Raw genomic sequence first — 212,445 nt, 5'->3', positions numbered from 1 at the left:
TAAGGAGTTCGCATAGAAAAGGAATGATTACCTAGAAAACATTTACTGTAATGAACATGAAAACTGGACATGAAAGTCATTATGTCTTCATTTTATTTGCTTGTACAAATTTGGACGTTGATTTCCACTTCAGGCACTCGCTTTCCGCGGGCGATCCGGGAGCCTCCTCGGCGCCTTTGCGCCTGCGGGGTCTCCCCTGGACTCGCTTTTCCCGCAGGAGTCTCGTACCTTCCGTTCCAATCAACTTTGTCTTACCTTTTAGATAGAACCTTTTGCCTGGAGTCATTTTTGTTTTAAAATAGAAGTATTAAAACTTGAGGTGATGAGGATGCTTTCTAAACATGATTCTATTCAGCGAGATCAACTTGAAATGATTACTTTAGATCAACTGGTGCCACCGAACCATTTGGTTCGCAAAATAGAGGCTGCCATTGACTTCACTTTCATTTATGACTTGGTGAAAGATATGTATTCAGAGAGAGGACGCCCAAGTATAGATCCCATTATTTTAGTTAAACTGACTTTCATTCAATATACCTTCGGTATTCGTTCCATGCGTAAAACGATTGAAGAAGTTGAAACCAATATGGCTTACCGTTGGTTCTTAGGCTATGGTTTCCATGATAAAGTACCTCCTACTCCACATTCGGGAAAAATTATGAGCGACGCTTTAAAGATACAGACCTGTTTGAACAGATTTTCTATCGCATTTTAATGACAGCTGCTAATAAAAAGTTAATAAGTGCTGAACACGTTTTCGTGGATTCCACACATGTGAAGGCCAGTGCGAATAAGCGGAAATTTGAAAAGAAAATCGTTCGTAAAGAAACACGAGCGTATCAAGGACGTCTTCAAGAAGAAATCAATCAAGATCGTGAAAACCATGGAAAAAAGCCTTTTCCACCAGATAAATTTGATAAAGAAGAGACCAAAGAGATTAAAGAAAGTACAACGGATTCTGAGAGTGGCTACTATGTGAAAGATGAACGAACAAAACAGTTTGCCTATTCATTCCGCGCGGCCGCAGACCGTAACGGTTTTGTATTGGGAACGATTGTAACACCTGGAAATATACATGACAGCCAGATCTTAGAGCCACTAGTTGAACAAGTGATTGAGAAAGTTGGAAAACCGGAAGCCGTTGCCGCAGATGCAGCTTATAAAACACCAGCGATTACAAGCTACCTATTTAACAAAGAAATCATACCGGCTTTACCTTATATACGTCCTCGCACTAAAGAAGGATTTTTCCGCAAACAGGACTATGTATACGATGAACATTTTGATTGTTACCTTTGCCCTTCGGGCGAGCTATTAAAGTACTCAACAACAAATAAAGAGGGCTATCGCGAGTATAAATCCCCCAAACACATCTGTGCAACATGCTCATTTTTATCACGGTGTACAGAAAGCAAAGACGGTCAAAAAGTGGTGACACGGCATATCTGGCAAACACATGTGGAAGAAGCAGACCATCTGCGTCATCATCAAGATGTAAAACCTATATATGCGAAGCGTAAAGAAACGATTGAGCGTGTATTCGCCGATGCAAAAGAAAAGCATGGTATGCGTTGGACTACTTTAAGGGGACTTAAAAAATTGTCGATGCAGGCGATGCTTACTTTCGCTGCCATTAATTTAAAGAAGATGGCCAATTGGATGTGGCGAGGTCCAAAAATGGCCTAACATAGTGGCTCGAAGAGCCCAATCTCTTAACTCTAGGCAAAAATTTAAAGGGAATTTCAAAAGGGGTTCAGAATTTTTTTATTCCGAACCCCTTTTGTCTACAAACTGAAACCCTCTTATCAAAGAGGGTTTTTTATTGAATATAAGGATTAAGATTCCAAGGCTTCTTTACGCTTTCTTTTCCTTGATTCAGTTATAAGATCATAACCGAGATAAAGGATGATGGCTCCGCCTAACAATTTAACATATAACGGAATGTCCGCTACAAAGAAATAAATCATAGAGAATAATGTCCCTATAATGCATAACCAAAAAATTACATGTTTTAAAATCTTCAAAGTATTGACTCCTCACAAAAGATGAGATTAATTTCTAGTTCGCTCCACTTCAAGGGAGAATTAATTATCCGTACCATCATTCTAACATGTATTTCTTATATTAAAAGTGACTCATAATGCGAAATTATGAACATTTAAGCAACTTTTCTCAAAAGTAGGTCACGCCAAACAATTCCTGGAATACCTTTAAGCTATTTCTTGTTATTTTGCCATTTCATTACAACAAAAAAAGGAAAAATAAAACAAATAGGCATGAAATGAAGCGAGGGTATCCCAGCACTGCATTTCATGCATGTAGTTCACAAGACGTTCATTTTATTGGATTCTTCGACCATTTCTTCAGTTGGTTCCAAATGATCATGTTTATAATAAGCTATTTTCACTGGAACGAATGATAAGGCAACCGCAGCAATGAGACCCGGAATGGCGAAGGCAATAAAATTCAATTGGATGGGCAGCGAGATGGATAATAAAAATCCGCCGAGTATAGGCCCAAGCATACCGCCTATCCTTCCGATACCAGATGCCACCCCTAGTGCAGTCGATCTAATATTTGGCGGATAGTACTGGGAAACATAGGCTTGTACAAGGTTTTGGGCACCAATGGTACAGGCTCCTGCAATCGCTACCAATGTGTAAATCACAAATGAGCTTCCCCCCATTCCCAATAGCGTCAAACTTACAGCACCAAGCGCATACATCGGCACAAGCATTTTCTTGGAACCATAACGATCACAAAGTTTAGCGATGATAAGCGTGCCTACGATTGCGCCGCCTTGAAGGACGATCAAGAAACCTAAGCTTGAATTCAGAGCATACCCTGCCTCGATCATTAGCTTCGGAAGCCATGTATTCAACCCATATACCATCAACAAGCACATGAAAAAGGCGATCCAGAACATTAAAGTACTAAGAGCACGGGAATCCTTAAACAATCCAACAATCGGCATATCGGCTTCTGTTTTTTTCACTTCCACAAGTTCGTCCTTGATATCGAATTTACTTTCCGGACTTACCTTGGATAATATTCTGATCAGTTCTTCCTTTTTGTTAATTCTGATCAGATGGGTCGAAGCCTCTGGTAAACGTTTCATCATGAAGGGTAAAAATACCAAGGGTATTCCGGCAAACCAGAATATTGATTCCCAACCAAGTGTCGGCATAACCAGGATGCCCAGTATCGGCGCAAGCATCCCTCCGAATGAGTAACCGCACAAAACGATTGAAACGACCATGCTCCTCATCGTTTTCGGTGCATAATCCGTCAATAAGGCAATGACGTTCGGCATGATGCCCCCAAGCCCTAATCCCGCCAGGAATCGGAAAGTCGAAAACATCGTAGGCGTATCCGCAAATCCACATAAAAGCGTAAATAAACTAAATAAAATAAGTGTAATCGCGATTACGTTTTTTCTGCCAATCCGATCTGCTAATGTACCAAAGAAGATGGCCCCGAACAACATTCCAAATAGACCGTAGCTGCCCATAGCCCCTGCTTCCACGGAAGAAAGGTTCCATTCCTCGGTCAATAAGGGGACAACTGTTCCATAAACGACAAGGTCATAGCCGTCAAAAAGGATAATGATAAAACACCATGCCAGCAATCCGAAATGAAAGCGGTTAAATTTACTGTTGCTAATTACCTCGGTCGTATTAATTTTAGCCATAAAATTTTTCTCCTCTCTAGGTGCTGCAGTAATTTCATCCGAATGATAGCGCTTACTAAATACTCCAAAAAATATTTGACTCCATTTTTTATACAAATAGTGAACTAAGTTATCTAATTGTTATTATAAATGCTAATTATCTGATATTTCAATAAAAACTTTCACATATTATTCATAATTCGTGAAAACTTCACATAACCAGGTTATTTACTTGGTATTTGCGATTTCTGATAACTTCCTTTTTCATCCGCCCTTCAACGTTCCAAACCGTAAAACACAAAAAAACCAGTCCCTTAACGGAACTGGTTTCTAATTATTAATGTAGTAAGCCGCCATTGCCGTATTCAAGTAAGAAAGTTTTAAACCACCACTCCTCAAAGTGGGTGTTTGCAGAAGCATTCCTGTTGTCCAAGTCAGTGACGAGGCATAACATTCCTGTTTCAATATAAAACTCCCTATTACAGCTTAAAGGTTAAAACTTAATTATCATTACGAACAACGCAGCTTGTATAGTTATAATACCGAAATATCTTCAAACTTGCAAGTTTAATCATTCCCATGCAACAAAAAATTTTATCCGAACTTTAAGCTGTGTAGCCATGCCCAATACGTCAAATGGCACTCTGAATTCACTATCCGTCCCCAGCTTTCATTGATATCTTTTTAAGGAATATCATACTTGGGGAAGTAAATACTTTAAGATAGAGTGTGCAAGATAAAATGGTGACGGAATTGAAAGTGTTTGCCTTGCGAAGATCATCGGATGTTTAACATTATAATTTATCCTAAATACCATTTGCAAATACATGGAAGGAGTCTATAATATTAACTAATAGATTTGATTGGAGTGACTGATTATGCTTTCAAACATTGGTTTTCCCGGTTTAATTTTAATCCTTCTTTTAGCTTTAATCGTTTTTGGACCGAACAAGCTGCCTCAAATTGGACGGGCAGTCGGCACCTCGCTTAGGGAATTTAAAGATGCAACCAAGGGAATAACAGAAGAAATACAAGAGGAATTCAAAGATGACGTACAAGCTGCAAAAAAAGAATCGTTAAAATGAAAAAGACGCCTGCACGCAGCAGGCGTCTTTGATGCGTTTGTGGCGCAGAACCGTCAGGCCACATCCCGACGTTTAGCTAAAAGCTTGTTCTTCGACTTACACAAATTAGCTCATCGCTTTATTAATATAACATTAAACTTATATTTTATCAAGTGATTTATTGAGCAGCCCGTTAACGGCACCCATCGGGAAGTGATTTTAATCCCTTTTATAGTTTGTTCATATTCTATAGACCGCTTTGGGGGTTTTTAAAATATTCTATCGAGTTGTTTATTAAAATATAAACGAGCCCATAAAGCTGTTCTGTAAAACCATTCAACTTCATTACAAGTTCATCGTCAATTGAGTCAATTGGTCCGAGGAAACGGCCACTTGATTGAACGCTTCATTAATTTCATCGAATATTTCATTCAGCTCTGTCATTTCCTTGGTGATCTTAATATTCTGCTCTTTTACAGAAAGCATGGCCTTTGCTATATCAGTAAAAAATATGCCCGTTTCTTTTCCTTGTTTCGTACCTTTAGTAATTTCCCCGCTAACCATGGAAATTGACGTGTTCATGACGTTGGTAAAATGAGCGATTCCATTAACCAATTTCACTACTTCAGATACCGAGTCCTTGGTATTTTCCGATAGCTTCCTTACCTCACCAGCCACAACCGCAAATCCTTTACCATTTTCACCAGCTCTTGCCGCTTCGATCGCTGCGTTCAACGCCAACAAATTCGTTTGCTCGGCAATTGAAGTGATGATCGTGACAATTCGTTCAATTTCCTTTGAAGTATTGGAAAGCTGCTCCATATCTTTTGAAATGCTCGTCATTTGCTCCTGCGTTTTCACCAATCTTTTCTCTAATCCCTGTAACAGTTCGACTCCCTCATTTGACTTCCCCTCTGCATGTATGGCAATCTCGGACCCCTTTTGAGTGAAATCATGAATTTCCCCTACCTTATTTGCCATTAATTGAGTTGCTGAACTGGTCTCTTGACTGATTGCTGCCAGTTCCTCTGCATTATGATTGACCTGTAGTTTAATCGTCTCTTTTTCTGCTAAGTTTTTTTGGCGAATCTTCTCATTCTCAAGTTCATATGCCTCTAAAACTATTTGCTGCTCCAGATTAAAAATTTTAGTGACAGCCAGGATGTTATCTTGATATTGCTCAATATTTTTTATGTTGGAAATCACATGAATGATCAATGATTGCAATAAATCCTGAAATGCACTCATATACCATTTTGGCTGAAGTCCAATTCGCACATGTACTTGTGCGATAATATAACGCTGTTTAATATACGCATCATCGATGGTTCCGCTAAACATTTCGAACATATGACGATGCAGTGTCTTTTTCAACCTATCAACAGAACCATTGTCCTTAATGATTTTCACTAAAGAGGGTTCATTTTCTAGATTTTTATAAAAATTCCCTACAATTTGTGTCAAATGTTCCTTCACTTGTTCCTGTAAAGAACGAATTATGCACAAATCCTCGATGGTCAAATGAATCATGTCCACTTGATTCAATACGCTCGGATATTCCCTGATATTGATACCGACGTGTTCTTTATATTGCATATAGTCTATAGAATCTATCTTCTGTTTATTTCTCCATATTCTTTTCATGATTAAATTGCACCCCAATTTCTTAGTCCATATATACTATTTCGACATAAAGTCTGTTTATCTTAATTCACTTTGAGAAATTTTCTTCTTTCACACAATACTTATGAACTATTTATGTCCAAACAAAAAAAAGACACTCCAAAGAATGTCTCAGACCGTATACTTCTTTTCGGAGAGTATAGAAGATGAACGTTGATTTCCACTTCAGGCACCCGCTTTCCTCTCGCGGTCCGTGGAGCCTCCTCGGCGCTCTTGGCTCCTGTGGGGTCTCCAGGATTCTCGTACCTTCCGTTCCAATCAAACTGGAATATATTTTTAAGAAAAACTGTAGGCTTTACATATTTCGAACTCTTGAATAAGACTAGTTTATATTTTTTGTTTTTTTACATCTCTACGAAACCCTCACAAGATTTAAGAAATTCACGCCATCCAGATTAAAAACCTTATCCATGTATGACTCCCTAGCTGAATCATCAAGAATACACAAAAAACGATTGCCAGGCCAGGAACGAGCGGTACTGCCGGACAATAAAAAGCTCGCTTCATATCCGGTCTTGTTTTACGTAAAACGATGACCGCTACGGAAATCACTTTAATAACGACCATTATATTATTGATTCTGGTCGTTTGTTTCGTACCTACGGAAATCAAAAAGGTAATCGCCATGACGATCAAAAAGGCCGGCAAGTTCATATAAGTCGTGACTCCTTCAATCGAACCCGGTGCTGCCGTCAATTCTTTCGGAAAGTTAATTCCGAATCCACTTAAAAATGATTGGAAATAGCCCGACCACCCGGCCGATACCGCACTAACAGTCAATAAGTAATCAGAAATCAAATCCCATCCGATTATCCAAGCGGCGAATTCACCTAAAGTTGCATAAGCATACGTATAAGTCGAACCGGATACCGGCACGGAAGCTGCAAATTCCGCATTAGAAAGTGCAGCGAATAAACAGGCAAGCCCAGCAATGACGAAAGATTGAAAGTACAGAGCCAGCATTCACTGCACCAGTACCTGTTAATACAAATATGCCTGTCCCAATAATCGCTCCAATTCCTAGCATCGTTAAATCCCAAGCCCCTAGTTCCCGTTTCAATCCCTTACCGCCCTGCGTTTTTCAACAAGTCCTCAATGGACTTCTTCCTAAAAATACTCATGTACTTTCCTCCGTAAATTTTATAAACTATTCCGAAAACTACAGACAAATAAATTCACTTACCATTTATATCGAAGGAATTTCGACAAATTTCTACTTTTACTGAATTTTCCGACTTTCAAATTATACACATTACCCCTTCCTCCGTCAATGATTTATTATTGTAAAATTCTGTTTTTTTGAATTTCCTTTGGAAGGTAAGTCCTAATATTCAACAGGAGTCTCAATATTTAACGAAGAAGGATTAACAATTCATTATTTTAATATCATTAAAGTGAGCTATTGGAGTATTTCGATTAATTTTTCTTGTAAAAGTTCTAATTAATCCAATATTGGATCATTCTTTATTTTTGTATATGTATTATTAAGAAATAATACTCCAATATTATTCTGATCATTCATGCACCAATAGTTTGACGGAATCAAAGTACATCACTATACTTATTAAGTCTTAAAAAAAGTACGGGAATTATGCTTAATAATTGAAGAAGGTGACATTCATGGATTTTGCAATTACCTATCTGTCTTTTTATTTAATCCAAGTCGAAGGAAAAGGCGATCAGGCTGATAAGCGTTTTAAACATTTCCAAACTCTTGATACAGAAGAATACGAAGAAAGTCCTCTAAAGGATTTTTTGGATGGGGAATTGATGAAGATTTCCAAACGGAAAGTCGACCGTCATCCAAAAACTGAACAAATACCGACAAAAATTGGTTCTTTTATTGTTGAAGAAGGACATGCACTTGATTCCAACCCTAATTACAATGTATTTAACCGTGTTCGATATGCAAAAACAAAACAAGAATTCCAAGAGGAAAATGAACAATTCACGCGGTCTTATATTGATACAAGTGCCGTCCGTGGAGGTGTCTTCATAATCGCATCGGCAAAATTAACGAAATATCTTGATGAACCGTTCGTTTTCCTATTAAAATGTGATTTCGAGCCGAAAGTTGCTTCCATTTCAGATGAACGGACCTTGATTAGGCACGTTGAAATGGCTATCACCACTAAAAATATGAAATCCATCCAATACCCCTACATGCCCGAAGAAGGTATGGTCGAAGAAGGCGAACTGAAGATCCACCAGGCCTCACATGCCCGCTACTTCGAGGACTTCTTGAAATTCGTCGAATATGGCGAATCGATGCCGGAAATCATGAAAAACCAGGTCATCCATATGGTCCATGAACATGTATCCGCACAATTCGAAGAAAACAGTGACGAACTGCAGAAGTTCGAACAGGACCTGGAAATCTGGGAAACGAGCGATAAGCGGGAAATCCAGGAACGCCTTGAAACCCATCAGGTCGTCGAAGCCACAGCCCAGATTGTCGAGCATACACCTGAGGCCGAACTGCGAATGAAGCTTGGCAGTACATCCATCAAAGGAATGTTAGCCGATTTTGGCGAAAGCATCCATTTAGGAAAGATTAATGGGAAGTATGTATTGATGATAGAATCGAATACAATAGAGTTCGATAAAGGCGTTTCGCCGATTGAGTTTCATAAGCCGGATGATTTGATGGAGATTGTGGAGCGGATTAGTAGGAAAAGTGTTGGGGAGTAAACAGGGAATGGTTATGATTTGTGATCATTGTTGTGATCATTAAAACTGTGCCATATAAGGGTATGTGATCGTTTGTGTGATCAAATTTGTGATCAAATTTATGCTCTAAAACATGTTAATAAGGGTTTCCTTTAATAAGTACAATTAGAATATTGAATCAAAAAGACAGTGAGCGAATCTTTGCTCACTGTCTTTTCGTTAATGACTAAACATTAGGTTATTTGATACACATCCTGCACGTCATCTTCGATTTCACGCTTTCGATCATTAACTCTTGGCATGACTGTATAATGAGATACTATAATTTAGATTTTCTATATCCAGCAGATCTGGCTTCAGCTTCTGTACAGAATGTTTCTTCAGGTTCAGTCTTATCATAAAACTGACCTGAAGGCACATGGTAAATCTTATCGCCTGAACTTGAAATATTACCTCGAATGTTTAAACATGCTTGTTCTTCTTTTTCCTGTTTAGCCTTCTCAGCCTCTTCTCTCTCAGCTTTTTCTTGTTCTTCTTCTTCCTGTTTAGCCTTCTCAGCCTCTTCTCTCTCAGCTTTTTCTTTTTCCGCTTTTTCCTGTTTCGCCTTCTCTACCTCTTCTCTCTCAGCTTTTTCTTTTTCCACTTGTTTTTTATTATCTATATCTACCTGTTCAGTTTTCTCTTTTTCTTTATCATCATCTTCTTCATTATCATTAAACATTGCTGAACAGCTACCTAAAATAATAATTATAATAAAAATTAAACAACCACAGCCAAAACACCCTCCTTTCTTTTTCTTTTCTTCTTCGTTCTGTGAATTTGACATATTATGTATCTCCTTAACAATTGATAAAATGCTATAAAATTATATCACTGAAATTCAAAAAACGGTTATTCTATATTAGAATTCCAATTATTTATTTTAATAAAGGTACTCTATATGATGAATGAGCTTTTCTTAGGAAGATTGAACAATGAATGAATTGCTTCTCAATATTGGTTAAGCAATTTAGTTTTTCACCATACATAATAGATGGTTAATTCAGTACCCGTTTGTTTATAAATGTCAACCGCACTTACTTTAATTATCTGTATTTCCTCCATAATTTGGATTATATGTATATTATAACAAGATCTTTGTACTTATTGCTTTGAATGTTTCCTTGGTCTGCCCTCTCTAAAGTCGTAGAAATAGACTGTGGAGATATGAAGGATTATCAAAGAAGGCACTTTCCAAAGAGTGCTAAAGTTGGAGACATTCTAATTATAGAGGGTGATAAAATTACTATTTCTAAAGAAGGCACTAAAAAGTTGAAGGAAGAATTTGAGACCTAAAGTGTGTGGTTTTTGAGGATTGATCAAAGGTTTGCCCTGTTCTCATGAGCAAGTGCTTTTTTAGTATTCACCTTAATAGGGTAGTTAAAACGACCTCTCGAATGTTTGGATTATATTATCTAAATTTTAATAAAGAATCATTCTAGCCAAATACAGCCTACGGAATTATCCGTAAGCTGTATCCCTTAATTCACTTTTGAAACACTAAAAATCATACCAGCATCTTGATCGTATTTTAAATTATAACGAATCGTATTTTTCTCTACTTTCGTTTCATTCTTTTGATATTTATAGCTTTCATCAAACAAACGTAAATCCTTTAAGACTTGCCCTACATCTTTTTGACTTAAATCGGGATTTGTCATACCAATTAACAACCCCATTGAAAGTACAATATCTGTCCCTTCTCCTTGACCGACCATAATTAGCTCATGAACTGCACCATTATCATCAATATTTTCAATTAATGTGACATCATCATTTAATTTTGAGGTAATGGTTTCATCTTCTTTACTTACATTCTCTAAAGAATAAGGCAATTTCAACTCTTTTACTTCCTTATTGAATGCTACTAAAAATTCCTTTTGATTATTGTAAAGTGGTAGCGTTGTGGTCATAAAAGCTATGATTGGAAAGACAAAATATGCAGTTGCTATCAATGTTGCTACAATGCGTTTAACTTTGGTGAATCTTCCCTGTCTCCACATAAGAAGTAATCCAACAGGAGGAAAAACGATTAGCCAGAACCACATAAACCAAGCTTTTTGAAAAATCGGGGTTCTCCGTTTTAAATTTGTCTCAGGCTGCATCTTTTTTACCCCCTTTAAATAATTCTTTGATGTTAACATTAAAAATAAAGTTCATCGCATCTGTTGCCTCTTCTTCTAAGGAAGATTCAAGAAAATTCACTACGTTTTCACTATAAGGAGTCTCATTTTCTTCTTCCATTATATGATTAAAGAGAGACTTTCCTTCGAAATCTGTCGTATTAATATCAAAGCTTTCTTGTATTATCTGTTCATCTTTTATTTGCTGAAGTGTTGTTTGGTATTGAGCCTTTACTTTTGGAATATCTACAATTTTGACCAATAACTTGTAAAATTTATTAGCCTGTTTATATTGCTTTTTTTGATAAGCTGCCTCTGCATCATTAATTAAAGCTTCAACCGTTTCATTATAAAAAGATTTGATTTCTTTTGTGTCTTTTATTTTCTGTGCCTCTTGGATGAATGTTAAAGTTTCTTCATAATTTTTTTCATCCCTTGAAGTTGTAGCCTTGGATAGTATCGATACTACTTCTTCATTTTCCTTGATTTGTTCAAGCAGTGCTTTTGCCTTTTGTTTAATTTGGTCACTAGAACGTTGGTAATCTTGGATATAAGCCAAATGGTCCTTAGAAGTTGAATTATCCTCTTTTCTAAATGAAGTTTCTGCCAATTCATAAATAGCTGAAACGGATTTTTGAACCAGAGTGTCTGTCCTACTATCATTTTTTTTCAATTCATAAATCTTTTCAAGTTCGATAATAGCAGCTTGGTAATCGGCGCTGTTATATAAATCAGTGGCAGTATTGTAATGCTCATTGGCTCGCACCTGTTTTTCATCTACTTTTGGTGCTGGTGCTGGAGTTGAAGGAGCAGATTCCGTTGAATTGCTACTAGATGAACCTGAACTCGAACTTGAATCCGAACTACTGCTTCCTCCGCTACTACTACCACCTCCATTATGATAGTGATACCCTGAACAAAGACCTTTAGCTATAGATTTCTCTGAGCAATTATGACCACCATTGCTATCTGTTCTGCCAGAGTGGGCGCTTACTGTTGAGGGTAATAAAAGAAATAAGCAACATAAACTGCTTATAAACAGTTGAAAATGTTTCCTCATGAAATCTCCTCCTTAAAATAGAAAACTAGACATCCGTACTTTTACCTTGTGTCGAATATCCTGGTTTTTGTGAAATATATGTAATTCAATTTACATATTTCCTATTATAACAAATAATAGAATAATAGATACTTACAAAAAGGGAGGAATTCATATGGGATTACGGTTTCGAAAAAGCTTTAAGATTGCCCCAGGGGTTCGTCTAAATGTCAGTAACAAAAATACAGGTCTTAGCTTTGGTGGAAAAGGATTAAGGTACAGTATCAACAGTAATGGGAGAAGAACAAGTAGTGTTGGAATCCCAGGGACAGGTCTTTCCTATGTTTCTACTTCGGATAAGTCTTATAAATCGAAAGCTTATCAAACACAGAGGAATTTACAGACTCAACAAAAACAATTACGTAGTGAACAAGAAAAAGAACTCGCAAAATATGAAGTCGATGTATTTGAAAATCAATGTGAGCTTGTAAAGTCTATCCATAAAGAGTGTGACGATTATGTAGATTGGGCTAATATACAAAATAGCAATCCACCATATCAACTTGAAGAAACTGGGCCTAAAGAAATTGAAGCTATTCGAAATTACGAAAATTATAAACCTAAGTTTTTCGAATGGTTGTTTAAAAGAGAGGAAAAATCTTATAGTCAATTGTCTAAGCAAATTAAGAAAGCTAAAGTGGAAGACGAGAAGGCATATAAGGAATGGGAAGAACTTGTCGAGTTTGCTAAAAACGTCCTAGCTGGGGATATTGATACATATTTCAAAGTTATTGAAGAAATGAATCCCTTAGGAGACTTAAGTGAATTTGGCAGTGGTTTTGAGTTTTCGACAAACGGCCCATCTTATATGGAAGTCGAATTTGATGTTCACTCAAATAACGTCATACCTAGAGAAGAAAAGAAATTAACGAAGACAGGAAAGTTATCTATTAAGCAAATGACCAAAACTCGATACTTTGAGCTTCAACAAGATTATGTATGTAGTTGTATACTTCGAGTTGCAAGAGACTTATTTGCATTGCTCCCCATAAAAACTGTCATTATTCATGCGTATGATGATCAATTAAACACAGTAACTGGCCACGAAGAAAGAATATTAATCCTTTCTATCAAGATAGATAGAGAAATCTTAACTGGATTGAACTTTGAAAGCATTGATTGTTCCGGATCAATGAATAACTTTCCACATTATATGTTGTTTAGAAAAACAAAGGGCTTCGATTTAGTTGAAAAAATAACTATAAATGAATGATAGAACCAAAACTGGTGTACCTACACCTACTATGTAATAGTCCCTTAAATGTGGGGGCATATAATTTGGTAAATACCTCCCCTTAACGTATCATAAAAATAGTTGAAACATTACTTAACGAGAGCCACTATTCGGGGCTTCTATAAAAGAAAAACCATGCCCAGGTAATACCCGTTATATCTTATATTAACGTAAAGAAAGTCAAGTGATGATCACTTGACCTTTATTCCTTCAATTCTCCCCATGTGTACTTATCTGCATTATAACAATTTATATCAAGCTTGTTGGATTTCGTCGATCATTCGATTTTTCACCCGAAATCCTACTGTTCAAAAATATACGCAATAAACTAAGAAGCTCCTGAAATGTAACACTTATGGGAATAGACTCAATTTAAACTATAATAAACAAATTCATATATAGATTACACTATTTTTCAAAAATATTCCTTTTGTTCCACTTAAAATACACTTTATTTTTGGAATGAATCTGAATTTTAGTACTTGGTACTAATCCATACTTCAAATAATCTTCATTACAGATCACTGAAGATATGTGCAAACGTCCTTGTCCATCAAATGCAATTAACCCTTTATCATACAGAGCATCATGATTACAACAAAGCAGTACGCCATTGTATGGATCTAAACGTTCTTCATTTGTGCTATCTTTCCAAGGTTTCGAATGGCTCGCTCTTAGTAACTCAGGTAAATCAATACTGCATAATGCGCATTTATGATCCCACAATGGCGTAAGATACTTGCGAAACTTCTGTTGACCTAAACGAATTTTTGTTTTTACTTCTGATTCAGTTTCTGCAATAACTGGAACTAATGTATTTCGTTCTGTTCTTCTCACATTATCAATCGATAGCTCAAGTTGTTCCTGGTCTACTTGATATATATTTAAATCACTAATCAAATCTAGAAGTTTAATAGCCAGTTCCTCATTACAAGGATATAAATAGCCTTGATTGCCATCACCATTTTTTTGAAATGCCGAATACTTAATTGGGAGTAGTGGGAGAATTTCATTTAAACCAGCTCTAACATTTAATGGTACATCTAGCTCATGGTACTCTAATTTCACTAAATAGCCTTCATCGTTCCATTTGCTATGATTTTGCATATTAGAAGGTTTAGAAGCATTTTGATAATTATCCCGTGCAACGCTAATTGCAACAATTAAACCTTTTACATAATGAAAGAATCGATCCCCTTTTTTTACCTCTTCCATACGTTTCCAAGAGTGTGGTACATTTCCTCCTTTATCTTGTTGTGGCGACCAAATAATCCCTAGATCTTTTTCTTCCTGATAAGTGTGACCTTGCATAACAATAAAATTATTCAAATGCCTTCCCCCTAAACATAACCTATATACTCTATTTTACATTAAATATTCTATTAAAATAACACCTTCTACCTATTCGTCGGATAATAAAAACGTCAATAATAGCTTCCTGTCCGATGGCAAAACCTAAAAATACCACAAAAAAGGTTGATATATATCGGACACTCTTGATTATTTCTAACCAGAGATCCATAATATATCAACCATTTTCTCAATGTGACGTCCAGGAGAGATTCGAACTCCCGACCGACGCCTTAGAAGGGCGTTGCTCTAATCCAGCTGAGCTACTCTATATACCGTTGTTTTTCTTCCGTTCAGTATAACGGTCACTTTTCGAACTTAGACCGTCATCTTGTTTTCTATCTTCATCAAAAGAGTTAAGGATTGTAATACAAAGTAATAAATAAAGCTTTGTCTTCAATAATACCTATTCCACCACATTTTTGTATGTATTAATGCCCCTTTAATTTGTTGAACCATTTCTCTTCCTCCTTATCAAACTTATCTACAGTAAACATTTTTCCAAATAGGCTTTTGCCCTTGTTTGAACTGTTATATTTAGGGTTGTACATGTCTATAAACTTGCCTTCTTGTACTCTTCTATAGGCATTATCATGCATACCCTCTATTGGAAAAACTTCAAAATAGTTAACTTCGTCAGCAAAATCTTTATCTCTAAGATGGTTGAAAAATCGCTTCTTAACGTCAGTTGACTCCCCTACGTACAGTGCTTCTCTTTCTGCATTAAAAAGAACATAGACACCAGTTATATTATCCTCCAAGTGACCGAAATAGAATCCCTTAACTAACTTAGTTTTGTTTTTCATATATTCTCTAAAATCATCCATACAAACCCCCCTCAATGAAGTACATGCCCACCTCTATCATTGCTATAATCTATGACCCTTTCGATCTTAAACTTATTATGAAGTTGCAAACACAAGGCATCAATTTTAATCTTTTTGGAAAAAATCCATGTTCCAGAAGAAAATAGGGTGACGCAATTTAACTTCATACTTCTACACTTCCATAACGGTATTATTCATTAGCTCTAATACTCTTCACCTTCAGCTGCCCTGTTTCCATTAGTACAAACTCAACCTCATTATCTTTATCTGATTTCATGTCAATAAATTGAAATCTAGTAGTTATAACACCTTTTTTTAAGTCGACAGGTGCAACAATATACATTTATCTAACTTCTGATAAGTCATGGTGATTACGATGCCATTGAAAGTATTTCGAGGTATTAGTGTTCCAATATGCACAATTTAAACCATTAATTTGGTCAAGATACAACCTTAAAGGAAGAGTAACAGCCTTCCCATTTACTGAAACTATCCCATTATCTACCGAAATATACCCTTTTTCAAATAGATCATCACACCCAAATTTACACATAGGCATTACTATATTTCTAAAATCGAGCTTTTCCTCATTTGAGCAGAACGATCTTTTCTTTATGTGAGCTGCAATCAAAAACGATATCGGATATTCCTTTCCACAAATACCACATCTACCAATCGTTTTATTTCCAAAGAGCGCTTTTCTTAGAAAACCCTGTTCAGCCCTACTCTTGGTTTTACCCTCAATGTCTAGAGTATCTATATTAAAACTTTTAATAATTTCCCTGTATTCTTCCTCACTAACTGGTTGGACAACAGTTTCACTTTCTAAATCAAAGTAGCTTAATAAGGCGCTACTCTTATCCTCATCTAGAACTACAAAGCCTTGGACTTTGTAATTCTCTGAATAACCAACAATTTCATTAAACAGTGAGATTGGTACATCATGTTCTCTTAATTCATCAAGAAAATATATATATTCCCACGTTTCTCCCTTTGAATTAAATTCCCAAAGATGTTGAGCCAGGAGCTTATTATGTATTTTAAAAGTTACAAACCCATATGAGTACAGGACTTTATTGGCTGAAAAGAACGTAACATCGGCAGGTTGTATTTTACTCCATTTATTCGCATTGACGTTATTTACTCCAGCTGTTACTCCCCATGTCGGAACTAATCCACTTGGGTACAAATCTTTCAAGTGATTAAACTCTTCCGTGGAAATGAACGGTTTTATTCTTAATATATCTACAGGACGAACAAGAGTATCAATATAGTGTTCTCTCGCATCTTTATTTCCTGTAGGTTGAAGGATTACTCTACTCATTATGTACACTCCTATAACTCTGTGTATTTTGTTTTGACACCATAAGCTTTTTCAACAGGATACTTTTTTTTGTTTTTTTCAATTTTTCTATTCACAACCTCTTCTAAATCTAAATTCAAGTCATTTGCTAATAGCAAAGAATAGATAACCACATCTGCTAATTCATCTTTAATATTTTCTATATTATCACCTAAAGCCTCTTTGTTACTTTTCCATTGAAAATTTTCTAGTAACTCACTCGCTTCTAACGAAAGCGAGATCGCTAAATCCTTCGCATTATGGAACTGCTTCCAGTTTCTCTCATCTCTAAATTCAACAACAGCTGACATCAATTCATCTATACTCTTTTTCTTCACAACATTACCCCCTCTAAAAATTTTTTTAGACCAATTGTACTATAATAATACCAAAAAGCATTTACCTATAGTAAATGCTTTACCTAAATTAAGATTAGTTTCACCTAGAAAATCATATCTAGGTACAAAGTCGAGAACATATTGCTACCTCATAAAAACTTTCCTTAACCTTTCGGACAACAATTTTTCCTCTGGATTAATTGTTTCATTCTTTATTTCATTAAGTAAATAAACAAAATCTTCGTCCACTAAAGGGATAACTAAGCCTCTATGATCGTGATAAGTATCAGCACATCTTTCTAAAAACTTTTCCATATCATCTATCTTTCTACACACCAGTATTCCAAACTTCCCTCTGTTAGGAGAAAATCTACCAGAAAGCTGATCTAATTCTGGATTTGTTACTTCTGAAGAATAATTTTTTACTTCAACGAAGATAAATGGGCTTGGGATATCCTTGGTAGCATGCAACTGATGAAAAAAACCAGTATTAGCTGAGTTGTCAAAACTAATATCTATCCTCTTTCTTCCTTGGTGTATTTCTTGTTCAATTATAGGACGAGTAAGACTTGGATAAAAAATAAATTCCATTATTCCCAGTATATGTCTATGATATTCTCCTGCAAATTTTGCACCAGTGGGTATTCTATTCAATCTATCTATTGAAATATCTATGAATTCATTTACATCAAATGTATCATCCGTTTCTAGTTGATCATGGGTAAGAGGCTGTACCTCTCTCTTTGTTGAAGATCTAAAATTTTCAAATATATCTGGGTGTTTCTTGGTAAATTCTCTAAGGTAATCTTTCCTAAAGGTTTTCTCAGCTTCCGCAATATCTTTCTTTGAAACCCATACTTTTTCTGTTCCATTTTTAAGAGTTTTTCTCTGAACTAATGAAGAATTTATTCGAATATGTTCGTTCTGCAAAAAATTCAGAACAAAATGTTGACAATATCTTTCGGGTGTATATTTGTACGAATAGGTAACTATACTCTTTGGAACTAATATTATTTTTCTTCCTTCTACTACTAACATGTTAGTAAGAGTGTTATTCCATTTACGTATAGTAGAATCCCAGAAATATCCAGAAGGTACTTCTTTAGTTAAAGGAATACCGTGCAATTCACATTGAGATTGGGTATATTCAATAAGTTGTTTACGTAAAACATTTGTAATTAGGTCTGAAATCTTATCTTTTCCAACGTTATCAACAAAAATGACCATATCTTCTAAATGACCAACTAAACCGTGTTCAATCGCCTGACTGGATGTTATATTCTCAAATATTTCTACTGCTTCGTTTGTTCCGACACCTCTACCTCTCGGTTTTCCATCTGAAACACCTAAACATGTTTCATTTGGCTCACTAAGATTTACAAAAAGTTGTTTTGCTTCTACCCTCCTACCTGCCTTATATAAATCAATTACATTATGAAAAAAGCTCTGTATTGTACGGTGGGCATCTATTGACCATGGATCAACCTTTAAAGATAGTATATACGGATCTAAAAAGAGTGGTAAGTCTGCTTCAATATCAATATCAACGAAATCTAATTCTCTTTGACTTTTTTCTAAATTAAAAATTTCACTAATTTTCATTATGTATCCTCCATTCATCTCCTTTACTATTATACATTTCATGACATTATCTTGTAATACTTTCTATAAAAAGAGATTTTCCCTAAAAAATTGTCATAATATAGAAAATTATATAGTGTATAATAAGGATAATTATTCCACTTAAATTTCATAATAAAATCGATATTTCATTAATTAATAGTGTTTTAAAAAAATGAGGACGAGTGGATGTATCTGCCCTTTAGTAATCCCATATATGTAGGGGCTTATTAAAGGGGAAATCTCCCCTCTAAGTCCTCTTTTTCCTATAAACAAAAAGCCAAGGAATCAATCCTCGACTCTTTCATTAATATATATTTCTAAAATATTCCCACTCCTGCATGATCTATATCCTTAATTTAAACGTTTAATAATATAATTATTATGGTTTTCCTTATGGAATATTCCTTTATCCAAATCCGTCTTTTCCATCTCTAGGCTTCGGAATGGTCTAATAATATAATTTGTATCATTTTTGTTTTCTGCGTTTAACTTTAACCTACTAATCACATTGTATTTTTCATCATAAACTTTGACCTCTCCAAATAACTCTGTAGTATTTATTAGTTTATTATAAATATCACTACCAATATTTTGATCAACTTTGTACCTCATGTTACTGCCTACAAAAGTATCATCTTTAATTTCACCAAAACACCTAAAGATAATAGTTAGTTTATCATTTTCAAAATCATATAAATTTATGATAAACCTAAAATTTTTCATTTTTATTGGAAGAATAAAATAACATTCAAATGTTGGATCTTTAAAAGGAGGATTTTTGTAAAATTCTAAGATGGGTGTATTTATCAAAAAAACTCATCAATATCTAAACCCAATTTTATAAGGTAATCCAAATTACAGAGATCATTGCTCTTGGGCATTATAGAATCATCTACTGGATTAATTTTCATATAAACCCTATATATCGAGTTGCCAATATATAATAATAATAGAACTAATGATATCCAGAAAATTACGAGACACATATTAACTATTGTATTTATATTAAATTCACCAATATTTAAAATTCCAAAGTCAGTATATAATTCTACTACTAGACCCCAAATAAAAATGGATGAAGTAGCAACATATATATATACCCAATATAATAAATTTATAGTCTTATCTTGTATTAGACTTTTTTCATATGTATAAAAGGCTTGCCTAATATCAGCTATAGTAAATCCATATGGCTTTACTATAATATCTAAATTTTTTGATGCCACAAGTAATTTATTATCATATGAGAAGGCAATAAATAAAGTAAAAAAGGATAATAAACTAATTATCCCTGCGAACAGCCAACTCAATAATTCTATTTTATCTTTAAATACAGAATAATCTCCCAAACTTATTGAACAGTTTACTATTAATGACAAAAAAAAGGCTATACACAAAATAGATCTCGGTTTAAGAAGCATTTACATACCTCGCAACATAAAATAAGATATTCACAACATCCTTTTTTTTAGCGTTATCATCAAAACACAAAACTGATGAATTATCAATAAAAAAATAACAAGCATTCTCTTCTGAATAAAATAAGAATGATGTAATTTCCTTATTTGTTATAATTTCTTTAAATTCAGTATCATTAATATCCACTATATCAATATTCATTATTTCATTTTTATCAACAACAGAAGGTTCTTTTAAAAAACTAACTGAAATTAACTCCATGAAATCATTATTATTTATTAAAAATTGTTTTTTAAGATACTCAAAAATATTTACTTCTTCCCCTTCAAACTCTGCTACCCTTTCTATTTTTTTAATAGCAAATAATATTGAACTTTCCGTATTGCCGAAGCAAAATATTAAATTCAAAAATCTCATATAAATAATAACAACATTCTTTTTTTCTCGGGATATTATTTTATCTTGAAATTTCAAATGGTCTATCCACGAGAAAGAAATTTCTATTACACTGTCATTTAAATACTCGACTTCATAGCTTTCAAAAATCGATGAATTACATGAAATAATTTTATCAATAGAAAAATTATTCTTTACTTTGAATATTTTACAGTCTTTATCAAAATCTAACATACTATAGCCCCCGTTAACCGATGCTATTTTCATTTATATACATCATTTATTCTTTTGATATATATTCTTCTTCCACAAACTCTTCTTCATTTTCTTCTCCAATTAGCTCTTTAAATCTCAATAGATGATTATTATCATCACCATACCCAACAGTATTAAGTAACGTTTCATTACTTTTTATAAATTCTTTCAAAGTAGATACTACTTTTTCATCCTTCACATCAAAAATATAAGATACTTTCGCAAATGATTCTATAATATGTAAGGCATTTTCTTGAATTAATTTATTTGTTAATTCAGTTACACTTTCACTACTACTATTAATAAATTTATCGTATATTTTTTCAATTCTTTGTTTAGTTTCATGAATGTCATAAATTCCATCATTACACATTTTTATATATTCTTCTTGAATTGTCCTCATAATTTCATTACAAAATGATCCATCTGAATTATCTTGAACAACAATTTTTAGTATTTTATTCTCTCTGCCTTGAAGGTATATTTTGCAGCTAAATGTTTTTTTATCCGAAACCATTGAAACTTTAATAAAAATAATATCACTGCCCATAGAAACATATTCACATGCTAATTGTGACATTAATATATCTTCTCCATTTATTGAAACAGATTTAATTTTTGTCCTTTTTGCTTGACTTTTACTAACTTTAAATTTTAAATCTTCCACTAATAATGCTCTTATCCCTCTACTTGATAACCTGTTATAAATAAAATCGATTAATACACTAGTTTTATAACTAGCATTGCTTATTTGTGAGGCTTGACTTGCCTTTGCAGTTATTTCATAACTTAGTAATGGCCAACCAAAAGTATTTGTTAAATAATTAATTATTATTTCATGAAATTCCTGATCTCCTGCAAAAACAGTTAAAACCTGTGTGCTTTTATTCAATTCAACAGTTGCCCTAAATACTGCAGATAGATTTTCTGTACTTCTTATTCCTGTAATAAATGAATTTGTATATTCTTTTAATCGTATAACAAACCTAAGAGAGGTTTCTGAATTTTCAACTTGTTCAGTTGTAATTGTATATTGTGTACCGAATGGATCATCAATTTTGGTATAGATTTCTTCAACTGCTTCTTTTTCGATTTTTCCAAGGAAATCCAAGTTAGTTACTTTATATGTATAGGCAGGTAATCCTTGACTTTTTTTCATAACAGCCATTTCTACAAAATCTTCTATCTCACCAGGCCTTATTAGCCCCGCTAAAGATAGAAAATCAGCTTCAAGATCCGCTTTTTTCTGAGTATCTGGTGTCCATCCTTCTTTTCTTTCCCTAATTATTTCTATTACATCGTCCTTTATAGTTCTAACAAAAACTCTCTTAAGGATTCCTGTTATATCCATTAAATTTCCTCCTAGGTAATAACAATATAACTAAATTAAAAAAGGTGTTTTTACCATATTATTCTTTTTATTAAGAAATGTACAGATTGTTAACAAAATAAACTAAATACCAAATCCCATTTAATTCTAGGGGCTGACTTATAACACTCATTTACCTTCGTTTCGTAACGATCAATATTTCGTGCTGTGTTCCTATATCTACTATGTACTACTCCTATAGAAACAGCGGCGTAAAATGTGGAAAATACCCCCCCTCACCTTTTCCAATATGAAAGATGCTCTGTGAGGGAAGAGGTAATCCACGATCAGAATGACTACTTGATCCCCATTCTCCCTCATTTTTCCTTTAAGACTTTCTAATTGTTCTTATGGAACATTTAAAACGTCCAGAATATCGCCTCTCTAAAAAAGACCCTATCCACCTAATGATAGTCAACATTATTGTCGTTTATCAATGACTGGACTGCATAAACTGGTCGTAAAAATCAACCACTAGCTGAACTATAGCAAAGTCTGCATTAGGCAATAATACCAATCCCTTTACCCGATCCAAAACATCAACTCGTCCAGTCATATTAAATTTTCTGTATGTAAGTTTGATAGTCAACCCTACGCTACTTTTTCTTTTACCGCTCTATATAAAGTAGCCCTACTTATCTTAGTTATGTCAGATATCTCATTAACCGTCAGTTTATTTGTGTCCCTATTGTTGAAAAGCTCCAGAGCTTGATGTAATCCTTTATGCTTGTCGGTATACCTGCTTGGTCTTCCTTTATATACTCCTCTTTGCTTTGCTAACTCGATGCCTTCCAATTGCCTTTCCTTAATCATGTCAGCTTCAAATTCAGCAATACCACTTAGTACTGTTATCATTAGTTTACCGATTGCAATAGTTTATCCTTATAGTTACTCTCCCTCATACTCTTTTATGTAACGGTACAAAGTTGTTCTCGGGACATTGAACACTTCACATACTTCTGTTTTGTTTGCACCATTTTCAACCATTTGCATCATTGCTTTAATTTGCTCTTTTGTATGAGCTTTCTTACGCCCACCATTACGTCCTCTTGCTTTAGCTGATTCTAGTCCACTCCTTACACGCTCATTGATAACCTCTCGTTCCATCTCTGCCATCGCACCGAAGATGTTAAACAAAAAGCGTCCCATTGTAGTTGACGTATCAATTCCATCTTTAATTGAGACAAAGTTAATCTCTTTCTCTTGGAAGTCATTCAATAAGTTTACAAGCTGATGCATAGTTCTTCCTAATCGATCGAGCTTATAAACCACAAGAGTATCACCTTTTCTTAACTTTCCTAAAAGCGTTTGCAGCTCCTTTCTATCCTTTTTTGCTCCACTCTCTTTTTCTGTCACAATCTCATCGCACCTGTATTTTGTTAACTCATCGATTTGCATATTTAGGCTTTGTTTTGTAGTCGATACACGGGCATATCCGAAAATCATATAGCTTCCTCCTGTTTTCCATTCGTTAACACTAATGTACCAAAAACATATTCCACATTCAATTGTTTTTGGTATATATTTTTGGAACAGAACAAAAGCTGATTTTACGTGGTTCACCTTCTGTGTACCATAATCAATAGTTTTTGAAACACTCTTACATCAAAAAACAATAGCAAAGGATATCACATCCTAGTAAAGTTAATATTAAGGGAGGGTTTGCATTTGCTAAATTGGATACAAGAAAATATTGCTGTTGCTGTCGTTACAGGCTTTCTTCTCACTCTAGCTTCATTTGTTTTTAATATATTCCAGTCAATTGTTTCATATAAACAAAATAAGAGATTAGAAGAGGTCAAAAACAGTTTGATGAAAGAGCAAACAAAATTAAACTCAGCTCTTTCTACATTCTCTACAGAGAGCCAAGCGACCATCGAGAAGAGACTTAATGGTCTAGAGAATTCATGGGAATATATGTTCAAGCTAAAAGGAGAGGTAATGGAAGTAATTAGCTTCTATGGATTAATCGCTCCTCATGAGTACGACTACGAGGATGTTAGAGAGAAGTTTTTGAGTAATATACCTACTATCGATCAGAACGGCATTCTTAAAACTGCTTCTGAACAATTAAACAAGGATAGAATCTATTTAGGTGAGGAGTTCTATGTGCTATGTAGGACATATCATTCATTTTTAGGAAGATTAGCATTTAAAACTAAATCAAACCTAGAAGAAGGAGTAGTAAAAGCATGGACAGAAGATAATCATTTGTTATCTATGCTTGGGTTCATATTGTCAAACGAGAAGAAAGTTATACTGAGAGATGTTAACCCAATGTCAATCTATACAGTATTAGACCAATGTGAAACAGAAATTTTAAGTATAGGAAGAAAGATAATCTCTGGAGAAAAAACTGCACTTGATAATTACGAAATTTTAAAGAGATATGAAGAAAATGTTGGAATAAATAAGAGAGACGCTGTGTAAGCGTCTTATTTCAATAACAATCAAACGATAACAAAACCAACATGAGAAAAACCTTGATGCTACAGGTTCTGTATTAATAAGCAAATCGTTACCGTATTCGTACACTCAATCGGTAACAGTAAAATTAAAAAAACTTGCCTTTAAAAAAGCAAGTTTTCTACTGATCAAATCTAAGCTGTTTTAATATCATCATCGCTAGACGTACTATCAATTAATTCTTTAAGATTAACGGCTGCTAATTTCATACTATTAATAATTTCTTTAATATAGTTTGATTTCATATGTTGACTCGTACCATCATGTACAACAGAATTGGAGAACCTTAATAATTCTCTTAAGTTCTGATAAAAATCCTTATCAATAGTATTGTTATCACGCAAAAACATTAATGTTTTAATAGGAGAGAAATTATTTTGAAAGTCTTTATCGGTTTTTCTTAATAATTCACTTATTAAATTTTCTAGTATAAACCGCTGTTTAAAAACTTCAAGTACAGTTGGTGCATCCTCTACAAAACTATTAAATTCTATTTCTTTTTCAGGAGCAGGAGAACCATGAGTATTATTAATTATGGTTGGGACAGTATGTATATTTATTTGACTACTGTTAGTTAGAGTAGAATTCTGTTTTGCAATTTTATTATTTCTCACTATAGGCTGCACTACTTTTATAATTAACAAAGGAACAACTATAATAAAAACTAATACTGATAGTAACAATAGAGTATTACTTAATGTACCCTTACTCGGCTCAACATACCCGATAATCCATGATGGTATAAATGATACCACAACTGCTGTTACAATCGAAATACTTAAAGACCAGAGGCTTCTTTTATTACTATTATTAGGTAAATCAACTTCTTCATACATTAAGCCATTAATTCTATCTTCAATTTCGGATAATAAACTAGGTCGTATATCAACACTAATATGCTCATTTTCATAAACTTTAGCATATACCATTTTAAGAATTTGTTCCGTATTATGCCTTAAGTTAAAATTCTTTGAAAACATCATCCCTTCAAGCATATACGTTAAGTTAATATTTGATATATTTAGACTTTTATTTACTGAATTACGAATGATAAGATTAACTAGTTCTTCTGTTAAGCGAATTGTTTCTTTTGTACTATGCTTTTTTTGCCTTGCTTCTTGTATAAAAAAAATAGCTATTGTTAATAGCACTGAAAAAATTGCAAGAGTTGCATTAAATTGAGATGTAGAAATAAAACTAATAAATTTCTCCAACGATTCCACCTCCACATGAATTAAACATTAATAATATTTTAACCATATTTTTGTAATATTGGAAGGCACGAATGGTAAATTAACTAATTTAAAAATATTTATATTAAAGTCTTTTTATATTTTAAAAAAGAAATTTATAAAATCAAAATTTCATTAAGTACTTATAGTTAACTTAATCTAATTTAAGTAAGTAGAGATATAAATCAACAACATCCTTACGCCCATAGGGGTGAAATTGTGACGGGGCAATTAAGGGAGAACCTAAGAAGAGGCGAACTATCAGAACCAGACAATTTTAGATAAGACCCCTAAGTGGGGAGCAAATATAAAATAAACCATTTCTAAGTTTTCATTTCCTTTACTTCTTACTTATGAAAAGTTCTCCTCATATGCTAAGATATATCCACTATTCAGTTTCATCTGATTCTATTGAAGTATCCAAAATTCCATCTGACACAGGTGATATAATTTGAAATTCATATGCTGCAGGTTTTGAATATCTTACTCGACCATGAGGCTGAAATTTTGCTACTCCTGGTTCACCTTCTGAGATGTACCATACATTATCAATTCCTGATTTAATATCATTATTAATTAACATTTCTACCTTACTATAAATATCAAAGTAAAACTGCTCTATAACAAAATCTATATCACTTTTATTCATGTGACCTAAGTAACCCACTTTATACTTTTTCTGTTTTTTTAATTCCTCATCAATTAATTTCCCCTTAAATATTTTAAACTGTTCGATGCCGTAAAACGCATCTGGTATATATTCAATAGGTGTATTTGAGAAATCATAAGAAACTAAATAATCTTTAATTGTTTCAATCTTTTTTGGGGGATTATAAATAAAAAGAAGTGTCTCAATCTTTTTATTTATTTTTTTTGTAGAAATCATCTTTGCTATAGCATTATGTATTTCCTCTTTGTCTATTTTTGTTTTTACTTCCACAGTGAGTAGAACAGATTCTGCTGGAACAACTACAAGGTCCTCTACTTGGTAAAGTGGGGCATAATATGTTGAATTATAAATAATTATGTCTGTTTGATTTGACACCGTTCCATCACTTTCAGCAATAAAGCCTTGCCCTACTGAAACCCACTTAGGGAGATAACCTTTGAGAAAATTCCTTAATATCACTTCATTTGCTGTTCCTAGACTTGGACCATGTTTAATAAATTGGTTCAGCTGTTTTGATTTAGATTTAAATTCTTCAGTTACCAGTTTAAAATAATCATTCACTTAACTCTCTCTCCTCTTCAAAATGTCTAATTGACATATAACTCTATTTCCCTTTATTATGTTAATTTTCTTATCTCGGAAAATCTCCGTACTATCAAATAATTACGTTCTATTTTCTTATTGAGATAGAAATATCACAATCATTACCTGCATTTGCTTTAAATATATTCTCCCGATGCCACTTCATATAGTGGCTTTACTAAGCTATCAGAAATCATAATTGTTCCATTATCTTCAAAACTGACATAACCTTGATCAAATAAAGCATCATGATTTGGTCAGAGTGGCAACCCATTACCGTTCATGATTATTTGATTGATTCCACGGGTTTCCACTAGTTGACCCATTCTGGAAGACTATTATAAAAACGGTCTATTTAGTTGCAAATGGAAACAATTCATTTCTCACCCGAATAGCAGCTAATTTTGCTTCATTAAAATTTTTTGTCCTCATGATATACCGCTGTCCACATGTTACTTTCCAATCCTTATGTGTGTTATCCCAGTTTACATTTCTGATACCAGATATACATTTTTGTTAGCACCTTTTCTATTCTGCTGATTTGCTAAAATAGTCTGTTTTTTCACTCCTTCACCCCTGAATGTTCCTCTAGCTTCTAGCCTGTCGCCTACTTTTTGTAGTCTCCATGTGTTCGGAAAATCCATAACTCTCTCAAAATCTTGTTGACCAATGAAAACTTCTCCTGTCACATTTTCATTGGAATCTTTCAAATAGAGAAAACTATACGGTTATCCTCTATCTTATAGTTATTAATCATATGCTCCCCTCCCTTCCTTATATAAAATACTATTCTTTGAAAACATTTTCCTTATGCCATTTAATATAATTCTTTTGAACTTCATTCCTCTCTAGCCTCATAGTTTCATTGATATAAAGAAAAACCTTTGTTGCTTCATCTAAACTAGCTGAAATTAGAATCATTCCATCCTCTTGAAAACTTATGTAACCCTTGTCAAACAAAGTATCATGATTCGGACACAGTAGTAATCCATTATTTACATCTAGCCTCTCTTGATTATTGGATTGACTCCAAGGCTTTATATGGCTAGCTACAAGGAAACGTTCATCTGAAAGCCCACATAGTCTGCATTTCTTTTCAATTGCTAATAGGGCCTTTTTAAACGTTGATTGACCTATTCTAGACATAATGACTTGTTCTTTCTCAGTCTCAGTTATTATAATTTTCTCTGTTTTTGCCACTGCCAACTGTTCTAACTTATTTGCAGTTTCTGCAACAGGCTCAGCCTGTTTATTTAAGTCATCATTACCACTTTGTTCGTACCTTTGCAGACATTGAATAACCAAACTAAAATCTGAATCCTGCTGTTCTAACAGAGCAATTGCTTCACTCATGCTCGTATCCTTAAAAAACCCTTTATGATTAGCTTTTAATCCGATAAAGTGTAGTATTCCCATTGATTGATAACCACTTTCATCGGAATTTAAACCTATAACATACTCATCAAGCCAGCGATGGGTTCGTGAATGAAAAAGGTATTCATAAACGATTTTATTTCTTATGAAATTATCGTAAAGTTGATATTCTCTTGAACGTTTCACAGGTTCAAGATCTGGAACACTAATTAGAACGTTCCAATTTTGATTGTCAATAGAGTTAGATTCGCTTTCAATAATCGTGAAACCAAGCCTACTTAGGAATCTATTAGTTTCATCCCCTCCACTAAACAAAGAGGATGAATATTCTTCACCATTTGCAAATATGTTTGCAATCGTAATTACGTATTTAGGCGGATAAAATTTGCCTTCAAAAGAAAGCTTAAACCTTGTTGAATCCCGTCTTTCTGGTACTCCTTCACTATCGATCTTATGAATTGCTTCAATTACATGCTCATTATTAATGTTTTTTGGTATTGCCATCGATGAACACCTCTATGTTTAATTATCAAGCTACGTTACTTTGTATTTAACGTATAATACTGTAATTGCTCACCTATCCCTTTTCCTTTAAGTGGCACATTACATACGATTCCCTTTTCTTCAAGAACAGGAATTAAGTATTCTCTATATTTAGCTCCAGCGTAGAAGTCTATTTGTGTAATGTTTATTTGTAAATTGTCTAACTGTTTAATAACTATTTCAGACCAATTTTTTCGTTCTGCTGCTTTCATATTATTGAGGGTTAAATCGTATGGCTCAATTACATCATGTTGTTTTAATAGTCCATACTTTGCAGATAATACATACCACTCATCATAATTTTTCTGCTCGATGAATTTAACAGCTTTCTTAAACAAAGTTGACTCTTGATACATTTCTCTAGTACTGCAAGGATAATTAGCTTTTAATTTAGTGCAACTTACTAATGCAATTTTCAATTGGCAATACCTCTCTATCTTTAGGGCATAGGAATATTATACCATGTAAAAACAAAGAAAAAGAGCAGCAAATAATTGCTACTCAAACAAAAACAGTGAGTTTTCCTTTATGTTTCATTTCAAAGACAGTTAGTTTTAATTTAATAATTTTAATACTCTTTTTTCATCTTTATATAATTTTCTCAATTCTTCTATTGTTTTACCTTTTAATATTCTTTTGCCCATTTTAAAGATATCCTTCCATAGATAATCTTTCCCTTGAGGAGGTCCATCTAAATAATCTGAAACACTCAATTTATATGCATTTAGAGCAACTTTATCATCAATGCGAAGTTTGTCATTAATACCATATTTTCTAGTGGACTTTTTTTTATTATCTAAGTCAATACCAGCAAATACAGGTGGTTGTCCTTCCAAGTGGTGTGGAAACATAATAGCTATATCATAGACTTGTTCATCAATTTCTACCCATGAATGACTGAAACTTGTAGGAAATGAATCATCTTTTACTTCTCCAATCATAAGTTTACATATTATATCTTGTTCTTGTAGCAAAATATACATTGCGGCAGAAAAAAAATGACATCCTCCCTGCATTGGCTTGTTGGCGAAAAAATCTAATATTGTATTATATGTATTCTTTATTTCATTATCTTTCTTATCAGTTAACTCCATTCCATTAACTTCCATTTTAACTTTTGTAACAACATGACCAAATGATTTTGTTTTTAAACGATCTTTCATTGTAATAACCATACTAAAAAACACTCCTTAATGCTGAATAATTCAATCTCAATTTGTAATACATCTTATCTTTATTGTATAGGAATATTATACCATGTTAAATTGAAAAAAGAGCAGCAAAGGTCATTTTGTTAGTTTATTAACTTTTAAAGTACTAACTTCGTGAATTATTGTTTTAACTACCTAATGATATGATAGTTGCCTTCTTAACCTAAGTGAAGAACGAGCAATAGGAGGAACGGAGCGAAATCGAAGTAACGAAAGGGAGGCGTAGTCAAGTTACTGTTACGCTAGCCCATTTCGTTGAGGATACGTACTCAAAAGACGATATTAATACTTTTTAATTACTGGCTAATTTATAACAATTACTTTATATCTGTATTTCTCGTAATCCCAACACGTTAAGAAAAGCATAGGATAACTACAATGCTCAAACGGATCGGAATAAAGCAATTAGCTTCGTATCGGAAATTTCTGACACCATGCTGTGTAGTTTGAGGTGCTATCTTTTACCCTTTCAAAACAAGTAAGACATTATTTTTGAAGAAGAGGACGTATTAACGTCCTCATGCACTTATACAGATCGAATGTCACTTTCAACTATTAAGATACTTTTTTCGAGAACTCCCTAGCCTTTATAGGTAGCATCTTCATCATATAACCTGTTGGGTTATCAATTCCTCCAACAGTATAGCGAAATTCATCCAAGGCAAAAAGTAAAGCTTGTAACCCATATTGTGAATGTACTTCATTAATTTTCTTAGATGAATTAGTGTTTAATTCAATTCCAACAAGGGCTAGCCTATTTTGGATAATATCATCAGTAAAATAATGAGCTACTTCATCTTCATCTACAAAAGAAATAATAGCTTCATCCGATACTACATCATCTTCTACTGGCTTAGTATTTTTGGCTCGTCCATCTAGCACACCAAGTTTAGCAGCTGTACCCATCGCCATCACAACCTGTTCCTTATCCTCAAACATAGAATAGATATTATGTTCTTTCTTCTTACCATTACCAAGGTCGAATGACAATTTTTCAAAGTAGATTACTTGAAGTTCTTTAAGACCTTCAATCAATTTAAATAGTCGAGCCTTTCTGATCTTAAGCTCTTTTGCAAGCTTATCTGTGGAATGCCAACAAACTTGTAACACCTCATCTTTTCTTTCGATGTTACGACTTAGCAACAACACGATTGCAATCATATCTTCTCTCTCAAGTTCGGATTCATTTATCATAGCCATATCAACATATTCACTTTTAAGTAGTGTGTAATTATTTTCTGCAAGTGATTCTTCTGCACAAATAAAAATTTTGCTGTTCTTATTCAGAGAATCAATATCAGCTTTTTTCTTAAGAGTAATTTCTTTATACACCTTGATGAGATTCATTCCTAGAAGCGATTTAAGCGAACTCTTTACTGAATTGACGTTGCTTGCTACTTCCTTCTTATTTAATAAGTTTAAAATAAATGCGATAGAGGTTGGCACGCATACTCTCTCGCTATTCCATCTCAATGAATACGAGTATATGAATAAAGCTCTTTTATCGTTCTGTTCAAGTAGTTTTGTTATTACATGATTATCTAGTTTAATATTGTGTTCAAAATTAGTTTCCATTAGTATGTTTACCCCGTTACATTATTTAATCTATGTCAAATTAGTCATAGTCACTTGTTACTTAATTGCTAAATCTATTTAATCGTTCCAGAATGTTTATACCTTGGTTAATGCGTTTCTTTTAACTCCAGAACTAAAATACATGATCGAATTTTTAGTTCTGGAGTTAAAAGACATACAATATAGAAAGAATATTTACCTATTAACAATCGCATCCCTTTAGTTCATTTTTAAAACTAAAGGGAACTATAATAACCTAAAATTGCTGCTATGGTCTTTTTAAGTAAAATTAATTAACAACAAATTAAGAAAAATTAATTAATAACAATTAAAGATTATTATAGTTCCACTAGGTGCGATTTTAGGACTAGAGGGAGTAGCGCTGAGTTCTCGATTTCGGCAACCTATTCTCTTATTTATCCAAATAATTATCATCATGTCTTTGCATACATTGACTTTTCAGTGTAGATGAAAAAATGATTTGATCTATAGCTTATCGCCATTCTGTATGAGAATTAAGAGTAATAGTTAACTTTTCTGAACAATAAAGTACACTTTATCCGTCTCGTTTCGGAATTTTTTACACCGTGGTGTGTAGATTCATGAGCTACATCTATCTTCTGATACACGAAAAGTTATAATTTATGAAAAAAATCCATTCTTCATGTTACATATGTGAAAAGCTTACGATTCAAAAGAATTTTGAAAGGGGAACGAATATCCCCACTTATTCTTTTTTACTAGATTAATATTCGAAGGTATTCGGAATGAACACCCTCTGGCATCAATTATTTTACTAATCTCAACACTGCTTGGTTTTGTTTATCAATTACAGAATGTATACCATGTTGCTTTAGGGCTTTATGGATGAATACCCTACCCTTCTGTGTCCATAGAGTATTTGCTCAAAATTGTGCAGTGGCTTAATCCTTCTTGTTCTCTTCTTTTTGTTTCATTTTCTAATACAAAAATGTATCCACGGATATGACGCATTAAATTCTTGTGTTCTTTCTCAACCATTTCTGATACATCAACACTGTTTGCTAATAATTGTCCTTCGTTTTCATAGCTGTTAATCTGGAGTCATAATCTTTCATCCTTTTCTATAAATTTGTTTCTTTTTTCATCAATACAATCAAACTTACATTTATTCTTGACCCTTTCCCGCTATTTTCTAATTAACCAATGTTTTCAACTATCTACTTCATCTACCAACTGCTCTCTGTTTGCTTCAAAATAGAGAGACATAAAATACAGCTGATCATCAATAACAAATCCACAATCGTCCTCATCCTTCTTCTTCTTCTTTAAGAAATTATAGAATTTTGTACCTAGGTCATTTTCATGAACAAAGCTGGATAATAATTCGTAGTATTGTTCTAGCTCATAGCCTAATTTATCATTAAGCTTCATCATTTCTTTTAAATCATCCTCATATGCTCTGTCTACTTTCTTTTCATTTTGAGATTCCAAGTAATTTTCTACTCGATCTAGAATAGCTGTTCTTTCTTCCTCAGTAATCATTTCTGCTTCTCTAGGAGAAAATTCTACTACTTTAGTAGATTTCAAATTTTTGTTAATTTTATGATATATTTCGGGATATGTTTCTTTTACCCACTTCTCAACTTCAGATTTGTTTACATCTCCGAATCCAAATTTGATTAATACACTACGTTTGATTTGATCATTTTTCATTAATTCTGTAAAAATTTTCATAATTCTTATTCCTCCTAAAGTAAATGCTGTGCTATCACTTTTCAATTTTTTGTTTTCTTCATGGTTATTAATCTAAGTTTTCACTACAAATTTTTTATACTAATCTTAATACTTTCACTTCTAAAACTACTTATCTCCCTTCAGTTTGATGATTATTACGTTCACATCTATTTACTAACTGAATTTATTGTATCATAAATACACTACAGTGTAAATTACTTTTGTAATAATTTTCGTTTACAATATTACACTTTTAAACCCAATTGCAGTATGTTATTATTTACATATACTTCATTTCATTTTGAAGGAGGGCAAAAATGAGTATTAATAATATCGGAAGAGACATAAAAGCATTACGAACCAAAAGGGGAATTGGATCTAGAGAGTTATCACGTTTGATTGGAAAGGCTGAAACATATATTTCACAATTAGAAAGGGGATTAATTAAGAAGTTAGACTATAATACCGCTTACGATATAATGAAGCATTTAGGATTTACAGAGAGTGGGATTGATGAATTTTTAGACAGCTTTTATCAGATTAAATCCCCCGCAAGGATTGAAGCTGAAGCAGAACAAGGGGTAAATTGGGATGAAGCTAGAGCGGTTAAAATTGAAGAAATGTGGATTCAGAGACAAGAAGACATTGATACAGACCGAGAATATCAAGCAAATAAGTTAGAAAATGATATGATAAATCTTGAAAGTCAATGGATGATGAATCTGTATGAGAAGATGGAAGAAAAAAATGAAGAAATAAAAAAAGAACTTTCGTTTAATATAAACAAAAACATGCAAACCTTTGAACCTGTTATTAATAACTTATATAGCTTCTTAACATCTATGAGGGAAGATAGAGGAAACTTTGAATTCTTTGTTGGGTTATTTGAAAATGATCTGAGTGTGCTAAATGATAAAAGTAAAGGTAAAATTTTGAGAGCAGTGAAGGAAGAGATGGATAAAACACAGTCAAAATAACAAACAGATTATAGAGCAAGTTCATTTTGTTCCCAGCTACAAAAAGAGAGCAGCCTTTGCTGCCCTCTATACCCTTTGTTTCCTTGTATTTTTTAGTATGCTTTTAAAGACACTCCGTTGGATATGTAGGTATAACTTTCAATAATATCCTGCAATTCAATTTTACCCATTCACTCAATAATAGCTGTTATTCAAACAAACATAAATTCGTAATCCACGAGATTCCATTTCGACCCTAAATCTCTTGGATGTCGCAGTTTTTTTCCACTACCATCCTCAAAACATTTAATCTTGCCCTTGTATTCTAGTAATAAATTTTCAACTTCCCTTTTTCTAGTTACATATTTATCCCTATCTCTAACCCAAGCTACTATTATGACATCTGAATCAAAAAATGCCTCTTTTAAATAATTGTTATTAAATGATTCATGAACCTTATCTCGTTGATTTAAAAAATTAGGCTTGGTTGCCCTATACGCAAATAAATTGACAATTGTAATTGAACCATAATGATTCTCCACCAAAAAGTTAGTGACATTCATTACTGTTCTATCAGTTATTAACATATCCGCTTTACTAGGATTCAACATAACAACTGTAGCCTTCGGTTTATTTTCATCCCAAACTCTCGACAATTGATATCTGTATAGACCATCATCAGATAATATCACAGTAGACTTTATTAATTTTTCTATTTTTTTGACCATTAGACTCCCTCCAATCTATAATGGTAATTATACCAAAAGAAGGAAAATATACGTGCTTTATCTTATAAATAAAGCGAAGTGACCCATCAGATGAGTGTTACCGTCCTTCGGGGTCGCTTATATTTCTATCCTCTTACTATCCTTCTCTCTCGTTGGACTTATCATCTCTTTTTAAGTACCAAGAAGTGTCTTATGGTTAACTTTGTTCCCATTACTTAATAGGGGCAAAACTTAGCATTGGTTGGCAGACTCATCTTTAAAACACTAAATTCCCGTTCCGTATCGTACATATTTATAACACAGCTTCGTGTTACTACCATACCTAGAGGTTCATAAGAAAAGCTACCTTGTTACTCTACAACAAAAGAAAAAGAGCAGCTTTTTATGTGACTGCTCTTGATACATTTATACTTCTGTAATATACAGAAGAAAATTAACTGATTTAAGTGTCATACTGTTAGTATCGCTACATATTAAATCTATCATAAATGTAGAGTCTATAAGACGAATTTTATTATCATGCGCAAACCTCTTTGCTTCTTCAGTAAAGCCTGAATGGCTAAAGAAAATTAAATAAACTGGGTTGTGCCTAATATGAACATACTTTTCTTGGTCGAACCTTATAAAAAGGGAATCACCAATTAATTTCCTAATATAACTTGTATCTACTAACGAATCGTAAAACTTTACTTGTGATAAAAGAGAAATCTTTTGGGGCATCAATAAATCCAATAAAAGATTATTAGCTACACTTTCAAAAATGTATTCTCCAGTAATATCAATACCCAAATCATTCGAACTTGTTGTAATGTTTACGTTACTACACTTATAATCTTGTAAAAATAATGCACAAAATTTCTCATATATAATATGACTATTTTGGAATTGCTTTATTTCATTTAGCTTATCTTCTAACATTTGTTTTAAACCATTATCAATGCTAATACCTAAAGTTGACTTTTCTAGGTAACAAGTGAAGTGGTTTGTTATTAAATTAAATTTACTTCTTCCACCTGCTTTTTTTATTTCTTCTTTAAGCACTTTTACAAATTCTTGAAAATCCAAATTGTTACTATCAGCTATAGTGAATATAATATCATCTGGTTCAATACTTAATTTCAAATTCTCAACTACTGAATGGCAATTCTCAAACAGATATTGTGAAAGCTCTTTTTTATTGTCATTAAAATTGTTCATTATGTATTTACTTATTTTTCTTTTTATCCCTAATTTCAGCCTATCCATACTCAATCAACCCTATTTAACTAACTTTTTTTTCTTTACTTCAAGCATTTCTAGACTCTCTGTAATAATTTCTTTTATTTTAATAAGCTCACCCTCCAGTTTAACACTCCATTCAGCAGTTAAAGGTGTTCCAGTTAGATCTCTTTGAATAGAAATCAATTTACTTTTCCATAGTTCTTCTTGAGAAATACCTGAGTCTTCTTTCATATTTTCATGAACTATAGTCCAATTAACTGTTCTATCATTTTTCGTTAAACTAATTAATCTATCTTTTACATCTTCTGGATTTTTTTTATTTTCATCTACAATATGAACAAGAGTATCCCTAAATTGTTTAGTATTAAAACCATCATCCTCCGCGCTTTTAATGATAGCAGGTATATCAATTAATAATTCCCTCTTTAAATCAGAATCAGGATACAATTCTACCAAAGTTTCTTCATCAAGTGTCCATTCAAACTCTAATTTCTCTTCAACTAACCCGAAAAAAGCTCTTAACTCCTTATTTTTGTCTAATCCCTCAAGATATCCCCAATACTTATCTGGAATTGTATCACTAATGTTGTTTATCTCTCGGTAAAAAGCATATCTTAATATAGATTTTCTTACATCACTACTGGACATTCCAAGTTCAAAGGATGTTTCTCGAATGATTGAAACTAAGTTTTTATTTTCATATTTTAGCTTACTAGTGCATAATTCATATAAATGTTTTGCTTTAGAAATATCACTCCACTGCTTTACAACCATTACATTGGCAATACCTTGTGTAACTTTTAATTCGGTTTCAAATTCTTCAGAACTTTCCCTTTCTTCTTTATTAGCTAAAAGAACAGGTATTTTTGTATCTGTTGAATGACTTGTTATTTCCCCACTTTTTAAACATGCTAACCTGTTATTACCTTCCACAACTATGTATTTAGCATCTTCATCATTAAAGTTAAACTTTATCTCATCAGTTAATGTATTAATTTCTCTGACAACTATACGATTAACCCATTTAATATTCTGTTTCATACTAGCTAAGAGTTCTTTTGCAGCCTTTGATTTGAAAATCCTATTCATTACCCCCTTTTGTGTATCATAGGATGAGTCTTCACCAAACCGAGGATTATACGGGTCTAACAATATATCATTAATTTTAATTTCACAATTAATTAATTTCATAGATTTCTCCTTATCCAAAAGTATTTTTTCCAGTTCCATTCAATACTTGAATGGGTATATTAATTATATAAGAGTAATTAATTAAAAGTCAATGCAATATACAAAATATTCAGACATTAAACAAATGTATTGCATTACAAGCTTTTCATTGGGTTCAAAAGCCTTTTACTCTGGATACATTTGATTCAGAAATCTAAACAAAATTATTTCGATATATAAAACATATTGCACATTTGTTACACTTTGAAAATGCTCTACATGAAGTACATAGTCACTTATTGTCCGACTTCTGTTACCGCTCACCTTAATCTGACTTGTAATTACGTCAAGTGCATTTGAAATCAAGATGGAGTCACTTAGAATAGTAGTTTGTTCAGTCATAGCTTTTGAAGCGGTAGAACTGGAAACTGGTATTCCCTCTAATAGTCCTCTTACGTCTACTTCAACATCTAATAATCCTTATCTTTTGGTCATACGAAAAAACCTCCTATATCATTAGTAATGTAGTCGATATACGGTGTAATTTCTTACATGACCGTTATACTGACCGTTTCACTAAACGTTATAGAAGGTTGTCGTAGCTGGCTTTACAGCAGCTTTGTTAGTGTCCCAGGAGAGATTCGAACTCCCGACCGACACCGACGGATTACTTCAATTGGCTTGAACTTATTCTCTTTTGACATTTAAAATAATTCTAAATTCTCATGAACTAGGATTTTCACGTCTTCGCTAACCAGTTCAAGGCAGAGTCTTAGGTATCTGTGAAAGATATACCAGTCTCCACTGCCCATTAAAAATAAACAATCCTTTATCAACACTTCACTGCAATGTTTTTCGTTCATAAAGTCCTTAAGGTTTGCATGCACTCCACCAAAGAGTTAAAGACACTTACAATAAGAAGCAAAGAAACGACACTAGATGGCAACTACCTTGAACAAGTAGATAAAAGTATCGTTTCAGAATGCCTTAAGGAGAAGGGTGGTGAACTTTATACAAATGTTATAAAATTTAATTTTTTATACTTTCCTGTAAATCCACCCATTTTTCTCTCTTAATACAGATAAAAAATTAATTACCTTTCCTTTAGACACTTCTCCATATTCATATTTATAAGAATTACAATAAAAATATGTGGTAACTATATCCGTTTCGTATCGGTAATTTCCCAAACACGTATGTGTGGATCGACGTACTACCCTGTACTTCCATAGAAATTGGGAGTTAATATGTGATAATTACCGCCCCCCATTCCCTTTCTTATACAAAAAAAAAGCAGCACAATGACCCCTTTTAAATGTTCCTTCTCATTTAATTAAATACCTGGCAAGTATTTATAACATCATGCTAAAATAAAGTTAGGAATCCCTTTTGCATGTTTAGAGCAACTTTTAGGAGGTTGTTCAACTGTGAAAGGTAGTATAAAAAAAAATAAACAGACTAGCAAATGGGATTTAGTGTTTGATGCTGGCAAAGATCCTTTAACTGGTAAAAGGAAGCAAATTCTCAGAAGAGGATTTGCATCAAAACAAGATGCAAATGATGAAATGATTAGGTTAAAGGCAGAAATATTAGAAAACGAATTCCTTGATTTGACGCACATGACTTACGGTAAATATATGGAAGAATGGCTTCAAGAAAGAAAAAGCCGTCTACAGGCATCTACCTTTGAGACACACTCCATCTTTTATAGAAATGTCATAAAACCAAGACTCGGTCTTCTTAAATTACAACAAATTGCTCCTATGCAAATTCAAAAATTTGTTAACGACCTAGTTAACGATACGTCTTATTCAGGACACACTATCCATCTCATCTTTCGAATTGTCAGTGCGTCTCTTAAGAAGGCTAAAATCTTGAAGCTTATCAAAGACGATCCTTCTATAGGGATTACTCTTCCAAAGATAAAACGAAAAGAAATAAATGTTTGGTCTTTAGATCAGATCAATTTCTTTATTAGCGAAGCCAAGAAGATAAAACGGCTCACACGCTGCTATATAGGATTTCTCATGTCAATCTTTACAGGGATGCGACAAGGAGAAATTCTTGGAATTAGGTGGAAAGACATTGACTTTGAGTCACAAACAATATTTGTGAGGCAGACGCTTACGCAAAACGCAGAGATTAAGGCAGGAGCAAAGAATGAAGCTAGCGTCCGTTCCATTCACATGCCCAGCAAATTAGTAGACGAATTAAGGACACATAGGAAACAAATCTTGGAGGAAAAGCTTTTACTTGGCTCAAGCTATCGTGACCTTGACCTAGTCATCTGCACAAAAGGCGGAAATCCTATGATACCAAGAAACTTCCGCAAAGAGTTCTATAATTTAACTGAGAAGATTGGACTGCCAAAAATACGCTTCCATGACCTTAGACATACACATGCTACTATCTTGATTCAACAAAATGTAAATGTGAAGCTTATCTCGGAACGGCTAGGTCATGCAGATATTGAAACAACACTCAATACTTATAGTCATGTCTTGCCCGATATGCAGAAGTCCGTCTCTGATAAATTGGACAAAATCATCGGAATGTGATCAAATGTGTGACCGCTACACATCCAAAGTGCCTTAAATGTAGTCATACCAATACTTCAGCTACCTTCCACCCCTACATGCCCGAAGAAGGAATGGTCGAAGAAGGCGAACTGAAAATCCACCAAGCTTCACATGCCCGCTACTTTGAGGATTTCCTGAAGTTCGTCGAATATGGTGAATCGATGCCGGAAATCATGAAAAACCAGGTCATCCACATGGTCCATGAACATGTATCCGCACAATTCGAAGAAAACAGTGACGAACTGCAAAAATTCGAACAGGACCTGGAAATCTGGGAAACCAGTGAAAAGCGGGAAATCCAGGAACGCCTTGAAACCCACCAGGTCGTCGAAGCCACAGCCCAGATTGTCGAGCATACACCTGAAGCCGAAATGCGAATGAAGCTAGGCAGTACATCCGTCAAAGGACTGTTAGCCGATTTTGGAGAAAGCATCCATTTAGGAAAGATTAATGGGAAGTATGTATTAATGATAGAATCCAATACGATAGAGTTCGATAAAGGTGTTTCGCCGATTGAGTTTCATAAGCCGGATGATTTGATGGAGATTGTGGAGAAGATTAGTAGGAAGGTTTGAGATAATCATCTAAAATCATTGATGTACAAGCATTTTCAACATATTTGTGAGCAAAAATGTGAGCAGTTATGTGATCAATATTCGACCTTAAAATACTATTAATACTCTTATATCTAGCTACTAACTTACGTTAGTAGTTTTATTTTTTTCTCAGTTTAAGCAAGCGGATATTTTTTCTCTGTAAATTATAAAAACCCCACTCGTTTAGAATGGAGTCATAACCTTTCATCTTTTCGCCTACTTTTAAATGTTACCAAACCGCAAGGTTTTATTAAATATTGAAGTGTAATCCATGTAGTCATCTGCTTCATCGAATACTGAGATATCTTCGCATTTGTGATTCCAATTGTTTAAATAAGTACTATTTGATTTATACAAAAAGCTCGGTTAGTCAAAAAGCCGAGCTTTTGTTACACTATTTTTTCCATTTTTTAAAGCATTCATAATAACATTCGTAAATATTTTTCGAAGTTAACTCCTTCTACTTTAGGAATTTGCTCCAAGGAGGAATCATTGATAGCCTCTGTCAGGAATGCCACTGCGAGCTGTACGGATTTTTCTAGGTTCTCTCCACCCATCATGCTTCCCATAATCACAGATGCAAATAAATCACCAGTACCTGAATAGCTTTCACCGTTATACTGCGTCGCACTATAAAAGGTTCTACTTCCGTCCAAATACATATTTCCGATAAACTGCTTCTCTGAATCTGCTGACGGTGGATTCATTCCAGTGATGATAACCTGAGCTCCCGTTTCTTGCAGCAACATATTCCCTGCTTCTTCTATCGCTTTAATATAGTCCTCTTCGTTTGAATAGCTATCCAGCTTTTCATAAGATAATCCGGTTAATAAACAGCACTCTGTAACATTTGGTGTAATGACATCTGCACGCTTCACCAGTTCTCTCATAAGTACCAGTAATTCATCGGTAAAAAGTTTATAGACTTCTCCTATATCCCCCATTACTGGATCAACAAGTAAAATGGTTTCTTTTGTATAAAATTTATCTAAAAAATGGAAAATATTATTAATTTGCTCTTCACCAGTAACGAAGCCGGTATAGATTCCATCAAAGGTTACATTAAGCTTGCTCCATTCTTCTATGAAGTATTTCATTTTGGATGTAAAATCTTCACAAAAAAAACTTGGATATCCGGTTTGCGCAGTCAATATGGCCGTTGGTAAAGGGCATGCCTGCACGCCCATGACCGAAAGAACCGGAATTGCAGCTGTTAATGAACATTTTCCAAAAGATGATAAATCCTGTAGTACAGCAACTTTTTTCATAATAACCTCCATATGGCCTATCCACTTTAAACTTTATTTATCTTATCATAAATCAGCTAAAAACAGTCATCTCCTCTCTCTTTTCAATACGTATAATATCTGTATTTTTTTCAACTGACCTCATAGTTTTTTAATAAATTGACACTTTTATAGACACCAGTCTTTTGCTAAAATCAAAGGAAAATTCTAGTTAGGAAGGTTTACAGATATGCAAAATACACAAAGTTATTCAAGGTCAAGTCAAAAAACTATGGATTTAATTATTACCGCAATGTTGATTGCACTTGTGTTCCTATCTACTTTCTTTTTGAATATTAAACTGCCAATTGCCGCAAATGGAGGGTTAGTTCATCTAGGAACAGCTATGCTTTTTATTGCATCTATTTTATTTGGTCCTAAAAAAGCAGCTCTTGCTGGTGCGATAGGAATGGGGTTATTTGATATAGTTGGAGGGTGGACATTGTGGGCCCCTATCACCATTGTGGCGCGTGGTTTGCAAGGATATATAGTTGGTAAAATCGTTTGGTCAAAGGGTCGCAACGGTACTAGCATTGCTTTCAATGTAATAGCAACAATCGTTTCCATTCCATTTATGATAGCTGTTTATTATATTGGTGAAGGGATTCTATACGGTAATTGGATTGCACCTTTAGCTTCGATACCTGGAGATCTCGTTCAAAATATATTAGGAATTATCGTTGCCGTTCCAGTTTGTGTGGCTTTGAAAAAGGTTCCTTATTTTAAGTAAATTCGCTATAAAGGAAAACGTCAAGTAGCCCCCAAATACTACATGAATGGTGTATTTGGGGGCTATGTTTTGTTTGCTTCCCTTTTTATCGGTACTCTGCATGCAGAGGGTAAACTAGATGACCACGACAAGACTTTATCTATTTCATTTTTTCATTCTTAAGTCTTTTAACGTGAGCTCTCAGCCTAATTTGTCGAATTCTACATCTCCAGATCCACCTTTAGTAAAACTAAAGTATAGTTCCGTAAACGCCTTAACCATTAATTCGTAGTTAGGTTCATTTACAAAATAGCCATTTCCTCGCAGTTTTTTCTTGGTTTACTCTTTTTCACATTAGAATAGTCCTTTCAATTAAACTATTTATTCTTTTCCTTATACAAAAACAGCCTACTTTCTTCTTTGGCTATACACTCGAAAAGCTTCCTTCTAAAATATTCATTAATATCGATATTAACCGCTGAAATAACTTCTAGATCGGTCATATCGGCATCATTAAGATTAATTTTCTTTGACTTTTTATCCAATCAATATCACTCTCCTGTCCTACATGATAATCTCCAAACAAAATATCTTATATTCACATTTCACTAAATTATCTATGAAAATATTTATTTAAATTTTAATAATGTTCTACTGGTGCTCCTAAATTATCCAAGTCTTGTGAGATATTTAGAATGATTAAATATCTCCACTCGTTTTTAATTTTTCCTAAGGCCACAACCTGGTGAACCTCTACTTCATCATTTTCATACTCTTTACTAGTCCCGCAAATCTCAGATAAACTTTCTACTAACTCTGTATTATCCCAATTCCTTACATCTAACTGTACGAACTTTTGGCTTTTTTTTATTTTCATTTTCTTCACTCCTAGTTTTTAAAGGATAAGGAATATTGAGTACTCCTAGTTGATTTAGTTGTGTTCATTACAACCCTATGGTTTTTTGTTGATGTATCCTTAGTGCTAATATTAGAATCATAACTCTTAGCATAGTGTACCTGAACTTGACCCGAATTGTCCTTAGTTGTCCACTTATTATCATAGTTGGCCATTGTATCTTCTCTTAATTTTTTCACAATAACATCTTTCCATATTGAGTAGCCTTAGCTGATGATTTTACCTTAGATTAATATTCGGGCTTAATAATGCATAAGAATCGACATATGTTATATTACCGTTAATATTTTTACTATTAATTTACATACATATTTGTTCCATCTTCATACATTGATCCTTTTCGAATTCAGCTGCTCTTGAAGTACATCTAATCCATAAAATTTAATGGTATCTAATAATTTCAACCTCTCAAACTCTGCCCAATCCCAATCTGTTTCTTCTCCATAGGAAATATTAATACTCTAAACATGAACACCCTTACAAATAAAAGTAGAACTAAAAAACGATTAGCACTTTTGTCCATCTCCCTTTGAAACTTAAATTGGCAACAAGTACAATTTATACTACAAAATAATAATTATGTATTTTTTCACTCATCACCCATCGCACCGCACCATTACCATGCTCTATTACCTCACCACACTTACTGCATAGCTTAAGTAGTTGCATACACATCATGTCCTTAACTTCTTAGTCCTACATACACTTTAACTATCGATCCGTACATCCGTACATTTCAGCCAATAGTAATTATGATTAACCATAACCACCAATACTCAATTAGTCTCTCTTTCTGTCATACGGATCATCTCATGTATGAATAGATTCATGGTTAACACATCCTTATTAGACAAATAAAAAAGCCTGAGCATTGCGCCCAGACTCCTATACAGAAATCACTTTTGGTATGTTGGTTTTTTAACTACTATCAAAATCCAAAAGACCATGATTATTGGAATAAAAAATAAATTTAAATTAATTCTTTTATCAACGATAATTGAAAAAACATCGTTGATAATTAAACAAACTAAGCTTAATACAATGCATAAAAGCAAAGAATGTAATGATAATTTCAGCATTTTTATTCTCGAAAAGTCAGGTATGTCAAACAATGTGTTTCCCCCTTAGTTTCGGATATTTTACCAGTATCCTAGTGCTTTACAAGCCTTTTTAACTTTAGGCTTCTTTTTACCCCATTTGTGGCAAGCGGAATAAGCTCCTAATTTATACAAGTCTTGAACTATTAAAGTAGCAACAGTCATCCCAACAACAGCCCCTAATACTTAAAGCCTTTTCGAATCCTGAAGGCAGTCATTATTGGGGACTTTATTAATTCTGTTTTTAATTAAATCCAAACTATGTACGTGATTAATTCTTTTCTTAAAAGTTCTAGTGTCAGTTATCCTTAGAAAGTTCATTAAAAGTACGATGATCTAATTGCAGGATATTACCCTTATCCTCCGGGTTTCTATAGCTTCCTGTGTGGTTAACATTAATGAATATCTCTCTTCTTGAACCGCCCACCCCGTACTTCCGCAATATTTGCCATTGCTAAGAAAGATGAAGGGTCGATTTCTTCAACAATTGTAGTTAATTTGGATTCTTCAAGTCTGGTAATTACACAAAAGATAACCTTTTTGTCCTCTCCAGTAAAAGCACCCTCACCATGTAAGTATGTTACACCCCGTCCTAAGCGGCTATTGATTGCATCACCCATCTCTTTTGCTTCATCGCTAATTATCCACACTGACTTTGTTTCTTCCATTCCAGTAATAACAATGTCAATGGCTTTAGCAGCTATTACATAAGCTAAGATTGAATACATAGCTCTATCCCATGTGTAAACGAATCCGGCAGAACCAAGTATAAATAGATTGATGAACATAACAATTTCGCCAACAGAAAAAGGCACTTTTTTACTTATTACAATCGAAAGTATTTCTGTACCATCAAGAGCACCACCGTTACGAATTACTATTCCCACACCTATACCTAAAAAAATACCGCCAAAAATTGTAGCAAGAAGGATATCTTCGGTGAAGGGCGGGATAGGATGAAAATATGTCGCAAAAATGGAAAGCATTATAATCCCATATACAGTAGATATAGCAAAAGTTTTTCCAAACTGTTTATATCCCAGAAATACAAATGGTAGGTTCAAAAGGAATAGAAAGATTCCCAGTTTTATACCGGTAATGTGAGAAAGCATAATGGAAATACCTGTAATGCCTCCATCAATTACATGATTGGGAATTAAAAAGATTTCCAATCCAGTGGCCATTAGCAAAGCACCAATTGTAATAAGAATGATCCGTTGGATAATTATCAAACGGGGTAACTTTCTATGCTGCTTTTTTTGTGCTTCCGTCAGAAAAATCACACCTTTTTATTATTCATTTATTACTATTATACTCTAATATTAAATCAGGAAAAATAACTTTGAATATAGAAGTTCCAACTTGATTACATCTTCCTAATTTAGCCAAAATAAAACCGCCGCTATTCTTGTTAGCGTTTGATTGTTGTTATTGGTTTTCACATCGTTACACAAGCAACAGTTTTTCTAAGTTCTGAGAATTCCATTCCCTCTAAAAGTAGAATCATCTGCACAATCGTTAGGTGCTGTAGCAAAGTTATCTGATAGATCCACTAACCAATCAGATGAATACTGACGAAGCATTGATAGGAATCACATATGCTGAAGCGTAACATCCTGAAATAGCTCCTGTACCTGATTTTACAGTTTGAATACAATACAGAACTGAACCTGTCTCTAAAATAACATTGATAATGGCATTCTTCTGAATGTATACTTAGTAGGAGATATGCATATCCCTGCATTGACAGGGTTTAGAATGATTCCGCCTTTTATATTAATACGGGATGAGAGTGAGCCAAAATTCCCACCAGCTAACATCCAATAATCGCACCTAAGATATTCAAAAACCTAACGGTATATATACAATATGGTTCAAAATTTATGTAATACCTTCAGAAGAAAATGGAAGTGAATTGATTTCTAATGAAAGGTAGATAGAATACGTCTCCTACTTTACATTTAAACCTATGACTTTATCACTTTTGAACCTAATTCAATGTGGTCACGATCACTCCATCCATATTATCACCAGATATTTCATACTGTTCATTCGCTGGTACTTCAACTTCAATTGTCCCTTTTTGAGAAATGGGATAATATGAAATTGTATATTTTTTCCCTTCAACACTAATAGAAATGCTCTTTTCATCTTTTAAATAATCCAAATATTCTTCCAAAGCTAAATTCATTTCCTGCATAATCGCACTGTGAGGCAAGCCGACATAGCGAATATGCCATGGTTCATATTGAATTCCTGTAATATCCGTTTTATTCGCGGGATAGCGTAAGATAAAGCCGTTTTTCCAAGCATTTTCTTCTATCCACTCTCCTTCAGGTGCTTCTTTCATCTTCATTTGAGTAGCCCCTACATCGAGTGCTAATCCTAAATTGTGTTCGCTATGCCCGGCAGGCAAAGCATAGTCAGCCCCCATCTCCTTGTACAATCTGCTTTGCTCATTAAAGTCTCGATAACCACTGCTAATTAAGAAATTACTAACCCCATCCTCTTCAGCCGCAGCTATCATCTCCGAAAATTTTTCAGCTATTTCTTCTGATAATTTTATTTCATTATTAAGTAGTTGGTACCCGATTGTTGATTCTTTGTTTGTAAATAAATTTATGATAACCGATTGTATACCAGCTTGTTCAACAGCATATTCACTGTTAACCAAAAGCAGATTCCCTTGATGGATCTGCTCTTCTGTAATCTCAATCTTTTGGGAATTTTCAATAGCTGTATTATCATTTTGTTCATAAAGTCGATCCTCTTCTTTATCTTTGGATATCGGTAATATCTTAAAAATAAAAACTAGAAATAATGCAAAAACCAATAAAAATCCCCACTTTTTCATTTTTAGTCTCCTCCTTGATGTAACTTGTTTATAGGATAGGAAAAACTTTTAAAATAAAAAGTGGGGTAAACATTAAATTTTCCTTAAATTTTCACTTGGATTTTATTATTAATCTTCTCAAGAATCCGCCATTGGTAATCGAACTTCAAATATAGTGCGTATTAAATCACTTGCGGCAGATATTGTCCCATTGTGTTGCTCTACAATATTCTTCGCAATGAATAAACCGAGACCTGTACTATTTTCTTGATGAGTTCGTGCTTTGTCACCAGTATACAGCATATCAAAAATATGAGGCAGTTCATCTGGAGGAATGGCGTCCCCATAATTGATAACTTGAATAACCACTTCCTCTGAATCAATATAACCGTTGATATCCACATACTGCCCCTCATACCCATAGCGATTTGCATTAATCAGAAGATTTTCAAACACACGTGCCAATAACTCTCCATCACCCATAATAGATAAAGGGGAAGTAATATTCATTCTTGCCATCAAATCGTTTTTCTCGAAGACAGGATACAATTCCTCTTTCAATTGAACAAGGAGCTCACTTAAATCGATTTGTTTCTTTTCAACTGGTAACATCCCATAATTCATCCTAGTTATTTCGAATAATTCATCAATTAACCTTTCCAAGCGTTGAGATTTGGTAAAGGCAATCGTTAAATAATGCCTGATCTGTTTTTCAGTCAAATTACCATCCTTAAGGATTAAATCCAAATAACCTAACACGGAAGTAAGAGGTGTGCGCAAATCATGAGCCAAATTAACTACTAACTGCTCTTTACTACTTTCCGAAAAGTCACCCCTTTCTATGGCTTGTTCCAATTTTTCACTTGCCAAATTAATGCCTTGTGCAATATCACTAAATTCATCATTTGACAATATTTGAACTCGATGCTTAAAGTCACCCTGAGCGAGATAATGAATTCCTTTTGAAATCTCATTGAAATAGGCAGAATAGGGTTTTGTAAGTAAAAAGAAAAAGAATATCGAAAGCGTGATAAATAAAAGCAAAAAGACGTTTAGGTCCCCAATATTTTGGATGATTTTGCGAAAGTAAGCTAGTGTATCTCCATGATTAACATTCGTATAATAATACAATTGGAGTACTTTAAAGAGGAAATATGTTATGACGCTAGACAACAACATGCTTAAACCTAACAATATGATCATTTTTGAACGAAACCCTCGTAGAATATTACCCATTGAATTTATAACCTACCCCCCATACAGTTTTTATCAATTTGTTTTTTCGTTTATCCTCTTCAAGTTTTTTCCGCAAAGTACGAATATGAACCATAACGGTATTCCCACCTTCATAGTATGCATCCCCCCATACCTTCTGAAAAATATCTTCTGCATTATAGACTTTATTGGGATTGCTGGCTAATAAATATAAAATTTTAAACTCTTTCGGTGTTAACTCAATATTCTTACCATATAGAGTAACTGTACGTTGTTCAGGAGAAATCGTTAATCCTCCAAATTCCAGGTTTGGATTCTGTTTATAATTAGGTTGATTCAATTTCATAAAGCGCCGCAGCTGTGCATTTACCCGAGCTACCAATTCAATGGGTATAAATGGTTTCGTCATATAATCGTCTGCTCCAATCACGAGACCCTGCACTTTATCAAAATCAGACGTTTTAGCGCTCAAAAAAATAATGGGCATATTATGTTTTTCGCGAATGCGACGGGTAACTTCATATCCATCCATTTTCGGCATCATAATATCCAAAATCAGTAAATCAATTGGTTGAGTCTGGATAACATCAATGGTTTCTTGTCCATCCGATACCTTAATGACACGATACCCTTCTTTCTCTAAATGGATAGCAACCAAATCAGCAATCTCAACAACATCATCAGCTATTAAAATTTTTATATTTTCCATGTATTCCACCCCTACAAAAAGTTATCATTAATCGTCTAAATGTGTTAAGAAGTTGTATCATAAAAAAATCAGCTGTTTTTGAAGAGTTCAATTATCACTTGTTTATTCCACAAGCTTCCCGATTATTGAATATAAGTCTTTGTAGTTCGTAACGCAATACCTCAAGTTTAGTATCCGCCTACCTATTCAGAAAAAAAGGCTGCGAATACTTAATAATAGAGGGTGTATCATTTTCACGAAAGGTCCCAAAACGGGGTGATCCATCATTAACGTATTTATTAAAAAACGTAACATCACGCATTAAGGTAAAAATGTTACAGCTCTAATATCCAAGATTAAAGTGAATGTAAGATTCTAACCCTCCTTCTCCTTTCCTTCAAATATTACTTATACAGCTTTACCTATCTTTAGCATTTGCATAGATGGTACTACTCGGGGCACCTGTCATTTTCACAATATCATTAACACTGATTTTATTTTCTTCTCGATTACCAAAGTGATCTAATGCACGTTCTAAGTTTTTCCTTGGTTGACCTTGTCTTCCCATATGTTTCCCTTGTCTTTCTGCTGTTCTTTCGTTCATAAATTCACACAATTTCTTCTAGCATTGTGAACATTAGTTTCCTTGATGGAGTTGAGAAATCTATTTGCTCTTTTAAGAAAACAAGACCAATGCCTCTTTCCTCTAATTGGCTAGCATTGTTATGTAGGTCTTTGACTGAGGAGCAAGTCTATCTATTTTAGTTACAATTAGCTTATCTCCTTCTCGCAAATACTCTAATGCTCCATGAAGAGCTATTCGATTTGATTTTGCTCCAGATTGTTTTTCTTAAGTATTTTATACAGCCATTTCCCTGAAGTGATTCAATTTGATTTTCAAGTGTTTGTCCAACTGTTGAAACTACCCAATTAAAGCCTTTTAAAGCACCTCTGTCTAAAAGACTAATATGTTTTATTCATTTAAATCATATACTAACTTTAAGACACTTTACATAAACATTTAGATTAACATTAATAGTAAAATCAACATAAAAGTTATTATACTTTTAGACAGTTGTATAAAATTTAATTGCATTTTCTATTGACTAAACGTTCATTCAATAATAAAATGAATCTGAAAATTCAGTAATAAAAAAGGAGAGGTTGCATTGGATTTACATTTCGAGGTAAATGGCAAGGGTCTTCCTGTTGTTCTTATTCATGGTGGTGGAGTTGATTTGAGGCAATGGACATTCTTAGCATCTCTTTTAACTGAAAATTACCAAGTGATCGCTTTTGATGGCCGTGGTGCCGGTAAATCACCATCCCCCGTAAAACATGCAAACTATGTTGACGATGTATTGGCACTAATGGATTACCTGGAACTTAATCAGGCAACGATTATAGGTCATTCCATGGGCGGGCAGATTGCAACTGATTTCGCCCTTAATCACCCAGAAAGGGTATCGAAACTTGTATTAATTGCTCCTTCTTTAACTGGTTTTCCCTATTCAAAGGATTTTGAACAATATCATAACAAGATATTGGAAAGTGCACCCAATATAGATAAGATGTTAGAGCTTGCCCTTCATTCACCAACATATCAAGTTGTTATCGATAGTCCGCACAAAGATCTCACTGTCCAAATGCTCAGGCATCATTTCGGGCGCATGCTTAAGTGGCCCGCTGATTTCTGCATGATATGGCCACAGCCTCCAGCAATGGATCGATTAGAAGAATTGAACCCCGAAACTTTATTTTTTATCGGCAAAAAGGACTTGGCAGATAATTTCCGGGTTGCCGATTGTTTCCGAAAGGTTCCAAACATCCGTTTCATCGAAATAGAGGATGCCGATCATATGCTGCCCCTCACCCATTCTGAAGTTTTATATCAAGAATTCACTGCTTTTATGGAGGATTGAAGATAAAATGCCACGTACACCCGAAGAGAATGACCGTATTCGCCAAGCATCCAAAGAAAAAATTCGCACTGCAGCCATGGAGTTATTTATGAAACAAGGCTATTACGCTACTTCCATAAGCGATATAGCCAAGCAGGCGGGCATTTCGAAAGGGTTACTCTATAACTATTATAAAGGGAAAGAAGAACTTCTTTCTGAAATGGTCGAGGCCAGAATCAGGGAAGTGGTGGAAGTCATGGAAGAAGCGTTCGCCTTAAATACACCTCGTGAACAGCTTGAATATATAATCAATGGTGCCATTGATAATATCCACCAAAAGCCAGAAGTCCATCGGTTCTATCTACACCTTCAAACTCAGCCAGAGTCAGATGAAGAGTTGATAAAATACAGTCAACTCATAATTGAAGAAAATGCTAGACAATTTGAGTTTCAATGTAAAATATTTGAAAATATGGGTGAAATGGATCCTAGGAAACGATCGTTATATTTTTCATCTGTCCTACAAGGAATTATGTTGATGATATCCACCTATCATCAGGAATTTCCGATAGAAGAAATAAAGAACCAGATCATAAGGGAGTTTTGTAACTAGTCTAGACATATCTTGAATGAAGATTTAAAAAGGAGCTTCCTCAGCTAAAATGGAGAAAAAAAAAGATCGTCATTGACGTTCTCTTTTATGAGAAGAACTATTTATTAATACATTATCTCGAACATCATCAAGCCGTCAGAACCTACTTCATCGGTATTCGTTCCATGCGTAAAACGATTGAAGAAGTTGAAACCAATATGGCTTACCGTTGGTTCTTAGGCAATGGTTTCCATGATAAAGTACCTCATACTCCACGTTCGGGAAAAATTATGAGCGACGTTTTAAAGATAGGTATATTAAATGAAAGTCAGTTTAATTAAAATAACTGGATCAATACTTGGGCGTCCTACATTTGAATACATATCTTCACCAAGTCATAAATGAAATGAAAGTAAAGTCAATGGCAGCCTCCATTTTCGAACCAAATGATTCGGTGGCACCAGTTGATATAAAGTAATCATTTCAAGTTGATCTCGCTGAATAGGATCATGTTTAGAAAGCATCCTCATCACCTCAGGTTTTAATACTTCTATTTTAAAACAAAAATGACTCTAGTTAAAAATGTTCTATCTAAAAGGTAAAACAAAGTTGATTGGAACGGTAGGTACGAGACTCCTGCTTAGAAAAGCGCGTCTAGGGGAAACCCCACAGGCGAAAGCCGAGAAGGCTCCCCGACCGACCGCGGATAGCGAGTGCCCTAAGTTCCAATCAACGTCCAAATTGTACAAGCCATAAAAATAGACAAACTCGTATTTTCATTGAGTTTGTCTACAGTCTGAAATCTCTTCAGTAACCTAACTGAAGAGATTTTTTTTGACCCGCTTGAACTAAAACGATAAATGAAGACGTTAATCTCTGACCATCTATTCTATTAACAGAATACCGTCGGCTATCGGGCGTTCACCTGCTGCATCAGATGGTCTTGTGACTCGGTCATCCCCAACTGTCATGGTCGTCGATCCGCCGCCATCAAGATTGATGGCATCGACTGCCCCTAATGACTTCATGACTTTCGCACTTTCTTCAAAATTAGCTCCCACGCTCCATCCGGGTGCGCGTCCATCTATGGTGACAAATAATAGATTGCCATTCTCTTTGATTCCTGCAAGCGTTCTAGGATTACGACGTTCCCCAAAACGATAATAAAATCCTGGATCTTCTTCCCAGTGAAAGCCTTCCTCTACGGCATTAATGGAAATTTCTCCGTTTTCCAATAATCGAGGACCTCCATTAAGCATACTTGTGGTTTGGTCTAATTTTAATAGCTTTCCATCCCCGATGATTTTACTTTTCACTTGAATCTTCATTCCTAGCCGAGCATGGTCTCGAAGCCACTCTGCCGCCTCCCCCGTTCCCGCAAGAACAAAACCACCGCTCGGAATGGCTCCCCCACGCTTGTTACGAATTTCCGCCACTACCCCGGCATGATTTACTACCACTTCCATACCGACGCCCGATTCAGTCTTTCCCCCAAATACGGACGTATATTGGATAAGTTCGCTTTCATCCTTACAAGTGTAATCATGTTTTGCCCGTTCTGTTGTCGTATCTCCTCCAACACCGCCACAATTGCGGATCAATCCTGGCTTCCGATTTAATCCATCCACTTCCCTAACTGCCCCATCAGTTGAAGTAGCCTGAATTGACGTGGACACGGATGCAATGTTTGCCTTCTCTTCAACAGAAGATAAAATCAGAGCTGAACGGCCATTTATAGCTTCACTGACAAGTTGACCTTTGCTTGCGAATATACCGGCAAGATCGCCTGGTGTTCCATCCTTCTCTCCCATAACAAAGTATCCAGCATTAACTCCTGCAATGGCATCATTTCTATCTGCGATTTGGGTCAATGTTTCTTTTCCTGCCACTGCACCATTAGCTAATTCAGGCACCACATGCCCATGAAATCGATCCTGATCCACTTCAAGGACGTTCACTACCCATGGTCCTGTTGTTTTCTCTCCGTCTTCACCCGTATACACAGTCCGAAGTCCCGAATATCCCTTTTCAGATAACTTGTTTTTCAATTCGGCTGCATCTGCTTCCAGCTGATATTGACCGATGCGAACAATGTACCCAAGCGGTCCCTTTTTCCGGTCATCCACGGCCCGATCCGTTTCTTTTATGATATGAGCATTTTTGAAACCATCTTTCTTTAAGTTTTCCAACAATTTCTTTGCCTGCTTTTGTGTTTCTACAAATGCCACATCCACTGTGTAAAAATCTTTAGAAGATGTTTCACCACGATTGATTTTGGTATACTTCACTCCTGGTGCTAGATTCATGGAAGTTCTTTCCTCGTGCAAATTTGGCGTTCCAAGCGGAAGCAAATGATTTTTCATTTGCACCTGTGACGGAACATTCAATTTTGCTTGAACTGGAGTTTCGGGAATGGCATTTACAAACATCACAGATGCCAGACTAATAGAGGCGATAGGCAAAATGGGCTTTTTCCATATTTTTTTCATTTTTCTCCTCCAATAAAGTTATGTCCTCCTTTAACTTTATTGTCTAAATATGATGGAAAATTAAAAAAACCATTATATTTCAGTCAATTTTAAGTGAACAAAATTGAGCATAAATACTCGGTAAATATTACAATTCTTATTTGTGGATGGATAAATTTTGAGTATTTTGTCTTTGTTTACAGTTAATCAAAAGTTTTGCTGGATAATCGTGAATATTATAAGATATGTGTGGGGTTATCTCCTAGGAGGCGAAATTTATGGAGACAGTAAAAAAGAACTTGTTGTTAATACCAACCATTTTGTCGGTTATCAATGTTATCTGCCTTGCTTCATTCCTTATTGGACTTAGTGTTATGAACCACCCAATTTCAAGCATTTTAACTGATCTAGGCTTGTTATGCCCATTGATTGCAACTTCATCATTCTTCTATTTAGTGATTAAAGTCAAAAAGCATTCCGCATTAAAGTACTTTCATTTAGTTAATGCGGTTACATTTCTTGTCCCGATATGTATTTTTACGTTTCTTATACTTCGATTCCTAAACGACTGGGATATTTACTTTTAAAATGACTGCTATTCTAAAATATTTTTTCATTCATACAAAAAAAGCCCTCATAGGGCTTTTTTGCTAAGCTAATTTTAAGCAATATAGTTCTATTCCATTTCAAATATCATCCAAATAGTTTTGCAAAGGTATTTTCACCGGCGATGCCGTCTGCAGATAATCCATTGGCCCTTTGAAATGCCTTCACAGTTATTTCCGTTCCGCTTCCAAAGATACCATCCATACCATGTGGATTATGTCCTTCCAAATAAAGTGCAGCTTGAAGGATATAGGTGATATTTCCTTCCGCCCCTTCCCTAACATTAGGTGAAGCCGCTTTTGTTTGGGGGCCCCATATTCCATCAACCTTAATCTTTGCACCATATTGTTTATTCAATTCGGTTTGAAAACCCTTGATCAGCGCTTTTTTAGTATTGGGACCATAATATCCATCAACATCTATTTTTGTATTATATCTGCTATTTAATGTCTTCTGAATGGACTTGATAGTTTGGTTGCCGCTGTCCTTTACTGGTGTATCTTTTACAATGACTTCGGATTCAACTTGTGTAGCTGGTGGAGTGGTTCCATTCACTTTTGATATCAGTCTAGGCTTTGTTCCCGTATTTAACTGAGAATAAGTCAGTCCCCCCGTCATATCAAAGTGTGGATAATCTTTAAAGCTTGACCAATCCCCGCCCCATGCAAAGCCCAAGGATTTACCAATAGCCGCTACACGTCTCCATTTTGCATCAACTGTCCATATGGCATTCTTTCCATCATCGCTGACTATGAAATAATCAATGGCTAGTCCATAGTTATGGTAAGATTGACCTGGCATCGCGTTGGTCACTCTTGGCTTCGATAAATCACTATAGTTTTTACCATCGTATATATAACCTAGGCGACCTTGACCATATAGCTTTGCTTGCTCTTCCATAGACCGATAACCTGCGCTGATTTGCACGAAAATGCCTTCTTGGTATGCCCGTTTAACCATTTCCAAAGCTGATTCTTTTACGACTGGATGAATTCCGCTGCCCATATTCTTTTCTGAACGATCCAATAAAGTTTCTAATTTAACTGTCAATTCAATCACCTCCTAATATGTTATGGTGCTAATTAGGAAATGCTTGTACACCTACCTTGACGTTACAAAAAAAGCGCCCATTTTATGTGCAACTAGTATGCTTTCATCCTTCTTAAATAAAAAAAGCACACCCCTTAATGGAATTGTGCTTTTTTAAAATTATAGTGGCTTAGTTTGATTCTTTATCTTTTCCAATGACTTTTATCAATTCATCCAGCTTTTCATTTCTTTCTTGATCTAATCTTGCCTTTGCATTGATGAATTTTATGATCTTAATTATGAAATAAACACTTAAAACAATAAGTCCCAAATAAAACAAAATCGGTATGATTGCAAAAAGCCCTATTAAACTGCTGGCTTGGTCCATGAATGATTCCTCCTATTGTAAAATATAGTATTATTATACAAGAAAAACAAACAAGGCGTCCGATATCGATTATTATTCAAAATTATTTTGCTTAAAAAAACTGAAGCCAGCTATTAATTGTCCCAATTAGTCATCAGATAGGGTAAAACAAAATTCAAGGATTTGGGTCAGAAAATGGCAGAAATTTAAGTACCCATAATAATAGTCCCTATTTTTTCTATTAAACTATAACCATATATTTCTTAGCGATCTAATCAAAAAAACCTCGCAGTTCTTCAATACATGATTCCTTTTTATAATAAGACTATCCAAAGACTAATTATCAAGGAACGTTATCGCCATTTCCGGGTATAATAGGTTCGTGTATACGTAAGACCAAGAGTTTCCAAAAGTCTTGAAACTCCGCCAAGTGTATAGTTCTCTCCTCATTCCTGTTCAAGTTCAAGCAATTTTAAGAATATCCTGAGGAAGTTTTGGGTATTTCTCTGATTCAGTTCTTAAGTGTAATTCTTTAATTCGAATAAGGTTAGTGTTAACATATAGTAAGTATATCTTTTTAGAAGGAGCCAATCATGAATTCCAATATTTTATTGCGTAATAATGTAAAGATAAGAGGAAGAGGTACACGACCAATGATATTTGCACCAGGTTTTGGTTGTGATCAAAATGTCTGGCAATCAATTGCAAAAGATTTCGAAGATGAATACCATATTATTCTATTTGACTATGTTGGGTCAGGTAATTCAGATATACAGGCATATAATGTGGAAAGATACAGTACTCTTGATGGGTATGCACAAGACGTACTTGATGTTTGTTCCGCATTAGACCTAAAAGATGCTATATTTGTTGGACACTCTGTTGGATGTGTGATTGGGATGCTGGCATCCATTAAACATCCTGAATATTTTTCTAAACTTGTCCTGGTTGGTCCTTCCCCTTGCTACCTGAATCTCCCTACTGATTATTACGGGGGATTCGAGAAAGAACAACTTTTAGGATTGCTTGATATGATGGACAAAAATTACATAGGCTGGGCATCCGCTTTTGCGGGAACGGTCATGAGTAATCCAGATCGCCCAGAGCTTAAACGGGATTTAGAGAATCGTTTTTGTTCTACTGATCCCATTATCGCACGACAATTTGCGGAGGTTACCTTTTTTGCAGACAACCGTAAAGACTTAGCAAAAGTAAAAGTACCATCACTCATTTTGCAATGTTCCAAAGATGTTATTGCTCCGTCAGCAGTAGGTGAATATATTCATAAGCATCTTCCCGATAGTACATTGAAAATGATGAAAGCAACAGGACACTGTCCTCATATGAGTCATCCTGAAGAGACGATATTCTTAATGAGACAGTTTTTGGATGAACTTCCGACAAACGATTTATAGATATAGATGGGTGTGAATTTTTGTGAATGAACAACTAAATGAGGCACCCTGCGGATATTTAACTTTATCAGAAGAAGATGATATTTTATCCGTTAATCAAACCTTACTTAAATTATTGGGGTATAATCTCGATCAATTGCAAGGGCAGCCTATTAATTTTATCCTTCCGGCTTCAGCTATACTCTTTCATCAGCTTTATCTCGTTCCTCTGATAAAGTTAGAAAATCAGATTGAGGAAATATATATATCCTTAAAGTCTGTAGATGATGAAGAAATACCTGTGTTACTCAACGCTGTTCAAAGAGAGCGAGATGGACGAACCATTATTGAGTGTGTGGTGATTCCAATGCGAAAAAGAAACGAATTAGAAAATGAGCTTCTTATGGCGAAAAAAGAGGCAGAGACCGCACTAAATGCTAGGAATAAGGCTTATGCTGAATTAGAGATTGCTCATGAAACGATGAAAATGCAAAAGAATAAGCTGATTGAACTGAACGAAAAAAATGAAAAATACAAAGTGGATACAGAAAGAGAACTCGGTCTTGCCAAAAAAATACAAGAGACACTATTACCAGTTCCTATTATAAATGAACATCTTGAAATCCAAGCGTATTATAAAGGCTCCAATCAATTATCGGGTGATATATATGGTTTTTACCAAATTGATGCCCAACGGTATGGCCTTATCCTACTTGATGTGATGGGGCACGGACTTTCTTCTGCCCTAATAACCATGTCACTACATTCCATATTTGAAAGATTAATTTTAAAAGGTACAGAAGTGAAAACGGTGATGAAGGAATTAGATGACCATCTTCATTCTTTATTCAAAAACACAAGTAAATCTTCTCATTACTGCACTGCCGTCTACCTTTTAATCGATACTGATAAGAGAGAAATTAATTATATCAATGCAGGCCATCCATCCGTTCTTTTACAGGATATAAACGGAAAACAATATGAGTTGCGTTCTAATCGGCCACCACTCGGGATGTTTGAAGATATAATTTTTAAAACAAATACCCTTACATACAATAAGGAAAGTATGCTGTGCCTTTATACAGATGGAGTTGAAGAACCTTTAGGTTCAGACCGTTTATGCTCATTGTTAAAGACCTATTCCGCTGCCCCTTTATCTACACTTAAGGAAGAAGTTATACAATCGCTTAGATATGAAGAGGACACTCTCCAACGTAAAGATGACCAATGTCTTATTTTAGTTAAACTAAAATAAGACACCGGGGCTGTTCTAACTGCTACATAATTAATCCAAGTTACTGTTCAATTTCTTGGGAGTTCGTATAGTGGAAACTATGATCGAAACGCCCTTCTATTTAGGGATTAACTTTAGTTCAATGAACTTTAATTTTCTATCACCCATGCTTAAAAACACTCTGCCATAGTGGTTGAGTGTTTTTTCATCTTTATCTATCAGCACAATTCCACTAATATATACCACGCATGTCCAAATAAAAAGGCAGCCACTAGGCCTGCCTCTGTTGAACAACTCATGTCCAGTCATTCAGTTAGTGATTAATGAAAACGGCGCTTGTTTTTTTTGCATTTGCACTTACATTTACAACGCTTTCCAGGAAACCATACTGTACTTGGGTCATTGTTCTCAAAACATTTTTCTTCATAACAACAGTTTATCTCCATCCTAACACCCTCCTTACTATTGTATATGCATGGACTGTTGGAAGGTGTGGACAAGTTGCTAAAAGTTTAGACTGAATGCAAATCAATTCATCTTCCATGATTCTGGACAATCTCCAAAGTATGGAAGCAAACTAAAATCTCCCCAAGTTTTATGGCCAGGAATAAACGATCTTCGCATCATTATTTTCGTTCAAACATATATGATTTCTCAACGATTAAACCATAATATAGTTATGTAAACAAATATTCTTATAAATTTTAAAAAGATCCAATCTGAAGTCCTCAACATCAAGTATTTAACGACGTATGCAGAAAAATGATGACGCGAACCTAGCCATTTTATCCCTCTTCTTAGGATGCGGCATTCGGTTGAATGTGCTATCCACCTTTAACTACTAGACTTGGTTTACGAGAAAACACAATACTAGCAGGGGTGAAGGTTTAGTCACGGAGTTTAGCAATCTGGCGAAAGTTATTGACAATGATTATCATTCCTATTAATATGTTGATGTAGTAAATGAAAATGAATATCATTATTAATTAGTTTTAACCTATACTATATCAGTAAGGAGAAAATCAAAATGAAAAAGCTATTCATACCCTTTCTGCTCTTGTTCGTACTTAGTGCCTGTGGGAACAACGAGAAAGCGAACGAAAATAATGATTCCAAGACAAAATCAGAAACAATTACATATCAATCAGAAACTGGCCCTATTGAGATTCCTAAAAACCCAAAAAGAATAATTGCTCTCTCCAATGGACCTAATGTATTGGCTTTGGAAGGTAATATTGTTGGAATAGATCAATGGACTAATATGAATCCCCTTTTTCAAGATAGACTTAAGGGCGTGGAAGTCGTTTCAGAAGAAGACCTGGAGAAAATCATTGAACTGGAACCGGACCTCATCATAGCGGGATCCGAGATGAAAAATATCGGAAAGCTAAATGAAATTGCTCCGACTGTTGTATTCACTTGGGGAAAATTAGATTATTTATCACAGCAGATAGAAATCGGAAAACTTTTAAACAAAGAAAAGGAAGCAAAAGAATGGGTTAAAGATTTCGAAACGCGTGCAGAAACAGCAGGAAAAGCGATACGTGCAAAAATTGGTGAAGATGCAACCGTTTCTGTCATTGAAAATGATGCTAAAGAGTTTTATGTATTTGGAAATAATTATGCACGCGGAACAGAAATATTGTATCAAGCAATGGACTTGAAAATGCCTGAAAAAGTAAAAGAAAAGGCACTTAAATCCGGCATTTATGTCCTCTCATCTGAAGTGCTTCCTGAGTATACTGGAGATTATATTATCTTTAGTAAAAACCCGGATGTAGTTAATTCATTTGTGGTGACTGAAACGTGGAAAAATATACCCGCAGTTAAGAACGATCGTATATTTGAAATAAATAGTAAAGCATCCACCTACAGTGATCCAATCACTCTGGAACATCTTCTGGAATTTTTCGAAAAATCATTTCTTAACAAATAGTATGCAAAGAAGGAATTCTTTAAATGAGAATTCCTTCTTTAATGTAATGTGTTTTACACTTTAATTTCTTCTCAGGAAAACAAAAAGCACTAATTTTGCCTAAAAGGCAATCAAGTGTTAAATCTAACTGATAAAAGACCTTAACTTTACCGTTAAGGTCATACAGAAAAACAAGCTTTTCTTGTCCTCCATTATTCTTTTTTAAGGTATTCTTCTAAAATACTCTTATCATATTCAGATTCAGGTAATAGGCCTAAACGATTATATTCCCAAATAACCGTTCTTTCGTGATCATCTGCATCTGATAGATCTTCATAATCATAGTCAACCTTAAATTTACCGGTACTTTCTAAAGTAAAAGTTAAATTGGTCCATTGTTCTTGATTATTATCTTTAAATTCATCTGATAATTCTTTTAAAACCTTCATTAACCTCCGCCATGTATCTCTATACTCTATTCTACTAATACTATGTAATTCAGGGATATCGTGACTATATATGAGTTTATCATTAATATTAGACTGATAGAAAAAGAACGCGCCCTGTCCCCTCATTAACTTCTCCATACAAAATTACTTTACTCCATTCTTCTGGAATCATCTCATTTACAGTTTGAGCTATTTTCTGATAATATTCATTTAGTTTTGATTCATTCATTTTTTATACCCCCTGCTCTATTTTCAATTTTTCTTAACATTCCCAGGTTCACCTAAAAAGTATTGTTAAGTAAAAAAACCTTCTCCCTTAGGAAGAAGGTCTATTTTATGTTTTTAGAACAACGGTAAACTACCCCTTTTTATATAATTATAGTTTTCAATATTATGGTTTAATGAGTAGTTTTCCAATAAGTATTTTTTTACATTATTTAGACTTTCAATATTAAAATAACCAGATTCAATTGCATTTTCACCTAGTATTCTTAACGTTTCATCATCAATCACTTCAATCACAAAGTCTCTTTTTTCCTTTTTATATGCTTGATAAGTTGTATAAGAAACTGCATCTAAAACTGAATACCATGCATATTGTTTTTGTACATCCTTTTCTTTATTTGCAAACTCAGCTACATCTACATCTTCGCTATCTATGTAGTTACACAAATCATCCGCATCGATTTTTTCACCTTCAAGCCATTTCCAACAGAAATCTAGAGCTTCTCTACCAGTTTTATATCCGGGTTCGTCCATACTAATTATGTTATACATTTTTTCAGCTATTACCAATCCTATTGCAACCTTAGCCGCTGCGTTTAGATTATTGATAAAATCCATAATTATCATTCCCTACTTATTTTCTTATTTTAACCACATTTTTTCTGGCAACCCATTTATCACCTCAAAGGACAATGTATCCCTTGGATAAGGTAAATTTGGATTTATTTCAGTCGATACCTTAATTTTTAAATTAGGATACATATCAGTCATTTGCTTAAATATTCCCCTTTCATCATCTGGAACAGGATCAAACAAACCCTTTGTACATTTATTACAAATTCCGTTTGGATTAGACTGATGAATATATAGTGTTCCCTTCATATCTTCTGGTTTGAGTCGTGCTTTTTTAACAGCATCCTCAAATTCAGCTATTATACCTTCTTCTGCATGATCCATGAACTGGGCATGGCCTCTTATTGCTCTATTATAAGGAGCTTTAATTTCACGACCGGGATATAGTTCATCCAAACTTGGTAAACCTGCTTCTTTTCTAACTTTGGGTGAGCCACCCTCAAATATTTTACCTTCTAAACCTTTTACATCTGTTTTTCCAATAGCAATTGTTTGAGTTTCAGGAACACCTCTTTCCCTATGTTAATACCCGGTTTACTCAAAGTTCCATTTAAACCCTTACCACCATCCACTCTTCACCGCAAACTTCTGCACGATATCCTTAATCGTCGTTTTATCAAAAGTGACATGTTTATAGTTGTTTCCATACACCGTCGCTAATTCTTCGACCCTAATACGGAGAGGTACTTCCACCTTGCCGATTTCCCTGCCGAAGGCTTTTGAACCTTCTGAACCTGCTTTTGCGCAAATTCCTTGCTGTAAGGGACGAACTTTGTACCATTCGCTACTTTATCAGCGACCTTCGCCGCACCTGCCACACCGCCGATTCCAAGTGCCATCAATAGTCCGTTCTGGCGCTGTTCCTCGGTTAGCTGGTTGCCGAACATGTCTTTGTCGGTTGCCGCTTCCCCGTTACAGATAATAACAATTTAACACTTAGGGGTATTATAAAAATTATGTGCTCTTTTAATTTTTAACGCTAAAAAGCACTCGTTGCCTTTAGTAGACAATCAAGCGCTTTAAGTATTTTCTAAATAAATCATTAAGTTTCATGTTTTAATGTTGACAGTATGACATCTATGAGGGGGCCTATTTATTTAAATGTTATCCCGCTCTATTTTCGTTCTTATTACCTAATATTAAAATTACATCGACACAACTTGAAGGTACAACCTTAATGAGTCATGAATTCAAATTAGAGCGTATCTTCGAGTGTAAACAATTTAAAGGTTGTTATTTTTTAACGCCTCAAACCACTCATTAGCAATATGATGGGCCATTTTAATATCGTCATTAGCATATACTAAATCATACTTGTATTCAGCTTTGAAGTTCCCACTCTTAACATCATATATTAATTTCATCTCAGTGGGCATATCTCTTTCATATTCTTTGCACAATACTTTTATTTTTTCAGTATTTTCATTGATAATATCAAGTACCATAAACCCTCGTTCTGTAGACACATCGTATCTTTCTTCCCCATTTTCCAATGCATCATTCAATTTATGAGACTTTACATACTTATTGTTAATCAAATAAAAGAAACTGCTCGAAATAATTCCTTCTTCACATGAAGCATAAACATATACTTTATCAGCTCTATCTTCAACATATTCCATACATATGGATATCATATCTGCTTGCAATTCACTAAACTTATCTTCAAATTCTCTCATACTACTTTTTCACTCCTTTGATTAATTTTTATATTGCTTCAAATTAACATCAGATAATTGCGAAACCAAATTATCAATTTTAGGTGAGCCTCCAAACCTATCACCTGCCAAATGCCCTGCATGGTCCTGACCTTTTACTTTACCAGGTGTGTTTTTTCTGTGTGACAATCTATCTGTTCTCGTTGTTAATTGTAGTAAATTTTCTGTTTCAAATTTTACAATCCTATCTACATTATCTGTTTCATAAAAGTAATCATACTCTCCAGTTTTATACCTAATATCAGGCTTTAACCTATTTTTTCTACCATTTGTAAACTGTTGCCCTTTGTCGATAAATGTTTTGACTTCACTTACTCCTGAATTATCTTTACGCGTACCCTTAGGCGCGCTCTCCCCTGAAACACCCTCTACTTTTCTATCCTTCACCGTGAATTTCTGATAGGCTTCCTTAATTGTCTGTTTTTCCATTACAATTTGGGGCAGGATTGGTCCTCCTGCGAGTGAAACTTGTTCCACACTTATTCGTTTAAGTATTTCTTTTCTAGTTCGTCACCTATATTTTTTAACGTGGTTTTTCCAGATCTCGCTATGTCTGTTATTGTAGCTTGAACCTTATGAACCTGCTTTTTCGCAAATTCCTTGCTGTAAGGGATGAACTTTGTACCACTTGCTACTTTATCGGCGACCTTCGCCGCACCTGCCACACCGCCGATTCCGAGTGCCATCAACAGGCCGTTCTGGCGCTGTTCCTCGGTTAGCTGGTTGCTGAACATGTCTTTGTCGGTTGCCGCTTCACCGAGGCCGTTGGCAGCGAGGAGCCCGTATATCCCGTATTCGGTTTTCTGGAGGAGGCTAAAGCCTTTTGTCGTTTTATAGGCATCGAGCGCGTGGTCCGCTGCGTTAAGTCCTTTGGCCGCTTTGTATAGGGCGCTTCCGCCTTTGATGGCCCGGCCGGCCCAGCTGACGACGGGGATGAATCCAGCGGCGGCCATGGCGCCGGCGGCGATTCGTTCGGCGGCGATTCGTTCGGCATCGGACAGCTTGCGGCCCGTTACTGGATCGACTCCGGTTGAGGCCCTGATAGAATCATAATATCCCGTGAATTCCCCTGTAAAGGTTTTTGTCGTATCCCAGGCTTTTTCATACCATGGGCGGTTTTCTAGGCTTAGCTTTATATTTTTTCTATTAATCTTAGGAAAAAAAGTATTAGACATCGACATTCAGAAATTAATTAAGGCAGAGTAGCCTTACGGCATAGTAAAAAAGGTATATTGTACATACGATTTAACTTTAAGTACGGCTTTATATCTTCTTAAAATGCTGTGTAGGTCTAACAATAGGTCAATCTCAATACTATAAAAAAGAATTCGGCTCTCCCTTCAAATAATAAAACCTTAGAGATTTTTGATATCTCTAAGGTTTTATTATTTATTCCTGTGTTAGGGTTGTAATATAACAATTATCTATTAAAACTCTTTTAAAAAAGTCCATAACCTCTTGAGTTACAACTAACTCACCTTTTGGTGATAAACAGAAGTGATGTCCTGACCAATTTTTGAAGTTCTCTCCTTCTACTTCAACTCTACCAAGCGGAATAAATCTGCTGAATTTAGGTAATTCCTTATTTGGATACATTTCTTTAAATTCATCAGATGTAGTAATTAAACACTTTTCTAATTTGTAATCTTTAAATTCACTATTTTTTAATTCTGTTTCAAGTTTACTTGACACAATAAAGGCTGGTGTTGACTCTAACAGGTCATCTCCTAGCCATCCTTCAAACTCATAATGTAAATATTTTACCTTTCCTGAAATACCTTCATTTGCAATATCTTCTTCTGTTCCATAAATGGTATGTTCACCATGACCACCTGATACTTCTGGTTCTAAAAAATATAATTTCATTAGTAACATCCTTCCTATCACATTCTCACCTTTTCACTGGCGGATTAAAATTTTCACCATATTTTTGATCTAACTCAATCATATAGCCTATTACTTCCTCTTTTGTGGGATTAGGGTTATTTCTATAAAATCTATTCCAATCTATTCTTATTTTTGATAAATGTATATCACTGTTTACTTCTTTTGGTATACCTCTCAGGTTTTCTAGAGCATGTATTTCCTCAAGTGAAAATAAATTCGGGTGCCTTTTTAAAATTTGTTGCTCTATAGCATGATGAACTACTACACTACCTTTAAGGTCTGGGTATTCATCAAAGAATGTCTTTTTATAGTCCTTAATATTTTTGCCTTTTTCTATACCCTTAGGAACATTCTCCCTTGAAACACCCTCTACTTTTCTATCCTTCACCGTAAATTTCTGATAGGCTTCCTTAATTGTCTGTTATTGTAGCTTGAACCTTCTGAACCGCTTTTGCGCAAATTCCTTGCTGTAAGGGACGAACTTTGTACCACTTTAGACCTGACGGACTTTTATCTGAGGTACCCATAGGGCTTAAATAGGGTACCTGTTTTTAAAGTTGTTTTTATGTACGATAAATTTTTGTCAAACATTATTTATAACTAATAAGTGTTATCTCTACTCTCTTAGTACCAAACTATTTATTCGGCACTAGGTAGCTCCCAAAAAAAGAAACCTTGAAATGCATTTAGCCAATCAAGGGGTTTCATTCTATATAATGTATTACTTTAGATATTCAGCTTCCCATTTATCTTGTTTTTCTACTGGGCTAAGTTCTGAAATATCCTCATATCCATAATTTATTTTCATTTTTCCTGTGTTATCTAAAATGAAAGTTAGGTTTGTCCATAGTTCCTGTTCTTGCTTCTTAAATTCTTCACGCAATCTTGAAAAATAATTATACAAATCATCATCAAGCCCATCAAACTCTTCCTCATCAACATTAAATAAATCTGTTATATCCAGACTATATACTGGTTCCCCTCCAGTTTCAGGGTAATAATAGAAAAAAACTTTTTTATAACCTTCTCTAAATTCAGCGTATAAAAAGATTTGTTTCCAATCCTCTGGAATTATATTAATTAATGTATTCGCAATTTGTTGATATGTCTGCTCCATTATTTTGGTTTCCATCTACTTACCTCCTAAATAATTAGTTAATCTATCTGAATATTTTTTACCATCTATTACATAGTTGATTTTAAACTCACTTGGTCTAGCTGATTGTGCCTCATATATGGGTTTTACTTTAATGGTTACTTCTTTACCCTCTACTAAAGCCTTCTTCCATGTATTCTCTAGAGTCTTATATTCACTCCTATTTAAAGTAGCATTCATGGGTACTAAGTTATCTATTTCACCAGAACCTTTAAAGATACTTGCAATTAAATGTCCACCATCATCGTTTGATAGTCTATCGTCTCCTCCAACCTTTCTTTGGGCATAAGGATTTCGTTTTGCTTTACCCAATTCTAATTTAGCTTCAGCAATCGCAATACGTCCGTTATCATCAGTGGTATATTTATATCCTTCTTTTGTTGTATACTCTACATTGGGTTTTATGGTCTTCTTACGATTTACTTTCGTGTATTGTTCACCATATCTAACGTTATCTATATCCTTAGGAACACTCTCCCCTGAAACACCCTCTACTTTTTTATCCTTCACCGTGAATTTCTGATAGGCTTCCTTAATTGTCTGCTTTTCCATTACAATTTGGGGAAGGTTTGGTCCTCCTGCGAGGGAAACTTGTTCCAAAATTATTTGTTTAGGAATTTCTTTTTTGCCTAGTTCTTCACCTATATTTTTTAATGTGGTTTTTCCAGATCTCGCTATGTCTGTTATTGTAGCTTGAACCTTCTGAACCTGTTTTTGCGCAAATTCCTTGCTGTAAGGGATGAAATTTGTACCACTCGCTAATTTTTTCCTATGCCACCTTGCCTGAAGTAATTCTATATGATTTTAAGTCCTCACGGCCTATTATCTGAGAACCGATAGATGATACATATTCTATTTCAACAATGAAAAGACCTTAACTTTTGTGTTAAGGCCATAAAAGAACAAGCTTTACTTATCCTCCATTATTCTTTCTTGAGGTATTCTTCTAAAATCCTCTTATCATATTCAGATTCGGGTAAAAGGCCTAAACGAGTATATTCCCAAATAACCCTTCTTTCGTGATCATCTGCATTGGATAAATCCTCATAATCATAGTCAACCTTAAATTTACCGGTACTTTCTAAAGTAAAAGTTAAATTGGTCCATTGTTCTTGATTATTATTTTTAAATTCATCTGATAATAATTTTAATTCATCTAATAATTGATACCATAATTTATCATATTCTTCTTCGTTTAAACTATATATTTCAGGTATATCATGACTATAAATAGGCAATTCACTATTAGGATTATAATAAAAAAAGAAAGCCGTACCGGTACCGTCAGCAATTTCACCGTACATTAATACCTTTGACCATTCCTCTGGTATAGTTTCATTAATAGTTTGAGCTATTTGTTGATAAATACTATTAAGTTTAATTTCATTCATACTTACCTACCTCCTGATCTATTTTCAAAAATCCTTCTCTCCCAACGACTATTATCAATCTTATAATTTATTCTAAAACTAGCGGGCCGCTTCGAGTCTCCTTTATAAACTGGAGTGATTTTCACTTCAACTGTTTTAGGAGGATTACTGTCTAAAGCTTTAGCCCATGATATTTCTAGTTTTTTCCATTCCCCCATGTTCAGGTTTGCATTCATTGGGACAAGGTTATCTAGTTGACCAGACCCTTTAAAAATGCTTGCAATTAAATGACCCCCTTGATCATCTGGCAATCGATCATCTCTTCCAGCAATTCGCTGTGCATAATTGTTTCTTTTTCCATTGCCTAAATCAAGAGAACCTTCGACACTTGTTATCCGACCCTTTTCGTCCGTTTTATATACATGACCACCAGGGGATGTATATTCAATATTCGGTTTTAAAACTTTCTTCATTCGCTCTCTTGTATAGTGCTTTCCATACGCCACTTTTGTAATTTCATTGGATCCTTTTGCTAGCACTACTTTGCCTGTAACCTTCCTACCTTCACTCTTCACTGCAAACTTCTGTACTATATCCTTAATAGTCGTTTTATCAAAAGTGACATGCTTGTAGTTGTTTCCATACGCCGTGGCTAACTCTTCGACCCTGATACGAAGAGGTACTTCCACATTACCGATTTGCCGGCCGAATGCTTTTGCCTTCTGAACCTGATTTTGCGCAAATTCCTTGCTGTAAGGGATGAACTTTGTACCACTCGCTACTTTATCAGCGACCTTCGCCGCACCTGCCATACCGCCGATGCCAACTGCCATCAACAGGCCGTTCTGGCGCTGTTCCTCGGTTAGCTGGTTGCCGAACATGTCTTTGCCAGTGGCCGCTTCACCGAGGCCGTTGACTGCGAGGAGTCCGTATATCCCGTATTCGGTTTTCTGGAGGAGGCTAAAGCCTTTAGTCGTTTTATAGGCATCGAGCGCGTGGTCCGCTGCGTTGAGTCCTTTGGCCGTTTTATATAGGGCGCTGCCGCCTTTGATGGCCCGGCCGGCCCAGCCGACGACGGGGATGAATCCAGCGGCTGCCATGGCGCCGGCGGCGATTCGTTCGGCATCGGACAGCTTGCGCCCCGTTACTGGATCGACTCCGGTTGAGGCCCTGATAGAATCATAATATCCTGTGAATTCCCCTGTAAAGGTTTTTGTCGTATCCCAGGCTTTTTCGTACCATGGACGGTTTTCAAGTTCTTCCATCTCCTGTTCGATTTTCCGGGCTTCGGCTTGCTGCTTTTTGAAGGTTTGATAGTCTTTCATCTGACCGGCGACTTCATCCTTCACTTGATAGACGTCACTATTCTTGAATGCCGATTGATCGAACGTCATCGGCGAAACGTGCCCGTCCTGTTTGGTGGCATCAAGCAAGGCACGGAAAAGGCCAACGGCCACGTTTTCCTGCCCGACGGACAAATCATATTCCTCGACCAATTGCCGGTCGACATTCTCGACCTTTGTCACGGTGTCATCCAGCCTGTGCCCGGCCAGCGTGATTTTTTCATTAAAGTCCTTTTGATCGAACATATCAAGAGGCAGGATATCGTCAATGCTGTTCAGGATTCTTTGGAGATCATTCGCTTGTTCATCGACAAGCGATTTCGCTTGGTTGATGCCGTTCGACACTTCGCCGTCTAAAAAGGGAACCTCGACCACCGTATTTCCCGAGAGGTCCGCCTCTTCCAGACTGGCCGGTATGCCTTCCAAAAAACTGATCTGGGTCGTGAATAGTTCCATCCAGGCGTCCGCCACCTCGATTTGCGCTTCATAGAAGCTTTTGATGGCGGTAGCACCGGCTCCCTGAAACTCGTTATCAAGGCCGACAATGCCCTGAAATTCCTTTTTCAGGGCTGCGACTTCCTTCTTAAGGTCTTCATATTGCTTGGCACGCGACTTAGTTGCGGCCGTCAATGTATCGGCTTCAAATATTTTCATCTCACAGGATACCCAGGTGAAGACGTATGGGCGATGGCTTCATCCTGTTCTTTTAATAAGTTAATGTTGGCACGGGTATCTTCCACATTTTTCTGGACGATTTTGATATATTGCTCGAAGACCTTCTCCAGGTTCGTTTCGCGATCGATCCATTTCGAAGTGAATTCCAATTTATTGTTGCCAAGCTCGCCTGCCGGCAAACTTCCAAGCGTGACTGTACCAAGTGCCGTCTTCACTTGATCGACTTGTTTCGTTACGGCAGGATGATTCAGTTTGATTGTCGTCATTAAAACAACCGCCTTTTTAAATCGGATATTTTACTTTCCAGCTGCTCAAACGCCTCTTCGCCTTTGTTCAAAAGGGAGTCGGCTTCTTGGGCTATATTCCCCGCTATGCTCAGAAGCGTATTCTCTGCATTCAGCTTTGTAATCATCGCTTCGATTTTCCATTGGTAATCATCATAATCGTCATGAATGATACTAAACATCACATTATAAGCATCATGACGTGCATCCTGAAAGTGATCCGAACGGTTCCCTGTCCAGCTGGCACCAAGCTCAGGCTCTTTTATTTTCCTAATCTCGTTAAGACACATGCTCTGTTCTTTTATAATATCGTTTTTTGCATTTTCTAATCGTTCAATTTTCACATTTAAATCAGCTTTTTTACTGGAGATAGCAGAGTGTATATTACTCAAAATATCTGCATATACCATGAAACTCACCTCAGAAACAGTATTATCCTACACTAACTGTCATATTTTTCTTATTTAACATTATAAGGATTAAAGTCCGAGAGTTAAATAGGGAGAAATATGCTATTTTGTCAGTTGAAAGAGAAGTTTGGCATATAAAAGTTCCTACATACCATATTCTTTATACCCGGCATTTTACCAATTTTAAACAAGTAAACCCCTTGAATTCTCTATAAAAATTTTCAACACTTCATTCAAACTGTCCTTGACTATATCTATGCAGCAAGTCATCCCGAACAAATTCCCTGCAAGAGGAAGATAAATGTGACCGCTCGGGATGTATCAAATCGCCAAAAGGCAAATCACCGACAAATTTAACTTCACCTTCAAAATCCTGTCCGGATTCAGCATCAAAACCGATGACCTTCACAAAGCATGTTTTGTGTCCGGTTTTCATAAAATCAATTACCGTTAACACATGATTATGTACATCATTCATTCTTTTTCCTCCAACCATGAAAGCATTAAGTAAAGATAAGATCACACTAATATTTTTTACTAACCTTATAAATAAAGAAACCGATCAAAACAATCATGGCTAAGATCGCTAAAGGCATTATAATATTGGAAATCAGGTACACCTACTTTCAATGAAATCTCTTATTTTTTATTTTTCTATGTATTTTGTTGATCTGCTTCACCATTTATTAACTATAACCTGTTTAACTGACGATGCATGTCTGACTTCTCATTATTTACTTATGCTTTTTATGATTTCCCATTACTTCCACCGAAGGTCAATCTGGCAGCCTCGAGGACCTTCCCTCTTCTATATAGATTTATAACCTGCTATAATCTAAGGATTGGAGGTGTGAGAAATGAAAGAAATCATCCAGATATTAGCTGAGATCGTCAATAATCTTCACGATTTCATCCTATTATTTGTAAGTGACACATTAAATTCAAATGCAACCGACAAAGATTTGCATTTTTGGATAATGGGAATCATCGGTATCATCATATTTTTGTTCGTGTTATTTTTATCTAATTTAATTGCCCGGATGCGTTTTGGTATAACGATACTCTCTTTCCTTTATACCTTTACAGTCATGGTTGTTTTAGTATTTGCCATTGAGATACAGCAAGCCCTTACCAGCAGAGGAAATATGGAGTTTCAAGATGCGGCGATAGGCCTATGGGGGTTCATCGTATTTTTCATGGTTTTTGCTGTACTATCATCCCTATTCCTATTGGTGAAGAATTTTTTCAAGCAAGCAAAATAAAGGTAACGATAGGTCACCTTGCTTAAAACATTCCTAATGCCTTTCAATAACTGAAAATCGGATTTTGTATTGGCGGGAATGATAAATTCTCTGTAGCATCAGCTTAAATCGAAAGCAAGGTTACAGAGAAGCAAATATGATTCGGGGAATTACTTCGATTCATTTTCATTGAATAAATCAATGCTGAACAGATTAAAAGAATCGTCGTCATTAATGCGTTCCTGATCATTTCCTGTTATATCGGGACTATTTTCCCTGCGGCGGCGATTTACTTCCCTTAATTCCGCTTCCAGAAATTCCGCTTGTTCGTGGGAAAGCTTGATCGTGATTTCATTATTTTGATCATCTGCAGCTTTCAAGAGGACATAGCTATCCGCAGCATTACGTAAAGTCACATTGCTTACTGTTAAGTTCATGTTCGCTAGTTCATATCTTGCCTTCATAATGTAAAAAGAACCTCCATCGGAAAATACCGGATAAAATAAAGTATATTAAATATACTCTACTTCAAGATATTTAAATATACAAATTCTTTGTTTGGAAAGGCCTTGAAACCTAAAAAGATTTCCGACAATAAATGAAAAATTGGTGTGCCGCATCATTAAAGCTTCGTTCTTGAATAAGGGTACAGAAGGGGTTCTTCCCTTGAAACTCCAGAAGTTCTGGAACCAATTTAGCAATTGAATGCGAATTCGTCCCTTACTTAAAAAATAACTTGATTGAATTCAGATTGACTATAAACAATGGAACCCTCCATTAGTGGAAAGGTTCCATTTATTTTTATATTTCTTTCTCGATCGCCCTGGTAATATGATATGGACCCATGCCTTTATTTGAAGTAATGACGGTTCTCAATCGCTTTACCGGATATACTGCAGAATTGAAACTTACACCCGGGTCATACCCCATAAGATGGTATTTGAAAATCTCGTCATTTTTTTTACGGATCCATATACCATAGCCATAGTATTCCCCTTCATCTTCTGTAGCAATATGGGTTTCCAATAAGAGATTGGTATATTCTTGATTCAGTAAACGATTGGAAAATAACCCATCCCAAAACCTGAACATATCTGATGTGGTAATATACGCCCCTCCATCCGCACTGCCTTTGATTGGAAGGGAATAAACGTTGGTTCTCCATGCTCCATTTTCTTCGTCTATGTACCCTAATGCAGTATTTTTAGGTAGCTGATCCATGGAAAAATAACCGGAATTTTTCATTTCACAAGGCAGAAAGATGTTCTTGTCGATATATTCGGTAAATTCAAGTCCGGTTAGTTCCTCAACAATCAATCCTAATAAAATATAGCCTGAATTATTGTAATGAAACCTTTCCCCGGGTTGAAACATCATCACCTCATCTTGAAACATTGGCAGGAAATCTTTTAATCCTTTTACATGGTACATCGGGTTATTCTGCCATAGCTCCTCAAAATCATCCATCACTTCTTCATCAAAGTAATCAGGGATGCCCGAAGTGTGTGTTAAGAGGTGATGTATGGTCACATTTTGATTGAAATTAGGAAACACGATCCGAACACAGTCTTTAAGCTTAGAATCGAACCTAAGTTTTCCTTTTAGTATTAACTGGCAAATGGCTATCGCGGTAAACAGTTTACAACCGGAAGCAATACCGAACCTTGTTTCGGTCGTATTCATGATTTCATCCGCTCGATTGGAATAGCCATGTGCTGAACTATGGATCAGATCATCTCCCGCTTTCACACCGATTACACCCGAGAATTCAATTTCCTTGCTCGTTGCTTCAATTTTCCTGGATAAATCCATATGGAGAGTCGACATTTCGTTTTCCCCTTTGCCGGTAAAGTTTTCTTTACTGATGTGTTGGCCAAGGTGCTTGTTAGGTCTTGCAAAAAAACCCGCATCTTATGTGATGCGGGATAACTTATCTTAGATTATTTCCACCAAGTATCATAAACATTAATGGCTTCATTGCGTTTATGTTCGGTTTTAGTGTACCATCCTTCGATGATTTCGGCTGCTTCCGTTCTGATTTCCTTGCCTTCTAGGTAATCATCGATTTCATCATAGCTAACTCCTAAAGCCACTTCATCAGGAAGTAACGGCTTGTCATCTTCTAAATCGGCAGTGGGTATTTTCGTATAAAGGCGCTCAGGAGCACCGACGAATTTCAGGATTTCTTTTCCTTGCCTTTTATTTAAGCGGTATAAAGGAATGATATCCGCTGCACCATCACCATGTTTCGTAAAGAAACCTGTTATGGCTTCAGCTGCATGATCCGTACCAAGCACAACGCCTTTATACAGCCCGGCTAAATCATATTGCACCTTCATTCGCTCTCGTGCTTTGACATTTCCCCTTAAGAAATTCGATAGCTTTTCAGAAACTGCTTCTTCCACAGCTTTGATAGATGCATCCACCGCTTCCTTGATGTTGACTGTAACCGTTTGGCTTGGCTTAATGAATTTTAAAGCCAGCTGCCTGTCTTCTTCATCTGCCTGTACTCCATATGGCAAGCTTACAGCAACAAACTTATAGTCGCTGCCATTCGTTTCTTCATTTAATTCATTGACGGCGGTTTGGGCAATATAGCCAGCCAGTGTTGAATCTTGACCTCCGGAAATTCCAAGTACGAAGCTTTTCAGAAACGTATTTTTCTTCATATACCCTTTTAATAGATCAACACTTTTCCTGAATTCGGCTTCGGGATCGATCGTTGGTTGGACAAGTAATTTTTTTACGATTTCTTTTTGTAATGGACGCATTGGCATTTCCCCGCTTTCTAATAAAATAGATAGGTCATTTCGTTAGCATTCTTTCTACTTTGGCTTTAACTTCATCTATATTCCTCATTTTATTATCCCAACAATCCTGGCTTAGATCTACCGGATATTCTTCAGGATTAAGGGCACGAAGGTACTCCGGCCATAATACTTGGAGATTTTTTTGCGTGAAGGCCTTGATTTCATCTATGGTCGGCAATTCATAAATCAAACTTCCATCCTTGAAAATATCCACATGCAGATCAACCGCATCGAAATCCGTGACGAATTTACTTAGGAATGTATGGACAGGATGAAACATTTTTAATTTTTCCTGTTCCTGCGGCTTCTCATATTCCATCGCCAAATAATCACCTTCAGCATGATGGTTCACTTTATTGATGATTCGATATACTCGTTTTAAGCCAGGTGTCGTAACCTTTTCAGGGTTAGAAGAAATTTTGATGGTATCTCTCATATTCCCATCTTCGCCCTCTATTGAAACCATTTTATAAACAGCACCTAGCGCTGGCTGGTCATAAGCCGTAATCAATTTGGTTCCGATGCCCCAAATGTCAATTCTTGCTCCTTGTTGTTTCAGATTGATGATTGTATATTCATCCAGGTCATTGGAAGCGACAATCTTCGCATCATGGAATCCTGCAGCATCTAGCATACGTCTTGCCTCTTTCGATAAGTAAGCTAAATCACCACTGTCAAGACGGACGCCAATGAAATTGATTTTATCACCCAATTCCTTGGCAACACGGATTGCATTTGGGATGCCGGAACGCAATGTATCATACGTATCAACCAAGAATACACAGTCTTTATGGGAAACAGCATATTTATGAAAAGCCGTATATTCATCTTTATAAGCTTGGATCATGGAATGTGCATGCGTCCCTGAAACCGGAATGCCGAATAGCTTTCCAGCACGTACATTACTAGTGGAATCAAAGCCAGCAATATAGGCCGCTCTCGCTCCCCAAATTGCGGCATCCATTTCTTGCGCCCGCCTTGAACCGAATTCTAGGGCAGATTCTTCACCGATGACCTGCTTGATGCGTGATGCCTTTGTTGCCACGAGTGTGTGATAGTTCACAATGTTAAGCAACGCAGTTTCAATGAGTTGAGCCTCACCAAGCGGTGCTTCCACCCGTAATATCGGTTCATTGCCGAAGACGAGCTCTCCCTCTTTCATACAGCGGATTTCTCCCGTGAAACGAATGTTCTTCAAATATTTCAAAAATTCTTCATCATAGTGGAGATCATTTTTTAAATAGTCGATATCACTTTCCGAGAAGGAAAAGTTTTGAAGGTAATGGACAATTTTTTCAAGTCCCGCAAAGATTGCATATCCGCTATTAAATGGAAGCTTTCTGAAAAATATCTCAAAAACTGCTTTGCGGTTATGTGTTTTGTCCTGCCAATAAGTTTGGGCCATATTAATTTGGTATAGGTCAGTGTGTAATGCGTAACTGTCATCGTTGTATTTTTTTTCCATGGATAGTTCCTCCCAAAAAGAGAAGCATTCGCTTCCCTTCTATTCTGTTGCTTGAATCGATATTATAGAATGGTTGCTCCTAGAGATCCTTTAAAATGTCCAAGCGCCCAATGGTGACCGGCATCATTGAACGAGGCCACTGCATGTTCATATACAAAAATTTTATAGCCTAAATTATAAGCGTCGATTGCCGTATGCAAAATGCAAATATCTGTACAAACTCCGACTAAATATACATCGGTAATGTGACGTTCCCGCAGGCGGATATCAAGGTCCGTTCCTGCAAAGGCCGAATAACGCGTTTTATCTATATAATGAACATTCTTTTGATTTTTATTTGTTTCATATTCCTCTTTTAACGCCCCGTATAGATCTCTACCCATTGTACCGCTAATATTATGCGGTGGAAACAAATTCGATTCGGGATGTAAGCGGTCTCCTTCTTCATGTAAATCAATCGCGAATACCGTATATTCGCCTTGTTTGATAAATTCCTTGGTTATACTGACAAGTTCCTTCTCGATATCCTGACCTGGCTTCCCGCAGGTCAATGAACCCCCGTCTGCCACGAAGTCATACGTATAATCTATATTGATCAATGCCTTTTTTCCCATTTCACCAATTCCCCCTTAATAGTAAATAGAGTCCATGACAACCTCTGCATTAAACCGGTAAAGCTGTGAAGGCCGATAAGAATTACGTTTCGTTTTCTTTTGCATTCCCTTTTCATCCAATACTTTCTCCAAAAACGGAAGTTTCGGGGCTTTTGCATAGAAAAGTGAGTCTGCACTGATTTTTGCATCATCTCTGGCTGTCAGCAAAACCCGTTGCAGTTCAGAAAGTGTAAATTCATCCGGCAGGAATTTTTGGGCTATCGTCGTTTGCACCATTTCTTTTTTCAATACATTCATCGCATCGTTAATAATTGTATAATGATCAAAGGCAAGATCTAATTGTAAGGCTTCCTGAATCGTGAACAATTCAACCTCAGCTGCGTCATCATTCGCTTTTCTTTGATGAAGAAACTCTTCCTGGACAATTGCATAAAAAGCATTGGATATGATCCATCCCCTGGGATCGCGCCCTGGGCGGTCATAAACCCCGAAATGCTTGACATGGAATCCTGCTACGCCCGTTTCTTCTTTCAATTCTCGTTTGGCTGCTTCATAGGCAGTCTCGGAGGCATTGACAAAGCCTCCGGGTAAAGCCCATTTATCTCCTTCAACATTGGGGCTTCCTTCCTTATCTTTTGAGGCACGTTTGATCAATAATAGCTTCAAAAACATTTCAGGAGGTGCTTTGTCTGCCGTTTTCTTTGTAGTAATAGTAAAAATTGCAATATCTGCTGTGTATCCATCTGGAGTAATATATTTCTTTATTTCCTGCTGACCCATGGCAACTCTCACTTTCTTTCACTAAGTATGGAATTAAGTAATTAGTAAATCTTTAATTACTAATTATAGTACTCTTCCTTGTGTGATTTAGCAACTCTAAAACAGAAAAATTTTCTAATTATTTAAATTATCATTCATTTTATTCCATGGAAAAAGCCCGGTCATGATGAACCGGGCTTTTTCCATGGAATACTTTATACGGGATAGACCCCATGCTTACGATCGGTAAATGTCAATTGCTTACTGCTATACGCTTCAAACCGCGCGCTCAATTCATCACGCAGGTCATTCGGCTGGATGATGCCATCGACGATCATTTCAGAGGCTAAGCGGTAAATATCGATATCTTCATTATACTCATTGCGCTTCTGTTCAATGAATTCAGGGCGCTCTTCTGGTTCCATCGCATTGATTTTATTGGCATAGACTGCATTGACCGCAGCTTCAGCTCCCATGACCGCTATCAATGCCGTCGGTAAGGCAAGAACGCAGTCCGGTTCAAAGGCGGGACCGGCCATCGCATATAGTCCGGCACCATAAGCTTTACGGACGATGACGGAAATCTTGGGAACAGTGGCTTCACTCATGGCCGAGATCATTTTCGCACCATGGCGAATGATTCCTGCCCGTTCGACCTTCGTCCCAATCATGAATCCTGGAATATCCACCAGGAATAACAGCGGTATATGGAAAGCATCACATAAGTTGATGAACTTCGCAGCCTTATCAGCTGAATCATGGAACAGGACGCCGCCCTTGACTCGCGGCTGATTGGCTATGATCCCTATCGTTTGTCCATTTAGCCTTGCAAGCCCAGTGATTAATTCAGGAGCAAATAGCTTCTTGATTTCACAAAATGATTGCCTGTCTATAACCCTATCGATCAGGTCGTACATATTGAAGGCTGCATTCTGATTTTTAGGAATCAGTTCTTCCAAAGTTTTTTCGAAATCCGCAGGCAGCTCAGGTTTTACGCTTTTAGGTCTTTCTTGATAATTTCCTGGAAAATAGCTTAAGTACCTGCGCGCAAACGCGATCGATTCTTCTTCTGACTTGACAAGCACATCGCCGCATCCTGAAACGGAACAATGCATTTTCGCCCCGCCCATTTCCTCCTCGCTCACCTTTTCGCCAATGACCATTTCTGCCATTCTCGGTGAACCTAAATACATGGATGCATTGCCATCAACCATTACGACAATATCACAAAAAGCTGGAATATATGCCCCGCCGGCGGCAGACGGACCGAACAATAGACAAATTTGCGGGACTTTTCCTGATAGCTTCACTTGGTTGTAAAAGATGCGGCCCGCTCCGCGGCGGCCCGGAAACATTTCTACTTGATCCGTAATTCGCGCCCCGGCAGAATCGACTAAATAAAGAAGTGGCAGCTGTAACTTTTCGGCTGTTTCCTGAATGCGAATGATTTTCTCGACGGTCCTAGCTCCCCAGGATCCAGCTTTTACAGTCGAATCATTGGCCATGACACAGACCCTTTGACCATTGATTTTTCCGATGCCCGTAACCACACCATCAGCAGGCAGACCAACACTTGCACAATTGGCAAAGAAAGCGTCCTCTATTTCTACCCCTTCATCGAAAAGCAGCTCTAGACGTTCACGTACGAAAAGCTTTCCTTTTTCAGCGTTTTTTTGATGATACTTTTCTAAACCGCCTTTTTTAATCGTTTCAACCGTTTCGGTTAGTTTATCCGTCGTCACCATCCCTGTTCCTCCTTCAATAGAAATCATTGGCCTTTATATACCGGTTTGCGTTTTTCCTTGAATGCTGACAGACCCTCCAGTCGGTCAAGGGTTTTTAAAGTTGTCTGATAGCAGTCATTTTCAATTTGCAATCCTGTTTTCAAGTCGGTCTCAGCCCCTTGATTGATCGCCGCTTTTGCAGCCCTGAGTGCTAATGGGGCATTGACCGCAATCTCCTTAGCCAATTTTTTCGCTTCCTCAATTAAATGTTGTGGTGAATATACATGACTGATGATTTTCAAGACATGTGCCGTTTTTGCATCCAATCTCCTTGCCGTATAAATCAGTTCTTTCGCTGTCGGCATTCCGACTATCCGGGGCAGTCGCTGTGTACCGCCTGCACCAGGGATGATGCCTAATGACGTTTCAGTCAGCCCCACCTTTGCCGTTTCCGATGCGATGCGTATGTCACAAGCGAGTGCCAATTCCAGCCCACCGCCAAAAGCAGAACCGTTGATCGCAGCGATGACCGGTACTGGGAGGTTTTCTACAGCCGTAATCGTGTCTCCGATCAACTTGACTGTCTCCTTGACTTTATCATCATTCATACCCGCTCTTTCCTTAAGATCCGCACCTGCACAAAACGCCTTTTCACCTGCTCCCGTTATAATGACTGTTCGTAGATTGGAATCTCTCTTCAATTCATCCAGCCCTTCGATTAAGCAATGAAGCAATTCTGTGGATAAAGCATTAGCAGCATCCGGCCGATTCAATGTCACGAAGGCAATTCCCTTTTCTTCATACTTTATATCAACTAATGAAGTCATACATTCACCTCGATTTCGCTTATTGTGCGTTATTTACAGCCATCTGATGGCTAGGCAATGGTTTTTCCAAAAAGCTTTGCACCATGGCCGCTGCCTTCAATAGCTTTTCGGGATTGATTCCTGTGTGAATCCCCATTTTATGTAGCATATGAACCAGGTCATCCGTAGCCACATTTCCGCTCGCGCCTGGTGCATACGGGCATCCCCCTAAACCTCCGAGCGAAGAGTCGAAAGTGTCAATACCATAATTCAGTGATTCAAGTATATTTGCGAGTGCCATTCCCCTTGTATCATGAAAATGGAGGGCAATTTGGCTTGTATCATATCTTTTTACAGCCTGTTCAAGGAACAGTGCAACCTGTCTTGGAGACGCGACCCCAATGGTATCACCCAACGAGACTTCATCGATGCCATATTCAAAAAGTTGATCACAAACACGGAAAACCTGATCAGTCGAAACCTCCCCTTCATACGGACAGCCGAAAACGGTTGAAACATAGCCCCTGACCGTTTTACCGCTATTTGCTGCTGTCCTGATGACATCCTTCAATATTGGAAAGGTATCGGAAATCGACTTATTGATATTTTTTAGATTATGCGTTTCACTGGATGACATGAACACGGAAATATCATCGATATTGGCTTCAAGGGCAGACTCCAGTCCCCTTTGATTCGGTACAAGGGCCGCATAAGTGATACCAGGCTTGCGCTTTATTCCCTTAGCCACCAGGACGGCATCACTCAATTGGGGAATCCACTTTGGGTGTACGAAAGAAGTCACTTCTATATAAGATAATCCTGTATCTGAGAGCTGATCGATCCACTCCATTTTGCTTTGTGCAGGTATTATGACCTTTTCATTTTGCAGCCCGTCACGGGGTCCAACTTCCTTAATTGTCACTTTTTCAGGCCAATTCATCATACCCCTCCGTCCCTTTATTCAATGACGGCCAAAACGTCGCCTTCATTTACGAAATCCCCTTCATTCACTTTTAGTTCTTTAATGGTGCCAGCTTCCTCGGCTGCAATGGGGATTTCCATTTTCATCGATTCCAAGATAATGATATCCTGTCCATCGGTTACACTTTGCCCCTCATTTGCTACGATTTTCCAAACACTTCCTGCCATGCTTGCCTTTAATTCTGCCATTTTATTTTCCTCCCGAACATTATGTTTTAAGTTATACTGTCAATTTTTGAATATATTTCGCAATGAAATCCGTAGTCGTATCTCCTTTGGAAAAAGCTTCATGAGAAATTATTTCCATCAGCAGAGGAAGGTTTGTTTTAATTCCTTCTATTTTATAGCTTGCCAGCGCTTCGCTTAATCTTTCAATCGCATTATCCCTCGAGTCGCCGCTCACCACCAATTTGGCGATCATCGGATCATAAAAGTGGGATACGACCGAAGTTCCATGAACCGCCAATTCATGACGGATCCCTTCACCTTCCGGAAGTTCCATGGTGGTGATTCTCCCCGGTGCTGGATAAAAGGTTTTCGGATCTTCAGCATAAATTCGCACTTCAATGGAATGTCCGTCCTGTTTAATCTCACTTTGGGTGAAATCCAATTTGTTGCCCGATGCAATTTTAATTTGCTGTTCGACTAAGTCCAGTCCCGTAATTTCTTCAGTGACAGGATGCTCTACCTGAAGGCGTGTATTCATTTCCAGGAAATAAAAGTTTTTATCTGCATCTACTAAAAATTCGAGTGTGCCCGCATTGCTATAACCGATGGATTTTACCGCTTTCACTGCAGCCATTCCCATCCTGTTTCTTGTTTCTTCGTCAAGGAAAGAAGATGGAGCCTCTTCCACGACCTTCTGGTGGCGCCTTTGAACGGAGCATTCCCTTTCCCATAAGTAAACAGCATTCCCAAAGGAATCCGCCAATACCTGAATTTCGATATGACGAGGCTTCTCAATCAATTTTTCTATGAACATATCTCCATTGCCAAAAAATAATTGGGCACGTTTTTGATTCCCTTCGAAGGCTTTGGTTAGTTCATCTTCATTAGCAACGGCCTGCATGCCGATTCCCCCGCCGCCTGCTGCTGCTTTTAACATGACTGGATAGCCAATCTTTTCGGCAACGGCTGCCGCTTCTGCACTATCAATTAACGGACGTGAAAATCCAGGCACCAATGGAAGTCCTGCTTGCTCCATCTTTTTCCTCGCCTCGACTTTATTGCCCATTTGCTGGATGATCTCTGGTTTGGGACCAATGAATATCAAGCCGGCTTCTTCGCATGAACGTGCGAAGTCTGCATTTTCACTAAGAAAACCATATCCAGGATGAATGGCCTCCACTCCGGTTTCCTTTGCTATTTCCAAAATCTTATTGACGTTTAAATAGCTTTCCTGTACTCTCGGACCACCCAATAAATATGCCTCATCCGCCAATCCCACAAAAGGCGAATCAGAATCTGCTTCAGAATGGACAGCGACAGTAAGTATTCCCAGCTTCTTGCATGTACGAATAATGCGTGATGCTATTTCTCCCCTGTTTGCGATAAGAATTTTTCGAATCATTCGATATCCTCCTTAATTAGTGCGTTCCGTTAGTAGGTCAAGAGTTTGTTGCCGAAGCTTATACTTTTGGATTTTTCCTGATGCAGTCATTGGATAAGCATCGGTAAATTGAATGTAACGCGGAATTTTATGAAAAGATATTTTCCCTTTGCAATACTCTATCAATTCTTTCTCCGTAAGGGTTTCTCCTGCTTTCAAAATGATCCATGCGGCTACCTCTTCCCCATACTTCTGATCTGGAACGCCGAGTATCTGAACATCGACAATTGCAGGATGTTGATAGAGGAATTCTTCAATCTCACGGGGATAAATATTTTCCCCTCCACGAATGATCATATCTTTCAGCCGGCCAGTGATCTTGCAATAACCTCTCTCATCCATCACCGCCAAATCCCCCGTATGAAGCCAGCCTTCCGTGTCAATCGCCTGCTCAGTGGCTTCCGGGTTATTATAATAACCCTTCATTACATGGTACCCCCTCGAACAGAGTTCGCCCTGCATGCCCCGCGGGACTTCCTCCCCTGTAGCCGGATCGACAATTTTCACTTCCACTTTCGGCAAAGCCCTTCCCACTGAAGAAACACGAAGTTCGATCGGATCGTCCGTTCTTGTCATCGTAATTCCAGGAGAAGATTCCGTTTGTCCATAAGTAATCGTGATTTCCGTGATGCCCATTTTATTCACCACGCTTTTCATGACTTCAATCGGACATGTCGAACCTGCCATGATACCAGTCCGTAACGAGCTTAAATCATACTGGTCAAAGTCATCGAGATTAAGTTCAGCAATGAACATCGTCGGTACACCATGAAGCCCCGTACATTTTTCGGCTTCAACTGTCTGAAGGACAACGCGTGGATTAAATTCCACGACCGGCACCATTGTTGCCCCAACTGAAACAGATGCCATCGTACCAAGGGAACAGCCGAAACAATGAAAAAACGGAACCGGGATGCATAGCCTGTCAGCTTCGGTCAGCTTCATGCATTCCGCGACATTCAATCCATTATTGACTAAGTTGGAATGCGTCAGCATCACTCCTTTTGGAAATCCTGTCGTCCCTGATGTATATTGCATATTGATCACATCACTTGGAGTTAATTCCTCCATCCTCATGTCGAGTGATTCCTCCGAAACGGATTCGCTCCCGCTAATGACTTCATCCCACGAAAAAGTTCCGGGATAACGTTTTTCACCTAAAACGATGATATTTTTTAATTTTGGCAGTTTCTCAGATTGTAATTTTCCTGGTTCTGCATTTTTCAGTTCAGGTACGATTTCATACAGCGTATCTATATAAGAATGATCCTTATATTGTTCCATCAGGATGATCGTCGTCGAATCTGATTGCTTTAGCAGGTATTCCAGTTCACTTGTGCGGTAATTTGTATTGACCGTCACCAGCACCCCGCCCATTTTTGCGGTGGAAAATTGGGATATAAGCCATTCCGGTTTATTGGATGCCCATATGGCGATATGTTCCCCTTTTTTAATCCCCAGTGACATGAACCCCCTGGCAGCCCTTCGGCAAATCTTTTCAAATTCGCGATAAGAATGACGCAGGCCTAGTTCATGGTACACAACCGCTTCATTATCACCATATTGTCCAGCTGTCCTTTCAAGCAGTTTCCCGATAGTAATATCTAGCAAATCAGACATCAAACTCCTCCTAATCTAAAAAAAGTAAGAATGAACGCTTTTTGCTGTATAGATAACATCTGCTTTTCACCCAAATGAACCCCAAGCATCAAGTTCATTTTACGTTCCGTAAAGATTAACAGCCTAATTGCCTGGCGATAACGAGTCTTTGAATTTCGGATGTGCCTTCACCAATTTCCAATAACTTAGCATCTCTTAAATAGCGTTCCACTTCATATTCACGCATGTAACCAGAGCCGCCGTGTATTTGAATCGCTTGATTGCTGGCGCGGAACGAGGTCTCACTAGCAAAGAGCTTGGCGTATGCCGCTTCCTTTGCAAAAGGTTTTTTATTGTCTTTTAACCATGCAGCCTTATATACCATATTCCTCGCCAATTCGATCTCCATCGCCATGTCTGCAAGCTTGAATTGAATGGCCTGGAAATTTGATATGGTTTTACCGAATTGGATGCGCTCTTTTGAAAAAGCTAAAGCCCTGTCAAAGGCAGCCTGAGCGATTCCGACGGCCAAAGCTGCAATGGAAATCCGTCCTCCATCAAGCGTGAATAGGAATTGTTTGAACCCTTTGTCCGGATCTCCCAATAAATTTTCCTTTGGCACCCGAACATTATCCAGAATGATTTCACAAGTATTGGAGGCCCTGACTCCCATTTTTTCATAATTGCTATTGATCGTCAGCCCTTGGGTATCGGTTGGCACGATGAATGCCGAGATGATGTTTTTGCCCTTTGAATCTTTTCCCGATACAGCAGTGACGGTAACCGTTCTTGAATAGCTGGCATTTGTTATCCATGTTTTTTCCCCATTAATCACATATTCATCACCATCCAACACGGCAGTCGTTCTCGTACCGCCAGCATCGGAACCCGCATTAGGCTCTGTCAACCCGAAAGCTGCCAGGGTTTCACCGGTCGTGATTGGAACCAGATATTTTTGCTTCTGTTCTTCGGTTCCAAAATAGTAAATCGGACTTGCCCCGAGCGAAACGGCTGCGGCATAACTTAAGCCGGTTCCCCCGCACGCCTTGCCAATCTCTTCAACGGCAATGGCATACGAAATCGTATCCCCGCCCGAACCGCCATATTCTTCAGGAAACGGAATTCCAAGCAACCCGAGTTTTCCCATTTTTTTGAATACATCCTCCGCGAACATGGACTTAGCGTCCAACTCTATCGCAATCGGTTTAATTTCCTTTTCAGAAAATTCCCTTACCATTTCCTTAATCATCTGCTGTTCTTTTGTAAGTGAAAAATCCATATGTTCATTCCCCTTTCTATTGAGACCGACTAGTTGGTCTGTACAAATCAAGTTGATTGTTCAATCCACAACAACTTGGTTCTTCAGTAAAAATGGCTGGGTGATTTCCGCTTCTTTTTGTTTATCTATCAATAGGGCATTCAGAATTAAATCCACGTAAATATCACCGATTTCATCGATCGTTTTTCCGCCGTCCCTTTTGTACCATTTATAGGACCAGTTCACCATGCCTAGAATTGACATTCCGGTAATTTCCACTGGCAATTCGCTTCGGAACACTCCCTTGTCAATACCTTCTTTGATAACGGAAAAAATGATTTCTTTATACGTTTGACGCTTTTTTTTGATTGCTTCAACATAAGGTGGTTTTAAGTAAATGCTTTCTTGATAGAAAACTGAGATGTGTGGTTTATAGAGGTCAAAAACTTTAACAAATGATTGAATGATCTTTTGCATTTTTTCTGTTGGATGGGTACTTTCTGAAATGGCTTCCTGTGCTTTTATTAAAACATATGAAATAAAGTAATCATGGATGACAAATAAGAGTTCATCTTTGGAAGAGAAATGGTGATAAAAACCACCTTTGCTAGTTCCGCATGCCTTAACGATTTCGTTGACGGAGACACCATGAAAACCATGCTGATCGAAGAGCGTCAACGATGTTTCAATTATTTTTTCTTTTAACTCCGTAAGACTGCACCCCCTTTGTATCCGCTTACATTCCATCCAGAATAAAAAGCTTGATTATGTATAAACTGGATTTATTTAGATTTTACCAAATAATTAAAAATTGTCAATTTTTAATTATCAACAAAAAAAACAGCCCTCAAAACCAAGAGCTGTCAATCCAGTTTATTTAAGAAGCAGTCGATACCATGTCATTTACTAGCCTTGACCGGTTTAACTTGGGCTTTTACAAGCTGCCATCCATTATTATATTTCCATACTGATTTGATTTCCATTATCGGATCACGCTCATCGGACCCTTTTACATTTTGTATTCCGATAAGCGCTTTTCCTTTTCCAAAAACGGTCTTGAAATCCAGTGAAGAGTAAGGATCAACCAAAAGCTCTGTCGGTTCATTTAGTTTTCCATTTTGATAAATGCCCAATTTATCATAAGCTTGTTTTCTGGAACTGACATCCATAACCACAGGTTTTTGACCTTCTATAATGATTTCCGCTTTGTATCCGTCAAGAAATTGTGCCATTACAGGAACGGATGGCGGTACTTCCAGCTCCTTCACTTTTCCATCCTTGAATGTATAGGCGTAACTGGATATCAACCGCTCTCTACCTTCCATCAAAACCGTAACCAATACATCCTGGACCCCATCATCATTCAAGTCGGCCACCTTTAGATCTGGATTATACCCAGCATTAAGCGCGACGTCGATTGTACGGCGATTGCTTTCCACACTTAACTCAATTTTCTTCAGAAACTTGCTGCCTTCCTCATAAGGCAGTCCCTGAACCTGGATAATGTCTATTTTCTGGTCACCTGTTACATCTCTTTTTGTTGATATATATGTGCCATCCACCTGAAAATTTTTATCATGCGCTTCAACCGCTTGATAGCTCAAAAATAGTGAGATGACTAAAACCGCATATTTTAGCAGATCTAACTTTTTCATAGTGATAACCTCTCTTTTCAAAGATGAACTAATTTGACATTTGTCGCCGTTTGAACTTTCGACGCTGATCTTTCATGAAAATGGACCAGAAATAATAGAACCCTGGGACTAATATCGCAAAGCCCACGATATACGTGGCAAAGACGGCCCGGAATGAGGTTGGATCGGTAAATCCTGAAATAATCGTGACATTTGGATAGATGATATAAGGTAAATGGGCGATACCATAAACATAACTGCCGATTAAATACTGTATAATAATCGCAATGACAGCGAGGCGTGGCATCCCTTTAACCTCCTGCTTAGAAAAATAGGGTAGGTACAATGCTATCCCGCTAATGATGAAAAAAATGAGCGAGACGAATAACAATGCAGAGTTTTTCATCATTCCTTGGTAAATCCAATTCGCTTCGTTTCTTAACGTGAGCATGACCAACAGAGCCATGACCAACATAAGCGGTCCCGTTATCATCGCATCCCTGCGATATATTTTATATGCTTTCATTTCGTCGGCCTGTTTTGAGTAATCGGACAGGAGCAAAGATGATAAAAAAAGCGTGCTCATTATTCCGAACCCGACAAATGCATACTCATTCGGACTCGTGAAAAGTTTAGATAAATTCAATTCTTCATTTCCTCTCACGCCCTCGACAAACCCAAGATGAGTGATTGGCAATACGCTGATTAATAGCCCCGGTATGATCAATCCTGTCAATCCTGATATATACGTTAACGCTTTTTCATATTTGTCAACGCTATGCGAGAAAACCAAGAAAGCACTCCTAATACATAGAAGAACCAATATCAGGCTCGCGGGAACGATCAATGCTACCCCAATCGGGAATACCGCACCTGGAAATAAACTGTAAATCGCAATGACAAGACCAACCACAAATGTATTCGTCACTTCCCAAGTTGGTGATAAATAGCTATTCGCTATCTTGGTAGCATTCGTCTCTTCCTTTTTAATGTAAGTCATTGCCCAAAAGCCCGCCCCGAAATCCATAGAGGCCATGATGGCATAAAGAAAAATAAAGCCCCAGACCAGTGTTATTGCAAGAAGAGCATCACTCATGCGCCTTCCCCCCTTTTATGAATTCGAATCGAAAAGTCTTACATCTTTCTGTTCGGCCTTATATATATCATCCATTACGGAATGACGTTTGAAATAATACAAAAGTGTAAACACGACAGAAACGCATAAAATGATATATACAATAATGAACATCGTGAATAAGAATCCAAGGTTTTCGTACGAAGTAACAGAATCCTCCGTTGTCAGCATCCTGTATATCGTCCATGGCTGTCTGCCGGTACAGGCAAAAATCCAACCGCATTCTATGGAAATCACCGAAAGCGGCCCTGATGCAACAAACAGCCAAAGAATCCATTTCGGATATGTCTCCTTTTTCAGCCATTTATTCCATACCAATGCAAACAGTGCCAACGCGATTAAGCCTGAACCAATCATGACCATGGCGTTGAATAAGATATGGACATAAAGCGGCGGCCAATACTCTTCCGGAAAATCGTTCAAACCGGTCACAACCGTATCGAAACTATTACCAGAAAGAAAGCTTAATAACCATGGAAATTCAATCCCATACTTCACTTCCTGGGCTTCCCTATCGGTATAACCGAACAAGGTAAGTCCGGCATGGTCCTGTGTTTCAAACAACCCTTCTGCCGCCGCCAGTTTTTCCGGCTGTTCCCTATATAAATGCTGTGTTGTCGCATGACCGTTCAATGCCGTCAAAAACGAAAAAACCAAGCCCAAGACAATACTGAGCCTCAGTGCTTTTTGGTGAAAATTAAATTCAGCAGTGCCATATTTATTTTTCAGCATCTTATAGGCTGCAACTGACGCTACGACAAAAGCGCCTGTAGTATATGCAGTCAGCGCCGTATGGCCTGCCGTCACCAAAAAACTTGGGTTGAAAAATGCCGCCCAAGGGTCGACATCGACGATTTCCCCATTTTCAAACCGGAACCCAGCAGGTGTCCCTTCAAAAGCATGGACATTCGAAATCAAAACAGCCGAAGCCAATGCTCCGAATGCAACAAAGAATAAACTCACGATTCGGGCCCATGGCTTGATTTTTTCAGCAGCATACACATAGATTGACATGAACAGTGCTTCAACCATGAATGCATAAATCTCGATCTGGAATGGAAGCGCCATGACGCGTCCAATCACTTCCATGAATCCAGGCCATAATAGTGAAAGCTGCACACCCGCAATCGTACCAGTCGGAATCCCGACCCCAAGTAAAACCCCTAAGGTTTTGGTCCAGCGTTTAGCCATGACGACATACTGTAAATCCTTTGTCCTTTGATACATCAATTCCGCTGCCAACATCATCATCGGCAACCCGACACCGATTGTTGCAAATATGATATGTACAGCCATATTCGTCCCGAACATTGCGCGGGCCATTTGTATATGATCCATACTGTCTTCCTTTCTACCCTTTGTCTCTTGGTAGTATCTCCTCTATAAAGGAAAATATTTAATAATATTCCACAAACTAAGTTTTCATAGGTTTTACAGAAAGTCAGCATTTTACTTAACGATGTTTTTGGTTCATTTATCATCAAATATTCTATCGAGGTTATTTTTGATATATATAAATTCATTGGATTTTAAGATTTCACAAAGCACTTAGATGAGAAATTATAGAAGATTCTTCATAAAAGGTGACCCTAGAGGAATATGATAGCGTAAATCCCTTATAGAAAGTGTAACAAGAGAGGAGAAAAACACTTTGTCCTTTACCAAAGATCCGCTATCTCCAGATCAAATGCTTGCTGTGATCAGAAATGGCCTGGGGCCTTCCCCAATCCCCAAAAAAATCATTATCCTTGGTGCCGGCATGTCTGGTTTGGTTGCAGCATCCCTTTTAAAACAAGCGGGGCACGATGTTACGATATTGGAAGCAACCGGGAGAGTCGGAGGGCGTGTTTTGACGATACGGGAGCCGTTTTCTGAGGGTTCCTACCTTGAAGCCGGTGCCATGCGCATTCCGAATTATCATTATTTAGTTGCTGAATACATCAAGAAGTATGGTTTACAAGTCAATACATTTGTGAATGCGACTCCTAATGACCCCATTTATGCCAATGGAATCAAGACGACCTCTACCATATATCAACGGAACCCGGATATACTGAGGTACCCTGTAGCTCCCCAAGAAAGAGGTAAAACCGCTGAAGAATTACTCAACATGGCCATTAAGCCTGTGACTGACTTCATCATTCAAAACCCACGTAGAAATTGGGAAATAGTCATTAAAGAGTTTGATAAATACTCCATGAGCTTTTTTTTACAGTATAATCCAGTTGGGATCAGTCTATCTACAGGGGCGATTGAAAGCATCAAAGTCCTAATGGGTTTAGAAGGATTCCCGGAACTTTCTTTTCCGGCCATACTTCGGGAGCTTATGCCGCTCTTTAATCCAGACGTGAATTTTTTTGCAATCGATGGTGGAAACGACCGGCTTCCATATGCTTTTCTGCCGGAATTGAAGGATAATCTTAACTTCAGATATGAAGTGACAAAAATCATCCAACATGATAATCAAGTCACCATCCATTCCAAACATACTCAAAGCCAAAACCCCTTAACGGTTACCGGTGACCTTGCCATCGTGACGATTCCTCTTCAATTGCTGCAATTTATAGATATTGAACCCCGGAATTCCTTTTCCCATAATAAATGGAAGGCAATAAGGGAACTACATTATGCTGCTTCCACTAAAATTGGACTTCAGTTCACTCATAGGTTTTGGGAAAAGGAAGGTATCTTCGGCGGTAAATTGACGACCGATTTACCCATTAGATTTTCTTATTATCCCAGCCAAACGAGCAACCAGAGTGAATCCGGTCTCATCTTAGCAAGTTATACATGGGAAGACGACGCCACCTTATGGGATATTCTCCCAGAGAATGATCGTATTCAACATGCATTGAAAAATTTGGCAGTGATTCATGGGAAACAAGTATATGATCATTTTTTATCAGGAGCTTCCTATAGCTGGACACTGAATCAGTATGCCTACGGCGCTTTCTCCATGTTTAAACCTGGTCAGGAGACTGACTTGTTTCCATACATCCCAACCCCTGAAGGAAGGGTCCACTTCGCTGGCGAGCATACATCAACCGTACCTGCCTGGATTGAAGGAGCCATTCAATCCGGCATCAGGGTTGCACATGAAGTGACGAACCTGCCTAGGACATTCAGTGGGCCTTGAATGGACCATTTCCTTGGTTATGTAACTCAAAGGCAAAAGGAGCTTTTTTCAAATTATTAAACATGGTTGATTGGAGCAGGTGTGCGAGACTCCTGCGGGAATAGCGAGTCCAAGGTAGACCCCCACATGCGCAATGCGCCGAGGGCGGACTGTACGCTGGGAAAAGCGAGTGCCCTACGTTCCAATCAACGTCCAAATTTGTTCAAGCAAAAAAATGTAGACAAACTCGATCTTCATCAATTTTGTATACATTCTGATACCCTCCAATCGGAAGGTTCTTCTTATGATTATTCACTTTATCCCTCCTTTTGAACCAAAGTCTACAATCCTTATGTCCACTTCATAATTAATATCTGCTTCACTGAAAACTTCGTCCCATTTCTGCTTATTTTTCTCCCAAAACTTTGGATGCTGATTTTCCACATAACGATACAATCCCGCTACTCCTGTTTTATATTCATGCTGTAATTTGTATGCGATTTTCTTGACATCCTTTTTCACTTCATCCTCGGCAATACGATCAATCTCTTTTAAATAGGCTTTTTCAAAAGAATTCTCCTTACCATACCAGTCTTCCGAAAGTCTTCCTGTGTACCCGACCTTTATATTGATCGTCAAATGATCACCGTTCAATTCAGTCGTGATTTTCCTCCTTGTCCTATTGATCACTTCAACACTTAAAGGCTCACCGTTTTGGGCCGCTTCGATTACTCCGCCCTTTACCTCTCCGTTCAACCAATTTAATGCAGCAATATCCTCATCATTCATGACCGCGACCAACTTTGAATTGTTGATCACCCCTGCACCCTCCAAAATTAATTTCTTACCTTTGATATCAACGGCCTGAATGGCAAAACTCCCATCTGACTGCAAATTTGAGGATGCTTTGCCCAGTGTTAAAGGCGGAAGAATCTTATTCGTTCTGTTCTCATTATCTTTCAAATCATAGATTACATTCGAAGGAATTTCCCCATCGTCAGATAGTCCCAAAATTTCTTTCGTCGGTCTCTTCGTTAAATAAACATGACAGCTTCTCCTTGTATTATTATCGCGAATTGACTGATTAATGATCGCTTCCATCGGGAATTTCCTTAATACATCTTCATTAATGAGGATGATACGCTGATGATTGGTTAATACCGTATTGGTTATGAGTAAAGAATCCCTAATTGCTTCATGCAGCGTTTTTGCACTGACGGTAACATTTTTATATTTCAGTTGAGCCTGATTCTCCTGAACACTATTTCCTGGAGGCACCAGAATTTGCTGTGTTAACATGATTTCGTCATCCTTTTTGCCTTTATCGATCCCCACTCCCACCACAAGGGATAATTCTTCTATATTTTCACTGTCCCAACAGCCTGTAAGCAAAGGAATAAGCAAGATCAACCATAATATTTTCATCCGCTTTTTCTGCTCCTTTTCACTTGAACGATTATGAATGTAATAATTGGCAAGCCAATCAATATAACCGGAAATAGATATCCAAGTAAATCGCTCATTTTAAAAATGTCAATTATATCTTTAGGGATTTTGGCCAGAAAAAAAACGACAGGAACCAAAACTATGAGGTTCGTTGTATATGAATTGCTAAATATTTTAGTCATCCCTTCTGCTGCGAAGAAATAGTAAATCGCATGTGTTAAAAAAAACTGAAGAATCCAGGTGATCAAGAGAAATAGCTCCATACGCTCTAAAAATATCCCTGTTACTTCAAAGGACTGAATAAAGGAAATGGTTGGCCAAGTAACTGCTTTGACTTCCGGGACAGTCAGTGTAGCCACTACCAATACATATGTAATCACATATAAAATCAGCGGGATGAAAAAACCGATTAAAACGCCATTTCTTATCTTGTTTTGATTTTTAACGACGCCAAACAAAAAGATGAAAAGTTCAATTCCAAAAAAAGACAAAGTTCCGGAACCCATTCCCTTAATGACAGGGAGAATTCCTTTCGCGAGAACAGGCTGTAGGTTTCTTATCTCGACTACCCTAAGACTGAACAAATAAATGAGCAAGACGATGACGATTGTCAAAGGAAGAAAGAAGACACATGCCTTTGCTATAGCTTTTATTTTGCCTGTCAAGAGATGGACACTCGCTAAAATCATGGTAAGAATCACGATCTCAACCGGGGTTTCCTCCAACAAATAAAAGCGGACCATTTCACTCATCGCAAGAACTTCAAAGCTGGCCACGCCTATAAAGTACACCACCACGACCAACCCAATAAGTTTGGAGAGCCATTTTCCATAGGCCTCCTCCATGTATGTGTAATAGTCAGCCACCTTATGTTTTTTTAACAGAACAACCAATAAGCATAACAAAAGGGCTATAGCGATCCCAGTTAAAATCAAGACGATCCATCCATCTGTCGAATGGATTTTTTCCGTTATCGTCCTTGGAAGCGTCAGCATGCCAATTCCTAGCATGCTGCATGAAATGATCGCTGCCAATTCGCCACTAAGGATTTTGCCTTCGGATTGACCCAAGAGAATTCCCCCCCTTTTTCCGTTTCGGTAACCGTATGAAAGCATCCTTCCAAGTTTTTTTACCGAAAAAATCCATTGGTTGAAAATAAGATTCTTGAAAGCTGGTCAATTTTGATAAATGGCTGATAACGATTATAAAGAATAGGGTGGTTCCGTATAAACCTAAAACGGCTGCAAAAATCATCGCCCCGAACCTTAAAGCCCTGAATGCCAATCCAAAGCTATATTGTGGGACCGTAAAAGAGGTAATCGTCGTGATCGAAACGATAATGACCATAAGGGAACTTACAATATTCGCTTGAACGGCTGCTTGGCCAATTATGACTCCGCCCACCAATCCAACCGTTTGACCAATGGGCGATGGGAGCCGAATGCCTGCTTCGCGAAGCAGCTCAATCGTTACTTCCATGATGATAGCTTCAACAAACGGCGGAAATGGCACGTTCTCCCTCGTACCAGCGATGGTCATCGCTAATTCCGATGGCAGCAAACCAGGATTGAATGAAACCAAGGATATATAAATCCCAGAAAGAAAAACTGTAACAAATAAAGAAAAGTAGCGAAGTATACGCAAAAAAGTTCCTGCAACCCATCTTTCATAATAGTCATCCGGTGACTGCAGCAGCATCGTGATCGTCGTTGGTGCCATCAAAGCAAATGGCGATCCGTCAACCATGATGACCACCCTTCCCTCCTGCAATGCAGCCAATACTTTATCTGGACGCTCCGTATTTTGGATCTGTGGGAAAGGGGTTAACGCTGTATCTTCAATTAATTCCTCGAGCATCCCCGAGTCTTGGAGATCAGTAGCTTTCACTTCATTAATCCGTTTATTCACTTCTTTTAGCAAAGAATCGCTCGCTTTTCCTTCATAATAGATCAATGCAACTTCCCGTTTTTCCATCGTCCCGAATTTCTGTTGTTGGACGATAAGGCTGGGATGGTTTGAATATTGCCTTATCAAGCCGATATTTTCCTGAAGACTTTCGATAAAGCCCATTTTCGGTCCCCGGACAACCCTCTCTGTAGAAGGTTCACTAAACGTTCGGTTTTTTTCCTTTACCAGGTTCAAGACATACCCTTTTACCATCCCATCTATAAATAAAAGCGTTTTTCCGTCAAAAATATGCTCTTTGGCTGTTTCATATGTTTCAACATCCTGTTCCCTGACTGAACATATTTTGGAAATGACCAGCTGTTCGATAGAAACCCGATGCCTGGTTTCAACCTGGGCAGCCGATAGATCAAGGACAATCTCATTGAATGCAGGATAATCCATCGTTCCATTGACAAATACGAATAATCCCGAAACTTCGTAACCGGGAATGAATATCCGTTTAAATACTACATCATCCTGCATATCCAATTCAGATTTCAATTCTTCCTGCTTTTGATCCAATTTAATATGCAAGGGTTTACTTTTCATGGTGAACTCCTTTGGTTAAATGGGTTTTTATATTCTCAGTTTCCTCTATTTACAATTTTTTTATGCGACAGGAAATGAAGGCAGCTTTTAACACCAATTTATTTAATGAATTTCCTTTCTGATGCGAGCTTCATTAGCATCCAAAATGGTTAATTTGTAATTAAATTGCAAATGCTAGGATAACTAGCTTTAGTTTAGAGGTGACAGCATTGTTTAACCGCAGAACATTCAAAAAAAAACCCAATCAACCCAACGAAAAAAATGATGAATTAAATAAGGTTTCAGAAGTAAGGGATCTATTCAATACCCTTTCTTCATCCAATGATTTCATAAACCATCAAGGAACATATAATGGTGTAGGCTATTGGGTATCTTTTTATCGCTCTTTAATTGATGCACAGGAACTTCATGAAAGTGTTCTTTCTGTCATACCTACTCTGGAAACGATAAATTTGGAGCAAATTAAAGAGAACGTTCCTATAGCAAATACACTAATCACCAGTACCAAGGTTGTAATCGAAGATAGGATCATGAGAGGCGAAATTGCACTTCGTTTAGATGGAAATCTTGATGAATGCCTATTAATCAATGTTGCGGCCCAACAAGGAAGGCAAGTTAATAAACCTGAACTTGAATTTGGAATCATAAGTGCACAAGAAGCTTTTGTCGAGGATATTGATATCAATCTTAATTTAGTCAGAAAAAGGCTGCCTATCCCTGGGTTGCAAGTAAGTGAAATGACTGTGGGGTCCTTGTCTAAAACTAAAGTGGCAATTTTATCGATAGAAGGGATCGTTGATCAGGAAAATGTTGACAATGTTATACAAAGGATCAATGACGTAGAATTTGATGAAATATTGGACGGGTCATATCTCGCTCAAATGCTTTATGATAATTCAAATACCTTATTTCCCCTTTTTCTAAATACGGAAAGGCCTGATCGCATCGCAAGTGCATTGGCTGAAGGCAAGGTAGCCTTGTTAATCGATAGGTCGTCCTCTGCACTTATTACACCAACCATTTTGCTGGAATACTTCATCACCATGGAAGATTATAATATGCCTTGGATTCCGGCTTCTGCTTTCCGTTTATTAAGGATATTTGCGGTCGCTTTTTCGATATTTGCTACTCCCATTTATGTAGCCGTGCTGACCTATCATTATGAGCTGATACCTAAAGATCTTTTGGAAACAATTGTTACCTCAAGGAACTTAATACCTTTTCAGCCTTTGATTGAAGCATTATTCTTGGAGATCTCCATAGAGTTATTACGGGAAGCGGCTGCCAGGCTGCCAACGAAGGTAGGTCAGACATTAGGTATCGTCGGCGGTATCGTTATCGGTCAAGCGGCCGTTGTTGCTGGTTTGACAAGTAATATCTTATTGATCATCGTTGCCCTATCGGCATTGGCATCATTTGTTACTCCCATTTATAAAATGGGTAATGCCATACGGCTGCTGCGGTTCCCCTTTTTAGTGGGAGCCCAGATTTGGGGGCTGCTCGGCATTACCATAGCGGGCGTGTTTTTGATGACCCACCTTATCAAATTAACGTCGATGGGACACCCATACCTTGAACCGATATACCCATTTCGCATGCAAGATTGGAAAGATAGCTTTGTCCGGCTTCCCTTTAATCTGTTCAAGTCACGACCTGTTAATTTACGTCCTGATGATACTTCTAGACAGCCGCAGCCCAAAAAAGCAAGAATCAAAAAAAATGATTTTAATGAATGATCTAAATGAGGGTCCTATATGAACCAAGCTGGAGTAAATGAAAAGTATAAAGTGTCACCGTTCTATGTGTTTTTTTTAGTGCATTCCATGCAAACGGGAATAGGCGTTTTAAGTTTTCAAAGGGTTTTAGCGAAAACAACGGGAACGGATGGCTGGATTTCGATATTACTAGCCGGCCTGATCGTTCATATAATGATTTGGGTCATATATAAAATCTTCAGTTTCGTCCCTGGTGATATCATTTCTGCAAATAATCTTGCATTCGGGAAGTGGATCGGGAATTTCTTCAGTCTATTATTCATTCTTTACTTTTTGATCCTAGGGATGACAGTCATGATTAGCTATATCTATGTCATACATGTATGGATGTTTGAAGAGGTACCATCTTGGGCGTTTGCTCTAGTATTTCTGATCCTGGTTTATTATATAAATACGGGAGGGTTCCGAACGATTACGGGTATTACCTTTTTAAGCTCCATTTTGACATATTGGCTTTTATTTGTCCTATTCTATGCCATGAAATACTCTGAATTCACCAATTTGCTCCCTGTTTTCCACCACACTCTATTGGATATATTGAAAGGAACTAGAAGTACTTCATTAACAATGCTTGGGTTTGAAATGATCGTGATGTTTTATCCGTTCATCAAAGATGCTAAAACTTCACAAAAATATGCTCATGGAGGGGCCTTAACAACAACCTTAATAACCGTATTCGTTTATTTGGTTTCCATTGTTTTTTATTCACAAAAACAGTTGGAACTGACTATATGGCCGACACTGTCATTAACCAGTATTGTCGAATTGCCCTTTATTCAACGATTTGAATATATAGACGTTTCTTGGTGGGCCATCGTTATCATCCCCAACATGACCATTTCCTTGTGGGCTGCAAGCCGGGGTTTCAAGCGACTATTCAATGTTCAGCAAAAGTATCCATTATGGGGAATGTCCATTATAATCCTGCTTACCAATATATTTGTTTTTGATGTTGATTCACTATATATATTGCGTAAAATCGTCAATCCATACGGCGCACTCTTTATTGCTTTATACTTGCCTCTTCTTTTGGTCGTCATTTATATAAAGAAAATGAGGAAACGTTTATGAGAAAATTGATTCTTGTTATATTGGCTTTTCCCCTCCTTTGCAGCTGTGCCCAGCCAAGAGTGGTTGACGAAGTCAATATGTCCCAAGCCATTGGCTACGATATTCTAAAGAATGATACTGTCGAAGGAATGTTCGTCATCCCTATCTTCCAACAGGATAAGATGGGTAAATATCAAATCTTAACTGGAACATCGTCGACAACGAGTGATGTCCAGGCTGTCGTTTCCAAAAAAGCGGATAAGCCGGTATTGCTAGGACAGACACGTATAGTTTTATTTAGCGAGAAAATGGTTCGTAAAATCGGAATGACAGAACTGACCGATTATCTCTACCGTGAGCCTCAACTTGGAAACAGGGTCATTTTGGTTGTCGTTGAGGGAAAGACCAAGGATGTAATAAATACGAAACCACCAAATACGAATGTGAATATTGGTATCTTTTTATCGGATTTGATTAATCAACAGAATGAAACAGGTAACGGACCGGATACTAACCTCCATCTTTTTTTAGGAAACGCTCTAGAAGCTGGCGGCGATTCGTATCTTCCTTTAATTAAATTAATTAATAATGAAGTTGCGGTTTCTGGAGTCGCCCTTTTTCATGAAAATAAAATGGTCACGAAAGTTCGAACGGGTGATATGTTCATTTTTAAGACATTAGTTCAAAATCATAGGCGGGGAATATACAAATTCAAATTAAAAGACAAGAAAAAAAGCGATATCGTTGTAGAAAGCATCCGAAGCGGTTCAAGTTATGAGGTATCCAAATCAGATAGTAGTCCCTCCATCACGATTAAACTCAAAATTAAAGGACAAATCAAGGAATCTATGCGAAGTGAAAATCTTACAAATAGAAAGATGATAAAAAAAATCGAACAGGCAATGGAAGATGATTTAACCAAGCAAGCAAACCGTCTTATTAAAGATTTTCAGAAAAAATCCCTTGACCCGATTGGCTTAAAGGAAAAATACCACGGCAAAAATAAACAACTGACCTATGAACGATGGAAAATGATTTATCCGAAGATGGACATTAACGTAGAAACCAAAGTTAACATCATCCAAACCGGGGTCTCTGAATGATGAATTGTCGATAGCCCATTTAGAAATCTTCACCTGATCGGAAAAAAACTACTTTCATATTAAATTGCTGGTGAAAAGCCCATTTATTCAAAATGCATGGCTGGCAGATGCTTTTGAAACAGCAAGAATTGTGGTTAGCCGGATAAACGAATCTGATTATCTACCTATCGTCGTTACATTAATAACAGGAGCTGACTTTATGAAAATACCTATGAAATCAATCATCGCTGCCTCAGTATTAAGTATATGTTTAATCACAGGATACTCATTTGCTTCCGCAGGTAACGAAAAAGATGAATTGAAATCGGATAAAGTGACCTTTTTTGGGTCCCCTACTTCTGTGATTTCCAGTTCAGTTGCTGCGCCTCAAAGTTATAACCGGTTATTGTTTAGCGGAACAGTTGCACCTCTTTTAAACAAGGATGGAAAAACCACTTATGAGAGATATGGCAATACAGAAAAGCAGGCAATCGGAATCTTAGAGAAATTAAAAGCAGATTTGAAAACAAAAGGACTTTCCCTCGCTGATGTAATCTATCTGCGTGTGTATGTCGCGCCAGATCCAAAGAAGGGAAATACACCAGACTATCAAGGTTGGTTCGATGCTTACGCTCTTTTCTTTAATACAAAGGAAAATCCAGTGAAAACAGCCCGTTCCACTGTAGGGGTGCAAAGTCTGGTTTCACCGGATTATCTCATTGAGATTGAAGCAGAAGTAGCCTATAAAAGTAACAGCAAGGCAAATAAATAGACGATAGATGAGTATGGTCATGATTCAACATATCGATGTTCCAGCCACTCTGGAAAGCCTTTGAATACCAAAAGAGACAGGAAGTTATATTCCTGTCTCTCATTTGTTTTAATCAATCATGAAAATTCGTTCCATCCGTTACTTCTTTAACAATCCCTGCATTGATGACGAAGTCGCCGAAATGCTCGCCTTGCTGACGTTCTTTTGCATATCGGGAAAGAAGTACACGCAGCTCTTTTAATATTTCTTCTTCACCGATGTTTTCACGGTACATTTTACTTAATCGGCTTCCGTCGAATGCAGCTCCGAGATACATATTATATTTACCAGGTGCCTTACCGATAAAGCCAATTTCACCGAGCGCATGCCGGGCACAGCCGTTCGGGCAACCAGTCATACGTATCGTGATTTCTTCATTCCTCAAGCCGTTTTCATCAACGATGGCCTCGATTTTATCAATCAGAACCGGCAAATAACGCTCAGCTTCAGCCATTGCCAACCCGCATGTCGGAAGCGCCACACATGCAATCGAGCTGCGTCTGAGCGCCGAATGATGTGCACCATCCGTCAAACCGTATGTTTCAAGCAATTCTATGATTTTTTTCTTTTTCTGGCTTGACACATCTGCAATGATCAGGTTTTGATTGGCAGTCAATCGGAAATCACCCGTATGGATCTTTGCGATTTCGCGCAAACCGGTCATCAGCTTGTAATCATTGATATCGGCAATTCGGCCACCCTCGACAAATAGTGTAAAATGCCATTTACCCTGCATGCCTTTTACCCATCCATAGCGGTCGCCATTATTATCAAAATGGTAAGTTCTCGCTTCCTCCAGCTTCCATCCTAGACGATTTTCCAGTTCAGCTTTTACCGGTTCAAGCCCAAGCCTGTCTACCGTATACTTGAACCGGGCATTTTTCCGTACGGACCGGTTTCCGTAATCACGCTGAATCGTAATGATTTTTTCAGCCACATCCAGTATTTTGTCTGGCTGGCAAAAGCCGATTACCTTGGCTAGTTGAGGATATGTCGCCTTGTCACCGTGGGTCATTCCCATACCGCCGCCAATCGCCACATTAAAGCCGACAAGTTTTCCATTTTCAACAATTGCTATGAAGCCAAGATCTTGGGAGTAGACATCAATGTCATTGGATGGCGGGACCGCAATGCCTATTTTAAACTTTCTTGGCAAATAAAGCTTTCCGTACATTGGTTCGACTTCCTCGACTTCAGGAGAACTAACCACTTTTTCTTCATCCAACCAGATTTCATGGTACGCCCTTGTACGCGGCAATAGATAATCACTCAATTTTTTCGACCATTCATATACTTCGGAATGGATTTCGGATTGAAATGGAATAGAATTGCACATTACGTTTCGGTTTACATCTCCGCATGCAGCGATTGTATCCAGCATGGAAGCATGGATTTCCTGAATGGTTTTTTTCATATTCCATTTTAAAATACCATGCATTTGAAACGTCTGCCTTGTTGTCAATTTCAAGGTTCCGTTACCGTATTTCTGGGCAAGGTCATCCATAACAAGCCATTGAGAAGGCTGTGCAACCCCGCCGGCCATGCGGACACGCAACATAAATTGATAGGCAGGCTCCAGTTTCTGTTTTTGACGCTCATTACGTAGATCCCGATCATCCTGCAAATAGCTGCCGTGGTGTTTCATCAGTCGATTGTCATCATCCGGAATACCGGCGCTAATCCGATCCTGCATCACTTTTCCAAGTGTACCTCGCAAATAATCGCTTCTTTCTTTAATTTGCTCAACATCACTTGGCGGGCCTGCTGGTGCTTTCAATAGTGGGTTCACCATGTTGTTATCTCCTTTTCTTCCAAATTTCAATACACATCACGTTGATATCGTTTATTCTGTTGCATATCTTCAAGATAAGCCTGCGCATCAGCATGGCTCATATTGCCTTCTTTTTCAATGATCTCAATAAGCGTATTATGGACATCATGTGCCATGTTTTTCTCGTCTCCGCAAATGTATACAGCTGCCCCTTCTTGAAGCCATTCGTATAATTCCCCGCTTTGCTCGCGCATCCGGTCTTGAACATACACCTTTTCATCCGTATCGCGGGAAAAGGCCACATCCATTTTCGTAAGCACACCTGTTTTCAACCACTTTTGCCATTCAGTTTGATAAAGGAAATCCGTCACGAAATGCTGATTGCCATAAAAGAGCCACGTTTTTCCTTTCGCTTCAGATTCTTCGCGATCCTGGATAAAGGATCTGAACGGGGCAATGCCCGTTCCCGGTCCAACCATGATAATTGGCGTGTCTGGGTTCTTTGGCTGCTTAAAGTTCTGGTTATGCTGAATGTAAACGGGCAGCGTGTCCCCTGGCTGTAATCTGTCCGCACATAAAATCGAGCAGACACCGTTTCTTTCCCTTCCGTGACTTTCATACCGGACGGCTCCGATTGTCAAATGCACTTCATCCGGAAAGGCGGATAAGCTATTCGCAATCGAATATAGACGGGCTGGCATTTTCCGGAGTATCGATACGAACTCTTGCGCCGATTCGCCCCATGAACCAAAATCACGGATAAAATCAAGTAAATCACGGCCTTCTCGATATTCTTTCAACCTTTCTTCATTACCAGGCTTTAAAAGCTCCTTTAAATCCTCATTATCAGAAAGCTGTGCCGCTTGTTCAATGAGCGATTTGGTCAATACCGTTATTTCGAAATCGGAGATGAGCGATTCCCTAAGCTGACGAAGTTCCCCCTGCTTATTGACCTTCACGGTTTCTTCAGGGTCCCAATTAAGCTCCGTAAGAAGCATATCCACTAAATCCGAATCGTTTTTCGGATAAATCCCAAGGCTGTCACCAGGTTCAAATGTAAGACCTGAGCCCTCTAGAGATAACTCAAGATGATGTGTCTCTTTATTGGAGCCACGGCCGTTCAAATTTATGTTTTCCAACACTTCCGCTATATACGGATTTGTTCTCGAATAAGTTTGTTCACCTAAAGAAGTTTTTGCTTCGGGAACTGCAGCATTAGAACTGACTTCCCCTTCTCTTAAACTGGAAAGTACTCCTTCCAGCCATTCGGAAGCAGGCTCATCATAATCAAGGTCACAGTCCATTCGCGGAAATAACCGTGTCCCCCCAAGTTCCTCCAAACGTTTATCGAATTGTTTTCCCGTTTCACAGAAAAACTCATATGAGCTGTCCCCAAGCGCCAATACCGAATATCGGAGACCCTCAAGGCTTGGTGCCCTCCTGCCATGAAGATACTCATGGAAAGACAATGTATTATCCGGCGGATCACCTTCTCCATGTGTACTAACGGCAATCAGAAGATTTTCGATTTTTTTCAAATTGTTTACTTTAAAGTCACTCATGGATGAAATGGTAACCTGAAAGCCATTACCCTCAAGCTTACTCGCCGCATTTTCTGCCAGCCCTTGAGCATTGCCCGTTTGTGAACCATACAGGATGGTCACTTCTTTTGATATTGTCTTACCGCCCCTTTGGGCTTCCAATACCGGGGCTTCGGCTGAACTTGTATTCGAAACTGACAAAGATGCAGTCAGATAACCGCTCAACCAAATTTTTTGTGTTTGGGTCAAGCTTGGCAGCAGGCTGTTAAGGAGCTCTGCTTGCTCTTGATTAAAGGGACTGTTACTTACCTGAAGTTGCACGATTTCCACCTCACAAAGGGATATTAACTTATCTTAGTTGATTATTATGTATACGAGTGGGTTTAAATATTTAATTTCAATCCACAAATTAACTCGTTTACTCCTATAGACCAAGTCGGTTTTAACTGCAAAAAAAATGAAAAATACAGTTATATAGGTTCATAGCACGCAACAAAGGACAATAGCTTTCCCAGCCTATACTCTTCCTAAAATAAGTTTCTCATTAAAACTTTACTGGAAGGTACATCATTAGTAAAATATATATAATTTATTATAACTATTAAGAATATTAATAATAAGGAGAAATTTCTATGTACTATGATGCTCTAAAAACATTTGTGACCCTTGTGGAAGTCAAGAATTTTACAAAAACAGCAGAAATTCTTCTTATGTCGCAACCAAGTGTTAGTTTACATATTAAAAAATTAGAAGAGGAGTTCCAGACGAAATTATTCCTCCGTTCTCCTAAATTTTTGAAAGTCACCTTAACGGGAGAAATTCTTTACGACCGGGCCAAGCAAATGATCACAATCTATGAACAGACCAGACAAGACATACAGGAACACGATAGGTCCATCAAGGGCGAATTAAAGATAGGTGCAAGTTTTACAATAGGAGAGTATATCCTTCCTTCTTTACTCATCGACCTTCAAGAGGAATATCCTGAACTTGAACTTCAAGTGGTAATTGGGAACACGGAAGAAATCGTTCAAGCCGTTCGGCTATACAAAGTGGATATTGGTTTAATCGAAGGTCAAACTAATGAAAAAGAGCTTTCTGTTCACCCATTCATGCAAGATGAGCTATTCATTGTATCTTCTAATAATCATGAACTTGCTAATAAAGACGATGTGGAAATTACTGATTTACATGACCAAGCATGGGTAACGAGGGAAGTTGGATCTGGTACACGAGAATACCTTAACCATGTCATACGTTCAAATGGTTTGAAAATTAAATCGATACTCACGATAAGCAGCAATCAAGGAATTAAAGAAACACTTATAAAAAACGGCTCAGGCCTGGCCCTGCTTTCCCGAAGTGTCATTGAAAGGGATGTACAAAATAAAATCCTTTCTATCATTCAGATAAAAGATGAATCCTTTAACAGGACACTCTCTTACGTCTATTCCCCAATTATGAAAGGTAAAAAAAATGTAAAGACTTTTATAACTGAATTAAACAAAAAGTGGCCCATGAAAGCGAAGCCGATAGGATGATCATTGCAAAGAAAGCTATTCCAAAGATGGAGTTACTGACACATGGCGTTTGATCTTAATTGTGATTTTATTAAACAATCATAAGCCTGATGACCGGGAACATCGGCTTTATTATACTTAATAAACATTCTTATGCACATTAACTTATAAGCAATTGGGTATACGAAAGAATAGAAGATTGTCTAGATAAAAAATAATATGGGAGCGTGTTTTATGAATATAGAGATTAAAGAAGCAGCCATTGAACAACTATTAAAAGTTAATTATAAAGAGAATGAAGGTGTTCGTATCGAAGCCATTTATGTTGGTAGCTGTTCGATTTATGTGGAACATGAATTGAAAATTGATAATAAGAACGAAGATGATGAGAGATTCATAATTGCTGGAATCCCCATATTAATTTCAAGTGAGTCAAAAAAACATCTTCCGGATAAAGTCTTCCTCAATTACAGTAACGGACTTGGATACAAATTATATTCAGACGATGAAACATTGAGTTATAATCTCCAATTGAAGAGAGTGAATTAAAAAAATGAACATAGTAAAAAGCCCACGTGTTTCAGTTGGGCTTTTTTTGGTTATACTCAGGGAATTTTTTATCGGCATGTTACCTGAGGGATTTTATTTCCTCATAGAATAGCATGCACTAACTCCTCCATTACCAGGAAAATGCTTTTAACAAGTACTCTTATCTATTCTAATAATTGTATCAATGTTATTTTACAAATCAATAATGACCGAAAATTTAAAGAATGATTGTTATTATTCTTCCACTCTTCTGGACTCGAGGTGCCGCTCCAGCTTTCTTTTTACCCGCTGAAGTGCATTATCGATCGTCTTTTTTTGAACATTCAGTTCCTTTGATATTTCTAAATAAGTTTTTCCTTCCAGGTATAAATCCACAACACTGCTTTCCAACTCACTAAGGACTTCGGTTAAAATTAGCTCAATATCACAAATTTCTTCTGATTTTATTAAGATCGTAACTGGGTCATTTTGTCTCTGTTCAGGGATTAGATCAATTAAACCCTGTTCCGACTCCCCTTGATGGATTGGCATATACAATGAAACATAATTATTTAAGGGAGAATGCTTTTGGCGAATAGCCGCTTTAACGGCCGTTATGATTTGTCTTGTAATGCACAGTTCCGCAAATGATCTGAAAGACGCCTTTTTGCAATTTTTGTAGTTTCGAATGGCCTTATATAGTCCAATCATCCCTTCCTGAAAGACGTCTTCCTTATCTCCACCCGTTAAAAAATACTTTAAAGCATTTGATTGAACGACACATCTGTATTTTTTGATTAAAAATTCCAGTGCATCTTCATCGCCATTATGGATTTTTCCTACCAACATTACATCTTCCATATGAGTATAGTTTTCCATTTGTTTCTTCTCGATGATTACACTCATTTATTTTCCCCCACTCACTAAGTTGAGCCCGACAAAGTTCCACTATCACTTCAATGTGGTAAAGTACATTCAATATAATAATATCTCAGAAATGACGATAATGATATTCGCAAATTACGACATTTTTCAACAAAATCCTGATATTTATAAATAGAAACTTTCAGTCAGCTTTAATTAATTTGGTGAAGATTTTTTCATTTTAGTAGTTTTGTTTAACTCCTGATCATTGACGGATATAGTTGTGCCGGTGGTTGTGGTAATTATGGAGGGGGTTCAGCATATGGCGCCTTACAAATAGCATGATTATAAATAATAACCTTAAAGAACTATTCTGCACTAATGATTAATAGAGCCTAACCAAAATGAAAAGACCGAATCCACCCTACCTTCATTAGCCCCAATTGGAAAAATAAGGATTACACTTAGGACATCGTCTCTAAATTAGCTGATTTCATTTAAACCCTTCTTTCGCAAAATAAAAAAGCACCCTTCATAGGATGCTAAAACATATTATTAACCCAGTCTTAAAATGGAGGACTGGATTTAATTATTCGCCAATGTCCCGTATGTAGAAGATCCTAACTGATTCATAAATCCTTAAAGCGGAGGATTTTCCACACCTAAATGAATCCAATCTTCTTTTGGCGGTCCATAAACCCCAGAAGGTTTAATTCCTGCTTGACGCATCAGAACCGTAACTTGTCCGCGATGATGAACAATATACTTGATTAGCCCCATAAGGATGGAAGCATTTGTTTCCTGTCTTCCGAACGCTTCTTGTATTTGCCCCAGGGATTCGTCTGTCCATTGTTGTTCAATAATTTTTGCCGCATGAGAACTTACATTTTTAAAAGTGATGGCAATTTCGCGGGCTGAAGATGGAACGTTTTCCGAACTTTCTATCCGGTCTATCTTTAACCCGAAATGAGCTAGATAATCTGGAATATTCGTGGTGAAATGCCACACAATTCTTCCTAAAGTGCGACCTTCAGGATAAACTTGTTGTTCTAAGGATTCATCTGTCAAACTATCCAAGACATTTTGAGTGAGTATGGCTTCTTTATTCCATTCTTTAATAAAATCTGAAATTGAAATATACATATAATACCTCCCCTATTTCGATGGACATTACTTAAGTTACATTATAAAACATATGTTCCCTCATTACAAATTCCTCATTAAACATGCAATCAATAATATCCATTCTAATTAGAAAACCATTGCTTTTCTTTGTACTTTCCGCTTGGAAGTTTTGGTTACAAGTTTTCAAGAAAAACTGTTGAACTGTACTACCTCTTCTGCATTTTAATCCTTTAAGTCCAAAAAAGTATACCCATTTCAAGAGCTGAAATGGTTAACCCTGTTTAAATCGAATACTGGACGTGTAAGTTTTGTGACTGCAATTTTATTTAATGCGATGCTCTACAAATCTTCCTGCACTATCTATACACATCAAGAATCACTACTTTATAATAGGGAGAAATCATGTTATTAATATATATAAATTCAGTATTGGTTAGGAGAAAAGCCATGCAAAATAAGCTTAGTATAGGAGAAATGGCGAAATTGCGAGGTGTAACCGTAGATACATTGCGCCATTACGATAAAATCGGATTGCTAAAGCCTTTTCATATTGACCCCGAAACTGGCTATCGTTATTACTCCATTTCCCAGTATGAGGTTCTCGGAACAATCAAAGAGTTAAAGAGCATCGGGTTTTCCTTAGAAGAAATCAAGCAGTTTCTTACGGATCGCAATGTCAAAAAGTCGGTTCAATCACTTCAAAAATCAATGGCTAATATACAGGAAGAAATTAAGAAATTGCAAGGTATCCATAATATTTTGATGACACGATTATACAATATTGAACATTTCACAAACAGTTACAGCAATTCGGATATCTTGATAAAACAATGTGAAGAACGGGAATACATCCAGCTAGCCAGATCGGTAAGTTGGACGGATACAGAAAATCTTTATTTTGGATATTTGGAGCTCGAAAACAAGATTGGTGGACTCATTCCTGCTTTGGCCAGCAATAAATTTGGAGATTTTATCAAGAAAGAGTATTTTGATGAAATTCGTCAATCATCTGACTTTTCCGCTAACCTAAGTGACTATCAATCTCAATCATTCATTCTTGTTCAGGGTGAGGAGTCAGAGCAACCAACCCAAAAAATTGAAAATGGGCTATTTTTATGTTCCTATTATGGAGGACTCACAAGGGAGAAAATGCTAATCCAGCTAAAAAAGCTACTCCATTATTGTGATACTCATGACTATATTATTACCGGTGACGCCTTTCGAATTATGCAGGTTGACGTTTCTCTGACTGATCAATATGATGAAGCTTATTATGAAATACAAATTCCGATTCAAGAAAAGTAACAAGTGAACAGCCTTCGAAATGAAAGCATTATCATTTCGAAGGCTGTTTTTTGTATCGCAACTGTTTACTCTCGTGTTAGACGAGACTTTATAATGGATTTATACATAATGAATGGAGTGATGCATTCCTAAATGAAAACAGCAAACCATTATTTTGAAAAATCATTTTGTTCGAAGGAGTGATACCTTTTATTAAAAAGTGTGACATCAAAAAAGACAAGGCCATTACGAAGTTGTTCCTTGCATTATGCTACTCTACTTTACCAAATCCTCTGTGCGGCCGATTGGAGGACAGGCACTATGAAAAAATGTTAAAAGCATTCAGTCAGAGCTCAATTTTTTGTATCCGTTCACAAGAAAGATACTTTATGTTGGTTATCCTTAAATGAATACAGACAAATAACCTTTCCATTAACTGAATATACAGAATTTCAATTTAATTATTCTGAATAATCAGGTTATTTACGAAGTGCACATTAATGAATGTGTAAAATCGTTAGTAAAAAATTCACAAGGAGGATTGATTAATGGAAAATACGAATTCACCAACTCTTAAACGTACTCTTACTTTGAAGTATGTCGTCTTTTTCGGATTGGCTTTCATGGCTCCAAAAACGTTTTTCTCAACATATGGGGTTGCTGTAAACAGCACCGGCGGGATGCTGCCGACGGCTTATGCCATTGCTTTAGTTGTCATGTTATTTACAGCTTATAGCTATGCCCAATTAGTGAAAGCGTTCCCAAAAGCAGGAGCAGCATATACGTTTACGCAAAAATCTATAAGTCCGCATATAGGGTTTATCGTTGGTTGGACAATCATCATTGATTATATATTTAGCCCGATGATCAGCGCCCTAATCGTCGGAATTTCATTGAAAGCTTATTTTCCATCCATTCCGATGTTTGTTTGGATCATTTTATTTATTGTGGTTATTACTGCTGTCAACATCCTTGGCATTAAATTAGCAGCGAAACTTAATACGTATATGCTTTTCTTGCAATTTTTATTGTTTGCACTATTTTTTATTTTGTCCATTAAAGGTCTTCTTGATGGAAAAGGAACAGGGACATTATTTTCCACCGTTCCCTTTTATGACCCTGAAATTAGCGCACCGGCTCTCCTATCTGTTATCCCAATTCTTTGTTTTAGCTTTTTAGGCTTTGATGCAGTAACTACTCTGTCAGAGGAGACGAAGGATCCTACGAGGACGTTGCCAAAAGCGATCTATTTCATAACGATGATTGGCGGATTTTTATTTATCACAAGTTCTTATTTTGCACAACTAATTTTTCCGGAGTTCCATTCTTTCACTAACCCTGAATCCGCCTATTTAGAGATAGCTATGTATATCGGCGGAAACATTTTTGTGAGCTTCTTTGTGGCAGTGGGGCTAACTTCCACCACAGCTTCAGCCGTGGCATCGGGAACGAGCGCCTCTCGTATTTTGTATGCGATGGGAAGGGAAAATGTATTGCCGAAAAAAATCTTCGGCTATCTATCACCGAAATACCGGACACCCGTGTTCAATATTTTACTCATTGGCGGGATTGCATTAAGCGCTCTTTTCTTAAATCTAACGACAGCTGTATCACTTATTAGTTTTGGTGCGTTATTTGCCTTTTTCTTTGTGAATCTTTCAGTTGTTTCTTACTATTTTTTTCAAAAGAAACAGAGATCTTTTAGAGGAACGATTCAATATATGATTATCCCGCTTACTGGTGCAGCACTAATTGGATTGTTTTTCATAAATCTAGATAAACATTCACTAATACTGGGTGGAACTTGGCTTCTTATCGGATTTATTTATCTATTAAACTTAACGAAAATGCTTAGGCAGCCGCCTCCTGAGCTTGCCTTTGAGGAAGCTTAATAATAACGCTATAAAAGAAGGGAATGATTGATGATGAGTCAACAAGTAGCTGACGTAATTATATCAAGTAATACTGTATTTACAGGTCTTTCCGATCAACCTGAACCCGCCTCCATTGCAATTAAGGACAACAAAATTGTTGCGATTGGTACTGAGGAAGAAATTAAACACTGCGCAGGTGAGCACACGAAAATCTATCAGTTTAAAGACCAATTAATTATGCCGGGATTCCATGATTTCCACCTTCATATCATGCAAGGTGCCGTTGCCCTCAATAGTGTCAATCTGTTCGCCGCTCGCTCAGAAGATGAAGCGCTGAAAATGATTGGTGAATTTGCCGAATCAAAACCGGAAAATCAATGGGTAATCGGATTTACTTGGGATGCAGGTTATTGGGATATACAACAATTACCGACTCGCCATTCATTGGATCATATTCTTCCTAACCGTCCGGCACTCATGTTTCACGCTGAAGGTCATTATGCATGGGTGAATACGAAAGCTTTGGAGATTGCTAATATTACTCGTCATTCGGAAAATCCTTTCTATGGCATTATAGGAAAAGATGAAAATGGCGAACCCAATGGTATTTTATATGAAAAAGCAATGGATGCGGTTATCCGCCATGCCTTTAATTTTTCAAATTCACAAAAAAATGAAATCTTCTCCAATTTCTTGGCACATGCAGCCAGCTTAGGGGTGACTGCTGTCAATGACTTACATGGTTTAAAGACAATAGAATCACTAGATGTTTTCAAAGAATTCGAAGACAACGGTAAATTAACAACGCGGATTCATTTATGGCCTGCATTAAATGGCGATCTTGGGCACTCCAAACAATTGCGAGAGACATATCAATCGGATAAGCTCCGTGTGTCGGGACTTAAACAATTTATCGATGGCGTCATTACCGCCCGTACAGCTTATCTACTCGAGCCTTATGCGGATCAACCAGAAACACGCGGTGAGACGTCTTTCCCTCCTGAAACGATCAAAAAATGGGTCGTTGCTGCAGATAAAGAGGGCTTCAGCATTCGTTTTCATGCGATTGGAGATGGAGCAATCCGTCTTGCCTTAGATGCCTATGAGGAAGCGCAAAAGACAAATGGTAAACGAGATTCACGACATTCCGTCGAACACATTGAAGTGATTCATCCAGATGATATTCATCGTTTTAGTGAGCTCGGTGTTATGGTCTCAATGCAGCCAGATCACTTAGCGATGTCTGAAAGAGGTGTTTACACCGAACAAGTTGGTGCTGAACGGGAAAAGTATGTCTTCTCGATTAATACTTTGCAAAAAACCGGTGCGAAACTGGCTTTTGGAACGGACTTCCCAATTGATATTTTGAATCCGCTCCTCCAAATTTATCGTGCGGTAACGAGAATCGACAGCAGCGGAAAAACGGTATGGCATCCACATGAGTGCATCACACTTGCCGAAGCATTGAAAGCTTATACAAGTGGCCCAGCCTACGGTACATTTAGAGAGCAGGAATTAGGGACATTGGAAGCAGGTAAACTTGCTGATATTATCGTCTTGGAACGAAATCCCTTTGAAGTGCTTGTGGAAGAAATACCAGATATAAAGGTACTGTTAACAATGGTTGACGGTCAAGTAGTTTATGATTATGCCGGTTCTTTAGTATGATAAGTAAACGATTCGGAAAAAGATGATCAAACAGCGGATGTACATCTTTGTCATCAAACGTTTAAATGCGAAAATAGACCATACTATGGAAAATAAAAACTATAGAAAAGTTGGGCATGGAGATCGGTCTGCTTTGCAGAATCAGTATGGTATTGGAATAAAGAATGACTATGATGCAGCCATTTAATAGGGGGACTGATATATGAATAATTCAAACTCACCAACTCTTAAACGTTCACTTCCATTAAAATATGTTGTGTTTTTTGGTTTGGCCTTTATGGCCCCAACTACTTTGTTTTCAACATATGGAGTTGCTGTTCATAGCACAAACGGGATGATCACTACTGCTTATATCGTTGCCTTTATCGTTATGCTGTTTACAGCCTACAGCTATGCGCAAATGGTCAAAGCCTTTCCAAATGCGGGTGCAGCCTATACGTTTACGCAAAAATCCCTAAGTCCTCACATTGGTTTTCTCGTAGGTTGGACCATTATACTGGATTATATGTTCAGTCCAATGATCAGTGCTCTATTGTTAGGCATTGCAATGAAAGCATATTTCCCTATAATTCCTATGTACGTCTGGATCATTCTCTTTATCGTCACGGTTACGATTATAAATATTCTCGGTATTAAGGTAGCGGCTAAGCTTAATATGGGGCTTCTATTCTTGCAATTCGGAACACTTGCGTTGTTCATCATTTTTTCAATAAAGGGGCTTTTAAATGGTCAAGGTGCAGGAACGCTTTTTTCGATCCTCCCGTTTATTGATTCAAATATAAATATTCCGGGCTTCATGTCCATAATCCCTATTTTATGCTTTTCCTTTTTAGGGTTTGATGCAGTAACAACTCTTTCTGAAGAAACGAAAAACCCGCGAAAATCCATACCTAAGGCCATTTATCTTGTAACAATCATTGGTGGATTATATTATTTTATCGGTTCGTACTTTTTACAGCTTGTCTGGCCTGACTACCAATCATTTAAAGCCCCGGAAGCAGCCTATATGGAAATTGCCATGTATATCGGGGGTAACTTTTTGATAAGTTATATGCTTGCTGAAGGAATCATGTCCAGTTTTTCATCAGCTATTGCGTCAGGTACAAGTGCTTCGCGCATTTTATTTGCAATGGGACGTGAACGTGTACTTCCTGCCAAAATATTTGGATACCTTTCTCCTAAATATCGTACACCTGTCTTCAACATACTAATTATAGGAGGCGTGGCTTTAAGCGCCCTATTCTTAAGCCTTACGACTGCCGTATCTCTTATAAATTTTGGTGCATTATTCGCTTTTACTTTCGTTAATATTTCGGTTATCGCTCACTATTATTTCCGAAAAAAGCAGCGATCCTTAATAGGGACAATTCGGTACCTTATCATTCCGTTAATTGGTGCTTCTCTTACAGGTTTCTTTTGGATAAAGTTAGACATCCATTCGTTAATACTGGGAGGAACTTGGTTTGCGATCGGATTTGTGTACCTTCTTAACCTTACAAAAATGTTTAGACAGCCGCCTCCTGAGCTTGCCATTGAACAAGCTTAATAATAGAAGCTATTCTATAGAATTGAAAGGAATGATAGATAATGAATCAACAACCAGCTGATGTAATTATTTCAAGTAATGCTGTATTTACAGGACTTTCTGATCAACCGGAGCCCGCCTCAATTGCGATTAAGGACAATAAAATCATTGCGGTTGGTTCTAAGGAGGAGGTTAAACCTTATTTAGGCGAGAATACCAAAATCCATCAATTTAATGACCAATTAATTCTACCGGGTTTTCATGATTTCCATCTTCACATGATGGATGGGGCTGTTTCGATGAATAGTGCCAATTTATTCCCAGCCCGTTCAGAAGAAGAAGCGTTGGAAATGATTCGTGAATTTGCCGAATCGCGCCCGCAAGATCCTTGGATAATCGGCGCTTCATGGGATGCAGGATATTGGGATACGCAGCAATTACCGAATCGGTCTTCATTGGACCGCATTCTCCCCGACCGTCCGGTGCTTATGTTTCACGCCGAAGGTCATTACGCATGGGTAAATTCAAAGGCACTTGAAATCGCTAATATTACCCGTCATACGGAAAACCCTTCGTATGGAATGATTGGAAAAGACGAAAATGGGGAACCTAATGGTCTTTTATACGAAAAAGCAATGGACGCGGTTATCCTCCATGCCTATCATTTTACAAAAGAACAAAAGAGAGAACTTTTCACGAATTTCCTCACTCATGCGGCTGGTTTAGGAGTAACATCCGTCCACGACTTATTCGCAATAGAAGCATTGGAAATGCTTAATGATTATGATGTTTTCAAAGAATTTGAAAACAATGGAGGTTTAACTGCCCGTATTCATTTATGGCCAGCTTTAAATGGCAATCTTGAACGTGTCAAAAAATTACGAGATACGTATCAATCGGACAAACTTCGTGTGTCAGGACTTAAACAATTTATCGATGGCGTCATTACAGCCCGTACCGCTTATTTACTTGAACCTTATGCTGATCAACCGAATACACGAGGTGAATCATCGTTCCCTCCTGAAACAATCAAAAAATGGGTCGTAGATGCTGATAAAGAAGGCTTCAGCATTCGTTTTCATGCAATTGGAGACGGAGCGATTCGCCTTGCTTTAGATGCCTATGAGGAAGCGCAAAAGACAAACGGTAAACGAGACTCGCGGCATTCCGTTGAACACATTGAAGTGATCCACCCTGATGATATTCATCGTTTCAAACAGCTAGGCGTGACCGCTTCAATGCAGCCGGATCACTTTGCGATGTCTGAAAGAGGTGTGTATACCGAGCGGATTGGTACAGAACGAGAAAAGTATGTTTTCTCGATTAATACACTGCAAGAAGCCGGGGCGAAATTGGCATTCGGAACGGACTTCCCAATCGATACCCTTGATCCGCTTCTGCAAATCTATCGGGCAGTAACGAGAATCGACAGCAGCGGAAAAGCGGTATGGCATCCACATGAGCGCATCACACTTGCCGAAGCATTGAAAGCTTATACAGCCGGATGCTTATGGTTCCTTTAGGGAGAAGGAATTGGGAACATTAGAAGTAGGAAAACTTGCTGATATCGTAGTATTAGAACGAAATCTCTTTGAAATGCCAGTGGGAGAAATCCCCAATACAAAGGTACAGTTAACGATCGTTGATGGGAAAGTTGTTTTTGATCATACGAGGTCTTTAATTGAAAAGTAACATTAAAGGAGGATTCTACAACTGTAGAATCCTCTCAGACTGTAGACAAACTCAAAATCGAGTTTGTCCTTTTTTATGGCTTGTACAATTTGGACGTTGATTGGAACGTAGGGCACTCGCTTTCCGCGGGCGGTCCCGGAGCCTCCTCGGCTTTCGCCTGTGGGGCGCGCTTTTCCCGCAGGAGTCTCGTACCTTCCGTTCCAATAAAACTTTGACTTACCTTTTAGATATAACACTTTTCCCTACAGTCTTTTTTTGTTTTAAAATAGATCCATTAAAAACTTGAGGTGATGAGAATGCTTTCGAAACATCATTCTATTCAACGAGATCAACTTGAAATGATTACTTTAGACGAACCAACTGGTGCCGGCGAACCAGTTGGTTCGTAAAATCTCAATTAAAGAGAGACGTATTGGCGTAAAGCGATGAAGCACCGCCAGAGTGAATAAATAGAATGTTATCCTCCGGCTTAAAGGTGCCTTTTTGTATTAAATCGATGAGTCCCGCTGCCGCTTTCCCCGTATATACCGGATCCAACAATATCCCTTCCGTTCTTGCCATTAGCTTGACTGCTTCCACCATTTCAGGTGTAGGCAAAGCATAACCCGGGCCGACATACTCATCAAAACACGTAACAGCCTCACGAGGAAGTGAATTCGGAATGCCGATATGTGTTAAAGTTTCCTTAACAAGCTGAAAAACTTTCTCTTCTTGTTCAGCTTTCCCTCTGCTTACGTTTATTCCAATTACCGATACTCCACTGTGATTTCCATGAAATCCTGCCACCAAACCAGCATGCATTCCTCCACTGCCGCTTACACAAATAACTGCTTTCAAATCAATCCCTTGCTCAAAGGACTGGGCCAAGATCTCCTGAGCACATGCAACGTATCCCGTCGCACCAATGACATTGGATCCCCCAACCGGGATAATGTAAGGTTGATGTCCTTTCTCTGTCACCTCTTTAGCCACTTTTTGCATTTCTTGCATTAAGTCAGCTCCATTAGGCACTACTTTTATTTGTTCAGCTCCTAATAAATGGTAGAGAAAATAGTTACCGTTAAAATCCGGTTCAGTATTTGAAAGGCCCTCTTCCAACACAAGGATGCATTTCATTTTCTCTTTAACCGCAGCAGCTAGTGTCAAGCGGCAATGATTTGATTGAATGCCTCCACATGTAATCAATGTATCCGCGCCTTTGTCCAATGCATCGGCAACAAGAAATTCCAGTTTCCTTGTTTTATTTCCGCCTGCCGTCAGACCAAGCATATCGTCTCGTTTAACGTAAATGGATGGGCCCCCTAGAACTTCAGAAAAATGATCCAGTCTTTCAACTGGTGTATATGTCGGTGTATATCGCTTTCTAGGAAATTGTGCTAAATTCATTTATAACTCCTCCTGATCCTCTATGTATATAAACAAAAGAAAATATCAATCTGATGTTCTCTTGTGTTTAAAATACTTCGATCTCAATCATAGCATCTTTATGTAATCGAGCAACATGAATCTCCCTTCTAGCATGGTTATCTCTAAAAAGAATTTTCATATACATCACTCGTCAGGGCAAAATGATATCAAAACCTACTATTAGTGCTTCCGCTTTTTCTATGACGCCCTTTTTTCCTCAAAAGTTTCAGGCAGGTCCCCAGTTACAGCATATATGAGGGCTACCTGGAATTTTATCACTTGCCAAAAAGTTCCGATAGCCTTGTGAGCGTCTTTAGTGGTAATAGGGTCATCCATCCCATTGAATTGTATCAATAAAATGTATGAAGCATTGAAATGACTTCACTCATTTTTAAGATAAAAAATATATACTTGTATATTATTAAAAAGGAGCGCCATGGAAACCAACCGTTATCAATATTTTCAGAACAAATAGAACATTATTTTTCTAAGCCCTTAAGGGAAGGTATATTTTTTGTTATTAATAGTGCGATCATTGAAGAGTATTGCCCGGAGACCGTTTAACGGAAGATGATATCGCCCAGCTTCAATTGTAACAGTACACCGGTTTGTGATGCTATTGGGAAATTGGAATAGGAAAATTTGCTTCTGGTTAAACCTGTCCATAGGGATGGTCATATCCAATGTGGATATTCAACTTATGCAGTAAGAATTGGAAATCAGTAAAATGCTCGAAAACCATTCTATACAAAAAGACTGTGAAGGAATTACGGAAGAGGAGTTTAAAAAAACTGGAATGGGCAACGGATAAACCGCAACAAGAAATAATTAAAAATGACCGAATAGCGGCAAGTCGTGCAAACATCGAATTTCCCCGCTTATTATATTCCAACTCGAGAAATACCTTTCTCCAAAAAACTACAGATTCATCATGACTTTCTTTTCGAATTTCCTTTTAATCGGCCCGTAATGAGGATGTTACATTGGGTTGATAAATCTTGGTATGAGGAACGAAACAACGAGCACTTACAGTTAATCCAGACCATTCGTGACAAAGATGTAGAAAAAGTAATAATATTGCTGTTAAATTTTTCACTTTTATTCGAACCGTACAAGGCCATGGTTGAAGTCCCCTTCCCGACCATTGCCTTGTATGCTTTTTATACGGTTGCGCTCTAGGTAGTTATTCAGCTGATTAGGTGGGAAAATGGCTAGGTTTTTCGATTGAATGACCCCTGGGGTTCTTATTCCTAATTATGTAAGTTCCAAATGTCCGGACAATCATCCATACACCTTTTGATGATCAATGGTTACTTGTTTACTCATCGTAACGTTCCAGCAATTCAATAATCACTTTAAAGGTCGCTTTTGTATCCATATAGGCATACCGGCCTTTTCCGTTAAAAAAGTTTCCTCTCTGTATGACCGGATAGCCCATTTCTTCCAGCATCTTCATTTTAGCCTCCATGTCTTTAACGACAAAAGAGATATGGTGAACACCCTCACCATATGTTTCTAGATGATCTTTCCACGTACTGGGTGATTCGCCCGGCTCGATCAATTCAATTTGAATTAACGGAGTATTGATGAACATATATTTTGATTTGCCTTCAGTGGGCTTCCCTTTGTAAATCACGTTTGTAATATCGGATGAACCAGAATGGATGATGGGAGGTTTTTCAACACCCAACAACTTACTATATGCATCTGCAGCCGCATCAAGGTCTTTGACAACAAACGCAAGCTGTTCCACTTTGTTAGTCCCTAGTAGCGGCTGAATGCTGTCATCTTCCGGTCTTTCCCATGCCGTTACTCTTGGCTCCGCACTTTCAAGCAGTTCAACTAACGTTTTGTGATCATCTAGTGTATCCACATATACATATCGGCCGTCACTTGATGTGAATTCACCTGTTTGCAAAGCTGGGTAGCCACTTTTCTCCAAGATTGGCAGCCTCTTTTGGATAGAGTCCACATCAAAAGCTATATGGTGGATCCCTTCACCTACTTCATCCAGGAACTCACGCATCGTTCCTGGATTTTTATCGGGTTCTATTAGTTCAAATTGGACGGTAGGAGTATTCAGGAAAGCCAGTTTGGATTGCGATTCCGTTGGTACACCTCTAAAAGTAACTTTCGAAACAGAACTGTCACCAGTTAGAAATGGTTCTGCCTTCTTAATGCCCAGCAGTCTTGTGAAAGCTAGATTAGCAGCTTCAATATCTTTTACAACAAATGCGAGTTGATTAATATTCCTATTGCCCAATAGTGATTCAGCCATACTAATAAACCTACTTCCCATAGTTTATTTTATTATGAACTCAACCCAGCCCGCGTACGGACAATCCTCCATCACTGGAGATGACTTCACCGGTAATTGCACGCGCTGCGTCTGATGCCAACAGGACATATGCAGCTACATGATCTTCAGGCAGCTGTGCAAGCTGTAGAGGGTTTCTCTTTTTTATGCTATTTGCCTTCGTTTCATTATCCACGATTTTAACGAATGGACGCAGGGGAGGAATGACCGATAATGCGGTCAGAGTGCCACCAGGAGCTACAGCATTCACCCTGATGTTAGGAGCGAGTTCAAAGGCAAGTTGCCGCATCAGCCCTATTTGGGCATGCTTGCTTGCTGTGTACCACACCCCGCCGCCATCCGGATAAAAACTGGCACCGGATACGGTGAAAATAATATTTCCATTCGATTTTTGCAGTTCTTCAAGAGCGGCTTTAGCACCGAAGAATGATCCTTTAACATTAATATCGATCAGAAAATCATATGCATCGGAAAGTGCATCGGGAGTTACGTCGGCAAATTTAGCAAATCCATCAAAGACTCCTGCATTGGCTACGAAAACATCCAGTTTTCCAAATTGCTCAACAGTGGCCTGGACAGCCCTCTCATTGTCTTCATATTTGCTTACATCGCCTTGGTTAATGAGAATCTCTTCACCAAATTCCGCTTTCATTTTCTTTAGCGTTTCTATCGAGCGGCCGATGATGCTGACTTTTGCCCCTTCTTGTATGAAACGTCTAGTGACAGCCTCCCCGATACCTGAATTGCCACCGGTAATCAGCACTACTTTATCCTTTAACGCCATTGCCATTGTAACCAGCCTCCCCTTTTTAACCAAGTCAATATTATACGAAAATAGCAAGATTTCTGGTATTTATCGTTGATTGATCAACAATGAATATTCGTTTGGAAAGTTTCCATTTACCTTCTTCGAAAATGAATTCATCATTTCGTTCCCCCGAAATCAGATCATGTTGAATATCCGTGCTGCGGCTACGATAGATGAGCAGGTAGCTCTTGACGACTGCCTTTTCACCTTCAACATAGTCTTTAACACGTACATTTGAGACAAAACGCCGTGTTCTTGATGGCGGTATTTCCGCCCATGCATAATCCGTTTTCAAACGATCCACTCGAAGTTTCAGCAGCTCAATATCATCATTAAATGTAAACATGTCCGTTGAATAATCCTGGCGTTCCACTCCTTCTTTATTAACACGTACAGGCATTTGATAGCGTAAGCTCGAGTGCATTAAATCGAACCAATCATCAAATTCAATATCATCCAGTAATTGAGCTTCATCATACAGCCATTGTTCAAATTGACATTTGAGCAACATTTTCTCCACATTCATTTCCGTTCCCCCTCCCGTTTATCATTTCGTCATCAATTCAAGCCAGTACTTGTAAAAATTCCTTTGGCTCGCTTCAGTGAATTTATCATCGTAAGCAACACCAGGACCTATAAAATCAACTGGTTCACGATGAAGACCCATAGTATAATTGTAGGTTAGATTCTTTAGGAAAGGCATTGGTCCTTGGGCTGCTTCAGTGATATCAGTAAAAACTTCCGTATCATCCTGTTCGAAAATACCGGAAGGGCTAAAGGTCAAGATAAATGAATCTCTTGATCTATCTTTCCAATCTTGGGAGGCGTTCTTTTCCACAAGCATCCAAGCAATCACTTCCATTTTATTGTGACCTATTGGCCGCCACATCCTTATTGAAGTGTTGGAGATGAATTGGTCTTTGATTTTTGTATGGGATATTAAAAATGATAAGTTAGGGAAAACATTCCCAATCATATTCTTCAAGTTTGATAACACTCCATATTGTTCTTCAGACAAATTAGTTTTAAATTCATCTTTCAATTCTTCCGGGAAAGCGAAGTCAGGATTAGGAGTCCCTAAGTTAAGACCATGCCCGTTGTCCGTATGGATTTGAAAACCGCGCTTTGAATAGGTAGCATTGGGCACCATGCCCAGTTTGGCAATGGATCCGTGTGTGACCATCGTGTGATAGGAATCACCAACAAAGTTATCGGAACCAACTTTCCAGTTCGAATTAACAACGAATCTTTGCGGAACTCCGATTACTTCCATTTCTGCACGTCCTACAAGGATATCCAAATACCATTTAATGTCTCCAAGAAACTCTTCAAGCGGCTCTGCATCTTCATTCCAAGTTCCAAATAAAAGACCTTTATAGGATTCAAGCTTTACTTTGTGAAGGCCCATTTCCGAGCGGTCAAGGTTACCCCCATATATGTCCTTTTGTAATGGCACTCCTACGAGTTCACCAGTGTTTTTAAAATTAAACCCATGGTAGGGGCACGTAAATAAAGACTTATTCCCTTTATCTGCACGGCATAGTTTCATTCCGCGATGGGTGCACATATTATAAAAAGCCCTGATTTCCCCTTCAGCATCACGAGTAATGATGAGCGAGTAGCCAGCAAGTTCACGGGTCATGAAGTCTCCTTTGTTCGGTACTTCAGAATCATGGCCGATAAAAACCCATGTTTTCAAAAACACTTTTTCATGTTCTATATCATAAACCTTTGGGTCTCCAAGGAGGTATGCAGGTATAACGCCTTCCTCTGGTTTAACTGTTTCGTTCAAATAGTCAACAACTTGCTGTTTCGACATTTCTTCTAAGGATTTTTCAGTTTTAAGCATACTTTTTCTCTCCCTTCCAAGCTTTACATCATTAAGCATTACCCAATCTGAACGCTTTTTTCCTTGTTTTGCAGAGTCGCCAAAACGCTTAATGCCGCTAGATAACTCGTTTTCGGGTTATTTGGCATCGGATCATTTTCCACTTCTAGTTTCAGTTTCCCGAACGACCCTGACGCTTCTATCAGGTGATTATTTTTTAACACATTTGGATCGGCAATGATTTTCACTTTCGTCTTTTCTGATCCAAGACCAGCCATAGACAGCACAATCGCAACATTAATGTTTCTCGGAAATTGCTTGATCGCTTCTGCAGCAGTTCCTTCAAATAATACCGTTTCTTCTGTCACTGAAGACCCTGCCGGTAATGCGTTTGGCGGTTTTCTTGTGGTGATGCAAACAGATTCAAGTCCATTCACCGCTTTTGCCGATTTAAGTACATCCAGACCTCCAATCGCACCAGACGGAAGGAGAATATTCACGTCATTCAATTTACAAATCTGGTTTGATTGTTCTTCAAAGGCGGAATTCGCCATCACGCCAATGCTGCTTAGCAAGAGATCCTTCCCGCTTTTAAGCACTTTCAATGCATACTCTTCAGCTGCTTCTATCGTTGCAGCCTCTATGACTAAATCTACATCGGATTTAAGGAGTTCGTCGACATCACGATATGGCTGTGTCCTGAATTCTTCAGCTAATTGTGCCGCAACTTCTCCACGGCGGGCATAAATTGCATCGATTCTTCCACCTGGAAGAAGCCCGTCGTTATTAATGGCCTTAAGCAGAAATTTTCCGATATTACCGCACCCGATTAAACCTAACTTCATGTAGTTTCATCCTTCCTCAATCAGCAAACCCGTATGAGTCCGCAAAGAATTCCAACCCGCAATGTCTTGTTTCCCGCGAAACACCGCTTTCTTTTAAGCCAGGGAAGTCCAGGGCCAAGTCACTGAAAACGGTATGATTATTATGGAATACGGCACCAGCTTCAAGGCGATCTGCCATTTCGACAGCGATATCTTCATTCTCGGTCCAAACAGATGCACGCAGTGCAAACTCACTATCATTCGCTAATTTTACAACTTCATCGATATCATTGAAAGGTAAAATTGGAATGATCGGTCCGAATTGTTCCACTCGAACCAATTCGCTCTGCTGATCGACGCCAGTAATAATGGAAGGAAGCATATAATAACCTTTATCCCAAGTTTCCGGATTCAGCTGGATGCCGGTTGTGATTATATTTCCTCCTGACTTAGCGGTACGTTCGATCAAGCCATTCACAAAGTCATATTGTGCTTTATTATTCATTGGACCCATGGTTACATCAGGCTGAATTCCATCACCGATCACCATCCGGCTGAACTCTTTGGTCAGCTTCTCCACAACTTCATCATATCGTGATTCATGGACGTACACTCTTTTTACAGCAGAACAAACCTGACCCGCTGCTCGTAAAATCCCCATCCTCAAACGTTTGATAGCCGCTTCATCCATATTGGCATCTTCCAAGATGATGGCAGGATCATTGCCGCCAAGTTCCATATATACTTTTTGCAGATTTCCAGCTGATTTCTGCATGATATCTTTCCCGGTTTCCGTACTTCCGACAAACGCCAATGTCCTTACGCGTGAATCGGAACATAGTGTGTCGCCGATTGCTTTTCCTGATCCTGAGACTATATTGATGACTCCTGGAGGAAAATGTTCAGCAACTACTTTTAAACAGGTCATGATCGTTAAGGGACAATTCGTTGCAGGTTTCACGACAACGGCATTACCTGCCAAAACAGCAGGTATGACCCTTTTAAATGTTAATATCATCGGAGAATTCCACGGTGTGATTATTGCCGTGACACCTCTTGCTCTTCTTCGGATTTGGACTTTTTGTTTTCCTGGAAGCACTTCAGGCTTCCACCAATCAAGTAACTCTGCTGCACAGCCCTTCATTACTTCAACACAGCGCAGTAAATCCTTTTTAGCTTCAACAAGTGTTTTGCCATTCTCACGTACAAACACTGTAACATTTTCCTCGATAACTTTTGATAGTTCTTCTGCCGCAGTGTTCATCCTGTTTGCCCGTTCCCCGATATCAGAGCGAGACCACGTTTCAAAAGCATTTTCTGCAGCTTCAATAGCGCCACTCACGATTTTTTCAGAGCATTTTGCCACCTGGCCAACTACTTCCGATGTATTTGCCGGATTTACAACATCGACTTTTTCCGGTAATTCTATCCATTCTCCATTAACTAGATATTTTCCTGAAACAAATGGGTATGTCGAAATCATTCTCAATCCTCCTTATAGTTTTTTGGGCTTGAATGCTTCCGCAGCTCCCGGTGGTCCGCCAAATGGTTTGGCCATTGGCCCCACAGCTTCCATATCAACGACGATCATTGAAGGTTTACGTCTTTCCTTAGCCTTTTTAAGTTCGGATATGAATTCATCACCAGAACCAATACGCACTGCATCAAAATGCATGGACTCAGCCAGTTTCACAAAATCAGGGCTCAATAAGTCCACAGCTACCTGCCGACCATATGCGGCTGTTTGAATATTGCGAAGAACTCCATAGCCTGAGTCATCGAACAATACGATGATAACTGGTAAATTTTCTTCGGCTGCCGTAACCATTTCCCCAACGTTCACCATAAACCCACCATCTCCAGCCATAAGAACGACGGTTTTATCTTGACATCCCATTTGGGCACCGATTGCTGTTGGAAGACCTTGACCAATTCCGCCGCCTGATGCATGAATCGATGTTCTCGGTTCATAGATTTCAAATAAACGGCTACCCCAAACATTTGCCTGAACGGTCACATCACGAACTAGAATGGTATCCTCTGGTAATATCCCCCTCATGCCATCTACAAATTGCTCATACGGTCCAAGCGTTTCCCTGAGTTGAGCGCGCACTTCATTTCTAAGTGAAAGAACTTCTTGTAAATAAGATGGCTCTGCATGAACTGAATGTTCTTCAAGCTTTTGAATGATGGCAGCAAGCATATCCTTTGCATCGCCAACCAAACCTAACGTGGCTTTATAGTTCCGGTTAATGGCCTGCCAATCCGCATCGATCGCTATATGTTCCTGTGGCACCGGCACTTTCCAGTTGGATGTTTCATTCCCCCTAAACCTTACACCTACGCTGATCAATAAATCTGCATTTCTTAAAAACTCTTTTGTAGTTTCATATGCCGCAAAATGTCCGATGCATTGTTCATGGTTTTCTGGAATCGAACCTTTTCCTGACTGACTGGTTATAACCGCTGCACCAAGGATTTCCGCCAATTTTTTCAGCTCTTGCGAAGCATTGGCACTGATGACTCCACCACCGGCCCATATGACAGGACGGCGTGCGCCTACCATTTTTTGAACGGCTAGTTCAGGAATAATTGGCATTGAATTTGTTTCAGAGGGTGAAGTTCTTAGCCCTTCGAGTGAAAGATCTTCTATGATCACCGATTGATAGTCAATTGGAATTTCCAATGTAACCGGACCCGTTGGTGCAGTTAAAGCTTCTTGGATTGCCTTCCTTACTACTGCTGCGGTTTGGTCAGGGTTTCTAAGCCTCACTGCATATTTACAAGCTCCGCTCATCATTGAAAGCTGGTCTTTACACTCATGTATGTATCCTTTGCCTGTACCAAGATAAGAAGAAGCCACCTCACCTGTTAGATGAAGAAGGGGGACACCAGCTGCCCAAGCTTCCACTAGTGAACCAGCAGCATTTCCTGCCCCTGTTCCAGTACTGGTAATCACTACACCCAATTTCCCGGTGGCGCGTGCATATCCATCAGCCATATTTACGGCACCGCTCTCACCGCGTGAACAAATGAGTTTGATGCTCCCTTCCCTAAGAATTGCATCATAGATGGGCATATTGTGAATGCTGACAATCCCGAAAGCAGCTTCCACACCTGCTTGAACAAGCTCCTTTACGATGGAATCGGCGGTCGTAAACTCTAATTCTTCTTGTATTTTCATCGCGTTATCCTACCTTTTTCAGTAATATATTTATAGTGCCTTTCCGATCGCTCCTGCCGTCTCAATCGTCGAACCCGCTACATAACTTGCTTTGTCTGAAGCAAGGAAAACAATGACACTGGCCACTTCTTCCGCTTCCCCTACGCGGCCGAGAGGGATATTCCGTTTTTTCGCTAGGTCCCCGTAATACTCTTCAGGGTCCATATCAGGCGCATTTTTCAATCTTCTTCGCTCCCATTGATCGGTCCGGATCAATCCAAGACTCACTGAATTCACCAATATATTGTCAAAGGCCAATTCCTGGGACAAGGTTTTGCTTAAATTAAGGAGGCCAGCCCTTGCTGCTGCAGTCGCTACCATATGACGTTCAGGTTCTTTGGCAAGCGTTGCATTAATATTAATGATCCGCCCGCCTCCCCTTTTCACTATATGGGGATGCGAAGCACGAACGGCATATATGATGGCAAAGAACTTTAACTGAATCTGTTCTTCCCACTGCTCATCCGTTATGTCAAAAAAGTGACCCATCACGCTTTGACCTGCAGCATTCACCAAAATATCGATTCCGCCAAACCTCTCCGCGGTACCATTAATGAAAGAATCTACATCCGATTTTGAGGTGACATCACATGTTGAGGCAAAAATATCTGCCTTTTCACCAAATGAGAGCAATTGACTTTGTGCACTTTCCATACGCTCAGCACTTCTGCCGCAAATAGCCACTTTCGCTCCTTCAGCTAAAAACATTTCTGCTGTTTTTAATCCCACGCCCGACGTGCCGCCCATAATGACAGCCACTTTTCCTTGCAATCCTAAATCCACTCTCTTCACTCCTTTTCAAAGCCATTTTCCTCAAATGCTGTCCTTTAATCAACAAGAAACTAACTAGCGCAAGAATCATGGGAGGAAATCAAACTCCTCCTTATTTTTTCGCCATGACAGAACCATCTATATGAGAATCAACCCAGCCTGGATCGGGATCTCCTCCCATTGCTTTGCGCGCTTCAGGTTTCGGCGGCCCTGCAATCCCCCACTGATCCATTAAATGCGGAACCCGTTTCCATACACGTGCTCTCCACTCAGATTCATCTTCGATCGTTTCCAGATAACATGTATACTCCATTACAAAACCGCCTGGGTCTTGAAAATAACAGAAAATATTGTCTCCCGGCCCATGACGTCCAGGTCCCCAAAGTTCTGACAAGCCCGCTTTTCGGACATTGCTTATTCCTCGCATCAGCTCATCCACGGAATCGACTTCGTATGCGATATGATTGACTGACGCATGCTCATCTTGATTGAAGGCTATGGAGTGATGCTTTCTGTTGCACCGGAGGAATGACATTTGATGCTCACTCCAATCAGTGACTTTAAAACCAAGAACATCCGTATAAAACTCAACGATCATATCCAAGTTCTTCGTGTTCATTACAACATGATTCAATTTCACTGGATCAACATTTTTCTTGCTCCAAATAGACGTTTGCACTTCCACCCAAGCAGAAAGCTCGATCACGCGGTTTTCCGGATCGATAAACCGCAGGCCATAACCGGCACCTGCTTCATCCAAATATCCAGGTGGTTCAATAATTCGAACGCCCTTCGATTGTAATATCCCTGCTGCACGGTCCACCGCATTTTTATCGACCATGCCAAAAGCTATATGGTGCAATCCTCGTTTTTCTCCCTTGTGAAGGCTAAGAATATGATGTTCCGGTCCAGCCCCCCGGAAATAAACCGTATTCTCCTCTTCCGGAACATCCACCCTATCAAGACCCCAAACTTTTTCATAAAACTCTGCTTGTTCGTCGAAATTCGGAGTAATCATGCTTATATGCCGTAAATGAGTAATCCCAAGCATTTTTTATACCTCCCATAATTTAGATTGCCCTTTTGATCATTCGCATTGGCCATATTTAACAATCTAATCGAAAAGGGCGCCTCATTAATTTTCATAATGCAGGTGCCCTTTCGGCTTAATGATCAATCTTTAATGATGGCTTCTCTTTCTTTAGACCGTTGTTTACGAAGTTCTTCCAGTTCACTGCCTTCAGGATATGTCGGTAAGTTAGGCTTCACTGCCCCAAGCATCACTAGCATGCGCGCCTCTACATCCCCGTCATTCCTAATTCCCCGATAAACCCCTGGTGGGCTGCTTATGCAGTCTCTCGCACTTAATTTAATTTCATGCACTTCACTGTAGCTGTCCTCTTGAATTAATGCCGTGACTTCACCCTCAAGAATGAAAAACACTTCTTCAACATCGTCATGAAGGTGCAAAGGACCGATACATCCCGGAGGAAGCACCATCGTACTTAAAGTGAAATGTTCACCTGCAATTACATTCGTATCGTTATTGGCAGTGGCACCACGTCCGATATATCTCATTTGTGCGCGTCTATAAGCGGGATCAATTTCTTCTTGGAACTTCAAGACATTCCAATCAAGAGTACGGTCTTTCAATCGGGCAACATATTTTTTTTCAAAATCCTTCACTGAAAAAGTTTCTTTTGTCATTTTAAAATTCCTCCCTTATTTGTTGTTTCTAAATCGAATTATGTTTCATAAGCAAAACATTGTTTTGTCTATGAATTAAGTCTAAAATGAAACCGCTTCATTGTCAATGAGTTTTTAGAATATTTAAAACTATTTCTATAATCCGAACGTTCACCATCTATGGGATAAACTTGTAACAAAAAAAAAGTGTGGAATTCCCTATTGGGAGATCCACACTTTCGAAGGAGGTTATTCATTTATTAATCGATTTTAAATCGTTCAGACATCTTCGTGTTGATAAGGCTTAACCCCGCTATATCCCATATAAACGGATAACTGACGAGAAACTTCCAATAGTTTCGGCAAGGCAATTTTATCGATGAAATCCTCCTGATAAGCAGACTCTGTTGCCACGACATTCAAGGCAGCCAATACATTCCCGGTCCTATCAAAGATCGGGGCGGCAACGGAACGGATGCCGGGGTGGAATTCCCCGCTTGTCATCGAATAACCATTTTGCCGAATCGATTCCAGCTGTTTTTGAAATTCACCAGGCGCGGTGAGTGTTTTGTCTGTATAAGGAGTAAGGTTCGATATTTTGAACATTTGCATGAGCAATTCTTTCGGTTGATATGCCAAAAGTAATTTTCCATTGGCCAAAGCATGTGCCGGCAGTCGCAAACCTATGTTAACATTGACAGCGGATACACCTCTGATCGGGGCACTTCCAACATAAACAACTTCCTGTCCATCCAAAATGGACAGATGGCAGGAGGCTCCGATTTCATCACGCAAGGTCTCCATATAAGGTTGGACAATTTCCTGGAATTTCAAGCTATTCAAATAGCTGAACCCCAATTCAAGAACTTTAGGAGTTAAACTATAACGTTTGGTATGTTCATCCTGCGACAAGTAACCAATATTTTGTAATGTGAATAATAATCGATACGGTACTGTTCTGCTTACTCCCAGTTGTTTTGCTATTTCTGAAAGAGACAAGCTCGGCTGTACTTCATTAAAGAGCTTAATGATTTCCAAGCCCCTAACCAATGAATTAGCACTATATTTCTCTTTCTCTTTTTCTTCGCTTGCCATTCGAGTATTCCCCCCCCCGTTGTGAATAAATCTCATTTTCCCTGACTATAACCCGTTCAGTAAAGCTTTCTTCATACCTAGAAAGAAGAACTTGCAGTATATGTACATTTTTTTCTGATCGTTCTTTTGGTGAATGTTTATGATGCATACTTCAATCGTTGCCTATTTTCTTTTATTACCTTAACCAGACAGGTACTTTGGCGCCAGTAGCGCGCACCGGCCTTTGCTTTGCAATTTACATATTTCGATGGGTTGTAATCAATTCAGAAGTTTCCGTTTACTTTCTTTCATGCTAACAACAGCTGGTCCATGAGTCACATCAGATATACACAAGGCTTTCACCACTTCCGGAAAACGCTAGTAAAAGCCGGGAACTTTTAACCGAGCGGTCTTTAAGCGCTATTCCTTATCCCTATTCCTGTTAAAGAATCAATATCGCAAATTGGCAACCATTACTACCTTACAATCCATTACCCTTCATGTATAAATAGAATGGTGTTTATGTGTCAATTAAAGCATATTTACATATATAAAACTATTTGGAAGGCCTAGCATAATTGACGTTTCGATAGAAAAGCTTGTTGTTATATAACCAAATATAACCAATAGCACCAGTAAAAACAAATAAGTAAATTTCATACTTCGTTATTCTCTGTAAAAATTTCCCGTATTAAGTATTTCATATACAAAACAATATAAATGAATTATAGATTTTCCTGATTTTAAATTCAACATCAACAAGTCAGAATTTTTGATAATTTGTAAATAATTTGTTTTTTGGACACAAAGAAGTAGAATTAATTCCATTTTAGGCCCTTGCTTGAAAGAGTTCCACCTACTCCATAGGATGAAACAAAGTTCGATATTGAACTGAAAGCGCTTGTATTCTAAAAATATAAAATTGTCAAAATATTAAATTGACAATCAAATTATTTTAATTTATCGTTAAGAAAGTAAAACTTTGTTTTCCTTACAAAACACTACCGTTACTTTTTATCTATCAAAATTATAAAGAAAGGCGGGATATAGCTCTTAAATGAATATTCAAAACTAGTACCTTTCTAAAGGGATAACTTTAAAACACTTATACTCAATGATAAGTGTTTTAAGGAATGCTAAAAAGCGATAAGGAGATGGTATTATGTTAAATGGGCAAAAAAGATGGTTGTTTATTGCCGTACCAATTTTTTTCTTTTGGTTTTTCGGACAAATTGATAAGGTTGGCATTTCCATCATTCAAACAGATCCAGAATTCTTGCATGCACTCGGTATGACAGGTGCTGACAAAAATGCAAAGATCGGTCTTCTATCTTTTGTATTCACCATTGCTTATGGAGTTTCAAATCTTTTTTGGGGCTTCATCATTGATAAATTAGGTGCCCGAAAAACAGCCATCGCCGGTTTATTCGTTTGGACAATCACGATGATTATGTCAGGACTGGCAAATTCATATGAAATATTTTTAATTAGCAGGATCATTCTTGGTTTTGGTGAAGGAATGATGATTCCGGTTTCCGGAAAGCTTATTTCTAACTGGTTTAATAAACGTGAACTGGGGAGGGCCCAGGCATCTTGGCTTACCGGAAACTATTTAGGACCGGCAATGGGAGCCGTTGTTTTGGTGCTTGTGATATCTTTACTCCACTGGCAAGCAGCTTTCTTTATGCTTGCAGCTTTCAACTTATTTATAAATATCCCGATGTTCATCTTAATGACGAGGAATACACCTGAAGAGCATCCCCGTATAAGTAAGGAGGAATTGGCATTCATTCGACAAACGGATGATGAAATGAAAGAAACCGCCCATTCCGAGAATAAGAAAAGTTTCGCCCAAGATTATCGTTTCTGGATCGTTTGGTTCGGCATGCTCATATGCTCCTTCTTATTTTTTGGAATCAGCATTTGGCTTCCTACATATCTCATTGAAGCAAAAGGATTTGAAAAGGAAGGAATGTCGAGCATTACTTCACTTTCCTGGCTATTCGCTTTAGGATTTGTCTTGGCATGCGGTTTTCTGGCTGACAAAACCAGACGTCCAAGTTTGATGGCCACGATTCTATTTTCATTGACGGCTGTCTTTTTGACTGTAGCAGTCTTCATCCCCAACCCTATTTTGGCTGGACTATGTATGGGATTGGCAATGGGATGTCAAGGCGGTGTGTTCCACCTAAGCAATATGCTCATGGTAAAATACTCAACACCTGAAACGGCAGGACGAGCCGCAGGTCTAATTGGATTCACGAATATCATGGGCGGCTTTTCGAGCTATATCATGGGATGGCTTCGTGACTTGTCTGGCGGGGACTTCAGTTCATCGATCGCCATGCTGATTTTTACAGCCCTCTTAGGTTTAGCAGCTTATTTATTCTCCATTAAGAGAGAATCCGCAGAACTCCGCTTATCACCTATACATGTACAAAAGATACAAGCATGAAGTCCTTGTAAAATCAGTTTTATACCTCCAACCCTTGAATTATCAGGGTTTTTTCTTGTGCCGACTTAAAAGTAAGTCGAAATAACATCGCTCATTTTTTGGATTTCCCGATAAAATTTCCCACTGGTTACTCCGAATCACTCCTTTATTTGTATAAATATGTCGATAGTTAAAATATTCAAAAAATGATATTTTTTTGAATGCCCATGTTATATTATTTATGGAAAAAAATACTTGTCAAGTAAGGTGAGTGTGTGAATATAGAAGTTTTAATTCTCCATTATATTCAGGAAAAACGTCAAAAGCCTAACCATGCCAATGATTTATTGGAATATATTCAGAATGAATATGTAAACGGGAAGCTGTCAATCTTGCAATATAGAAGTCTCTGTCAGGACTTATATCTTCGAGGAGCCAAACAAACGTCTCCTGGATGAAGCTCCCTTGTCACTAGACTAACTACCCATTGTGGATGAATTTTGTTTCTGTTTTTTCCGCAACGACCTATCTTTAACAATACATCCGGTCATATTATCATCCCCAGTATGTTCATAAATATATAAAAGCCTCCGTGATCTGTCACCCCAAGACAGTTCACGGAGGTAAATGTTACTTTATCAGACATTGTAGAATTTCATTTTAATTATATGAATATATCGAAAATTAAAACCAAACCGAATGCAACGAAGGAAAGTAATGTTTCCATCACTGTCCAAGTTTTGAAAGTTTCTTTAACGGTTAGTCCCATGTATTCTTTTACTAACCAGAAACCTGCGTCATTAACATGGGAGAACATGAGTGAGCCTGCTCCCGTGGCAATTACGAGCAATTCTAGATTAACACCCGTCATATTGGCAACGACCGGTGAAACGATCCCTGCTGCCGTGGTCAAAGCGACGGTTGCAGAACCTGTGGCAATCCGAATCAATCCGGCCACTAGGAATGCAAGAACGATCGGTGATAGAGAAATTTCTTCAGCCATGGAAGCGATTGCAGTCCCCACGCCACTATCAATTAAAATTTGCTTGAACCCTCCGCCAGCACCGATAATCAGAATTATGGATGCTAATGGCAATAAGCATTCATCCGTCAACTTTTTAATTAGTGATTTGTTCATTCCTTGTCTGTAGCCCAAGAAATAGTATGCGGCAAAACAGGAGATTAATAGGGCGATCACTGGACTTCCGATAAACAATAAGAATTTTTCAATCGAACCCGGTAGCGGCAGATAAGGCGCCACTACAGTTAAAACCATCAACAATACTGGCAAAAGGATGATGAAGAACGATACTCCAGTGCCGGGTAATCCACTTGACTTTGTTTCGACTCGGATCAATTCCGGTTCTCCAACAGGAATAACCCGTTTATGAATCCATTTTGCGAATAGCGGTCCCGCAATTACAGCCGTCGGGAATGCGATGATCAATGAGTACAGAAGTACCTGTCCCATGTTTGCATTATAAATTCCAATAGCTGTCATGGCTCCAGGATGCGGAGGCACCAACCCATGTACGATCGATAAACCAGCAAGTACTGGAATGCCAATTAACAAGATGTTCACTTTGGTTGATTTACGAATGGAAATGACTAAAGGAAGCAATATTACTAAACCAACCTCGAAAAATACCGGAATGCCGATGATGAAACCAGATAAAAGCATGGCCCATGGCAGGTTTTTCACACCGAATTTATTAATGAAAAAGTCAGCAACCTGCATTCCAGCTCCAGAATCGGACATCATCTTTCCTAGGATGGTCCCTAAGGCCAATATTCCAATAAGGTGCCCAAGGACCGCTCCGACACCCGTTTCATAAGCTCCAACGATCTTGTCCATTGGCAGTCCGGAAAAAATCGCTAAAAATAAACTGGCAACAGTCAGGCTGATGAACGCATGCCATTTCCACAATGATACCCCTAAAATGACGATTACGATTGCTATCAGCGTAATTCCTAATAAATATAGTTCCATATATTCTCCCCATTCCCAAGAAATCGCTTACATTCAAACCAATACAATAAATGGGATTATTGTACCGGCTCGTTATATGTCACAATGTAGTTCTGTTTAGCCGTGTTGTAATATCCTTCACTGTATTCGGTAACATTTCCGTCCCCATCACTGGAAATCCGAATCCTCTTTAGTACTGGACTATTGTATTCGATTTTCAGTGTTTCGCAAATGTGATCCGGAGCGATAGCAACGGCAAACTCATCTCTGAATGTTTCAAGTTTGACGTTTTGCTCTTCCAAAAAGCGGTACAAAGAATTGATTTGGACGTCTTTTATCTCTTCTTTGTTTAAATCAAGTGAAATATAATGTGTAAAGTAAATATAAGGTTCATTGTCCAATAAATATATCCGTTCGATACTTATGCAACGGGCACCAAATAAAGAATGCAGCTTAGAGTCTGAAGAAAGGTCAATTCGACTTATGTTTAACACCTTTTTTAAAATGGAGTGCCCTTCCTCCACCAACAGCTCTGTGAAACGTTTCCCTTTGGAAAGTTTGACAATCGAACCATTAGCTATGACTCTAGTGCCTTTGCCGCTTTTCTTTTCAACATACCCCTCTTGCACGAGTTCTTTGATTGCATTACGGACAGTGACCTTACTTACGTTAAATTCTTCTTCCAAAAGAGGCTCGGAAGGAATGTTTGTGTCGATGGCATAAACCCCATGTAAAATACGATCCTTTAATATTTCTTTTATCTGTAAATACATCGGTCCATTTTTCCTGTTCACATTCATTCCTGATCTCCTGCCTTATCTTTTAATATCTTCCATTTTACCTTTCATTGCCGAGAATATCTCCTTTTCGGTTGCCAAAGGAGTATCTCCAACGACAGTACATGCCAGCATTCCTGATACAGCAGCAAATCGTACTGTCTTTTCAGGGGAATATCCTAGCAATTCGCCATGTAAGATTCCGCTGGTGTAAGCATCGCCTGAACCTATTCTATCATATACGGAAAATGATAGGATATCGGAAAAGTAAAAAGTATCTTCTTTATATATATACCCCCTCAACGTATGGCTATTATCACTGTTGATCGAACGATGTGTCCCCGCTATCGATTGAATTTTGAATCGCTTGGCCACTTCAGGGATCAACTCCACAAGCTGTTCTTCCCTTGTGGAACCTTCTGACTTCATTCCTAAAATATAAAGGGCGTCTTTTTCATTCATCATGACGATATCAGCCAAAGAAAGCATTTCCTCATAATGAGGCTTTGCGTCAGCGTAACCACCCTCCCATAAGGAAGGTCGGTAATTGCAGTCGAAACAGACTGTACCGCCCTTTTCTTTGACTTTTCTAGCCAGCACCTTCATGCTTTCCCGAACATTTTCCGCCATTGCAAGAGTGATTCCGCAAAAATGGATGATATCCGTCTTTTCCGAAATCATATCCATATCATAATCGGATAAGGTGGCAGTATTAAAACTGCTTTCCAGTCGATTGGAATATGTGACACGGCTCGCCCGCTGTCCAAATCCGTTTTCCAAAAAGTACATCCCCATGTATTTGCCGCCTCTAGAGATGTAGTTCCTTCCGATTCCTAAGCGCTGCAAAGCTGAAATTGCTGAATCACCAAGGGGGTTATCCGGTAACATTGTCACAAGATACCCATCATGTCCAAGTTTTGTCATCGCAGAAGCCACATTTACTCCCGTGCCTGAAAAGGAGTATTGCAGCGTGTTAGCCTGTGATAGCAATTCATGCCCTGGTACCTGCAAACGCATCATCACTTCCCCGAATGCCACAATCCTTTTAGGCATATTTTTCAACCAATTTTTTCGTCATGGCCAATAATTTCCGTACATCCTCCCCATTCGTTTTACCAGTCGCTTCATCAATGATGGAAGAATATACGTGGGGAATGACTTTAGGCACTTTTGCTTCTAATGCAATTTCTAATATGGTCTCGAAATTATTTAAGTCGATTCCACCTGTTGGTTCCAAAGCAAATCCCTCTTCACCACAAGCTTTTGCTACAGCACGATATTCATCTTCATGCTTCAGCCCTTTCATAGGGAAATATTTCAAAGCATTCCCTCCCATGTCGCGAACGAGCGCAATGGCAGCTTTGATTGGCACAATGGCAGTTTCACTTGCGCCTGCACTTACTGGACCAGTGGAGATATTCACATAACCGACTTTCCCAGTTGGAGAAACAAGTGAATTTATCCAGCTATCCTTCTCGCCTAAATTGGCCCTCGTAGCACCAACAGCCGGAAAAACCTGGTTAATATGACTGCCTGGATAGTATTTTGCTATTTCTGCGACAACTGCAGCCTGTCTATTATCGCCTGCGCCCAATCCAATTGAAACGGCTTCATCAATGGCTTCCCCGTATTCTTTCATTGCAGTAACACCTGCTTCGACAGTTGGATAATCCTTTGAGAGTACACCAACCAATACATGTCCTTCTGCTGCTTCAAAGACTTCCACTGCATTTTCCACACTATTTGCAAGTACATTTAAGGCTACACGATCATTCAATAACCGTTTGTTTATGTTAGTCATCCTTGTTTTCCTCCTAATATGGTTCTTAATCGTGATTCAATAACATTTATATCATCACCTTGCAATGGGCGCGGATCTATATCGAAAAAGCCTTGCCGTATCCCATAATCCCGTGTATAAATGGCGATATCCCCATTTTTGAGGTGCTCGTTCACTTCTTTCGCCGTCGTTTCCGCTATCAAAGGATTTATGGAAATACGTGCTCTAAATATGGCACGTCCGGCTTCATCCTGAACTATCGTAACTTTTACGCCATCAATCGAGTCAAGTGATGTGAGCACTTGTAAACTAGCTTTTTCTTTTTCGCTATTATCCGTCTTGACAAAATACTCATCCAATGCCTGAAGCAGACCAAAGGTCGTTTCCTTTCCAACCTTCATGCTCCTTCCTATACAGTGCAATTGAACCTTTACCCATTCGATATATTTTTTTCTGCCAGCAACGATACCGGATGTGGGTCCTTCAATGGCTTTTGAACCACTATAAATCGCCAGGTCGGAGAATTGTACATATTTTTCCAAATCTTCTTCCGCTGCTGCATCGACAATCAGAGGGATATTATTCGTTTTGGCCACTTCCCATGCTTCTTCAACCGATATCATATTTTTCTGGACAGTATGATGCGATTTCACATATAAAATGGCGGAAGTATTTTCATTTATGGCCTCCGCAATATGTTCTGCCTTCCCTTCATTTGCATATCCAACTTCAACCAATTTTCCGCCGCCAAGATAAATCATGGTTTCAACCGGTGCACCATACTGAACGTTATGGCCTTTCAGCATGATGATCTCATTCTTTTGAATACGATCTTGATGAAGCCTTTCGCTTTTCCTTCTGTTTCCTTCAGTAACGATTGCCGCTACTGAAAGCGCAATTCCGCTTGATGCTGAGTTTACGACCACAGCTGCTTCAGAATGAAGCAAATCCGCTATATGCTGGCCTGACTTATCGACTAAATCAGAAATTTCAACATAATTTTGCCCACCTTTTTTCATCGCGTCCATCACTGTGTCAGTTGGGGCAGAGACTCCCAATATGCTCATTCTTCCGCTTGCATTGATGACTCTTTTCAAACCGTATTTAGCATTCAATGAATTCTCCATTTATAACCACTCCTTTTACAACAACTCTTTTTTCTGCCATCCTTTTTTCGCCTTCGGAATCCAATAAAAGGGTCGGCTCATTCTCGATACTGAATAAAGTCAGGTTCGCAATATCACCAGCTGAAATCCTTCCAAGCTCTGGTTTATTCAACCAAGCTGCTGCATTGACCGTAACCGCATCTATTACTTCTTTTAATGGATAACCGAGGTACAAAAATTTTGTAAGCACATTTGCCATATTAAAAACTGGCCCATTCTCTCTGTTTTTCCGATATATATCCGTACTGATCGTATTGAAGCCGATTCCCCGCTTTTTAGCCATTTCTGCAGTTTTAAAAGAAAAGCTTGCCGTTCCATGACCTACATCCAAATGTACACCACGTTCAATCGCCTTAATCAACTCAGGCAGCGGCACTTCTCTTTCATCAAATAAATTATTCGCTTTACCATTTAGAAAATGAGTAATAATGTCCTTTTCCTCAAGTAATTGAAGGACTTCCTTAATATCAGGCGGCCCTGAACCGATATGAACCATTAATGGCAAACCCGTTTCAGCCGAGAATTTCCTAGCGATTTTTAATGGCTCGACACCATTTGGACCAACTACACTTTTACTTATTCTCGCTTTAAGTCCAACGACAAAATCCCCGTATTTGGAAATTGCCTTCATTAATTCCCCTTCGTCCAACCATGAAATATCCGATAACTCATCAATCCTTTTCAATCCAATCCGCGAAATATTCAGAAAGGCGAAAACATTCGTTTTGGAATTTTCACAACTTCTAACCAGATCGGTTATCCTATCTGCCCCCGTGCTTCCCGCATCTATGACCGTTGTTACACCAGTTTTATATCCAATCTCATCAACCTCATCACCATAAGGATCGAATTCCGGGAAAGCATGTACATGCATATCAATCCAACCGCTCGAAACAAAAACCTTTTGATCATAATCTATTATCTTATCTCCTGTTGCAGTTCCGGGTCGTGCAATTTCCTTAATCATCCCATTTTCCAGGATGATATCCGCTGCTTTTCCTTCTACCATTTTTACATTCTTCAGAACTAACGTATCTGTCATTTCCCTCATCCTTTTCGGTACATCCTATCGATTGAAAGTACTTTGTATACGGTTACACTGAATTGTATAAGAATTCATTAATTTCTCTTTACAAAAATAGATTATCATATTTTGTCGAACTAATCAATATAACGTTATAATGTTTGATTTAAATTTACAGAATTTTATAAGATCAAGGCCATTTTGTCTTTGTGCTTCTTAGTTTCTTCATATAATATAATCTCATTAGGTTTTTTAAAATTTTTCATGCTACCCATGGAAAAAAGACGGGGAGAAAAACAATCTGTTTTTCTCCCCGCCTTTTTTTTTACGAATTCACAAAATCCATTTATGAAAGTTTCCACCCTAATTATCCGGAAATAATGCTTTTTTTATAAAACTAACACTAAGTCAGAATAAAGACTAATGGGATTAAAGGGTTTGAACGGTTCCTCCAAGACACTCGCTATAGAACCCCTTTTAACTGATAATTAGATCCTTTTTTTCATTTTTATTCAACCAAATAATTAATCCAATTATCGCTATAAATAAAATTAATAGGTCTTTGTTGTACATAGAAAATAAATTTCGACCAGCTATTATTACTGAGGACATCCTGATTATAAAACCTAGACATATAGAAATAAGTACAATTATTACTGTTTTAAAATTTTTTTCCTTAGTTTCCATATTTTATGACCTTCTACATATAGTTATATAGCATGAAATTATACAAAATTTTCAAAAAAAATATAAGGGAGTGTATTAAAAATGAAGAAAAAGTCCTTATTTTCAATACTAATAATCAGTTTATTAGTATTCTCACATGTCCCCAATACATTGGCCGAAGAGAAAAAAGAAACAATACCTTCAGCAACAGTAAACCCTATTGTGGAAGTCAAATTAATTAGTGATGATGTTATACTAATACAACCAACAGCAAGCATCATTGAAATGAGCAAACCTATTGCTCATCAGGCTAAACTAACAAATACCCAATTAGGAAAGATGGTAAAGGCTCATCAAAAGGGAACAACATGGTTAAGCATCGTAAGTACTCTTGTGTTTGCGGGTGACCCAACCGCACCAGCAGGAGTAGCTACTGCACTGGCATCAGCACTTGCTGGCAGTCCTAATAGTTTAATAGCAGCATATTATTCCGGAAAACACGCTTATCATGTATCTGTCTATGCTAGTGGTAAAAAACCAAGTTTATCTAAAATAACGTATATATATTACACTAAGTCAATTCTTTCATTTAGAAGCCCTCGTTAATTAATCCTTCCTGCTCCTAATATTACAGTGGAAATGTTGCTTTCCATAATATAAAAACCAAGAATGCTTATTTAAAAGCATTCTTGGTCTTGTTAATTCCATACTTCATTTGATTTTCCTTTTTACGACATTCACTTAATATATATCCCGTTCCTATGAAAGCAGTTAATTTACCTTTTTCGATCCTTTCCAATGGATTTCCCTCAATCGGTATTTTTGTAGTTTACTTGTTGCCGTTTTCGGTAAAGACTCTACGAATTCAACTTTTGTCGGTGCTTTAAAGTGAGCCATTTTTGAGCGGCAAAAGGTAATGATCTCATTTTCCGTCACTTTTGCATCGGGCTGCAGCACAATGATTGCCTTAGGCGTTTCTCCCCATTTATCGTCTGGAATGGCAATGACCGCAGCCTCCAAAACATCTGGATGTTTATACATTACCCCTTCTACCTCTGTTGAAAAAATATTTTCCCCGCCGGAAATGATTAAATCCTTAGCCCTGTCCTGTATCTCAATATATCCATCAGGATGGGTAACTGCCAGATCCCCAGTATGAAACCAGCCATCCCTAATTGCTTCGGCCGTCTTTTCCGGATCCTTATAATATCCTTCCATTACAACATTGCCGCGAGTAATGATTTCCCCCAGTTCCTTTCCATCCCAAGCGACTTCTTTCCCTTCTTTATTGATTACCATCGTTTCCCCATTAAAAACCAATTCAATACCTTGTCTTGCCTTTATTATTGCTTGTTCGTCCGCAGATTTAGCTTCAAACTCATCCTTCCACTCGTTATATAGGATGAATGGGGAAGTTTCTGTTAATCCATATACGTGGATCATATTCAAACCAAGGATTTCTTGTGCCTTTTGTATAAGCGCTGCTGCTGGAGGAGCACCTGCTGTTGACATCCTTGGATGCACTTTGATATTTGTTTCTTTTGCTTTAGGGTCATTTACCAGCATATTGACGACAGTAGGCGCTCCACATAACAATGTAATATTATGACGGGCGAATAATTTGAGGATAAGAGGAGGATCGACTTTCCTTAAACATACATGAGTCCCGCCAGTAGCCGTTACCGACCATACCCCTCCCCAGCCATTAGCGTGAAACATTGGCAATGTATGTAAGTATACATCGTCATGCTTCACCCCTAGGTGATAAATGAAATTAGCGGCGTTCATGTAATTCCCGCGATGAGTTAACATGACCCCTTTTGGTTTTGAAGTCGTTCCACTCGTGTAATTTATAGTCAAAAGTTGATTTTCTTCGATTTTAACCTCTGGCAGTCCATCATCATTTGCATGCAAAATGAAATTCTCATAATCTATTCCAGGTAAAGTGGTTTCATATCCTTCAAAAGGCACGATGATGATCTTTTCCAAGGAAAGTTTAGTAATGATCTTTTCAATCGGAGCGGTGAATTCTTCATCGATTATCAACATTTTTGAATCGCTATGCTTGATGATATATTCCAAATCCTCTGCAGCAAGCCTATAATTCAAAGGAACCATTACCGCTCCCATTTGACAAATGCCATAAAAACATTCCAGCATATAATGTGTATTTGGCAACATAACTGCAATATGGTCACCTTTTTCAATTCCCGAAGAATGCAAAGCTTTGGAAAGTTGATCTGTTCGCTGCCCGAATTCCTTATATGTAAACTTTTTCTCTTCATCGATGACTGCCACTTTATGAGGATAATATTTTACGGCCCTGCGCTTCCAATCAATTGGAGTTAATGGGAAAAACATTTTTATCATCTCCTTCTTTACAGATTCACTATATACAGCACCCTGCTTGGTTCGTCATGATGGATCCTGACTTCGTATCCTTTTAATACATATTCATTTTCCAGCCGTCATATCTTCTTTAATGGATTTCCATTTAAAGATTTTTGAATATTTTTTAATTATTCCGACAATTAATCTCCTAAAAACAGTGAAATTCACTGCTTTAATAGATATTTTTTTAAAACAAACACCGTAAAAAATTAATATAGCGCTTCTTCTTTTTATTATATTGGAGACAGTACACTTCAGAAAGACTATCTTTTATTTTCTATGCATGAAGAGGCATGTTCGGTAAGTTTCCCAACGATTTCTTTAAGACGTTCCGTTTCCTCTTCATTTAGTACACCATAAAAGTCACGAAAGGTTTTGGTAAAACACTTATTGATGGAATGATAGGTACTCCATCCATTTTCAGTGGATTGGATAAAAACGACCCGCCGATCATCCTCACTGTGTACCCTCTCAATCAACTTCTTCCGTTCAAGCCGATCAATTAGTGCAGTTCCTGCTGCAGGTTTAATCTTCAAATGATTAGAAACATCTTTAACCGCTATGGATTCATTCAAGACTATTAATTGCAATGCGCGATACTGAACAGAAGTTATATCATATTTAACCAGTAACGGTTCCACCAATTCCTGTGATAGGCTGCTTAGTTCCTTGATCTCTAGATGTAAATTATACAATTCACTTGAATGCATGTTTGACAATCCTTTCTTATTGACACTATCTATCTAAAACTATAACATAATTAACGTATCAAAAAATTAACCATGCGAATTAAATTGGTTATTGATTTTTAAAGAGAGAGAGAGGCTGTCCATGTCAGCAGAACAACGCAAAAAGATCATTATCCTCATGATCAATATGTTTATCGCAATAGGGAGTTTCGGTATCATCATTCCCATTTTACCAGCATACCTGGCCTCCATTAATCAAGGTGGAACCGCCGCTGGCCTAATGATTGCCATTTTCGCAGGTGCACAACTTATCTTTTCGCCAATTGCCGGAAAATGGACTGACCAATTCGGGCGCAGAAAAATGATTATTTATGGATTGGTCGGTTTGACATTATCCATGTTTATTTTTTATGCAGTCAATTCCATTTGGTTATTATATGCTTCACGTATCATTGGCGGAATCGGGGCAGTTTTGCTTATACCCGCAATTTTTGCTTATGTTGCTGATATCACCACATTTGATCAACGCGCTAAAGGCAATAGTTTAGTATCTGCCGCCATGTCCCTGGGAATTGTAGTCGGTCCAGGAATTGGAGGTTTTTTAGCTGACTTTGGCTTGAAGTTTCCCTTTTTGATTTCTGCGCTGGTATCCCTATCTGCAGTTGTATTTTCGATTTTTGTTTTAAAAGAAAGCGAAACGGCACAGGTTACTCAATCCATGGATGCAAAAACTGAAACGATGCTTCGGAAGATCACTTTATCCGTGAAAAAGCCTTATTTCATCCCACTTATCATTACTCTTGTAATGAGCTTTGGCTTAATGGCGTATGAATCTGTAATTGGTCTTTATCTTGATAATCAATTCAATTCGACTCCTAAGGACATCGCCGTCATGGTTACAGCCACCGGTATCGTCAGTGTAATAGTTCAATTGTTTGTCGTCGATCGGATCGTACAGCGTTTCGGGGAAGTGAATGTTCTGAATATCTTTATCAGTGTTGCAGCCATCGGTTTCCTCCTATCACTTTTTGCATCAAATTACCTGATTTTCTTTTTGATTTCTCTTATCATCTTCCTTTCCACTTCCATCTTACGTCCAGTTCTTAACACACTGATTTCCAAGATGGCAGGGAATGAGCAAGGTTTTGCAATGGGTATGAATAATGCGTATATGAGCATCGGAAATGTGCTTGGACCAACACTTGCGGGAATGATGTATGATGTCCACATTACCTATCCGTTCATGTTGGGTCTTATCCTCTTATTCATTACTTTAATGATTACTATGGCTTGGCAAAAGCGATCTCTTCATGCAAAAGCATTATCTTAGAGCTTAAATGGCATTTCAAAATTTATTCCTTAACCCCCCCCCCCGAGTAGCATCCGCTATCCGGGGGTTTTCATTATGATTTTTTTATCCATTCTTCTTTTAATTGAAATCCTCCAAAAAAGTTTATTGACGAGTAACACTTCAATCTCTTGAGAACTTGCTCCAATTTCATACGGAAACTTCTCATATTTTTGCGTAACACTCTAATTCACGAGTATTTGCTTCAAACTCACGAGTAAATGAGTCAATTTCACGAGTATTTGCTCCAAATTCACGAGTAAATGGCTCTAATTCACGAGTAACACACTTCCAACTCTCGAATATTCGCTCCTATTTCATTCGGATTTAACTCCAAATCATGCGTAATATTTGTAGTCACGAGTATTTGCTTCAAACTTACGAGTAAATGCGTCAATTTCACGAGTAACGTCCCCAACTCTAGCATACTCTGCTCCATTTTCTTGCGGAAACTGCTCAAAATCTTCCGTAACACTTGAATTCACGAGTATTTGCTACATTCTTTCCTAAAGTTGAAGCTTTTATTTCACCAAAATAAAAAAGTTGATCTAAAGTAATTATTTCAAGTTGATCTCACTGATTAGAATCAAGTATAGAAAGCATCCTCATCACCTCAAGTTTTAAAACTTCTATTTTAAAACAAGAGACATCTGCGGGAAAACACGTCCAGGGGAGACCCCGCAGGCGAAAGCCGAGGAGGCTCCCGGACCGCCCGCGGAAAGCGAGTGCCCTACGTTCCAATCAATGTCCAAATTGTACAAGCCATAAAAAAATGTAGACAAACTCGACTTTTAACGAGTTTGTCTACATTCTAAAAGCGACCTAATTTTAGAATAAGGCCGCTTATCATTCAGTTTTCTCATTTCATATTGTAATAAAGGGAAATTAATTTCATTTAATAAAAATGGCTTTCTTTCCTTTACTGCTTTCAAAAGCCGCATCAATGATTTTAATGACCGCTAACCCCTCTTGGGCAGTGACTGGAGCTTTTTTCCCGCTCAATATACTATCGGCAACTGCCTGGTAATACGTTAAATAAGAACCATGCAGTGTTTCGATGGTTTCATGCATCTCATTTTCTCCTTCAACCGTAACCAGCTTACCATAGAATTCGGGATCATCTGCACCCCAAGAGTCATCCACTGGTTTTTTCCCCTCACTTAAGTCAGCCTCTTGGCAATCAAGACCGTATTTGATAAATGATCCTTTACTTCCATGAACCTGATACCGCGGTCCATTAAACGGAACGATTGAGCCTGAATGCAAGATGACCCTCAGCTTTTCATATCCTAATATCACATGGAAATAATCATCCGTTTCTGCATTTTCTTTTTGGGAAAATACATCTGCCCATACGAATTGCGGCAATCCAAACAAATGAAGTGCTTGATCGATGAGATGTGATCCTAGATCATAAAGCATGCCTGATCCCGGGCCTGGTTTTTCTCTCCATCTATCCCTGACCACAGGCCGGTATCGATCATAATGGACTTGGTATGTATTGATTTCCCCAAGCACTCCATCATCCATAAGTTTTTTCACGGTCAAAAAGTCATTATCCCATCTCCGGTTATGATAGACACTTAAAAGAAGATTCTTTTCCTCAGCAATCTTGATGAGCTCCTCCGCCTCCCAAGCTTCCACAACCATCGGCTTTTCGAGGATGACATGCTTCCCGGCTAACAAGCTTTGCTTTGCCATTTCATAATGCAAACCACTCGGTGTCGTAATAACAGCCAAATCAATGGATGGGTCTTCAAGAATTTCCTCTAAGCTGCCTACCACTTCCACATATTTCAAATCCTTTTGGACTTTTTCCTTATTGGAGCTCACAACTTTCACTATTTGGAACTGCTCTAAAACACTTAGTAATGGCGCGTGGAAAGTAGCTCCTGACAATCCGTACCCAACTATGCCCACATTAATTTTTCTCATTTTCAATCCCACTCGCTTTCTTGTTCCTCTTAAACAAACATTTTATTATATTTCATTGTCCGGGTATGTATCTCTCAAAAACTTGACAGATTGATTAATCAATTCTTTCAATACATTAATATTGATATCTGCCACTTTATTGATGTACACACACGCTTTTCCGGAAGTATGTTTTCCAAATGCCTGTAACAATTCTTCTCTTTTTTTGTCCCCTGGAGCAAAGTATAAACTGATTTTTGCTTTTCGAGGTGAAAAGCCAACCAGGGGGGCATCTCCTTCGTGACCTGATTCATATTTATAATGATAGGTTCCGAACCCAATTATGCTCGGTCCCCACATCTTTGCCTCATAACCTGTCGTTTCGGTAAAAACACTCAACAATTCGTAGGCATCTTCACGTTTTTTCGGGTTATCGACGTTTTCGATGAACTCAATGACACTACTGTCCGTCTCTTTGGTTTTTTGTTTATACATGACCGGAACCTCCCTTATATTAAAAGGCAGAAAAAATTCATAAGATATCGCTTGTTTAGTATCTTAGTACCCTGTTAGGTTGTTATGTATGTATACAGCCTTCATCACCGATGATCAATGATTGGCGGGCGAGCTCCTATACTATTTCTCTAAGCTTCATGGCAAATCCTTCACTATACCCTTATATATTATAGAACATTGATTCCTTTTATTCTATTTTAAGAGCAGAGTTTATTAAGTAAATCTTTCGCGCTTTAAAAATCAGTACTTTACCATAATAATCCCTACGATCAGAAATCATTATTCTGATCGTAGATTTTTTCATTAAAAGGCAAAATGCAGTTTAACCAGATCTATTGCCGCCTGATCTTTTCTATTTCATCAGCTATGAATTGTACCTGTGTCCCTACGATGACTTGAATGCTTTGCGGACCCACAATATTGATTCCAGCAACCCCTGCTGATTTGATTTTACTCTGATCGACAGATTCCATATTTTCCACTTCAACCCTTAAACGGGTAACACAGTTATCTACAGATGTTACGTTAGCGTCTCCGCCTAATCCCTCATAAATAGCGGAAGCCATTCCAAAGAATTTACTCTCATTTTTCCCGCCTTGAGAGCTGTCTGCTTCCGCAATCGCTCCTCCGCCATCAAGCTCATCTTCTGTATCATCTTCTCTGCCGGGAGTCATTAAATTGAACCTAGTTATCAAGAATCGGAATAAGAAGTAGTAGATGACTGCAAAAGCCAGTCCTTGAAGAAGCAGCATATACGGTTCATTTGCCATTGGTAATCTTGAGCTTAAAACAAAGTCAATGAATCCTGCACTAAAACCGAACCCTGCTGTCCATTGGAAAGTCGCAGCAATAGCCAACGATATTCCTGTTAATAAGGCATGCACAACGAATAGGGCTGGTGCAACAAACATGAAAGCAAATTCCAAAGGTTCAGTAACGCCTGTGAAAAATGAAGCGAAGCCGGCTGCGAGCATTAATGAGGCCACTTGTTTTTTCTTCCGTGATTTTGCCGAATGGTACATGGCAAGGGCCGCTGCCGGTAAACCGAACATCATGACGGGAAAGAAGCCGGCTTGATACATGCCTGTGGTTCCTTTTATTCCCGTTCCAGCCCAGAATTTACCGATATCGTTAAGACCTATTACATCGAACCAGAACACGGAGTTTAATGCATGATGTAAACCAGTTGGTATCAAAAGCCGATTGAAGAACCCATAGAGTCCTGCTCCAGCGGCACCTAATTCACTTATTCCTTCCCCAAATATAACTAACCAAGAGTAGATGAGTGGCCATACGAAGAATAATATTAGGGAAACCAGTAACATGGCAACCGCAGTAAGGATCGGGACTAGGCGTTTACCGCTAAAGAAAGCGAAAGCATCCGGCAGTTCTACCTTACTGAAACGATTAAACATAGCTGCCGCTATAAGACCCGAGAGGATTCCGACAAATGCATTTTCTATTTTCACAAATGCTGGATTTACATCTTTTACATCGATTCCTTGCAGCATCGCCACCGTGTCCGTGGAAAGCAATGTCGTTACGACCAGATAGGCTACCAGCCCGCTCAAAGCGGCAGCTCCATCTTTTCCTTTCGACATCCCCAACGCCACTCCAACGGCAAACAAGATTGCCATATTGTCAATGATCGAAGAACCTGCTTTGATTAAGAAAGCTGCTAACGGACTTCCCGCTCCCCATCCTGCTGGATCTATCCAGTAACCGATCCCCATTAAAATGGCGGCTGCCGGCAATACGGCTACTGGCAGCATCAAGGAACGCCCTATTTTTTGAAGATATTTTTTCATTCCGCTTTCCTCCTGACAATACTGATTTAGGGCAAAGCCCATATTCTATTAGACAACGGTTCCTTCCATTTTAGAACTTCATTTCATTTATAAATTTAACTATAATCAGGAATAAAGTCTTAGCGATTTACTCCTCCTTCGAAAGCCCATAAAAAAAGAAAAGTCCAACCCGGACTTTTCTTTTTTCACTTATTTATAGAGCAAGTAATTTTTGCGAACCTTTTTAAAGGCATCCTGCTTTACTTGATATTCTTTCAAGATTTCATTTACTGTTGAACCTTCTTTAATTCTAGACATTATCCAGCCATTGCCAATCAATAAATTGAAATTGTTGGCTGCAAGGAATTCGAAATCACCGGGATATAGATCCTGAATGGTCTTGATGATGTGAAGTCCAGTAGGGACAGCCTTGAACTCTTCTCTATCCGTTATATAAATTTCCACTCCGTGGCTAAGTTTACCTGCATGTTTTGAAAATGTAGGTGTAAAGGACGCTGCCCTGAATTTTACACCGGGTAACCTTAATGCATTTAATTTCCCAGCGAGCTCATCACTGTTTATATAAGGAGCACCTATCAACTCGAATGGTTTGGTCGTTCCTCTGCCTTCCGAGACATTCGTTCCCTCGATCAAGCCTGTTGCCGGATATACGAACGTAGTGGAAACTGTCGGCATATTCGGTGACGGTAAGACAAAAGGGAGACCAGTATCGTCATAATCCATATCTCGCTTCCAGCCTTTCATCTTGATGACCTTTAGATCTGCTCCTATTTTGAATTCTTTATTGAACAAAGTCGCGAGTTCCCCAACAGTCATCCCATGCTTAAGCGGAATTGGATACAACCCAACAAACGATGAGAATTCAGGTTCAAGTACCGGTCCATCAACCGTCTCCCCGCCTTGTGGGTTCGGCCGGTCCAGCACGATAAAGGGGATATCATTTTCTTTGGCTGCTTCCATTGCATAAGCCATCGTATAGATATAAGTGTAATAGCGTGTTCCGACATCCTGGATATCAAAAACAAGGACCTCAACATCCTTTAACATTTCAGGCGTCGGTTTTTTCGTTTTGCCATATAAACTATAAACGGGCAATCCTGTTTTTTCGTCAATATAATATTCAACGCTTGCACCAGCTTGCGCATCTCCACGCACTCCATGTTCTGGACCAAATAACGCTGTCAAATTAATATCCGGATCATCATGAAGGAGATCGACGATGCTGGTTAATTTGGAATCGATGCCAGTTGGATTCGTAATCAAGCCGACTTTCTTTCCGCTTAAAACGTTCTTTTCATCTTTTAAAAGAACTTCAATACCGGGACTGACTCTTTGTTTTTTCTTCTCTTTAATAGCTGTTACACTTTTTGAGGAAACGATGCCGAAAGAAAGCATGCAAATGGTAAATAGGATTAACATTCTTTTCAAATTGCTTCTCTCCCTATTTTTTAATGGGTCTTCCAGATTTAATATCTAATCCATATCCAAATTTATAAAGGCTTTCATCGGGCTTAGTTACTGATGGTATAGCGACCGGCAACGTGCCTTTAGGTTTTGATTCTCCAAAAATGGTCGAGATGCCCGCCGGGATATTCGGCTGTCTATAACGCCCATTCGAATACCCTTTGAACCCGTAAACAGCAAGAACCGCTTTCGCTTCTTCAAAGTTTGCAACATCATAAGGGTTTCTTAAACTCATTAAAACAAATTCTTTATCTTTCTTATTAGCATGATTCATGACCGCTCTAGGGAAGGCTGTTGCCCACTTCGACGAATCTTGAATGCTATCATCTATCACTCCATCATTGACAGCCGGATCGTTTTTGACAATATAGGAACCAGTTATGACAAAGTCCGATTCATCAATGAGTCTGGCCACTTGATCTGTAAATGACTTTCCTGAAAAACTCATACCCGTTATTTGGACTTTCTTTATTTTCTTTTTATCAGCTAATTCGCTGATGCTCCTGGACATGGATTCAACTTGGTCATCAAAAGGAGCAAGAATTAAAACTTTATCATTTTTCTTAGGTTTGAAAGGCAATGTTTTGTGTTCATTTTTCAATAGAGTGATGGCATCTTCCGCCATTTTCCTTTCTTTTATTAAATGAGTTTCATTCCCGACCACTTGAAGCGCGGTTTCGATTTTTTTATCTATCGGGGTATCCTCCGGGTTTAATATCCCTCTTTTCACTTTTAGTTCAAGTATCCTCGTGACAGATTGATTGACTTGATTTAGAGGGATTTCCCCGCTTGTCACTGCCGCCTTCACTGCATTGAATACAGAGGCTAGATTCTTTTCCATTTGAAGCGAATTAACCTGTGCCGGCATCAAAGCAATATCAACACCAGATTTCAGGGCAAGGACCACAGCTTCTTCCTGTCCGAAGTTGTCCGCGATGGCTTTCATATTCAAAGCATCTGTAACCACAACACCGTCAAATCCCATTTCTTCACGTAATAGACCCGTGATGACCTTTTGTGACAGCGTTGCAGGAACCATGATTTCCTGACCGTCTTTTTTACTGATATAGGTAGTGTCATCGAATGCAGGAAATTGAACATGTGCAGTCATCATCATATCAACTCCAGCATCGATGGCTTTTTGGAAAGGAAGCAGCTCGATTGAGCGCAATCGCTCTTTATCATGAGAAACAAGGGGAAGACCATAATGACTGTCGACTGCTGTATCTCCATGGCCAGGGAAATGCTTGGTCGTCGCTATCATGTTCTGTTTTTGCAATCCTTTTATCATCTGAATGCCAAGCTTTGATACAAGGTCCGGATCGGAACTGAAGGAACGAACGCCAATAACAGGATTTCCGGGATTATTATTGACATCGACAGACGGTCCGAAATTGACATTTATGCCAAGTGCCGACAGTTCCTTACCAATAATTTCTCCGGATTGATAAGCGTAACTCTCTTTTCTGGCTGCACCAAGTGCCATATTACCAGGAAGGTTCGTTCCAGTTTGAAGACGAGTTACGATTCCTCCTTCCTGATCAATCGTTATGAACAGCGGAAGGTCCGGGCTTGCCATCTGCAAACCATCCGTGAGCCGAACCGTTTGTTCGGTATCGACTACATTCTCAGCAAACAGAATCACACCGCCCAGATGATATTTTTTGATGATGCTTGCAACTTCCGAGTTCATTTCAATAAACCCGGTAGCCTTTGTTTCTCCTTGTTTTTGCCAATTACGAAAATCCGGCATGAGCATTTGACCGACTTTTTCATCGATTGTCATGTTTTCTACGATTTCCTGAATATCGGAAACCGCTTTTTCATTCTCGTATCCCTTTGCTGTCGCACTCCCTCCCATAATGGATAAAACCAAACATAATGCGATTCCAGCTGGGGCACATATCCTTTTTATCATTAGGCTTCCTCCCTTGTATTCTTTTTAGTTCTGTTAGCAACAATTCAAAACCACTGCCGTGAAGGGGTAAAGATGAATGGAAATGAACTATATAGATCATAAAGAAATCAAGGCAGCATCGGGAATCCCAGCAGCCGCCTCTTTAAAAAAGCCTTCATGAAATGTTTCCATTTACCCCTGGATTCTTGGAGTCCAATTGTTTACCCAATTATAAGTTTTATCGTTTGACCAGGCTTTAGAAGGGACAGCAAAGGTAAATCTTCTTCTATAACTCTTCCTATAACGTTGACTCGGTGGTTTGCCCCTAGGTCTCTTTTGCAAATTTGAACCTCTCCCCGATATCTTCCGTAAGCATCATTGTCCATCGTTATGGATCCAAGGCTTCGTGCAGCTGTATTACTCGGCTCAACATTTGCGGTGACCCGGGTATTCTGCAGCCGGAAAACATCTTGAGAAACATCTGGCCTCAATTTATACAGTCCGCTTTCCAAAAGTCGGGATTCCACTCTAACAGTTAGAATTTTCAGATTTTCATATGCAGTTAGATTCTCAAGTAGATTATCCTCTGTTCCTTGATCTCCAACGTAAACTCCTTCCACATGCTGTATCAACTCAATTCCGGCGGCGTAAGGATTCATCAACCTGTGTTTTTCAAGCGTTGGAAGGCCCTCATGAAGAGGACCGCGTTTACTTCCTGCACCCGGGATGAAAGCAAAGATCGGTATGCCGTATTTCTTGAACATTCTATTCTGTTCATGAAAGAACACTTCTTCAAGGCCCGTTTCAGGCCTTGGATAAAAGTTGTGCCAAGCTATCAGATTTTCCGGTTCCACACCGCCCCCAAGCACGGCTAAAAGTTCATCTTCATTCAACGTACTTGCATTAAGTGAGAGTGAAAACACCTTAGATAAAGAAATGACCATTTCTTTACCGAACCCATCATCAAGGCGAATCCCTTTAATACCTAATGGCCTTAAATCCGTAAATTTGTTAATCCCCAAATGATCAAGCGTATTTAATGAGACATCTGCATGGATTTCCATTCCATAGTCCTCTGCAAGCTTTAAAAGCCTGATCATCCTCTTCACGAGGTCTCCCTTTTCTTCAGGAATATGGAGCGAAGTAAATGCTCTCTTCACTCCTAGGTTTGCAGCATGTATAATTTGTGTTTCTGCATGCGGGTCCTGTAGATAAAATGAAATTCCGATCACTTAAATCCAACCGCCATTTCATCTTTAAATCCGAACAGATACGTAAAAATAAAACCTGCTATATAGGAAATGAACAACCCAGCAAGGAACAGGGCAATTTGGTTTGGATGAACTAGAAAGGTAAGCGGCAGTCCGGACACACCGATGGAAGACGTGGCGATTCCGAATTGAGCTTGGAATGCCCCGCCTACTCCTGCACCTAAACATGCAGTTAAGAAGGGCCGGCCCAATGGCAGGGTCACTCCAAATATTAGGGGTTCACCAATACCTAGCATCCCTGAAGGAAGGCCTCCTCCGATAGCTCTCTTCAAACTTGCTTTCTTCGTTTTCATATAGATGGCAAATGCCGCTCCCACTTGGCCCGCGCCACCCATCGCCAAAATGGGTAGCAGTGGATCATCACCAATCGAATTTATCAATTCTAGATGGACAGGCGTTAAACCTTGATGTAAACCAGTAATGACGAGAGGGAGGAAGGCCGCCCCAAGCACGAATCCAGCTACAACACCGCCGAAATCCAATACATTCAATAACCCGGTCGTAATGGCATCCGATAAAAACCCTCCTACCGGCATAAATACAATGTAAGTGACAATCCCGGTAACGAGTAAAGCGATGGTTGGCGTCAAAATGATATCCAGTGATTGTGGAATGAATTTCCTGACCTGTTTTTCCACCAAGGCTATGAAAATAGCTGCAAAGAGCACTCCGATCAACCCTCCGCGGCCAGGGAGCAAATTTTCACCGAACAATGAAATGTCGCCGACGGCCGGGTTTATGACCAGGATACCAGCAAGGGCACCAAGTGCAGGTGATCCGCCGTATTCTTTTGCAGCATTGGTCCCAACCAAAATCCCCAAGTAGGCAAACAGACCGGATCCGATAACGGTTAAAATGATGGCTAATTGTGATTCTGCTGCAAGCCAGCCCGCTTGAACGATTGCCTTTGTAATACCGGTAATCAAACCGGATGCCACTAAGGCGGGAATTAAAGGGATGAAAATACTTGCAATCCTGCGTAAAAAAAGTTTAAATGGTTTTGCGTTTTTCCTATCAATCTCTGATTTATTCTTCGAGGCAACTTCTTTTAAGTTCAAATCTCCAGAAGCCTCCCCCAGAAGCCTTTCAAATTCTGTATGAACCTTGTTCACCACGCCTGGTCCGAGGACGATTTGTATCGTTTCCTCTTCAATGACGCCAAAAACGCCTTCCGTATTTTTTATATCTTCCATTTTTACTTTCGAACGATCGATTGGCAATACCCTCAGTCTGGTCATACAATGTGCAGCATCGGCAACATTAGATGGCCCACCTAATTTCCCCAATAACTCTTCTGCTAAACTGGCGTACTTATCCCCCTTACCCATTCATAAGCCCCCTTTGTCAAATCTCGGATTAATCATTTATATCGATCTGTCATCGATTTAATGGCAGACCTGGTGTTATCAATATATTGGACTGTTTCTTCATACTGCTCTGAAGCCATCCCCAAAAACAAAATGTCAATCATATATAATTGCGCCAATCGTGAGGAAGTTGCTGCACTTCGAAATGGTGCTTCATTAGAATGGGATGTAAACAATGTGGCATCACACAAAGAAGATACCGTTGTTTGGCCATAATGGGTCATCCCGATTGTCTTGACCCCACGTTCCTTTGCCAGCTTCAATATATTGACAACTTCAGGTGTTTCCCCAGAAAATGAAATGGCAAAAACGATGTCATTCTCATCAGCATTTGCAATCAGGGTTGCAACTAAATGCATATCTGTAAAAGCCGTTGCTCCTTTATTGATGCGAAGTAATTTTTGCTGAGCATCCGCAGCAACTATATTCGAAGCACCCACACCGCAAAAGTGGACGGTTTTTGCATTCAGCATCAGCGTTATGGCATGTTTGAGATTATCATGATCGATTATTTCAGATGTGTCCCGGATGGTCTGAATCGAATTACTCGTTGTTTTCTCCACAATCCGGTACAGTGATTCGGAAGGCTCGATATCACGGTAGCCCTGTTCAACCGTCTTCATCAAATCTCCTGCAATCCTTATTTTCAGATCTTGATATCCTTTTATTCCAAGCGATTTACACAACCTAATAACGGCAGCCCCGCTTGTTTGGGCAGACGTACTTAATTCCTGTACAGTGCTGTTCACAACTTCATGGGGATTCTGTAGAATATATTCCGCTAGTTTTTGTTCTGATTGCGGCAGCTTGCTCAACATCGTCTGTATGATGGATAATCCTCCCGTAGCCATTGCTTCCCTCCTAATCTTCATAGATCGAGATGGCTTTTCTGACATCCCCATCCGCTTTTTCCAGTAACTCCATAGCTTTTTCATAATCTGTTGCCGTTTTTATCATGACGATCGCTGGCTTAACTTGATTATTTGCCTTTTCAAGCGTTTTCAAAGCTTGATCATAGTCAGCATTCGTTACTGTTTCTATGATGTTTACTGCACGGTCCTTCAGTTTTTGATTACTGACATTTACATCAACCATCAGATTTTCATAGACTTTGCCCAATCGGATCATGGTTGCCGTTGAAATCATATTGAGTACCATTTTATGTGCAGTTGCCGCTTTCATTCTCGTGGATCCTGTTAACACTTCCGGCCCGACCACCACTTCAATCCCTATATCAGCTTCTTTCGTGATGCTCGCGTTATTATTGCATGATAAAGCGACCGCTTTAGCCCCGACTTTTCTTGCATAGCGTAAAGCGCCCTTCACATAAGGGGTGCGGCCGCTTGCCGCAATGCCAATAACCGTATCATTTGCTGTAAGGTCCACGTCAATCAGGTCATTTTCCCCAAACTCTTCTTTATCCTCTGCACCTTCAACAGCCCGAACAAAAGCCTTTTCCCCTCCTGCGATTATTCCCAGCACCCGATCAGGTGTTGTGCTGAAAGTCGGGGGACATTCCACGGCATCCAGAACACCGAGCCTTCCGCTAGTACCTGCCCCGATGTATATGAGTCTTCCCCCTTTTTTTAACGATTCGCAAGCCCATTCAACTGCCGTTTCTATCTCTGGCAATACCTCCTGAACTGCTGCTGCCACTTTAAAATCTTCTTTATTGATTGCAGAAATGATCTCCATCGTATTTGCACTGTCGATATTCATCGTCTTTTCGTTCCGTAATTCAGTCGTTAATGAACGCAAATGTTCTTCCATAGACAATTAACTCCTCCTATAAACATCACTTAAATATAATTTCATTTTTTAATAGGAAATAATGAAATTATATTTCATATTATATTCAATGATAGCGTTTTCATTACTCGAAGACAAGATATTTTTGTAAAATTTGTTAATCAGCAATCTCCGTTCTTCAAAACCCCGATGCTGGCGGACTTGCATCTATCCCTTTCAGAGTGCCGTAATTTACCCATAGGAGCCTACTATTTTTAGAGTGGATTTTCCCAACAAAAAAAACGTGTACCGTCACCTTATCGGAACGATACACGCAATTTTGCAAAATGCTAAACTCGTATACTACTCCAGACCCGGGACACCTGCACTCCTTTACCCAGTTAACGGATTGGGACTACTTTCCCGTTTTCTACTGCACCGACGACAATAGTTGATGCAAATCCTCCATTTTCATCAATCGAGGGAATATCGTATATTTTTTGATCTGGCCCTATATTTGAAAGTCCGTCTTGCATATGTTTACGGATGGCCTTGGCATCATCAACGCTGCCTGCAGATTTCATCGCTTCCACAAACGCATACATGGCGATATAATTCAAGCCTACTTCGGAGCTTGGATCTTCCTTATAATTCTTTTGATATTTCTCGACGAATGCAGGCACTGCTTCTTCATCTGAGTCCATCAATGGCAGAACGCCAATCGAGCCTTCCAATGTTTCATATGAACCTGCAATCGGTTTCATTTGATCCAGCTTAGCTTGATCCATGATGATGAAACCGCCTTTAAATCCCAGCTCCCGAGCTTGTTTCGCCACTTTTGCCGTAGGTTCCGAAGCTCCGCCGATGAATAGCACATCAGGATTTTTTTTCAAGGCATTTGTGACAATCGTAAAGAAATCGGTTTCTTTGGCGAAATCAATCGAAGAATTATAAACGACTTTTCCGCCTTGCTTTTCCCAATGTGGGAGCACCGCTTCCGTCCAGTCTTTACCGTATTGCGAAGATGTTGGCAAAGCGGCAATTTTCTTGCCGAAATGTTCCATCGCATATGTTGTAAAAGGCTCGATATACCCCTCGTAATTCGGTGGAATACGAACAGTTAATGAATTTCCGCTCTCGGTCACTGCCGGTTCACTCGTATATGCACCAATGATGAATTCCTCTTGTTCATTAAAAACCTGAAGTGCCAGCACCCCTCCGCTGTGGGGCGTGAAAATGATCGGCGTATCATATTCCTGAATTAAACGTTTAGCATTCGATCCAGTTTCATTAGGTAAGTATTTATCATCCAAAGATACTAAGTTTAACGTGTATTTCTTACCATCTACTTCAAAACCACCAGCATCATTAATTTCATTGACGGCCATTTCGACTCCATTCAATGTCCGTTTCCCATATAACGCTGCTGCCCCGCTTAAAGGACCGCTAAAACCGATGTTTACGACATTGTCATTTTTTCCTTTACTGCCACTGCTAGACACAGGGCTACCCCCTTTATTGCACCCTGTCAAAACAGTGATGGTTAGCAGGAGAAAGACAAATAATACTTTCAGTTTTTTCATAAAAATCCCCCATTCATTTTATTCATGCCCCAATATACGCTTTCCTTACTTCATCATTGGCTAATAAGTCACTTGCAGTCCCTTGAACGACAATTTCCCCATTTTCAAAAACATATCCTTTATCTGCAATGCTTAGGGCAGCATTCGCGTTTTGTTCAGCAAGCAGGACCGTGATTCCTTCGCAGTTAATTTCTTCAATGACTTGAAACATTTGTTCGACAATGAGTGGAGCGAGTCCCACCGAGGGCTCATCAAGCATCAACAATTTCGGTTTCGACATCAAAGCCCTTCCAATTGCGAGCATTTGCTGTTGGCCGCCGCTCAGGCTTCCCGCTTCATCATGATGCTTTTCTTTTAAAATCGGGAATAAGTGATAGACGTATTCCAAGGAATCCTTGATCTCCGTTTTTTTCTTTCGATGTACATAGGCACCCATCCGCAGATTTTCCTGAACGGTCATCTGTGGAAACAGTTTACGTCCTTCGGCACACTGTACGATCCCCTCCCGAACATTCTTATCCGGGGCACGGCCCCCTATTGGCATGCCCAAAAAATGTATTTCGCCCTTGGAAAGCTTACTGATTCCGCTTATGGAACGAAAAGTCGTGCTTTTTCCTGCCCCATTAGCTCCTAGCAAAACAACGATCTCTCCCTCGGCAACTTCGATATTCACATGGTTTATCGCAGTGAAACTTCCATAATTCACTGCGACATCTGTTAACTTAAGCACTGGCACTCCCTCCCAAATACGCTTTAATCACCGCTTCATTTCCGCGGATTTCCTTAGGTGTGCCCTCGGCAATTTTTTCTCCATAATTAAGGACCATGATGTGGTCTGCTAAGTTCATGATCATATGCATTTTGTGCTCGATTAAACAAACGGTCAGTCCTGAGCGATTCAATTTTTTAATCAGTTCTGTCAATCCTTCCGTTTCATCCGGGTTGATTCCCGCAGCAGGTTCATCAAGAAAGATGATTTCCGGTTCTGTCGCTAGGGCTAGGGCAATGGCTGTCCGTTTCTTTTCCTCCTGCGAGATGTTCGAGACCATTCTGTCAGCCGATTCCGTTAATCCGACAATATCAAGCACCTCCATAGCCTTATCCCTGCAAGCCGCTTCCTCCCGTTTTAAACGTTTTGTTCTTAGAATGGCATCCACCAAATTGGATTTTGTTCGCAGTCTATGACCGACAATGACATTATCCAACACGGTCGATTGATCGAAAAGGCTTGTCGTTTGAAAGGTTCTTGAAATTCCGAGCCCCGCTATTTCATTGGCAGGAAGTTTGGTGATATCAATCCCTTTAAAAAGGACCGTCCCGGAAGTTGGTCGATGAAAGCCACTGATCAAATTAAAAAAAGTGGATTTCCCTGCACCATTTGGCCCGATTATTGCATTGATTCTACCTTTTTCAATTGAAAAATCCACATTATTGACGGCCGCCAATCCTCCGAAACGCTTTGTCAAATTCTTAGTTTCAATTAGCAAATTCACCCCTCCTCAGCTTTTATGTGCAATTCGCCCCTAACCCCGGACAACGCATTATCTTTTCGCTTTCTTTGCCAATCAAAGAAGGCCCCTGCGATTCCGCGCGGATAAAAGATAATGATCACCGTAAGTAATGGTCCGAATATCAACATTCGATATTCTTGAAGGAATTGCAGATTCTGCGACAGGATTACTAATAATAATGTTCCTACCAATGGACCTGAAAGTGTGCCGATTCCACCAACCAATAAATACATCAATAAATCGAACATGATGGCAGTTGATCCGATATCAGGTCCAATGAAACGAATGAATGAAGCATACAAGGCACCTGCCAAACCTGCGAAGAATGTTGATAGTACAAATGCCGTTAACTTATTCTTCATTGTGGATATACCAATCGTTTGTGCTAGGTCCTCGCTGTTCCTGATGGCCATATACGTTCTGCCGGTCAACGAGCGTATAATTCGATACACGATTAAAATCACTGCAAGCAGGAAAATGAGAACGAGATAATATTGGGATGTTGCATTATCGAATGTGATCGGCCCTATATTCCCGGGAGCAGGGATCCCGATCAACCCCCTAACCCCCTCTGTAAGTCCCTCCCATTTATCGATCACCAGATATATGATGTAACCCACACATAGGGTATAAATCGCGAAAAAGTGTTCCTTTGTCCTCAGCGCAATCAAACCGATTAAAACCCCCATGGCACATGTGATTAAACATGCACATATAAGTGCCAGCCAAAAGTTCATTCCCGCTTTTACTGTGAGCAAACCAAGAGAATATGCTCCAATCGCAAAAAATCCAGCATGGGCAAGCGAGAGATACCCAGTATAGCCTGATAATAAATTGATTCCATAAACAGCTATCGCCCAGATGAACGAAAGTGTCAGCATATGGAGATAATAATCGTTTTGCGCGATATAGGGGAATGAAAAAGCAAAGATGATAAGAGCGATAATCCCATTTCTTTTCGTTAATATCTTCACACTACCTCTCCCCCTTTGCAAAAAGACCTGTTGGTTTCACCGTTAATATGATGACTAAAAGTATGAATGCAATGATGTCTTTATAATCATTTGAAATATAGGTTGCACCAAGGCTCTCACTGAAACCTAGGATATATCCACCTACGATCGCCCCCGGGATGCTGCCCATCCCACCCAATATGATAATGACGAAGGCTTTTAGGATGACTAAATGCCCCATGCCGGGAAAAACAAGATTAATAGGTGATGCAAGGGATGAAGCGATGGCTGCTAATCCCCCCGATATCATGAAGGTAAGCATCGCGACTTTATTAATGTTGATTCCTACTAATGACGCCCCTTCACGGCTTTGGGACATTGCAATTATGGTCGAACCGGCATAAGTTTTCTTTAGAAAAAGGTAAAGTAAAACCATCACTGCGATAGCTGACACGATGATCAATAATCGCTGAAGTGTGAACGTCAGGCCCACGATATTGACGACTTGACCATATGGAGAAGTCATAGTATGGAAGTCGGCACCCCAGACAAATTGGGCAAAAGCTTCAAGAAAAAGGAGAATGCCGATTGCTGCAATCTTATCGTGCAACGGGGGTGCCTCCCTTAAAAGGCGGAACACGAAACGTTCCAAAAGGACTCCCAACAAACCAACAACGATAATGGATACGAACATGGCAATCCAGTAATTGACCCCATATAATGTCATCATTGATAACGTGATATATCCTCCCAACATATATAGGGCACCGTGGGCAAAGTTCGGAATATGCAAAATTCCATATACTAACGTCAATCCCAGTGCAACGAGACTATATACGCTGCCAATCGTCAAACCATTAAAAAGCTGCTGGATCAAAATCTCCATTTATTTCCTCCTTTAAAATTAATGAATTTCTTTTTTCTGTTCATTCCCTGTCTTACAATCTTGTCCATATTTTAATAGCACACATCTGTATTAAAAACACTTTCACTAAATCTCCCATAGCATCAACATCTCGGGTAGGGCCAATAAGCTTTAATTCCCTTTATTCTCCGCCTATAGAATTAGCTTAGGTATCCATTGTTAGCGCTTTCATTTTTTCATGCGTAACGATCGTGCAGACAAGCTGTATTTAGGGAAAGCCAATGATTCCATTTTCAGTTTAATGATGGTTTATACATGGTGGTCGTCTGTTTTTTCACCCCCTTTCACCTCGCACCTCCAATAGGAGAATCATTCCGCAGAATAATTTCCAGATTTATTTCCATATTCATTTCCAGATTCATTTCCAGATTCATTCCCAGATAATAATGCAAGTGCCGTGCCAAACATTAAATCACCTTCAATTAGGCTATTAACCAGTCTGTGAATTCATTATTGAATTGTAAAATCTCAAAAGTATCGGTTCCATACGGGATGTCCTTCATTCACTATTGACTGAAAAAATCATTTCTGAATCAAAAAATTAAAATGGAAAGGAAACAAAAAATCCCGTTTATAACTTCCATCATTTCACACATTAGCAGTCGGGTAATAATGTAAAAAAAAACGCAACCTAAGAACCAATAATTTTCTAAGGTAATAAAGCCCGTCATCCCCCTAAAACGCGTAATATAATTAGGAATTCAGTCAAAAAGACAGCACCTCCAATTTTGGATAATATCCAAAATCGGAGGTGCTGTTCATACTTATCTATTATTTCCACAGCCTCGATATTATTTAAGTTTCCTCACAATTGTGCATGAGAATCAAGCGCTTCTCCAATTTCATGGTAATTTGGTAGGTTTAAGCCGCTTTCGTCAAGATTTCCTTATCAGCCTTTACACAGAGATCAGCTATTAAATTATTGTTAATCCTCTAATCTCTTACCGATCGAAAGGGTCACGCATTCATAATGTCTAAGAACCGTTACCTTGCAGTTGTACTTAACACACGATTTAATTTCACCTAACTTTTAGAGTTAGTTCATCCTTAGGAATTTTTCTACACTTCTCTGTTTTTTTCATTTTCACGCTTACGATCCATGGTTTTTAACGCTTTTCTATATTCTTCATCCTTCATAGCCAATCCCTTGATGTTTAAATCTTCCTGTGTCGTTTCCTGGAAACATTGAAGGGCTTGGCGGTAGGCCTGATCGTTCATGTGCTTAACCTGCCCAGCGGAAGCAGTTAGAGTCTCCTCTGGAACCAATTTTGATTTGTCAGGTGAATGGATGGCTTCCTTACCAGTTTCGTTTATAACCGTTTCACGTGCCATCTCTTCTTTTGAAGTTGACCAGAAATTAATCTTGAACAATCCCCCAATAACAGCCATAGCCAATCCTATGCAAGCAATAATGGTCACCATCTGACCAACCCCTTACTGTACATGTGTTAGAGTTTGTGTGACTTCCGCTACACGTTTTCCTAGAGCTCTTCCTAACTCTTGTGCTTGCTTAGGAAGCAAATCTGTACTATCAACAGGACAGGACACCCCTACCCCGTAATAAGATCCATATAAAGCATTTTCTGGAACATTACCAGGTAAGCCCACGATAATCATCCCTTGGTGAAGCATTGGAGTAATGAGGTTAAGCATCGTTGCTTCTAATCCTCCATGGACGGTAGCAGTCGTACAAAATACAGCACCAATTTTGTTTATAAGCTTACCTTCTGCCCATAAGAACCCTAATTTATCAATCCATGCCTTCAATCCAGAGCTAATCGTCCCTAAATGTCCAGGACATCCCCATACAATCGCATCCATTTTCGATAGCTTATATACATCTGCCTGATCCACATGATCTATATTAACTTCTGCACCAGACACTTCTTGAGCCCCTTCCGCTATTGAATATGCCAGTGCCTTTGTATGTTCACCTTCACTATCATAGACTACATAGATTTCCATAAAATTCCCCACTCCTCTTTGATGCATTGATGCGAATTTTCATCTACAACGAGATTTTAACTTTAGCATTCATACCAGGAAGTACTTTGGCAGATGGATTCATAATTGAGATTTTAACAGAAACTTTTTGAGTGACCTTTGTGAAATTGCCCGTATTCGACTCTGGTAAAGACGAAAATACAGATTTAGTAGCATAGCCGATTTCTTCAACTTTTCCTTCGAAAGTTACATCGGTATCGCCATCTACGTTTATATCCACTGAATCGCCTTTTTCAATATCCTTTAAATCTGTTTCCTTGATGTTAGCTGTAATGTATAAATGCTTGAGGTCTGCTGCTTGGGCTAGCACTTGGCCACCTTGTACTAACTGGTCATTTCCGGTTCCATTTTTAATAATCGTTCCCTCCATGGTAGACTTTATGGAAACGTCTTGACCTTCTTCTTCAATTATTCCTATTGCCTTTCCTTTTGTAACAGCTTTACCTTCTTTAATATCCCAATCTTTGAGCATACCAGAAGCTGGTGCTACAATTTGAACCATATCTGCAGATACCTTCGCATCATCAGTTTTCACAAAGTTCTCATTTTGATAATAAAAGTATGCACCGCCTGCCAGCAAAGCGATTACAACAAGAACACCCAATATATTGGCTATTATTAAACGACTTTTACTCATACGTATCTCCCCTTTTTATTCGTTTTTTCCAATGGTGCTGGAAGTAAAATGTGCTGCTCTTTCTGCACTAGCGACCTTCCTTTACCCGTTACAGCCTTTCCGATGGAAGCTAACAACATGATTATGCCTAATACCAGGAGAATGGTAAATAAATCATGGTAAGCCCCTAGAAGCGCACCTTTTTGACTATTCACAACCATTGAATAATAGGCCATGCTTTTTGCCTCTGTCAGTGTATGTCCATTATTGATATAATTGCGGACCAACCCGGCCATCTCTGAGTTAGTTTCGGGGTTCAATAGTGATATTTCCCCTCGAACTTCTTCATAGTGAATCGCATGCATTCGAAAAGCAAACCATCCTATTACTGGTCCAGCAATTGAACCAAATAAATTTCTCATAGAATGCAGGGATGACGACCGTAGTACTGCCTTGTGAATGTCACCTGCCAGTGCTGTTCCCAATGCCCCTGATAATAGCACCATGCTTACGCCTACGCCAATACAAGCCATTTGAACATTTATTGCCGTTAAAGAAACCTCGGTTCCCATTGATCTCCATTGAATACTGATCATTATTATGATGATGGAACCTACCATTCCCAGCCTGCCTGCACCCCATTTGTTATATAGCAGAGTACAGACGATACCAGACGCCAAGAATCCAACAAAAAACCAAAAATAAAAATAAGTAAGGTATATGAATGGAGGATCTAGAATGTTACGCAAAAACCCATTAGTTCCTGCAATCGCGACGATAAGAGCAATATGTGCAGTTACAGCCATAATTGTTCCTGAAACTGTTTTTGCTGACCACAATGATCGGATTGGAATAAAGGGATCCACAGCATTAAAATCAACCGCTATGAACAATAACGCCAATAGAAGAGCAATCACAAAAAATGGCCATACCTGATTTGATGTAAAGCCGTGTTCTTGTAAGTTATACAGCGGGAAAATCAAGTCCAATATTAATAAAGTGAATAAGAAAATTCCTTTCATGTTATGTTTCGTCGTTCCTGAGTTTAGCTCTGGCTTCGTTTTGGGTAAGATTCTGAATCCGATTACAAGGCAAATGAGGGATGAGAGAATATTTAACAAGAATATCCATCGCCACTCTGAAATACTTAAAGATAAGGATCCAACAAATGCACCTACCGCGCTGCAACCAAATAAACCACCTATCGCAAACAATATAAACAGATTCCGCACCTTGTTTGGGTAAGACCTTAAACTATGCGGTAGGATTGTCAAAAACAATACACCTGCCCCTAAACCTTGGAGTGATCTGCCAATGGTGAGCGGAATGATTCCCCAGCATAGGATATTGATGATCGTTCCACCAAGGAATATGAAAATGAAAGTAAGATAAATTTTTCTTGTTCCATATTTCATGGGAAGGATACGACCAAATGGGAGACCTAGAGAAAAAGCCAAATTTGAGCAAATGGATGGAAGTAACATAACGTGTGTACTTAAGTTAAGTCCATTTTGAATAACCATTTGATTCAAGATATAGGAAAGACTTGTAAAGTATTGAGGCCCAAATGAAAATAACGTTAATATAGATATGAGCACATATTCCGGCAACAGAGTTTTCTTTATCTCGCCACTCAAAACATTTTTTTGTGAATTCATATAATTCCCCCTTTCTTTCTAAGCTAATTTTGAATGTCAAATTCCATTCCTTAATATTTTTAATAGAAGAAAGTCTTCACCATCCATTCATATTGAGCAGATAAACATGCAACATAACCAAACTTGCCATTTACAATTTGTATTATACAATATATATAAAATATAGCAATAAAAATTTTACCCAAACAAACCTATAACACGGAAAAATGAAAAAGCCTAATTCAAATAAGAACATTTGAATTAGGCTTTTTCATGAAAAGGTTCATTAAAATATGTAATAAACAATACTGTTTCTGCTTATCAAAATTCGATTTATCTTTGTTTCCAGTTCTTAATATCCTGATTCAAACGTGTTAAATTCCTCTGAAGGACGTTTAAATCTTCCTCTGACCAGTCTTTAAGAATATCGGATAATCTTTCTTGACGAGACTTCTGAGCATTATGTAATATTTCTTGCCCTTCTTTCGTCATGACAATTAAGCTGATTCGTCCGTTTTTCGGATCTGGATAACGGCGAATGAATTCCTTTGACTCCATAGCGGCAACCTGGCGACTTGCAGTAGACACATTCAGTCTCAATTGGTCTGACAATTCATTAATGCCTAGTGGCCCATGCTTATCCAATTCACTTAGCAATAAAAACTCGGATCGATCTAGGTTGCCTATTTGTCTACTGGGGGATGTTGTTAGACGTACAAGCAGGGCTATGTCATATTCAATTAACTGGAGTGAGTCCAAATTCTATATCTCCCTTCTAGTGATTTAATTGAAAATAATTAGGCTGAACTAGTGTAGCTGGTTCTTTGTATATATTTTCCAATTAAAATGATCCACTACCCTTGTATGTGTATAAAAACAATATACATGATTTTCAATGGCTTACCAAGTTTTAAAGCTTCAATAAACCCGTTTAAATCAATATATTGAATAGGATTTAATCAGATATCTTATTGATAAATCCCCCTGTTTGTCTCTGACATTCTGAAGGTTTGAGCGAAAATTTGTGTTGATAAATTAATTCTGTAACCTTACATATTCTTCCTCCCTTTTTAAATATGTTGAACGTGCAGACTGGTTTCCTTAGTAAGACCGTCCTCTAGCCAAAGATGTTTACAGCTGGTGAATCTAGGTTGGACACCGCTGCCCCATTCTTTTTTTCTTTTGTCTTTGGTTCACATTCATTTTATTTTTTTTATTGAATTTTCGCCTATCGTATAATCAATCAAAAAAACTGCACCTCCCATTTTTCTAAAAATGGGAGGTACAGTTCAAACTCATCTATTCTTTTCCACTGACCTTTAATCGATATTTTTTAAGTTTCCTCACGATTGTTGCCTGACTGGATTCCAGGGCTTCTGCTATTTCATATGTAGTTTGGTAAGTTTGAGCCGCTTTCGTCAAAATTTCCTTTTCGGCTTTTTCCACCGCTTCTTTTAAAGTTAAGGTAGCATTGAGGTTCGGTTGATTCCGATTTTCCGGCTGATATTCTTCCGGTAGGTCGTTAATCGATAATATTCGATTATCCGTCAGCACGACGAGCCTTTCCACTATATTAATCAATTCACGGACATTTCCTGGCCAATCATGTTGATAAAAATATTCCTTCAACCGTGAATCTATTTCTTTTGAGAATTTATATTGTTCGTTTGCTTTTGTTAAAAACAAGTCAGTCAATGCCAAGATATCCTCTCTTCTTTCCCTTAGAGGAGGAATCGTAATCGGAATGACATTCAACCTATAAAAGAGGTCTTCACGAAAATCACCCGATTTGACCATTTCCGAAAGATTTCGGTTCGTTGCTGCTATTATGCGAACATCGATTTTCTTTGGTTTTGTTCCTCCGATTCTTTGAATCTCCCTTTCCTGAAGGGCCCGGAGCAGCTTCACCTGAAGTTGCAGGGGAAGCTCACCGACTTCATCCAGGAATAGGATACCACTCTCTGCCAGCTCAAACATTCCTGGTTTTCCTTTTTGATTGGCTCCGGTAAATGCCCCTCCTTCATATCCAAAGAGCTCGGATTCCAATAAATCAGCGGGAATTGCCCCGCAATTTATTTTAATGAAGTCTCCTTTTTTTGATCGGATGCTCCGATTATAGATATTGCGGGCAAGGACATCCTTTCCAACACCCGTTTCTCCCAGTATGAGTACTGTCGCATCAATATCCGATATTCTTTCTGCTATCTCATAAATCATTTTCATTTTATCACTGACGAATACGACTCCATCTTTGCTCGTTATCTTCCGCAGTTTCTCAATTTCCTGCTTATATTGATTATTCAGTTCATTAGCTTTCGTCAACTCATGCATCAGTTCATTTAAATCAGATAAATCCCTTATATTCGTAACGACTTGCTCTATATCCCCTTCTGCATTAAAAACGGGACTCCCTGTTATCAATGTTTCCTTTCCCGCAAAATTATCCTGTACGACTGATACCGTTCGTCTCAGCTTCACTACCTTATGAGTCACCGACGTATTCAGTATGCCGCGTTTAATCAATTGGTCCACAGATTTGCCGATATAATACTCTTTTGGTATGCCTGTGATCCGTTCAATTGCCGAATTGGTATAAAGCGTGATTCCATCTTGATCGGTGATGTATATTCCATCATAGGAATTTTCGATTATTGCATCCAGTGCGCGATTCAATTTATCCGTTTCATGAGCATCAATCAGTAAATCGTCCAAAAATTCCGTTTCCCTGCCTATATAAAGAAAATTGTCAGCATCCATTTGTTCCATTAATAAAAATAAATACCTTTTATCATGCAGCCTTGCAGCTGCAAGCCTTTTATTATCGAGAAATTGCCACTCATCGAATTGTTCGGTTAATGTATTATTACCATCCTGGCTTAACAATTGATTAAAATAGTTTCCCCAATCCTTTATCCGATTTGCAGAATCCACGACTAGTGCAGGAAAGGTCCACTCTTTGAGTAAATTAAGCTGAGAATCCTGTTTCACTTGATTCATTACTATTCACCGCCGCAAAAAGAATTCTTTTTAAGTACAATTCTGGATAATTTTCGAAACTCCTTTAAAATTGTCGAATTTCGCTCCTAAAAAAAGTAGTGATGAAATAATTTTCATCACTACTTTACCTCAGTAAGTCTTAAAAATAACCTCTCCACTAATCGCTTCCTTACCTGACTGATTAGTGGCCGCTACGTTGAAAAAATATCTATTCCCATTTTTTTCTTTTAGATCCGCATGAAGAGTTATGACATCATTCAAGAAAACCATGCCCTTGAAACGAATCTTGTATTCTTCGATAAATCCAATTTCATAAAGATTACTGAATAGCTTTGCGAGGTTTCCCATCGTCCACATCCCATGTGCGATGATACCTGGAAGACCAGCATTTTTTGCTTCCTCATCAATGGTATGAATGGGATTGAAATCACCTGATGCGCCGGCATATTTAATGAGGTCCAGTCGCGTTACAGGTGCAAGCTCGATAGAATGTAACGTGTCACCAATATGAAGTTCGGTTAATGTCGTCACTTACTCATCACCATCCTTCTGATCGTTTCATTTAAAATGACAAGCTGTTCAGCAGTGAAGACAATTTCCCCATTTGCATCCGTCCCATAATTTTTAAAGGCTAGAAATCCCATTTCCCCTTGTTTCCCTTTTTTCTCATAATAGTCTTTCACTTCCGTAAAACAGTTGATTTCTTCCCCTACCTTAAGCGGCCTGTTATAGCGATAAACCTGCTCACCGTGAATCAAGCCTTTATTCGGGAGATTTAAGCTTTCAATCGTTCCAAAATCAAAGACCCTTGGGAAAGTTGGTGGAGCGATATTCGTACCGTACCTTGATTGCCTGCCTGTTTCTTCATCTATGAAAATCGGGTGGGGATCACCAATCGATAATGCGAATTTTTTAACGGCTCCCCGTTCAACTATATTTTTAACGGGGTTGGATCGTTTTCCAATACTTTCGTTGAACATAACATCCCGCCTTTTTCCTTAATTTTTTGGACCACCCGCAACATATAAAACCTGCCCGCTAATGAATGAGGATGCCTCATCGGCAAAGAATGCAACAGCATGAGCAATATCACTTGGCAAACCGCTTCTGGCAACCGGAATACTGTTTGCCCTATCCTGGATGAATTGTTCAAAACTCACTCCCACCCGCCTAGCTGTTTCTTTCGTCATTTCGGTTTCGATAAAGCCTGGTGCGACCGAATTAGCCGTTATCCCATATTTGCCAAGTTCAATCGCCAGTGTTTTTGTTAACCCCTGAAGGCCAGCCTTTGCGGCTGAATAATTAGCCTGCCCGCGGTTCCCAAGGGCCGAGGTGGATGATATATTGATGATTCTTCCGTACTTATTTGCAACCATATGCTTCTGGGCGGCACGTACTGCATTGAAAGTACCTTTTAAATGCACATCCATTACCGTCTGCCAATCTGAATCGGTCATTTTAAAAAGTAAATTATCCCGGATGACCCCAGCATTATTCACGAGTATATCAAGGGATCCGAATGTGTCGGCTATTTCTTTTATCGATCCTTCCACCTCTTCTGGATTGACCACGTTGGCCACTTTGGTAAAAATGGTATAACCCTTGTCCCTTAATTCATTTCCTGTTGCTGTCAAAACCTCTTCGTTGATATCGATAATCGCCACGTTTGCGCCTTCACTGGCAAACAGTTCGACGATCGCCCGGCCAATCCCCCTGCTTCCTCCTGTAACTAAAGCTGTTTTCCCTGAAAATCTCCCTGACATAATCGTTTCCTCCTAATCTATTATAAGAATTGTCCTACTTTAACATGACCCTTAATCAAATTTCGGGAAATGATCATACGCTGTATTTCATCCGTACCATCATAAATCCTCCAAAGCCTTGCCTCGCGGTACCAGCGTTCGATGGGAAGCTCCTTCGTATAGCCCATGCCACCGTGAATCTGCAATACACGATCAACGACCCGATTCCCCATATTGGCTCCATAGAGTTTAGCCATTGAAGCTAAATGGCGGTTGTCTTCTCCATTATCAAGTGTAAAAGCCGCATTCAATACAAGCCATCTAGCCGCTTCAATTTCTACGGCAGAATCAGCTATCTGCCATTGAATGGCCTGGCGCTCAGCGATCGGTTTACCGAAAGTTACTCGTTCTTTAGCGTATTCTATAGCCATTTGCAGCAATCTTTCTGCAGAACCGACAGCCCGTGCGCCCACGATCCATCTTGCAAACCCAATCCATTCCAAGCCTAGTTTATAACCGCCATGCACTTCCCCTAAGATGTTTTCTTCGGGTACCCTTACATTATCAAAAACTAAACCGGCCGGTCCCCATTCTCCCATCGTATTGATATATTCTGATCTCCAGCCCATATCACGGTCTACAATGAAACAGGTTACCCCTTCCGTCCCGGTTGCTTGATGACGTTCTTTGTCAGTTACGGCAATGACCATGACGAAATCGGCATCATTTCCTCCAGTGATGAATGTTTTTTCTCCGTTAAGCACCCATTCATTCCCTTCTTTTACTGCCGTCATTTTAATATTTCGCGTATCGGACCCAGCCCCCGGCTCCGTCATGGCAAAACAGGACTTTTTCTCACCATTAATAGTAGGGATCAGATATTTCTGTTTCTGTTCTTCATTTGCATAATAAAGGATGTTATCAGCCGAACCTCCAAAGCTGAATGGGACAAACGTTTTTGATACTTCCATCAAGACAATTGCCATCATGAGCTGGCCTAGGTCTGCGCCGCCAAATTCCTCCGGGGTATTGATGCCCCAAAACCCGGCTTTTTTTGCTTTTTCCTGTAAATCTTTCAATGTCCCCTCTGGTAAACTAGGTTTTCCTGCCATTTCATTGCGAAGTACTTCATTTTCTAATGGAATCAATTCATTTTCCACGAACTTGCGTATTGTTTTTTGCACCATTTTTTGTTCATCTGATAGTCGTAAATCCATTTTAACCCCTCCGCTTTCCAATTAGACTAGTTTTGATATTTTCTCTTTAATTGCCCGGTAATGATATTCTTTTGGATTTCGGACGTACCTTCATATATTCTGGTGATTCGGGCATCCCGATAGAAACGTTCAACTGGATAATCCTTCATATATCCCATCCCGCCATGAATCTGAACGGCCTTATCAGCGATACGATTATATACTTCCGAACCATACAACTTAAGCATGGCCGCTTCTTTAATGACTTTTTCTTTCTGATCGACCATCCATGCGACCCTGTATGTGAATGAGCGAAGTGCTTCTATTTCCATTGCCATCTCGGCAATCATATGGGATACGGCTTGATGATCAATGATCGGGACATTGAATTGTTCACGTTCTGTCGCATATTTGGTAGAAAGATCGAGCAGGTATTGACAGGACCCTAAATTACGGGCAGCAAGGCCTGCCCGGCCATTTGCAAGGATTTTCAAGGCATTTACATACCCTTGGCCGACGTCCCCCAATACATTTTCAGCAGGAACCTCGCAATCTTCAAAAAACAATTCGGCCGAATGTGAGCCTCGAAGACCCATCTTCCTTTCCAGGCTACCAACTCTAAAACCCGGAAAATCCTTTTCTACTATGAATGAGGTGATCCCTTTCGCCCCTTTATCTTTGTCAGTAACGGCCATAACTGTAAAAATATCTGCTACATCTGCATTCGTTATATAATGCTTGGTACCATTTAAAATATATTTATCGCCATTTTTGACCGCCGTCATTTTGAGATTCGTAGCATGGGACCCCGCTGCAGGCTCAGTTAAAGCAAAAGCGCCAATTCTATTACCGCTTGCCATATCTGGTAGATACTTTTCCTTTTGCATTTCATTGCCCATTTCGACTATCCCTACCGTCCCTATACCGGTGTGGGCCCCAATCAGAGTGGTATATCCATTATGTGTTTTGCCGATTTCCTCATATAAGGCACATTTTCCCACCATCCCGATTCCGAGTCCGCCATACCTTTCCGGGATACTAAGTCCGAATAGCCCGATTTCCTTCGATAAATTTATGATGGATTCCGGGATATGATCTTCATCCTCTATCTGCATGGAAAATGGATCGATTTGTTCTTCGATAAACTGGCGTATATTTTCTTTAAGTAGCAGGATGTCTTCATCTAAGCGAAAGTCCATTTGCATTCCCCTTTATTTGCGAATTGGTTGTTAGCGCTTTCATATCTAGTTAGAATGAGCGATATGTTTTTCTTGAAGCTTGCGTTTTAAAATTTTACCGACCGCCGTCTTCGGAAGTTCACTTTCAAATGTGATTTCTTTTGGGACCTTGAAGGCAGCGAGCTGCTTTCGGCAATAATCCTTCAATTCGTTTTCAGTTATTCTTTCACTTGGTTTTAGAACTACCGCTGCATGTACCGTTTCACCGCGATATTGATCGGGAACGCCAAAGACGGCTGCTTCCAGAACCTTAGGGTGGCTGTATAGTATATCTTCAATTTCAATTGGATAAATATTGAATCCGCCTGCGATGATCATCTCTTTCTTCCGTCCCACAATGTAAAAGAAGCCATCTTCATCCATCTTGGCCATATCACCGGTATGCAGCCATCCGTTTTGAATCGTCTTCTTCGTCTCTTCAGGCATGTCCCAATAACCTTTCATTACCTGTGGACCCTTTATGACCAATTCACCTGGTGTATCAACCAAGAGGGCTGGCTCTCCTGTAATGCTGTCAATTATGGCGGCGTACGTATTTTGTATCGGAATCCCGATACTTCCTGGTTTTTGCAGGCCGCTGACTGGATTCCGGTGCGTGACTGGTGACGCCTCGGACAGTCCATAGCCCTCAGCAATCTTTGTTCCACTAAGTTCGCTGAACCTTGACAATACATGCAATGGCAATGGTGCCGAACCTGAAACGCAAGATTTCAAAGTATGCAAATCAAATGGATGGGACTGGTAATATTGTAATAAAGCAATATACATCGTCGGTACCCCTGGAAAAATAGTCGGTTTAAGATTAGTGATAATATCGACGATCTCCGTTACCTGAAATCGGGATACAAGAATTAATTCCCCGCCATTATAAAACGTCAGGTTCATCCCTGAAGTCATGCCGTAAACATGAAATAATGGGGAAACGCCCAGTACCCTTTCCTTCCCCTTTTGAGTATTGATTCTTGAAGTGGCTGCACTTTGCAGCGTATTGGCTACGATATTACGATGGGTTAGCATCGCGCCTTTAGAACGCCCTGTCGTTCCTCCAGTATATTGGAGGACGGCGACATCTCTAGCAGGTTCAATCTCCACAGTGAAATCCACCTCTGTTACAGATAGCAGTTTTTTTGTCATTTCACATTTGCCCTTTTCCAGAGACACGCTCAACACCTTTTCAACATCGGTTTCAGCTATGACGGCTTCAACTATGGGCAATAAATCGTCGAGTACAATGATATGCCTTGCACCTGAATCTTTCAGGACATGCATTAATTCGTTCGCCTTATACATTGGATTGATTTGGACAACAATGGCTCCATTCAAAAGAGTTCCAAAAAAACCAATTGGATATTGGGGACAATTAGGAAGCATGATAGCTACACGATCTCCCTTTCCAATGCCTTCATCAGCAAGCAAGCGGGCACATTTTTTTACTAACTTCCCCAACTCTGAATATGTATACCTTTCCTCCATGAACGTTACCGCTGTATTATCCGAATACTGTTCGACTGATTGAAAAAATAGTTCTGTCAATGAAATTTCAGGAATATCAATCTCTATTGGATTTCCGGACGGGATATGCTTTATCCAAGGTCTATCCATTGGTCCTCCCCTTTCTTCATTCAAAAATAAAGAAGTCATACTAACAATATGCAAGGAGTGTGCCAAAAATAAATCGTTTTGATACGTTGATTCAATTCATGCTAAAATTCAAAAATGAATTATTTGCTGCGTTCTTAATAATTTTAGGTTCATAATACTAGGATTTAAATTTGACTCAATAACTCATTTTTGAATTAAGACATTGCTTTCGTATAAAGACCCAACTGTAATGCTGGCCTGTGGACATACTGATCATCTTCAGGAAATTAAAACGGGATGCTGATCAAGGTCAGCATCCCGTTCAAAAAAATGATTCACTGCTCTATGGCGGTGTCATCTTCCAATGATATTTTCCATAATTCTTTCGCTTTTCCACTAACCGTTTCATCAAAAACAAATGATCCATTCGTATATCGATCATGATTTTTTAATGAAGCGGCATGAATCGTTTCAATGGTTCCCTTTTCGGAAAGAATGAAAAGACTGTCGGTTTTGTTAATGATATCGAAACCAACGATCCTATGAGGATTCGATTTCAATTCCCTCAAGACCACGACACCGCGTTTTGCCCGGCTCGTTTTTTCAAACTCGGTTAATTTCATTTTCTTTATGGCCCCGCGCTGTGTAACGATAAAGATCGATTCTTTACTATCCTTGGCCAAAACCTTTCCGCCAATGACATAGTCATTTTCTTTCAAGTTAATCCCTTTGACCCCTGCTGCCCGGACACCGACAACACTTACTTCTTCTTCATCAAACCATAAACCATAGCCATTATGAGTGACTAGGAAAAGGTCAGCCTGTCCATTCGTATGATGGACATCGACCAGTTCATCGTCACCTTTTAAATTGACACCAACCAGTGGTTTTGAATGACGCTGGGCTTTATAGGAAGCTAATTCTGTCTTTTTCACCATACCATTTTTCGTGATGAACACCAAGAATTCCGGCATGGTAAAATCTTTGATTGGAATCGCTTTTATGATTTGTTCTTCCCTGTCGATTGGAATGATGTTCGCGATATGCTGACCGGTTTCCTTCCAGCGAATATCAGGAAGCTGATGAACTGGACAATAGAGGTAGTTCCCTTTGGACGTGAACAGCAACAGGACATCTGTTGTATTCATCTCCAGCCTCTGGAGCAGGCGATCGGAATCCTTCATGCCAAAATCAAGACCTCCTGACGCTGCATAAGATCGTAACGATGTCCGTTTGACATAGCCTTCTTTCGTCACGGTAACCATCACGTCTTCACTCGCAATCAAGACTTCCAGATTTATTTTGATTTCTTCAATTTCTTTTTCGATTTTGGAACGCCGTCCGTCATCAAAGCCCTTTTTAATGAATCGAAGTTCTTTTTTAATTACTTGAAGAAGAACTTTTTCACTGCCAAGAATCTTTGTCAATTCCTCAATTTTGTCCTTCAATTCCGCTGCCTCTGCTTCAAGTGCTGTAATATCCGTATTTGTCAGCCTATATAACTGCAAGGAGACAATGGCTTCAGCTTGCGCTTCTGTAAAAGCAAATTTAGCCATGAGGTTATCTTTAGCGTTCCGTTTGTCTTTAGATGCCCGGATGACAGCGATGACTTCATCTAATATGGATAAAGCTTTCACTAATCCATCGACGATATGTGCCCTGTCATGTGCCTTTTGCAGCTCATAACGTGAACGGTTCACGATTACCTCTTTACGGTGTTCGATATAAGCATCGAGCATTTTAGGCAGGCTCATCAATGTTGGCCGCTTTTTATAAATTGCAACCATATTGAAATTGTATGCAATTTGAAGATCGGAATTTTTGTATAAATAATGCAGGACTCCATTTGCATCTGCTTCTTTTTTCAGTTCGATGACAATGCGCAGTCCTGTACGGTCGGTCTCATCCCTTACTTCGGCGATTCCTTCCACTTTCCGGTCTAGACGGAATTCATCCATTTTCTTAACAAGGTTTGCTTTATTGACTTCATATGGGATTTCAGTGATGACGATTTGCTGTTTGCCGCCCCGAATCGTTTCCACTTCCGCCAACCCGCGAATGATTATTTTCCCTTTACCTGTTTCATAGGCCTTACGAATGCCCTCAATTCCTTGAATGATACCGCCAGTAGGAAAATCCGGCCCTTTAATGACAGTCATTAAATCAGCGACTGTCGCTTCCGGCTTATCGATTCGCATAATGGCAGCATCAATGACTTCACCTAGTTGATGTGGCGGGATTTCAGTGGCATAGCCGGCTGAAATTCCTGTAGAGCCGTTTACAAGCAGGTTAGGGAACATTGCAGGCAATACAATGGGCTCTTCTGAAGTATCATCAAAGTTCGGTACAAAATCGACCGTCCTTTTTTCAATATCCCGCAGCATCTCGGAGGCAATCGATGAAAGCCTCGCTTCCGTATACCGCATCGCAGCAGGCGGATCACCATCAATGCTACCATTGTTTCCGTGCATTTGGACCATGACCTTCCGCAGCTTCCAGTCTTGGCTCATCCGAACCATTGCCTCATAAACGGATGAATCTCCGTGAGGGTGATAGTTACCGATTACATTACCGACCGTTTTTGCGGATTTCCTGAATCCTTTTTCCTGAGTATTTCCTTCGACATGCATTGCATACAATATCCTGCGCTGCACCGGTTTTAAGCCGTCCCTTGCATCAGGAAGTGCCCGATCTTGGATAATATATTTACTATAACGGCCGAAGCGGTCACCAATTACCTCTTCAAGCGGCAAATCCCGAAACGTTTCTTCAAATACCATCGTTAATGACCTCCTCTTCAATCGACATATTTTCATTATCTAAAATATTCGATTCCTCTTCGAGACCAAAAGCGACATTGGCTTCAATCCACTTACGACGCGGTTCAACCTTATCTCCCATCAAAGTTGTCACACGTCTTTCTGCACGTGCTCCATCATCGATCTTCACACGTATCAATGTCCTTGTTTCCGGGTTCATGGTGGTATCCCATAATTGATCGGCATTCATCTCTCCCAGCCCTTTATAGCGCTGAATCATATAGCCTTTCCCCACCTTGTCTATCGCTCCCTGGAGCTCCTCATCGCTCCAAGCATATTCAATGACTTCTTTCTTCCCTGTCCCTTTGCTCACTTTATATAAAGGGGGCAAGGCAATGTACACCTTCCCTGACTCTATTAACGGCTTCAAATACCGGTAAAAGAAAGTCAGCAGCAGCACTTGGATATGGGCCCCATCCGTATCGGCATCAGTCATGATGATCACTTTATCATAGTTAGTGTCCGGCGTATTGAACTCCGCCCCGACACCTCCGCCGATGGCATGGATGATCGTATTTATTTCCTCGTTTTTAAAAATATCCGCCAGTTTTGCCTTTTCCGTATTGATAACTTTCCCCCGCAAAGGAAGAACTGCTTGGAAACGGCGATCCCGCCCTTGTTTAGCGGATCCCCCAGCAGAGTCACCTTCAACAAGATACAATTCATTTCGTTCTGGATTTTTGGATTGGGCTGGTGTTAATTTCCCGGAAAGGATGGCATCGGATTTTTTCCGTTTCTTCCCGCTTCTTGCGTCTTCACGGGCTTTGCGTGCCGCTTCCCTTGCCTGGAACGCTTTAATCGCTTTTTTAACCAATAGGGTACTCGTGGTCGGATCTTCTTCAAAAAAGTAGGCTAGGTGCTCTGATACGATGGAATCGACTGCAGAACGGGCTTCGCTGGTTCCAAGTTTGCTTTTGGTTTGTCCTTCGAATTGAAGAAGTTCTTCAGGGATGCGCACTGAAATGATTGAAGACAAGCCTTCACGTATATCGGTACCTTCGAGGTTTTTATCTTTTTCCTTTAATAGCCCCATTTTTCTGGCATAATCATTAAATGCCCGTGTCATGGCCGTTTTTGCACCAATCTCATGGGTGCCTCCGTCTTTTGTACGAACGTTATTCACGAAGCTTAGAATATTTTCTGAATAACCATCGTTGAATTGAAAGGCAAGTTCGACTTCAATCCCATTTTGTTCCCCTTCTAAGCTGACTACACTATGGAGTGTCTCTTTCTCTTCATTTAAATAATCGACAAACGCTTCAATGCCATTTTCATAGTGAAAAACTTCATTACGGTCGTTACGCTCATCCGTCAATTCTATCTTCATGCCTTTTAAAAGAAAAGCTGATTCACGAAGGCGCTCACACAGGATCTCATAATTAAAAGTCGTCACCGAAAATATTTTAGGATCGGGCTTGAAGTGGATTTTGGTCCCAGCCTGGTTTGTTTTGCCGATTTTCTCCAGTGTGGTTTCCGGCTTTCCGCCATTGAAAAAACGTTGTTCGTAAATGAACCCGTCCCTCTTGATTGTCACGACAAGCCATTCAGACAACGCGTTAACGACCGAAGCACCGACTCCATGAAGGCCTCCACTCGTTTTATATCCGCCTTGTCCAAATTTACCTCCAGCATGAAGAATCGTTAAAATGACCTCAGGCGTCGGTTTACCTAATTTATGCATGCCAATAGGCATTCCACGCCCTTTATCGGACACACTTACACTGTTATCTTTATGTATTTTCACACTAATTTGGTCTCCATATCCAGCTAAAGCCTCATCTACGGAGTTATCTACAATCTCGTACACTAAATGATGAAGTCCGCGTGCATCAGTACTGCCGATATACATACCGGGACGTTTTCTGACCGCTTCGAGTCCTTCCAGTACCTGAATTGCATCATCATTGTACTCGATTGTTTTTACTTTCTTTGCCACAGAAATTCCCCTTTCCTTACTAAACACAATTTCCGGGCCAAATCATACTGCAATGAAATGACTCACTAGCTTAACAAATCCATTAATACGTTATTATCATTATAACAAGTATAATACTTTCACGAACAAAGAACAAGCGTTCTATTTTTTTGTCCTTTTTATTAGCGTTAGCACATTTGTGTGGAACAAAACGTATCATAGCTACCATTCTAATTGTAGCGGTAAATTTTCATTTGGCAAATATACTTTTATTATTTTAATCAAATAAAGCTTAAATGGCTTAATTTGCCCGACCGCTCAATGCCCGCTATGGCTGCCTTTCAGTTTTTCTCCAGAAATAAAGCGATACCTTAAAAAAAGAGCGGAAGTTCCGCTCTTCATTTTACTTTGTAAGGGCGTGTTCGACTTTTATACATCGATTCATGATGACAGTATGTCCTTTTTCTTTCAAAAAATTATAGGCTTCTTCATTTTCCACCCCTAGCTGCGCCCAAAAGATATCTGCATCGATTTCTGCAAATTCCTTGGCTATCTCCGGAAGGAACTCTGAACGGCGGAAAACATTGACGATATCGACGTGCCCTTCAATATCTTTTAGAGCTTTAACTGCCTTTACACCCAGGACTTCAGATACAGCAGGGTTTACCGGGATGATTTCATATCCGCTATCCTGCATGGCCTTCGATACCATATAAGAAGTGCGCTCAGGGTTATCGGATAAACCAACGACAGCGATGCGCTTCGATTCTTTCAACATCTTTCCCATTTCTTCTCTGCTTGGATTTTCTATCATTCTTTTCAATCCCCTTTATAATAAAATGTAATATTTGATTAAAGAGTATTCTTAACAAAGGTTTATTCCATTATTAAGAAAAATCATTATACAAGAAAGAATAAGTTTAGAAAAGGCATGACTCACTTAACTTTCTTATGTTCATACAGACTACCACGTATTGTAACAATTTATACAAGGAGGCATCGTTCATTATATATTTACGAAAATAAGGAAGTCTAAACCTTTTACCATTCATGAACTTAACGTATATCAAAAGATGGAGGTCCATCAAGGAAAATTCATTTTTTTAGTGGATTTTTTTTGGACAGCCGTACCATTTTGTCACGAAAATGTTACAATAAGAGAAGCTTAACAGGTATTTCAGGGCTGTTTTTAGCTATTTCTACACGTTTATTTTTGAAAAAGGGAACAATCTTCCTTAAACGTGATAAAAAAAGAAGATTTTTCTTAAAGAAAGGGTAATAGAATGCTTACATTTATCACTATACTGGCTGCCTACCTGATCGGTTCGATTCCGTCCGGTTTAATAATCGGTAAAACATTTTACAAAATCGACATCCGGGAGCATGGCAGTAAAAATCTAGGCGGGACAAATACCTTCAGGACACTTGGTGTCAAGGCAGGACTAACCGTTACTATCATGGATATACTTAAGGGTACCCTAGCAACTTATCTGCCGTATATGCTAGGCGTGGAAATGCATTTATTGCTAGCCGGAGTTATTGCGGTAGTCGGTCATATGTTTCCCATTTTTGCAAACTTTCGGGGCGGAAAAGCCGTGGCAACTTCTGCTGGTGTCATTCTTGCTTATGAACCATGGTTTTTTGTCTTTGCCGTCATCATTTTCTTTATATCCTTATACATATCCAAATATGTCTCGCTTTCATCCATGATTGCTTGTCTACTTGCTCTCATCTACAGTTTAGTTTTTCATATTAAAGATTTGCCGCTCATTATTGTAATCAGTTTAATAACGATCTTCATTTTTTACCGGCATCGCGCAAACATCAAGCGGATTATCGATAAAACTGAACCTAAAGTAAAATGGTTATAAGAACATGTGCATTACCATGTAAAGATAGGCCCGTATGCAAGGGCCTATTTTCCATTCTACAATTCATTTGTAAGGCATGCCTCGAAATCTTGAAGCATTTCTAATTTCCTGGATGAATGACACTAATCCCTTAATTGTCATTTCCAATTCTGCAGAATCCGTTATATTCCCTTTGATGATTCCGATTATTTCATTGAAGGTATTTTCCGTTAATCCAGATTCCTTGTCACCTGCTTGAACCGCTTCTTTGACACTTAGGGCAGAATCAACAACATCTTTCATGTATTCATTTGATGATTGCACGATTGTATCTATTTCAGCTATCGACTTTTTAGTCTGTCCAGCAAGTTTCCTGACCTCATTCGAAACTACCGCAAATCCATTACCATGTTCAGCTGCCCGCTTCGATGGCTGAATTCAATGAAAGTAAATTTGTCTGGTCGGCCATTCCCTGTTCATGCTTAACAAACTCAGTGATCTTAAGAAAGATTGGTTTAATAAACCGATCTTTTTCATCAACATTTTTCATAAAATTAACAAGGTTTTGTATCTTTTCCGTTAAGATCTGCCTACGCTTTGCCCCTCTTAAGCCATTGTTTTTGAACAAAGTGATTGTTCAGCGCGCGTTTTGATCTGCCTTTTGACAAATTGCCCGTTTTCTATCAATTGCTTAACAAAAGCATCCGTTTCTTCACTTAAATACAAGACTTCTTCACTAACTAACGAATGCCGTTAAATCGATGATATTAACCTGAAGTTTCACCTGTTCACTGCTTACATTCAATATGCCATCTGTTTCATTTGCTTTTTTAAACCAGTTTGCTTCTATTTGCTTCACTTTTTATGAAATTCCCCATATCCCACTGCCCCTGATTTTTTAAATGATGGCATAGCTACTCCATTAAATCCCAACAACAAAACTTGGTTCTTTATTCCATTTAATTTAAAGGTAATCAGATCTCAAAAAACGATTCATTCACACTATTTATAATTCATCCTGGACTCTTCACCATTCTTTTGTCAAGGTAAAAGGATTTAAAACATTTCTACAGTAACTTCAAATCGAAAGAATCGTTTGGAATTCGTTTTATGGAGAAAGAGTCAAGTAAGGATTGAATAATTGTTGAACACAGGCTACACTGGAACTAGTTATTACATATCGATAGGAGAAAATGCCATGAAGCCATTGCAAATATCACCGGAAACCGCATTAAAGTTATCCAAGTCACTAAACTTGCCTTTAGAGCAAATCATGCATATGCCTACACCGGTCTTGCTGAGAAAGCTTGCCGAGGCTGAAGCAAAAGAAAAAGGCAATACAAAATAGCTGCAGGAATCTGCAGCTATTTTTGTGTGTGCTCAAATGTGTATGAAACGCTACGGGCAATACCATTTCCGGGTTCCCTTTTACCAGCCTCGTCTTATAAGGAAATTAATTAGATGGCATTTCGTTTTATCCTCATAATATATAATTTCAGAGTCTTGCCTAAATGGCTCAGGAATCAAAAAGGCAAAAAAACCGCACAGGGGCTGTTTTCAATTGTAAGTCAATTCATTTGCCATATCAGGCAAAGGCTTCTTTTTGACTGATATTAATTGTTCATTTTCATAGGTACATGCAAATTCTTGTGGTGGTTCATCCTGTAATATATCTTGCAGGTAATACTTTATGTTGGGCACAACATCACTTGCCTCCATAACCCATTGAAATGGCTTCCAGGCAAGTTCCCCTTCATCACAGTCAGACAGCCCTTCCCCTGCATCTTCAGCTCTGTAAACATACATTCCACCTGTTTCATTCCATGTCACGATCCCTCGAAAGCTCATCCCCCTTACTTTCAATCCAGTTTCTTCAAGAATTTCGCGTTCCATCGATTCATCGATGGTTTCACCTTTTTCTATTTTCCCGCCTATGCCATTCCATTTATGCCGATTGGGATCTTTTTGGCGAAATAGCATCAACACTTCGACTTCGTTGGATCTTTTTCGAGTTATGAAACAAATATTATATATAATATCCATGGTCATTTCCTTTCTTAAACGCACATTATTCGCATCTACCGCATAATTACTTTATACTTAAAAAACGAACCTCTAGGAAGGAGAATGAGTATGAAACTGACCATTTCCGATCAAGCAGCTAAGTGGTATATTGATGAACTGGGGCTTCAAGAAGGCTCTCATTTGCGCTTTTATGTAAGATATGGCGGGCATAGTACCGTCCAAAGCGGCTTTTCATTAGGTATCATGCAAGAAGAACCGGAAAATGCAGCGGCCGCAACGATTATGAACGAGATTAATTTTTATGTAGAAGAAAAAGATTTATGGTACTTTGATGGCCACGATTTACTTATTACTTTTAATGAAAAACTGACTGAACCAGAATTTCAATATGAAAAGAGTGCTTGACAATAAAGCAGCGGTGTAAACTGCTGTTTTTTCTTGTTCAATCGAGGAGGCGCTCTTCAATATCTTCCGCCCTAAGAATTTCCGCTTGTTTATCCCCTAAAAGATCAAAATGAGAATAGCCATCCTTCCTGTGATGAATCCACTCTTTTTTTAGCCCGTATTGCTTCCCCCACTCCGCTAAACGCCGTAAATCCTTGCATCCGACTTTTGTAACCGTCTTACAACCGGGAAATCGGTCATCCAGCCAATAATGAGTTAGAAAAGCTATTTGGCCTTGATCGATTTTCTGCTTCCAGGCTACGACGTCTACCCGTTTAATCCCAAAAGCCATTTTTGATCACCTCAATAACTATAATTAATCCAATTCATCCTGCTTTTTATTTTTCTCATAGGCCTCATGCCATTCAGGATACATTCGTTTAATGGATATCGGGCGGAAGCTCTCTTTTTTAACGCAAACGTGGGAAGAATGACCTGTAGCCGCCACTTCATTTTTCCCATTAACGATCTCATACCCATAAACGACGCGTAAACCGTCATATTTTTCAATCCAGGTTTTAATTTTTACCTTATCACCATATCTAACAGGGGTTTTATACGAAGCCTGAATATCCATAACAGGTGAGAGGATGCCATCCGCTTCCATATCAGCATAATAAAACCCTAAATCATTTATCAATTTTGTCCTGCCAAGTTCCATCCATATTAAATAATTCGCATGGTAAACAACACCCATTTGATCTGTCTCTGCATACCGCACTTCAATTTCGTTTTCTGCTATGAACATTTTGTTTCCCCACTTTCTATTCTCTTGCAATAAACATTTTACCATAACAATTGTTCAAATTTCATTAAGCTGCCTTTATAGACTGCTTTCTTCATTGAACCTAAAATGAAAGGGGAGAAAGATTTCTCATCTCTTTCTCCCCTTTACCTAGTTGTTTACATATTATCGCTACTATAACCGCTTTCCCGTGCTTCCTGCTCATCTTGCATTTCTTCCTTCATTCCATCAATGCTCTTTCTTCTTCGTTCATTTTTATCCTGAATTGCCTGCTTTTCTTCTCCTGAAGAAAACGATAACGTTTCATTTGCAGCGATTATGTTCTCTTCCGTATTTTCTATTGCATCTTGAATTTTTTCAACATTATCCAAACGGTTATCCGGATTGTGCTTATTTGTGCCCATTATTTTCACCTCATGTTTTATTATTTACATAATATTATTACGATTACTTTATTAGCTTGTCCCTTGATTACTCGCCTTTAGTTTGAATGACCTGAGCATGTTTGCCGGATTTGTCCTGCATTTTCTTACCGTTGTTCCCGCCAGCTGCAATTGGCTGTGTTCCTTGATGGCTCGGTCTAAAGTGTTTAGAATCTTTTTTTGGATTACCCATTCTATCGCCTCCTTCTCTTATCATGGATAAAAAAGAGGAAATTCATGAATGCCAGTTTTTGAAATAGTTATGAAAAAAGAGCCAGTACCTTGAAGGAACCTTCATGGCATTGACTCTTTTTAAGCAAAGACTATTCAGCCTTTTGCATATGTTTTTTTTCAAGACGTTCTTCAAGTCTTTCCATTTGTTTAACGTCCATCAATAATTCCCTTTTATTTTCTTTAATTAATTCTTCAAATGTCCTTTTTCTTTTTTTCATGCTTTTCACCTACTTATTTTTAATATACAATTCAGCATTGCCAAATTTACGTAAAATTATGACTATATGGTTTCCACCCCTTGAATTGTCATAATTATCAGATTTTTAACCTAATAAAAATTCCATATCTCCGCTCTCTATACTTTAACCCTTTTTTCATAAATTTTAACCATATTTTTTCGAATTTTTTGATTTTTACATAAAACTTTGACAACTTTGTTAACATACAATAAAAAACGGAACCTCATAAGGTTCCGTCTTGTAATCAGAAACGTTCCTTGTTTTCAGAAATCGGCTGTCTCCTAGCATCTATTCCGGGTTTTCGGCAGGAGTATGTCGCAAATCACTTCAAACTGGATTGCCCTACTGCATACTATTTATATTTCTTTCCATATCTTTTAATGTCATGGCTGAAATTACCTTATTCCTGATAATGCCTTTTTTGTCGATGAAGTAAGTTGTCGGTATGCTAAGAATTTTGTAGCGCTCATTCACTGGATTTTTAGCGCTTTGACTGTCCAGCGGTATGGTAAAAGTAATTCCATTATCCTCCACAAATGCTTGTACATCATTTTCAGGGTCAATATTGACTGCAAGTACGACGACATCATCACCCGCTTGTTGTGTGTATTTCTCCATATCCGGCATTTCCTTCTTGCAAGGCGGGCACCACGTTGCCCAAAAATTCAGCATTACCTTTTTGCCCTCATAATCCGATAATTCAACTTGTTTCCCATCCAAAGTTTTCAGGGAGAAATCCGGTGCTTTGGCTCCAATTTTCAATCCGCCCAAAGCATCTTTTTCGTCATTTCCCTTCGATTCATTATCCATCGCCTGCACGATCGCTACAGTAATAAGTGATAGTAAGGCCACCGAAGCAATAATTTTTTTAAGCATACTCGTCCTCCTAGTCCCATTACAATAAAAATATTAGTCCATTTCCAGAATTAGAACAACTTCCCTATTCCATCTTAACAATAAAAGGGTATGCGGAAAAGTGCAATTCCTATAAATCTTATCATGATATCTCATTGTTTCATAAACCTGACACAAAAAAAGCGGTAAACCTATAATAGGTTTACCGCTTCCTAAAAGCTGAAATTAGCCTTTTAATTTATTACGTAATACCATTTGAAGGATACCACCGTGACGGTAGTAGTCGATTTCGATTTCGGAATCGAAACGAACAAGTACATCAAATTCTTTTACGTTTCCAGCTTCATCAGTAGCTGTAACTTTTACGATATCACGAGGTTTAACAGTTTCGTCGATTTTAACCGCGATAGCTTCTTTACCAGTCAATCCAAGCGTTTCAGCGTTTTCGCCTTCTTTGAATTGAAGTGGAAGAACACCCATTAATGCAAGGTTAGAACGGTGAATACGTTCAAAGCTTTCAGCGATGACTGTTTTGATGCCAAGAAGGTTAGTACCTTTCGCAGCCCAGTCACGAGAGCTTCCCATACCATAGTCTTTACCAGCGATAACTGCAAGACCTGTTCCATCAGCTTTGTATTTCATACAAGCATCATAGATAGCCATTACATCGCCTGTTGGCCAGTAAGTAGTGTAACCACCTTCTGTACCTGGAGCAACTTGGTTACGGATACGGATGTTTGCGAATGTTCCGCGCATCATCGCTTCATGGTTACCACGGCGAGAACCGTAAGAGTTAAAGTCACGCGGTTTCACACCGTTTTCACGAAGATAGATACCAGCTGGTGTATCTTTACCGATTGCACCTGCAGGAGAAATGTGGTCAGTTGTTACTGAGTCACCGAATTTACCAACTACACGCAAGCCGGAAAGTGGGTTAACTGAACCCGGTTCTGGTGATAATCCTTCAAAGAATGGAGGATTTTGAATGTAAGTTGATTTAGAATCGAAAGCATAAATCGCTTCGTTGCTAGTTTGGATTTCGTTCCAACGTTTGTTATCGTTGAATACTGTTTCGTATTCTTTACGGAATAACTCAGGTGTGACTGTTGCTTTAACAGCAGCGTTAACTTCTTCTTGTGATGGCCAGATATCAGCAAGATATACATCGTTACCATCTTTGTCTTTACCAAGAGAATCATTGTTAAGATCAAAGTCCACAGTTCCAGCAAGAGCATAAGCAACAACCAAAGTAGGTGAAGCAAGATAGTTTGCTTTCACAAGTGGGTGAATACGTCCTTCAAAGTTACGGTTACCTGAAAGTACTGATGTTACCAGAAGATCTGCTTCAGAAACAGCTGCTTCGATTTCGTCAGCCAATGGACCTGAGTTACCGATACATGTAGTACAGCCGTATCCAACTACGTTGAATCCCAATTGGTCAAGGTATGGTTGAAGACCTGCATCACGAAGGTAACCAGTAACAACTTTTGAACCTGGTGCCAATGATGTTTTCACATAATCTGGAACAGTCAAACCTTTTTCAACTGCTTTTTTAGCAATAAGACCCGCTCCAAGCATTACATATGGGTTAGAAGTGTTTGTACAGCTCGTGATTGCAGCAATTGCAATCGCACCTGTTTTCATTACCGTTTCTTTACCATCGGCAAATTTAACAGTTACTTCTTTATCCAATTCGGAATTGTCCATGCCAAAACCTTGGTTACCCATAGGTGCATTGATAGCGTCATGGAAAGACTTCTTCATTTGAGAAAGTGGAATCAAATCTTGCGGGCGTTTAGGGCCTGAAAGGTTTGGTTCAATTGCTGAAAGGTCGATTTCCACAACATCATTGTATGCTGGATCTTCGTTTTCAGGAGAGTAGAACAATCCATTTTCTTTGCAGTATGATTCAACCACTTTAATTTGTTTTTCATCACGGCCTGTTAAGCGCATGTAATCGATCGCTTCTGCATCAACAGGGAAGAAACCAACTGTAGCACCGTATTCAGGAGCCATGTTAGCGATTGTTGCACGGTCAGCAAGTGGTAGGTACCCTACTCCTGGGCCGTAGAACTCAACAAATTTACCAACTACGCCGTGTGCACGAAGAACTTGTGTTACTTTCAATGCAAGGTCAGTAGCTGTTGTACCTTTAGGAAGTTGGCCAGTCAGTTTAACACCAACGACTTTTGGAACTGGGAAGTAAGATGGCTGCCCAAGCATGCCTGCTTCTGCTTCGATACCGCCGACACCCCAACCAAGAACACCAATACCGTTGATCATTGTAGTATGTGAATCTGTACCGAAAACAGAATCAGGGAATACTTCGAAGTCTCCGTTTGGAGTTTCAACAGCATGAACCACGTTCGCAAGGTACTCTAGGTTAACTTGGTGAACGATACCAGTTGCCGGTGGAACTGCACGATAGTTGTTGAATGATTTTTGAGCCCAGCTTAGGAACTGGTAACGCTCTGCATTACGTTCGAATTCAAGATCCATATTGGCATCTAGGGAATCCATTGTACCTGCTTTATCAACTTGTACAGAGTGGTCAATTACAAGGTCAACCGGGATTTCCGGGTTGATTTTGTCAGGATCTCCACCAAGTGCTGCGAAAGCATTACGTAAAGAAGCTAAATCAACAACAACTGGAACACCAGTGAAATCTTGTAGGATTACACGTGATGGCTTGAACGGAACATCTATATCTTGTTGCTCGCTTGTTCCCCATTTAGCAAGGTTCGCAACGTGTTCTTTTGTGATTACTCTTCCGTCTACTTGGCGAAGTACCGCTTCAAGTAATACTTTAATGGAATATGGAAGGCGTGATACTTGGCCATCCCCTGCTTTTTCAATAGCGTCTAGGCTGTAGTAGTTGTAGCGTTGCCCATCAATTTCAAAGGACTTACGCGCTTGGTATACGTCATTTTTCGTCATGAATATTACCCCCTATTAAACTGTCAGAACGTATTCTGCACATGAAAGTAAAACCTGGTTCACTGCAACCATGTTTACTATAAATATAAGTAAAAAAGTTAGTTTGTCGAATTTTCTCTCTCTTCTCCCACCCTAACTCTTCCTTCAACTTAATACTAATATAGAAATGAGTATAAGTAAATAACAAGAAAGTTATTGTTTTTGATAAGTTTCTCTTATAGAAAAAAATCCCCCACATATTAAAGTGCATTTAAGAAGCCTTACGGCATGCATTTTCATGAAAATACCGGCCTGATAAATTATTCCAGCAAAACATATTGACACTTCATACATAATCATTCGACATTATCGCATTCTATGGGTGGAGGTGTCGAAATGACAAAACAAAAGGCAAATCATGTTATACCAGGTATGAATGCAGCAAAAGCGCAAGGTAATGGGGCTGGATACAATGATGAACTGGGAAATGAACCGCCATTATCGGAAATGCAAAGACAAAACAATAAAAAAAGAAAGAAAAACCAATGATTCCCCTCATTTCTAGGCTTTAAATAGGATAGGCTTTTTGAAATGGCAGATGTCCTGCATTTTTCAAAAAGCCTATTCCATTCTAAAATCAGGAAACGCACAAGTAAAACGCGCAAAACTCACTAGTAAAGCGCATGGACTCATGACGATACCTGTCACTCAATAGTCCTCAGAATTGACCTCATTGACGATTGCCTGGATATCCTGTTCGAATTTTTTCAATTGTTCTTTTTGATGTTCTGAAGCGGTGACTAAAGCAGATTGTATTTGTTGATAGGCCTCGTTCACTTCCTGCTTCACATGTTTCAATTCCGTTCCGTAATTCGGTGCGTTTTTCTCAATGGATGAGTATACATCAAATACTTGTTGATAACTTTGCTGGGCTTCCTGAAAAGTCCTTCGCTTATCTTGTTTATCCTGCATTTGGATTCAGCTCCTTAAATATAGTGTCCATCCATAGCATGTACGAGGTTTGCAAATATATGTATGTGAATAAAATTTCACGGACTGATTATCTTAAGAGATAGGAGGGATCGAACATGAACAAAAACGATGGTAAAGACATGCGAAAAAATGCTCCTAAAGGAAATAACCCAGGTCAACCAGCACCGTTAAGCGGTTCTCATAAGGTGAAAAACAGGCAGCACTCCCGTCAGAAGCATAATAGCAGTCATGATATGTAAGTTGCTTATATAATCGTTCCATAACAAAGCGGTGCCGCCCCAAAAAGGCAGACACCGCTTTCGTTTTATATTTATGAAGCTAATAAATACATTGGGAAATGTTCGATACCTTCCTATTATAAGGGCATCTTTTTTTGGCACTATTTCACGGGTATAAACGTGAATTGCAAGTCGATGCCATTCCATTTCAGCCCAAATAACGATGATATAACGTTTTTGCTTCTGCAATATCTTTTGTTCCATGAATCAACGCCCGCCCGTCTTTAAAAACGACCAAACGATGGGTTCCAATGGTAAATGAAAGTAAATAAGGATTCCTGTCGATCTTACCACCTTGTGCGATAAGATTATTTTCGAGTTCCGCTAAGTCTCTTTCAACCTTCATTGCCGGCCGAATTTGGACAGAATCCCTTCCACATAAAACGGCGGTCTTTGTTCGATTTGAATAAGAGAGGTGGGGATACGTTCGATTTGACCCACATGACAAACAAGTATCTTTTTTTAATTTCGCTACATTTATGGATGAATGTTCATTTTTCCATAGATCAAATGAAACGATTTTGTTTCTCAGCGATTCGTGATCTTCGACAAGGATTTTTAAAGCTTCCGCCATTTGATGGGCAACGACCGTTTGAACGGCAGGGCTGATGATTCCCGCCGTATCACAAGTCAGTCCTCCAATCGGAACCGTTTCCAGCAAACAATTCAAACACGGGGTCGTCTCTGGGATCACCGTGTAACTTATCCCATAACTCCCTACACAGGCACCGTAAATCCAGGGGATTTTATATTTTTGTGCAGTATCGTTAATTAGCATCCTTGTATCGAAATTATCAGTGGCATCCAATATCAAATCCACGCCTTCAATAAGTATCGCCAATTCATCAACCGAAACATCCGCCACATGTGATTTTACGATTACATCCGAATTTAGCGCATTCAGGCGATTCTTCGCTGCCACTGCTTTCGGTGTTCTTTTTTGTGCATCATCTTCACAATAAAGCTGTTGTCTTTGAAGGTTGCTCCACTCTACATAATCCCTGTCAACAATGGTGAGTTTCCCAATTCCGGCTCGTACCAGTCCTTCCGCAATTCCCGTACCGAGAGCACCCGCTCCAATCACCAAAACGTGTTTTTTGCGAATTTTCATTTGCCCTTCTTCCCCAATAGGCCCAAAAAGTTCTTGACGTGAATAACGCTCATTCATCCAATGCTCAACCCTTCAACTGGGCTGCTTGCAATCGCGTAATCATTTTTTTCGATTCTTCCTGCTTCATACCCCAATCGCCCTGCCTCAATGGCAAGTTTCATTGCTCTTGCCATTTTAACCGGGTCTTTTGCTCCAGAAACAGCAGTGTTAAGTAGTACGCCATCCGCCCCCAATTCCATGGCGATTGCTGCATCAGAGGGTGTTCCGATCCCTGCATCAACAATTACCGGCACCTCTGATTGTTCCATGATGAACCGTAAGTTCAGTGGGTTTATAATGCCTTGACCAGAGCCTATTGGTGAAGCTCCGGGCATGATTGCATGGCACCCCACTTCTTCCAGGCGTTTAGCGAGCAAGACATCATCCGAAGTATAAGGTAATACAGTGAATCCCAGTTTCACTAATTCTTCAGCAGCTTTCAATGTTTCAATCGGGTCAGGCAGCAGTGTTTTTTGACAGCCAATGACTTCAACCTTAATCATGTCACATAAGCCAGATGCCTTTGCTAGATGGGCTATGCGCACTGCCTCTTTGGCTGTTTTAGCTCCTGCCGTATTGGGAAGGAGTGTGTATTTCTCCAAATCAAGCTTTTCCAAAAAATTGGGCTGACTGGCTTCAAAAATGTTCATTCTCCTGACCGCGAATGTTAATATTTCCGTCTCCGAAACCTCTACTGATTGTTTTTGAACATCGAAATTTGGATATTTTCCAGTACCTAATAATAATCTTGAAGAAAATTCATAAGAACCAATCTTTAACATATCATCCGCCTCCTACAAAATGTACAATCTCTACCTTGTCTCCATTTGACAAAAATGTTTCACTTAGACTTTCTTTTGCTAATATTTCATCATTCAATTCAACGATCACTACTTTTTGATGTAGATTAAAGTGTTGCAAAAGCCCTGTAACTGTTGATTCTTCAGCAGGAATCCGTATTTTTTCCCCGTTAATAACCAATTCCAATTCATCCACCTCCATCAAGTAAAAAGGGGCTGTATCGAACGGTCCAATCGAAAAGGTAACCATTCGGGATTTGCCTTCCTTTCCAAAATATCCGCTATAAGTACACCTGTAATTGGAGACAGCAAGATGCCGTTCCTATAGTGCCCCGTTGCAATGAAAAGTCCTTTGCATGCCGGATGTTCACCAAAGTACGGCAAGCCGTCCCCAGTTTGGGGGCGTATACCTGCCCATGTCTTTTCCAATTCGGTTCCTTTAATCGCCGGAAGCAATTGCGTTGCTCTTTCTATTAATGTAGAAATCCCGTCAAGACTTACCTTTTGATCGAAAGTGTTCGCTTTAACCGTTGCCCCGACAATGATTCTTCCGCCAACCTTGGGCACAAGATAGCAGCCATGAGAGAAGATTGTCTTTTCAAGCAATGGACGTTCGCTCAGGACGGAAAAGCACTCTCCCTTTACTGGATAACTGTCGAGTCTTATCCCTGATTTTTCCAGGAGGAAAGCACTCCAAGCGCCACCCGCCACGATGACATTTTCACTTGAAAATACACCTATGTTCGTGACCACTCCCTTTACACATCCGTTTTCAGTAACCAAATCGGAGACATGAACGAATTCCTTTATATCTACACCAAGGGCAGCTGCAGATTCAGTAAAAGCGAGCGACAGCCTAGTCGCTGAAACTTGTCCATCTTTCGGTATGAACATAGCTCCTTTAATCTCATCCGATAAAAGCGGTTCCATTTTCCTTATTTCGGCAGTCGATAGCCAATCTGCCTCAAGTCCCGCATCTTGCTGGACTCTTATCATGTTCTTCAGCTCGGCTGCTTGATCATTCGTCTGCGCCACCTTAAACATGCCCTTGTTCACTAATTCGATGTCTATTCCACTTATGTCTTTTAACTCTTCCGCCAGTTCAGGAAACATCCCCCTGCTTCGGCTTGCCAATGTAAAAAGCGGGTTATCGGCATCTAACTCGGACTGTGCCCCTAACATCCCGGCTGCAGCACTGGATGCTTTACTGGCAAGTCTGTCTTTTTCCAATAAAAGGACCTTTTTACCTCGCTTGGCTAATTGGAAAGCAATGGAACCACCTATTACTCCTCCCCCAACAATTATTGCATCATATATGGAATTCATCTTATGTCTCCTTTCCCAAAGACTTCGCATATTCTTTAACGGCTTCAACCGGATTTTCAGCTTCCAGCACACCTGACATGACAGCAATTCCGCGTGCCCCCGCATCCAGTACCGCTTGGCAATTGAAAGGAGTTATTCCGCCTATCGCAATTAACGGAAGATTCACATTTCTAGTGATTGCATAAAGCTCCTCAACTCCCTTAGGAGGAAGGCCGATTTTTGAAACCGTTTCAAAAACATGTCCATAAATCGCGTAATCGGCCCCTTTGCTGAATGCGGCTTTCGCTTCATCCATGGAATGGATCGAACAGCCAACATTCATCCCTGGAAAAGCTTCTTTTACGATTTCTGCATCTAAACTATGAAAGGCCAATTGCACACCAAATACTTTGTGAACCCAGGCTACATCCACCCGGTCATTAACGATGATCTTAGAAAGCGGGATCTTATTATCATGTAGTAGGGTCACTGCTCGATAAAGTTCCGATGCACTCCTATGCTTTTCCCTTAGATAAAAGTAATCAACATATTCCTCAATCTTTGAAGCGATTTCCACAAACTTTTCAATTGGCTGTTTCCCAGTAGAAATAATATGCAATTCATGTGCATCCATACTAAGAACCCCTAACTAGTAAGTTACAATCTCATAAAAATCAAATGGATACTAACGGGAATTGAATCGATAGATAAAAGCCGGCCAACAGCAGGATGATAAAATACAGAATGAAACCATGGTCCTTTTTTGAAAACCCGAATTCATAATAGTATGTTCGATCCCGAGTGTCTGTAAATCGCTTTGCCTCCATCGCAACCGCGATTCGGTGAGCACGTCTGATGCTTCCGGATAACAACGGGATGGAATAGGCTTTCATTTTTAAATATACCGATTTCATTCCTTTTCCCCTTTCGAAGCCGCGTACCTTCATCGCGTTTCGTATCGTTTGGAACTCCTCCATCATGATGGGAATCAGCCTTAATGCCGCCATGAAACTATAAGCATATTTCGGTTTAAGCCTCACTTGCTGCATTAACGAATAAAACAAGTTCACTGGTCTCGTCGTTAAGGAAAAAGTTAAACCAAGGACTGCAAAGAACAAAGCTCGAAAGCCTACCAGTAATCCCCTCATAAAACTTTCTTCCGTAATCGATATAAGGCCCCACTCAAACCAAAGCGTCTCACCTTGACCGAATAATATCATGGCAGAAGAGGTGGATATAAAAATGAAACAAAAGGGAATCGACAAAAGCAGGATGCGTTTTATCGAGTGCCCGGTAAAAAACAAAAATAACAGTAATACGCCAATGGTGATATTCATCATATAATTCAGATCGTGAATGAATAACGCCACGATGCATAACAAAATCAGCACTCCAAGTTTAAGGCTTGGATTAATTCCATGGAGCCATGTTTCTGCATTTGAAACATTCATCTACATGACACTCCTTTTACCTTTGGTCTCCAATAATCCTTGTTGCGCAATGTTTTCATCACTTATTACGTTTCCGTCCTTAACCGTCCAGATCCTGGTTGCAAAGTTTTTAAAAATATGTTCGTCATGAGTTACCATGATCACTGTTATTCCGCGGCTTCGATATTCCTCGAACCATTCCAGTAATGCAAAGGTATTTTTCGAATCTTGTCCAAAGGTCGGCTCATCCAGGAGAATGATTTTTTTGTCTATTACGATTGAGGCTGCTACGCTTAAGCGCCGCTTCTGACCCATTGATAATTGAAATGGATGTTTATCCCGATGTGCCTCAAGGCGGAACACTTTAAGCAATGAGCGGACTCTCCCATCTATTTCTTGTTGGGGCCTTTTATCAATACGCAATGAATAAGCAATCTCTTCATATACAGTATTTGCAACGAACTGAAACTCAGGATTTTGAAAGACAAACGTCATATGATCCGTTGGATTTTTCACCATTTTAATGGGGTTCCCCAATAATTCATACGTACCTTTCGTTTTTATGAACTGCATCAATGCATGCAAAAGTGTACTCTTCCCCGCGCCATTTTCTCCCCTGATCACAATCCATTCTCCTGAATGGACCTTCAGCCCTTCAACCTTGATTTTTTGCTCTTTATTCCGAAAACCGCTAAATCCTTGCACATCCAGGAGGGGTAAACCATCTGTAAATTGGTGTTCCCTAGTGGGTGCATTCTTCTGTATATATTCATCCCAAACACCAGGGAACCAAATTCCATGTTCTCTCATTTCATTTTTATATAGGGAAAGAATGGTGTCTCTTGGACCATCAGCTATGATTTGACCGTCATCGTTTAAAAGTACGATTCGTTCGATGAATTCTAAAACATGGTCAATTTTATGTTCGACGATAATAACCGTTTTGTCTTTTCCGACTTCCTTCAACAAGTCCCAGATTTCTTTCGTTCCTTCCGGATCAAGCATGGCGGTCGGTTCATCTAAAAATAGCACTTCTGGTTCAAGGGCCAATACCGAAGCGATTGCCAGGCGCTGTTTCATCCCGCCTGATAATGTGTCAATACTTGTATGGTCCAGGTTCAATCCTACTTTACGGAAATGATTTTGAATCTTCTCTTTCATTTCTTCTTTAGGGACGGAAAGATTCTCTAGGACAAAGGCAATCTCCTCATCGGCAAATGGCATGCAAAACTGGCTATCAGGGTCTTGAAAAACATACCCCCATGAAGAAGGGCATTTCAATTTCCCCGCTTTCATCGGAACTTCGATGGAATTCGGAATCAATCCGCTTAACACTTGCAACAGAGTCGACTTACCACATCCTGATGGTCCCAATAATAACACTTTTTCTCCCTGATCAAATGATAGTGACAGGTCCTTGAATATCAAAGATTCATCACCGGGAAATTTCATTCTTAACTTTTCAACAGAAACGATTGGTTCCATGGCCCTCAACCTCTTCTTTTAATCAAGTTCTGCATAATCTTTATTTGAAACCGGACGCACAAGATTAGTTACCCCTGTTGCTTCCAGGACTCTAACTAGATAATAAGCGGTCACACCTGCAAAGAATATGGAACCCACAAACCTCGCTATCATGAATAACGATAGATTCCAAGTAGAAAGAGCACCTATTTCCCCGTATGCAAAATCCATGATAACTGATGCCAGGCAGGAAGCTATCGCAGCTAAAACGGCCACCGGCATATTGAATTTTTTATATTTGAACCCCATGAACACCAGTTCCGCGAACAAACCTTGGACCACACCATATAACAGTACGGTCAGCCCCCATGGCGAACCTAGAAAGAATTCACCGGAAGCTGCAGCTATCTCCGCCAAAAGTGCCACACCCGGTTTGCGTAAAATTAAAAAGGCAACTGGGCCAGCAATAAACCACATTCCATAAATAAGTTGATCCAGATGTAATCCTAATGGTTTAACGGAATAATAAATCGAACCCCAAAGGATATAAACGATTCCAAATGCTACGGCAATCACGATCGTGACTAATATATCCGTTAATTTCAATCCTTTTTTCATTGTTTCATTCTCCTTTTATACTTCTAATGTTTCCTTATGAACGGGCCATGTCTCTAAACGATAAGCCATTTCCCAAAATGAGTATTCATATTGGCTGCTGAGAATAAAATGCTCTTTCATTCTCGCCTTATCTTCTTCAGTTACTTTTTCAGCAATCTCATCCAGCCTCGCAATTTGTTCTTCCACCAAAGTGCGGAACCACTCTCCTCCGTACGCCGCTATCCATTCTTGATAAATCGGCTCTTCGGGCATGCACCCTTGCAGCTTTTCACCTATCTCATAATACAGCCAGTAACACGGCAAGATAGCTGCAATAACATCTCCTAAATGTCCCGAATAAGCCGCACGATACATATGGGAAGTATAAGCATAGGCAGTCGGGGCAGGCTTGAAATTTTCCCGTTCTTCTTTTGTGATGCCTAATCTCTCGGAAAAATTCTCATGAAGCCTCAACTCCGCTTCATATGTTCCTTGTGCATGGCCGGCAAGCCTGCTTGTTGTATGTAAATCTGTAGCTTTGACTGCCCCTAAGGCTTGTACTCTAGCAAAATGAGATAAATAATAGGCATCTTGCATGACATAAAAACGGAAACACTCCAATGGCAATGTGCCATCTCCTATTCCTGCTACAAACGGATGATTAAAACTAGCTTCCCAAATGTGATCAACTTCCTTACGGATTTCCTCAGAAAACTTCATGTCCATTACCTCCAAATTGTATTTTTTCAATGAATGTTACGGAAAAAAACCTTTTATCACCCCTTTTTTTGCAAACAAAAAACCACTTTCTTAAACGTAAAGAAAGTGGTTGTACAAGAAATAATACAGAAACGTATTCTTCCAGACCCCACTTCCCTACGCTGGTATAAACCAGATCAGGTTCTAAGGGTCTTAAAGTCATACTTTAATCTCAGCTTCTGCGGTAAAAATCCATTTTCACCTATAAAGCACCCCTAGTGGTACAAATTGTATATTAAATTTCATTTGCCTTAATATTAACACGATAAATCCAATTGTCAAACGTATTAGAAAAGTTTTCATGAATTAGGGTTACTAAACTTTCAATCTTGCCATCCCCTCATTTCCCGTAGCCTTCAAAGAATTTAATCAAAAGGAGCTCATTTAGTAGTTTACTCGCGAGTTTAGTCGTTTTACTCGTGAATTCAGCTGCTTTACTCGTGAATTTAGCAATCTTACTCGTGAATTTATTGGTTACTCGTAAGTTTTACTGGTATACTCGTGAATTCTACAGTTTTACTCGTGAGTTTGGCCGGTTTACTCGTGAGTTTAGCAATTTTACTCGTAATCTCTTTTATTCTCTAAAAAATGGCCAATATGTCAGGGAATAGTCTGCATGACTATCCGCTGGCATATTGGCCATCTACTAAAAAACAATATTATACATTCGATGTCGCTTTTAGTTTTATATTTCCCTCAAGCTGTAGTTTATCATAGCTTCCATACCTCTCTTTCACGGCGAGTAACGCCAAGGCAGCCATTATGCTCGGAACGGTGAAGGCCATGAATGCATTTTGCGGCGAATAGTTTGCAGCCAATAGCAATCCGATTAATGTTGGGGCAACAATGGCTCCAATTCTACCAAAAGCCAAGGCCCAGCCTATCCCGGTGGTCCTTATTTCCCGCGGATAATATTCGGATATATACGTATTGGCTAAATTCATCGTGCCGACTGTACAGGCTCCTCCAAAAGCGATCAGAATATATAATGCTATTGGATTAGAGCTCAATCCTAATATGACAAAACAGGCCGTACCTATGGCACAGAGGGATACAAGTACTCTTCTATGGCCAATTTTCCCAACTAAGTATCCGCCAATGATCGATCCGCCAATTTGTCCTATTCCAGATATAAGATTGAAAGATAGACTGGATGTAAGGCCGTATCCGGACTGCTGCATGATTTTGGGTAACCATGTATTGAGTCCGTATACCATTAGTAAACAATTAAAGGCAGCTACCCAAAACGCAAATGTGCTAAGCGTACGCTTATTTTCAAAAAGTTTCTTGATTGGAAAGCCCTTTGCCCTTTCTTGGACTTTGGCAAACTCATAATCATCCGACTCTTTATAGTCGCCGTCTGGATCAATGCAATTCAGGATTCCAGCAATCTTTGCTCCTTGTTTTCGAATAACATGATAGGAAAGCGATTCCGGAAATTGCTTCATGAAGAATGGCAGTGCCAGTAAGGGAAGCGCCCCTATCCAATACAAAACCCTCCAACTCAGTTGTTCCATTACAAACATTCCAATTAAAGAAGCAAGTATGCTTCCGATGGAATAACCGCAGTACATAGCGGTTACAATGAGCACCTTATTCTTTTTGGGTGAGTATTCCGCCATTAAGGAGATGACGTTCGGCATTAATCCTCCCATTCCCAAGGCTGCTATAAATCGCATAACCGAGAAAAAGGCAGGATTCGGGGCAAAACTTGAAAGCAATGTAAAAACACTGAATAGACCTATACAAATGGCCAGCACTTTTTTTCTCCCTATTTTATCCGCCAGGGGTGCAAAAATGAGTGCTCCTACCATCATACCGAACAATGAGTAACTTGCTATTCCGCCAGCTTCGACTGGCGTCAAGTTCCATTCCTCCATCATCAAAGGCAAACCTACTCCGTACATGGCTATATCAAATCCATCGAAGGTAATGGCGAACAAACACCACATGAAGACCATTATATGAAAACGGCCAAATCTACTATTACCTACCACTTCCGAAGCATTGACTTCACGCAAAAGATTCCCTCCTCTTTGCCATATTTCACGCTATAACATGTAATGTCAGTTTCCCCAGTTCACCGTAATCTGCCATTATTTCATCGCTTGCCTGTATCGATACGGCATCTGTAATTCCGCCTACCAAAACAATCATTCCAGCCTGAATGGAAAGTCCTTCACGGCTAATCATTTTTACCAGTTCCACAATCGAATGAATCGGATGATCGAGCACAGCTTCACCGCGACCCCTCTTTTGCATTTCACCATTTTGATAAAGCGTAACTTCTGCTTGAGCCCAGTCCATGTGATATGGAGAATAAGCTTGATTGCTTAGCAAGATTTTGGCTGAGGATGCGTTATCCGCCACTACATCGGTAAGTGTAAAAGAAAAATTTTTATAACGGCTGTCAATGACTTCAAGAGCAAGAAATACACATTCCACAGCCGGCCAGACATCTTTCGCGGTTATATTTGCACCTTTCAATTCATCCTTGAACAAAAAAGCAAATTCAGGTTCCACTCTTGGATGAATGAGCTCCCCAACTTTTAATACTGGTTTAGTTAGTTCCATTGCAGATGTCAACCTGCCATATATCGCTTCCTCCACCCCTACTTGCTGTTGTTTGGCTTTACTCGTCAAGCCCATCTTCCACCCGATGAGTTTGTTATCATCAGTGAGTGTCTCATTTATGCTCAACTTCTGAATTTCATATGCTTGATTTACAGTAAGATCAGGATTGGATAATGTAAGCTTATCCATCTCACGACCGTTTTTTTGCGATTCGGCTACCCGTATTGCGAGTTGATCTAGTTTCATCTTAAAGTCCCTTCTTTCTGAAATGCCATTTGCTCAGCTACTTCAATTATGGTATCTTCCTGTCCACCAACCACTTTTTGTCGACCAAGCTCCACCAAAATATCCCGTGCGTCAACTCCATACTTTTTCGCCGCTTTATTTGCATGCAATAAAAAGCTGGAGTAAACGCCACTATACCCCATGATTAAACTAGAGTCTGTTATTTCCTGGGGCTTGGGCATGATTGCATTTCCAACTTCCTCCGAAAGATCAAGCATTTTATATAAGTCAATTTCGGTACGGATACCCATCCTATCCAGAACGGCAACAAGCACTTCCGTCTGGGTATTGCCAGCACCTGCACCGAGACAACGGATGCTGCCATCGATTCTATTCGCCCCTTCTTCAATTGCCACAAGTGAATTTGCCACTGCGAGTGATAAGTTATTGTGAGCATGAAAACCAATATCGATATTCAGCTTTGATCTTAATAACCGGATTCGCGTCCTCACGTCTTTGGGCAAAAAAGAACCTGCGGAATCAACAACATACACAGCATCCGCTCCATAGGATTCCATTAAAATGGCTTGTTCAAGAAGTTTTTCCGGTGATGCCATGTGAGACATCATTAAAAACCCGATTGCTTCCATACCGAGATCTTTTGCAGCTTCCAGATGTTGCCTTGAGACGTCCGCTTCCGTTACGTGGGTTGCAATCCGCGCCATTTTCGCCCCCACTTGAGCGGCTTCTCTTAATTGGTCGATTGTCCCTATACCAGGGATTAAAAGTACTGAAATAACCGATTGGCCTGCAACTTCAACAGCGGCTTCCACCAATTCAATATCATTCACTTTTGAAAAACCATATTGTAGAGATGATCCGCCCAGACCATCTCCATGCGACACTTCAATATAAGGGACACCGGCAGCACTAAGTTTTCCAGTCATGTTCTTTACTTGATCAATGGTGAATTGATGTGCAACTACATGGCTGCCATCCCGCAATGCAACTTCAGTCACCAATACATCTTTACTCAAATGAACCCCACCTTTACAGTTCCGATTTCTTATTCAACCATAGTGTTCGAAATGGCATTTAGCGACTTCTTCCCCAACTTTTACAGCTGAAGCCGTCATTATATCCAAATTACCTGCATATACGGGAAGAAAATCTCCTAACCCTTTCACTTCCAGGAGGACTGTTATTTGTTTTCCATCAAATATCGGCCCTGTCTTCAGGCGATATCCCGGAACATATTCAGAAACTTTTTCCGCCATCTTATTTATGGACGCTGTTATTGCTTTCACATCAAAGGAATCCGATTGAAGCAGACAATGAATCGTATCCCTCATGATGAGTGGAGGTTCAGCCGGATTCAACAGAATAATGGCCTTCCCCTTTTTCGCTCTACCCACCTGTTCCAGGGCCCTTGCCGTCGTTTGTGTGAACTCATCAATATTTGCACGGGTTCCGGGACCGGCACTTTTACTGGAAATTGTCGCTATGATTTCGGCATATTCGACCTGGGCGACTTGACTGATCGCATGAACGATGGGGATTGTTGCCTGTCCGCCGCATGTAATCATGTTAACAACCGCCTCATTCAAATTTTCTTTTAAATTCACGGAAGGAACAATGAACGGTCCGATTGCGGCAGGAGTCAAGTCTATCAGCTTCTTGTTCATCCTTTTCAAGGCTTCGCAGTGAAAAACATGCGCCTTCGCAGATGTCGCATCGAATAAAATATCTGCAAGTTCCGGCCTTTCCAAAAATCCATCCATGCCATTTGCAATGACATGATGTCCATGAATCCTAGCTTTCTTCAAACCCTCAGATTCCGTGTCGATACCAATCATCACCGACATTTCCAGAACATCCGACCGATGAATTTTCATCATTAAGTCCGTGCCGATATTCCCTGATCCTATAATGCCTACTTTTAGTTTTTTCAAGGCCGTTGTGCTCCTTTCACTCAAAATTAACCGATACCTTTCCAAGTTTTTCTCCAAAGTCAGCAGTAAACCGGTCACCCGGTTTCGCTTCGATCGCTGCTGATAATGCACCTGATAAAATGACTTCTCCTGCATTCAATGAGCCTTTAAACCGATGCAGTTTGTTTGCTAGCCAGGCTACGCACGTTGCTGGATTTCCAAGTACTGCTTCACCTGTTCCTTGGTTAATGAATTCGCCATTTTTATATAGACTCATTTGAATGGAAGGGAGGTCGATTTCACTCAAATGAATTTTGCTATCTCCCAGAATATATAAGCCGGATGATGCATTATCCGCCACAGTGTCCGAAAGTTTAATCTCCCAGTCCTTCACCCGGCTATCAACCACTTCGATCGAAGCAACCACATAATCAGTGGCCTCGATTACATCATCAACCGTAATATTTGGGCCATGTAAATCTTTCCTTAATATGAAAGCTACTTCTGCCTCCACTTTTGGCTGGATTAACCGCAAACTCGAAATGCAGCCGTCATTTTCTATTTTCATCGTATCTAGTAAATGTCCATAATCCGGTTCATCCACTCCCAGAACCTCCTGCATAGCCTTTGAAGTCAAGCCTATCTTCTTACCTGATACTAACAGACCGGCCTGGGTTTTCCTTCGAATCGTTTCAAGCTGAATTTGGTAAGCATCCTCCACATCCAAATCCGGAATTTCACTTGTAGGGGCCGAAATTCCCATTCCTGTTTTTTCCGCTTTTAAAAACCTGGCAGACCAATCTGTAATACTAACGTTCATGTTGCTTTCCTCCTTTTTTATAGTTTAATCGTGACGTTAGACAATTCACTGTAAAATTCGAAACTATGCGATCCGCCTTCGCGACCGATGCCGCTGTGCTTCATGCCGCCAAAAGGTGTGCGCAAATCACGCAAATACCAGGTATTCACCCAGATAATGCCCGCTTCTATTTTAGAAGCGACTCGATGCGCCCTCCTTAAATCATTGGTCCAGATCGTTGCCCCCAGTCCGTAATGAGTGTCATTAGCGTGCTCCAATACTTCTTCTTCCGTTTCGAAAGGCATGACCGTTACCACAGGACCAAAAATTTCTTCCCGTACACAACGGGATTCACTCGTAACTCCGGCAATGATCGTCGGTTCAATGAAAAATCCTTTTTCAAACTGTCCTGCCCTTCTTCCTCCAGTTAATATTCTCGCTCCTTCTTCTTTCGCCAGATCAATGTACGTCATAACTTTTTTATAATGTTCTTTTCCTATTACAGCTCCTACTTCCGTTTCGGAATCAAACGGGTCCCCGACTTTTAATTTTTTTGTTCGGGCAACCATCTTTTCAAGGAATTCGTCATACAATTCTTGCTGAACATAGATTCGTGATCCACATAAACAAACTTCACCTTGATTCATGAAGCTTGATTTCAATGTCGTTTCGATTACTTCATCAAGATTCGAGTCTGCAAACACGATGTTCGGATTTTTCCCGCCCAGTTCAAAAGAGATTTTTTTCAACGTGGGCGCGGCAGCTTTCATGATCGCCGTTCCCGTTTTTGTTTCCCCAGTGAATGTTATCGCATCAACATCCGGATGTTCACTTAGAGCAGCTCCTGCTGAATTCACACCATATCCATGCACAAGATTGACAACGCCATCGGGAACTCCCGCTTCCTTACAAATCTCCATTAACTTCGTCGCTGTCATCGGTGTTAGTTCAGCTGGTTTCATAACCGCTGTATTGCCGGCTGCCAGGCATGGTGCCAATTTCCAAGTCAATAATAACAATGGTAAATTCCAAGGATTAATCATCCCTACCACTCCTACCGGCCGCCTAATAGAATAATGAAGTGCTATGTTGTTCTGGTTGAAGGATTCATTGCCAAGTGTAGTTATATAGTCTGCAAAAAAGTGGAAATTGTGAGCTGAACGCTTGATGTCCATTTCCATTGCTAGGCTATATGGTTTCCCTGTATCAAGGGTCTCCAACATTGTCAGTTCTTCTTTCTTTTCCAAAATGAGATCGCCGATTCGCCTTAAAACAGCCGAGCGTTCATTATCGGTAAAAGTTTTCCAAGGACCTTTAAGCGCATGTCTTGCTGCAGAAACAGCTTGATTCACCTCCTCTTCCCCTCCTTCTGCAACCCATCCAAGTATTTCTTCCGTTGCGGGATTGATATTGTCAAAAGTCTTGGATTGATTTGGATTCAGGAATTCCCCGTTAATGAAGTGCCGGCAATCTATTGATTTAACTGTATTCATGCTATCCTTTGCTGCTTGCATGATGAACATCCCTCTCCCTTCATTGAGACACGGGCTTAGTCATGTGCCTCAATCTTGTATTTCCACAATCATTTCAATTTCAATTGCAGTGTTATTTGGAAGCTGGGCCATTCCCACTGCTGACCGAGCATGTCTGCCCCTCTCTCCAAATACGGCCACAAGCAGGTCAGATGCGCCATTCAATACTCTGGGCTGTCCTGTGAAATTTTCGGCTGAATTAACCATTCCGAGAATTTTGATGACCTTCTTCACTCTGGATAGTTCTCCAAGCTCATCCTTCAGCACTCGCAGAAGATTAATCATTGACTGTCTCGCTGCCTGATACCCTTCCTCTTCCGTAAGCTCTTTGCCAACCTTTCCGTGAAAATCATCTACACCTTGTCCGGATGTGAAAATCAGATTTCCCACCCGGACGTGGCTGACATAGTTGCCGACCGCTTGCCTTGGCGGCTCAAGCAAGATACCAAGTTCCTCAAGTACTTGTTCTGGCGCTTTGATCTGTTTTTCCATGCTTCTCCCCTCGCAAGTCCAAATTTAAAAACCTCAATGCATTTCCTCCAAGTAGATTCGCTTTCACTTCATCCGAGAGATTTAGCGTGTCATCAATCACTTGACCGGGAGGCTTTTCTCTCAATAAAAATGGATAATCGGAACCCATCAGCACTTTCTTATATCCAAAACGGTCAATCAAATACTGAATATTCCTGGGCTCATAGTTGAGGGAATCGAAATAAAACTTTTGTGCATAATGACTTGGCGGCATTGATGTTTTCCTTAACTCCGGCCATACTTCCCAACCTTGATCGATCCGCGGTAAAATATATGGAAAAGAGCCCCCGCCATGGGCAAAACAGAGTTTCAGATTCGGGAACTTTTCCATTACGCCACTCCATGCAATGCTTGCTGCCGCCAATGCCGTTTCACTCGGCATCGCGATTGTATACATGAGATTATGCCGTTCCGTTCGGTCTTTGGCCATTGTCTCCCATGGATGTATAAACAGCGGGACATTCCATTTTTCAGCCATTTGAAAGAATTCCAATAAAACAGGAGAATCCAGATTCTCTCCATTTATGTTAGTACCGATCTCTATCCCCGCCAGGCCAAGTTCAAATTTACAGCGTTCCATTTCATCAATTGCCGCTTTCATATCCTGAAGCGGTACAGTACCTAGACCGATGAACCTGTCAGGATGAATGTTCACAGTCTCGGCAATGAAGTCATTCTGGAACTGGGACAAGTATAGCGCCTGATCTATCGGCGCCCAGTATGAAAATGTCACTGGCACCGGTGAAAGCACCTGCATATCGACTCCTTCGGCATCCATATCCTGAATGCGCTTTTCAGGGTCCCATACCTGGTCAGTCACTTTCCTGAACAGCTTTCCGCTTACCATGATATCCGCTCCGCAAGAACATTTCCGCTCTAACACTGGCCAGCGTCCCTGACCAAATGCACCGGTTAAATCAGGCAGGTCCAACGGAAGAATATGTGTATGAAAATCTATTCGCATTTCCAAGCCTCAACGTTTTCTGACATGACATGACCGCATTCACTACAGGTGCGAAGTTCTTCGCTTCCGTTGAAAGCCTCGATGGCTTCTTTCACCTGGATTTCGATATTCGTCAATTGGATCGTAACTTTGTGCATTTCATGGTTACAAATCCCGCAGAACCAAACAAAATCTTCAAGCTCATCTTTAGCACGCTTACGCTCTATGACAATGCCGTAAGTATCAGAAACACGATGGGGAGAATGAGGTACATCAGCTGGCAGCATGAACATTTCCCCTTCTTTCACCTCCACTACTTCGCGTTCGCCGTCTTGGTTGATGCATTCTACATAGCAGGAACCCTTTATCTGATAAAATAGCTCGTCAGAAGGGTCTACATGAAAGTCACGCCGAAAATTCGGACCCCCCAGTAGCATGACAATGAATTCGGAATCTTCCCAAAGCACTTTGTTATTAACCGGCGGTTTCAATAAATCTTTATTGTCTTCAATAACTTTTAGTAGATTTAATGATTTAGCTTGTAATTTTGAAGATTGAGCATATCCTTTCATAAATACTACCTCCCGCTTCCATTTTCATAATAGTTAAAAAAATCACACTAGTGACATATAACCAACTTGTTTTGAAATCATTTGTGCCGAACGAATCACCGACTGAATAATTCTCGTTTTTTCTTTCCCGATCATATAATTTCGATCCCCCACAAGGTTAAGTGCCGCAATGACTTGGCCGTTATAGGATTTAATGGGTGCAGCTACACCATATAAGCCATAATCATTTTCATCATCACTAATAGCAAATCCTTGATTGCGGATGTCCTTTAACTCTTCATTCAATTGATTAATGCAAGTGATCGTGTTAGTTGAGTGCTTCAATAGCCCTTTTGCGAGCGTAGGCTGAATAAAAGATGGGTTAAAGGCAAGCAATACTTTCCCCGTACTCGTACAATGAGCTGGTTTTCTTGCCCCTATATATGTGGTCATATGCTCGGCATGAGGGGACGACATTTTCATCACAAACCTGACTTCGCCTTCGTGAAACATCCCGATGTGAGAATTACCTTTAAATTGCAGGACAAGATTACTGATAATTGGACCCGCCTCATAATGAATATCCTGCTGATACATGACTTTACTGCTCCACTCAAGCAACTTCCATCCAAGCCGGTACTTTCGATCTTTTCCTTGGATGAGCATGCCTTCCTTGCACATCGTTTTCACTAGATGATGTGCTGAGCTTGGACTCATTTTCAATTTTTCAGCTATCTCCTTATTTCCAAGTGAGGGTTCCTCATTAGTGAATAAATCCAGTATCTTTATAAGCTTCTCAACGGACGAAATCATGACGGCCCCCCTCCCTATTCAATTATAAAAATTACTGGTTAACCGCATCGATGGCTACTTGCATCGGTTTGTTAAGTACTTCGTCGACCATGCTAAAGTTGTTGTTTTTCTTATATTTATTATAAAAAATCGCTCTTTTCCGAACTGGATCACCCGTATAATAGCGTTCATATTGAAGGAGGCGCTGTCCAAATGCTTCCCCGCATAAATCCCAAGCCAGTTTAAACACCCGAACGCGCTCTTCGGCTGAAACCCCGCTTCGCCCTCCATAATATTTATCGATATCCACTCGCAATTCCGGATTATCAAAGTCTGCTCCTGTAGGAGACATCAACAGCCCTCCAGCTCCAATGGTCTGGATAACCTCGATGGCACGCGGATACATCTCCGGAAGGAAGCCGCGAATCGTTTCCAATGCATCCGGATTTGGCCGGGCCTCACCGTAGTCATTAATCGTATATTCATATTCAGCTACCCGGAGCAGTGAACGGATGACTTCGACGGATTGAACAAGTTCACCCAAATCACGCTGTACATGCAGGAATCCATCAACTCCGATGGAATCTGCCACTTTACAAGCAACCTCAACGGCAAATGCCAGTTTAATATATCCCCTCACGCCTGATTGGTGAGCAGGCTGTTCAGCGATCCCCGTCATTGGATATAAGCGGTTTGCCGCCTCCACATTGTTGTAAAGGAAGACGCGATTCCAAGGAACCAGTACATCATTGAATACAAGCAGGGCGTCCATTTCCTCATAGCGGGAAGCCAGTGGATGGTCAAACATCGAGCGTGTCCCGTCCTGCATTGGTTCCCGGCAGATTATGCGCAGTCCGGGCGTATCGATAGGCAATGCAAATGCAACCGCGTGACGTTCATCGCCTGGTGTGAATCCCGGGAAAGAATAGATAATCACTTCATCTGTAATCGGTGCCAGGGTTGCTAACATTTTTGCACCGCGTACAAGTATTCCTTCTTCTTTTTCTTCAACTGTCCCTAAGTGGGTATATGTTTCTTTTTGTTCATGAGATTGCTTGCTTCGATCATTTTGAGGATTAATTATTGCATGCGTTAAAAATAAATCATTGTCACGAATATAGGTATAATAATCCTTGATGTTCTTTGACCAGTCTTGGTTGTATTTATCAAGAAACCAGGAGTTATGCGCCATGGAAGTGACCACGACATTTAAAAAGTCCGGCGTTCTACCCATAAGTCCATATGTCATCCTTGCATACACTTCAAATAATTTACTTCTTTTTTGCAAATCCTCCGATGTCTTCGGGAATAAGAAAGCATTGTTAACACGTTCTCCGGTTTCTTTGCATATGTGAGTGATTTCATCTTGATATTTCGGATCATGTTGAATGTCATACAAATTTGCAATTTCTTGAATTGGCTGTTTGAAAATTGGCTCATTATAAATATCCTCAACAACTCTTCCACCAAGCCAGACTTCCGGTTTCCTTGATTTAATTCTGTTAATATATTCTTCGCCCGTTTTAATGCCCATCAGAATCCCCCTTATTTTACAAGCTGTTTAGCAGACCCCATTTTCCCTTGATAAAAAGTAAGCGCTTCCAAATCTTCAAAATGTAACTTCTGGATTTCACCGATGAACAACATATGATCACCAGCATCATACTCTTTCCATGGCTTGCATTCCATCCAAGCAACACTTCCATTAATTTTTGGCGAAATCCCCTTGTTATCCCAGTCGATTTCAAGTGTTCCCTGGTTGCTGCCCGCAAATTGCCATGCAATGGATTCTTGTTCATCCGACAAAATATTAATGGTAAAAGATTTATCTTTCATGCTCGTGCAGGCTTTTGCTTCTTTATCAATTGATACCAAAGCAAGCGGGGGATCCAAGGAAACCGAGGTAAATGAATTCACAGTAATGCCCTTTTGAACCTCCCCATCAAACCAGCTCACTATCGTGACTCCGGTTGGGAATTTACCAAAGCAATTTCTCAACTCTCGCCCATCCAACTAATCACCTCCTACTCTTTTATTATGAATTCATTATAGTAAACTTAATATTTTTAAAAACCATATAATTTCATAATGTGAAATTATAGGAAAAATTTATTTTTAATTTTGAACTATCAAAAGATCTCCCCGAAGAAATGACTTTCATTACCGCATTATCAAAAATCAGTGTTAAACTATCCATGTTCATTCAAATTTCCAGCTTAATTAATAACTGCCTTTTTTTGTTCTTGACTTGAATAGATGAAAGTGGTGAGGAAAGTTTCAATTTTGCGTTCCTTTAGAAAGTTCTACCAGTTAATTGTGGATATTCCTTTAAAAAAGAGTGTGGTTTTGAATTACCGCTATGAAGTAAAAGCTGTAATCGGAACAGGAAGCTACGGTATTGTTTATCGTTGCAATGATTTGAAAATGAATGAAAATATCGTGATCAAACAGCTCAGGAAAAGTAAACGCCGCAGCAAAAAAGAGCTGAAACAGTTTGAAAATGAAATTTCCATATTACGAATGTTAAACCACAGAAATATCCCTAAATTTCACGAGAAATTTTCGCAAGATGGAAATGTTTATTTTGTGATGGATTTCATAGAAGGGGATAATTTAGAAGACCATATTTTCTTGAATCAATTAACGTTCAATGAGAAAGAGTCTCTATATTTTCTGCATAAGCTAGTCGAATTAGTATGTTATCTACATGAGCATGACATTTTCCATCAAGATTTACGTATACCGAATATTTTACTTAAGAATCATCAGCCCATTTTGATAGACTTTGGTTTGTCCAAGATGATCAATTCGGACAACCTCGCTAAAGAATCCATTTTGCAGCTGAAAAGGCAGGATTTTTACGACTTGGGGGAAATACTTCTATATGTACTTTATACGACGTACGCTTCCAAAAGTAAAAAAGCACTTCCTTGGACAGAAGAGCTTTCGTTAGAAAAAGAAACCGTGCATATACTGAAAAGGTTATTAAGCATCCAAGAACCTTATTCAGATATTAAAGAAATCTCAATCGACCTGCAGGCTGTATTGAAGTCAAAGAATTGGAATTAGCTGCTGCTGCCCCGCCCTTTTCTCTTGTAGCGGTCACTTCCACTCATGGGATACCTTTTGTACCCCCGGCTGCTGCTGCTGCTCCCTCTGCGATAATGCCCATGTCTTCGCTCACTGCTGCCTTGGGAAAGCTGTTTGATTTTTTTCATTATTTTCTTTAGCATTTCTTTCACCTCTTTTATTTTGGTTTTAAAGCCTGTTATTCATTTAGCCTAACATAGTCACAGTATAAACCTTATTAATAAGTACTATAATTTTTTTTCATTTATGTTACAGTCCATTACTGCTTCATGGAGCCGGCTTTTTTCATTGTTGGTCATGGGAAAGCACTAAATCCCTTCGACTGACCAATTATACAAAAATAATCACTTTTCCATTTTAGAGGTTTGTTATATATTTTCTGTTTCCGAATCAGTCAGTAAACAAAAAACCTGGCGAATATTTCTTCGCCAGGTTTTTTTCTTCGTTCACTTTTTATTTTACAGCTTCTTTTAATTCCTTACCTGCTTTAAAAGCAGGTACTTTACTAGCTGCAATTTGTATTTCTTCGCCAGTTTGCGGGTTTCTTCCTGTACGGGCAGCACGGTCACGCACTTCAAATGTACCAAAACCAACTAATTGGATTTTTTCATCTTTAGCAAGTGTAGCCGTGATTGTTTCAAACAATGCATCCACTACTTTTTTTGCTTCGTCTTTTGTCAGTTCAGCTTGTGCTGCAACACTGCTCACTAATTCTGTTTTATTCATATGAACACCTCATCCTTTTATTTTGTATAAAATATGTAGAGAAGACAACATATCATATCTTGTATGCCTCTGTCACTTAATATGGCTAATTAAAAGGAATTGTAGCTCAAAATTGATCTTTTTTGCAGATAAAAGGGCCTAGATCAACATACTAAGCACCGTCTGACTCTTGTTCAACTATCTGCAGTTTCCAGCTGCAGCCATTGATAGATGGTTTCCATATCAATGTTTTCTTCCAGATGGGAAGCCAAGAGATTATAGGCTTCCTCCCTGCGCTCCGAGTCGCTTTGAACGTTTTCCTTCACTTCATCCAACCCCTTGTTCCGTCGAATTTGGTTAACCAGTAATCTAGTGAACAAGCGATTATGGAATATTCCATGGAGATAAGTTCCCATAACTTGGTTGTCATTGGAAATGGCTCCATCCGCTCTTCCATCCTTCAATAATAAAAAGGGCCTTACTTGTGACTTCAATGTCGTTCTGCCTAAATGTATTTCAAAACCGTTTAGATTCATTTGACTTTCCATTATCCCAGCAGAAAGGACACCTTCCATTTGTACCGTTTTCTTTTCTGCTTGAAAGACGGTTTCCACCGGAAGAAGCGAAAGTCCTTCTGCGTTCTCACCGTCACCCTCGACAGCATCAGGATCGAAAAGTTTAGTCCCTAGCATTTGAAAACCGCCGCATATGCCAAAGATCATCGTTCCTTGTTTCCGCCGTTCATCGATGGCCCCATCCAATCCCATACGTTTCAACCACTCTAAATCTTCCATCGTGTTTTTTGTACCCGGCAAAATTAGCAGATCGGGATTACCTAACTCATGGACACTGCTAACAAGTCGGACACCTACTCCGGGTTCATCGAAAAAAGGATCCACATCTGTAAAATTGGAGATCCGCGGAAATCTCAGGACGGCTACATCGATCGGAAACTCAGCCTTTTTAGGTTTTTTAAAACGTAAGGAAGAGAGGGCAAGTGAATCTTCCGCTTCAATATTCACGTCTAGATAGGGCAGCACCCCGAGAACCGGAATCCCGGTTTCCTTTTCCACCCATTCAA

At 38.9% G+C, this 212,445-nt stretch carries 196 protein-coding genes, 1 other RNA gene, 11 pseudogenes and 1 riboswitch (1 of these 209 running past the window's edge); of the genes and pseudogenes, 40 read left to right on the top strand and 168 right to left on the bottom strand.

Features of this window, described 5'->3' with window-relative positions:
* Positions 1-328: 328 nt before the first annotated feature.
* Positions 329-1,686 (top strand): annotated as a pseudogene (locus tag J7I96_RS11935) (IS1182 family transposase).
* A 149-nt stretch (positions 1,687-1,835) separates the two neighbouring features.
* Here the strand turns inward: J7I96_RS11935 and J7I96_RS11930 are convergent.
* From J7I96_RS11930 to ssrS, 3 genes are all read right to left on the bottom strand, one after another.
* On the bottom strand, positions 1,836-2,024 hold the full coding sequence (locus J7I96_RS11930; protein ID WP_214768187.1) for a hypothetical protein: 189 nt from the start codon (positions 2,022-2,024) through the stop codon (positions 1,836-1,838).
* Between the two features lie 299 nt (positions 2,025-2,323).
* The gene (locus J7I96_RS11925) at positions 2,324-3,691 is read right to left on the bottom strand and encodes an MFS transporter (RefSeq protein WP_214768186.1); all 1,368 of its coding nucleotides are present in this window, start codon (positions 3,689-3,691) and stop codon (positions 2,324-2,326) included.
* Positions 3,692-4,013: 322 nt separating this feature from the next.
* Positions 4,014-4,201: non-coding RNA, 6S RNA (gene ssrS / locus J7I96_RS11920), on the bottom strand.
* Positions 4,202-4,548: 347 nt separating this feature from the next.
* Here ssrS and tatA point away from each other — a divergent pair.
* Positions 4,549-4,755: a twin-arginine translocase TatA/TatE family subunit gene (gene tatA / locus J7I96_RS11915; RefSeq protein ID WP_214768185.1), complete on the top strand. Its 207-nt coding sequence runs from the start codon at positions 4,549-4,551 to the stop codon at positions 4,753-4,755.
* A gap of 324 nt (positions 4,756-5,079) precedes the next feature.
* Here tatA and J7I96_RS28805 read toward each other — a convergent pair.
* The 3 pseudogenes from J7I96_RS28805 to J7I96_RS11905 all read right to left on the bottom strand — a co-directional run.
* Positions 5,080-5,550, bottom strand: a pseudogene (locus J7I96_RS28805) (methyl-accepting chemotaxis protein); the annotation flags it as partial.
* A gap of 288 nt (positions 5,551-5,838) precedes the next feature.
* Positions 5,839-6,330, bottom strand: a pseudogene (locus tag J7I96_RS28800) (protoglobin domain-containing protein); the annotation flags it as partial.
* A gap of 522 nt (positions 6,331-6,852) precedes the next feature.
* Positions 6,853-7,538: pseudogene (locus tag J7I96_RS11905) on the bottom strand (amino acid permease); the annotation flags it as partial.
* A gap of 499 nt (positions 7,539-8,037) precedes the next feature.
* Here J7I96_RS11905 and J7I96_RS11900 point away from each other — a divergent pair.
* The gene (locus J7I96_RS11900) at positions 8,038-9,108 is read left to right on the top strand and encodes a DUF3900 domain-containing protein (RefSeq protein ID WP_214922803.1); all 1,071 of its coding nucleotides are present in this window, start codon (positions 8,038-8,040) and stop codon (positions 9,106-9,108) included.
* A 298-nt stretch (positions 9,109-9,406) separates the two neighbouring features.
* Here the strand turns inward: J7I96_RS11900 and J7I96_RS11895 are convergent, their stop codons facing one another.
* Positions 9,407-9,913: a sunset domain-containing protein gene (locus J7I96_RS11895; protein ID WP_214922804.1), complete on the bottom strand. Its 507-nt coding sequence runs from the start codon at positions 9,911-9,913 to the stop codon at positions 9,407-9,409.
* Positions 9,914-10,242: 329 nt separating this feature from the next.
* Between J7I96_RS11895 and J7I96_RS28795 the strand changes: the two genes are divergently transcribed.
* Positions 10,243-10,422 (top strand): DUF3006 domain-containing protein, encoded by a 180-nt coding sequence (locus tag J7I96_RS28795; protein ID WP_396020087.1) that lies wholly within the window; start codon positions 10,243-10,245, stop codon positions 10,420-10,422.
* A gap of 185 nt (positions 10,423-10,607) precedes the next feature.
* Here J7I96_RS28795 and J7I96_RS11890 read toward each other — a convergent pair whose 3' ends face one another.
* Together J7I96_RS11890 and J7I96_RS28005 are read right to left on the bottom strand one after the other, a co-directional pair.
* Entirely contained in the window at positions 10,608-11,231 is a 624-nt protein-coding gene (locus J7I96_RS11890) for a hypothetical protein (protein ID WP_214922805.1), read from the bottom strand.
* Entirely contained in the window at positions 11,221-12,309 is a 1,089-nt protein-coding gene (locus J7I96_RS28005; protein WP_251029149.1) for a YHYH domain-containing protein, read from the bottom strand. Before J7I96_RS28005 ends, J7I96_RS11890 begins: the two co-directional genes overlap by 11 nt.
* Positions 12,310-12,463: 154 nt before the next feature.
* Here J7I96_RS28005 and J7I96_RS11880 point away from each other — a divergent pair, with 154 nt between their 5' ends.
* On the top strand, positions 12,464-13,561 hold the full coding sequence (locus J7I96_RS11880; protein WP_214922806.1) for a DUF4236 domain-containing protein: 1,098 nt from the start codon (positions 12,464-12,466) through the stop codon (positions 13,559-13,561).
* A gap of 429 nt (positions 13,562-13,990) precedes the next feature.
* On the opposite strand, the gene J7I96_RS11875 is transcribed toward J7I96_RS11880, so the two are convergent.
* The 11 genes from J7I96_RS11875 to J7I96_RS11825 form a co-directional block, all read right to left on the bottom strand.
* Positions 13,991-14,911 (bottom strand): HNH endonuclease, encoded by a 921-nt coding sequence (locus J7I96_RS11875; protein WP_214922808.1) that lies wholly within the window; start codon positions 14,909-14,911, stop codon positions 13,991-13,993.
* A gap of 452 nt (positions 14,912-15,363) precedes the next feature.
* Complete coding sequence (locus tag J7I96_RS11870; protein WP_214922810.1) at positions 15,364-15,759, bottom strand: GIY-YIG nuclease family protein; 396 nt, start codon at positions 15,757-15,759, stop codon at positions 15,364-15,366.
* A 343-nt stretch (positions 15,760-16,102) separates the two neighbouring features.
* The gene (locus tag J7I96_RS11865; RefSeq protein WP_251029148.1) at positions 16,103-17,083 is read right to left on the bottom strand and encodes an HNH endonuclease; all 981 of its coding nucleotides are present in this window, start codon (positions 17,081-17,083) and stop codon (positions 16,103-16,105) included.
* An 11-nt stretch (positions 17,084-17,094) separates the two neighbouring features.
* The gene (locus tag J7I96_RS11860) at positions 17,095-17,412 is read right to left on the bottom strand and encodes a nucleotide pyrophosphohydrolase (protein ID WP_214922845.1); all 318 of its coding nucleotides are present in this window, start codon (positions 17,410-17,412) and stop codon (positions 17,095-17,097) included.
* 171 nt (positions 17,413-17,583) lie between these two features.
* A complete protein-coding gene (locus J7I96_RS11855; RefSeq protein WP_214922812.1) occupies positions 17,584-19,041 on the bottom strand; it encodes a hypothetical protein in 1,458 nt (485 codons plus the stop codon).
* Between the two features lie 372 nt (positions 19,042-19,413).
* On the bottom strand, positions 19,414-19,872 hold the full coding sequence (locus J7I96_RS11850) for a hypothetical protein (protein ID WP_214922813.1): 459 nt from the start codon (positions 19,870-19,872) through the stop codon (positions 19,414-19,416).
* On the bottom strand, positions 19,869-20,483 hold the full coding sequence (locus J7I96_RS11845; protein WP_214922815.1) for a hypothetical protein: 615 nt from the start codon (positions 20,481-20,483) through the stop codon (positions 19,869-19,871). The genes J7I96_RS11850 and J7I96_RS11845 overlap by 4 nt, the downstream gene beginning before the upstream one ends.
* Positions 20,473-21,111: a hypothetical protein gene (locus J7I96_RS11840; RefSeq protein ID WP_214922817.1), complete on the bottom strand. Its 639-nt coding sequence runs from the start codon at positions 21,109-21,111 to the stop codon at positions 20,473-20,475. Before J7I96_RS11840 ends, J7I96_RS11845 begins: the two co-directional genes overlap by 11 nt.
* A gap of 46 nt (positions 21,112-21,157) precedes the next feature.
* Positions 21,158-22,483 (bottom strand): hypothetical protein, encoded by a 1,326-nt coding sequence (locus J7I96_RS11835; protein ID WP_214922819.1) that lies wholly within the window; start codon positions 22,481-22,483, stop codon positions 21,158-21,160.
* 609 nt (positions 22,484-23,092) lie between these two features.
* Complete coding sequence (locus tag J7I96_RS11830; protein ID WP_251029147.1) at positions 23,093-23,356, bottom strand: recombinase family protein; 264 nt, start codon at positions 23,354-23,356, stop codon at positions 23,093-23,095.
* A gap of 33 nt (positions 23,357-23,389) precedes the next feature.
* Entirely contained in the window at positions 23,390-23,947 is a 558-nt protein-coding gene (locus tag J7I96_RS11825) for a recombinase family protein (protein WP_214922821.1), read from the bottom strand.
* A 222-nt stretch (positions 23,948-24,169) separates the two neighbouring features.
* Here J7I96_RS11825 and J7I96_RS11820 point away from each other — a divergent pair, with 222 nt between their 5' ends.
* A complete protein-coding gene (locus J7I96_RS11820) occupies positions 24,170-24,931 on the top strand; it encodes a hypothetical protein (protein ID WP_214922823.1) in 762 nt (253 codons plus the stop codon).
* Between the two features lie 170 nt (positions 24,932-25,101).
* Here the strand turns inward: J7I96_RS11820 and J7I96_RS11815 are convergent, their stop codons facing one another.
* The 8 genes from J7I96_RS11815 to J7I96_RS11780 all read right to left on the bottom strand — a co-directional run bounded on the left by J7I96_RS11815 (position 25,102) and on the right by J7I96_RS11780 (position 33,870).
* Positions 25,102-26,181, bottom strand: a complete 1,080-nt coding sequence (locus J7I96_RS11815; protein ID WP_214922824.1) for a hypothetical protein — start codon at positions 26,179-26,181, stop codon at positions 25,102-25,104.
* A 406-nt stretch (positions 26,182-26,587) separates the two neighbouring features.
* The gene (locus J7I96_RS11810) at positions 26,588-27,430 is read right to left on the bottom strand and encodes a DUF6602 domain-containing protein (RefSeq protein ID WP_214922825.1); all 843 of its coding nucleotides are present in this window, start codon (positions 27,428-27,430) and stop codon (positions 26,588-26,590) included.
* A 506-nt stretch (positions 27,431-27,936) separates the two neighbouring features.
* Positions 27,937-28,161, bottom strand: coding sequence for a hypothetical protein (locus J7I96_RS11805; protein WP_214922826.1), 225 nt, complete (start codon positions 28,159-28,161; stop codon positions 27,937-27,939).
* 76 nt (positions 28,162-28,237) lie between these two features.
* On the bottom strand, positions 28,238-29,329 hold the full coding sequence (locus J7I96_RS28000; RefSeq protein WP_251029146.1) for an HNH endonuclease: 1,092 nt from the start codon (positions 29,327-29,329) through the stop codon (positions 28,238-28,240).
* A gap of 35 nt (positions 29,330-29,364) precedes the next feature.
* Entirely contained in the window at positions 29,365-29,787 is a 423-nt protein-coding gene (locus J7I96_RS11795; RefSeq protein WP_214922827.1) for a DUF6884 domain-containing protein, read from the bottom strand.
* A gap of 135 nt (positions 29,788-29,922) precedes the next feature.
* Positions 29,923-30,543 (bottom strand): lasso peptide biosynthesis protein, encoded by a 621-nt coding sequence (locus tag J7I96_RS11790; protein ID WP_214922828.1) that lies wholly within the window; start codon positions 30,541-30,543, stop codon positions 29,923-29,925.
* A 591-nt stretch (positions 30,544-31,134) separates the two neighbouring features.
* Positions 31,135-32,154: a hypothetical protein gene (locus J7I96_RS11785; protein WP_214922829.1), complete on the bottom strand. Its 1,020-nt coding sequence runs from the start codon at positions 32,152-32,154 to the stop codon at positions 31,135-31,137.
* A gap of 1,191 nt (positions 32,155-33,345) precedes the next feature.
* A complete protein-coding gene (locus J7I96_RS11780) occupies positions 33,346-33,870 on the bottom strand; it encodes a hypothetical protein (RefSeq protein WP_214922831.1) in 525 nt (174 codons plus the stop codon).
* Between the two features lie 317 nt (positions 33,871-34,187).
* Here J7I96_RS11780 and J7I96_RS11775 point away from each other — a divergent pair, with 317 nt between their 5' ends.
* Positions 34,188-34,847, top strand: a complete 660-nt coding sequence (locus tag J7I96_RS11775) for a helix-turn-helix domain-containing protein (RefSeq protein WP_214922832.1) — start codon at positions 34,188-34,190, stop codon at positions 34,845-34,847.
* A gap of 191 nt (positions 34,848-35,038) precedes the next feature.
* Here J7I96_RS11775 and J7I96_RS11770 read toward each other — a convergent pair whose 3' ends face one another.
* The 3 genes from J7I96_RS11770 to J7I96_RS11760 all read right to left on the bottom strand — a co-directional run bounded on the left by J7I96_RS11770 (position 35,039) and on the right by J7I96_RS11760 (position 37,966).
* The gene (locus tag J7I96_RS11770; RefSeq protein WP_214922833.1) at positions 35,039-35,554 is read right to left on the bottom strand and encodes a DUF1643 domain-containing protein; all 516 of its coding nucleotides are present in this window, start codon (positions 35,552-35,554) and stop codon (positions 35,039-35,041) included.
* 405 nt (positions 35,555-35,959) lie between these two features.
* Positions 35,960-36,799, bottom strand: a complete 840-nt coding sequence (locus J7I96_RS11765) for a restriction endonuclease (RefSeq protein WP_214922834.1) — start codon at positions 36,797-36,799, stop codon at positions 35,960-35,962.
* A gap of 12 nt (positions 36,800-36,811) precedes the next feature.
* Entirely contained in the window at positions 36,812-37,966 is a 1,155-nt protein-coding gene (locus J7I96_RS11760; RefSeq protein WP_214922835.1) for a hypothetical protein, read from the bottom strand.
* Between the two features lie 1,406 nt (positions 37,967-39,372).
* On the opposite strand from J7I96_RS11760, the gene J7I96_RS11755 reads away from it, so the two are divergent.
* Positions 39,373-40,503, top strand: a complete 1,131-nt coding sequence (locus J7I96_RS11755; RefSeq protein ID WP_214922836.1) for a site-specific integrase — start codon at positions 39,373-39,375, stop codon at positions 40,501-40,503.
* A gap of 50 nt (positions 40,504-40,553) precedes the next feature.
* Positions 40,554-41,099, top strand: a pseudogene (locus tag J7I96_RS11750) (DUF3898 domain-containing protein); the annotation flags it as partial.
* Between the two features lie 440 nt (positions 41,100-41,539).
* Here the strand turns inward: J7I96_RS11750 and J7I96_RS11745 are convergent.
* Positions 41,540-42,388: a pyridoxamine kinase gene (locus J7I96_RS11745; protein WP_214768131.1), complete on the bottom strand. Its 849-nt coding sequence runs from the start codon at positions 42,386-42,388 to the stop codon at positions 41,540-41,542.
* Between the two features lie 208 nt (positions 42,389-42,596).
* On the opposite strand from J7I96_RS11745, the gene J7I96_RS11740 reads away from it, so the two are divergent.
* A complete protein-coding gene (locus tag J7I96_RS11740; RefSeq protein ID WP_214768130.1) occupies positions 42,597-43,136 on the top strand; it encodes an ECF transporter S component in 540 nt (179 codons plus the stop codon).
* 356 nt (positions 43,137-43,492) lie between these two features.
* Here J7I96_RS11740 and J7I96_RS11735 read toward each other — a convergent pair whose 3' ends face one another.
* The 7 genes and pseudogenes from J7I96_RS11735 to J7I96_RS28790 form a co-directional block, all read right to left on the bottom strand.
* Complete coding sequence (locus J7I96_RS11735) at positions 43,493-43,660, bottom strand: hypothetical protein (protein ID WP_214768129.1); 168 nt, start codon at positions 43,658-43,660, stop codon at positions 43,493-43,495.
* A gap of 95 nt (positions 43,661-43,755) precedes the next feature.
* Positions 43,756-43,992 (bottom strand): hypothetical protein, encoded by a 237-nt coding sequence (locus J7I96_RS11730; protein WP_214768128.1) that lies wholly within the window; start codon positions 43,990-43,992, stop codon positions 43,756-43,758.
* A 1,531-nt stretch (positions 43,993-45,523) separates the two neighbouring features.
* Positions 45,524-46,402, bottom strand: a complete 879-nt coding sequence (locus tag J7I96_RS11725) for a YitT family protein (RefSeq protein ID WP_214768400.1) — start codon at positions 46,400-46,402, stop codon at positions 45,524-45,526.
* A 716-nt stretch (positions 46,403-47,118) separates the two neighbouring features.
* Complete coding sequence (gene vanY, locus J7I96_RS11720) at positions 47,119-47,982, bottom strand: VanY-A/VanY-F/VanY-M family D-Ala-D-Ala carboxypeptidase (RefSeq protein WP_214922838.1); 864 nt, start codon at positions 47,980-47,982, stop codon at positions 47,119-47,121.
* A gap of 117 nt (positions 47,983-48,099) precedes the next feature.
* Positions 48,100-49,197, bottom strand: a complete 1,098-nt coding sequence (locus J7I96_RS11715) for a sensor histidine kinase (protein WP_214922840.1) — start codon at positions 49,195-49,197, stop codon at positions 48,100-48,102.
* Entirely contained in the window at positions 49,190-49,885 is a 696-nt protein-coding gene (gene vanR / locus J7I96_RS11710; RefSeq protein WP_214768126.1) for a vancomycin resistance response regulator transcription factor, VanR-F/VanR-M family, read from the bottom strand. Before vanR ends, J7I96_RS11715 begins: the two co-directional genes overlap by 8 nt.
* 397 nt (positions 49,886-50,282) lie before the next feature.
* A pseudogene (locus J7I96_RS28790) lies at positions 50,283-50,832 on the bottom strand (recombinase family protein).
* Positions 50,833-51,033: 201 nt separating this feature from the next.
* Here J7I96_RS28790 and J7I96_RS11700 point away from each other — a divergent pair.
* From J7I96_RS11700 to J7I96_RS11690, 3 genes and pseudogenes are all read left to right on the top strand, one after another.
* Positions 51,034-51,786 (top strand): alpha/beta fold hydrolase, encoded by a 753-nt coding sequence (locus J7I96_RS11700; RefSeq protein ID WP_214768125.1) that lies wholly within the window; start codon positions 51,034-51,036, stop codon positions 51,784-51,786.
* A gap of 7 nt (positions 51,787-51,793) precedes the next feature.
* Positions 51,794-52,378, top strand: coding sequence for a TetR/AcrR family transcriptional regulator (locus J7I96_RS11695; RefSeq protein ID WP_214768124.1), 585 nt, complete (start codon positions 51,794-51,796; stop codon positions 52,376-52,378).
* 143 nt (positions 52,379-52,521) lie between these two features.
* Positions 52,522-52,667: pseudogene (locus J7I96_RS11690) on the top strand (transposase); the annotation flags it as partial.
* Between the two features lie 10 nt (positions 52,668-52,677).
* Here the strand turns inward: J7I96_RS11690 and J7I96_RS28785 are convergent.
* Together J7I96_RS28785 and J7I96_RS11685 are read right to left on the bottom strand one after the other, a co-directional pair.
* Positions 52,678-52,881: pseudogene (locus J7I96_RS28785) on the bottom strand (transposase); the annotation flags it as partial.
* Between the two features lie 360 nt (positions 52,882-53,241).
* A complete protein-coding gene (locus J7I96_RS11685; protein ID WP_214768123.1) occupies positions 53,242-54,846 on the bottom strand; it encodes a phosphodiester glycosidase family protein in 1,605 nt (534 codons plus the stop codon).
* 257 nt (positions 54,847-55,103) lie between these two features.
* On the opposite strand from J7I96_RS11685, the gene J7I96_RS11680 reads away from it, so the two are divergent.
* Positions 55,104-55,412 (top strand): hypothetical protein, encoded by a 309-nt coding sequence (locus J7I96_RS11680; RefSeq protein ID WP_214768122.1) that lies wholly within the window; start codon positions 55,104-55,106, stop codon positions 55,410-55,412.
* Between the two features lie 106 nt (positions 55,413-55,518).
* Here the strand turns inward: J7I96_RS11680 and J7I96_RS11675 are convergent, their stop codons facing one another.
* The gene (locus J7I96_RS11675) at positions 55,519-56,481 is read right to left on the bottom strand and encodes a peptidoglycan-binding protein (RefSeq protein ID WP_214768121.1); all 963 of its coding nucleotides are present in this window, start codon (positions 56,479-56,481) and stop codon (positions 55,519-55,521) included.
* Between the two features lie 169 nt (positions 56,482-56,650).
* Positions 56,651-56,848, bottom strand: coding sequence for a hypothetical protein (locus J7I96_RS11670; RefSeq protein WP_214768120.1), 198 nt, complete (start codon positions 56,846-56,848; stop codon positions 56,651-56,653).
* A gap of 572 nt (positions 56,849-57,420) precedes the next feature.
* Here J7I96_RS11670 and J7I96_RS11665 point away from each other — a divergent pair.
* The 3 genes from J7I96_RS11665 to J7I96_RS11655 all read left to right on the top strand — a co-directional run bounded on the left by J7I96_RS11665 (position 57,421) and on the right by J7I96_RS11655 (position 61,391).
* On the top strand, positions 57,421-58,242 hold the full coding sequence (locus J7I96_RS11665; protein WP_214768119.1) for an alpha/beta fold hydrolase: 822 nt from the start codon (positions 57,421-57,423) through the stop codon (positions 58,240-58,242).
* Between the two features lie 22 nt (positions 58,243-58,264).
* Positions 58,265-59,476, top strand: a complete 1,212-nt coding sequence (locus J7I96_RS11660) for a SpoIIE family protein phosphatase (RefSeq protein WP_214768118.1) — start codon at positions 58,265-58,267, stop codon at positions 59,474-59,476.
* A 1,006-nt stretch (positions 59,477-60,482) separates the two neighbouring features.
* On the top strand, positions 60,483-61,391 hold the full coding sequence (locus tag J7I96_RS11655) for an iron-hydroxamate ABC transporter substrate-binding protein (RefSeq protein ID WP_214922841.1): 909 nt from the start codon (positions 60,483-60,485) through the stop codon (positions 61,389-61,391).
* A 191-nt stretch (positions 61,392-61,582) separates the two neighbouring features.
* Here the strand turns inward: J7I96_RS11655 and J7I96_RS11650 are convergent.
* The 16 genes and pseudogenes from J7I96_RS11650 to J7I96_RS11575 form a co-directional block, all read right to left on the bottom strand.
* A pseudogene (locus tag J7I96_RS11650) lies at positions 61,583-61,991 on the bottom strand (immunity protein YezG family protein).
* A 170-nt stretch (positions 61,992-62,161) separates the two neighbouring features.
* Complete coding sequence (locus J7I96_RS11645; RefSeq protein WP_214768116.1) at positions 62,162-62,662, bottom strand: Imm6 family immunity protein; 501 nt, start codon at positions 62,660-62,662, stop codon at positions 62,162-62,164.
* Positions 62,663-62,686: 24 nt separating this feature from the next.
* Positions 62,687-63,073, bottom strand: a complete 387-nt coding sequence (locus J7I96_RS11640; protein WP_214768414.1) for a hypothetical protein — start codon at positions 63,071-63,073, stop codon at positions 62,687-62,689.
* Between the two features lie 260 nt (positions 63,074-63,333).
* Entirely contained in the window at positions 63,334-63,564 is a 231-nt protein-coding gene (locus tag J7I96_RS11635) for a hypothetical protein (protein ID WP_214768115.1), read from the bottom strand.
* Between the two features lie 336 nt (positions 63,565-63,900).
* Positions 63,901-64,356 carry an immunity protein YezG family protein gene (locus J7I96_RS11630; RefSeq protein ID WP_214768114.1) on the bottom strand — a complete coding sequence of 152 codons (456 nt, stop codon included), beginning with the start codon at positions 64,354-64,356 and terminating at the stop codon, positions 63,901-63,903.
* Between the two features lie 21 nt (positions 64,357-64,377).
* Complete coding sequence (locus J7I96_RS11625; protein ID WP_311315169.1) at positions 64,378-64,872, bottom strand: DNA/RNA non-specific endonuclease; 495 nt, start codon at positions 64,870-64,872, stop codon at positions 64,378-64,380.
* A 2-nt stretch (positions 64,873-64,874) separates the two neighbouring features.
* Entirely contained in the window at positions 64,875-65,570 is a 696-nt protein-coding gene (locus J7I96_RS11620; RefSeq protein ID WP_214768113.1) for a pre-toxin TG domain-containing protein, read from the bottom strand.
* A 214-nt stretch (positions 65,571-65,784) separates the two neighbouring features.
* On the bottom strand, positions 65,785-66,261 hold the full coding sequence (locus J7I96_RS11615; protein ID WP_214768112.1) for a hypothetical protein: 477 nt from the start codon (positions 66,259-66,261) through the stop codon (positions 65,785-65,787).
* A 25-nt stretch (positions 66,262-66,286) separates the two neighbouring features.
* Entirely contained in the window at positions 66,287-66,670 is a 384-nt protein-coding gene (locus J7I96_RS11610; protein WP_214768111.1) for a hypothetical protein, read from the bottom strand.
* Positions 66,671-67,003: 333 nt separating this feature from the next.
* A complete protein-coding gene (locus J7I96_RS11605) occupies positions 67,004-67,414 on the bottom strand; it encodes an immunity protein YezG family protein (RefSeq protein WP_214768110.1) in 411 nt (136 codons plus the stop codon).
* Positions 67,415-67,948, bottom strand: coding sequence for a DNA/RNA non-specific endonuclease (locus J7I96_RS11600; protein WP_311315170.1), 534 nt, complete (start codon positions 67,946-67,948; stop codon positions 67,415-67,417).
* 413 nt (positions 67,949-68,361) lie between these two features.
* Positions 68,362-68,829 carry an antitoxin YezG family protein gene (locus J7I96_RS11595; RefSeq protein WP_054395988.1) on the bottom strand — a complete coding sequence of 156 codons (468 nt, stop codon included), beginning with the start codon at positions 68,827-68,829 and terminating at the stop codon, positions 68,362-68,364.
* A gap of 2 nt (positions 68,830-68,831) precedes the next feature.
* Entirely contained in the window at positions 68,832-70,805 is a 1,974-nt protein-coding gene (locus J7I96_RS11590; RefSeq protein ID WP_214768109.1) for a DNA/RNA non-specific endonuclease, read from the bottom strand.
* Complete coding sequence (locus J7I96_RS11585) at positions 70,802-71,092, bottom strand: YwqI/YxiC family protein (protein ID WP_214768108.1); 291 nt, start codon at positions 71,090-71,092, stop codon at positions 70,802-70,804. The genes J7I96_RS11590 and J7I96_RS11585 overlap by 4 nt, the downstream gene beginning before the upstream one ends.
* The gene (locus tag J7I96_RS11580) at positions 71,092-71,520 is read right to left on the bottom strand and encodes a YwqH-like family protein (RefSeq protein ID WP_214768107.1); all 429 of its coding nucleotides are present in this window, start codon (positions 71,518-71,520) and stop codon (positions 71,092-71,094) included. The genes J7I96_RS11585 and J7I96_RS11580 overlap by 1 nt, the downstream gene beginning before the upstream one ends.
* A 229-nt stretch (positions 71,521-71,749) precedes the next feature.
* The gene (locus J7I96_RS11575) at positions 71,750-71,998 is read right to left on the bottom strand and encodes a hypothetical protein (RefSeq protein ID WP_034312191.1); all 249 of its coding nucleotides are present in this window, start codon (positions 71,996-71,998) and stop codon (positions 71,750-71,752) included.
* 379 nt (positions 71,999-72,377) lie between these two features.
* Here J7I96_RS11575 and J7I96_RS11570 point away from each other — a divergent pair, with 379 nt between their 5' ends.
* Positions 72,378-72,782, top strand: coding sequence for a hypothetical protein (locus tag J7I96_RS11570; RefSeq protein ID WP_214768106.1), 405 nt, complete (start codon positions 72,378-72,380; stop codon positions 72,780-72,782).
* Positions 72,783-72,931: 149 nt separating this feature from the next.
* Here J7I96_RS11570 and J7I96_RS11565 read toward each other — a convergent pair whose 3' ends face one another.
* The 17 genes from J7I96_RS11565 to J7I96_RS11485 all read right to left on the bottom strand — a co-directional run bounded on the left by J7I96_RS11565 (position 72,932) and on the right by J7I96_RS11485 (position 90,493).
* Positions 72,932-73,225 (bottom strand): hypothetical protein, encoded by a 294-nt coding sequence (locus J7I96_RS11565; RefSeq protein ID WP_063593415.1) that lies wholly within the window; start codon positions 73,223-73,225, stop codon positions 72,932-72,934.
* A gap of 337 nt (positions 73,226-73,562) precedes the next feature.
* Entirely contained in the window at positions 73,563-74,588 is a 1,026-nt protein-coding gene (locus tag J7I96_RS11560; protein WP_214768105.1) for a serine hydrolase domain-containing protein, read from the bottom strand.
* Positions 74,589-74,701: 113 nt separating this feature from the next.
* Positions 74,702-75,532 (bottom strand): ammonia-dependent NAD(+) synthetase, encoded by an 831-nt coding sequence (gene nadE, locus J7I96_RS11555; RefSeq protein ID WP_057277742.1) that lies wholly within the window; start codon positions 75,530-75,532, stop codon positions 74,702-74,704.
* A gap of 34 nt (positions 75,533-75,566) precedes the next feature.
* On the bottom strand, positions 75,567-77,036 hold the full coding sequence (locus J7I96_RS11550; protein WP_034312208.1) for a nicotinate phosphoribosyltransferase: 1,470 nt from the start codon (positions 77,034-77,036) through the stop codon (positions 75,567-75,569).
* A 62-nt stretch (positions 77,037-77,098) separates the two neighbouring features.
* Positions 77,099-77,650: a cysteine hydrolase family protein gene (locus tag J7I96_RS11545; RefSeq protein ID WP_034312211.1), complete on the bottom strand. Its 552-nt coding sequence runs from the start codon at positions 77,648-77,650 to the stop codon at positions 77,099-77,101.
* Between the two features lie 15 nt (positions 77,651-77,665).
* Positions 77,666-78,430: an NUDIX domain-containing protein gene (locus tag J7I96_RS11540; protein WP_214768397.1), complete on the bottom strand. Its 765-nt coding sequence runs from the start codon at positions 78,428-78,430 to the stop codon at positions 77,666-77,668.
* Between the two features lie 194 nt (positions 78,431-78,624).
* Positions 78,625-80,154, bottom strand: a complete 1,530-nt coding sequence (locus J7I96_RS11535; protein ID WP_096338496.1) for an acyl-CoA carboxylase subunit beta — start codon at positions 80,152-80,154, stop codon at positions 78,625-78,627.
* A 23-nt stretch (positions 80,155-80,177) separates the two neighbouring features.
* Positions 80,178-80,960: an enoyl-CoA hydratase gene (locus J7I96_RS11530; protein ID WP_214768104.1), complete on the bottom strand. Its 783-nt coding sequence runs from the start codon at positions 80,958-80,960 to the stop codon at positions 80,178-80,180.
* Between the two features lie 19 nt (positions 80,961-80,979).
* Complete coding sequence (locus J7I96_RS11525) at positions 80,980-81,882, bottom strand: hydroxymethylglutaryl-CoA lyase (RefSeq protein WP_285289398.1); 903 nt, start codon at positions 81,880-81,882, stop codon at positions 80,980-80,982.
* A 14-nt stretch (positions 81,883-81,896) separates the two neighbouring features.
* A complete protein-coding gene (locus tag J7I96_RS11520) occupies positions 81,897-82,109 on the bottom strand; it encodes an acetyl-CoA carboxylase biotin carboxyl carrier protein subunit (protein WP_034312225.1) in 213 nt (70 codons plus the stop codon).
* Between the two features lie 31 nt (positions 82,110-82,140).
* Positions 82,141-83,490: an acetyl-CoA carboxylase biotin carboxylase subunit gene (locus J7I96_RS11515; protein ID WP_214768102.1), complete on the bottom strand. Its 1,350-nt coding sequence runs from the start codon at positions 83,488-83,490 to the stop codon at positions 82,141-82,143.
* Between the two features lie 12 nt (positions 83,491-83,502).
* A complete protein-coding gene (locus tag J7I96_RS11510) occupies positions 83,503-85,140 on the bottom strand; it encodes an AMP-binding protein (RefSeq protein ID WP_214923946.1) in 1,638 nt (545 codons plus the stop codon).
* 124 nt (positions 85,141-85,264) lie between these two features.
* Positions 85,265-86,407, bottom strand: a complete 1,143-nt coding sequence (locus J7I96_RS11505; protein ID WP_214768101.1) for an acyl-CoA dehydrogenase — start codon at positions 86,405-86,407, stop codon at positions 85,265-85,267.
* A 60-nt stretch (positions 86,408-86,467) separates the two neighbouring features.
* Positions 86,468-87,133: a TetR/AcrR family transcriptional regulator gene (locus J7I96_RS11500; RefSeq protein WP_057277749.1), complete on the bottom strand. Its 666-nt coding sequence runs from the start codon at positions 87,131-87,133 to the stop codon at positions 86,468-86,470.
* A gap of 152 nt (positions 87,134-87,285) precedes the next feature.
* Positions 87,286-88,041 carry a hypothetical protein gene (locus J7I96_RS11495; RefSeq protein WP_214768100.1) on the bottom strand — a complete coding sequence of 252 codons (756 nt, stop codon included), beginning with the start codon at positions 88,039-88,041 and terminating at the stop codon, positions 87,286-87,288.
* Positions 88,042-88,069: 28 nt separating this feature from the next.
* Positions 88,070-89,116, bottom strand: a complete 1,047-nt coding sequence (locus J7I96_RS11490) for a cytochrome d ubiquinol oxidase subunit II (protein ID WP_214768099.1) — start codon at positions 89,114-89,116, stop codon at positions 88,070-88,072.
* A 15-nt stretch (positions 89,117-89,131) separates the two neighbouring features.
* A complete protein-coding gene (locus J7I96_RS11485) occupies positions 89,132-90,493 on the bottom strand; it encodes a cytochrome ubiquinol oxidase subunit I (protein WP_054396021.1) in 1,362 nt (453 codons plus the stop codon).
* Positions 90,494-90,842: 349 nt separating this feature from the next.
* Between J7I96_RS11485 and J7I96_RS11480 the strand changes: the two genes are divergently transcribed.
* Positions 90,843-92,291: a flavin monoamine oxidase family protein gene (locus J7I96_RS11480; RefSeq protein ID WP_214768395.1), complete on the top strand. Its 1,449-nt coding sequence runs from the start codon at positions 90,843-90,845 to the stop codon at positions 92,289-92,291.
* Between the two features lie 291 nt (positions 92,292-92,582).
* Here J7I96_RS11480 and J7I96_RS11475 read toward each other — a convergent pair whose 3' ends face one another.
* From J7I96_RS11475 to J7I96_RS11465, 3 genes are read right to left on the bottom strand one after another with little or no spacing between them, the layout of a single operon-like run.
* Complete coding sequence (locus J7I96_RS11475; RefSeq protein WP_214768098.1) at positions 92,583-93,695, bottom strand: Ger(x)C family spore germination protein; 1,113 nt, start codon at positions 93,693-93,695, stop codon at positions 92,583-92,585.
* Entirely contained in the window at positions 93,692-94,786 is a 1,095-nt protein-coding gene (locus tag J7I96_RS11470) for a GerAB/ArcD/ProY family transporter (RefSeq protein ID WP_214768097.1), read from the bottom strand. Before J7I96_RS11470 ends, J7I96_RS11475 begins: the two co-directional genes overlap by 4 nt.
* Positions 94,758-96,212, bottom strand: coding sequence for a spore germination protein (locus tag J7I96_RS11465; protein ID WP_214768096.1), 1,455 nt, complete (start codon positions 96,210-96,212; stop codon positions 94,758-94,760). The genes J7I96_RS11470 and J7I96_RS11465 overlap by 29 nt, the downstream gene beginning before the upstream one ends.
* Positions 96,213-96,421: 209 nt before the next feature.
* Here J7I96_RS11465 and J7I96_RS11460 point away from each other — a divergent pair, with 209 nt between their 5' ends.
* The 4 genes from J7I96_RS11460 (at position 96,422) to J7I96_RS11445 (ending at position 100,891) form a co-directional block, all read left to right on the top strand.
* A complete protein-coding gene (locus J7I96_RS11460) occupies positions 96,422-97,948 on the top strand; it encodes a spore germination protein (RefSeq protein ID WP_214768095.1) in 1,527 nt (508 codons plus the stop codon).
* An 18-nt stretch (positions 97,949-97,966) separates the two neighbouring features.
* Positions 97,967-99,058, top strand: a complete 1,092-nt coding sequence (locus J7I96_RS11455; RefSeq protein WP_214768094.1) for a GerAB/ArcD/ProY family transporter — start codon at positions 97,967-97,969, stop codon at positions 99,056-99,058.
* Positions 99,055-100,140, top strand: coding sequence for a Ger(x)C family spore germination protein (locus J7I96_RS11450; protein ID WP_214768093.1), 1,086 nt, complete (start codon positions 99,055-99,057; stop codon positions 100,138-100,140). The genes J7I96_RS11455 and J7I96_RS11450 overlap by 4 nt, the downstream gene beginning before the upstream one ends.
* A gap of 199 nt (positions 100,141-100,339) precedes the next feature.
* A complete protein-coding gene (locus tag J7I96_RS11445) occupies positions 100,340-100,891 on the top strand; it encodes a RidA family protein (protein ID WP_214768394.1) in 552 nt (183 codons plus the stop codon).
* A 112-nt stretch (positions 100,892-101,003) separates the two neighbouring features.
* Here J7I96_RS11445 and cysI read toward each other — a convergent pair whose 3' ends face one another.
* Positions 101,004-102,722: an assimilatory sulfite reductase (NADPH) hemoprotein subunit gene (gene cysI, locus J7I96_RS11440; RefSeq protein WP_214768092.1), complete on the bottom strand. Its 1,719-nt coding sequence runs from the start codon at positions 102,720-102,722 to the stop codon at positions 101,004-101,006.
* Between the two features lie 26 nt (positions 102,723-102,748).
* Positions 102,749-104,563, bottom strand: a complete 1,815-nt coding sequence (locus J7I96_RS11435) for an assimilatory sulfite reductase (NADPH) flavoprotein subunit (protein WP_214768091.1) — start codon at positions 104,561-104,563, stop codon at positions 102,749-102,751.
* Positions 104,564-104,874: 311 nt separating this feature from the next.
* Here J7I96_RS11435 and J7I96_RS11430 point away from each other — a divergent pair, with 311 nt between their 5' ends.
* Together J7I96_RS11430 and J7I96_RS11425 are read left to right on the top strand one after the other, a co-directional pair.
* A complete protein-coding gene (locus J7I96_RS11430; RefSeq protein ID WP_214768090.1) occupies positions 104,875-105,783 on the top strand; it encodes a LysR family transcriptional regulator in 909 nt (302 codons plus the stop codon).
* Between the two features lie 213 nt (positions 105,784-105,996).
* Positions 105,997-106,311, top strand: a complete 315-nt coding sequence (locus J7I96_RS11425; protein ID WP_214768089.1) for an iron-sulfur cluster biosynthesis family protein — start codon at positions 105,997-105,999, stop codon at positions 106,309-106,311.
* A 234-nt stretch (positions 106,312-106,545) separates the two neighbouring features.
* Here J7I96_RS11425 and sigH read toward each other — a convergent pair whose 3' ends face one another.
* Both sigH and J7I96_RS11415 read right to left on the bottom strand, forming a co-directional pair.
* Positions 106,546-107,196: an RNA polymerase sporulation sigma factor SigH gene (sigH, locus tag J7I96_RS11420; protein WP_214923813.1), complete on the bottom strand. Its 651-nt coding sequence runs from the start codon at positions 107,194-107,196 to the stop codon at positions 106,546-106,548.
* Between the two features lie 597 nt (positions 107,197-107,793).
* A complete protein-coding gene (locus J7I96_RS11415; protein ID WP_214923815.1) occupies positions 107,794-108,297 on the bottom strand; it encodes a DinB family protein in 504 nt (167 codons plus the stop codon).
* A 429-nt stretch (positions 108,298-108,726) separates the two neighbouring features.
* Here J7I96_RS11415 and J7I96_RS11410 point away from each other — a divergent pair, with 429 nt between their 5' ends.
* The 5 genes and pseudogenes from J7I96_RS11410 to J7I96_RS11390 all read left to right on the top strand — a co-directional run bounded on the left by J7I96_RS11410 (position 108,727) and on the right by J7I96_RS11390 (position 116,322).
* Positions 108,727-109,584 carry a MerR family transcriptional regulator gene (locus J7I96_RS11410; RefSeq protein WP_214768087.1) on the top strand — a complete coding sequence of 286 codons (858 nt, stop codon included), beginning with the start codon at positions 108,727-108,729 and terminating at the stop codon, positions 109,582-109,584.
* A 527-nt stretch (positions 109,585-110,111) separates the two neighbouring features.
* Entirely contained in the window at positions 110,112-111,455 is a 1,344-nt protein-coding gene (locus tag J7I96_RS11405; protein WP_214768086.1) for an APC family permease, read from the top strand.
* Positions 111,456-111,488: 33 nt separating this feature from the next.
* The gene (locus tag J7I96_RS11400) at positions 111,489-113,105 is read left to right on the top strand and encodes an amidohydrolase (RefSeq protein WP_214768393.1); all 1,617 of its coding nucleotides are present in this window, start codon (positions 111,489-111,491) and stop codon (positions 113,103-113,105) included.
* Positions 113,106-113,307: 202 nt separating this feature from the next.
* Entirely contained in the window at positions 113,308-114,651 is a 1,344-nt protein-coding gene (locus J7I96_RS11395; RefSeq protein WP_214768084.1) for an APC family permease, read from the top strand.
* A gap of 41 nt (positions 114,652-114,692) precedes the next feature.
* Positions 114,693-116,322: pseudogene (locus J7I96_RS11390) on the top strand (amidohydrolase).
* 393 nt (positions 116,323-116,715) lie between these two features.
* On the opposite strand, the gene cuyA reads toward J7I96_RS11390, so the two are convergent.
* The 12 genes from cuyA to J7I96_RS11330 form a co-directional block, all read right to left on the bottom strand.
* Positions 116,716-117,708, bottom strand: coding sequence for a D-cysteate sulfo-lyase (cuyA, locus tag J7I96_RS11385; protein WP_214768082.1), 993 nt, complete (start codon positions 117,706-117,708; stop codon positions 116,716-116,718).
* Positions 117,709-119,047: 1,339 nt separating this feature from the next.
* Positions 119,048-120,007 (bottom strand): VOC family protein, encoded by a 960-nt coding sequence (locus J7I96_RS11380; RefSeq protein ID WP_214768080.1) that lies wholly within the window; start codon positions 120,005-120,007, stop codon positions 119,048-119,050.
* Positions 120,008-120,047: 40 nt separating this feature from the next.
* Positions 120,048-120,836 carry an SDR family NAD(P)-dependent oxidoreductase gene (locus J7I96_RS11375; RefSeq protein WP_222619771.1) on the bottom strand — a complete coding sequence of 263 codons (789 nt, stop codon included), beginning with the start codon at positions 120,834-120,836 and terminating at the stop codon, positions 120,048-120,050.
* A gap of 34 nt (positions 120,837-120,870) precedes the next feature.
* The gene (locus J7I96_RS11370; RefSeq protein WP_214923817.1) at positions 120,871-121,380 is read right to left on the bottom strand and encodes an aromatic-ring-hydroxylating dioxygenase subunit beta; all 510 of its coding nucleotides are present in this window, start codon (positions 121,378-121,380) and stop codon (positions 120,871-120,873) included.
* A 21-nt stretch (positions 121,381-121,401) separates the two neighbouring features.
* On the bottom strand, positions 121,402-122,703 hold the full coding sequence (locus J7I96_RS11365; RefSeq protein WP_034312297.1) for an aromatic ring-hydroxylating oxygenase subunit alpha: 1,302 nt from the start codon (positions 122,701-122,703) through the stop codon (positions 121,402-121,404).
* A gap of 38 nt (positions 122,704-122,741) precedes the next feature.
* A complete protein-coding gene (gene nadX, locus J7I96_RS11360) occupies positions 122,742-123,527 on the bottom strand; it encodes an aspartate dehydrogenase (RefSeq protein ID WP_214768079.1) in 786 nt (261 codons plus the stop codon).
* Positions 123,528-123,543: 16 nt separating this feature from the next.
* Complete coding sequence (locus tag J7I96_RS11355; protein ID WP_214768078.1) at positions 123,544-124,989, bottom strand: aldehyde dehydrogenase family protein; 1,446 nt, start codon at positions 124,987-124,989, stop codon at positions 123,544-123,546.
* Positions 124,990-125,001: 12 nt separating this feature from the next.
* Positions 125,002-126,690, bottom strand: a complete 1,689-nt coding sequence (locus J7I96_RS11350; protein ID WP_214923818.1) for a thiamine pyrophosphate-binding protein — start codon at positions 126,688-126,690, stop codon at positions 125,002-125,004.
* Positions 126,691-126,720: 30 nt separating this feature from the next.
* Complete coding sequence (locus J7I96_RS11345) at positions 126,721-127,512, bottom strand: SDR family oxidoreductase (protein WP_054396069.1); 792 nt, start codon at positions 127,510-127,512, stop codon at positions 126,721-126,723.
* Positions 127,513-127,612: 100 nt separating this feature from the next.
* Positions 127,613-128,551, bottom strand: coding sequence for a VOC family protein (locus J7I96_RS11340; RefSeq protein WP_214768076.1), 939 nt, complete (start codon positions 128,549-128,551; stop codon positions 127,613-127,615).
* 122 nt (positions 128,552-128,673) lie between these two features.
* The gene (locus tag J7I96_RS11335) at positions 128,674-129,207 is read right to left on the bottom strand and encodes a cupin domain-containing protein (protein WP_034312308.1); all 534 of its coding nucleotides are present in this window, start codon (positions 129,205-129,207) and stop codon (positions 128,674-128,676) included.
* A gap of 258 nt (positions 129,208-129,465) precedes the next feature.
* The gene (locus J7I96_RS11330) at positions 129,466-130,281 is read right to left on the bottom strand and encodes an IclR family transcriptional regulator (RefSeq protein WP_034312310.1); all 816 of its coding nucleotides are present in this window, start codon (positions 130,279-130,281) and stop codon (positions 129,466-129,468) included.
* 1,141 nt (positions 130,282-131,422) lie between these two features.
* Between J7I96_RS11330 and J7I96_RS11325 the strand changes: the two genes are divergently transcribed.
* On the top strand, positions 131,423-132,715 hold the full coding sequence (locus J7I96_RS11325; protein ID WP_214768075.1) for an MFS transporter: 1,293 nt from the start codon (positions 131,423-131,425) through the stop codon (positions 132,713-132,715).
* Positions 132,716-132,969: 254 nt separating this feature from the next.
* The gene (yppF, locus tag J7I96_RS28605; protein ID WP_214768074.1) at positions 132,970-133,152 is read left to right on the top strand and encodes a YppF family protein; all 183 of its coding nucleotides are present in this window, start codon (positions 132,970-132,972) and stop codon (positions 133,150-133,152) included.
* A 206-nt stretch (positions 133,153-133,358) separates the two neighbouring features.
* Here the strand turns inward: yppF and J7I96_RS11315 are convergent, their stop codons facing one another.
* Genes J7I96_RS11315 through J7I96_RS11290 form a run of 6 tightly spaced genes read right to left on the bottom strand, consistent with a single transcriptional unit; the run spans position 133,359 to position 139,427 of the window.
* Positions 133,359-134,684, bottom strand: coding sequence for a GntT/GntP/DsdX family permease (locus J7I96_RS11315; protein WP_214768073.1), 1,326 nt, complete (start codon positions 134,682-134,684; stop codon positions 133,359-133,361).
* 56 nt (positions 134,685-134,740) lie between these two features.
* Complete coding sequence (locus J7I96_RS11310; protein ID WP_214768072.1) at positions 134,741-135,463, bottom strand: GntR family transcriptional regulator; 723 nt, start codon at positions 135,461-135,463, stop codon at positions 134,741-134,743.
* Between the two features lie 15 nt (positions 135,464-135,478).
* Positions 135,479-136,492 carry a sugar kinase gene (locus tag J7I96_RS11305; RefSeq protein WP_214768071.1) on the bottom strand — a complete coding sequence of 338 codons (1,014 nt, stop codon included), beginning with the start codon at positions 136,490-136,492 and terminating at the stop codon, positions 135,479-135,481.
* Positions 136,485-137,240, bottom strand: a complete 756-nt coding sequence (gene dagF / locus J7I96_RS11300) for a 2-dehydro-3-deoxy-phosphogluconate aldolase (RefSeq protein ID WP_034312316.1) — start codon at positions 137,238-137,240, stop codon at positions 136,485-136,487. The genes J7I96_RS11305 and dagF overlap by 8 nt, the downstream gene beginning before the upstream one ends.
* Positions 137,237-138,346 (bottom strand): DgaE family pyridoxal phosphate-dependent ammonia lyase, encoded by a 1,110-nt coding sequence (locus J7I96_RS11295; protein WP_214768070.1) that lies wholly within the window; start codon positions 138,344-138,346, stop codon positions 137,237-137,239. Before J7I96_RS11295 ends, dagF begins: the two co-directional genes overlap by 4 nt.
* On the bottom strand, positions 138,324-139,427 hold the full coding sequence (locus tag J7I96_RS11290; protein ID WP_214768069.1) for an amidohydrolase/deacetylase family metallohydrolase: 1,104 nt from the start codon (positions 139,425-139,427) through the stop codon (positions 138,324-138,326). Before J7I96_RS11290 ends, J7I96_RS11295 begins: the two co-directional genes overlap by 23 nt.
* Positions 139,428-140,177: 750 nt before the next feature.
* Here J7I96_RS11290 and J7I96_RS11285 point away from each other — a divergent pair.
* The gene (locus J7I96_RS11285; protein WP_214768068.1) at positions 140,178-140,681 is read left to right on the top strand and encodes a hypothetical protein; all 504 of its coding nucleotides are present in this window, start codon (positions 140,178-140,180) and stop codon (positions 140,679-140,681) included.
* A gap of 165 nt (positions 140,682-140,846) precedes the next feature.
* Here J7I96_RS11285 and J7I96_RS11280 read toward each other — a convergent pair whose 3' ends face one another.
* Positions 140,847-142,436, bottom strand: a complete 1,590-nt coding sequence (locus J7I96_RS11280; RefSeq protein ID WP_214768067.1) for a long-chain-fatty-acid--CoA ligase — start codon at positions 142,434-142,436, stop codon at positions 140,847-140,849.
* 293 nt (positions 142,437-142,729) lie between these two features.
* A complete protein-coding gene (locus J7I96_RS11275; protein ID WP_214768066.1) occupies positions 142,730-143,176 on the bottom strand; it encodes a MarR family winged helix-turn-helix transcriptional regulator in 447 nt (148 codons plus the stop codon).
* A gap of 121 nt (positions 143,177-143,297) precedes the next feature.
* On the opposite strand from J7I96_RS11275, the gene J7I96_RS11270 reads away from it, so the two are divergent.
* On the top strand, positions 143,298-144,485 hold the full coding sequence (locus J7I96_RS11270) for an MFS transporter (protein ID WP_214923821.1): 1,188 nt from the start codon (positions 143,298-143,300) through the stop codon (positions 144,483-144,485).
* A gap of 292 nt (positions 144,486-144,777) precedes the next feature.
* Here J7I96_RS11270 and J7I96_RS11265 read toward each other — a convergent pair whose 3' ends face one another.
* The 30 genes from J7I96_RS11265 to J7I96_RS11120 form a co-directional block, all read right to left on the bottom strand.
* Positions 144,778-144,930 carry a hypothetical protein gene (locus J7I96_RS11265; protein ID WP_214923823.1) on the bottom strand — a complete coding sequence of 51 codons (153 nt, stop codon included), beginning with the start codon at positions 144,928-144,930 and terminating at the stop codon, positions 144,778-144,780.
* A gap of 464 nt (positions 144,931-145,394) precedes the next feature.
* On the bottom strand, positions 145,395-146,438 hold the full coding sequence (locus J7I96_RS11260; RefSeq protein ID WP_214768064.1) for an oxidoreductase: 1,044 nt from the start codon (positions 146,436-146,438) through the stop codon (positions 145,395-145,397).
* A 45-nt stretch (positions 146,439-146,483) separates the two neighbouring features.
* Entirely contained in the window at positions 146,484-146,912 is a 429-nt protein-coding gene (locus J7I96_RS11255; protein WP_214768063.1) for a DUF1801 domain-containing protein, read from the bottom strand.
* 353 nt (positions 146,913-147,265) lie between these two features.
* Positions 147,266-148,741, bottom strand: coding sequence for an N-acetylglucosamine-specific PTS transporter subunit IIBC (nagE, locus tag J7I96_RS11250; protein WP_214768062.1), 1,476 nt, complete (start codon positions 148,739-148,741; stop codon positions 147,266-147,268).
* A 189-nt stretch (positions 148,742-148,930) separates the two neighbouring features.
* On the bottom strand, positions 148,931-150,136 hold the full coding sequence (locus J7I96_RS11245; RefSeq protein ID WP_251025076.1) for an exo-beta-N-acetylmuramidase NamZ family protein: 1,206 nt from the start codon (positions 150,134-150,136) through the stop codon (positions 148,931-148,933).
* 46 nt (positions 150,137-150,182) lie between these two features.
* On the bottom strand, positions 150,183-152,123 hold the full coding sequence (locus J7I96_RS11240) for a glycoside hydrolase family 3 protein (RefSeq protein ID WP_214768061.1): 1,941 nt from the start codon (positions 152,121-152,123) through the stop codon (positions 150,183-150,185).
* Positions 152,124-152,323: 200 nt separating this feature from the next.
* Positions 152,324-153,334, bottom strand: coding sequence for a MupG family TIM beta-alpha barrel fold protein (locus J7I96_RS28600; RefSeq protein WP_214768060.1), 1,011 nt, complete (start codon positions 153,332-153,334; stop codon positions 152,324-152,326).
* On the bottom strand, positions 153,331-154,701 hold the full coding sequence (locus J7I96_RS11230) for a PTS transporter subunit EIIC (RefSeq protein WP_214768059.1): 1,371 nt from the start codon (positions 154,699-154,701) through the stop codon (positions 153,331-153,333). Before J7I96_RS11230 ends, J7I96_RS28600 begins: the two co-directional genes overlap by 4 nt.
* Positions 154,702-154,733: 32 nt before the next feature.
* Complete coding sequence (locus J7I96_RS11225; protein ID WP_214768058.1) at positions 154,734-155,591, bottom strand: MurR/RpiR family transcriptional regulator; 858 nt, start codon at positions 155,589-155,591, stop codon at positions 154,734-154,736.
* 10 nt (positions 155,592-155,601) lie between these two features.
* Complete coding sequence (gene murQ / locus J7I96_RS11220; RefSeq protein ID WP_214768391.1) at positions 155,602-156,510, bottom strand: N-acetylmuramic acid 6-phosphate etherase; 909 nt, start codon at positions 156,508-156,510, stop codon at positions 155,602-155,604.
* A 359-nt stretch (positions 156,511-156,869) separates the two neighbouring features.
* On the bottom strand, positions 156,870-158,051 hold the full coding sequence (locus J7I96_RS11215; RefSeq protein WP_214768057.1) for an ABC transporter substrate-binding protein: 1,182 nt from the start codon (positions 158,049-158,051) through the stop codon (positions 156,870-156,872).
* Between the two features lie 22 nt (positions 158,052-158,073).
* Positions 158,074-158,781, bottom strand: a complete 708-nt coding sequence (locus J7I96_RS11210) for an ABC transporter ATP-binding protein (RefSeq protein ID WP_214768056.1) — start codon at positions 158,779-158,781, stop codon at positions 158,074-158,076.
* A complete protein-coding gene (locus tag J7I96_RS11205; RefSeq protein WP_063576371.1) occupies positions 158,774-159,538 on the bottom strand; it encodes an ABC transporter ATP-binding protein in 765 nt (254 codons plus the stop codon). Before J7I96_RS11205 ends, J7I96_RS11210 begins: the two co-directional genes overlap by 8 nt.
* A gap of 2 nt (positions 159,539-159,540) precedes the next feature.
* Positions 159,541-160,536, bottom strand: coding sequence for a branched-chain amino acid ABC transporter permease (locus tag J7I96_RS11200; protein WP_396020085.1), 996 nt, complete (start codon positions 160,534-160,536; stop codon positions 159,541-159,543).
* Between the two features lies 1 nt (position 160,537).
* Positions 160,538-161,401: a branched-chain amino acid ABC transporter permease gene (locus tag J7I96_RS11195; RefSeq protein WP_214768055.1), complete on the bottom strand. Its 864-nt coding sequence runs from the start codon at positions 161,399-161,401 to the stop codon at positions 160,538-160,540.
* 1,098 nt (positions 161,402-162,499) lie between these two features.
* Positions 162,500-162,862 (bottom strand): hypothetical protein, encoded by a 363-nt coding sequence (locus J7I96_RS11190; RefSeq protein ID WP_214768054.1) that lies wholly within the window; start codon positions 162,860-162,862, stop codon positions 162,500-162,502.
* A 12-nt stretch (positions 162,863-162,874) separates the two neighbouring features.
* The gene (locus tag J7I96_RS11185) at positions 162,875-163,405 is read right to left on the bottom strand and encodes an NAD(P)H-dependent oxidoreductase (RefSeq protein WP_214768053.1); all 531 of its coding nucleotides are present in this window, start codon (positions 163,403-163,405) and stop codon (positions 162,875-162,877) included.
* 43 nt (positions 163,406-163,448) lie between these two features.
* Entirely contained in the window at positions 163,449-164,081 is a 633-nt protein-coding gene (locus tag J7I96_RS11180) for an HlyD family secretion protein (protein WP_214768052.1), read from the bottom strand.
* A complete protein-coding gene (locus J7I96_RS11175) occupies positions 164,078-165,718 on the bottom strand; it encodes an MFS transporter (protein ID WP_214923825.1) in 1,641 nt (546 codons plus the stop codon). The genes J7I96_RS11180 and J7I96_RS11175 overlap by 4 nt, the downstream gene beginning before the upstream one ends.
* A 312-nt stretch (positions 165,719-166,030) precedes the next feature.
* Positions 166,031-166,456 (bottom strand): MarR family winged helix-turn-helix transcriptional regulator, encoded by a 426-nt coding sequence (locus J7I96_RS11170; protein ID WP_053534838.1) that lies wholly within the window; start codon positions 166,454-166,456, stop codon positions 166,031-166,033.
* A 540-nt stretch (positions 166,457-166,996) separates the two neighbouring features.
* Positions 166,997-168,694, bottom strand: a complete 1,698-nt coding sequence (locus J7I96_RS11165) for a sigma-54 interaction domain-containing protein (protein WP_251025038.1) — start codon at positions 168,692-168,694, stop codon at positions 166,997-166,999.
* Positions 168,695-168,823: 129 nt separating this feature from the next.
* Positions 168,824-169,225, bottom strand: coding sequence for a MaoC/PaaZ C-terminal domain-containing protein (locus J7I96_RS11160; protein ID WP_214768050.1), 402 nt, complete (start codon positions 169,223-169,225; stop codon positions 168,824-168,826).
* Entirely contained in the window at positions 169,222-169,674 is a 453-nt protein-coding gene (locus tag J7I96_RS11155) for a MaoC family dehydratase N-terminal domain-containing protein (RefSeq protein ID WP_214768049.1), read from the bottom strand. Before J7I96_RS11155 ends, J7I96_RS11160 begins: the two co-directional genes overlap by 4 nt.
* Positions 169,675-169,692: 18 nt before the next feature.
* The gene (locus tag J7I96_RS11150; protein WP_214768048.1) at positions 169,693-170,457 is read right to left on the bottom strand and encodes an SDR family oxidoreductase; all 765 of its coding nucleotides are present in this window, start codon (positions 170,455-170,457) and stop codon (positions 169,693-169,695) included.
* 20 nt (positions 170,458-170,477) lie between these two features.
* On the bottom strand, positions 170,478-171,653 hold the full coding sequence (locus J7I96_RS11145) for an acyl-CoA dehydrogenase family protein (protein WP_214768047.1): 1,176 nt from the start codon (positions 171,651-171,653) through the stop codon (positions 170,478-170,480).
* 26 nt (positions 171,654-171,679) lie between these two features.
* A complete protein-coding gene (locus tag J7I96_RS11140) occupies positions 171,680-172,831 on the bottom strand; it encodes an acyl-CoA dehydrogenase family protein (RefSeq protein ID WP_214768046.1) in 1,152 nt (383 codons plus the stop codon).
* 45 nt (positions 172,832-172,876) lie between these two features.
* Positions 172,877-174,472: a long-chain-fatty-acid--CoA ligase gene (locus J7I96_RS11135; protein ID WP_214768045.1), complete on the bottom strand. Its 1,596-nt coding sequence runs from the start codon at positions 174,470-174,472 to the stop codon at positions 172,877-172,879.
* A gap of 314 nt (positions 174,473-174,786) precedes the next feature.
* Positions 174,787-177,231, bottom strand: a complete 2,445-nt coding sequence (gene parC, locus J7I96_RS11130) for a DNA topoisomerase IV subunit A (RefSeq protein ID WP_214768044.1) — start codon at positions 177,229-177,231, stop codon at positions 174,787-174,789.
* A complete protein-coding gene (gene parE / locus J7I96_RS11125; protein WP_396020091.1) occupies positions 177,221-179,185 on the bottom strand; it encodes a DNA topoisomerase IV subunit B in 1,965 nt (654 codons plus the stop codon). The genes parC and parE overlap by 11 nt, the downstream gene beginning before the upstream one ends.
* A gap of 403 nt (positions 179,186-179,588) precedes the next feature.
* Entirely contained in the window at positions 179,589-179,999 is a 411-nt protein-coding gene (locus J7I96_RS11120) for a CoA-binding protein (protein WP_214768042.1), read from the bottom strand.
* 469 nt (positions 180,000-180,468) lie between these two features.
* Between J7I96_RS11120 and plsY the strand changes: the two genes are divergently transcribed.
* On the top strand, positions 180,469-181,056 hold the full coding sequence (gene plsY, locus J7I96_RS11115; protein WP_034312400.1) for a glycerol-3-phosphate 1-O-acyltransferase PlsY: 588 nt from the start codon (positions 180,469-180,471) through the stop codon (positions 181,054-181,056).
* A gap of 63 nt (positions 181,057-181,119) precedes the next feature.
* Here plsY and J7I96_RS11110 read toward each other — a convergent pair.
* Together J7I96_RS11110 and J7I96_RS28410 are read right to left on the bottom strand one after the other, a co-directional pair.
* A pseudogene (locus J7I96_RS11110) lies at positions 181,120-181,504 on the bottom strand (methyl-accepting chemotaxis protein); the annotation flags it as partial.
* 267 nt (positions 181,505-181,771) lie between these two features.
* Entirely contained in the window at positions 181,772-181,894 is a 123-nt protein-coding gene (locus tag J7I96_RS28410; RefSeq protein ID WP_285289395.1) for a hypothetical protein, read from the bottom strand.
* 339 nt (positions 181,895-182,233) lie between these two features.
* Here J7I96_RS28410 and J7I96_RS11105 point away from each other — a divergent pair, with 339 nt between their 5' ends.
* A complete protein-coding gene (locus J7I96_RS11105) occupies positions 182,234-182,383 on the top strand; it encodes a YycC family protein (protein ID WP_065310839.1) in 150 nt (49 codons plus the stop codon).
* Between the two features lie 209 nt (positions 182,384-182,592).
* Here the strand turns inward: J7I96_RS11105 and J7I96_RS11100 are convergent, their stop codons facing one another.
* Positions 182,593-183,078, bottom strand: a complete 486-nt coding sequence (locus J7I96_RS11100; RefSeq protein WP_214768041.1) for an NUDIX hydrolase — start codon at positions 183,076-183,078, stop codon at positions 182,593-182,595.
* 90 nt (positions 183,079-183,168) lie between these two features.
* Between J7I96_RS11100 and J7I96_RS11095 the strand changes: the two genes are divergently transcribed.
* On the top strand, positions 183,169-183,465 hold the full coding sequence (locus J7I96_RS11095; protein ID WP_214768040.1) for a HesB/YadR/YfhF family protein: 297 nt from the start codon (positions 183,169-183,171) through the stop codon (positions 183,463-183,465).
* A 37-nt stretch (positions 183,466-183,502) separates the two neighbouring features.
* On the opposite strand, the gene J7I96_RS11090 is transcribed toward J7I96_RS11095, so the two are convergent.
* From J7I96_RS11090 to acnA, 7 genes are all read right to left on the bottom strand, one after another.
* Entirely contained in the window at positions 183,503-183,796 is a 294-nt protein-coding gene (locus J7I96_RS11090) for a hypothetical protein (RefSeq protein WP_202310610.1), read from the bottom strand.
* 24 nt (positions 183,797-183,820) lie between these two features.
* The gene (locus tag J7I96_RS11085) at positions 183,821-184,252 is read right to left on the bottom strand and encodes an acyl-CoA thioesterase (RefSeq protein WP_214923829.1); all 432 of its coding nucleotides are present in this window, start codon (positions 184,250-184,252) and stop codon (positions 183,821-183,823) included.
* A gap of 155 nt (positions 184,253-184,407) precedes the next feature.
* Entirely contained in the window at positions 184,408-184,653 is a 246-nt protein-coding gene (gene tlp, locus J7I96_RS11080) for a small acid-soluble spore protein Tlp (RefSeq protein ID WP_063576388.1), read from the bottom strand.
* 67 nt (positions 184,654-184,720) lie between these two features.
* Positions 184,721-184,864 (bottom strand): acid-soluble spore protein N, encoded by a 144-nt coding sequence (locus J7I96_RS11075; protein ID WP_048678620.1) that lies wholly within the window; start codon positions 184,862-184,864, stop codon positions 184,721-184,723.
* Between the two features lie 130 nt (positions 184,865-184,994).
* Entirely contained in the window at positions 184,995-185,123 is a 129-nt protein-coding gene (locus J7I96_RS11070) for an FbpB family small basic protein (RefSeq protein ID WP_072272906.1), read from the bottom strand.
* A 363-nt stretch (positions 185,124-185,486) separates the two neighbouring features.
* Positions 185,487-186,020 carry a TlpA disulfide reductase family protein gene (locus J7I96_RS11065; RefSeq protein WP_202310608.1) on the bottom strand — a complete coding sequence of 178 codons (534 nt, stop codon included), beginning with the start codon at positions 186,018-186,020 and terminating at the stop codon, positions 185,487-185,489.
* A gap of 204 nt (positions 186,021-186,224) precedes the next feature.
* Positions 186,225-188,936, bottom strand: a complete 2,712-nt coding sequence (acnA, locus tag J7I96_RS11060; protein ID WP_214768038.1) for an aconitate hydratase AcnA — start codon at positions 188,934-188,936, stop codon at positions 186,225-186,227.
* A 375-nt stretch (positions 188,937-189,311) separates the two neighbouring features.
* Here acnA and sspO point away from each other — a divergent pair, with 375 nt between their 5' ends.
* Positions 189,312-189,464: a small acid-soluble spore protein O gene (gene sspO / locus J7I96_RS11055; RefSeq protein ID WP_034312428.1), complete on the top strand. Its 153-nt coding sequence runs from the start codon at positions 189,312-189,314 to the stop codon at positions 189,462-189,464.
* Positions 189,465-189,623: 159 nt separating this feature from the next.
* On the opposite strand, the gene J7I96_RS11050 is transcribed toward sspO, so the two are convergent.
* Positions 189,624-189,887: a hypothetical protein gene (locus J7I96_RS11050; RefSeq protein WP_063593346.1), complete on the bottom strand. Its 264-nt coding sequence runs from the start codon at positions 189,885-189,887 to the stop codon at positions 189,624-189,626.
* 116 nt (positions 189,888-190,003) lie between these two features.
* Between J7I96_RS11050 and J7I96_RS11045 the strand changes: the two genes are divergently transcribed.
* On the top strand, positions 190,004-190,147 hold the full coding sequence (locus J7I96_RS11045; protein WP_063576391.1) for a small acid-soluble spore protein P: 144 nt from the start codon (positions 190,004-190,006) through the stop codon (positions 190,145-190,147).
* Positions 190,148-190,334: 187 nt separating this feature from the next.
* Here the strand turns inward: J7I96_RS11045 and J7I96_RS11040 are convergent, their stop codons facing one another.
* From J7I96_RS11040 to J7I96_RS10940, 21 genes are all read right to left on the bottom strand, one after another.
* Positions 190,335-191,354 carry a thiazole biosynthesis adenylyltransferase ThiF gene (locus J7I96_RS11040; RefSeq protein ID WP_214768036.1) on the bottom strand — a complete coding sequence of 340 codons (1,020 nt, stop codon included), beginning with the start codon at positions 191,352-191,354 and terminating at the stop codon, positions 190,335-190,337.
* Entirely contained in the window at positions 191,351-192,118 is a 768-nt protein-coding gene (locus J7I96_RS11035) for a thiazole synthase (RefSeq protein ID WP_214768035.1), read from the bottom strand. The genes J7I96_RS11040 and J7I96_RS11035 overlap by 4 nt, the downstream gene beginning before the upstream one ends.
* A gap of 1 nt (position 192,119) precedes the next feature.
* On the bottom strand, positions 192,120-192,323 hold the full coding sequence (gene thiS, locus J7I96_RS11030; RefSeq protein ID WP_214768034.1) for a sulfur carrier protein ThiS: 204 nt from the start codon (positions 192,321-192,323) through the stop codon (positions 192,120-192,122).
* A gap of 14 nt (positions 192,324-192,337) precedes the next feature.
* Entirely contained in the window at positions 192,338-193,462 is a 1,125-nt protein-coding gene (gene thiO, locus J7I96_RS11025; protein WP_214923831.1) for a glycine oxidase ThiO, read from the bottom strand.
* Between the two features lies 1 nt (position 193,463).
* Positions 193,464-194,075 (bottom strand): thiazole tautomerase TenI, encoded by a 612-nt coding sequence (tenI, locus tag J7I96_RS11020; RefSeq protein ID WP_214768032.1) that lies wholly within the window; start codon positions 194,073-194,075, stop codon positions 193,464-193,466.
* Between the two features lie 40 nt (positions 194,076-194,115).
* Positions 194,116-194,892, bottom strand: coding sequence for an energy-coupling factor transporter transmembrane component T family protein (locus J7I96_RS11015; RefSeq protein ID WP_214768031.1), 777 nt, complete (start codon positions 194,890-194,892; stop codon positions 194,116-194,118).
* The gene (locus tag J7I96_RS11010) at positions 194,893-196,356 is read right to left on the bottom strand and encodes an ABC transporter ATP-binding protein (protein WP_214768030.1); all 1,464 of its coding nucleotides are present in this window, start codon (positions 196,354-196,356) and stop codon (positions 194,893-194,895) included.
* A gap of 18 nt (positions 196,357-196,374) precedes the next feature.
* Positions 196,375-196,953, bottom strand: coding sequence for an ECF transporter S component (locus J7I96_RS11005; RefSeq protein ID WP_214768029.1), 579 nt, complete (start codon positions 196,951-196,953; stop codon positions 196,375-196,377).
* Positions 196,954-196,968: 15 nt separating this feature from the next.
* Positions 196,969-197,652, bottom strand: a complete 684-nt coding sequence (gene tenA, locus J7I96_RS11000) for a thiaminase II (RefSeq protein ID WP_098185327.1) — start codon at positions 197,650-197,652, stop codon at positions 196,969-196,971.
* A gap of 136 nt (positions 197,653-197,788) precedes the next feature.
* A riboswitch (TPP riboswitch) is annotated at positions 197,789-197,918 on the bottom strand.
* A 432-nt stretch (positions 197,919-198,350) separates the two neighbouring features.
* Positions 198,351-199,712 (bottom strand): MFS transporter, encoded by a 1,362-nt coding sequence (locus J7I96_RS10995; RefSeq protein WP_251025037.1) that lies wholly within the window; start codon positions 199,710-199,712, stop codon positions 198,351-198,353.
* Positions 199,713-199,737: 25 nt separating this feature from the next.
* Positions 199,738-200,511 (bottom strand): 2-keto-4-pentenoate hydratase, encoded by a 774-nt coding sequence (locus J7I96_RS10990; protein ID WP_214768028.1) that lies wholly within the window; start codon positions 200,509-200,511, stop codon positions 199,738-199,740.
* Positions 200,508-201,527, bottom strand: coding sequence for a 4-hydroxy-2-oxovalerate aldolase (gene dmpG / locus J7I96_RS10985; protein ID WP_214768027.1), 1,020 nt, complete (start codon positions 201,525-201,527; stop codon positions 200,508-200,510). Before dmpG ends, J7I96_RS10990 begins: the two co-directional genes overlap by 4 nt.
* Before the next feature lie 33 nt (positions 201,528-201,560).
* The gene (locus tag J7I96_RS10980; RefSeq protein WP_214768026.1) at positions 201,561-202,577 is read right to left on the bottom strand and encodes an acetaldehyde dehydrogenase (acetylating); all 1,017 of its coding nucleotides are present in this window, start codon (positions 202,575-202,577) and stop codon (positions 201,561-201,563) included.
* The gene (locus J7I96_RS10975) at positions 202,459-203,241 is read right to left on the bottom strand and encodes a 2-keto-4-pentenoate hydratase (RefSeq protein WP_214768025.1); all 783 of its coding nucleotides are present in this window, start codon (positions 203,239-203,241) and stop codon (positions 202,459-202,461) included. Before J7I96_RS10975 ends, J7I96_RS10980 begins: the two co-directional genes overlap by 119 nt.
* 17 nt (positions 203,242-203,258) lie before the next feature.
* Complete coding sequence (locus J7I96_RS10970) at positions 203,259-204,734, bottom strand: aldehyde dehydrogenase (protein ID WP_214768024.1); 1,476 nt, start codon at positions 204,732-204,734, stop codon at positions 203,259-203,261.
* Between the two features lie 48 nt (positions 204,735-204,782).
* Positions 204,783-205,244 carry a RidA family protein gene (locus J7I96_RS10965; protein WP_214923833.1) on the bottom strand — a complete coding sequence of 154 codons (462 nt, stop codon included), beginning with the start codon at positions 205,242-205,244 and terminating at the stop codon, positions 204,783-204,785.
* Complete coding sequence (locus tag J7I96_RS10960; protein WP_251025035.1) at positions 205,207-206,253, bottom strand: amidohydrolase family protein; 1,047 nt, start codon at positions 206,251-206,253, stop codon at positions 205,207-205,209. Before J7I96_RS10960 ends, J7I96_RS10965 begins: the two co-directional genes overlap by 38 nt.
* Complete coding sequence (locus J7I96_RS10955; RefSeq protein ID WP_214768021.1) at positions 206,238-206,798, bottom strand: 3-hydroxyanthranilate 3,4-dioxygenase; 561 nt, start codon at positions 206,796-206,798, stop codon at positions 206,238-206,240. Before J7I96_RS10955 ends, J7I96_RS10960 begins: the two co-directional genes overlap by 16 nt.
* A 42-nt stretch (positions 206,799-206,840) precedes the next feature.
* Positions 206,841-207,590, bottom strand: a complete 750-nt coding sequence (locus tag J7I96_RS10950; protein ID WP_214768020.1) for an IclR family transcriptional regulator — start codon at positions 207,588-207,590, stop codon at positions 206,841-206,843.
* Positions 207,591-207,621: 31 nt separating this feature from the next.
* Positions 207,622-209,103, bottom strand: coding sequence for a 4-hydroxyphenylacetate 3-hydroxylase family protein (locus J7I96_RS10945; RefSeq protein ID WP_214768019.1), 1,482 nt, complete (start codon positions 209,101-209,103; stop codon positions 207,622-207,624).
* An 11-nt stretch (positions 209,104-209,114) separates the two neighbouring features.
* Complete coding sequence (locus tag J7I96_RS10940) at positions 209,115-209,582, bottom strand: flavin reductase family protein (RefSeq protein ID WP_214768018.1); 468 nt, start codon at positions 209,580-209,582, stop codon at positions 209,115-209,117.
* A 327-nt stretch (positions 209,583-209,909) separates the two neighbouring features.
* On the opposite strand from J7I96_RS10940, the gene J7I96_RS10935 reads away from it, so the two are divergent.
* On the top strand, positions 209,910-210,638 hold the full coding sequence (locus J7I96_RS10935) for a protein kinase domain-containing protein (protein ID WP_311315219.1): 729 nt from the start codon (positions 209,910-209,912) through the stop codon (positions 210,636-210,638).
* On the opposite strand, the gene J7I96_RS10930 is transcribed toward J7I96_RS10935, so the two are convergent.
* The 3 genes from J7I96_RS10930 to J7I96_RS10920 form a co-directional block, all read right to left on the bottom strand.
* On the bottom strand, positions 210,635-210,802 hold the full coding sequence (locus J7I96_RS10930) for a hypothetical protein (protein WP_153246085.1): 168 nt from the start codon (positions 210,800-210,802) through the stop codon (positions 210,635-210,637). The genes J7I96_RS10935 and J7I96_RS10930 overlap by 4 nt on opposite strands.
* Before the next feature lie 310 nt (positions 210,803-211,112).
* Positions 211,113-211,385 carry an HU family DNA-binding protein gene (locus J7I96_RS10925; protein WP_034312477.1) on the bottom strand — a complete coding sequence of 91 codons (273 nt, stop codon included), beginning with the start codon at positions 211,383-211,385 and terminating at the stop codon, positions 211,113-211,115.
* Between the two features lie 173 nt (positions 211,386-211,558).
* Positions 211,559-212,445, bottom strand: the 3' portion of a protein-coding gene (locus J7I96_RS10920) for a cobyric acid synthase (RefSeq protein ID WP_214768017.1). 631 nt of this gene lie beyond the right edge of the window; only the last 887 of its 1,518 coding nucleotides appear in the window; the start codon falls outside the window, past its right edge — the gene reads right to left on this strand; the stop codon is at positions 211,559-211,561.

This window comes from Bacillus sp. ISL-78 (genome assembly GCF_018613455.1).
GTDB lineage: Bacteria > Bacillota > Bacilli > Bacillales > DSM-1321 > Peribacillus > Peribacillus frigoritolerans.
This window is presented reverse-complemented; position numbering and strand designations above follow the sequence as displayed.

Excerpts from the sequence above, each read along its gene's own strand:
- J7I96_RS11840 (WP_214922817.1), bottom strand. The coding sequence starts at position 21,111 with ATGTTAGATTTTGATAAAGACTGTAAAATATTCAAAGTAAAGAATAAT.
- J7I96_RS11275 (WP_214768066.1), bottom strand. The coding sequence starts at position 143,176 with ATGCATTCAAGTGAATTGTATAATTTACATCTAGAGATCAAGGAACTA.
- J7I96_RS11580 (WP_214768107.1), bottom strand. The coding sequence starts at position 71,520 with ATGGTATATGCAGATATTTTGAGTAATATACACTCTGCTATCTCCAGT.
- J7I96_RS11230 (WP_214768059.1), bottom strand. The coding sequence starts at position 154,701 with ATGGGTAAGGGGGATAAGTACGCCAGTTTAGCAGAAGAGTTATTGGGG.
- J7I96_RS11070 (WP_072272906.1), bottom strand. The coding sequence starts at position 185,123 with ATGAAAAAAAGAAAAAGGACATTTGAAGAATTAATTAAAGAAAATAAA.
- J7I96_RS11005 (WP_214768029.1), bottom strand. The coding sequence starts at position 196,953 with ATGAAAAAAGGATTGAAATTAACGGATATATTAGTCACGATCGTGATT.
- J7I96_RS11430 (WP_214768090.1), top strand. The coding sequence starts at position 104,875 with ATGTACTATGATGCTCTAAAAACATTTGTGACCCTTGTGGAAGTCAAG.
- nadE (WP_057277742.1), bottom strand. The coding sequence starts at position 75,532 with ATGCGTCCATTACAAAAAGAAATCGTAAAAAAATTACTTGTCCAACCA.
- J7I96_RS28795 (WP_396020087.1), top strand. The coding sequence starts at position 10,243 with ATGTTTCCTTGGTCTGCCCTCTCTAAAGTCGTAGAAATAGACTGTGGA.
- J7I96_RS11670 (WP_214768120.1), bottom strand. The coding sequence starts at position 56,848 with ATGGACCAAGCCAGCAGTTTAATAGGGCTTTTTGCAATCATACCGATT.
- J7I96_RS11120 (WP_214768042.1), bottom strand. The coding sequence starts at position 179,999 with ATGATAGAAAATCCAAGCAGAGAAGAAATGGGAAAGATGTTGAAAGAA.
- J7I96_RS11560 (WP_214768105.1), bottom strand. The coding sequence starts at position 74,588 with ATGTCGACTCTCCATATGGATTTATCCAGGAAAATTGAAGCAACGAGC.
- J7I96_RS11780 (WP_214922831.1), bottom strand. The coding sequence starts at position 33,870 with ATGAAAATTTTTACAGAATTAATGAAAAATGATCAAATCAAACGTAGT.
- parC (WP_214768044.1), bottom strand. The coding sequence starts at position 177,231 with ATGGTATTTGAAGAAACGTTTCGGGATTTGCCGCTTGAAGAGGTAATT.
- J7I96_RS11730 (WP_214768128.1), bottom strand. The coding sequence starts at position 43,992 with ATGAAAATAAAAAAAAGCCAAAAGTTCGTACAGTTAGATGTAAGGAAT.
- J7I96_RS11095 (WP_214768040.1), top strand. The coding sequence starts at position 183,169 with ATGAAACTGACCATTTCCGATCAAGCAGCTAAGTGGTATATTGATGAA.
- tatA (WP_214768185.1), top strand. The coding sequence starts at position 4,549 with ATGCTTTCAAACATTGGTTTTCCCGGTTTAATTTTAATCCTTCTTTTA.
- vanY (WP_214922838.1), bottom strand. The coding sequence starts at position 47,982 with ATGAAAAAGTGGGGATTTTTATTGGTTTTTGCATTATTTCTAGTTTTT.
- J7I96_RS11350 (WP_214923818.1), bottom strand. The coding sequence starts at position 126,690 with ATGAAAATACAAGAAGAATTAGAGTTTACGACCGCCGATTCCATCGTA.
- J7I96_RS28000 (WP_251029146.1), bottom strand. The coding sequence starts at position 29,329 with ATGGCAATACCAAAAAACATTAATAATGAGCATGTAATTGAAGCAATT.
- J7I96_RS11305 (WP_214768071.1), bottom strand. The coding sequence starts at position 136,492 with ATGCCTAAAAGGATTGTGGCATTCGGGGAAGTGATGATGCGTTTGCAG.
- J7I96_RS11050 (WP_063593346.1), bottom strand. The coding sequence starts at position 189,887 with ATGCAGGATAAACAAGATAAGCGAAGGACTTTTCAGGAAGCCCAGCAA.
- J7I96_RS10970 (WP_214768024.1), bottom strand. The coding sequence starts at position 204,734 with ATGCAAGCAGCAAAGGATAGCATGAATACAGTTAAATCAATAGATTGC.
- J7I96_RS11415 (WP_214923815.1), bottom strand. The coding sequence starts at position 108,297 with ATGTATATTTCAATTTCAGATTTTATTAAAGAATGGAATAAAGAAGCC.
- J7I96_RS11285 (WP_214768068.1), top strand. The coding sequence starts at position 140,178 with ATGAAGAAAAAGTCCTTATTTTCAATACTAATAATCAGTTTATTAGTA.
- cuyA (WP_214768082.1), bottom strand. The coding sequence starts at position 117,708 with ATGAATTTAGCACAATTTCCTAGAAAGCGATATACACCGACATATACA.
- J7I96_RS11140 (WP_214768046.1), bottom strand. The coding sequence starts at position 172,831 with ATGGACTTTCGCTTAGATGAAGACATCCTGCTACTTAAAGAAAATATA.
- J7I96_RS11770 (WP_214922833.1), bottom strand. The coding sequence starts at position 35,554 with ATGGTCAAAAAAATAGAAAAATTAATAAAGTCTACTGTGATATTATCT.
- J7I96_RS11895 (WP_214922804.1), bottom strand. The coding sequence starts at position 9,913 with ATGTCAAATTCACAGAACGAAGAAGAAAAGAAAAAGAAAGGAGGGTGT.
- vanR (WP_214768126.1), bottom strand. The coding sequence starts at position 49,885 with ATGGAAAATATAAAAATTTTAATAGCTGATGATGTTGTTGAGATTGCT.
- J7I96_RS11355 (WP_214768078.1), bottom strand. The coding sequence starts at position 124,989 with ATGATTTCGACATACCCATTTGTTTCAGGAAAATATCTAGTTAATGGA.
- J7I96_RS11100 (WP_214768041.1), bottom strand. The coding sequence starts at position 183,078 with ATGGATATTATATATAATATTTGTTTCATAACTCGAAAAAGATCCAAC.
- J7I96_RS11715 (WP_214922840.1), bottom strand. The coding sequence starts at position 49,197 with ATGGGTAATATTCTACGAGGGTTTCGTTCAAAAATGATCATATTGTTA.
- J7I96_RS11845 (WP_214922815.1), bottom strand. The coding sequence starts at position 20,483 with ATGCTTCTTAAACCGAGATCTATTTTGTGTATAGCCTTTTTTTTGTCA.
- J7I96_RS11900 (WP_214922803.1), top strand. The coding sequence starts at position 8,038 with ATGGATTTTGCAATTACCTATCTGTCTTTTTATTTAATCCAAGTCGAA.
- J7I96_RS11265 (WP_214923823.1), bottom strand. The coding sequence starts at position 144,930 with ATGCTAGAGTTGGGGACGTTACTCGTGAAATTGACGCATTTACTCGTA.
- J7I96_RS11570 (WP_214768106.1), top strand. The coding sequence starts at position 72,378 with ATGAAAGAAATCATCCAGATATTAGCTGAGATCGTCAATAATCTTCAC.
- J7I96_RS11395 (WP_214768084.1), top strand. The coding sequence starts at position 113,308 with ATGAATAATTCAAACTCACCAACTCTTAAACGTTCACTTCCATTAAAA.
- J7I96_RS10950 (WP_214768020.1), bottom strand. The coding sequence starts at position 207,590 with ATGATTTCGTCCGTTGAGAAGCTTATAAAGATACTGGATTTATTCACT.
- J7I96_RS11015 (WP_214768031.1), bottom strand. The coding sequence starts at position 194,892 with ATGAATGTTTCAAATGCAGAAACATGGCTCCATGGAATTAATCCAAGC.
- J7I96_RS11155 (WP_214768049.1), bottom strand. The coding sequence starts at position 169,674 with ATGTTCAACGAAAGTATTGGAAAACGATCCAACCCCGTTAAAAATATA.
- J7I96_RS11380 (WP_214768080.1), bottom strand. The coding sequence starts at position 120,007 with ATGGCTGAATCACTATTGGGCAATAGGAATATTAATCAACTCGCATTT.
- J7I96_RS11475 (WP_214768098.1), bottom strand. The coding sequence starts at position 93,695 with ATGAAAATATTATGGTTGATCTTGCTTATTCCTTTGCTTACAGGCTGT.
- J7I96_RS11855 (WP_214922812.1), bottom strand. The coding sequence starts at position 19,041 with ATGAAAATTAGTGAAATTTTTAATTTAGAAAAAAGTCAAAGAGAATTA.
- J7I96_RS11635 (WP_214768115.1), bottom strand. The coding sequence starts at position 63,564 with ATGTTCGGCAACCAGCTAACCGAGGAACAGCGCCAGAACGGACTATTG.
- J7I96_RS11195 (WP_214768055.1), bottom strand. The coding sequence starts at position 161,401 with ATGGAGATTTTGATCCAGCAGCTTTTTAATGGTTTGACGATTGGCAGC.
- J7I96_RS10980 (WP_214768026.1), bottom strand. The coding sequence starts at position 202,577 with ATGCAGGAGAAGTCATTTTATCAGGTGCATTATCAGCAGCGATCGAAG.
- J7I96_RS11260 (WP_214768064.1), bottom strand. The coding sequence starts at position 146,438 with ATGAGAAAAATTAATGTGGGCATAGTTGGGTACGGATTGTCAGGAGCT.
- J7I96_RS11495 (WP_214768100.1), bottom strand. The coding sequence starts at position 88,041 with ATGAAAAAGTTAGATCTGCTAAAATATGCGGTTTTAGTCATCTCACTA.
- J7I96_RS10965 (WP_214923833.1), bottom strand. The coding sequence starts at position 205,244 with ATGGAAAAACAGATCAAAGCGCCAGAACAAGTACTTGAGGAACTTGGT.
- J7I96_RS11765 (WP_214922834.1), bottom strand. The coding sequence starts at position 36,799 with ATGGATAGGCTGAAATTAGGGATAAAAAGAAAAATAAGTAAATACATA.
- J7I96_RS11365 (WP_034312297.1), bottom strand. The coding sequence starts at position 122,703 with ATGCTTAAAACTGAAAAATCCTTAGAAGAAATGTCGAAACAGCAAGTT.
- J7I96_RS11180 (WP_214768052.1), bottom strand. The coding sequence starts at position 164,081 with ATGAGTAAAAGTCGTTTAATAATAGCCAATATATTGGGTGTTCTTGTT.
- J7I96_RS11575 (WP_034312191.1), bottom strand. The coding sequence starts at position 71,998 with ATGAATGATGTACATAATCATGTGTTAACGGTAATTGATTTTATGAAA.
- J7I96_RS11445 (WP_214768394.1), top strand. The coding sequence starts at position 100,340 with ATGAAAATACCTATGAAATCAATCATCGCTGCCTCAGTATTAAGTATA.
- J7I96_RS11315 (WP_214768073.1), bottom strand. The coding sequence starts at position 134,684 with ATGGAACTATATTTATTAGGAATTACGCTGATAGCAATCGTAATCGTC.
- J7I96_RS11835 (WP_214922819.1), bottom strand. The coding sequence starts at position 22,483 with ATGGATATAACAGGAATCCTTAAGAGAGTTTTTGTTAGAACTATAAAG.
- J7I96_RS11410 (WP_214768087.1), top strand. The coding sequence starts at position 108,727 with ATGCAAAATAAGCTTAGTATAGGAGAAATGGCGAAATTGCGAGGTGTA.
- J7I96_RS10975 (WP_214768025.1), bottom strand. The coding sequence starts at position 203,241 with ATGAACGTTAGTATTACAGATTGGTCTGCCAGGTTTTTAAAAGCGGAA.
- J7I96_RS11665 (WP_214768119.1), top strand. The coding sequence starts at position 57,421 with ATGAATTCCAATATTTTATTGCGTAATAATGTAAAGATAAGAGGAAGA.
- thiO (WP_214923831.1), bottom strand. The coding sequence starts at position 193,462 with ATGAATTCCATATATGATGCAATAATTGTTGGGGGAGGAGTAATAGGT.
- J7I96_RS11655 (WP_214922841.1), top strand. The coding sequence starts at position 60,483 with ATGAAAAAGCTATTCATACCCTTTCTGCTCTTGTTCGTACTTAGTGCC.
- sspO (WP_034312428.1), top strand. The coding sequence starts at position 189,312 with ATGACAAAACAAAAGGCAAATCATGTTATACCAGGTATGAATGCAGCA.
- J7I96_RS11240 (WP_214768061.1), bottom strand. The coding sequence starts at position 152,123 with ATGATAAAAAGGATATGTGCCCCAGCTGGAATCGCATTATGTTTGGTT.
- J7I96_RS11860 (WP_214922845.1), bottom strand. The coding sequence starts at position 17,412 with ATGTCAGCTGTTGTTGAATTTAGAGATGAGAGAAACTGGAAGCAGTTC.
- tlp (WP_063576388.1), bottom strand. The coding sequence starts at position 184,653 with ATGGGCACAAATAAGCACAATCCGGATAACCGTTTGGATAATGTTGAA.
- J7I96_RS11425 (WP_214768089.1), top strand. The coding sequence starts at position 105,997 with ATGAATATAGAGATTAAAGAAGCAGCCATTGAACAACTATTAAAAGTT.
- J7I96_RS11255 (WP_214768063.1), bottom strand. The coding sequence starts at position 146,912 with ATGTATAAACAAAAAACCAAAGAGACGGACAGTAGTGTCATTGAGTTC.
- J7I96_RS11645 (WP_214768116.1), bottom strand. The coding sequence starts at position 62,662 with ATGGATTTTATCAATAATCTAAACGCAGCGGCTAAGGTTGCAATAGGA.
- J7I96_RS11325 (WP_214768075.1), top strand. The coding sequence starts at position 131,423 with ATGTTAAATGGGCAAAAAAGATGGTTGTTTATTGCCGTACCAATTTTT.
- J7I96_RS11870 (WP_214922810.1), bottom strand. The coding sequence starts at position 15,759 with ATGGATGATTTTAGAGAATATATGAAAAACAAAACTAAGTTAGTTAAG.
- J7I96_RS11565 (WP_063593415.1), bottom strand. The coding sequence starts at position 73,225 with ATGAAGGCAAGATATGAACTAGCGAACATGAACTTAACAGTAAGCAAT.
- J7I96_RS11520 (WP_034312225.1), bottom strand. The coding sequence starts at position 82,109 with ATGGCAGAATTAAAGGCAAGCATGGCAGGAAGTGTTTGGAAAATCGTA.
- J7I96_RS11535 (WP_096338496.1), bottom strand. The coding sequence starts at position 80,154 with ATGGTGACGACGGATAAACTAACCGAAACGGTTGAAACGATTAAAAAA.
- J7I96_RS11405 (WP_214768086.1), top strand. The coding sequence starts at position 110,112 with ATGGAAAATACGAATTCACCAACTCTTAAACGTACTCTTACTTTGAAG.
- J7I96_RS11075 (WP_048678620.1), bottom strand. The coding sequence starts at position 184,864 with ATGGGTAATCCAAAAAAAGATTCTAAACACTTTAGACCGAGCCATCAA.
- J7I96_RS11340 (WP_214768076.1), bottom strand. The coding sequence starts at position 128,551 with ATGCTTGGGATTACTCATTTACGGCATATAAGCATGATTACTCCGAAT.
- J7I96_RS11630 (WP_214768114.1), bottom strand. The coding sequence starts at position 64,356 with ATGAGAGAATTTGAAGATAAGTTTAGTGAATTGCAAGCAGATATGATA.
- J7I96_RS11550 (WP_034312208.1), bottom strand. The coding sequence starts at position 77,036 with ATGGAAAAAAAATACAACGATGACAGTTACGCATTACACACTGACCTA.
- J7I96_RS11065 (WP_202310608.1), bottom strand. The coding sequence starts at position 186,020 with ATGCTTAAAAAAATTATTGCTTCGGTGGCCTTACTATCACTTATTACT.
- murQ (WP_214768391.1), bottom strand. The coding sequence starts at position 156,510 with ATGGAAGAACATTTGCGTTCATTAACGACTGAATTACGGAACGAAAAG.
- nadX (WP_214768079.1), bottom strand. The coding sequence starts at position 123,527 with ATGAAGTTAGGTTTAATCGGGTGCGGTAATATCGGAAAATTTCTGCTT.
- J7I96_RS11785 (WP_214922829.1), bottom strand. The coding sequence starts at position 32,154 with ATGGAAACTAATTTTGAACACAATATTAAACTAGATAATCATGTAATA.
- J7I96_RS11455 (WP_214768094.1), top strand. The coding sequence starts at position 97,967 with ATGAACCAAGCTGGAGTAAATGAAAAGTATAAAGTGTCACCGTTCTAT.
- J7I96_RS11465 (WP_214768096.1), bottom strand. The coding sequence starts at position 96,212 with ATGAAAAGTAAACCCTTGCATATTAAATTGGATCAAAAGCAGGAAGAA.
- J7I96_RS11480 (WP_214768395.1), top strand. The coding sequence starts at position 90,843 with ATGCTTGCTGTGATCAGAAATGGCCTGGGGCCTTCCCCAATCCCCAAA.
- J7I96_RS11505 (WP_214768101.1), bottom strand. The coding sequence starts at position 86,407 with ATGGATTTTTCACTTACAAAAGAACAGCAGATGATTAAGGAAATGGTA.
- J7I96_RS11290 (WP_214768069.1), bottom strand. The coding sequence starts at position 139,427 with ATGACAGATACGTTAGTTCTGAAGAATGTAAAAATGGTAGAAGGAAAA.
- J7I96_RS10955 (WP_214768021.1), bottom strand. The coding sequence starts at position 206,798 with ATGAAAGGATATGCTCAATCTTCAAAATTACAAGCTAAATCATTAAAT.
- J7I96_RS11135 (WP_214768045.1), bottom strand. The coding sequence starts at position 174,472 with ATGGATAGACCTTGGATAAAGCATATCCCGTCCGGAAATCCAATAGAG.
- dagF (WP_034312316.1), bottom strand. The coding sequence starts at position 137,240 with ATGACTAACATAAACAAACGGTTATTGAATGATCGTGTAGCCTTAAAT.
- J7I96_RS11620 (WP_214768113.1), bottom strand. The coding sequence starts at position 65,570 with ATGTCTAATACTTTTTTTCCTAAGATTAATAGAAAAAATATAAAGCTA.
- J7I96_RS11825 (WP_214922821.1), bottom strand. The coding sequence starts at position 23,947 with ATGATTTTCGGATATGCCCGTGTATCGACTACAAAACAAAGCCTAAAT.
- J7I96_RS11335 (WP_034312308.1), bottom strand. The coding sequence starts at position 129,207 with ATGACAAAAGAAACTTTTTCAGTGAAGGATTTTGAAAAAAAATATGTT.
- J7I96_RS10945 (WP_214768019.1), bottom strand. The coding sequence starts at position 209,103 with ATGGGCATTAAAACGGGCGAAGAATATATTAACAGAATTAAATCAAGG.
- J7I96_RS11530 (WP_214768104.1), bottom strand. The coding sequence starts at position 80,960 with ATGACTTCATTAGTTGATATAAAGTATGAAGAAAAGGGAATTGCCTTC.
- J7I96_RS11310 (WP_214768072.1), bottom strand. The coding sequence starts at position 135,463 with ATGAATGTGAACAGGAAAAATGGACCGATGTATTTACAGATAAAAGAA.
- J7I96_RS11010 (WP_214768030.1), bottom strand. The coding sequence starts at position 196,356 with ATGGAACCAATCGTTTCTGTTGAAAAGTTAAGAATGAAATTTCCCGGT.
- J7I96_RS11485 (WP_054396021.1), bottom strand. The coding sequence starts at position 90,493 with ATGGATCATATACAAATGGCCCGCGCAATGTTCGGGACGAATATGGCT.
- J7I96_RS11035 (WP_214768035.1), bottom strand. The coding sequence starts at position 192,118 with ATGTTAAAGATTGGTTCTTATGAATTTTCTTCAAGATTATTATTAGGT.
- J7I96_RS11450 (WP_214768093.1), top strand. The coding sequence starts at position 99,055 with ATGAGAAAATTGATTCTTGTTATATTGGCTTTTCCCCTCCTTTGCAGC.
- J7I96_RS11165 (WP_251025038.1), bottom strand. The coding sequence starts at position 168,694 with ATGAATCAAGTGAAACAGGATTCTCAGCTTAATTTACTCAAAGAGTGG.
- tenA (WP_098185327.1), bottom strand. The coding sequence starts at position 197,652 with ATGAAGTTTTCTGAGGAAATCCGTAAGGAAGTTGATCACATTTGGGAA.
- J7I96_RS11740 (WP_214768130.1), top strand. The coding sequence starts at position 42,597 with ATGCAAAATACACAAAGTTATTCAAGGTCAAGTCAAAAAACTATGGAT.
- J7I96_RS11330 (WP_034312310.1), bottom strand. The coding sequence starts at position 130,281 with ATGGCAAGCGAAGAAAAAGAGAAAGAGAAATATAGTGCTAATTCATTG.
- J7I96_RS11745 (WP_214768131.1), bottom strand. The coding sequence starts at position 42,388 with ATGAAAAAAGTTGCTGTACTACAGGATTTATCATCTTTTGGAAAATGT.
- plsY (WP_034312400.1), top strand. The coding sequence starts at position 180,469 with ATGCTTACATTTATCACTATACTGGCTGCCTACCTGATCGGTTCGATT.
- J7I96_RS11105 (WP_065310839.1), top strand. The coding sequence starts at position 182,234 with ATGAAGCCATTGCAAATATCACCGGAAACCGCATTAAAGTTATCCAAG.
- J7I96_RS11190 (WP_214768054.1), bottom strand. The coding sequence starts at position 162,862 with ATGGTGACCATTATTGCTTGCATAGGATTGGCTATGGCTGTTATTGGG.
- J7I96_RS11225 (WP_214768058.1), bottom strand. The coding sequence starts at position 155,591 with ATGGCTACGGGAGGATTATCCATCATACAGACGATGTTGAGCAAGCTG.
- J7I96_RS11890 (WP_214922805.1), bottom strand. The coding sequence starts at position 11,231 with ATGCAGCCTGAGACAAATTTAAAACGGAGAACCCCGATTTTTCAAAAA.
- J7I96_RS11545 (WP_034312211.1), bottom strand. The coding sequence starts at position 77,650 with ATGGGAAAAAAGGCATTGATCAATATAGATTATACGTATGACTTCGTG.
- sigH (WP_214923813.1), bottom strand. The coding sequence starts at position 107,196 with ATGAGTGTAATCATCGAGAAGAAACAAATGGAAAACTATACTCATATG.
- J7I96_RS11865 (WP_251029148.1), bottom strand. The coding sequence starts at position 17,083 with ATGAGTAGAGTAATCCTTCAACCTACAGGAAATAAAGATGCGAGAGAA.
- J7I96_RS11925 (WP_214768186.1), bottom strand. The coding sequence starts at position 3,691 with ATGGCTAAAATTAATACGACCGAGGTAATTAGCAACAGTAAATTTAAC.
- J7I96_RS11685 (WP_214768123.1), bottom strand. The coding sequence starts at position 54,846 with ATGAAAAAAATATGGAAAAAGCCCATTTTGCCTATCGCCTCTATTAGT.
- J7I96_RS10990 (WP_214768028.1), bottom strand. The coding sequence starts at position 200,511 with ATGAAACTAGATCAACTCGCAATACGGGTAGCCGAATCGCAAAAAAAC.
- cysI (WP_214768092.1), bottom strand. The coding sequence starts at position 102,722 with ATGGTGAACCCACTATTGAAAGCACCAGCAGGCCCGCCAAGTGATGTT.
- J7I96_RS11615 (WP_214768112.1), bottom strand. The coding sequence starts at position 66,261 with ATGAAATTATATTTTTTAGAACCAGAAGTATCAGGTGGTCATGGTGAA.
- J7I96_RS11270 (WP_214923821.1), top strand. The coding sequence starts at position 143,298 with ATGTCAGCAGAACAACGCAAAAAGATCATTATCCTCATGATCAATATG.
- J7I96_RS11090 (WP_202310610.1), bottom strand. The coding sequence starts at position 183,796 with ATGGCTTTTGGGATTAAACGGGTAGACGTCGTAGCCTGGAAGCAGAAA.
- J7I96_RS11525 (WP_285289398.1), bottom strand. The coding sequence starts at position 81,882 with ATGATGAATTGGCCTGAAAAAGTGACAATTAAGGAAGTTGGACCCCGT.
- J7I96_RS11490 (WP_214768099.1), bottom strand. The coding sequence starts at position 89,116 with ATGAGTGATGCTCTTCTTGCAATAACACTGGTCTGGGGCTTTATTTTT.
- J7I96_RS11145 (WP_214768047.1), bottom strand. The coding sequence starts at position 171,653 with ATGGATTTACGACTATCAGATGAACAAAAAATGGTGCAAAAAACAATA.
- J7I96_RS11590 (WP_214768109.1), bottom strand. The coding sequence starts at position 70,805 with ATGAAAATATTTGAAGCCGATACATTGACGGCCGCAACTAAGTCGCGT.
- acnA (WP_214768038.1), bottom strand. The coding sequence starts at position 188,936 with ATGACGAAAAATGACGTATACCAAGCGCGTAAGTCCTTTGAAATTGAT.
- J7I96_RS11500 (WP_057277749.1), bottom strand. The coding sequence starts at position 87,133 with ATGGAATGTAAGCGGATACAAAGGGGGTGCAGTCTTACGGAGTTAAAA.
- J7I96_RS11375 (WP_222619771.1), bottom strand. The coding sequence starts at position 120,836 with ATGGCAATGGCGTTAAAGGATAAAGTAGTGCTGATTACCGGTGGCAAT.
- J7I96_RS11585 (WP_214768108.1), bottom strand. The coding sequence starts at position 71,092 with ATGACGACAATCAAACTGAATCATCCTGCCGTAACGAAACAAGTCGAT.
- J7I96_RS11040 (WP_214768036.1), bottom strand. The coding sequence starts at position 191,354 with ATGAATGAGCGTTATTCACGTCAAGAACTTTTTGGGCCTATTGGGGAA.
- J7I96_RS28005 (WP_251029149.1), bottom strand. The coding sequence starts at position 12,309 with ATGAGGAAACATTTTCAACTGTTTATAAGCAGTTTATGTTGCTTATTT.
- J7I96_RS11085 (WP_214923829.1), bottom strand. The coding sequence starts at position 184,252 with ATGTTCATAGCAGAAAACGAAATTGAAGTGCGGTATGCAGAGACAGAT.
- J7I96_RS11245 (WP_251025076.1), bottom strand. The coding sequence starts at position 150,136 with ATGCTTTCTTTCGGCATCGTTTCCTCAAAAAGTGTAACAGCTATTAAA.
- J7I96_RS11185 (WP_214768053.1), bottom strand. The coding sequence starts at position 163,405 with ATGGAAATCTATGTAGTCTATGATAGTGAAGGTGAACATACAAAGGCA.
- J7I96_RS11175 (WP_214923825.1), bottom strand. The coding sequence starts at position 165,718 with ATGAATTCACAAAAAAATGTTTTGAGTGGCGAGATAAAGAAAACTCTG.
- tenI (WP_214768032.1), bottom strand. The coding sequence starts at position 194,075 with ATGGATGCACATGAATTGCATATTATTTCTACTGGGAAACAGCCAATT.
- nagE (WP_214768062.1), bottom strand. The coding sequence starts at position 148,741 with ATGAAAAAATATCTTCAAAAAATAGGGCGTTCCTTGATGCTGCCAGTA.
- J7I96_RS11595 (WP_054395988.1), bottom strand. The coding sequence starts at position 68,829 with ATGAATGAAATTAAACTTAATAGTATTTATCAACAAATAGCTCAAACT.
- J7I96_RS11150 (WP_214768048.1), bottom strand. The coding sequence starts at position 170,457 with ATGTCAGGGAGATTTTCAGGGAAAACAGCTTTAGTTACAGGAGGAAGC.
- J7I96_RS11215 (WP_214768057.1), bottom strand. The coding sequence starts at position 158,051 with ATGAAAAAACTGAAAGTATTATTTGTCTTTCTCCTGCTAACCATCACT.
- J7I96_RS11515 (WP_214768102.1), bottom strand. The coding sequence starts at position 83,490 with ATGATTCGAAAAATTCTTATCGCAAACAGGGGAGAAATAGCATCACGC.
- J7I96_RS11880 (WP_214922806.1), top strand. The coding sequence starts at position 12,464 with ATGGGATTACGGTTTCGAAAAAGCTTTAAGATTGCCCCAGGGGTTCGT.
- J7I96_RS11540 (WP_214768397.1), bottom strand. The coding sequence starts at position 78,430 with ATGGGTCAGCAGGAAATAAAGAAATATATTACTCCAGATGGATACACA.
- J7I96_RS11695 (WP_214768124.1), top strand. The coding sequence starts at position 51,794 with ATGCCACGTACACCCGAAGAGAATGACCGTATTCGCCAAGCATCCAAA.
- J7I96_RS11775 (WP_214922832.1), top strand. The coding sequence starts at position 34,188 with ATGAGTATTAATAATATCGGAAGAGACATAAAAGCATTACGAACCAAA.
- J7I96_RS11280 (WP_214768067.1), bottom strand. The coding sequence starts at position 142,436 with ATGTTTTTCCCATTAACTCCAATTGATTGGAAGCGCAGGGCCGTAAAA.
- J7I96_RS11760 (WP_214922835.1), bottom strand. The coding sequence starts at position 37,966 with ATGAAATTAATTAATTGTGAAATTAAAATTAATGATATATTGTTAGAC.
- J7I96_RS11605 (WP_214768110.1), bottom strand. The coding sequence starts at position 67,414 with ATGGAAACCAAAATAATGGAGCAGACATATCAACAAATTGCGAATACA.
- J7I96_RS11680 (WP_214768122.1), top strand. The coding sequence starts at position 55,104 with ATGGAGACAGTAAAAAAGAACTTGTTGTTAATACCAACCATTTTGTCG.
- J7I96_RS11790 (WP_214922828.1), bottom strand. The coding sequence starts at position 30,543 with ATGGTTATTACAATGAAAGATCGTTTAAAAACAAAATCATTTGGTCAT.
- J7I96_RS10930 (WP_153246085.1), bottom strand. The coding sequence starts at position 210,802 with ATGCTAAAGAAAATAATGAAAAAAATCAAACAGCTTTCCCAAGGCAGC.
- J7I96_RS11400 (WP_214768393.1), top strand. The coding sequence starts at position 111,489 with ATGAGTCAACAAGTAGCTGACGTAATTATATCAAGTAATACTGTATTT.
- J7I96_RS11045 (WP_063576391.1), top strand. The coding sequence starts at position 190,004 with ATGAACAAAAACGATGGTAAAGACATGCGAAAAAATGCTCCTAAAGGA.
- J7I96_RS11370 (WP_214923817.1), bottom strand. The coding sequence starts at position 121,380 with ATGAATGTGGAGAAAATGTTGCTCAAATGTCAATTTGAACAATGGCTG.
- J7I96_RS11295 (WP_214768070.1), bottom strand. The coding sequence starts at position 138,346 with ATGGAGAATTCATTGAATGCTAAATACGGTTTGAAAAGAGTCATCAAT.
- J7I96_RS10925 (WP_034312477.1), bottom strand. The coding sequence starts at position 211,385 with ATGAATAAAACAGAATTAGTGAGCAGTGTTGCAGCACAAGCTGAACTG.
- J7I96_RS11830 (WP_251029147.1), bottom strand. The coding sequence starts at position 23,356 with ATGATAACAGTACTAAGTGGTATTGCTGAATTTGAAGCTGACATGATT.